Raw genomic sequence first — 230,686 nt, forward strand, 5'->3', positions numbered from 1 at the left:
CAATAATTTTACCTTAAAAAGAGTTATCCACTTATTTATTAACAGGATGCAGATTTTTAAGAGATAAATCCAAGATTTTAGCGGAGTGAGTAAGGGCACCACTTGAGACGTACTGAACGTCCAAGTCCAAGTAAGAAGCGACATTAGCCTTAGTCACATTACCAGAAATTTCAATTTCTGCTCTGCCTGCAATCAAAGCAACAGCTTCTTGCATTTGGTCATGGTCCATGTTATCAAGCATGATAATATCAGCACCCGCTTCAACTGCTTCTTTAACCATCTCAAGTGTTTCCACTTCAATTTCAATTTTGCGGACAGATGGTGCATAAGCTTTGGCAGCAAGAACAGCTTCTTTAACACCACCAGCAGCACCGATGTGATTATCTTTCAAAAGGACACCGTCAGACAAGTTGTAACGATGGTTTTTACCGCCACCGATTTTAACAGCGTATTTTTCAAAAATACGGTTATTAGGTGTGGTCTTACGTGAATCAAGCAACGTAATCGGGCTATCTTTTAAAAGCTCTGCCATTTCATGCGTGTAAGTCGCAATCCCACTCATGCGTTGAAGATAGTTGAGTGCAGTGCGTTCTCCTGAAAGAAGGACACGAATATCACCACAAACAGTTCCCAATTTTTGACCTGCTTTTACAGTTTCACCGTCTTTGACCAAAACATCGAACTTCGTTTGTGGGTCAAGCAAATAAAACACGCGCTCAAAAACTGGTAAACCACAGATAATCCCATCTTCTTTACAAATCAAGTCAACTTGACCAGCTACATTTTCAGGCATCACACTGTTTGTTGATACATCTTCATTATTAATATCTTCTGAGAGAGCACTTAAAATAAGTGGATCAACATTTAATTTTAGGGTAATTGGATCTAACATCATTATCCTTTCTCATCTCACAAAACTGCTAACCAATGACAGTTTCTAATTGATTTTGTTCTGTTAATTTTTCAACAACTATTTTTTTATAGTCGTCTGCCAAGATATCGTCATCTTGATAATCTAGCAAATCAATCTCAGCCAAACTATCTGGAAGTGTTGAAACACTATCATAATTTGCTACCAAATCTTTGGCTGCACGTTTAGCAAAAACAAGACTTTCAAGAAGAGAATTACTTGCTAAACGGTTTTGACCGTGAACCCCATTACAAGCTGTTTCACCAACGGCATAAAGGAAGTCCATACTTGTCTTACTATGGTGATTAACCTTGATACCACCCATGAAATAATGCTGCGCTGGCACAACTGGAATACATTCTGTGAATGGGTCGTAACCAGCCTCACGACAATGTGCCAAGATATTTGGAAAATGTTCTTCCAATTCTTTTTTCGGAATGGTACGCAAATCTTCCCAGACGTGGTCTGTCCCGTCTTTTTCCATTTGTTTTAAAATGGCTTGTGCTACCACATCACGCGGTTGCAATTCATCCACAAAACGATTCATATTTTTATCGTAAAGAAGAGCTCCTTCACCACGAACGGACTCAGAAATCAAGAATGAACGTTCTTTTGGATTTTCTTGGTAAAGGGTTGTTGGGTGAATTTGTACATAAGACATGTCCTTAAGCTCAATATCATGTTTTAGGGAAATAGCTAGCGCATCACCAGTCAAATGCTTAAAGTTAGTACTATTTTTGTACAAACCACCAACACCACCACTAGCAAGAACAGTCACATCAGCTGTGATTTTTTGCAAATCACCATTTCCAAGACGGACCACACCACCATAACAACGGTTATCTTCTTCCAAGATATCAAGAAGACAAGTGTGTTCCATCAAGGTAATATTTGGACGTTTTTTGACCGCAGCTAACAGTCTGCTTGTGATTTCTTTACCTGTAGTATCTTGGTAAAAAAGAATACGTTTATCAGAGTGAGCACCTTCACGAGTGAAAGCAAGGTTACCATTTTCATCACGTTGAAAATCAACACCGTAACCAATCAAATCTTTGATAACATCAGGTGATGACTTAATCATCAAATCAACAGAAACCTTGTCATTTTTGTAGTGACCAGCACGCAAAGTATCTTCAAAGAATGAGTCGTAGTCAGACTCGTCTTTCAACATGCAAATACCACCTTGTGCCAAGAAAGAATCACTGTGTTCTAATGTATCTTTAGAGATAATAGTAATTTGAAGTTCTTGTGGCAAATTAAGGGCCGTATAAAGTCCTGAACAACCACTACCGACAATAAGTACATTTGTTTTCATACAAACCTTCTTTTTTAACGATTGTTGAATAAACAATCCATTTGGCGAGTCAGATAAAAAAAGAATTCCTAGAATACCATCATCAACTGACCTAAGCATAAACTTCTCATTTTCTGTATGATATCAATGCGAGGCTTACTTAAATCAGTCTTTAGGAACTTTTTAAATCAACTCTTATCAATTAAAATCATACGACTTAGAACATATTTTACCACCAATCAAGACACCTGACAAGACACCTAACTAAAATTTATTTACAGGTGTCTTGACACCTTCTTGACTCGGTACTATAATATATAACTAAGACAATCCTAGGAGGATCCCATAAACATATAATGAATACAAGAGAGATGCAAGACGAAATTTTACGTCTCAAAAAAGAAAAAGGGGTTTGTATTTTAGCACACGCCTACCAAAGTCACGACATTTGGGAAGTTGCCGATTTTGTAGGCGATTCTTTTGCTTTAAGTAAATATGCTGCCAAAGCACCACAAGATACCATCATGATGTGTGGGGTGCGCTTTATGGCAGAAACCGTTAAAGTTTTATCACCTGAAAAAACAGCTCTTCTAGCCAACCCAATGGCTGGTTGCCCAATGGCCGCTCAAATTGATAAAAAAATCGTTACTTGGCTAAAAGATGCTCACCCAGACTACACTACCGTTGCTTATATCAACACCACTTCAGAAGTGAAAACAATGGTCGATGTCTGCGTCACATCTTCTTCAGCTGTTAAAATTATCAACAACATTGACAACGATAAGATTCTTTTTGTTCCAGACCGCAACCTTGGTCAATGGGTCGCTGAACAATGTCCTGATAAGCAATTTGAATTTTTCAAAGGTGGTTGTCCGACTCACATGCGTATGCGTAAACGCGATGTGCTAAAAGCACGTGAAGCGCATCCAAATGCTAAAGTACTAGTTCACCCAGAATGTCTAGCTGAAGTTACTGAGTTAGCTGATTTTGCTGGAAGTACTACAGAAATCATGGCTTATGCTAAAAATAGCAGTGATAAAGAATTTATCATTGGTACTGAAAGCAGCATTGTTGAGCATTTACAATTTGAATGCCCTGATAAACGCTTCTACCTTCTATCAACTGAATGTGTTTGTCACAACATGAAAATGACAACTCTAGCTGATATTTACAACTGTTTACTTGGACGATCAGGTGAAGAGATTGAGCTTGACGAAGACACTATCAAAGGTGCCCGTCATGCCATCGACCAAATGATCCTGCTTGGACAAAAATAAATTGATTTGCATTTTCTACATTTAAAAAGCCTGCAAAATTGCAGGTTTTTGTCTATTCACAGAAAAAAACTGTCCACTGGACAGTTTTTTTACCCTAGATTTGCGATGGTACAGCCACTGCCACCTGCGTTTTGTGGGGCGTAGCCGAATGATTTGACATGTTTGTTGCGGCGAAGGTATTTTGTCACCCCTTCACGGATAACACCTGTTCCGATACCGTGAATGATATCAACTTGAGCCATGTTGTTAAGCAAGGCTTGGTCGATAAATTCGTCCAATTCTTGCATGGCTTCTTCGTAGCGTTTGCCACGCAAATCAAGTCGGGCACGTGGTCCAGCAGATTTCTTGCTTTTCTTAACCACATGAACTTGTTTTTTCTTAGGTTTTTGCGCTTCTTCTTGAACTTTGACAAGGCTAAATTCGTCTTCTTTAAGCGTCATCTTAATGAGACCAACTTGCGCTTCCCATTTACCATTTTTGGTTTGGTTAATCAAGGTTCCGCGTTGACCGTAAGCTGTGACGATAATGTCATCACCCACGCGCGGTGCACGCAATTTCTTGGCTTTCTTAAGAACTTTATTTTTCGATAAATCAACTTCAGGTGCCAATTTTTTCAACTGACTTTTAGCTTCAATGACTTCGTGTGGTTTAAGGCTTGCTTTGTGGTGAAGATTTTTGAGGATTTCTTCACTTTCAGCCATAGCTTTATCCACAATTTCTTGTGCCTTAGCAGAAGCTTTTTCAAGTTCTTTATCTTTGGCGTGTGAGAATTCGTTATAAAGTTTCTTAACCGCACGGTTGAATTTGAGGTTATCTTGCTCCACTTCTTTGATGTGATCAAGACGTTTACGACTTTCATGCGTTTGCTCTTCCAAACGCTCGATGATGCGGTTAACATCCGTATCAGAATCCGTCAAACGCTCTGCTTCGTTGACAATCACTTCAGCAAGACCTAATCGACGGGCAATTTCAAAGGCATTTGAACGCCCTGGCACACCTTGCATGAAATGATAAGTTGGGCTCAGAGTCTCTGTGTCAAATTCCATGCTGGCATTTTCAACAAATTCTGTCTCGATACCGTAAGCTTTTAGCTCAGGATAGTGAGTTGTTGCCATGGTTTTCACTTGTGTCAAACGCAAATGCTCCAAGATTGAAATGGCAAGGCTAGCTCCTTCTTGCGGGTCAGTACCTGCCCCCAATTCATCCACAAGTACCAAACTATCTTTGTCAGCTGCTGCCAAGATATCCACAATATTTGTCATATGGCTTGAGAATGTTGACAAGCTTTGCTCGATAGATTGTTCATCACCTATATCAGCAAAAATCTCATTAAAGACAGCCACTTTACTACCTTTGTCAGCTAGGATTGGAAGTCCTGATTGTGCCATAAGCTGCGCTAATCCCAAAGTTTTCAACATAACCGTCTTACCACCAGTATTTGGACCAGTGATGACGATAACTGTCAATTCATCTAAGAAATGCAAGTCATTTGCGACTGGATTTGTCAACAACGGGTGACGAGCTTGTAAGAGCTGAACGGTCTTATCTGTGGATAATTGTGGAACAACTGCTTTGTTTTCCTGCATGAAAAGAAATTTTGCACGTACAAAATCCAAGTGTCCTAGAACCCAAGCATTGTTGCGAATAATATTAGTATGTGGACGAAGCATATTTGACAATTCGCGTAAAATACGAGCCATTTCATGGCGTTCATCTGCGCGTAATTGTGTGATTTCTTCATTTAGTTGCACCACTGCACGCGGCTCAATATAAACCGTGCTTCCTGATGCTGAAATATCATGCACAACCCCTGAGATGCGATTGCGGTAGCTATTTTTCACCGGCAAAACCGCACGGCCATTACGACTAGCAATCAAAGTCTCTGTCAAATGGTCAGCTTGTTTTTTCAAAATGTCCTGCAAGACTTGACGAACTCTGCTTTCATCATGATTGATTTGACGACGAATACGGTCTAATTCATGACTTGCAAAATTCTCAATAAATCCACCATCGTTAATGGCTTGTAAACTTCCTTGCAGACTTGGTAAAAGCTCAATTTTCTCAAAAAGAGTGTTTAAAGCCGTCAAGTTAACATTTTCCAAATCGTTATAGAAATGTTTAACTTCTGCTGATACTTGCAAGATTTTTTTAATATCAATAATCTCTGAAACATTGACATCCGCATCTAATTCCAAGCGACGCATGCTTTCAGAAATATCACGTAAACTGCCTAAACCAAAGCCATGTTGCTCAACAAAAATCTGTTCCATATCTGACATTTCAGCAAAAGAACGTGAGATACGGTCAGAATCTGTCATCGGAGCAAGCTTACGCAATTCATCTTGCCCTTGTTCAGTTTGTAAATAGCCAGCAAAAAGTTGCTTGACTTTATCAAATTCTAACTGTTCTAAAATTCTGTTATTCATATCACTATTATACCAAAACTTACCTTATTCTAGTGCTCTTTTAGCACACTCATGTTCATACAAAAATAAGGGCTAAACGCCCTTCTTCTTATCCTAAAATGGCTGTTACCCAAAGTGCCTTAATAACACCTGTCAATGGTTGGAAATAATTAATAATCAAACGTGCAATCCAGCTGCTTGAGAGAAGATTTTGAACCATTGACATCGGGACAGTTGCAAGTAATGTCAAGACTAAGCCAAAGAAGACTAAAGCTACCAAAACAGCCATGATGCCACTAAAACAATTAAGCTTGACACTATCAAAATGGTGAACTGGTGCCAGATGCACCAAAATCCCTATAAAACGAAAGATGGCATAAACCAACATGTAAATAGCTGTGAAAGCCACCCCAGCATAATAAACTCTATCTAAATCAAAAATATTAACGTCCGTGAAGAAATTCATGCTGGCACCTTGCCCTGCATTTGAGTAAGGAATCCATAAAGTAATCTCTTCAGACAATGCTTGATAAAAGCGACTAGCCACGACTAATGACACAATACTTGCTACAAAATAGTAAGCTTGTAAGATAATACCTCGTGAATAGCCAATGTAAAAATGCCAAGCTAAAATCAGCAAAATAAAAACTGATAACATATATTATTCCTCATCAGAATCAGATTTGCTGGCTTTCTCCTTAATATCGTCAATCGCCTCAGAACGGAGAGCCGTCAATTCTTTTTCCATTTTTTCAACTTCAATCTCACGACTAAGCTGAGTTGAAAGCGAATTGAGAGCCATCAAAATAGCAATCGTTTCATTATCAGCTTGTGGTAATTTTTCTTTGATTGTATTATATTTTTCTTTGGCTACACGCTCAACTTCCTCCATGAAGAGGTTATCCTTATCTGTTGTCAATGTGAGCGACTTTTCTCCAAAGACGAATTTATAACGATTTTTGCTTTCCATATAGTCACCTCTTTGACATTATACCTTAAAATAAACATTTCGTAAAATGAAAGCGTGAAAATAGCAGTTTTCAACGGCTATTTTGCCACTTTGTCTACCTTTTTATGTTACAATTAAAGCATGAATACAATTGTTATAAAACTAGGGAAAAATGACTTGCAAAACTTAGTCAAAACACTTACTAGTAAGCAAATCACAAACAACAACCCTTACGTCACTTTCGCCGCAAAAATCAATGGCGTCACAGTTCTTGCCTACACCTCTGGTAAGGTTGTCTTTCAAGGCAGTTCTGCTGAAGAGGTTGCTAGCCAATTTGGTTATAAAGCTTCTGAGTCATCTGAGAAAAGCAGCCAATCTGGGCAAAACATGCCACTTATCGGTTCAGACGAAGTTGGAAACGGGTCTTATTTTGGTGGCTTAGCTGTTGTTGCTAGTTTTGTAACACCTGATGACCACGCGCTGCTAAAGAAACTTGGTGTCGATGATTCTAAGAATTTAACGGATAGTAAGATTCGCCAAATCGCCCCAATCTTAGAAGAGAAAATCAAGCATAAAGCTCTGCTATTGTCCCCTCAAAAATACAACCAAGTCGTTGGAAAAGGTAAGATGCACAATGCAGTCTCTGTAAAAGTAGCTCTTCATAATCAAGCTATTTATCTGCTACTGCAAGATGGCGTAAAACCTGAAAAAATCGTGATTGATGCTTTTACTAGCCGTCAAAATTACGAAAAATACCTCAAAAATGAGGTAAATCACTTTGACAATCCTCTAACGCTAGAAGAAAAGGCTGAAGGAAAATACCTTGCTGTCGCAGTTAGCTCCATTATCGCCCGTAACCTTTTCTTGGAGAATTTAGATAAGCTAAGCCAAGAAGTACAGTACAAACTTCCAAGCGGTGCTGGTAGCAAATCCGATAAAGTAGCTAGTCAAATCCTAGCAGCTTACGGCATGCCTGGCTTAGAACACACTGCAAAACTCCACTTTGCAAACACCCAAAAAGCACAAAATTTATTAAAAAAATAACATCGAGGAACCAATTATGAAACAATTCATCAAAGAATGGGGACCCTTTATCCTCTTTTTAATCGCCCTTGGTCTTGTTCGTCTTTTCCTTATCCAGCCTGTGAGTGTTGACGGTCATTCTATGGACCCTACGCTGGCTGACGGAGAACGCCTAATCGTTCTAAGAACTGCCAAAATCGATCGCTTTGATATTGTTGTAGCTAAGGAAAAAGAAGGCAACAAAACCAAAGAAATCGTTAAACGTGTTATCGGACTCCCAGGTGATACCATTACCTATAAAGATGATGTTCTTTACGTCAACGGTAAAAAGACAAGTGAACCTTACCTGGACAAGTACCAAAAAGCTTTTGAAGATGATGATTTACAAGACATTTACTCTTACAACACCTTATTCCAACAACTAGCTGAAAACTCTGATGCCTTCACCACTGCTAAAGACGGCAGCACTGAATTTACCGTCAAAGTTCCAAAAAATCAGTATTTCTTATTAGGTGATGACCGCATCGTTTCAAAAGACAGCCGTGAAGTTGGTTCCTTCAAAAAATCAGCTATCGTCGGCGAAGTCAAATTCCGCTTCTGGCCACTCTCAAAAATTGGAGGCGTCAACTAAATTCAACGAAGACTTAACTCACACGAGTTAGGTCTTTTTAATGCGATGTTTGTCTATCACATTGGCGAATGATATAATAAAGCCACTATAACAATCAAGTAAGGATGACTTATGGAATACTTCTTTTCTGGCGCTATTGACCGTATTATTTTTGAAAATGCCAGTAACTTCTTTAAAATCATATTACTCGAAATCGAAGATACCGATTCTGACTTTGATGATTTTGAAATCATTGTCACAGGAACCATTGCTGATGTCATCGAAGGCGAAAATTACACCTTCTGGGGAGAATTAACCCAGCATCCAAAATATGGTGAACAGCTAAAAGTTACCCGATACGAGCGAACAAAACCAACGTCTTCTGGACTCATCAAGTACTTTTCAAGTGACCACTTTAAAGGCATCGGTAAAAAGACAGCTGAGAAAATTGTCCAACTCTACGGCGATAACACGATTGATAAAATCTTGGAAGACCCTAGTAAGCTTGAGAGTATTTCTGGACTCTCTAAAGAAAATCGTGATAATTTTGTTGCCAAATTAAAACTTAACTATGGAACTGAGCAAATCCTCTCAAAACTTGCCGAATACGGCTTAACCAATCGTGTGGCTATTGATATTTTCAATCATTATAAGGAAGAAAGTTTAGAGATTATCCAAGAAAATCCTTATCAACTGGTCGAAGATATTCAAGGTATCGGCTTTAAAATTGCGGACCAGCTCGCCGAACAATTGGGGATTGAGGCAGATGCACCGCAGCGTTTTCGTGCCGCACTCGTTCACAGCTTATTTGAAACCTCGGTTGAAAATGGGGATACTTACGTTGAGGCGCGTGATTTACTAGAAAATGCTATTACCATTTTGGAAGAAGCCCGCCAAATTGAGCTAGACCCTGCTGCTGTTGCTAAGGAATTATCTACGCTTATCGCTGAAGACAAGGTGCAAAACATCGGCACAAAAATCTTTGATAACACACTGTTTTATGCCGAAGCTGGTATCAAGAAAAATCTAACACGCATCCTTGATACTCCATTAACTAAACAATTTTCAGACCAAGACTTACAAGAAGAAATTGAAGACATCGAAGACGCCTTTGGCATTTCTTATGACGCTGTCCAAAAAAATGCCATTAAAGAAGCTCTTCAAAGCAAAGTTTTCATTCTAACTGGTGGACCAGGGACTGGTAAAACAACTGTTATTAACGGTTTGATTGCTGCTTATGCTGATTTACACGGCATTGATTTAGAGAAGAAGGATATCCCAATTGTTCTTGCTGCACCAACAGGTCGCGCGGCACGTCGCATGAACGAATTAACTGGGCTTCCAAGTGCAACCATCCACCGTCATCTTGGCTTAAACGGCGACAATGATTATCAAGCCATGGATGATTATTTGGACTGTGATTTGATTATCATCGATGAATTTTCAATGGTAGATACTTGGCTAGCCAATCAGCTCTTTAGCTCCATTTCATCAAATACTCAAGTCATTATCGTTGGTGATAGCGACCAACTTCCATCCGTTGGCCCTGGGCAAGTGCTAGCTGATTTACTTAAAATCAAAACACTGCCGCAAATAGCACTGACAAAAATCTTTAGGCAATCTGAAGACTCAACCATTGTCACACTGGCTAATCAGATGAGACAAGGCGTCTTGCCAGCTGATTTCACTCAGAAAAAAGCGGACCGTTCTTACTTTGAAGCTGGCGCTCAATATATTCCTGAGATGATTCCGAAAATTGTCAGCGCAGCTATTAAAAGCGGCATTAGCCCTCAAGAAATTCAAATTCTTGCACCTATGTACCGTGGTGCTGCCGGCATTAACCGCCTCAATACAATCATTCAAGATTTGCTTAATCCACTCGGTGACCAATTATCCTTTGCTTTTGGTGATATGAATTTCCGTAAAGGGGACAAAGTTCTTCATTTGATTAATGATGCCGAGCTCAATGTCTTTAACGGAGATATCGGCTATATCACAGACTTGATTCCTGCCAAATACACAGAATCAAAACAAGATGAACTATACATGTCTTTTGACGGGACTGAAGTGATTTACCCTCGTAACGAATGGCACAAAATCACGCTTGCCTACGCCATGTCCATTCACAAATCACAAGGGAGTGAATTCCAAGTAGTTATTCTGCCAATTACGCGCCAAAGTCGTCGTCTTTTGCAACGCAATCTGATTTACACAGCCATTACCCGCTCTAAGAGTAAATTAGTCATGTTGGGAGAGATTGCTGCCTTTGATTACGCCATAAAAAATGAAGGCTCTAAACGCAAGACTTATCTCGTCCAACGCTTCACAACAAATCCAGAAGACCTTGACAACTCAGAAACGATAGAAAATCCAGACGAAGCAAAAGAAAGCCAAAATGAGCCACTAGAAGATAAAGTTACTTCTTCTACTGCTCACGTTGAAGAAGAAAAATCCGAAAAAGTTGTTCAACTTAGCCTTGATTTTAACGAAGACAAACCAGATAACGTCAAAGAATACCGTCTAACAGAAGAAAATCTTTCATTTATTGATCCAATGATTGGTATCACTCAAGAAGATATCGAACATTTTTTCAAAAAATAAAAAGAAAAAACTAGGTTAATTTAGCACTAAATTCCTAGTTTTTCTCATGCATTTATTTTGTATAAATATAAATTTTCAGATGATAGAATAGCTTTACACTTAAAACATTTAGAGACTTAAAACGATTTAATCCTTGAAACTAAAGGGTTTCTTGATATAACATCTCTTGACAGAAAAGTGTTTACATATAAGGAAATTGTGTTATAATATCTGTACTATCATAATAGGATTACCATTGTTTTTAGGAGGTTTGAAATGGTTTCTTATGAAAAAATTCGTCAATCTTTGCGTTCTTGGACGCTTTTTATCGCTTGGGTAAATGTTCTTGCTGCGCTAAGCAAAGTTTGGAGTGTTATTAGCCATTATATCGTCGTTAATAACCTTGATAAGTTTAAAGAACAACTTGATGCTGAAAAATTCCGAATTCTTGAAGCTTCTACCAATGTTGGGATTGTTATCATTGCAGTTATTGCTCTTGTTGTTAACATCATTGTAGCTGTTTTAGCATTCAAAAACTTATCAAAAATCAAAGACAATGCTCCAAGTTTATCACCTTACCGCATTGCCTTGATTTATACTGTTGTTTACAATCTTGCAAGCTTTGCCTTGAGTGTATATCTTAATATTCCACTTTCACCATTCAATATCATTTTGCCACTTGTCTTTTTGGGGCTTTATGCTTATGTGTACAACAAAGCAGCACAGCTATTAGACAAAGAAGGCGATGAGACTGATTCTGAAAGTGTTAATCAATAACTTTTAAGAAATCAAATACCGTCTCAGAACTTGAGCTAAGACGGTATTTTAATTTTTAAAAGAGATTTAATGGACGAATATTATCTTCTAATCCCGTGATAGTAACCCCCAGAAGACGCACACCAGATTTTGATTCTTCTAAGCTGTCAAATATCGCATGAGCAGCTTGGTCAATCACCTCAAAATCATTGGTGACATCATCTAGTGTTTTACGCTTGGTTAAAGTCGAAAAATCCGCGTATCGAACCTTCAAAACGACAGTGCGACCAACTTTATTATTTCGCATTAAGCTGTCCACAACTCGACGTGTATTTTTTGAAATCTCCGACTTAATATCAGCATCCTCGTACAGTAATTTACTGTAGGTACGTTCACTCCCAATAGATTTTCGAATACGATTGGGTCTGACTGGTGAATTTGAAATACCTCGCGCTTTACGGTACAAATCATAACCAAAGCGCCCGAAATGATCAATCAAGGTCATCTCTGGTATTTCTAATAAATCCGCCCCCGTAAAAACACCCATTTGATGTAGTTTTTCAACTGATTTTTTACCAACACCATGAAACTTTTCAATTGGTAATTTTTTCAAGAAATCCTGCGCATCTTCTGGCAATACTAAGGTTAAACCTTTCGGTTTATCATAATCCGAAGCTAGTTTAGCTAGAAATTTGTTATAAGAGACACCGGCTGAACAAGTCAAGTGAACTTCTTGCCAAATATCATATTGAATCATTTTAGCGATTTTAATCGCTGACTTGATGCCACGCTTATTTTCAGTGACATCCAAGTAAGCTTCATCAATGGACATGGGTTCAACCAAGTCAGTGTAACGCTTGAAAATCTCACGAATTTGCATTCCAATCTCTCGGTATTTTTGGTAGTTACCAGAAATGAAAATAGCTTGTGGACATCGCTCATAAGCTTCCATCGATGACATGGCAGAATGCACGCCAAATTTTCTTGCCACATAGTTACAAGTTGACACGACACCGCGTCCACCAGTCTTACGTGGGTCAGAACCGATAATAACAGGCTTTCCTTTGAGTTCTGGATTATCCCTTTCTTCCACTGACGCAAAAAAGGCATCCATATCAATATGAATAATTTTTCGAGAAGTATCATTAATTAATGGAAAAATAAGCATCGTCCAGTCCTTTCTGATTCTATTATAACAATTTTCATTACTTTCAAGCAAAATTTACAAATTTCTAGTACAGTTAACCAACTTTCTGAAACTGTTCTAGAAAAGATTCTAGTTTTTTCCAATTTTTTTGTTTGGGAAAACGCTTCCTTTATGATAGACTTATAATTGTAAATGTAACAGATGACTTGTTACAGCTACTAGAATTTAAGGAGAAATCTCATTATGGCGACTGTTAAAACAAATGCAGATGTTTTTGAAAAAGCCTGGGAAGGCTTTAAAGGTACTGACTGGAAAGAAAAAGCCAGCGTTTCTCGTTTCGTACAAGCTAACTACACACCTTATGATGGTGATGAAAGCTTCTTAGCTCCAGCTACTGAACGCTCTCTTAAAATCAAAAAAATCATTGAAGATACAAAAGCTAAATACGAAGCAACTCGTTTCCCAATGGACACTCGTCCAACATCAATCGCAGATATTCCTGCCGGCTATATTTCAAAAGACGATGAATTAATCTACGGTATTCAAAATGATGAGTTGTTCAAATTGAATTTCATGCCAAAAGGTGGTATCCGTATGGCAGAAACAGCACTTAAAGAACATGGTTATGAACCAGATCCTGCTGTTCATGAAATTTTCACAAAATACACTACTACAGTAAATGACGGAATTTTCCGCGCTTATACATCTAATATCCGCCGTGCGCGTCACGCACACACTGTAACTGGTCTTCCAGATGCTTACTCTCGTGGACGTATCATCGGTGTTTACGCACGTCTAGCTCTTTATGGTGCTGACTACTTAATGCAAGAAAAAGTTAACGACTGGAACGCTATCACTGAAATCGACGAAGAATCTATCCGTCTTCGCGAAGAAGTAAACATGCAATACCAAGCTCTTGGTGAAGTTGTTAAACTTGGTGACCTTTACGGACTTGATGTTCGTAAACCAGCCATGAACGTTAAAGAAGCTATCCAATGGGTTAACATTGCTTTCATGGCAGTTTGTCGTGTTATCAATGGTGCCGCCACTTCTCTAGGACGTGTGCCAATCGTTCTTGATATCTTTGCTGAACGTGACCTTGCTCGTGGTACTTTCACAGAATCAGAAATCCAAGAATTTGTCGATGACTTTGTCTTGAAACTTCGTACTGTAAAATTTGCTCGTACTAAAGCTTACGACGAACTTTACTCTGGTGACCCAACATTCATCACTACATCTATGGCTGGTATGGGTGCTGACGGTCGTCACCGTGTTACTAAAATGGACTACCGTTTCTTGCACACACTTGATAACATCGGTAACGCTCCAGAACCAAACTTGACAGTTCTTTGGACTGATAAATTGCCATATTCATTCCGTCGCTACTGTATGAAAATGTCACACAAACACTCTTCAATCCAATACGAAGGTGTAACAACAATGGCTAAAGACGGTTATGGTGAAATGTCATGTATCTCATGTTGTGTATCACCACTTGACCCAGAAAACGAAGAACAACGTCACAACATCCAATACTTTGGTGCTCGTGTAAACGTCCTTAAAGCTCTTCTTACTGGTTTGAACGGTGGTTACGATGATGTTCACAAAGACTACAAAGTATTTGACATCGAACCAGTTCGTGACGAAATCCTTGATTTCGAAACTGTTAAAGCTAACTTTGAAAAATCTCTTGATTGGTTGACTTCAACTTACGTAGATGCTCTTAACATCATTCACTACATGACTGATAAATACAACTACGAAGCTGTTCAAATGGCATTCTTGCCAACTAAACAACGTGCCAACATGGGATTCGGTATCTGTGGTTTTGCCAATACTGTTGATACTTTGTCAGCAATCAAATATGCTACCGTTAAACCAATCCGCGACGAAGATGGCTACATTTACGATTACGAAACAACTGGTGACTTCCCTCGTTGGGGTGAAGATGACCCTCGTTCTAACGAACTTGCCGAATGGTTGGTAGAGGCTTACACTACTCGTCTTCGTAGCCATAAACTTTACAAGAACGCTGAAGCTACTGTATCACTTCTTACAATCACTTCAAACGTTGCTTACTCTAAACAAACTGGTAACTCTCCAGTTCACAAAGGTGTTTACCTTAACGAAGATGGTACCGTAAACCTTTCTAAACTTGAATTCTTCTCACCAGGTGCCAACCCATCTAACAAAGCTCGTGGTGGTTGGTTACAAAACTTGAACTCTCTTGCAAGCCTTGACTTCTCATATGCTGCAGATGGTATCTCACTTACAACTCAAGTTTCTCCACGCGCTCTCGGTAAGACATTTGATGAACAAGTTGATAACTTGGTAACTATCCTTGATGGTTACTTCGAAAACGGTGGACAACACGTTAACTTGAACGTCATGGACCTTAAAGATGTTTATGACAAGATTATGAATGGTGAAGATGTTATCGTTCGTATCTCAGGTTACTGTGTCAACACTAAATACCTTACTAAAGAACAAAAGACAGAATTGACACAACGCGTCTTCCACGAAGTTCTTTCAATGGATGATGTTGCTGAAACTGTTGCTGCTAAATAATAAATATCGAAAAAGACTTTGTCAGTTGACAGAGTCTTTTTTTGTCCTTAAAATAGAGCTATGAAAATCAAACAAACCAGAAACACACTTTCAGATACCTACTTGGATGCCATGAAAATCCGTCAAATCGTTTTTGTAAAAGGACAAGGTGTTCCTTTATCTCTTGAAATTGATAAAAACGAAGCTTATTGCCTGCATTTTGTTCTTTATAATGACTTAGGAAATGCTGTCGCTACTTGCCGTATTTTGCCAAATCAAGACCACAGCAAAGCCACCTTGCAGCGTATGGCTGTTCTTCCTGACCAACAAGGAAAGCATTTTGGAAAACACCTTCTAGAAGAGATCATCACTTTTTGTAAACAACAAGGCTTTAAAGAAATAATTCTCCATGCGCAATTAACCGCAAAAGGCTTTTACGATAAACTTGGCTTTACTCCTTTTGGTGAAGAATTTGAAGAAGCAGGCATCCAACATATCAGCATGATGAAAACTTTATAAAATAAAAAAGCACTCCTGACCAAAAGTCAAGAGTGTTTATTTTTCACTGTTTAGAGATGAATAGTATATCTGACTGCTTAGAACTATTCTTTTCCTCTTAAGCGACGGAACTTAGCCTTAATGGCTTCTGCAATATCATTTCCCTGTTCTTTTAAATGATTGACACGACGTTCATTCATGTCTTCTTGAACCTTATCATAAAGTTCATCTTGAACTTGACCTGCAAGTTCAACTTCGCGAGCAAGGGCAACAGCATCCCAACGCATAATATTAGTCTTATAAGGAGCAAAGACATGGTTCAATATACTTTCGTCCTCTTCATGCACCAAAGCAATAACAGCAACATCGCCATCAAGTAGCTTAGTTGTCACTTCTTCAATCAAGCTATTGTCAGTAGCATCTGTCATACTACCACTCGCAGCACCAGCAAGACTTCCGATACCGTAGCCGATAATAACACCAATCGGTCCGCTCAAGATACCAATCAAACCACCGACAATGCCACCAATCGTTGCATATTCATGGCTGGTATCATCAAAATCAACAGAATCTTTGATAGTGATTTTACCATTTTCATTCTTGACCAAGGCAATTTGTGCGATTTGGGTGTGGCTGTCTTGCTTGAAAGCTTTTAATTCTGAAAATGCTTGATAAGCTTCACTTTCAACATTGAAAACAACAGTAAGTACATCTGCCATAACCTTGTCCTCCTTTTCTCTGGTTACCTTCATTATAGCACTTTCACACTAAAAAAGCCGAGAAAAAGTAAAACGTTTTCACAATAATAGCAATCTTTTTAAAAATTTTCCTGAATCCAGTTAGAAATTTTCTGACGTTCTTTAATCCAAAGCGGACGATCATCGTAAGAATAGGTCCTATTAGTTAAGAAAATCGTCGCTTTTTGTTCTTTGCGATTAATAGCCACATAAGTCCCCGTATAACCTGTGTGGTCAAGCCAATCTCCCTCTTTATTCCAAGCCAGCGAGCGTTCTTTATTAGCATGACTAAAGTTTTGCCAAATATCACGCGCAAAATCATCCGTCAGATAATGCTGACACAGCTTTTCAAGGTCAGCTAGATTAGAAAATAGCCCAGCTGAGCCAGCGTGATTTTTAAGCACCCTAGCTTTAGGGTCATGGACAACTCCGTCAGAAATCCCTGCTACCGTTGGCACAGCACCTTTAACTGGTCCAAAACCTGTCTTAGTCATGTCAAAAGGTTCAAACACTTTTTCCTTGAAAATCTCATCTAAAGATTTTCCAAAAATACCTTCTAACATGAAACCAAGCAATAAAAAGTTAATATCTGTGTACAAGAAATCTTTTTTATCTTCTACCGTAATGTGATTAATAGCCTCTTTTAACTCCTTGGCGTTAAGTGCATCACGATTCGGAATAAAAGGATTAATTCCACTGCTATGTGTTAAGAGCTGGCGAAGCGTCAGTTTTTCCTCATGAAAATCAGGATAATACTGCTTAAGCGGTGCATCAATATCCAACATTCCTTCACGGACAAGTGAAATAACAACCGTTCCGACACCAACCACCTTAGATACAGAGGCCAGATCATAAACTAAACCAGAAACAACAGGAGTCTTACCATCAATCGTTCCAATATAATGCTCATTCCATTGATTGTCTTTAAAAAGAGCTAAACTAGCTCCATGATAAATATTGCGATCGATTTGATTATTGATAATGTCTAGCAAATCTGTCATTTGATAAACCAAATTTCAACTTGACTAGGATCCGAAAGAACCAAAACACTTTCTTTTTTATCTAAATAGATAGATTGTCCTTTAGCCTCTAAATAATCAGCCAAAGCTTTAAGATCGTAGTTCTTAGGAACCTTAAATTCTAGGATTTCCAAATCCCATGTTTTTTGAGGGTCAACAGTTAAATCTGCTCCATTTCCTTGTTCAAACTGAAGATCTAACGGCAATTTACCTCCGAATACGGTTTGATAAAAAGCTTGTGTGCCAGCTTTGTCAGCAACATTAAGTGTCAAACTTTCAAAATGGAACTCAGAAACTTCTTTTAAATCATCATTTTCAGGAAATGTTTTGTTCTCAATTTCTCTTAATTCATGGATGTTATCTTCTGAATGCAAGAGGAAAAGGTCACCTTCTGGAGATACTGTCTCAAAAGCATAACCACGTTTACCTTTGAAAAGTCGTTCCACATCGATGCCGTTACCTAAAATACCTTCAATTTCAGCTGCTTTAGGAATTTTAACGACAATTCTATTAATCTTTTTGTCACCTTCAACAGCACGAGTATCTGGTGCTGGTGATTCTTCAATGACGAAACGAGCATTTCGTTGTTTTGTTGAAAATACAGCAATAGCATTTTCTTCGTTCACTAACTTAAAGCCTAATTTTTGATAAAAATCAATGTTATGATCACGATTGTTGATACGTAAAACGGGATGCCTAAACGTGACTCCGTTAAATAAAGTCATAATTATCTCCTCACAGTGTTTTTTGTTAGATTATGTTGTACAAGTTCTTACAAAAATAAGGACCGGGTCTTTTCTATTTTAGAAAAAAATAGTCAGTTTGACAAGAAATTATGCTCTCCGAGCCTAATAAAAAAGAACCCGAAGGTTCTTTTCTGGTTTATTATCTGGTTATCTTATAGGTATAAGAATTTGAACAAGGCAACTGCAGCTACACCAGCAAGGATTGGAGCTACAACTGGTACCCATGAATACCACCATTTAGAATCGCCTTTGTGTTCACCAAGAATTGATTTTGGAAGCAAAGCATGGACGATACGTGGACCAAGGTCACGTGCAGGGTTAAGACCAGGACCTGTAGGACCACCAAGTGAAGTTACAAGTGTCATAACAAGGAATCCGATACCCATGTGAGCAACAGCAAGTGAACCTGTAGTGTAAGGAGCAACTTGAGTTGCAGCTGTAGAAGCATCATAACCTGCAGCAGTCAATTGAGAAATCAATTGTGCACCGAAGTAGTTTTTAGTAAGAGCCATTGCACCAAAGAAAAGTACAAATGATCCAAGGAACTCGTTCAAGAAACCATTAACCCATGCAGCTTTGTGGCTTTCTTTTGTACCATCGTCAACAGCTGAGATAGTTGAGAATGAACCAAGGATAGCATTTGGGTTTTCAGTTTGAAGGTAGTATGGTTTGTGAACCATAACAACAAGCAATTGACCAAACATTGCACCAAGTACTTGAGCGATGATGTATTGAGCAACGTGTGACCATTCAAACATACCTGAAACTGCAAGTGCAATTGTGAAAGCAGGGTTGATGTGGTTACCTGAAACGTTACCAAACATAAGAGCTGGCATCATAACACCAAAACCATAACCAAGAGCGATGATAACCCAACCTGAGTTGTGTCCTTTTGTACCTTTAAGATCAACGTTTGCAACAGCACCGTTACCAAGGATGATAAGAAGAGCTGTTCCAATAAATTCTGTGATGTATTTCACAGTCCATGAAAAGTCCATGTCTTTTTGTTTCCTCCAAAAAAAAATATAGTTTAGACAACTAACATTTTATCAAGTATAATAGATAATGTAAAGGTTATCTGTAAAATTAAAACGTTTACTTTTAGAAGGAGAAATTTTCATGAAATATAACCAATTCTCTTACATACCAAGGCCTGCCGATGCTTGTGAACAAGAATTACAAGCTCTTGGATTTGAGCTTAACAAACGTCAATCTGATAAAGAGGCACTGGAGCACTTCTGTCGTAAGATTTTCTTTAATTATAAAGACACGGATTACCCACTTCACAATCTTATCGCAGATTTCGAGACAGATTTACTGACATTTTTCCAATCTGATCGTCCGCTAACGGCAGATATTTTTTATACCGTTGCCCTTCAATTACTCGGATTCACACCACACGTTGATTTTACAGATACAACTAACTTTTTAGAGAAAATCGATTTTCCAATCAATTATCAAAAAGGACACGTTATTGAAGCCCTTTACCACCTGCTTGTTAGCCGCCAAAAAGGCGGAATGACTTTACTTGATGATTTAATCAGTAAAGGTCTGATTCCAGTTGATAATGATTACCATTTCTTCAACGGCAAATCTTTAGCAACCTTTGATACGAATGACTTGATTCGTGAAGTTGTCTACGTTCAATCTCCTCTTGATACCGATCAAGATGGACAATTGGATTTGATTAAAGTCAATATCATTCGACCAAATACCAAATATCAAGTGCCAACTATGATGACAGCAAGCCCTTATCATGAAGGAACAAATATTGTTGCTAACGACAAGAAACTTTACAAAATGGAAGGCGACTTAGCCATCAAATCTGCTGGTAAAATCAGTGTGGAGACACGTGACTTCGAGCCACTTGAAACTCCTGAGCTAGACCTTCCAGTCGGTGATGCTGAAGAAAGTTTTAGCTTTATCAATCCTTATACCTTGAATGACTATTTCTTAGCTCGTGGATTTGCTAATATCTACGTTTCTGGTGTTGGAACCGCTGGCTCAAATGGCTTTATGACAAGTGGTGACTACGCTCAAGTTGAAAGCTTTAAAGCTGTTATCGATTGGTTAAATGGCAGAGCCATTGCCTTTTCTAGCCATCGCCGTGACCAAAAAGTGCTAGCTGATTGGTCAAATGGTTTAGTTTGTACCACTGGTAAATCTTATCTCGGAACTATGTCAACTGCCCTTGCGACAACGGGTGTAGAAGGGCTAAAAGTCATCATTGCAGAATCAGCCATTTCATCTTGGTACGACTACTACCGTGAAAATGGTCTTGTCTGCAGCCCTGGTGGTTACCCTGGTGAAGACCTCGATGTCCTTACCGAATTGACTTACTCACGTAATTTGCTTTCTGGTGATTATCTCCGTAACAACGCACACTATCAAGAACTTTTAGATGAACAATCTTCAGAACTTGATCGTACTTCTGGTGATTACAACCAATTCTGGCATGACCGCAACTATCTTCCACATGCTGATAAAGTTAAAGCTACTTGTGTTTACACTCACGGTCTTCAAGACTGGAACGTTAAACCACGTCACATTTTTAACATTTTTAACGCATTGCCAAGCTCTGTTGAAAAGCATGCCTTCCTTCACAATGGAGAACATGTCTACATGCACAACTGGCAATCTATTGATTTTCGTGAAAGCATGAATGCTTTGCTCTCTCAAAAACTCTTAGGTCAAGATAATCACTTTGATTTACCAACATTGATTTGGCAAGATAATAGTCAAGAACAAACATGGACAAGTCGTTTAACACAATTTGGTAGTGTTAACCAAGAAACACTACCTCTTGGCAAAGATCGTCAAATTATTGATAACCATTATGGTAAAGATGACTTTGAACGATATAGTAAAAACTTCCATACTTTCAAGACAGATTTATTTGCTGGAAAAGCAAACAGTATCTGCGTTGATATTCCACTCCACAAAGACTATCACATCAACGGACAAATAACCCTACATTTAACACTGAAATCAAGTGAAAATAAAGGACTCTTGTCTGCACAAGTGCTTGATTACGGTCAGAAAAAACGTTTCAAAGATGTGCCAACTAATCGTGCTTTACATGCTATCGATAATGGTCGCAACTTCTCACGCGAAGCTCTTAAGGAACTCCCATTTGTCAAAACACAAGAACGTGTCATCACAAAAGGTGTCCTTAATCTGCAAAATCGAAACGATTTGCTAACTGTCGAAGATATCAAACCAAATGAGTGGATGACTCTTGATTTTACCCTTCAACCAAGTATCTACAAACTTCAAAAAGGTGATAATTTACGTGTCCTTCTCTACACTACAGACTTTGAACACACTATCCGCGACAATAGCAATTATATTTTAACCGTTGACTTAGACCAATCAAGCATTAGTCTTCCGGTAGAAAAATAATTATAAAAAGGTTGAACCCTAGGTTCAACCTTTTTTATTTATGAAATGTTAGTAACATCTGTGTTCCAATATTTTCCTGACTTCTGACTTGGATAGTAGCCTCATGAAGTTTTAAAGCATGTTTGACAATAGACAAACCAAGACCAGTTCCACCAACTTTTCTTGAGCGACTTTTATCAACACGATAGAAGCGTTCAAAAATCCGTTCTTGTTCTTCTTTTGGAATGCCAAGACCAGTATCCTTAATAGCTAAGAAAACGTATTTTTCATCCGATGTTATTGTAACTTCGACGCTTCCTTTATCACGGTTATAAGTAATAGCATTATCGCAGAGATTGTACAAAACTGAGTGAATCAAAGCAGGATTTCCTAGCATCATGGTTGGCTGACCTGTTAAGTGTAAATGGATCTGTCTCTGACTAGCTTTGGTAGACAAACTATCAAGAACATTTTTAGCAATTGCATAGATGTCCAATGTTTCCATAGGTACCTGATCAGTCTCATCCAAATGTGAAAGATTGATAATATCTTCAACTAGTTGAACCATGCGCTTAGATTCTTTGTAAATTTTGCCTGCAAAATAAGGAGCATCCTCACTTGAAACCATTCCATTAACTAGCATCTCTGAGTATCCCGAGATAACATGTAAAGGTGTCTTTAATTCATGTGAGACATTAGCCGTAAATTCATGACGCAGCTGCTCAATTTGTAATTGTTCCGTCACATCAAATAAAAGAATGACCAAACCTGTCACATGACCATCAAATAAAATCGGGCGAATCAGAACTTTATAACTCTCTTTGTCAAAATGAATAATTCCCTCTTGCTTATGACCAGCTAGACCTGATTTTAACCATTTATGAAACGACAAGTCTCTCGTAATTTGTAAGATGTCTTTTCCAAGACAAGTTTGATCTGTCTGAAAAAGTTGTTGCGCCGCGTCATTAATACTAATCACCTGACACTTAGCATCCAACAAAATAATACCTTCTTTGATTTTTGAAATGATGGTATCAAATTCTTCTTTTTTCTGGTTTAACAAGGCTTCTTGCTTACTCAACGCTTTTTGATGATGATCAATTCGTCTTAACAAAGGAGAAATTTCATCATAAGCTTCATTTTGCAGTGGCTGATCTAGATCTAAATCATTTAGAGGAGCCACAATACGTTTGGCAGTATATCGCGCAACCCAGATTGATAAAGCAATAGCTAATATGATAATCAAGGCAAATGGTTGAAACATGCGAATATACAGTAATAATAAGCTGTGCTGTGTCACTGATAATCGGATAACCGTTCCGTCATCAAGACGCTGTGCTAAATACAAGGACTTAGTTGTTAAAGTAGATGAATAGCGCGTGCTTTCTCCATAACCATCTGCCAAGGCTTCCTTGAATTCTTTCCGATTAGCATGATTATCCATCTTCTTTGCATTAGACTGACTATCATAAAGAACATCTCCTTTATGGTCAATCCAAGTCATTCGAACTCCTGATACCTTAAGGTGATTAAAATAGCTTTTTCCCTCAAGATTAACCCCTTGGGCAACTAAGGACGTCTCTGTCTGAAGTTGTTCTTTTTGTACTTGAGCAAAATAGCTATAGAGAACCCCCATAATCAGCATAATTGCTAAAAAGAGAATTCCCAAAGTTACCATAAGCGTCGAACGAAAAATCTTCTTAACCATTGTCATCCTCCAGGCGATAACCGACACCACGAATCGTTTGAATATAATGGCTAGCATCACCAAGTTTTGTTCGCAGCGTTCCAATATGGACATCCACAGTTCTCGTTTCACCTAAAAAATCATCTCCCCAGACTTGTTTAAGTAGATCTTGTCTGGTAAATACACGATTGGGATTTTTCAGCAAAAGAGCAAGAAGTTCAAACTCTTTCAGAGTTAAATGAATCACTTGATTATCTTTTTTAACAATATAATTTTCCACATCTAGTGATAAATTTCCAAGCTGTAGTTGCTTAGGAGCAGGTGCTTTTTGACTTCGACGCAAAACAGCCTTAATTCGTGAAATCATCTCCATCATGCCAAAAGGCTTAACAAGATAATCATCGGCTCCCATATCTAGCCCTTTTACCTTGTCGTATTCCGTTCCTTTGGCTGTTGCCATAATGACTGGAATATCTGTAGTCATAGGTGTTCCTTCTAGCTTTTCTAAAATGGCTAAACCATCACTTCCAGGCAACATAATATCTAATAAAACCAAATCAGGCTTTTGACTAGACACGGCTTGCCAAAAGTCATCAGCGTTTGGAAAGCCAAGAGCTTCAAAACCAGCTGTTTTTAAAGTATAGAGCATCAATTCACGGATATCATCATCGTCTTCAACACAGTAAATCATATGTCATCTCCATCTAATTGCCCAGTAATGGAAAAAATCACCCATTTGGCAATATTAACCGTATGGTCACCGATACGTTCAATGTATTTGGCTACCATCAAGACATCAATAGCATGCTCGCCATCAACATCTTTGCCTGAAAAATATGTCATCAAATTTACCTTTATTGTATCAAAATCTTGGTCAACTGTATTGTCGTAACGAACAACCTGATTTGCCATCTCTTCATTGTCGTATACAAAGGCATCAATACTGGTTGTTACCATACCTACAACATGGCCGACCATTTTTTGCAAATACTCTAACTCTGGTCCAGGTTGAATGTGACCTTGATTCACAATTTCACCAATTTCTGCAGCTTGCGCTCCAATACGTTTCATGTCATAAACCATCTTCAATGCTGCTGAAACTCGCCTTAAATCTTTAGCAACAGGCTGTTGACGTAAGAGTAATTTCAAACACTGCTCCTCAATATCACGCTCAAGCCGTTCAATTTTCTGGTAGGTTTTAACCACATTGTTAACCAAATACGAATCATCTTTCTTCAAAAATTGAACTGATTTTGAAATGACATCCTCACACAAGGCTCCCATCAGGATGACATTTTTCGTTAGCTCTTGCAGCTGATTTTCAAATGTTGAACGAATCATCCAAATCTCCCTGTAATATAATTTTCTGTTCTTTCATCTTGCGGCAGTGAAAAGAGCTGGCTTGTTTGATTACACTCAACCAACTCCCCCATGAGAAAGAAAGCTGTCTTATCTGAAATTCTCACTGCTTGTTGCATATTATGTGTTACCATAACAATGCTGTATTTATCTTTTAAAGTAACTGCCAAATCTTCAATCTTTGATGTTGATATAGGATCAAGTGCGCTAGTCGGCTCATCCATCAGCAAGACCTCTGGTTCAATAGCCAAAGCACGCGCAATACAAAGACGCTGTTGCTGTCCACCTGATAATCCCATAGCTGATTTGTTCAAACGATCTTTGACCTCATCCCAAATAGCTGCTTGTTTTAAAGAGCGTTCAACAATTTCATCCAATTGAGCTTTCGCATGAATGCCATGTGTCCTTGGACCAAAAGCGATATTGTCATAAATACTCATTGGAAATGGATTAGGTTTTTGAAACACCATTCCGACTTTCTTGCGCAGACTATTGATATCAACATCTTGGTAAATATCCTTACCGTCTAGAATGACTTTTCCAGTAATGCGGCAATCTTTAACCAAATCATTCATACGGTTCAAACTTTTTAGCAAGGTTGATTTTCCACATCCTGATGGTCCAATGAAGGCAGTAATACCATTTGCTGGAATTTCCAAATTAATCGATTTTAAGGCATGAAAATCACCATAATACAAATCTAAATTATCAACAATTAACTTACTCATCACCCATCTCACTTCCTAAACGTCTAGCCACAAAACCAGATAAAATATTAATACCAATAACCAATCCTAAAAGAACTACCGCTGTTGCATAAGTCTGATTAAGATATAACCCCTCACCAGATATTGCATACATGTGAACTGCTAAAGTTCGAGATGAACTAAAGATACTTCTTGCCACTTCTGCCACAGTCCCAGCTGTAAAAATCAAAGCTGCTGACTCTCCAATAATACGACCAATCGCTAAAATAATCCCTGAGAAAACACCTGGTATTGCACTTGGCAAAACTATCTTAAAAATTGTCCGTAATTTTCCAGCCCCTAAAGCAAATGCTCCTTCTCGATAACCATCTGGAACAGATAGCAAAGCTTCTTCTATTGTACGCATAATCAAAGGAAGAATCATAATACTTAAAGTAATCGCACCAGATAGCAAAGATAATCCAAAGTGCGCATACTTAACAAAGAAAAGCGCTCCGAATAAACCATAAATAATTGAGGGAATCCCTGACAAAGTTTCAGTAGCAACTCTAATAATTGCAACTAATGGATTGTTTCTTCTAGCGTATTCTGTCAGGTAAATAGAAGCACTGATTCCAACAGGAACAGCAATCAAAAGCGTCAATAAAGTTATCAGCAAGGTATTAATCAAAGCCGGTAACAAGGAAACATTTTTTGTCGTATAAGTTAAGGCAAATAGCCCTTTACTAAGATGAGGTGCTCCCTTGATTAGAATATAAATGACAATAAAAGCAATGACTGAAAAACTCAGAAATGCCGCTAAATACACCATGCAAAATAAAATCATTGAAAGAGGATCTTTTTTACGAGAGTTAATACTTTGTTTGATATTTCTCTGATTGATATTTTTCATTCTAATCCTCTTTCCGTAACAATGAGAAAATAATATTAACAATCAGAACAAATAGAAATAGAATGACTGCCGTTCCGATTAGAGCCTGCCTATGAAGTCCTGATGAATACCCCATTTCCATAACAATATTTGTTGTTAGTGTTCGAACCCCTGAGGTTAATGAGCTTGGTAAAATCGCCTGATTACCTGCTACCATAATAACAGCCATAGTCTCTCCAACAGCGCGACCAAGTCCGAGAATAACGGACGCCAATATGCCACGTTTGGCAGCAGGAAGTACCACAAAAAATATACTTCTTTCATGAGAAGCTCCTAAAGCTAACCCACCTTCATAGTAATGATTTGGCACTGCCCGAATAGCTGACTCCGACACACTGACAATTGTTGGCAAAATCATTATTCCCAAAAGAATCGATGCCGTTAGTACTCCCATACCATAGCCACCAATATAATTACGAACAAACGGAACAAGAACAACCAAACCAAAGAATCCATAGACAACAGACGGAATCCCAGCCATTAAATTAATAGCTGACTTCAAAGGTTTATAAAGTATAGGCGGGCAAAACTTAGCCATAAAAACTGCCGTAAAAATACCAATCGGAACCCCAATGACTAAAGCACCCAAAGTCACATAAAGTGACCCAACAATCATCGGTAGAATACCAAATTCATTACTTGACGGGCGCCAAATTTCTCCCAGAAGAAAATTTTTAATGCCAATTTCTTTAATAGCAGGCAGTCCATTTGCCAACAAGAAAATGCATATCAATAAAACTGAAACGATTGAAATACAGGCTGCTAAAAAGAAGACCCCCTGCATGATTTTTTCTTTTTTGTGATTCATGACATCCTCTTAATCAGTCAAGTCTTTCCAGGCTGTTATTTTGCCAGAAAAGATATCTTTTACCTGTTGGCTGGTCAAATTTTCTACCTCATTAGCCTTATTGACAACAAGTGCAATGCCATCCATTGCAATAACAGTTGATGAAACACCTTTTGATTTTTCACTTTTCTCTAATTCACGAGAAGCCATACCAATATCCGATGTTCCATCAATAGTGTCAGTGATACCGGTTGATGAGTCACTTTGTTGAATATCGACTTTAACACCTGGATTAACTTTGCCATAAGCTTCTTTCAATTTTTCCATAACTGGAGTTACCGAACTTGAACCAGAAACCACCACTTTTCCAGTTGACACACTTGTTTGATAGGACTCTTGCTGCTCAAGAGGAATGTAGCCACTATCCTTAACAATCTTTTGACCATCACTACTTAAGATATAAGCAATAAAATCTTTTGCTGGCTTACTGATTTCTGATTTTGTCACAATATTAAATGGACGAGAAATTTTATAAGAACCATCCTTAATCGTCTCAACACTAGCCTTTTGACCATCAATATTCAAAACTTTGACATTGTCATTAAGAGCTCCTAATGAAGCGTAGCCAATTGCTGACTTATCACCAGAGACAGTTGTTAGAGTTACTGAAGTTGAGTTTGTTACGATAGCATTTGATGTGGTCATATCAACCGCATCACCTTTACTGTTTTCACCCTTTAGACCAAAAAGTTCAACAAATGCGCCACGTGTACCTGAACCTTCTTCACGAGATACAACATTAATCTGTCCCATTCCTGAATCGGTTTTCGCTGATTTTTCACAAGCAGATAACACTGCACCTGCTCCCAAACCAAGAAGGGCTAAACCGGCTAACATTTTCCATTTTTTCATGACATTCTCCTTTAACATCTTTATAGTCGTCATTATATGCCGTTAATATCAAATCCGTTACCTGTTTTTTGTAAAGTTTTTGTAAAATCCTTTCTTACCCAAAAGCAATAAGGACATGCTCAACTCCAAACTTTAAGTTCTGTAGGAAAGATGCTATAATATTAATATCTTTTTCAAGATAAATTTCCAAATTAATAAAGGATTAAACCCTTGCTCTGAAAGGAATCTCGTTAATTATGATGAACATGCAAAACATGATGCGTCAAGCTCAAAAACTTCAAAAACAAATGGAGAAAAAACAAGCTGAGCTTGCTAGCACAACTTTCACTGGAAAATCAGCTCAAGAATTAGTTGTTGCTGAATTCACAGGTGACAAAAAATTGGTTAACATCTCATTCAAAGATGCTATCGTTGACCCAGATGATATCGAAACTCTTCAAGATATGACAACACAAGCTATCAACGATGCTCTTTCTCAAGTTGATGCTGCCACTCAAAAAACACTTGGTGCTTTCGCAGGTAAATTGCCATTCTAAAGTAAACATCAAAAAAGCTCGAACCATTTGGTTCGAGCTTTTTATTTACTTGCAACTTCTAAACAATAAGATTTTTCATGACAATGCGGGCAAGTGAGTTTTCGTGTTTTTGGCGTATGAGGTGCAAAGAAGAATGTCTTAAAATTTGGTTGAAATCGGTGATGACAATTTGGGCAAACGTAAGCAACATTTTGAGCATATACCTTTGAAAACCAGATTGCAAAAGGTAGTATGATGATTTCAGCAAGCAGATAAATCCAAAAATTCCTTGCCACAATTGCCCATACTATGCTTCCCACTTGAAGGATAATTAAAGGCAAAAAGATGAAAAACATCTTCCGATGGACCTTTTTCAAAGATAATTGATTTTTCATGGTAAGAGAAATGTCTGATAAAAAGTCTAGTGATTGTCCTGACTGGCTCTTAACTCTGTCAAGTAAGTTTACAGCAGTGTCAAGTTTCGCCTTCTTTTCTGCAAGTTGCTCTTTAGTTTCTTTGATATGTTCTACAAGAAGAAGTTCTAAAACCTGCTTGGCATTTTTTTCAGCAAAAAGACGCTTAATCTACTCAATCGAAAAATCCAATTCTCGTAAAAAACATATCAAATGTAGCCGTTCCAAATCACTCTCGGTATAGATACGACGACCACCTTCTGTCAATTGTGACGGTAGCAAAATACCACGCTTATCGTAGTACTGCACTGTGCGAACCGAAACACCAGCCAATTTAGCCAAATCACCAGTTGTGTAAGTCTGAGACATTTCCTTCACCTCCTTTCTGCCCTCATTATAGGACATGACCTAAGGTCACAAGCAAGAGGTTACCCTAGATGATTTTTCCTTCTTTGAAAAATAGCTAAGCTCTTAATCGAAAAAGCCACCCAAAGCAGCAAATGGATTGTCACCATGCTCTTCTTCTTGTTGAGTCAAGTAAGATTTATTCTCATCAAATTCCATGAATTTCTCATAAACTAGTGCTGTCATGCGAGCATCTTCCAAAGAATTATGCCCGTGACCAGATATTCCTAAAAAGTCAGCAACACTTGTTAATTTAAGATTAGCAATACCATTTAAATCTGAGCTACGACGTTCATAAGCTTCATCATAAAGATCAACCTTGTAAAGATCTGTCAAGTCTAAATCATTTTCAGCTAACAAAGGAAGGTCTGATTTCAAGGCATTGTAGCCAACGAGAGCTGTTTTCCCAACAAAATCTTTAAAATCAGCCAAGACTTTATCTAATTTTGGCGCCTTAGCAATTTTTTCAGATGTAATACCTGTTAAGCCATTAATAAAAGATTGTAAAGGAACATCTGTGTAAACGTAAGTGTCAAAGTTGTCAACTTCTACACCATCTCGAAATTTTACAGCAGAAACCTGAATGATGTGACTGATCTCAGCAACAGTATTAAATTCCAAGTCAAAGGAAATATACTCAGATAGCTTTTCCATAATTCCTCCCTAAAAACATCATCATTTCTTTATAAAACAAGCTGGAACTTTCGTCCCAGCTCCGCCTAATAAGCCTATTTTTTACCAAAGAGACGAGCAAATAATCCTTTCGGAGTGGCTGCTTGTTCTTCTTGCTCTTGAATAGCTTCTTCTGTTTTTGTTTGAATTTCTTCAAACTCAGCCTTAGCTTCATTAAGTTCAAGTTGAAGACGTTTGCTATCTTCCATAGCAGCTAGTGTCAATTGTTGTTGTTGATCTAGTTGCTTGTCTTTCTCACCGATTTGAACATCTTTCACTCGAAGTTGTTCATCTTTTGAAGCCAATTGTTTGTCCTTAGCTTTTAGCTGTTCATAGAGACGTGTAATCTCTGTATTTTTTTCATCAACTAAAATTTCCAAAAGTTCACGTTGTTTTGTTTCTTCGTCAATTGGATCATCTTCAAAAATAGTTTTTTTATAGATTTCCTCTAATTTGATCAAGCCGCTACGATTAACTACTGTAACACCTTTTTCATTTTTATCTACATCTTCTTCTGGGAGATTCTTAACACGATTATTAACCGCTTGGCGGCTAACTCCTAGAATCTCAGCAATTTCACTAACTGTTTTCTCGATTGCCATAATATCCTCTTTTACATTGAAATACTTATGAAAAGGATAACACATGAACACTTGATTGTCAATTTTTAGCCAGTTACTTGACTGCTTAAAGCTTGAATTGATAGGCTTTTTTTGCAATCGTGTCAACTTTCTGTCATTTTCTGTAAACTCGCTACTCTATTTCAAAAATATCTATTAGCATTTGACTACGGGATAGAAATATTTTATGCTACAATGATTATATGAAACAATACGATACAATTATCATCGGCGGGGGACCTGCTGGAATGATGGCTGCTATTTCCAGCAGCTATTATGGCTACAAAACATTACTGATTGAAAAAAATAAACGCCTCGGCAAAAAATTAGCTGGTACAGGTGGCGGTCGTTGTAACGTCACAAATAACGGTACTATCGATGACCTGATGGAAGGCATCCCTGGCAATGGACGTTTTCTTTACAGTGTCTTTTCTCAATTTGATAACCATGATATTATGCGCTTCTTTGAAGAAAATGGCGTTGCTTTAAAAGTTGAAGACCATGGGCGCGTCTTCCCAAAAACTGATAAATCCAAAACAATCATCGATGCTCTAGCACGTAAAATTAGCGAACTCGGTGGTACAGTCTTAACAAATACCGAAGTCGTTTCTGTGAAAAAAATCGATAACCTTTTCCACATCAAATCTGCTTCAGATGAGTTTGTCTGTGAAAAACTCATTGTCACAACTGGTGGGAAAGCTTATCCATCAACTGGTTCGACTGGATTTGGCTATGAAATTGCTCGTCACTTCAAGTTAAACTTAACCGAACTTGAAGCAGCAGAAAGTCCTTTATTAACAGATTTTCCACACAAGGAACTTCAGGGAATTTCTCTGAGCGATATCAGCCTATCTTATGGGAAACATCACATTACACACGATTTACTCTTTACCCACTTTGGACTATCTGGACCCGCTGCGCTTCGCATGTCTAGTTTTATTAAAGGTGGAGAAACTATCACACTCGATGTTATCCCCAATATATCCACAGAAGATCTTCTTGCATTTTTAGAAGAACATCGTGAAAAATCACTTAAGAATACTCTTAAAATGCTTGTCCCTGAGCGCTTAGCAAACTTTTTTGCTCAGCCATTTCCTGAAAAAGTCAAACAACTGACCCCAAATCAAGAAAAAGAGCTTGTGGATAAGATAAAAGCTTTACCAATCAAGGTCACTGGAAAAATGTCTCTCGCAAAATCCTTTGTAACCAAAGGCGGCGTTGACTTAAAAGAAATCAATCCTAAAACTCTTGAAAGCAAGCAAGTTCCAGGCTTGCACTTTGCTGGCGAAGTCCTTGATATCAATGCCCACACAGGTGGTTTTAATATCACGGTTGCCTTGTGCACAGGCTGGGTTGCTGGAAGTTTACATTATTAACAATTGTTGAGAAATCCAATTTTGGATTTCTTTTTTATATTTTTAAAAAAATATTTAACTAGTTAAGGTTTTTTGCTTGATTCTTGACCTAAAAGTGTTATAATTAATTTTGTTAACCAGTTAACTAAAAGGAGATATTATGGCTAAAAAATCAAAAATTGCTAGATACAATAAACAATTAAAACTCATTGAACAATACGCAGACTTGCGTCGCGAACTAAAAGCTAAAGGTGATTACGAAGCCCTTCGTAAATTACCACGCGACTCAAATCCAAATCGCTTGAAAAACCGTGACCGCATTGACGGTCGTCCTCATGCTTACATGCGAAAATTTGGCATGAGCCGTATCAACTTCCGTAATCTTGCTCACGAAGGAAAAATCCCAGGGGTCACAAAAGCCAGCTGGTAATATATCTAGAAAGAAAAAAGTTTTTATCACCAAAAAAGCAGACTACGTCTGCTTTTTTAGTTAATGTAATAAGTGTAATAACGGTTATCCACAGTTAAACGTGGAAAATCTTCAGGTAAATCTGCCGAAGTAATTTCTTTAAATCCAGATTTTTGATAAAAATATTGAGCAGCTTCAAAATCTGATGTTGTTCCAAGAAATATCGCCTTTTTACTATTTTCATAACAATAAGTAATAAATTCTTCTAATAACTTTTTCCCTAAACCTAATTTTCGATAAGGTTTTGCAACAAACATTTTCTTTAAAGCAACATTCCCATCTCTAAGTGCAACTAAACCAAGACATCCAATTAAATGACCACTGCTGCTATCCACAGCCACCCAAAACTGTCCACCTTTATTTTGGTATGAACGTTCAATATCCAATAAATCAGGTTGATCAGATAGCGTGATTGGAAGTAGAAATTCATTTTGTTGAATATCTAAAATCATCTCTTTTACTGACTGATTAAATTTTGGCTCAAAAATTCTGATTTCCATAAACTCTCCCCTTTTATTTAATTGTATTTGCAATAATATTTCTCATATTATAGCACATTTTATTGTAAATGCAATATTTTTTTGATAAAATTTATTCGAGGAGATAAGATGTTTAAAATCATTCGTACTATTGGTGCCATTACGCGTACTATTCAAATAGATTCTAACAATCACTTTAAAGAATTTGGCTTAAATAATAACCTTTATATCTATATCATTCGTATCTGTGAACAACCTGGTATGTTTTTAGGGGAATTAGCTGATAATGTCCAAATTGATCGCACAACAGCCTTTAGAACCATCAAAAAAATTGTTAAGCTTGGCTATTTTGAATTAAAGAAAGATGCTGTTAACCAGAAAATCAAACGTGTTTATCCAACAGAAAAAGCCATGGACATTTATCCACAGCTTCATGAATATGAACAGCAACAATCTGATTTGCTATTATCAAACTTATCCACAGATGAAGTTGCTCAGCTCGAAAAACTCATGGCAAAATTAAACTACTAAGATTGTTAATAAGTCAAAAGCCCCTGAAATTTTCAGGAGCTTATTTATATTTAATCCAATGTATCAAAGGCAAGACTTGGTTTAGCATTTAAATCAAGTCCAGCAAAATGTCCTTTATCGTATTCGATAGCTGCAGCTAGTGAAACCATTCCCGCATTATCACCACATAGACGTAGTGGGGGAATGACAACTTCTGCTTCTGTGATTTCATCTGCTAAACGTTCACGAAGGCCTTGGTTTGCCGCCACACCACCTGCTACTACAAGGGTTTTAACTGGATATTTCTCCAAAGCTTTTTTGGTTTTAGCCATTAAAACATCTAAGACAGCTGCTTGGAATGATGCTGACAAATCTTCATTTGAAAGAGTTTCACCTTTTTGAGCCGCATTATGATGGAGATTGATAAAGGCTGATTTCAGCCCTGAGAATGAAAACTCAAGATTGTCTTCTTTAATCATCGCACGTGGGAAATCATAGATATCTTTTCCTTTATGTGCCAATTGGTCTATTTCACGTCCCGCTGGGTAAGTCAAGCCCATCACACGACCAACTTTGTCATAAGCTTCACCTACAGCATCATCACGTGTTTCACCAACAATCTTATAATTACCTGGTTCAGACACATAAACAAGTTCTGTGTGACCACCAGAAACCAATAAAGCCATCAATGGGTATTGAAGTTCTTTTACTTCACGCGCCGCCATTAAGTGTCCTGCCATGTGGTTGACTGGAATCAATGGCAAATTGTTAGCCCAAGCAAAAGCTTTAGCAGCCGCCATTCCAACCAGAATCGCACCAACCAAACCAGGTCCGTAAGTGACCGCAACCGCATCTAAGTCGCTAACTTCAATGCCTGCAGCTTCCAAAGCATCCTTAAAGCAAGTTGTAATTACTTCAACATGGTGACGACTAGCAACTTCAGGCACAACACCACCAAAACGCTTATGACTTTCGATTTGGCTTGCGATGACGTTACTTAAAATCTCACTTTCATTCTTCAAAACCGCAATACTTGTTTCATCACAAGAACTCTCCACGGCTAAAATATATCTATCTTTCATCGATTAATTACCTCGTATTTACCTTCGCGCTTCATGATAATCGCATCTTCTACTGGTTCATGATAATATTGCTTACGCTTGCCAATAATGTCAAAACCAAATTTCTTGTATAAAGCTTGAGCTGGAGCGTTCGATGCTCTAACCTCTAAAAAGATCGGATAGTCCATCTGGTCTAGATTGGCTAGCAATTGACTTCCAAGACCGTGTCCTTGATAAGCTTTTTTAATAGCAATATTTGTGATTTCTAATTCCCCAGCCAATTGTGAAATGGCTAAAAATCCTACATCTTTTTCATCTTTTTTGACAAAAAAGTAATCAACATTATCCTGTTGCATGTCTGATAAAATCTGCTTTTCAGACCACGGAGATACTGGGTAAACATCTGACAATATCTCATAAACAGCAGTAACACTTGCTTGTAAATCTTTCATATTAGATGCGATTGACATAATTTGCACTTGGATTTTCTGTGTGTGTTTTAAGCCAATTTTCTTCTGCTTCGACACGTTTTAGATAACTTGGCACAAAGCTATCCACATCAACTGGTTGTAGCTCTTGACCACGTTTACCAATAGCATAAGCTGACGGCAAAACAGAAAGAACCTTAGCTTGCGGAAGACTCTCAGCAATTTGATTGCTGAAATTAGCCACTTCACCAACAAACATAACAGATTCTTCGTCCTTAACTGCTTCAAGAACATCGGCAAAGTTCATGTGTTGGTCGTCTTTAAGAGATTGACCATCTTTGTAAAAACCAGCATACACATTATTACGACGAGCATCAATCACTGGGACAACTAAGCCATCAAAATCAGCTGCAGCAGCAAGCGCGTAAAGACTAGAAACACCTACCAACTCAATATTTAAAGTGTATGCCAGTGTTTTTGCAGTCGCAACTGCCACACGTAGCCCAGTGTATGAGCCAGGACCTTGAGCTACTGAAATTCTATCCAAATCAGTTGGTTTTAAATCAACTGCTTTCATCAAAAAATCAATCGCAGGCATCAAATTAATGCTGTGATTTTTCTTAATATTGACCGTTACATCGGCTAGTAAATTTTCACCATCCAAGATGGCAACAGACAAAGCCTTACTTGAAGTATCAAAGGCTAAAACTTTCATCATTTAAATTCCCTCACTTGATTATACTTCTTATTTTATGATATAATTTTAATAATTGCAACGAATCAAGGTTAAATCAATTACTCAGAAAAAATTTAATAAGAACTGGTCAAGTAGCAAGTATGAACAAGCTAGTTGACGTGTTTTGTGTAGTTTGATTAACCACAGGTATATCAAGAAAGGAAAAAACTATGATTTATAAAGTTTTTTATCAAGAAACAAAAGAACGTAACCCACGCCGCGAACAAACTAAAGCTCTTTATTTAGAAATTGACGCAGCTAACGAACTTGAAGGACGTATCAAAACTCGTGAACTTGTAGAGGCAAAAACACCTTACAACGTTGAATACATTGAACTTCTTTCAGAAAAACACCTAGCCTACGAAAAAGAAACAGGTGCCTTTAAATTAACGGAGTTATAACATGTCACAAATCAATTTAAAACCCGAAGAAGTTGGGGTTTATGCGATTGGTGGTCTCGGAGAAATTGGTAAAAACACTTACGGTATTGAATATCAAGATGAAATCATTATCGTAGATGCTGGTATCAAATTCCCAGAAGACGATTTGCTCGGTATTGACTACGTCATTCCAGACTATTCATATATCGTTGACAATATCGATCGCATTAAAGGCCTTGTGATTACTCACGGGCACGAAGACCACATTGGTGGGATTCCATTTCTTTTGAAACAAGCCAATATTCCAATTTATGCTGGACCACTTGCGCTTTCACTTATCAAAGGAAAATTGGAAGAACACGGACTTTTACGTGACGCTAAACTTTATGAAATCAACGCCAATACAGAGTTGACTTTTAAAAACCTTAGCGTTACATTCTTCCGTACAACCCACTCAATTCCGGAACCTCTAGGAATCGTTATCCACACACCACAAGGTAAAATTGTCTGCACAGGGGATTTCAAATTTGACTGGACACCAGTTGGTGAACCAGCAGATATCCACCGCATGGCTGCACTTGGTGAGGATGGCGTCCTATGTTTGCTATCTGATTCTACTAACGCAGAAATTCCAACCTTTACAAACTCAGAAAAAGTTGTTGGACAATCTATTATGAAGATTATTGAAGGTATCCACGGACGTATTATCTTTGCGTCATTTGCCTCAAACATCTTCCGTCTCCAACAAGCTGCCGAAGCAGCTGTTAAAACTGGACGTAAAATCGTAGTCTTCGGACGTTCAATGGAAAAAGCCATTGTAAACGGTATTGAACTTGGTTACATCAAAGTTCCAAAAGGAACATTTATCGAACCAAGCGAAATCAAAGACTACCACGCTAGTGAAATCTTGATTATGTGTACAGGTAGCCAAGGTGAATCAATGGCTGCGCTAGCACGTATTGCTAATGGTACACACCGTCAAGTTACACTACAACCTGGCGATACTGTCATCTTCTCTTCTAGCCCAATTCCTGGTAATACAACAAGTGTTAACAAACTTATCAACACTATCCAAGAGGCTGGTGTAGAAGTTATCCACGGAAAAGTTAACAATATCCACACATCTGGTCACGGTGGACAACAAGAGCAAAAACTTATGCTCCGCTTGATGAAACCAAAATTCTTCATGCCAGTTCACGGTGAATACCGTATGCTTAAAATCCACGCTGGTTTAGCGATGGACACAGGTGTGCCAAAAGACAATATCTTCATCATGGAAAACGGTGATGTGCTAGCTCTTACAGCTAACTCAGCTCGTCGTGCTGGACACTTTAACGCCCAAGACATCTATGTTGATGGTAATGGTATCGGAGATATCGGTGCTGCCGTACTTCGTGACCGCCGTGATTTGTCTGAAGACGGTGTTGTTCTTGCCGTTGCTACTGTTGACTTTGATAGCCAAATGATTTTGGCAGGTCCAGACATTCTTAGTCGTGGATTTATCTACATGCGTGAATCTGGTGACCTTATTCGTGAAAGTCAACGTGTTCTCTTCAATGCTATCCGTATTGCTTTGAAGAACAAAGACGCAAGTATCCAATCTGTAAATGGTGCTATCGTTAACGCACTTCGTCCATTCCTATACGAAAAAACTGAACGTGAACCAATCATTATTCCAATGATTCTCACACCAGATGATAAATAACCAAAAAGTCTAGTTGACTGAGTCAACTAGACTTTTTTATTAACAACTTATCCACAGAAACTTAAAAAGCCTGGAATTTTTCCAGACTTATTCTATCTTGTTAATAACTTTCTGGATAGATATAGCTGACAGCTCCAGCAGTATTACTCTTTGTTGGATCAAACCAGCCACGATAATTATCAATCCATTGCTTATTGCCATAATTAGATTCTAAAACTTGAATTTGCCCACTAGCATTTACAGCTGTCACGTAAGCCACGTGCCCATAACTATCAGGATCAGTCCAGCAGACAATAGCTCCTACTTCAGCTTGTGTCCCAACCACATAACCTTGTGAAGCGGCATTGGCTGCCCAGTCGCCAGCATTTCCCCACCAATTACTTGCCCATGTAGCTACCTGCTTAACACCCCAAGTGCATTGCCCAACAGGGTAAGTATTAGTTGGATTTTCTGACTTTACCGCCGGTACATCAGCTTGAGCTAACTCAGAATTCCTACTTGATGTTAACAAATTAGTCACAAATGGATCAATTGGTGTCTTATCAGGTATCTGTAACACTTGCCCAGGAACAATAGTGTCATAAATCGACATCCCATTTAAGGCTGCTAAGTCATAAACACTCAGTCCATACATTTGCGCCACACTATAAAATGAGTCACCACTTTGCAAGGTATAAGTATCTGCCTTTACATTTACTTGTGAAAATAGCAAAGCACCGGACAATGTTGCGGTTGCTATAACTAATTTTGTTTTGTAATTCATAAAAATCTTCCTCCCTTTATGAACACTAGTATAGCAAGCCAATATTACAAATTATATAAGGGAATGTAAGCGTTACATTTCACGAAATCTCAATTTGCAAAATGAACGTTACAAAAAAACTGCCCAATGGACAGTTTTTTTTATGATTGAAAAACAAGAAAGTGTGTTAAACGCTTAGATTAATTTATTATTGAGCTACCATAACACGAAGGCCTTGGTCGATTTGTTCAGCAGCCTTACGTCCTTCACGGATTCCCCAAATAACAAGACTTGGACCACGACGAGCATCACCAGCAACAAAGACACGATCGTTGTTAGTTGAATAATCATCGTAAACACTTTGGACACCAAATTGTTCAAAGAGTGATTTTTCAGCGCCAGTGAATCCCATTGCTAACAAGACAAGGTCAGCTTTAATCGTTTCTTCAGTACCTTCGATTGGTTTGAAACCAGGACCAACTTTGATAGTTTTCGCAGCAATAACTTGACCACGATCAGCACCAATAAATTCTGTTGTTGATGTTGCATAAGTTGTCAATTCTGTATCTTGTACGAAATTAGCTTCTTCTTGTCCATATCCAACACGTTTAATCATTGGATATTGTGGCCATGGATTAGTTGGCAAGCGTTTTTCTGGTGGTTCTGGAGTGATTTCAAGCTGTTTAACGCTTGCTGCACCTAAACGAACAGCTGTACCGATACAGTCATTACCAGTATCACCACCACCGATAACAAGAACATGTTTTCCTTCAAGTGTTGGACCAAGTTTTTTGTTATCAGATGCAAGAACGTTTTTAGTTGTTTCAGTTAAAAAATCAACTGCAAATCGAATACCAGTCAAGTGACGACCAGGAACATCCAAATCACGTGGCACGCTAGCACCAGTGGCAAGAACAACACGGTCATATTGTTTCAACAATTCATCTGCAGTAATATCACGTCCAACTTCTGTATTGGCAACAAAATTGATACCAAGTTTTTCCATAAGATCGATACGACGTTGAACAACTTCTTTATCCAACTTCATATTTGGAATACCATACATCAAAAGTCCACCAAAGCGGTCACTACGTTCATAAACTGTGACACTGTGACCAAGTTTGTTAAGACGCCATGCCGTTGAAAGACCTGCAGGACCTGAACCAATAACGGCAATTTTAAATCCTGTACGGAAAGCTGGGCGACCTGATTCTTCTACCCAACCATTTTCAAAGGCTGTATCAATGATAAAGCGTTCGTTATCATGGATAGTAACACCAGAGCCATTGAGACCCTCTGTACAGCCTTTTTCACATGGAGCTGGGCAAACACGTCCAGTCATCTCTGGAAACGGATTAGTGCGTGATAAACGCTCAAATGCACGCTTATAGTCACCTTTGTATAGCAAATCATTCCACTCAGGAATCAAGTTGTCATTTGGACAACCTGAAACTGCACGTCCGCCACCGTAAAATTGTCCTGAGTGACAGAAAGGAATCCCACAAGACATACAACGCGCAGCTTGTTTTTGACGTTCTTCTGCTGTTAACGGAACTTGTAGTTCTTCAAAGTCCAAGATGCGTTCAGCAACAGGACGAAACGGATTGTCTTTTCGATCATATTTCAAAAATCCAAACGGATTAGCCATTTTATTTACCCCCTGTTACTTGTGCGAGAAGCTCTTCTTTTTCTGCTGCTGTTTCTGCACCACCAGTTGCAATTTCGAAAGTACGCAATTCAAGTTCGTCACCTTCTAGACCAGTGTTAGCAAGAGCATACTCAATGTTATTGATTTCGTGGAACTCAGTTGGGTAAACTTTGACAAATTTATCAACTTCTTGTGCCCAGTTATCAAGTAAACGTTTAGCTTTGGCACTACCAGTGTATTCGTAGTGTTTTTGAATCATATCTACCAAAACATCGTCACCACGTGTTTCACCAACTTTGTAAAGGTCAACCATTTGACGGTTAACTTTTTCAGCGAAATCGCCATCAGCATCGTAAACGTAAGCAACACCACCACTCATACCAGCAGCGAAGTTACGACCTGTTGTACCAAGGATAACCGCAACACCACCTGTCATGTATTCACAACCGTGAGCTCCAACACCTTCAACAACAACTTTCGCACCTGAGTTACGAACACAGAAACGTTCACCAGCACGACCAGCGAAGTAAGCTTCACCTTTGACCGCACCAAAGAGGGCAACATTACCAACAATTGGTGAATTTTCAATATCATAAGCAGCATCATGTGGTGGTTTCACAATTAAACGTCCACCTGACATAGATTTAGCAATGTAATCATTGGCTTCACCGACCAACGTCAATTCCATACCTTGAGTAATAAAGCTTGCAAATGATTGACCAGCAATACCAGTGTATTCGTACTTAATCAAACCAGGTTCAACTGAGTAGTTACCATAACGTTCAGCCATCCAACCTGCCATACGAGCTCCGACAGCACGTTGAACATTGTTGATTGTTTCTTTAACAGTTACGCTTGTACCACTATCGACAGCCGCTTTAGCAAATCCATCCAATTCTTTCCATTGACGTGCTTCAGCAAATGGGTCTTCTGTCTTACGTTCAATTGGATAAGCTGTTCCAAGCATACGAGAGAAATCAAGTGATTTAGCTTTACCTTTTGGAACAAATTTAGCTTTCAAGATTTCTGAGTGTCCAACCATTTCGTCAACAGAACGGAAACCAAGTTCAGCCATGTATTCACGCAATTCTTCTGCCATAAACATCATCATGTTGATAACATGTTCAGGTTTACCAGCAAAGTGTTTACGAAGTTCTGGATTTTGAGTAGCAACACCAACTGGACAAGTATTAAGTGAACATACACGCATCATGACACAACCAATTGAAATCAATGTCAAACTTGCAAATGAATATTCTTCTGCACCAAGAAGTGTAGCAATAGCAACATCACGACCTGTCATCAATTTACCATCTGTTTCAAGCGTCATACGTTGACGAAGACGGTTAAGTGACAATGTTTGGTGAGCTTCAGCCAATCCCATTTCCCATGGAAGACCAGCATCACGAACAGAGTTACGAGGAGAAGCTCCTGTACCACCATCATAACCAGAAATAACAACCTTATCAGCACCAGCTTTTACACAACCTGTAGCGATTGTACCAACACCAGTACTTGAAACCAATTTAACATTGATTTTAGCATAAGGATTGATAGCCTTAAGGTCATAAATCAATTGAGCCAAATCTTCGATTGAGTAGATATCATGGTGAGGTGGTGGTGAAATCAAACGAACACCAGGCGTTGCACCACGAATTTCAGCAACCCATGGGAAGACTTTTTGACCAGGCAACTGACCACCTTCACCAGGTTTTGCACCTTGTGCCAACTTGATTTGGATTTCTTCAGCAGACATAAGGTATTCAGCATTGACACCAAAACGTCCTGAAGCGACTTGTTTAATTTTAGAGTTCAAGTTACGACCATCTGGTTGCACTTTGAAACGATTATGGTTTTCGCCACCTTCACCAGAGTTTGACTTAGCTCCGATTGAGTTCATTGCTTCGGCGATTGTTTCGTGCGCTTCTTTAGAAAGTGAACCAAAACTCATGGCACCAACTTTGAAACGTTTAACGATTGCTTCAGCTGGTTCAACCTCAGAAAGGTCAACTTTTGGACGATCTGATTTAAATTCCCAGATTGAACGAAGTGTCGTCGGAGTTGACAAGGCTTCTTTATCCAATTCAGCAGTGTATTCTTTGAAGAGTTTGTAATCTCCTTTACGAACAGCTTGTTGGAAATTATAAATTGTATGTGGATTGAAGAGGTGATATTCACCATCAGCTTTAAATTGGTAAATACCGCCACTTTGCAAATAGTCTCCACGACGGGGACCAAAGGCATCTTCCATACGTTGAAGATATTCTTTTTCAATTTGGTCAAGAGACAATCCACCGATACGTGTTACTGTACCTGTAAAGTATTTGTTAACAACTGAGTCTGAAAGACCAACTGCTTCAAACAATTGAGCTCCTTTGTAACCTAGGATTGTAGAAATCCCCATACGACTCATAACTTTAACGATACCTTTTTCAGCTGCTTTACGGTATTTCTCAAATGCAGTTGCATCTTTACCATATTCTTTCAATGTTGCATAAGCACCATAAGGGTGAACGGCTGCAGCACCATAACCAACCAAAGTTGCAAAATGGTGAACTTCAATTGCTTCTGCCGTATCAACAACGATTGAGAATTGGCTAGCTTTACCTTTAACAACCATGTAGTTATTCAAACCAGAAACAGCCAAAAGCATTGGGATTGTTGTTTGGTTTTCTTTTACATTGCGGTCTGAAAGAATGATAATCTTGCTACCATTATCAACAGCTTTTTCAGCTGCTTTGAAAAGATTCTCCAAAGCACGTTGCAAACGATTATGTGATGGTTCAACAACATCGTAAACTGTTGAGAGAGTTGTTGCACGGTAACGTTCGTCTTGCAAGTTAGCGATTTTGGCAAAATCTTCGCTTGAAAGAACTGGACTATCAATTTTAACTTTGACACAGTTATCAGCACCATCAGCTTTGAAGTTACCATCACCACCTAGGTAAACACTTGTTGAAACGACAATTTGTTCACGAATCGCATCGATTGGTGGGTTTGTAACTTGGGCGAATTGTTGTTTAAAGAAAGTGAAAAGAGATTGACTCTTATTAGAAAGAACTGCTAGTGGGCTATCAAATCCCATAGAAATAACAGGTTCTTCACCTTTTTCAGACATTGGGAGGATAACTGTACGAATAACTTCTTCATTATAGCCGTAAGCTTTCCACATTGTTTCAATGTCATTTGTTTCTTGATTTAATTCTGAAGCTTCAAAATCATTAAGATGTGCAATGTTTTCTTCTACCCACTCTTTATATGGGTGTTGTGCAGCATAATAAGCTTTCACTTCTTCATTACGCATCAATTTACCAGAAGTTGTGTCAATCAACATCATGTTACCAGGTCCAAGCACACCTTTTTCGATAACGCGACTTGGTTCAAGGTCAACAACACCAGATTCACTTGAACAGATTAAGAAATTATCTTTTGTCAATGAGTAGCGGCTAGGACGCAAACCATTACGGTCCAAACGAGCACCAACCATGTCACCATCTGTAAAGACAAGAGCAGCCGGACCATCCCATGGAGCCACAAAACTTGATGCATATTCATAAAATGCTTTAAGGTCATCAGGAAGACCTGACTCGTCACCCCAAGCTTCTGGTACCATCATCAATAGACTTTGTGGAATATCACGACCATTACGATAAAGGTACTCTAAACAGTTTTCCAATTTGGCAGAATCTGAGTTTTCTTCATTATAAACTTCAATCTGGTGGCTGTGCATCCAGTTTTCTGCACCACGAAGGGTATTGATTTCACCATTGTGAGCCAAGAAACGGAATGGTTGTGCACGATCCCAAGATGGGAAAGTATTTGTAGAGAAACGAGAGTGTGTCAATGCAATGTGTGATTTAAAATGTTCATCTTGCAAGTCAGGATAAAAAAGACCAACTTGGAAGGCATGAAGCATCCCTTTGTACACAATTGTTTTGCTTGAAAGAGAACAGATGAAAAATTCATCAGATGAAAAGCTCTTTTCAAGTTGACGACGCAAGCGGAACAATTTGTCTTCAAAATCACGACCAGCTTTAGTATCATCAGGTTTTTTAACAAAAACTTGAACAAAGCTTGGCATAATTTCTTGTGCCGCTGGGCCACAATTATCATAATTAAATGGCACATCACGAGTCATCAAGACATGGAAACCAGCTGATTTAATTTCTGCTTTAACTGCTTCTAGAAGGCTATCTTTAGCCTCAGTATCTTGAGGTAAAAATAGTTGTGCAACAGCGTAGTCACCTTTTTTAGGTAAATCATAACCTGCTTCTTTTGCTTTTACTTGGAAAAATTCATCTGGCAAAGCAAGCAACATTCCGGCACCATCACCAGTATCAGGCTCTGCACCTGTACCACCACGGTGATTCATACGTGTCAACATTGTCAAGGCATAATCAATCAAAGTATGACTTGCTTCACCATCGAGTTGTGCAACAAACCCCATCCCACAGGCATCTGATTCAAAAGATGGATCCCAAAGCGTTGTCTGCTGCGCCCTCAAAGCACTTTCATTCATAGCTCTTACTCCTATCATTAATACAAATAGTCTAAAATAGACTAAAATAGTCTAATTATTCAGAATATTTACTTCAATTATACCACATTCTCTCTAATTAGAATAGCTCTTATTTAAACTTTCTATTTAGAATGTGGTATTTTTTGGAAAAAAAAAGACAGCTAGAAGCTGTCTTACTTACTACTACTTCTTAGTAAAGATCTAGATAGTTGTCAATTTCCCATTGTGAAACAAAGGCCGCATAGCTTGACCATTCAATTTTCTTAGCTTCCACAAAGTTTGTAAAGATGTGATTTCCAAGAGCAGCTTTAACCACTTCATCATCTTGCAATGCTTTAACGGCATTGTGCAATGTTGATGGAAGATCACGAATTCCAGCTTCTTTACGCTCTTCTTGAGTCATGATGTAGATATTTGATTCAACTGGAGCTGGTGCTTCAATTTTGTTTTCAATACCATCAAGACCTGCTTCAAGAAGGACAGCAAGAGCAAGATATGGGTTAGCAGTTGGGTCAACTGAACGAAGTTCCAAACGAGTACCCATTCCACGTGATGCAGGTACGCGGATAAGTGGTGAACGGTTACGTCCAGCCCATGCGATGTAAACTGGTGCTTCATAACCAGGAACCAAACGTTTGTATGAGTTTACAGTTGGGTTCATGATTGCAGTGTAGTTATAAGCGTGTTTCATCAAACCGCCAAGGAAGTAGTATGCTGTTTCAGACAATTGCATACCTTTTGGATCTTCAGTATCGAAGAATGCATTATTTCCATCGTAGTCAAACAATGACATGTTACAGTGCATACCTGAACCGTTGATACCGAATTTAGGTTTAGCCATGAATGTAGCGTAAAGACCATGTTTACGAGCAATTGTTTTAACAACAAGTTTGAAAATTTGAATGTTATCACATGCTTTCAAAACATCAGCATATTTAAAGTCGATTTCGTGTTGACCGATTGCAACTTCGTGGTGACTTGCTTCAACTTCAAATCCCATTTCAGTCAAAACATTAACGATTTCACGACGAGTGTTATCTGCAAGGTCAGTTGGTGCAAGGTCGAAGTAACCACCGCGGTCATTTACTTCAAGAGTTGGTTCACCTTTTTCATCCAATTTGAACAAGAAGAATTCTGGTTCGGGACCAAGGTTAAATGATTTGAAACCAACTTTTTCCATGTGACGAAGTGCACGTTTCAAGTTACCACGTGGGTCACCTGCAAATGGTTCACCTTCAGCAGTGTAGATATCACAGATCAAACCTGCAACAGCACCATTTTCACCACCCCAAGGGAACACTGTCCATGTATCAAGATCTGGGTGTAAGAACATATCAGATTCGTTGATACGTACAAAACCTTCGATTGAAGATCCATCAAACATTGCTTTGTTTGACAATACTTTGTCAAGTTGTTCGTCAGTTGCTGGGATTTCTACGTTTTTCAATGTTCCAGCGATATCTGAGAACATCAAGCGTAAAAATGTAACATTTTTTTCTTTGACTTCGCGACGGATGTCAGCTGCTGTAATAGTCATGAATTTAGGTCTCCTTTTAAAACCGAAATAACCGAGCGGCGCTTATTTAGATGCGCCAATTGCTAATGTACTGTGATGGGGCCGAAAAACGACCTTGGTTTCGGAGTTCATCTTGTAAGATTCGACGAACATCAGCATCAGTTAAAGACTTCTGCTTTTGAAGTGCTTTATCTTGTCTATCCGCGTATTCACGCTTGATAGCCGCAATATTAAGCCCCTCGTCAAGGAAATCTTTAATTTCAAGCAATCGATCCATATCGTTTAATGAAAACATACGACGGTTACCTGAAGTACGTTCTGGGGTTATTAACCCTTGATCCTCATAATAACGAATCTGACGTGCTGTTAAATCGGTCAATTTCATTACTGTCCCAATGGGAAAAACCGCCATGGAACGTCTGAGTTCTTTTTCTTTCATGATGACCTCCTTCCGATAATTATTATAGTCTGAAAATTCTAAACTGTCAACCCTATATGTCAGAAAATATGACATTAAGAATCAATTTTTTTCATTTTTATTTTTCAACCACTCGCGAACCATGTCTACATCAGAATTAACGAGTATAGCAACAAAGACTCCGCAGAATGTTTCAAACACCCTTGCAAAGACGTACAAAATCGTATCCCCAGCAGGGATTGATAGCGTAATAATTAAAAGTGCCGATGTTCCACCAATAATCCCTGCTTTATTATTAATCGAAACATTGATCATAATGCCAAGCATGGTAAATACTGGGACAAAAAACAGAGTCACCCAAAATTCGTTGTGAAAAAATTGATTAATTAAAAAGAAGAGCAAAGATAAAAAACCACCGACACTATTTCCAACAATACGTGAAAAACCAAAGTGAACACTTTTATCCAAACTTTCACGTAAACTGAAAACAGCCGTCAGCGTTCCAATCTGCAGCCCTTCCCAACCAAATAAATGAAATAATAAAAGAACCAAAAAGACAGACAAACCTGTCTTCAGCGTTCGCATCCCTAACTTAAACTTACTCGGATCAAATTTATAATTTGATAAAAGATCTTTCAAATACTTCATAACCCACAACCCAATATATTTTCTTTATTTTAACACATTTTAAATCGTTTTCGCTAGACTGGAATGCGTTTACTTTTTCAAGTGTAAATAAAAGAAGAGCCCCAAAGGGCTCTTCTATTCTCAAAGTTGAGAATTATTTGTCAGTCAATGCAGCAAGACCTGGAAGTACTTTACCTTCAAGAAGTTCCATAGAAGCTCCACCACCAGTAGAGATCCATGAGAATTTGTCTGCACGGCCAAGGTTGATAGCTGCGGCAGCTGAGTCACCACCACCGATGATTGATTTAACGCCTGGTTGTTTAACAATAGCGTCCATTACACCGATTGTACCAGCTTGGAAGTCAGGGTTTTCAAATACACCCATAGGTCCGTTCCAAACAACAGTTTTAGCACCAGTCAATTCTTCGTCGAATTTAGCGATTGATTTAGGACCGATATCAAGACCAAGGAATCCAGCATCTACAGCTGCACCTTCAGTATCTTTAACTTCAGTGTAGTCAGCAAAAGCGTTAGCTTCTTTTGAGTCAACTGGCAAGATCAATTTACCGTTAGCTTTAGCCAAAAGTTCTTTAGCAACGTCAAGTTTGTCTTCTTCAACAAGTGAGTTACCGATTTCGATACCTTGTGCTTTAAGGAATGTGTAAGTCATACCACCACCGATAAGAACTTTATCAGCTTTTTTCAACAAGTTTTCGATAACACCGATTTTATCTGAAACTTTTGAACCACCAAGGATTGCGATAAATGGACGAACTGGGTTTTCAACAGCTTCTTGGATGTAAGCAATTTCGTTTTCAAGAAGGAAACCTGCAACAGCTTTTTCAACGTTTGCAGAGATACCTACGTTAGATGCGTGTGAACGGTGTGCAGTACCGAATGCATCGTTAACGAAGATTCCGTCACCAAGTGAAGCCCAGTATTTACCAAGTTCTGGATCGTTTTTAGATTCTTTTTTACCGTCAACATCTTCAAAACGAGTGTTTTCAACAAGAAGAACTTCACCATCTTTAAGGTTGTTGATAGCTTCTTCAAGTTCAGCACCACGTGTAACACCAGGGAAGACAACTTCTTGACCAAGTTTAGCTGCCAAATCAGCTGCTACTGGAGCAAGAGATTTACCTTCTTTATCAGCTTCTTCTTTAACACGTCCAAGGTGAGAGAAAAGAATTGCACGACCACCTTGTTCGATGATGTACTTGATTGTTGGAAGAGCCGCAGAAATACGGTTGTCATTAGTGATAACGCCATCTTTCAAAGGTACATTAAAGTCAACACGGACAAGGACTTTTTTACCTTTCAAATCAACGTCTTTAACAGTCAATTTAGCCATTGATAGGACTCCTTATAATTTTTTATACATGCTAATTATATCACAAAACCTGTAAAAGAGGTAGTTAAATCAATAGAATTTGTCCTTCAGCTCCCCTACTACTATGTCTTAAGTAATTCAGCATATTTAAGAGAAATAAAAAAAGAGAGGAATAAATCCTCTCTTTAACTGATCAACTCAATGATTATTTAGCAATTTTTGCGAAGTATTCAAGAGTACGAACAAGTTGTGAAGTGTATGACATTTCGTTGTCGTACCATGAAACAGTTTTAACCAATTGAGTACCGTCAGCAGCTTCAGTTACTTCAGTTTGAGTTGCGTCAAACAATGAACCGAATGAGATACCTACGATATCGCTTGAAACTACTTGGTCAGTGTTGTAACCGAATGATTCAGTTGCAGCAGCTTGCATAGCAGCGTTAACTTCTTCAGCAGTTACTTTTTTGTCAAGAACTGAAACAAGTTCAGTAAGTGATCCAGTTGGAACTGGTACACGTTGTGCATGACCTTGAAGTTTACCGTTCAATTCAGGGATAACAAGACCGATAGCTTTAGCAGCACCAGTTGAGTTAGGAACGATGTTTTCAGCAGCAGCACGTGCGCGACGGAAGTCACCTTTACGGTGTGGTCCATCAAGAGTCATTTGGTCACCAGTGTAACCGTGAACTGTAGTCATTGTACCAACTTTAAGACCGAAGTTTTTGTTCAAAGCGTCAGCCATTGGTGCAAGACAGTTAGTTGTACATGAACCAGCTGAGATAACTGTTTCAGTACCATCTAGGATTTCGTGGTTAGTGTTAAATACGATTGTTTTAACATCTGATCCACCAGGAGCAGTGATAACAACTTTTTTAGCTCCACCTTCGTGCAAGTGTTTTTCAGCAGCAGCTTTAGTTGCAAAGAAACCAGTTGCTTCAAGAACGATTTCTACACCGTCGTTAGCCCAGTCGATTTGTTCTGGGTCACGTTCAGCAGAAACTTTAACGAATTGACCGTTAACTTCAAAACCACCATCTTTAACAACAACATCACCGTTGAAACGACCTTGAGTTGTATCGTATTTCAACAAGTGAGCAAGCATAGCTGGGTCAGTAAGGTCGTTAATACGAGCTACTTCAACACCTTCAACGTTTTGGATACGACGGAATGCAAGACGACCGATACGACCGAAACCGTTAATACCAACTTTAACTACCATTAGTGATTTCCTCCTTATGAAAATCAAAAAAAAATTTTTTATTTTAAAAGGTTTCCCTTTTAGACAATTGTGAAAAGATTAACTTACGTAGGCACAAATCAACCTTTCAACGCTATTATTATATAACTATTTCGCTAAAATTGCAAATATTATTACCGTTTTCATTACAAAAAAGGACGCTCATTTGAGCATCCTTTTTATCAGTAATTATTCACCAGAATTTTTCTTGATGATTTCTTCTTGAACTGATTTAGGAACATCTTCATAGTGGTCAAATACCATCATGAATGTACCACGTCCTTGAGTTGCAGAACGAAGAACTGTTGCGTAACCGAACATTTCAGCAAGTGGAACGAAGGCACGAACGATTTGGCTGTTACCGTGAGCTTCCATACCATCAACACGTCCACGACGAGCTGTAACGTGACCCATAACGTCACCAAGGTTTTCTTCTGGAGCTGTGATTGTAACAAGCATCATTGGTTCAAGAATAACTGGGTGTGCAGTTTTAGCAGCTTCTTTAAGTGCAAGTGATGCAGCGATCTTGAAGGCTGTTTCAGATGAATCGACATCGTGGTATGAACCATCGTAAAGTTTAGCTTTAACGTCAACCATTGGGTAACCAGCAAGAACACCGTTAGCCATAGATTCTTGAAGACCTTTTTCTACTGCAGGGATGAATTCACGAGGAACCACACCACCGACGATAGCATTTTCGAATTCGAATCCTTTACCTTCTTCATTTGGAGTAAATTCAATCCAAACATCACCGAATTGACCTTTACCACCAGATTGGCGTTTGAAGAATCCACGTGCTTGAGTAGCTTGACGGAATGTTTCACGGTATGATACTTGTGGAGCACCTACGTTAGCTTCAACTTTGAATTCACGTTTCATACGGTCAACAAGGACGTCAAGGTGAAGTTCACCCATACCAGAGATAACTGTTTCACCAGTTTCAACGTTAGTTTCAACACGGAATGTTGGATCTTCTTCAGCAAGTTTTTGAAGAGCGATACCCATTTTATCTTGGTCAGCTTTAGATTTAGGTTCAACCATCAATTGGATAACTGGTTCTGGAACATCGATTGATTCAAGAATAACTTTAGCTTTTTCATCAGTCAATGAGTCACCAGTTGTAGTATCTTTCAAACCAACAGCAGCGGCGATATCACCAGCGTAAACTGTTTCGATTTCGTTACGGTGGTTAGCGTGCATTTGAAGGATACGTCCGATACGTTCACGTTTACCTTTAGAAGTGTTAAGAACGTAAGAACCGCTGTTCAATACACCTGAGTAAACACGGAAGAATGTCAAACGACCTACGAATGGGTCAGTCATGATCTTGAACGCAAGGGCTGCAAATGGTTCGTCATCTGAAGCTGGGCGTTCTTCTTCTTCATCTGTATCTGGGTTAACACCTTTGATTGCAGGGATGTCAAGTGGGCTTGGAAGGTAGTCGATAACCGCATCAAGCATCATTTGAACACCTTTGTTTTTGAAGGCAGAACCACAAAGAACTGGGAAGAATTCAACGTTGATAGTTGCTTTACGGATAGCAGCTTTCAATTCAGCTTCAGTGATTTCTTCACCTTCAAGGTATTTCATCATCAATTCTTCATCAGTTTCAGCAACTGCTTCGATCAATTTTTCACGGTATTCGTTAGCTTGATCTACGTATTCTGCTGGGATGTCTTCTTCAAGAATATCTGTACCAAGGTCGTTAGTGTAGATTTCAGCTTTCATACGAACCAAGTCAATGATACCACGGAAGCTATCTTCAGAACCGATTGGCAATTGAATTGGGTGAGCGTTAGCTTGAAGACGATCGTGAAGTGTGCTTACTGAGTAAAGGAAGTCAGCACCGATTTTATCCATTTTGTTTGAGAATACGATACGAGGAACACCGTATTCAGTAGCTTGACGCCAAACTGTTTCTGTTTGAGGTTCTACACCTGATTGTGAGTCAAGAACTGTAACCGCACCATCAAGAACACGAAGTGAACGTTGTACTTCGATTGTGAAGTCCACGTGCCCTGGTGTGTCGATAATGTTTACGCGGTAGTCTTTCCATTGTGCAGTTGTAGCGGCAGAAGTGATTGTGATACCACGTTCTTGCTCTTGTTCCATCCAGTCCATTTGTGAAGCACCTTCGTGTGTTTCACCGATTTTATGGATTTTACCAGTATAGTAAAGAATACGCTCAGTTGTTGTTGTTTTACCAGCATCGACGTGAGCCATGATACCGATGTTACGAGTTTTTTCAAGTGAAAATTCGCGAGCCATTTTTTTCTCCTATTATAAATTTAGTTTACTACTTTATTATAACATACTTTTAGAACGGATAGGCAGGACCTACCCGTTCTAAAGATGTTTTATTAAATTTGATACAACTTAAGCAGAAATAAATTCTGATTAAGCAAATTTCGAATGCCAGTAGTAAAACAAATTAAATGCATTCGAAGTGACGTATCATTATCTTGCAGATTACCAGCGGAAGTGTGCGAATGCACGGTTTGCTTCTGCCATACGGTGTGTATCTTCGCGTTTTTTAACTGAAGCACCAGTGTTGTTAGCAGCATCAAGGATTTCTTTTGCAAGACGATCTTTCATAGTGTGTTCACCACGATCACGTGATGCGTTTACCAACCAACGAAGTCCAAGAGTTGTACGACGTTCTGGACGAACTTCAACTGGGACTTGGTAGTTAGAACCACCGACACGACGAGCACGTACTTCAAGAACAGGCATGATGTTTTCCATAGCTGTTTCGAATACTTCAAGTGCATCGTTTCCAGTAGCTTCTTTAATTTGTTCAAATGCATCATATACGATTGATGCAGCAGTACCACGTTTACCATCAAGCATAACACGGTTGATAAGACGTGTTACAAGTTGTGAATTGTATAATGGATCTGGCAATACTTCGCGTTTTGGCGCTCTATTTTTACGACTCATTCTTTCTTATCTCCCTTCTTATTATCCTTTAGGACGTTTAGCACCGTATTTAGAACGGCTTTGTTTACGGTCAGCAACACCTGCAGTATCAAGTGCACCACGAACGATGTGGTAACGTACCCCTGGAAGGTCTTTTACACGTCCACCACGGATAAGAACAACACTGTGTTCTTGAAGGTTGTGTCCGATACCTGGGATGTATGCAGTAACTTCGATAAGGTTGCTCAAACGTACACGAGCGAATTTACGAAGGGCTGAGTTAGGTTTTTTAGGTGTCATTGTTCCAACACGTGTTGCAACACCACGTTTTTGTGGTGAAGATACGTTAGTTTGAACTTTTTTGTGGCTGTTGTAACCAACGTTAAGAGCTGGTGATTTAGATTTTTCAACTTTAGATTTACGTGGTTTACGTACCAACTGGTTGATTGTAGGCATCTACTTTTCTCCTGTAAGATTTTTATTTTGGTTGATAGGGCGCTTGGTGACAGTCCCTATCTAAAATGTGTACTTTGCAACATTTGTCAGCACGTCTCTGTACACTCTGGAGAGACCAAAAGTAAAAAGTACCGTTCATAATAATACCATAAGACTGGCAACATGTCAACTGATTTTGCTTGTTTTTCCTGTTTTGAAACATTATTTTCAGTGATACAAAAAAAGAGGCAATCGCCTCTTTCTGATTATTTGTCAAAGATATTACCAAGTTCTACTTTAACGTGGTTATTTTTAACGTCAATTTCTGAAACTTTTAGCAATGATTTGTAGTTCATGCGGTCACGTTTTTCTTGTGCATTTTCAGCAAAGACAGCAACACCAACTAATGTACTATCAAATTCTGTCAAAAGGCTAACCATACCAGAAATTGTACCACCACCTTTAAGGAAATCATCGACAATCAATACTCGGCTATTTGGTTTCAAGCTACGTTTTGACAAGAACATCTTTTCAATACGATCACTTGATCCGCTTGCGTAATTGACTGAAACCGTAGAACCTTCAGTGATTTTAAGATCTCGGCGAACAATAACAAAAGGTACATTTAAAATATTAGCTACAGCATTAGCTAATGGCACACCTTTTGTGGCAACTGTCATAACAGCATCAATCTTGTGTCCTTTAAAGGCATTAGCAATAATACGCCCTACACTTTGTAGAATACGTGGGGTACTTAGCAAGTCTGATAAATAAATATAACCACCTGGGAGGATACGATTACTTTCTGACATACTATCACGTAAGTCTTCAATAACCGCTCTCGCTTCTTCTTCAGAGATTCCTGGTGTAAAAATGACACCTCCACTTGCCCCTGTGACTGTTTCAATTTCGCCAATTCCAGATTCTTCAAAAGCTTTTTTGATGATGGCGATATCTTCAGAAATCGAAGATTTTGCTGCTTCATATTTTTCAGCAAAAGTGTTTAAACTTGTCAACTTATAAGGGTTGTTAATCAAATAGTTGGAGATGACAACCATGCGTTCACTACGTCGTAATTTCATAATTTCTCCATTTTTAGTATCTGTTTTTGTTATTATAACATAAGAAGACGAAAAAAACGAACATTTTAATAAAAAATGTACGTTTTTTATGTTTTTTCCTAATGTAAAGGGATTCTTGAGAGCGTAATATTAAAATGTTGTGTTATTTAACGCACTTTATAACTTTAATAAACTCTCTTAAAATGTGGAAAAAAGCTATCATAGAAACATAGTAAGCGCTATCCTTTGACAGTAAAAAATCTTCAATAATATAACATCAGCGAGAAGAGACAGCTATAAATGATAAACCATAGATGATAAAGCAATTGATAATCTCGATTTGATACCGTAAAGTGAAATAATATTGTTTCTTGTTTAATTAATGGTCCTTAGTCTATTTGCACAACGATGCAATCAATGAAAAACGGAGGTCTAATTATGGAAAAAACTGTTCAAATCAGCTGGTTTGATGCTAGCAACGATTTTTAGGAGCTTGTCGAGCGCAAAATAACGCTACTGCTTCAAATCAAACCGAAACAACTAGCTCTAGTTATTCTAGCTCAGACATTTTTAATGTAGCACCTCAACTTTTTTTGGATGGAACTTATGTTTTAGAAAGATTTGATGAAGTTAAAACTTTAACCATCAAGGATGGAACTGACCAACTAGAAACTAAGAAATACGACGAAAAAATTGATATTGATTCAGTAAAAGTCAATGTTGACAAACAGATTATCCTAATCGGTGATGATATGAAAACCTATCAATTAGACGGTAATCAACTTACTTTGACTGAAGGTGATGGAAGCCAAGATATCTATACGAAGCAATAAATAATACAACTGTGCATCATTCAAAGGTATCCGTCTGGATACCTTTTTTATATTAAAAAACCGTGGGCGAACCACGATTAGAATTTCTTAAATCGATTAATTATAGCTTTGGTTTATAGAAAGAACGGTTGTCCATAGCAAAGATACGATTTGTCATTTCACCTTCATCGATACGGCTTAGGGCCGTTGTCATCATCATCATTTCAGCATCGATATTATCAATCATGTGAATAATTTCTGCTTCCATGACACGTGGACGGACTGGACTACCGTATTCCAGTAAACCATGGTGACTTAAAACAACGTGTCGAAGAATGATAACATCTTCTTTCGTATCATCGATATTTAACTCTGTCAGAACTTTTGTAATTTCTTCATCAATCAAAGCAATGTGACCGATTAGATTACCACGAACTGTATACTCTGTATTGTCTGGCCCTGTCAATTCAATAACTTTAGCCAAGTCATGAAGCATAATACCAGCGTAAAGCAAACTCTTATTAAGCTGCGGATAAACATTACCAATTGCATCTGCCAAACGAACCATAGTTGCTGTATGGTAGGCTAGACCTGATTCAAAAGCATGGTGGTTGGTTTTAGCAGCTGGATATGTAAAGAATTCTTTGTCGTATTTGCGATAAAGTGCACGGACCACACGTTGCCAAACCGCATTTTCAATTTTAAACATCATCTGTTCAAGATATTCTTTAACATCAAGCACATCAACAGGTGATTTTTCTTTGAAATCACGTGGGTCATTTGGCTCACCTTCTCGTGTATTACGTAGCGTAATTTGGTTCACTTGAGGTGTGCCGTTATAGACCTCACGACGTCCCTTCATATAAATAACTTTACCTGCAGTGTATTCTTCAACGTTATAAGGCTGAGCATCCCAAAGATTTCCTGAGATTTCACCACTATCATCTTGGAAGGTGAAGGCGATGTAATCTTTACCAGCTCTTGTCTTACGAAGTTCTGCAGATTTTATCAAGTAGAACCCTTCAAAGAGTTCATCTTTTTTCATTTGACTAATTTTCATGATTGTCCTCTTCTTCTAATGGTGGGAGGTTAAGCAAGCTTTTCGTTGCTTGATCTTGGTAAGATTCTACTGTATTCAACGCACGGATAATTGCATTTGTTCGTGTGGAAATCAGGCTATCCAAGGTATTATTTGCAGTGTTAATTTGTTTTTGAGCTTTAACAAGCATGTTGCCAAATTTCTCAAATTCCACCTTAACATTCCCTAGAATCTTGCTGATATCGTTCGCATTTTTCTGAATATTAAGAGTTTTGAATCCGACAGCAAGCGAATTTAATAGAGCTGATAGCGTTGATGGACCTGCCACAACAATATTCTCATCACGTCGCAAGCTATCAAAGAAGCTAGCATTACGAACCACTTCTGAATACAAGCCTTCTGTCGGTAAAAACATGATACCGAAATTAGTTGTCTCAGGTGGATTTAAGTATTTTTTATTGATATCTTTAGCAAAGCGTTTGATACTATTTAGAAGTGACTTACGATAAAGTTCAACTTGTTCCTTATCACCACTTTCATAAGCATCTTCTAAACGATAATAATCTTCCAACGGGAATTTTGAATCGATTGGCAAATAAACATAGCCATCATCTTCAACTCCTGGGAGTTTGATGGCATATTCCACGCGTTCGCTTGAGCCAGAAACGGTCGGAACTTCACGTTCGTACTGACTTGGCGTCATGATATCTTCGATAATTTGCCCTAATTGCAATTCACCGAGAATACCACGCGTTTTCGTATTAGAAAGCACTTTGTTCAAGGTACCAACATCCTGAGCGACTGTTTTCATCTCACCCAAACCTTGATTAACAGATTCTAATTGTTTTGAAACTGTCTCAAATGAGGCTTTCAAACGATTCTGCAAAGTCTGCTCTAGCTTTTCTTCAACGGTCTGACGCATTTCTTCTAAGCGTTTTTCATTAGATGCTTGCATTTCTTTGACAGAATTTGTCAAATTACGATTAATGATTTCTAGGCGTTGGTCAGAGCGGTCGCGGTTCTCACTTAGACTTTTATGAAGAACATCGCGGATATCATTTAATTGTGTGTATAAATCATTTTGCAGACGATTAAGCTGATTATTCAAAGCCAAGACCTGATCTTTTTGAGCTAAATCAAGTTGATAAGAGACTTGGTCAGATAAATTATCTGCATTATCGTCCATTTTTTGTGATAAATCATCAGTTAGCTTTGCGATTTTTGATAAAAGGTATACCAACAAAGCAACTCCGATGACTCCTAACAATAAAGTTATTACTAACATATTACCTATCCTTACTCTGAATAACGATAAGATAACCCGATGCTAAGGTAACTGTAATAGGCTGCTGGTCTAGAAATTCGTTGCTAGAATAAATTTTCTTTTTGAAAAAATTTTTAGCATTCAAATTATATTTAGCTCCTTCAATGGTTAAATCCGAATCCCCATCAGCCATGAAAGACACATAGGTCATTTCGGCTTCTGGCAAAACTTGGCAAGTCCCCGCTGGATAAAACTGAATGCTGTTTTGCTTGTCTCGCAAAGTTATCTGACGCATAAATGGTGCTAAATCAGGATCCCCAGGCAAGAAGAGATTGGACATCATATGATCAATTCGACCACCAAAAGCTCCGAAAATAGTCACTTGGGCTTTCGGATACTGCTCAAAAACAGTTTTTAGAGCTAGTTCTGTGTCAGTGTCATCCTTTTCAGGATTAGCTTTTATAAAAACACCTGCCTCATGCTGAATCCCTTGCAGTTCATCTTGACTAACTGAGTCAAAATCACCAACTGCAATATCCAGCGGGAGCTTATTTTCTAATAAAAACAAACTGCCTCGATCCACACCAACAAAGACATCAAAACCAGTGGAAAAATCTGATAATTGACCACCAGCAAATACAGCTACCTTAGTCATCTAAAGCCACGCGCAATGTTTCTACTTGTGCAGTCAAATCGCTTGCTTTAAAGAGATATGATCCTGCAACAAAGACGTTAGCTCCGGCTTGATAGCATGCTTTAATAGTCTTGTTATCTACACCACCGTCAACTTCAATATCAAAATCGTAACCTTTTTCGTCACGAATTTTAGCAACTTTTTGAACCTTTTCAAGCATTTCAGGAATGAAAGCTTGACCACCAAATCCTGGGTTAACTGTCATGATAAGCACTTGGTCAACCAAGCTCAAAACAGGTTCAATAGCTGAAACAGGTGTTCCTGGGTTGATAACAACACCAGCTTTCATGCCAGCTTTTTTAATTTTTTGAAGGGCACCATGAATGTGAAGGGTTGATTCTGCATGAATTGTCATGATATCAGCACCAGCTTGTGCAAAAGCATCAACAAAGCGTTCGGGATTGACAACCATCAAGTGGCAATCAAAAACAAGTTTACTGTGTTTACGCATGCTAGCCACAACATCTGCACCAAAAGTAATGTTAGGTACAAATTGGCCATCCATAATATCGATGTGCACATATTCAGCACTTGTTTCTTCAATACGTTTTAATTCTGAAGCAAAGTTAGCATAATCAGCAGCTAAAATTGATGGAGCGATTTTATTGTTTGACATAAGTACCTACTTTCTTTTTACAACTTTCTTATATGTTTCGCGACGATTCTCAATTTCACTGAGAAATTGAAGATAGTTATCATAACGTGACTGCCAAAGTTCTCCAGACTCAACGGCGTCTTTGACCGCACACGATGGTTCATGAGTATGCGTACATGAACGGAATTTACACAAACGACTTAAACGACGGAGCTCTGGAAAAGCTTTGTTCAGGTCTTCTGCATTAGTTATTTCGTAATCCAGTGATGAAAATCCTGGCGTGTCAGCGATTTTACCACCGTTGACATTATAAAAACTAACAGCTCGTGTCGTGTGTCGACCACGCCCAAGACTATCTGAAATTTCACCTGTTTCTAGTTTCAAATCAGGAGCAATCTTGTTTAGCAATGTTGATTTTCCAACACCTGTCTGTCCCATAAAGACGGTTACTTTGTCCGTCAAGAGCGGAAGCAATTCGTCTAAAGATGTGCAAAATTGATAACCAATTTCTTGGTATTGTTTTTGAATCGCTGCAATCTCATCAGGACTTGTCAATAAATCCATTTTTGAAATATAAACAATTGGTTCAATCGCCTTATGCTCTAATAAAACCAAGAAACGATCTAACAAATTAGCATTAAAATCAGGCTCCTTAGCTGACATGATGACCACCGCTTGGTCGATGTTGACAATTGGTGGGCGAACAAGACTGTTTTTTCTGTCATGAATTGCTAAAATATAACCTTCTGAATGGTCTTCTGCTGAAAAATCAACAAAATCACCGACGTAAGGTGTTTGACCTTTTTTTCTAAAATTTCCACGCGCACGTGTTTGATAAACAACTCCATCAGATTCTACATAATAGAAACCTGCTAGAGACTTGATAATTCTACCTTGCAAATGTATTTCCTTTTTTTGATTGATAGTCCCATTATAGCAAAAAATGGGCGTTTATTCAGTAATCAAGCCAAAAGATTTCACTTGATTGGCTTTTTTACTCCAAAGGAGTATAATGGCATTGTCTTTTAGAAATAGTGATTTAGCTAGTGTTTTTGATTAAGCACACTTCACATCACTATTAAAGTTTGGAAAGGTGGCCCAGCTTGGTACGGCACCAGACTCGAAATCTGGCAAGTGGAATCCTTTCACACGCGGGTTCAAATCCCGTCCTTTCCTTTTTAAAGCACAAAACGCCAACTAACAAGCTGGCGTTTTTTTCTATTTCAGATTTTCCATTTTTGACCTTAAGTCTTTGATATATTTTCTAGAAACATAACAGGCTTTATCATCGTCAAAATAAACCAAACCTTCTTTTTTATCTAACCTAACAATATTATTTAAGTTAATCAGATATGATTTATGACATCTAAATAATTTCTGATTAGCTTGCATCACTTCTTTGATTGAACCATAAAAGTGACGTTGCCCAGTTTTTGTAATCAACTTCAGGCGATGACTTTCTGCGGTTTCAAAATAAAGGATATCTTCCAAGGGAATGCGGATTTTCGTTTTGTTATTTTCAAAAACAAATATTTCCTTAGGAATGTTAAAACCTTGGTCCTCAAAGACCTTTTGCAAGCATTTTTTTAAGTTATCTTTTATCGCATCATCTTTATCTGTTTTATCAATAAAATCAAGTGCACTAACTTGCGCTCGATAAGTTAATAACATGAATTCAGAGTGAGTCGTCACAAAAACAATTGTCGCTGTGCGTGATTTTTCCCTTATCGCCTTAGCCACTTCAATTCCTTTGGTATTATCTCCATGAATATCAATATCCAGGAAAAAAATTTGAGGAAAAGACTCCTCAACTAGGTTAGTTAAACAATCAGGTTCACTAAATAAATCAAAATGACGAGTTTCCCACTGATTTGTCTCGAGTAAATCTCCAATCATTTTTTCAATACGGAACTGCTGATTTACATTATCTTCTAATACATAGATATCAATCATTGTTTTCTCCCTTAAACAATAACATCATTGATCATCTATTATTGTAACATATAAAAAATCCCTATCGACCGACAGGGACTAAAAAACTATTAGTTGCAAACAAAAACGTCTTATCTTCTAAAATCAACACTCATGACTCGATGTGTAGAAAGGGTTGGTGTGCGGTCGATGAAGGATACTAGTGCTCCGCTCGTCTTGCTCTCTACAATCTCATCAAACTATTCCCTTTTAATATCAAGTAGTTCTTTTTATGGATGGATTTTTCTCCCAGAAAAACACTAATACTAGCGCATAAATCACCTTTATCTTCCCCAGAAATGATTTTAAAAGTATTGTAAGTATTCTCTGAAAAAACAGATGTCAAAAGTTAAACTAATACTTGACAATAATGTTAGCTATTATTTCCCCCTAATCTCCAATAATAACTAACCTGAAATAGCAGGGTGATTGATCAATAAAACTCTTAAGATTTCTAAACTCATTTGCCACTAACCCAAAAAGCAAAAGCGATAAGAAATCTAATCTATCAATGCTCCAACTAAGAAGTTATCCTCTGATAACCATGTCTATCATACCTTTTTTTCGTGCCAATTTGACGCCCAATTCCTAAAAGGACAAAAAACATTCCTAAGAGGACAAAAATTAGCTTTTTAGGAATAATTATGCCTCAAAAATTCGGACAACTTGTGTAAATGTATAATCTGAACTGCGGGTTTCAACCGACAAATTTTCGTAGTCATCTTGAAAATCCATTAGTGTGGCTAGACCAAGTCCACGATTGTCTCCCTTGGTTGAGTAGCCACGCTCAAAAATCTTAGTTAAATCCACCGATTTTTCTTTGGTTGAATTCTCAATCATGAAAACAAAGTCACCATCTTGGTAAAAGTTAGCAACTGAGATTTTTGGCTCCGCAGATTCCAAAGCTCCTTCTATAGCATTATCAAACAGAATCGATAGGATTCGGATATAGGAAATCAATGGAATCTTTGGAGTTCCCATTTTTTCTGATACTTCTAAGCTAATCTCAATGCCCTGATTTTCAGCTTGCAAAAACTTGGCAGACATGAGACTTTTGACGCCGCTATCTGTGATGTTAGCCAGGCGAGTCAGATCAAATTTATTATTCTTGACTAGCTTCGTCGAATCAGCCGTGATTTCCTCATAAATTTTCTTGATATCATCCAGATTGCCTTGATCAATCCCCATTTTTAAACTCATCAGGACGTTAGCGTAATCATGCCTGAAGCTTCTAACTTCCTGATACAAACTTTCCACATGCTTGCTATAATTTTCAAGCGCTGTCAGCTCCATTTCCTGATTACGCAACAGTTCTTCTTTTTGCTCCTGACCATGGCGGAAGTTGAGGTAAAAGAGGAAAATGAAAAGAAGGATGAAGTAGATAAAAATAACAGCCCTATAAATATTTCTATTCATCGACATTTTCTCAAAAGGGGCTATGGCACCAAAACATTCCATTCCTGGATAGAAAAGTAGTAATAATACATTAACAAATCTAAGCGCTCTTGCACTAAGATAATTCTTGAGCGTTTTTCTGACATTTGAAATATCAATGTTAAGCCACTTTGATATTAGATAGTAAAAAATTGGTGGAATAATAACTGCAGTTATCATACCAATCATTTTTCCTACTGATGGTGAAGTCATTGTAAGTGAGGTCAATTGTATTGAAAAAATTGCAAATATAATATAACAATAAACTTCGTGTAGAATCATATAAAGATTAATTGGATACAAGGCATAAAAAATGTGATATCTTATTCCTATTTTGGGATTATGATGAAAAGAAACTGATAGTAAACAAAAAATCACTGAAATATCTTTCATTAGTACTAAAGCAACCATTGAATATTTCTGAGGATTCATAAAAAAAGAAACTGCTTGAAGAAATATGATTATCAATACCCATTCTAAAAACGTTAATTTAACCTTTGTTATTTGTTGAAATAGAATCCCTACTATAACGAATCCCACAAAATTCAAAAGCATTGTAATAATAAATACAACAATCTCAATCATCTACTATCTCCCTCATATATTCTCACCACTTGTGTGAATGTGTAATCTGAACTGTGAGTTTCAACCGACAGATTTTCGTAGTCATCTTGGAAATCCATTAGTGTTGCCAGACCAAGGCCACGATTTTCACCCTTGGTTGAGTAACCTCGCTCAAAAATCTTGCCTAAATCCACTGATTTTTCCTTACTTGAATTTTCAATCATGAAAACAAAATCACCATCTTGGTAGAAATTAGCCACGGAAATTTTGGGAGTTTCAGACTCCAAAGCTGCTTCAATAGCATTGTCGAAAAGGATTGACAAGATGCGGATATAAGAAATCAAAGGAATTTTGGGAGTTTCCATTCTTTCTGAAACTTCCAAACTAATCGCAATCCCTTGATTTTCAGCCTGCAAGAATTTAGCTGACATAAGACTTTTAACACCACTGTCTGTGATGTTAGCCAGACGAGTCAAATCAAATTTATTATTCTTGACTAGTTTCGTCGAATCGGCTGTGATTTCGTCGTAAATTTTCTTGATGTCATCCAGATTGCCTTGGTCAATCCCAACTTTCAAACTCATTAAGACATTAGCGTAGTCATGACGAAAACTGCGAACTTCTTGATATAAACTTTCCACGTGCTTGCTATAATTTTCCAAGGCCGCCAATTCCATCTCCTGATTGCGAAGCAATTCATTTTTTTGCTCTTGCCCATGACGGAAATTAAGGTAAAAGAGGAAGATAAAGAGAAAAATAAAGTAGACGAAGATAACTGCTCTATAAATATTTCTATTCGTTGACATATCCTCAAAAGGCGTTAGTGCTGCAAAACATTCCATTCCTGGATAAAAAATCAACAAAGCAACATTAACAAGCCTAAGTGCTCTTGCACTAAGGTAATTTTTAAGCGTTTTTCGAACATTTGAAATATCAATGTTCAACCATTTTGAAACTAAATAGTAAAAAATTGGTGGAATAATAACCTCAGTCATCATGACAATCAGAATTCCTAACGATGGTGAAGTCATTGCAAGTGGATTTAATTTTATTGAAAAGATTGCTAATATGCCATAACCATAAACTCCCTGTAAAATCATATAAAGATTAATCGGATACAAAGCATAAAAAATGTGATATCTTATTCCTATTTTAGGATTATGGTGAAAGGAAACTGATATTAAACCAAAAATCACTGAAATATCTTTTATTAGCACTAAAACAACTGGTGAACATTTCTGTGGGTCCATTAAAAATGAACCAGTTTGAACAAATATTATTATCAATACCCACTCTAAAAACGTTATTTTAACCTTTGTTATCTGTTGAAATAAAATTCCTAATATAATAAAACCTATAAAATTAACCAAAAGGCCAAAAATAATTATTAAATTATCCAATATTTTTACCTTCTCTATCGTATATTCTCACTACTTGTGTGAATGTGCAATCTGAACTGTGGGTTTCAACCGACAGATTTTCGTAGTCATCTTGGAAATCCATCAGCGTTGCCAGACCAATTCCGCGATTATCTCCTTTGGTTGAGTAGCCACGCTCAAAAATCTTAGTTAAATCCACCGATTTTTCCTTACTTGAATTTTCAATCATGAAAACAAAGTCACCATCTTGGTAAAAATTAGCGACTGAGATTTTTGGCTCCGCAGATTCCAAAGCTCCTTCTATGGCATTATCAAACAGAATCGACAAAATTCGGATATAGGAAATCAATGGAATCTTTGGAGTTCCCATTTCTTCAGCAACTTCCAAGCTAATCGCAATCCCTTGATTTTCAGCTTGCAAGAATTTGGCTGACACCAGGCTTTTGACGCCGCTGTCTGTGATGTTAGCCAAGCGAGTCAAGTCAAACTTATTATTCTTGACCAGTTTCGTTGAATCGGCTGTGATTTCGTCGTAAATTTTCTTGATGTCATCAAGATTGCCTTGATCAATCCCCATTTTTAAGGTCATCAAAACATTAGCGTAGTCATGCCTGAAACTGCGCACTTCTTGATAAAGGCTTTCCACGTGTTTGCTATAATTTTCCAAGGCCGCCAATTCCATCTCCTGATTGCGAAGCAATTCATTTTTCTGCTCCTGCCCATGACGAAAATTGAGGTAAAAGAGGAAGATAAAAAGAAGGATGAGATAAATGAAAGCAACAATTCCCCTTATTACATCGTTATCAGCATTATGAAAAGGTTTTACAATAGCAACAGCATCCATGAATAAAAAATAAGAGACCATCAAGATATTAATAATATTAAAAATTTTTGGCTCGATGTGTTTTTTTAAACTTTGACTTACATTTGAAATATCAATATTTAACCATCGTGAAACCAGATAATACACAATAAATGGTTCAGCTCCCGATAATATGACTACCAATGATGGATTTGTAGGGTTTATCTTTATTGAAAAAATAGATTGGCAAATAATGAAGAAAGAATTATGCAAAACAATATAGAATGCAATAGGATATAAGCCGTAAAAGAAATGGTATCTAAATTCTATTTTAGAATCACGCTTATAAGAAATAATAATAAGATATAATACAACTAAATAAATAGTAACTTCTTTAACCAGATAAGGATTTAAATTTAGTGTACTGAGAAAAATACCATTCACTATCGGTAATAAGACTTCGACCTCAAACAAAAAGAAAATCCATTCTTTTAAAGATAATTTATATTTAGTAATTTGTTGAAATAATAATCCTAGTAGAACAAAACTTATAAAATTAACAATAAAAGCAAAAAATAGCGTTAAATTACCCAACATTTTGACCTTCCTTCTTCATAAATGCTAACAACTTGTGTAAATGTGTAGACTGTTTTAAACGATAATTTACATAACCATATATCACACTCAATTTATTCTTGGTGATTTGTTGAAATAGTATTCCAAATATTATTAGACTTAACAAGTTTCCTAAGAAGGCGGCTAGTTCCGGTAAAATGCTCACTTAAATCTCCCTTTTCTCATTTATCGTTTACTATCTAACGATTTTAATCTTAAAAATTGTGACTTTTTTAATTGTATCACGTTGTAATAATATTGGGTATAGTTATTTTTACAACAAATAAAAAGGCCCTAAAGCCTTTTATTTGTTGTATTAATTGATTTTACCTAATAGATTCTAATTTCCATTAATTTTCTAAGTTCTTTAAATTTTTCAGATTGTTTTGGTGTAAAGGAAACTTTGCTATGTAAAACGACATCTGTTAATTCTAAACTCATGCGATTCATAAGAAAAGGAAATGATGTTCCGTTTGTTTTAAATTCATTAAGATAATGTGTCAATGTTTTTTTCACACTTGTAGCAGAATCATTTATTTGTAAATCAAGAAGCAACTCCTCAATAATTCTGATAGCTTCCTCTCTTCTTTCTTTTCCACCTGAAAACCATTTTAATTTTGCCATCTAAAATTCTCCTTTTCCCACTCAATTTCAATGAAAAATAACCCCAGTTGCAGCTAATCCAAGCGCAAGATTTCCTTCAAACAATCCATGACTAGAGATTTTTTTGTAAAAGTCGTTGACACTTGAAGACATTTTTTCTTTTTTAGCAATATTTGCAATGCCAATCTGGCGTAAATCAGAAGCAAGACTCACAACAGCTTTGTCAAAGTCTTTGCCATTTTCGACAGCATTTTTAAACTTCAGTAAAACTTGACGCTCTTCTTCTTTGATATCAACAGATAAAACAAGGTTATAAACGTCATTTAACAAATCTTCCTTGACTAATTTTCCCATAAAAATTTCCTCCTATGGCATTAAAGCATTTACTAGACTACGGCCAAAATCTCGCCCAGTTGAATAGACATGTTCAAAAATGACAGGATAAGCGATGATTAATAAAGCAAATCCAATGACTGTAATTGTAATTTTGTATTTTGAAAATAACGTCTTAAGCATATCTCATTCTTTCTAGTTTTAATGATGGGCCAAAAATCTACTTGTTACCAAGCTAGATGTCGCTCTGATTTTCTTTTTCATTTTTCAGATATATTATACCCTTTTTTTCATCACTAAAACGGAGCAAGTCGCAAACAGTCGTTTTTTCGTCGTAAACGGTAAAAATCGACATTTTAGGAATGTTTTTTAACCTCTTAGGACATCAAGAAGCTATTAAAGCATTTTTCTGATAAAATAATCTTCGACTGGAGGTAAAACAGTTATGACAGAATGGAAAATGTCAGAGTTAGAATCAGTCAAAGACTTGACTGATTCTGATTTGGAGAAGACAGTTGGAGGGGATAATATCCCTCTACTTACTGGTGTTGGTGATTTATTTAAAATTTTTAAAGGAAAAAATAAAAATCACATGTAATTCCAAAAAAGCATTCGATTTTTTAATCGAATGCTTTTTTAATACGTATGGTTTGGCAAAAATGGTAATTTTTACTATTTGTTTGAACAGTAAGATTAGGATATTTTCGCATCATCTGATGAATCGTTGTAAGACCAATACCTCGTCCATGTCCTTTACTTGAATAATCTTTCTGATAAATCAAATTAACTGGGACACTTTCTTCCTTAGTTGTATTATCTACAATTAGCACATAGTCATCATCTTGATAAAAACATGCAATGGTTATCGCAGGATGCTCTGCTTCCAATGCCGCTTCGATGGCATTATCACATAAAATAGCCAGCAAACGAATATAATCTAGTAGCGGAATATCGGGCACTCCAATCTTATCCTTAACCTCTAAATTTACTTCAATATGATTGGCTTCTGCTTCTAAAAATTTAGCTGATAAAAGACTTTTTATAGCATCGTCTTTGATATTGGCTAGACGACTAATATTAAATTTACTATTTTGAATAAAATCCGCCGAATCCTCTAGAACAGAATCGTAGATTTTTCGGACTAGCCCCATATCATCTTGATCAATCCCCTCTTTTAAGCTGACCAAGATATTAGCATAATCATGACGAAAAGCCCGCAACTCCTCGTATAACCCCTCAACTTTCTTACTATAAGCTGATAAATATCTTAGCTCTTGCTCACGAGCATTAGCAATCTCTTTCTCTAACCAACTTTGTCGAGAATGATTCATGTAAATAAGCATAAGGATAAAAAATATAAAATATAGAAGAATCAACCACTGTCGGTAGATTAATGTTGGAATTAACCCTCCAAATTCCACCTCTGCTGATGTCAAGCATTCAATCGCAATGTAATAAAAAATCATCGTCAAATCTGTAAAGACTAACTTTTTACGCAGGGATTTTATTTCACTAATCTCAATAAAGGTTTGAAAATCAATTTTTGATACTTTGATACTCAAAAGGTAAACCAATAATACAGAAAATTGTACAACAACATACAATAGATTATTTTTACTTACGTCAATATAATCTAACCCGAATATTGGTAGAACAAAAAATCCAATTGTCCTAATAATAATACTGTCAATAACCCATGGAAAACTACCATTAAATATGTGTAAAGATCGTGGCAAGTCTTTCCTACTAAAATAGGATACTAAAGATAGGATTAAAATTCTTACCATAGCGGTAGGGCACCAAATAATATCAATAACAAAAAATGACAATGATATCGTTATAATTTCTCGTAAGTTTAGCTTTTCTCCTCTTACATTCGCAAAAATTGTCATGATAACAGGATAATAAATAAACTGCGGAATATAATGAACAAAATAATCCAACATCCCATCACCTCATTTCTGCCATCAGTTTTTTGACTTTGTCTCTTGAGACTTGGCAGTAAGAGCCGTTTTCGAAATAAGCTGTTCGGGTGCTTTTATCAAATTCAGTGACATTATTAACATTAATCACGAATGAGCGGTGACATTTCAACAAACGTTTATCTGATTTAGCCACCTCAGCAATTGTGCCATAAAACTCTGTTTGACCTGTTTTAGTGTGTAAAATCACACGGTGCACAGTTGGTGATGTTTCAAAATATAAAATATCATCATAAGCCACGCGGATTCTTGCTTTTGCTGTTTCAAACAGGTAAGAATTCTCGCCAAAACTACCAGTTTGATATTTCAATGCCTCTTTCAAGCACAATTCAATGCGCCCTCCAAAGGCTTCATCATTCATATTTTTATCAATAAAATCAATCGCACCAACTAGTGATTGATAAGTTAGAAGCATAAACTCAGAATGGGTTGTCACAAAGACGATAATGGCTGTCGGATCTTTTTCACGAATAGATCTAGCAACATCTAAGCCTTGCTTTTCATCCCCTTTGATTTCTAAATCAAGAAAGAAAACCTGGTAATTTCCCTGCCCATCTGCCTTTTTTATAATATCCTTAGATGCCGCAAAAGCCTCTAAACGCTGATACTCCCAGTGGTTCCTTTCCATAATCGTCTCAATCTGACGTTCGATTCGAAATTGTTGCGTGATATTATCCTCAAGGATAAAAATATCTAACATAAACCTCTCCCTACCTAAACTATTCTTTTGATTATCTTAAAGACTAACATTTTCTATTATAAAGGAAATTTTAGGAAAAAAACACCTATGTCGTAAACAGTTATTTTTTCGTCGTAAACGGCATTTAGAACTAAAAAAGCTGACAGAATAAACTATCAGCTTCACCTATCATAATAGTAATACCTAATAAATTACTTCAATTAAATTGTTATCAGTTGATATCCCTATTTTCATAATAGATCAACATCAAAACAAGTAAACAAACTATTGACAATGGAGTCGTAGTACCTTCTTTTTGAGTTAAAGAATAAAAAATCAAAAAACAAACATAAGTAGACGTTTTTCTACTCTTCTTGATACTAAAGCCATCAACAGCAATTATTGCCAAAATAACACAATATAAAATAACAAAAATAGAATAACACATAAAAACTAATTTACTTTATTAATATCATACAATATAAACATTGTGAAAAAAACGAGAACTCCTTTTACTAACATACCATCCATCGATAATACTGCCTTCACTCCCAATGCTAAAAACAGTAGATTTTTTAGAACAGTTCTCCAATTTGTCATGTTTTCTTTCCAATTTTACTTTTTATTTTGTCGTTACAACTGACAATTCTTAGTTTAGCATAAATTTTAATTGATAAACGTTAATGTCATAAACGGTTAAAATTCAGTCGCAAATGGTAAAACCGATAGAAAATTACCTTTCGTTTTAAAATAGCTGAACGACTAATACCAACTTACTTTACAACCACTTAACCATGCCATAACACTAATACTAAAATAATTAAGTTATGCATCGAGTGTAAGATAATAGAAGGGTATAATTTATTCGTTTTTAAAAAAGTAAGTCCATAAATTAATCCACCAATTAATTGAAGATTGATCACTTCATGGTAATCATATACATGAATATAACTAAAAACAAAGCTACTAACTATAACAGCCAACACCTTAGAATAATGCCTCAACCCTCCTAAAAGAATTCCTCTATACAAAAATTCTTCTAAAAATGGTTGTGTAAATCCCATAGTTAAAATACTTAAAACTAAAATCAATGGATTATCTAATAAAATTTTACATAATGTTTTATCTTCAGGCATGCCGTTAATAGCAATATATCCAGCTGTGGTAATCAAATCAACCACCGCTATCTCAATAATTACTTGAATATCTTTTTTTCTAATTGTCACATCCTGAATAGAGGAAAAAATTTCAGTCCCCTTTGAAAAATAATTAAGATAGTTTCGAAGTAGTATTGCGATGGGGATAACCGCCAATATCAATATTATCCTAATAAAAATTATTATGGCAGTATTTTTACCAAGATCTGGTATAGCTGATGCTGCTGGTACTTGAATTAATACATGTAATAGAAAAAAGGTAATACAAACAAATACTATTTTTAACCTTTCAATTAATATTTGATATATTTGTTTAATCATAGTAATCTCCTTAACAAACTAAGGAGTACTACTTGAAGTACTCCTCAATTTATTATTCTATTTCCTAATTCCCTCTATACTTTCTCCCATTTAACCCATCAAGGAAAGAATATGCCACTCGAACACTTTCATAAGCAAAACTTGAAAAAGCCTTCCCACCCGATGTATATTCGAGTTCCTCACTAGTTAAAACTTGAAATTTTTCAATATTTTTCATCTTTATCTCCTACTTAAAATTTATTTAAAAAAGCTTTTTTCACTTCACGAATTTGTCTTCCTAACAAATATGCAGCCCTAGTAAATCCATCGCCTCCATTAATTTGTGATAAAGAATCTTCATCAAGAGAGATAAATTGTTCCATTTTTTTCATACTCATAAAATCTCCTAAACCTTTATATTTGATTAACTATAGAAAAGAATATACTACTCAAATTAAAAAATATATGAAATAAAATTGAGTCTATTAAATGTCCTTTTTTCCTATATAAATAAAATGAACTTAACGCAAAAACAAAATATAAAACTACAGTTATTAGATTAACACTACCATGTAAAATGGCAAATAATAAACAACTTACAATAATATTCATTATTTCACTTTTAAAGCAGTTAGCTATAATGCCTCTAAAAAATATCTCTTCTGTTATAGGACCAATAATAATAGCCATGAGCATAGAAGCCAAATTCAATTTGAAGTCACTAATTCTTGACAATTGAATATTTGGAATTTGACTAACTGTCACATAAAAAATAATTTCATTAATAACGACTAATAGTAAAATTCTTATCCAATCACTTCTGCTAGGCAAATTTAATCTTGTAAAGTACGGTTTTACTATTACAAAAAACCATAAAAATAAAATTATTATAGAAACAATACTAAAAAAGATATTAAAATCGAAGTGCGCCAAGAAACTAACAATTGTGTTAATAGCAATAAGATTAATAACTAAAGATATATTATGATATTTAATTTTATTTGTGCTTAGATTTCCAACCATCGTATAAACCAGATACAAGATTATACACTGGGTCTACCAATGAAATCCACCCTATTTTTCCACCAGAAATATCTGACAACTGTTCGTCAGTTAAAATTACATATTCACGATTCTCTTTCATCAATTTATCCTTTCTCACAATTAACTTCTTAACATACGTCCAAGATTATTAGCTAGATTAGAAAGGCTGGCATGACTACCATACCAATATCCAAAATCATAAAAGAAACTTTTCCCGCCTTCCACAGTAGAAAGTGCTTCATCTGTCATTACATCAAATTGTTCCAAATTTTTCATGTTTTCTTCTCCATTTTCCTTTTTATTTTGTCGTTGCAACTGACAATTCTTAGTTTAGCATAGAATTTTATTTGTGAATGTAAATGTCGTAAATGGTTAAAATTCAATCGCGAACGGTAAAATCGATGTAAGCAAATGACCTTTTACGACGAAAAAACGACCGTTTATGACTTGGGGTGTTACAAGCTAGTTTTTTGTGGCATAATATTTTTTGACTCTGTTTTAGAAGGAATGGTTTTATGAGGAGATACAAATACGTTAGTCAGATTGATATGCGAGATTGTGGGGTAGCTGCTTTGGCATCAGTTGCTAAACACTACGGCTCACATTTTTCGCTTGCTCACTTGAGGGAACTGGCTAAGACGAATAAAGAAGGAACAACTGCTCTTGGAATCGTCGAGGCAGCTAAAAAGATTGGCTTTGAGACACGCGCTGTAAAAGCTGATATGGCACTTTTTGAGATGGATGATATCCCGTATCCTTGCATTGTCCATGTGAATAAGCAAGGAAAACTGCAACACTATTATGTCATCTATAAGGCTAAAAAAGATTATCTAATCATCGGTGATCCTGATCCAAGTGTCGGGGTCACTAAACTGTCTAAGGAACATTTTGCAAAAGAATGGACAGGGGTAGCTATTTTCTTAGCACCAGCTCCAACTTATAAGCCGCATAAAGATAAGAAAAATGGCTTAACAAGCTTTTTACCAATTATCTTTAAACAAAAGGCCTTATTGACTTATATCATTCTTGCTAGTTTGCTAGTGACTTTGATTAATATTGTCGGCTCTTATTATCTTCAAGGAATCTTGGACGACTATATTCCCAATCAACTCCAATCCACCCTTGGAATTGTCTCAATCGGCTTGGTCGTGACTTACATCATGCAACAGATTATGAGTTTTTCGCAACAGTATTTACTCGTCGTTCTAAGCCAACGATTAACTATTGATGTGATTTTGTCTTACGTTCGTCATATTTTTGAATTGCCCATGTCCTTTTTTGCGACAAGACGAACTGGGGAAGTAATTTCACGCTTTACCGACGCCAACTCTATCATCGATGCCCTTGCTTCAACAATCTTATCGCTTTTTCTCGATGTGAGTATCCTTTTCATCGTTGGCAGTGTTTTGATTCTGCAGAATGCTAAATTATTCTTTCTCACTCTAGTTGCTCTTCCAATCTATGCCATTATCATCTTTGCTTTTATGAAGCCGTTTGAGCGTATGAACCATGACGTCATGCAAGCAAATTCCATGGTCAGCTCTGCTATTATTGAAGATATCAACGGAATTGAAACCATCAAGTCACTCACTAGTGAAGAAACTCGCTATCGCAATATCGATAGTGAATTTGTTGGTTATTTAGACAAAAGTTTCACTCTTAGTAAATATGAAGCAATCCAAACGTCATTAAAACAGGGAGCACAGCTGATTTTAAACGTCGCTATTCTTTGGTACGGTTCACATCTAGTTATGACAGGGAAAATTTCTGTTGGGCAGTTGATTACCTACAACACTCTCTTATCTTACTTCACAAATCCGATGGAAAATATTATTAATTTACAGACTAAGTTGCAGTCAGCTAAAGTTGCCAATAATCGACTTAACGAAGTCTATCTCGTCTCTTCTGAATTTGACAATAAAGAAGTCTTTAACAACAAAGACTTTCTCAAAGGTGACCTTGTCTTTGATGATGTTTCTTATAAATACAGCTTTGGACGTGATACGCTAAGCCATATTAATCTCTCTATTACAGAAGGTGAAAAAGTTAGCCTAGTCGGCGTTAGCGGCTCAGGTAAAACCACCCTTGCAAAAATGATGGTTAATTTTTACAGCCCAAACCAAGGAAACATCACCCTAGGTGGTTATGATTATAAAACCATTGATAAAAAAATCCTTCGACAACATATCAACTATTTGCCTCAGCAATCTTATGTCTTCTCAGGAAGCATTTTAGAAAATCTAACCTTGGGAGCTTCTGACAATATCACACAGGAAGATATTATCAAAGCTTGTGAAATTGCAGAAATTCGATCAGATATCGAAACGATGCCGATGGCTTATCACACTGAACTTTCAGACGGAGCTGGTTTATCAGGTGGTCAGAAACAGCGCCTTGCTATTGCCAGAGCACTTCTGACTAAGTCACCCGTCTTAATCCTAGATGAGGCAACAAGCGGTCTTGATGTGCTGACCGAAAAACGTGTTATCCACAATTTGTTAGCTCTAAAAGACAAAACCATTATCTTTGTTGCTCACCGCTTAAGCATTGCCAAGCAAACTGACCGTGTCATCGTCCTAGATAAAGGACAAATTATCGAACAAGGTCATCACGAGCAACTCATGCAAAATCCTGGCTTTTACGCTCAGCTATTTCAAGAATAAGGAGGAATCATGAACCCTAAGTTATTTCAATCGGCTGAATTCTACCACAGACGTTACCATAATTTTGCGACACTCTTGGTTCTTCCAATGACAGCTTTCGTGCTTTTTTTATTGCTATTTTCTCTCATTGGAAAGAAAGAAATCACTGTCACTTCTGTTGGTAGCCTTCGTCCTACAAAAATTATCGATGTCGTGCAATCTACTAGCAATAACACTGTTCTTGTTAATCACTTGAGCGAAAACAAAACGGTTAAAAAAGGAGATTTGCTTATCCAGTACTCGGATAAATTAGAAGAAAGTCAAATTAAAGCTATTCAGACCCAAATCGAGCGAGATGAGCGTCAGCAAAATGCCCTAAACACACTAAAAGATAGCCTCAATCAGAATAAAAATCTTTTTTCAGGTGATGATGAATTTGGCTGTGCTGCAACTATCGATCGTTTTCTTAGCCAAAGTAAAACCATTACGGCTCAAGTTTCTCAGGCTAATGATTCGGTTGCCAAACAAGAAGCAGGGGTCAATCGAGCTAACGCTGCGGTTAACAAACAAATCAGTGAACTTCAAACACAAGCTAGCCAATACATAGAAGTCAAAGATGCCATTCAAAACAATCAAACAAGTGTTTCTGGTGGTAATCCGTACACAGCTACTCTTAACAGCTATTTAAGCCAGCTCCAAGCTCTTCCTACCGATGCCGCTACCAGCAGCAAAGAAAGCCTTAAAAATCAGTTTATAGCTGACCTCCAAGGCCAAATTGATAGCATTAATTCTTCTATTTCAAGCTTGCAAACCCAAGCTGCTTCAAATTACTCAACTGGCAGTTACGATACCAGTGCAGCTAGCCAAATTGAAAGTCTGCGCCAGCAAGAACTGACCCAAGCTGAAACACAGCTAGCTCAAGTAACTCAGGAAAAAGAAAGCTTACAAGCGCAGCTTGATCAAACAAGCCTGTCAAAATCTGATACTATCCTAAAAGCTAAAGAAAATGGGATTTTACATGTTTCTGATGAGTTTGAAGGGAAAACTCTTCTCCCTCAAGGAAGCCAAATTGCAGAAATTTATCCTGATATTGTTAAAACCAAAAAAGTTGCCATTTCATACTACGTTGATTCAACTCATGTTAGCCAACTGAAAAAAGGACAGTGTGTGCGTCTAACTCTTGAAAAGATTAGCAATCACGCCATCGTTGTTAGCGGAAAAATTAGTAAAATTGCCAGCTCTGCTACCCAAACCAAAGGTGGAAATTTCTTTAAAGTCACAGCAACTGCAGAGGTTACTGAAAAAGACAGCTCTAAGCTAAAATACGGCTTACAGGGAAAAACCATTAGTATTATCGGAAAAAAATCCTTCTTTAACTACTACAAAGACAAACTCTTAAAAGATTTTCAATAAGAATAACCAGCCAAATTGGCTGGTTTTATTTTTTTCTTGGTTTGAACACTTTAACCAAAACTAAGACTAAATAAAGAAGATAAATTCCTATATAGACAAGTTTTTCCGATAAATCGTTAGATTCTAGTATAAAATTTTTTATCCAAATCACTGAAACAGCACTTACTGCTACTAGCCAGCCAAATTTTGGCTGCGAGTTTTTCATAAAATCCTCCCATTGTCCTTAATTTTCTTTTTTAAGTGTAAAAAGAAAAGGGAAGTAAGCATCCTAACTTACTTTCCTCTAATATCATCTTGAAAACGATGAATTTTCAAAGATAGGTTTCTCCCATAATATCTCGCAAGTGCCTAAGATTCCCTTTTTACATTGCAACAACACTTCTTAGTAACACTGCGACTAAAGTCCTTATGTCATTTAAATCTCCTGGAAATGACGTGTCATGTGACTGACATATTTAATTGTAGCAGAAATTTTGCGAAATGACCGTCTATGTCGTAAACGGTCGTTTTTTCGTCGTAAACGGTAATTTTTTCATGATTTTTACTACCTTTCAAAGAAAATAAATGTAATCAGATGCCAGCTAAGATAAATATTCCACGCCATGTGAACAAGAATTGATGGATAGATTGACCGTGTTTTTCTAAAAAGAATTGCTAAAATGAAACCAAGAAAAGCATAATTTTTAAATACCTCTAAACTCAAACCATAAGAACATAGGTGAGCTACTGAGAACATCACAGCAGATAGTAAGCAATCTAAGTAAAATTTTGATTTCTCAAAAAAGCTAGTCATCAAAACACCACGATAAACTAACTCTTCTAGGATTGGTCCGATAATAAAGGGTTGTAATGCGACCAAAAACGCCAATGGGGAATCACGGAAAAATAATAAATCATTTTTTATATCTCCACCAACAAATAAAAGATTACTGAAGTAAGCGTATATCACCCCAAAAGCAAGCAAAGTTACTAAATAATCTAAAGGTTTTAGTGGTCTTATTTGAAATATTTCTGGTCTTCTTCGTCTTAGGTATATCACCAGTACAATAATAAATAGGATGGTAAAAATATTAAGAAGAGGGTAATGATATTCCGTTAATGGTAAATCAAATCGCTCTAAAATAGTAAACATTACAAACTTTAATCCAAATAGATGATAATAGATAAAAAATATTGCCAATAGTTTTGGAGCAAGTAAGTTCTTTACTTTTTCTATCATAAATACTCCTTTTTAGAAATCAAATTTTATATTTAATTTAGTAAAGCCAAAATAATTCTTGGAAGATAATTTACCAAAGCATGCAGTAATATTGGATAATAAATTGATTTTGTCCACCTAAAAGTCACACCTAAAGAAAGTCCCGCAGGAATATATTGAACAAAATCTAACCACGACCACGCTGACCAGATAACATGGATAGACGCAAAACAAACAGTAGATACTAAAATATCTAGGTAGTAACGTGAATTATTAAAATAAGTTGTCATCAAAATACCGCGATAAAATAGTTCTTCATTTATAAGAGTAATCACGCCTCCCCACAAAAGCTTCACAAGTAGACTACTCTCTGATGCACCTAACCTGCTATTATTCAGTAATTGCTGGTTCATTGGCAACGGCAAATAATAAGCAAGAACAACAGAAAGAACAATGTTTCCCAAAGACAATAAAATAATTATCCCAATATAATGATACTTGAAACTCACTTTAAAAAACTTTTTCCCCTCTTGCTTAAGCAAATAGGACACCATCAACAAAAATACAAAAGTAAAATAACTGCACAAAAAAATCAGTTTGTGAAAATCATCGGTAGCATATTTTATAAATACTTGTCTTAATAATCCTGGCAAAAGGTAAAAAAAGATAACATAAAAAATAAGAGGAAAAGCCAATAATAAAACTCGCTTTTCTCTATAATCATCTAAAAGATGATTTAACACACAATCATTCCCCCATTAACGCCACTTGCGATTGAGCACCAATCAGCTTTTGTCCACCAAGGTTGATCAGGGGTGAATTTTCCCCCGCCTCCAGCAAAGACTTGATTTCCGCCCTCAACACACGCAAGCTCTTCAGCTGTCATTAGGGCAAATTGTTCAATCGTTTTTTTGTTCATTTTAATGTCTCCTAAATTGTTTTTGTCATCGCGATTGATAAGTTTTGTTTTATCAGAATTTTCGCACAACAACCGTCTATGTCGTAAACAGTTGTTTTTTCATCGTAAACGGTAAAGTTTTCAATAATCCTTACCGTTTGCGACTGAATATTAACCGTTTATGACCTGAGCGTTCACAGCTATACATTTTATGGCATAATAAAAGCGGTATTGGTAACTGAAATTTTTAGGAGATTAACAATGAGTTTGATTATATTTTATAAATTAGTGATGTCACAGCCTTGGCATGACTTTTCAACAGTAGTGACAAGTTTAACTCATCATCTATTTTAAGCATAAAAAAAGCAACTCTTTCGAGTTGTTTTTTTATTATAAACCGACTTCTTTCAATGCGTCAGCTAATTTTGCAAAGTCTGCAATTGATAAAGCTTCACCACGAATTGATGGTTTGATTTCTGCCATTTCAAGAGCTTTTTCAAGTTTAGCTTTAGTTTCTTCTGCTTTCCCGAAGTGACTTGTCAAGTTGTTCCAAAGGGTTTTACGACGGTGAACAAAACTGATTTTAGCAATGCGGAAGAAAAAATCTTCGTCTTTAACTTGAACAAGTGGTTGTTCACGGCGCGTCATTTTCAAAATTGCTGAATCAACATTAGGCGCTGGCACAAAGACTGTACGTGGCACGATGAAAGCAACTTTTGCTGTCATGTAGTATTGCACCGCAATTGAAAGTGAACCGTAAGCTTTGGTATTTGGTTCTGCTGAGATACGGTCCGCCACTTCTTTTTGCATCATCACGACAAATTCTGCAAATGGAATTTTTGATTCAATCAAGTGCATCAAGATTGGTGTTGTGATGTAGTAAGGAAGGTTTGCTACGACCTTGATTGGAAGGTCTGGGTTAGCAAATTCTTTGATACGGCTTTGAAGGTCTGATTTCAAGATATCTTCATTGATGACTTTGACATTGTCAAAATCGCGAAGCGTATCAGCCAAAATCGGAATCAAACGGTCGTCAATTTCAAACGCCATAACTTCAGCAGCATTTTCAGCTAAAAATTCTGTCAAAGCACCAATACCAGGACCGATTTCGATAACGTTGACGTTTTTGTCAATTTCAGCAGTATCCACAATTTTTTGTAGAATGTTAGTATCTGTCAAAAAGTTCTGTCCAAATGATTTTTTAAAGGTAAATCCATGACGCTCAAGGACAGCACGCGTCACACTGTAATCAGCAATTCTCATAATTTATTTAACTACCTTATCCACAAGTTATCCCCAGAATAAGGTTTTGTCATTCCTTTCGTTTCTGTCAATGCAAGTTACTATTGTATCACATCTGGCTTAAACGTGAAACACTTCTGAGCTTTCGCATGGTAGCTGTGATGTGTAATTGTTTTTCTAAATAATTGGTATTCAGTCGTTTTTTCTTGGCTTCTCTTGGTAAATAGAGATAGAGGCATTCACTTCCTGCTCGCAAGAGCTCATCACCAAAGTCAGTTTCTAACAGGTCAGCTAACTTATCCTGCGAAAACTGGTCATTTGTAAAAACAAGGTGAACACGTGAAACGTCATAGCTTTCATCAAAGGGACTTTCAGCAAGAGCCGTCGTAAACTGGACTTGCGTTTTGAGGATAACCGATAAATCCGCACCGATTTTTGCCTGAATCGTGTCATGAATCAATGCACAAATGTCATCGTCAGACAAGGTTGTCTCAAAAACGATATTGCCACTTTGAATATATGTCTTAACATTTTCAAGACCTGCTTCTGTTAAAATCTCAACAAGATAAGTCATTTTAGGAATCCGATTTTGACCAACTGGTGTGACACCTCGCAAGAGTGCGACTTTTTTCATTCTTCGTATTTCTCCATTGCTTCTTCTACTTCGGCTAGAGTAATGCCGAAAAGTTCTAAGCGTTTAAGAAGTTGTTTGCCATTGCTATAGCCGATGCGGAGTTCTTCGCCAAGGTATTCACGACGTTTACGGCTGTCGCCACCCATCAAAAGTCCTAAGCGCATCAAATCAGCTCTTGTGATGTCGAATTGATTGTCATCATCAAAGTTTCCTAAAACACCTTTGAGCGCTTTTTGCAAGTCTTCGAAGTTTGCGTGTTCTACTCCAAGCGAGCGACCTTTGCTTTTTGATTTTGGAACGGCTTCGCCACGATTTAAAAAGGCATGTTTGACGTTTGGAATAGCATTCATGATGATTTTACGAATGCGTTCGCCATTGTAATCAGGGTCAGTAAAGACGATAACACCACGAAGATTATTTAATTTTTCGATGCGTTCAAGGTCGTCATCGTTGATAGCTGAGCCGCGTGTTTCATAGGTATCAACATCATAAAAACGACGTAGATTTGCAGTGTCATCTTTTCCTTCGACAACAAGCACTTCTTGAATTTTAATTTTTTCAGTCACAGTCAAATAACCTCTTTGCATTGTCTGATGTTGCTTTTGCCACTTCTTCGCTTGTTAATCCACGAAGTTCAGCAATTTTATCTACAACATAGCGAGTATAAGCGGTGCGGTTTTCACGACCACGTTTTGGAACTGGGGCAAGATAAGGCGCATCCGTTTCAACTAGAATCTTATCAAGCGGTAATTTTTGCGCAGCTTCTTGAACATCAAGAGCTTTTTTAAAGGTCACAACACCTGAAAATGAAATCATCATGCCTAGCTCGATAAAACGCTCTGCCATTTCCAAAGAACCTGAAAATGAGTGAATAATACCACCGCGTGGCCCTACACCGACTTCTTTAATCACTTTGTAAGTATCTTCCATAGCGTCGCGTGTGTGGACAATAAATGGCAAATTGTGGTCTTTTGAAAGTTGAATCTGGCGTTTAAAAACTTCGATTTGAACCTCTTTAGGGTCTTCCATCCAGTAGTAATCAAGGCCAATCTCACCTAGACCAATCACTTTTGGGTGTGAGAGATTTGAGACAATCATGTCCTCGATTTCTTGATTATAAGAACCTGCTTCTGTCGGGTGCCAACCAATTGTGGCATAAATTTCTGGGTATTCTTCAGCTAACTCAATAGCGCGTTTAATAGTTGGTGCATCAAATCCAACAACATTATGTCGAGTGACGCCCATTTCTTTTGCAAGTGCCAATTCTTCTGCTTCACGCCCAGCAAAATCATCAGCATTCAAATGCGTGTGTGTATCAAATATTTCCATGGTTTTATTATAACACAGACCGCAAGAGACACCAAAGCAAGTGCCAGGAAAATCAGGGAAAGTTAGATATATTATTCAACAAAAATATTCTTATGCAATCGTTTGCTTTGTGACGATAATTCTTTATAATAAAGGTATATTCAACAAAAGAGGAAATTTGGGTTATGCTATCTTACTTGTGGAAATTAAAAAAAGAAAATCTCATTTTACTTATTGTTATTGTGTTTTGGGTTGCAACTAATGTTATGAGTTCACTGTCTTTAACATGGATGCTTGATGCCTTAATAAAAAGCAATTGGAACCAATTTATTTTTTGGTCTTGCATTGATGTTCTTTGTTGGGCTGGCTACAGTCTCCTACAAATTTGGAAAGATAGTCTGAAAGAAAAACTCTGCCAAAAAGAAGTGAATTTCATACGAGATGATTTACTAAATTCCTTAATTGTTAACACTTATTCTGGCAATAACCATCACACCAAATCTGAATACAACTCATGGTTGATTAATGATATGAATCTTTTAAAAGATAATGGATTCAAACAATTTTATGATGCTATTGAAAGTATTGTAACAGTCGCTTTAAATGCTTTTGCCATTATCTATTTCCACTGGTTATTACTCATCGTCAGTATTATAATGACAACCTTCGTTTATTTTATTCCTAAAGTTTTTGAGGGAAAAATCGCTCTAAGAACCGAAGAAGTATCCAATACCTCTAATCAAGCATTAAATAGAACAAGTGACTACCTAGAGGGCTTTGAAATCTTCTATCACAATAATCAAACCGACTTTTTTAAAAATCGTATTTTAACTGATTTTAGTAAACTTATCAAATCTAAAGTCACGCTAACTAGAGAATCAAGTAGCGCTAATTCCCTTTCCATGATGTCAAGTATTATCGCACAAGTTATAATCTTCATTGCAACAGGTTATTTAGTTATCAAGGGTGAAATCACTACGGGGGTTATCTTTTCAATTGCTAATCTAACTAGCTGCCTATTTAATTACACTAGAGGAGCTGCATACAATATCGTCACATATAAAGCAACTACTAAACTAATTGATAAATACCCTAAAACAATTTCAACCAAAAGAACTATTAGTCTAACAGATTTTAACCAAAACATCACTTGTCATCGGTTAAGTCTCCGTTTCGATAATGGAAAACAAATTACCTTTCCCGACTTTACAATTTCAAAAGGCGAAAAAGTTGCCCTTATTGGCAGCTCAGGTGCAGGGAAGTCAACACTCATTCGTATTTTAACTGGAGAATTAACAGATTATGACGGTGACATTTATTTAGATAGCCATAACTATCAAGAAATATCACTAGAAAGTTTACAAAATATTTTTGCTTTAATTCCGCAGAAAGCTCATCTTTTTAAAGATACATTACGTACTAACCTCACGCTTGGTCGTTCTGTGGATAAGAATTTTTTTAAAGAGGTTTTAACTTTTGCACATGTGGATAAGTTTATCGGCAAAGACTTAGATACTACTTTCCAAGATGATTTATCTGGAGGTCAAGCTGCCAGAATTGCTATTGCTAGAGAATTACTCGGTAATAAGCCAATTGTCATTATGGACGAAGCGGTATCTAATCTTGATAAGCTAACTGCTATTGATATTGAAAGAAAGCTACTACAAACAAACGAACTCACTGTCATCATGATTACTCACCACTTATACGATGAAAATAGAGCTTTATTTGACCAAATTATAAAACTCTGAACGTTCTTAATTACCTCCTTTTTATCATTCGTTTTTTGTGCAATAAAAATACTATTTTACTTATATTCAAAAATAAGATACAATAATATCCTAACGTTATTTAAAACATTGTGTCTTAACATTCGTAAAAAGGAGAAGTAATGTCTACCAACAATCGTTATGTCATCGCAAGTTGTGGAGTTATCTTGCATTTAATGCTAGGCTCTACCTACGCTTGGAGTGTTTATCGTAATCCTATTATTGCTGAGACTGGCTGGAATCAATCAGCGATTGCCTTTGCTTTTTCGCTTGCCATTTTCTGTCTTGGCATGTCTGCTGCATTTATGGGGCAAGTTGTGGAAAAATTTGGACCTCGTGTTACTGGTACCATTTCTGCAATCTTATACGCTTCTGGAAACGTCCTGACAGGCTTTGCTATTGCCCAGCATAGTATCTTTCTGCTTTATCTTGGTTATGGTGTCCTTGGCGGTATCGGGCTGGGTACGGGCTATGTCACACCCGTATCAATGATTATCAAGTGGTTTCCTGATAAACGAGGGCTGGCAACTGGGCTAGCTATCATGGGATTTGGCTTTGCCTCTCTTTTAACCAGTCCAATTGCACATTTTTTAATCACCAAATATGATGTTATCAACACCTTTTACCTGTTAGGGGGAGCTTATTTTCTGGTCATGCTTATCGTCTCACAGTTTCTCAAATTTCCATCCTACAGTGAACAGGATACTGACGACAGTCATAAGCAATTAAGTCAAGGTATTGGAGCTAAAAAAGCCTTAAAAACAGTAGAATTTTACCTGCTCTGGCTAATTCTCTTCATCAACATTTCTTGTGGGCTTGCCTTAATCTCTGTTGTCTCACCTATGGCACAAGATGTAGCTGGCATGACTGCCAACCAAGCTGCCATTATCGTTGGGCTTATGGGAATTTTCAATGGCTTTGGAAGATTGCTCTGGGCTAGCTTGTCAGACTATATCGGTCGTCCGCTGACCTTCCTTATTTTATTTGTTGTTAATATACTCATGACTGTATCGCTCATGTTCCTTCACGCGCCAGCATTGTTCACCATTGCCATGGCTGTGCTCATGACTTGCTACGGAGCTGGCTTCTCACTCATTCCACCATATCTTAGCGATATTTTCGGTGCTAAGGAGTTGGCAACCATGCACGGCTATATTTTAACAGCTTGGGGAATGGCTGCGCTAGCAGGTCCAATGCTGCTTGCTGTCACATACTCAGCAACCAAATCATACACAAGTACTCTTATTGTCTTTATCCTACTCTACCTACTTGCACTAGCTATTACACTTTGGCTAAAATCACAAAAAGAAAATAAATATTTATCATAAAAATAACCCCCTAGCCTGTGGTGAGCAAGCTAGGGGGTTCTGTGTAATAATATTGTCTATTTTTTCAGAGTAAACACAAATTTTAAAGGGTATTCAATACATTTTAAGGAGTAAAGTGTTGAATTAATGTAAAAATTGGATTAGGATTCCTCCAAGGATGAGGACGATTGCACCGCCAAGTCGGTTTGCCATTTGGGCAAAGGCAATCATTTCCATGCGATCTGCCGCAGAAAGCACAGCGATGTTACCAGTACCACCCATTGAATTGTTAATCATACCAGCTCCGATAGCTGTCTCAACTGGATACATGCCAAGCACTTGACCTAAAATCCAGCTAGCAAGTCCCATTGATACCACTGATGTTAAGCTGATAAGGACAAATTGCCATGTCATGGCTTGTGCAAGTGATGACAAGTCAATCATAGCAAGTCCGATACCTGCAAGAACGGCATGTGTCAAATTCACCATAACAACACGGTTAAACATGACAACTGCTTCTTCTAACTCTTTAGGCACGATATCAAGAGCTTTTAGAATAAAGACAATGATAATCATAAAGGCATAGCTATGCACTTTTGGTACAAGGACATTTAAAATGACACCAACAAGGAAAAGGGCAAAAGCAAGCATCATTCCGACACCAACCTTAGTTGGGTCAAGTGGTGCAGTTGATTTTTTCAAATCATCTTTATCCACAGGGATAAGCACACCGTGTCCGTTGAATTTTGTTTTAGCAAAGCCACGCGCAATCACGATAGCTCCAATAATGGCAAAAATGTTACCAAGTGTTGTAGCTGGAGCTAATTGTGACAAGACGTTTGAGGCATCTGTGTGAAGTCCTGCTGCGTAGATTTTTGATAAAGGAACAATCCCTGCTCCCATACCACCTGCCATTTGCGCAAAGGAGATATACATGACAGAATGTCCAAAGCCCTGACCAAGAAGAGCTCCGACAGCACCTGTTGCAAAGAATCCGACAACCATTGATAAAAGAGCAACAGGAATGAACTTAGCAGAGGCTTTCACCAAAAGTTTACGATTCATTCCCAAAATTGAACCGCAGATAAGGGCAGCGATGTAAAAATCTAGAAAGCCCCAATCACTCATAAAAGTCGATGTTGCTTCAACAACAGATTTTGGCACGAGACCTGTTGCGGCAAGCACCGCTGCTAAAAGAAGAGTAAATACTGAGCCACCACCAAGGTAAGTATTCCAAAACGGCAATCTCTCACCAAGGAAATAAAAGAGGTGACCTAAAACAACTAACATAAAGGTAATTCCCACCATGTTCAGTGGTAATTTTCCCATAGCAATAACAACAGCTAAAATGATAACCAGAGCCGTATAAAGCGGTAGAGAAAGACCTGCAATTTTAATATCTTTTAATTTTTTCATACGAATGGTTATCCTCCTAAATTAATATTTTGGATACCATTTAAGGTCGCGAACAGCTTTAGCCATATCTTTTTCTTCAGCTTGAGCCAAACCTTGTTCTTGAGCTTTTTTAGCAACTGCTTCTGCAACTTTGATAGAAACTTCAGCAACGTATTGGAATGGTGGAAGAACAGGTGCACCTGGTTGACCTGGATCTACAAGACCGCTAAGTGAGTGAGCAGCCGCACCAATCATTTCGTCTGTAAGAAGTGAAGCTTCAGATGCCAACATACCAAGACCAAGACCTGGGTAGATTAAAGCGTTGTTAGCTTGTCCGATTTGGTAATCAACACCTTTGTAGCTTACTGTACCTGAAGGCACACCAGTAGCAACGAAGGCTTTACCGTCTGACCATTCGATAACTTGCTCAGCAGTTGCTTCTAATTTCTTAGTTGGGTTTGAAATTGGGAAGATAACTGGGCGTTCAGTGTTTTCACACATTGCTTCAACAACTTCTTTAGTGAAGGCACCAGCATCAGTTGATGTACCAACCAAGATTGTTGGTTTAACTGTTTTAATAACGTTAAGAAGGCTAGTCATATCACCGCAATCAGCGAAGTCTTCACGTTTTTTAGCAAATGGTTTTTGAGCAGGTGTCAAATCTTCCATGTCATCAAAAAGAAGACCTTGTTTGTCAATCATGAAGAAGTGTTTGTAAGCTTCTTCTGGAGTCAAACCTTCTGAAACCATTTCAGCGTGAACGCGGTCAGCAATACCAGCACCAGCAGAACCACCACCGTAGCATAGGTAAACTTGGTCAGTTAGTTTTTCACCAGTGATGTCCATAGCACCGAAGATACCACCAAGAACTACGATACCAGTACCTTGGATGTCATCGTTAAATGTTGGAATTTCTTTTTTGTATTTGTTAAGAATGTTCGCAGCATTTGAACGACCGAAATCTTCCCAGTGAAGGTACAATTTAGGGAACATGTTTTCAGCTGTTTGAACAAATTTGTCGATAAATTCGTAGTATTGATCACCAGTTACACGTTCGTGGCGGTTACCAAGATACATTGGGTTTTCCAAAAGTTCTTTACGGTTTGTACCAGCGTCGATAACAAGTGGCATAACTGAAGCAGGGTCGATACCAGCAGCTGCAGTGTAGATCATCAATTTACCAACAGAGATGTCAACACCTTGAACACCCCAGTCACCGATACCAAGGATACCTTCAGCATCTGTTACAACGATCAAACGGATGTCGCGGTCACCAGCAGCATTGCGCAAAGTTTCTTCAATGTTTTCTGGGTGGTTAATATCAAGGTATGCAGCGTATTGTGGGTCAACGTACAATTCACTGTATTCTTCGATTGTTTCAGCGATAACTGGATCGTACACAATTGGGTTAAATTCAACGATGTGTTGGTTGAATAGGTAGTAGAAAAGTGTACGGTTAGTGTTGAAGATTTCCATCAAGAAATGACGTTTTTCAAGATTTGATGGTTTACGCAAGAAGTGTTGGTAAGCTTGTTCAGCTTGTTCTTCAATTGTTTGAACGTAAGGTGGCAAAATTCCTAGCAAGCCAAGTTCTTTACGTTCTTCCATAGTAAAGGCAGTCCCTTTATTTAAAAACGGGTTATTTAAAATTTCATGTCCACGCATGACTTTTCCTCCTAATAGGCTATTTAAATATGTAGAAAGATCTTATGCGGGTCATTATAAACTGCTAAGCTTCTTATAGTCAAACCCAGCAGTTTTAATAAAAATTATTTATAAGTAGAATCAAAAAGTTTATGGTAAAATAAGTCAAGGAGGTAGGCATGAATTTACGTGATTTAGAATATTTTTACCAGTTAGCCAAATCAAAATCCTACACTGGGACAGCGCAGCATTTCAAAGTCAGCCAGCCAACAATTTCTTACGCTATCAAGCGTTTGGAAAAGGAATTGGACTGTGACTTAGTCATCAAAGATCCTTCGCACCGTACTGCTGAATTAACCTTACAAGGTGATATTTTCCAAAGTCACGTGGAGGATGTCTTGCTACAAATCAAAACGGCAGTTAACGAGGTCCATCAATCACTAAATCCTATGATGACCGTAGGTTTTCCGCCGATTATCTGCAACTATATTTTGACTGAATTGCTGGAGCAAAATGAAAATCTCGAGCCCTTCTCTCAAGTTAAAGCTATCCGTGGTGGCTCACGAAGCCTCATGATGAAACTTCTCGACGGGCAAATTGACTTTAGTCTGCTAGGTTCGCTAATGCCTTTAAAAAATGATCAGCTAGTCATTCGTCAGCTCTTTACCAAAGATTTTTATGTTGTTCTTTCTAAAAATCACCCACTGGCAAATAAAAAAAAGTTGTCATTCCAAGAAATTCTCTTTGAAAAATTTATTCTGCTGGATGAACACAATATTCATCTAACAGCCTTTAATCAGTTAAATCATCGCTATCACGACAAAGCATCTGTCCTCTTCAAAATCGATGATGTATCAGTCATTAAACAAATGGTCGCTGAAAATATGGGCATCTCACTTCTGTCTGACATTGCTCTAACTAGCGATTCTGATCAACTGGTCAAAATCCCTTTAGTCAAAGAAGATAGCATTACATTTTACGTCAGCTACGCCCACTCAAAACACGCTGTCTTGTCAGAAGAAACTAAAAAATTGATTGACTTGATTGAAAAAGTATCGTAAAAAAAAGCAAAAAATCAACCCGAATTTGGGTTGATTTTTTTCATGTTGAATTTTTAATAGAATGAATCGGGCTCTTTAGTGTATTTAGCCCATTTTTTGCTTAGAAATTGGTCGTTGATTTGGTAGTTTGGCTTGCTTTGTTTTTTGTTCAAGAATGGGTTAACAGCTTTGTCCATTGCGACCCAGCCATTCCAGCCCATGTGGATGGTATCTTGCATAAAGTAAGCTTTATCACCGTCTCTTGAGAAATCTGCAATATTTTTAAAACCTTGGCTTTGCAATTGATATTTAATCTTGGCAACAGCTTTTTGGTACATGTCTTCGTTAAGTCCAGTATAATCAGACCACTTGCTATTAACTGGTGGAATAATAAAAAGAACATTAGTATTATTTTCGGCAAATTGATTCAATACCAACTGCAAATCGTTGTATTCTGGAGATTTTAAGTAGTTAAATTTACGTTGAGAATTTTTTAAATCTTTCAATCTCGGTTTGATACGAATATCATAAAAACCGTTGTCGATTCCAAAGGTATTACCACTACTTGCTTTTTTACCATCAGCTGTTGCCAATTTCCCTAGATGTTGATATGAAAAGGCATCTGGTAACTTTTTAGCTTGAGAGACAACCTTGCCATCATAATGGTCGATAAGAGAAACACGACTGAAAAAGGCATCTTCTTTCTGGTAAACGACACTTTGAGTTTTGAGTTTTCGTTTATCAGCTGTCGATAATTTTTTGCCATCAGCTACTTTTTCCATCATTTCCTTGTGAGAAGAATCTGGATAGAGTTTCAAGAAACGTCTAGCAGCGTAGCGGTCATAAGCTGTCCCCTTTTGATTTTGCAAGAAATCAATGGCTTGTCCACTGCTAAAATAAGTTTGAAACGCGGCAGCATTGGCACCCTTAGCCGTAAACCACTGAGGAGAAATGAAATAAACGGCTTGTTTATTTTTCAACTCATTATCGATTTGTTGGATGCCATAAAAATGCGTCAATGAGGCAGAACCTCTTTGCCCAAGCAAATACGGCGTGTAAGAACGATTGTAAGCCTCAGCAATGACCGAAGGGTGCATTTTATCAAAGCGCAGCCACTCACTTGAACCAAAGAAAGGAACAAAACGATGATTTGGATCCGTTAAAGCACGAACCTTTTTATATTTGCTCTTAAAACCTGTTTTGCTTAAGGAAACAGCATCTTTCTTTTCAACTTCTAGGGAGTGAGATTTATTGGAAACAGAGACACTGCCAAGGATAATGAATACAAGTAACAGAGCACAAATAACTGGTCCTAGAATTTGCCAAAGGCGTTTAAGCATTGCGAAGTTCCTCTATTCCAGCAATGATTTTATTAGCAGTATTCCAATCATCACGTCCAAATTCTGAAATTGGAATATCAATATCAAAATGACTTTCCAATTCAACGATTAATTCGACAGTTCCCATGCTATCAAGCACACCCGCATCGAACAAATCTTCATCCATCATATCTGAAACATCTTCCATAAAAAGATCATCAATAATTGCTAATACATCTGATTTAATATCCATTTGCTAAACTCCTTTACAATAATGAATTGTTATTATTTTACAGGTGGTTGTGGGAACCATAATTGATCCAAGAAACCTGAAAATAGTAAGAATGATAACATCACAACATTAAATGTGATGAAAATACCAAGACCTTGTGTCCATTTGTTGTCAGGCAAAGGTGAGAGTCCTTGTTTTTTGCGCTCACGATTGATTTTTTTCTTCTTACGAACCCAAGCATCATTAATCACAAGACCCACACCATGAAATAGTCCATAAGCGATATAGTACCACGTTAAGCCATGCCAAAATCCCATGATTAACATGTTAATAATATAAGCGACGCTTGATGTGACATTGCGATTTTTAAAGACTTTGTGCTTAACCAAGACCTTAACCAAACGCATGAAAACAAAATCACGGAACCAGAAAGACAAACTCATGTGCCAACGATTCCAAAATTCTTTCAAATCGCGTGATTTAAAAGGCTGATTAAAGTTAACTGGGCTTTTAATCCCCATAAGATTTGAAATAGCTAGCGCAAACATGCTATAACCCGCAAAGTCAAAGAATAAATCAAAACCATAGGTGTACATAACACCTAGCGTAGCAATGTTAAAGACTCCGCCCATTTCCAGGGCTTCTTCTTTTAGTGGCGCCATAAGCAGTGTTCCAAAAATGTAAGCTAGAATAAACTTGTAAAGAAATCCAAGCATCAAGTAGCGAACACTTTCTTCAAGCATATCAAGCAGTTCATCTTTGTCAGGAATATTTTTATAATCCTCATCAAAGCGATTGAAGCGATCAATTGGTCCACTTGAAAAAGTTGGCATAAAGAGAAGGAAACGCAAAAATTGCCATAAACTAAACTCTTTTAAGACACCATCTCGCATTTCCATAATTGTGCCAACCGCACGGAAAGTCAGGTAAGAAATCCCTAAAAAGCCAAAGAGTGATTGATGGTTATCAATGGTCATCAAAGGGGTAATCTTAGTCCACGCTAGTGGAAAAACAGCTAAGAAAACCCATAGGTAAAATACCCACTTATTATTATAATTTTTCCGATAAGTCTTGTAAGAAAAGACCAGAAAAATTTGCCAAACCACGTAAGCTAAAAGAGAAACAATCTGATAAAGATTTTTCCCTGTCAGCATCAAAATAATGAAAGCTAAGCTAACCAAAGCTTCATAAACAGGAAATCGTTTTTTGAAAAATAATCCAATAAAAATAGGTAAAACTGCCACAATCAGGTAAAGAAAATATTGCGGATTTCCGTAAGCTTCTAAGTGCGGCAATTGATGGAGAAACTCAATCATCGACTATTTACCTCGTTCATCAAGCCTTTGATATCGATTTTACCATTTGGTGTAAGCGGCAAGCTGTCACGGTAAAGGAATTTTGAAGGCATCATATAATCCATCATGATATCTTTCAAGTCTTCCTTAATCGCTTTGGTGATGTCCAATTGACGCTCAAATTGTTCTGCGACACCTTCTTTTAGCACCACATAAGCTAGGAGATTTTGTACCTTGTGGTCTTTGTTGTAACGCGGAACAGCGACAGCTGACTTGATGTATTCTGATTTGTTAAGATTTTGTGAAACTTCCTCAAGCTCGATACGGTAACCGTTGAATTTGATTTGGAAGTCCATGCGTCCGCCGTAAAGAAGCATGCCTTGGTCAGTCATCACACCCAAATCTCCAGTGTGATAAGCTGGCAAGCCTTCAAATTCAAAGAAAGCAGCTTGTGTGCGTTCAGGATTATTGAGATACCCTTTTGAAACAGCAGGACCAGAGACAATGATTTCACCTTGCTCGCCATTTGGCAAAGCTTTGCCATTTTCATCAATAACAAAAGTTGGTGAATCTTCTTTAGTATATCCAATCGGCAGACGTTTACATGTTTCCAACATCTCATCTGTGATAGCTACCGCAGAAAGGGCAACGGTAGCTTCTGTCGGACCATAAGCATTAACAATGCGTGCTTTCGGGAAACGGCTACGCAATTTTTGTGCTGTTTTTACTGTTAACTCTTCCCCATCGAAATAAAAATGCGTCAAATGTGGCAATGTTTCTTGATTAAAGTCATTTGACAACATAGCCATATCAGCAAATGATGGTGTTGATGTCCAAACCCCAATCGGCAATTCATTAATGGTTGTGAAGAGTCGCTTGAAGTCAGTTGTTAATTCTTTTGGAAGTGCAAAAAGTGTCCCTCCAAGGGCTAGCGTTGGTGCCCAATACATAACTGACAAATCAAACGAATAAGGCGGCTGCGCCAACATTTGTGGTCGTTCTGGCACTGAAAATTCTTTGTCAGAAATCATCCAATTAGTGAAACTTAGGAGATTGTCGTGTGAGATTTGCACCCCTTTTGGTTTTCCTGTTGTCCCAGACGTAAAGATAATATAATAATTGTCATCGCCTTTAACAGAGTGAGTCAATTGATAGTCCGTTTTTTGAGCGAAAATCGTCTGTAATTGGTCAAGCTTAATCATTGGAATATTCGTTATTTCCAAAGGAAAATCACCTACAGCAATAATCAAACTTGGCTCTGCCACTTCTAAAATCGCTTCAATGCGTTCAAGAGCTGAATGTTGGTCAACAGGAATATAAGCATGTCCAGATTTTGTTAATGCCACAAAAGTAGCCAACATGTCATACTCTTGTCCTCCAAAAACAAGAACGGGAGATTTTTCTTCCAGCTTCAAAAAATCAATATAAGCAGCAAGGGAATCCGAATTTTCCTTTAAATCGCGATAAGTGTGAACATCTCCTAAGACATTATAGACAGGGAAATCTCCTTGTGTCTGAGCAAAATGCTCAATTCTCTCAATCATATCGTGTAACATGAACCGTTTACCTTTCTAAAACTCATTGTAGATGAAATTACCTTGACCACGACCAAGATAACTGAAAAAATAAATTAAAACCATAAAAATCACAAAATAAAACAAGGTTTTTAATACAAATCGAGTGGTATCTTTCATTTAAGCTCCTTATTTAAGTGGTAGTTGTACTTCAAATGTTAACTGGCTATCGGCTTGACTGACAGTGATACTGCCTTTATGTTTTTCTACAATAGCTTTGGCAATCGACAAACCTAAACCAAAACTTGAGCTGCTATTGCGGGAATCTTCTGCTTGATAGAAACGTTCAAAAAGATTTTTCAAAACCTCATCTGGATAGACCAGACTAGGATTTGACACTCGTAAAAGTGCTGTTTTCTTTTCTTGCAACAACTCTACGGTAATCTTTCCCTTGTCCAAAGAATGCTTAATAGCATTATCCAAAAGGATGGTAACCAACTGCTTCAACTGAGATTCTTGACCAAGAATTTCAATATTTTCAGCGATTTGATCTTCGATTAATTTGCCCTCTTCATAGGCTAGACTTTCATAACTTAGAATCATTTCTTGGCAGATACTTGATAAATCGACTTTTTCAAAATGTGCTCTACCATCTTTGTCATCAAGCTTAGACAAGCCAAGCAACTCTTGAATCAAATGTTCCATGCGCTTTGTTTCTGAAAGAATATGATTCAAATAACGATTAGGAGCAATTTGATTTTGCAATACTTGAGCATTGGCACGGATAGAGGCTATCGGTGTCTTCAACTCATGACTAGCATCTGAAACAAATTGTTTTTCGCGATCAATTGCAGCTTGTGCTGGTTGAACGATAAAACGTGATAGGTAGATACTAACTCCCGTAAGCAAAAGAAGACCAAAAATAACATAAACAGTAACCAGAAAAACTTGAGCATAAGAAGCTGAATAGCTTGAAAAATCAATAAAGACAAGTTGCCAAGTTCCATCTTTCTTTTCCTTCAAAGAATAGATGTAATCATGCCATTTCCAACTCTTTTTCCCTCTGTTTAACAAATCTTTGCTGACTTCTTTAACCTCTTTATTGGTTAAAAAAGTGTTGTTAACTTGAATATCTGGTTTGTCATTTTCATCAATGGTGACAAAAGCAATGGCTTCGTCAGTATTTTCTTTGACATAACCATTAGCAGCCACCAATTTAACAATCCGATAAGTATCATACTCATCCCAATATTTGTCATAACGTTCACTAATGACCAATAACACCAAAACCATGGCGGTTAACATGGACATCGTAATCAAGACAAATTTTAGCCGAAGATTCTTCATGATGAGCCTTCTTTCTCTCCATCTTCTAGTGAGTAACCAACGCCTTTGGTCGTTTTAATAACAGCACTGGCTGCCAAGAAACGAAGTTTCTTACGCAAAAAGGAGATAAAGACTTCCAGTTGATTATAATCGGATTCATCTAAAGGTCCCCAGACCTTCAAAATTAATTGGTTTTTAGGGATAATCTTCTTGGAATTTCGCAAGAAAGTTTCCATCAGCAGAAATTCTTTATTAGACAACTTAACTTCGCGCTCTGCCACGCTTAACTCTCTCGTGTCCAGATTCAAAATCAAGTTGCCAAACTTGAGATGATTCACTTGCATAATAGACGATTGACGTGTCCGCAAACGAATCCGTGCCAATAATTCTTCTGCCTCAAATGGCTTAGTCATGTAGTCATCAGCACCCAAATCAAGTCCCAAAACACGGTCTTCTAATTGAGATTTGGCTGTCAAAAAAATGATAGGAACTTCCATTCCCATTTGACGAACGCGCTTCAAAACACTGACACCATCAAGTTTTGGCAACATAATATCCAAAAGAACCAAATCATAAAGTCCCGTTAATATATAATCCAGTGCAGACTCACCATCAAAAACCAAATCCACTTCATAACGGTGATTTTCAAGAATGGCTTGAATCGCTTCTGCAATTCCTTTCTCATCCTCGACCACTAAAATTCTCAACTGGCTCTCCTCCCTTTTTACTCAAAATCTAGTATAAAACGCCAAAATTGAATTAACCTTGAAATTTTCTTAATTTTTAAGATTGCCTGTTTAAAAAATATCCTAACACTGACTTATACCAAACCATTATAAGTAAGTCTCTCCCAGAAAGTCCGTGTAAACTGATGAAAATCTATGGCAAAAATGTGGCAATTTCTTTAATTCTAGTTTATACCCAATTTTAAAAAATGTCCTTACAGAGCTGTAAGTTTGGCAAAAAATAAGAGCCTGGGGCAAATGCCTCAAACTCTACATTTTCAATCACATACTATGTTTGTGTGTATTACATGGCTTCAGAAGAACTATTAGTCTTGTCACCTTCTGACCAAATCTTTTCATTCCACTTAACGTTATGATGCGTGTCACGATATTTTTTAGGCGTAATGCCGACAACTTCTTTAAACTGTTGAATAAAGTGACTTTGTGATGAAAATGATAAATGATTCGCAATTTCAATCATTGAATAATCACTGAATTTCAATAAGTCTTTTGCAACTTCTATTTTTTTATTTTTAACATAAGTGCTTACGGACACGCCAAATTCTTTCTTGAATAAGCGTGATAAATAGCTTGCTGAAATGCCAAATTCACTCGCTAACTGTTCAACCGTAATGCGTTCTTTCACGTGGCAATAAATATAATCCTTACAATCTGAAACGTGTTTTGAAATCACATCTTTTTGAATTTCACGTCGCATGCGTTCCGTGTAATCAACAACCATCTCGTCGTGCAAATTTTGAACTTCTTGTGCCGTGTGAAGGTCATCTAATTTTTGAATATAAAAGTCACTCAGTCTAAAAGCTTGTTCTAATTCCATACCATTTTGACCACACATGCGTGTAATCATAGCTGTCGTAATGACAAAGTGATATTTCAAATTGGTAATGGGGTTACGTGACAAAGTTCCCACACCATCTTCTGATACAAAACGTTCTTGTTCACAATTTTTGCGGACCGCTTCAACATCTCCCGTAGCTACCGCTTGATAGAACAAAAATTCCTCAGTTAAGGGACGATGTTCCACATCATCCAAATTATCACTAATCGCTAAAAGTCTCCATTCATCCTTATAATTCATTTCCAATCCCCTTTTTTTGTAAACGATTACCATTTTCTTTTCATTTTACCATATTCTTGCAGATTTGATAAAAATAAAGTGGAAAAATGGAAGTGAGACAAAATAAAGTCTCCATCGGAGACTTTATTGCTGAACGTAACTCTTAAATATAAAGAAGATTATTCATCATAGCTAATCCAGTCATAATATCCATACAAAGGTGTTTTGCCATCATATGGATCAAGCCAATCATCAACACCAATTCCTGGCCAAACATTCATCATGATTTTACCTGGTGTGCTTGGTAGATTTTCAGTCACTGTATGAACAGCTTTACCATCCACATACCAAGTAATATGGTCTTCACGCCATTCAAAACCATAAGTGTGCCACTCTTCTGATGCATCAAACCCTAGGTCATAAAGGAATTCATGATTGCCAACGCCATCTGTAAAATAGTTGAATTGAACTTTTGTCGTATCTTTTCCAAGAAACTCAATATCAATTTCATCCCATTTTGTTCCGTCTGTTGGTCCAGTGTAGGTGAAAAATGATGTTACAACGCCAGTATTTTTAATGGCTTTCATGCGAACTTGATAAAGACCATAATGGAAATACTCTCTTGTGCGCCACTCGCCGCCAGTGTAGCCGTCAGCATCACGATCGATTTTTAAGCTTAAACCATCACCATCAAAATTCACATTGTCAGGCTGCCAGATGCAATCAAACATATCGCCATTTGCTCCTGTCCGTAATTCCATGTATGAGGCATCGTAACTGTCAAATCTTGTCTTAAAATGTGCTTGTTCGTTTATCTTCATGTTCTTACCATTCACGCTTTCTTGATATTATAGTTTTCCCTTTTTAAAAGGCATCGCTAAGAAACCAAGAAGAGCTACAAAGACTCCTGAAATCGTCAATAATTTGCTTGGACGTTGATTAGTCTTTGGTAGAGCTGTAAATGCACTGCCTTCAAGATTTGCTTTTGCTACTGATTGAGTTACAGTTTTTGCAGCCGCTGTTTGAGCTGACGCTACTGATGAATAAGCGACAGTCTTAATCACTGGGCTAGCTGCTTGTTTTTCTTTGGTAGAGCCTTTTGAGTGATTGTCCAAAACCAAAGTTTGTTTTTCACTCTTAGAGGCAGTTGAGTTTTTAGTTGGTGTTACACTTTCAGTTCCTTTGGTAGTAGTTGAAGTATTCCCTGTAACATCACCTGTTGCTCTAGACTTAGATGCCGTATTTGATTTAGATCTAGATCTCGTATTATCTTGATTTTGTGCAACTTGGTCACTATATGAAATCCAATCATAATAAGCGACAAGCGGTGTTTGACCGTCATATGGTGCCAACCAATCGTCAACACCAATTCCTGGCCAAGCATTCATCATAATTTTACCCGGTGTCACTGGGAGATTTTCAGTTGCTGTGTAGACTGCAACACCGTCAACATACCAAGTAATATGATCTGCTTGCCAATCAAAACCATACACATGATAAGATTCAGACGCATCAAATCCTAAATCATAAAGGAATTCGTGCCCACCAACACCATTAGTGTAATAGTTGAATTGGACTTTTGTTGTATCTTTTCCGAGAAATTCAATATCGATTTCATCCCAAGGATTGTTATCGCTTGGTCCAGTATAAGTGAAGAATGATGACACAACACCTGGATTGCTAATTGGCTGCATACGAACAGAATACATACCATAACCAAAGAACTCGCGTGTACGCCACTCAGCTCCATTATAACGGTACTCATCCGTTGTATTTTGGTCAATGGTCAAGGTCAATGTGCCATCGTTAACAACGGTATTTTTTGGTACCCAACGACAATCAAATGGATTCCCATTGAACCAGTCAGAACGCTCCATTGTCGTATCATCGTAAGCATTAAAATCTTCATGATAATCGCCTGTGTGTGCAGCTTGAGTTCCTGTTTGACTAGTATCTTCGGTAGTTGTTGTAAGATTAACTTGGTCATTTGTAGACGTCAAGCTTAAGTTTTCCTGATTTTGCACACTAGTCTCAGGAGTCACTACCTGATTTGTATTCACTTGATTTGTTGAGTCAATTACTGACTGAGTAGTATTGTCATCAGTTGTAGAGGTATTTACTGTTTCACTAGTAATGTCATTAGTATCTGTAGTTTGTGTATTCGTAAGAGCAGGAACATTATCAAGTGTTGAAACATTGCCCACTTCATCTGCTGCTACTAAACCAGCTCCAACTTGTAAACTGCATAGGGCAGTTGCGTAGCAAATGTACTTTACTACATCTTTCTTAGTCATGAAATCTCCTTTTTCTCTTAAAGTTTATTCCTTAACACCACCGAGTGTCACACCGGCAATAATGTATTTTGAAAGGAAAAGATAAACGATAATAATTGGCACAATAGCCACTAAAATCATTGTGTAAATTTTACCCATATCAAAGTTCATGTAATCTGCGCCACGCAATGTTGCAATCAAAATTGGCACAGTCATCTTGCTCTTCGTTTGAATAACCAAGGCTGGAATGAAGTAGTTATTCCAAGAACCAACAAAGGTAAAGATTGCTTGAACTGCAATAGCTGGTTTCATAATTGGAAGAACAATCGTGTTAAATGTTCTAAATTCATTTGACCCATCAATACGAGCAGCTTCTACCAATGAAATTGGTAATGATGATTCCAAGTAACTATACATGAAATAAAATACCGCTGGTGAAGCAACTGATGGAATAATCAATGGAAGCCAACTATCGTACATTCCCATGTTAGTGATTAAACGCAAGAAACCCATTGAAGTAACTTGTGTTGGCATAACCAAAATCGCCAAAATGAAAGTAAAGGCAACTTTTTTCAACTTAAAGTCATAAACATATAAACCATAAGCAGTCAAAGCTGAGAAATAAGTACAGATAGCAGCTGTCAAACCTGAAATAATCAAGCTGTTCAAAATTCCATGAAACATCGGGAAGCTACCATCGTTAGCTACCTTGCTCAGGTTATCAAATAAGGAACCACCAGGTAGTGCTGAGAAACCTTTTTGCAACTCAGCATGTGAGTGGGTCGCATTAATAATCAAGATATAAAAGAAGAATAGGCACATGAATGATAAGGTAATTAACACAAAATGTGCCACAATAACACGTAATCTATTTTTTGCTTTTGTTGACATTATTTCGCCTTTCTACCTTTGTGTTTCAATTGGTGTTTGGTTGTTTTAAGTTCGTTGTTAGTCATACGATAAACGAACCAACAAAGAATCGCACTAACCACAAAGAGGTAAACTGATAGTGCACCGGCCATACCGTAGTTCTTGCTCTTCAAGTGATTGTTCAAGAACATAATCAAGGTTGTTGATGTACGGTCTGGAGAACCTTGTCCGTTAGTCAAGATTTGCGGAACATCGAACATTTGCAAACCACCGATAATTGACGTAATCAAGGTATAAGCCAAAATAGGTCGAATCATTGGCAAAGTGATATAGAAGAAACGTTGACGACTGTTACAACCATCGATTTCAGCTGCTTCAAAAATATCTGGGCTAATTCCCATGATAGCTGCCATCAACATGATTGTGGTATTACCAAACCACATCAAGAAGTTCATCACACCAACCAATGAACGTGTTCCAAGAGCAGAACCCATGAAATCAATCGGTTCTTTAATCCAACCAAGTGATTCCAAGATAGAATTGATAGGACCATTTGTTGAAAAGAGTGTGAAGAATAACATGGCAAAAGCTGATGCCATGATCAAGTTTGGCAAGTAAATGACAACTTTAAAGAATTGTCGACCACGAATTTTAAGTCTTGCATCAACAAACCAGTTGGCAAGTAGCAAGGCAATAACAATCTGTGGAATAAAACCAATCAACCACATAATCATGGTATTTGCCGCATATTTCAACATATCTGAATGCAGTAAGCTTACGTAGTTTTTTAGCCCAACGAAATTAGGCCCAATCTCTGTCATCCCTGAACGATAATATTCAAAGAAACTATACCGAATGGTGTCCACCAAAGGTATAAAAGAGAAAATGAAGAAAATTAGGAAGAAGGGAAGGATGAAAATATATCCCCATTTCCCATAATCTATACGCTTACGTCTTTTTTTCATCTTTATCACTCCTCCAAAATACGAGGAGCAAGTCAGAATACCTTCCATCTGGAATCGATTTTCTAACTCGCCCCCGCAAGGTCTACCAAAATTCTAAAATCCCAATTAAATGCCTCAATTTTTTAAATAGTACTTAAGTCTAGGACGATTAAGCTACTTTTAGTCTGGCCATTTAACATCTGTAATTTCTGGATAACGTTCTTTAATGGCTGTTTCAAAGTTTGATTTAGCTTTGTTGTAGCTTACTTTACCTTGTAGGTAATCATTAAAGGCATTTTGAATCAATTCAACACAACCTTGGTCATATGATGACAATGGTGCAATCTTAATGTTTTCTGCAACTGGTGCGTAGTATGAATAAGCATTTTCACCACCAAGGAAGTCTGATTTGAAGCTATCATCTTTAGCTGCTGCTTCCATACCAGATTTAGTATTTGTGAAGTCTTGGTAATCTTTAGAAATCTTCAAAAGGTTATCTTTATCAGCTGTCAAAGCTTTGATGATTTCTTTAACATGTTTAGGGTTATCAGTACCTTCGGCACCATGGATGTATGAACCACCCCAGTTGTATTCTTGTGGTGGATTAGTAACTGCCCATTCTCCATCAGCACCATCCCAGTTAGATTTCAAAGTAAAGTCAATACCCCAAGCTGGGAACAAGAATGCAAAGACTTTAGATTGTGAACCCATAGCTTTGTTCCAGTCATCTGTCCATTGACCTTTAACTGTTTTATTGAAGTAACCAGCGTCAAGCCATTCTTTAGAATCTTTAACCCAGTTCATGATTTGAGGGTCTACACGTACAGTTGTTGAACCTTTTTCAACCCAAGGTTTAGAAATACTGTTACCGTACAAACGGAATGTATCAGCATATGATGCAAATGTGTAGTAACCTTTATTAAGAAGTTCTTGTGATGTTGCTTTCATAGTATCCCAGTCTTTAACTTTTTCACCAACTGCTGTTGGGTCATCAGTACCAAAGACATCTTTTGCAATATCACGACGATAGATTAGAACACCTGGACATGTTTGCCAAGTTGAACCGCGTTGAACACCATCTTCATCAGAAGCTGTTTCTTTAGTGAAATCATATTGGTCAGCCAAATCTTTCTTAGGATTGATTCCCAAATCTTTCAAAGGCATCGCAACGTTTGCTTTTTTAGAAGTGTATTTTGAAACGTAGTCAGTTTCTGATAGGAAAATATCGACTTTATCATCAGCAGAAGCTGAGTCTTGTTTTTCAAGCGCTTCATCCAATTTTTGTTGGTAAACACCATCTTGGTTTGGATTGATAATCCAGTGGATTTCACTACCGTCTTTTAGTTTAGTAACTGTTCCATCTTTAGAAGTTGATTTAACTTCTGGATAAACAGCTTCCACACGTTGACGGAATTCATCATTCCAAGAGTAGATGTTGATAACTTTGCCTTCTGCACCTGAAGCTGATGTGCTTGATTTAGAAGAGCAACCAACCATTGTCCCTGCTGCAAGAGCAATCGCTATAAAAGCGCTTACTTTTTTGTTCATAATCCTTCTCCTTTTTGAGGTTTCCCCTCATGTTTTTTGTAACTGCATTATAACGCGATTCCGAGAAGTGTTATATTATAATATTTTAAAAAATATCAGTTTTATGACCTTGTTTGAAAAAATTTTTATAAAAAATCATGCTTTTCTAATCTTTTTAATAGGTAAACCCTTTCATATAAAACGTTGATTTTCCTATAAAATTAGGCTTTATAGCCATTTTTCTAACTTTATACACCATAGTTTCCTAATAAAGTGCTATATGTAAAAAATTTGACACTTCTTGAGTTAATATCATAATTATGATATTTTTCTCTTCTTTTTTATTTTCTCTAAGGCTAATTTCGACTAAAATATGGGGCAGAAGATAAAGGAGATAACTATGAAGCCATTAACTTTTACTAATAACAAGGGGGATTTCAAACTTTCCCAAGCAGAAAATATCAGTTCTTTGTACTTTCCACTTGCATCAGAAGTTGGACTAAAAAGTGCAGTCACTCCTAACTTGGGTGGCGATTCAAAAATCAATCAAGAAACTTTCCTATTAGAACCTGTCAGTGTGGATAACCTCCACAACAATCGTTCAACTCGAAATTTCTGGGTTCGCGATGACAAAGGAAATATTTATTCTGCAACAGGTGCTTCTGCTAGTCAAGAAGCGCTACGTTTCTCAGATCAAGAAGAAGAAAATACTGTAGAAGCTGGTTTTATGTGGCATACCATTAAACGTCAATCAGCTGACTTACCTTTAAAATCTACAATTACGTCATTTGTCCCACGAGATGAAAATGTCGAAATCATGCTCGTTACATTAGAAAACTTGTCAGACACTGACCAAAACTTAACTGCTTACGGTGCCGTTCCAATTTTCGGACGTAGTGCTGACAATATCCGTGACCACCGAAACGTCACATCTATGTTGCACCGAATCAAAACTACAGACGAAGGTGTCTTAGTTTGCCCGACAATGTCATTTGATGAACGCGGTCACCAACTCAATCACCAAATTTATTATGTTCTTGGATTTGATGATAAAGAAAAAACACCAAAAACATTCTACCCAACTGTAGAAACATTTATCGGAGAAGGCGGAACATTTACTCACCCAGCTGCTGTTTATAAAGACATAGAAGGCGTGACTGCAGATACGCACATCGATGGTCGCGAAGCCATGGGAGCTTTCAAATTTGAAACCTTCACCCTAGCTGCTAGTCAAAGCAAGACATTTGTCCTATTAATGGGAATCAATGACAAAGAAAAAGCGATTCAAACTGTTGCTGAAAAATACAAAAGCCTTGCTACCGTTGAAAAAGCACTGCAAGAAACAAAAGATTACTGGCAAGAAAAAGTTGGTGTTGATTTTAAAACTGGAGACAGCGACTTTGATGGCTACATGAAATGGGTTTGCTTCCAACCATTCTTACGTCGATTATTTGGTTGCTCATTCTTGCCACATCACGATTATGGACGTGGCGGACGTGGTTGGCGCGACCTTTGGCAGGACTGCCTTTCACTCCTACTTATGGAGCCAAAAAATGTTGGCGATATGATTATCAACAACTACAAGGGAGTTCGTCTTGATGGTACAAATGCGACAATCATCGGTGATGGTGACGGCAATTTCATTGCTGACCGTAATGGCATTACTCGTGTTTGGATGGACCACGCGCTTTGGCCATTAATGACCACAAAACTCTACATCGACCAAACAGGTGACGTCGATATTTTGACCAAAGAAGTCTCATACTTCAAAGACCCTCACGTCAAACGTGGCACTGAAATCGACCAAGATTGGAATGATAACTATGGCAATGAACAACGCACTTCTGACAACAGCGTCTACACTGGTAGCATCCTCGAACACTTGCTTATCCAACATTTGACTGGATTTTACGAAGTTGGTGACCATAATATCTACCGCCTACGTGGAGCTGATTGGAACGATGCACTCGATATGGCTAATGACAACGGAGAAAGTGTTGCCTTTACTGCTGCTTATTCTGGAAATCTGATGGACCTTGCAAGCCTCATTCGTCTACTAGAAAGTCAAACCGGCACAGATTCTGTTGAAATCCTCGAAGAAATCGGTCTTTTGCTCAAAAATGACTCAGACATTTTCGATAATATTAAACGTAAACACCAAATCCTCGAAGCCTACACTAACCAATGCCGCCACAACGTTACTGGACGTAAAATCAGAATTCCACTTTCTGAGTTGGCACTAAATCTCATTCAAAAAGCTGCTTGGCTTCGCCAACATCTGCAAAAACAAGAATGGCTTGATTTTGATGAACACGAAGGCTGCTACAACAGCTACTACGACAATAGTGGTAAACCAACTGATGGCTACTACAACGACCGTATGCACATGATGTTGACTGGACAAGTCTTTCCTATCATGAATTTTGTTGCTACAGATGAACAAATCCGTAAAATCACTGCCAGCGCTGACCACTACCTCTACCGTCCAGAAATTGGTGGCTACCGCCTCAATACAGATTTCAAAGAAATCAAAACAGATCTTGGACGTATGTTTGGTTTTGCTTACGGTGAAAAAGAAAACGGTGCTGTCTTCTCTCACATGACTGTTATGTATGCTAATGCGCTTTACCGTCGTGGCTTTGCCAAAGAAGGTTGGAAAGCTCTTAAGACACTATCTGACACAGCTCTAAACTTTGAAACTAGCCGTATCTATCCAGGAATTCCTGAATACTTCCGTGCAGATGGTCGAGGAGTTTATCACTATCTAACTGGTGCAGCAAGCTGGTACATGTTGACAATGGTTACTGAAGCCTTTGGTGTTCACGGTAAAGCAGGTGACCTTGTCCTTTATCCAAAACTTCTTGCAGAACAATTTGACGAAAATGGACGTGCAAGTATCACAACTCAATTTGCTGATAAAACCTTCCAAATCCACTACGATAATCCAAATCAAAAAGATTTCGGAAAATACATTATCAAAAAAGCCACTTGTGATAACCAAGAAATCGATATCACGGATGATGCTTTTGCCTTTATCACAAAAGCTGACCTTGCTAACCTAAACGACGAGGTTCATGAAATTGTCATTACACTAGATTAAGAAAAAGAAAGGATTTTCTCATGAAATACGGTTATTTTGATGACGCTAATCGCGAATATGTCATCGACCACCCAAACACACCCAAACCTTGGGTTAACTACCTTGGGTCACCAGAATATGGTGCTATTATCTCAAATAACGCTGGCGGTTACAGCTTTGCTAAATCAGGTGCCAATGGACGCATTTTACGCTACGTCTTCAATAACTTTGACCAACCAGGTCGCTACATCTACCTCCGAGACGATGATACCAAAGACTTCTGGTCTGCCTCATGGCAACCTGTTGGTAAAGACCTAAAAGACTACCACAGCGAATGCCACCACGGCATGGGCTACACTAAAATGATTGCTGATTACTCAGGCATTCATTCAAAAGCCAGTTACTATGTGCCAAAAGATAAAAGCTATGAAGTTTGGGCAATTACCGTTACTAACCGTTCTGAACAAACTCGACATTTAACATTAACTGGTTACGCTGAATTTACCAACCACAGTAACTACGAACAAGACCAAGTTAACCTACAATATTCTCTTTTCATCACACGCACACTCTTCCAAGATAACCGCATCGTCCAACAAATTCATGGGAATCTTGATACTCTTGATGACAGCGAACAAGTTGACGAAAAGAACGTTACTGAACGTTTCTTCGGTCTTGGCGGTGCTAGCGTCAGCTCATATTGTGGAGACAAAAAAGACTTCTTAGGTGGCTACAATGGCTACGACAAACCTGCTGGTGTCACATCAGGAGACCTCGGCAACCAAACAAGCTACAATGAAAATGCTTGTGGTGCCCTTTCAAGTAAAGTCACTCTTGAACCTCAAGAAAGCAAAACCCTTGTCTTTCTCCTTGGTGAAAAATCATCACAAGAAGCTGCAGAAATCCTAGCTCATTACGACCACCCTGGAGAAACAGTCGAAGAAGAAATCCAAGAACTTCGCAAAGAATGGGAAGACCGCTTGACTAACCTACAAGTCAACACACCTAGCCCAGAATTCAACACTATGCTTAACACTTGGAATGCTTATAACTGTTACATGACCTTTATCTGGTCACGCGCAGCATCATTTGTTTACTGTGGTCTTCGTAACGGTTATGGTTACCGCGATACTGTCCAAGACATCCAAGGTATCATTCACTTGAAACCTGAAATGGCTGCCGAAAAAATTCGTTTCATGTTGTCAGCCCAAGTTGACAATGGTGGCGGACTTCCACTTGTAAAATTCACTCATAACCCAGGACATGAAGACACACCTGATGATGCTTCTTACGTTCAAGAAACTGGACACCCAGCTTACCGTGCTGACGATGCTCTCTGGCTCTTCCCAACAGTTTACAAATACATCTCTGAAACAGGAAACCTTGCTTTCCTTGATGAAGTGATTCCATTTGCCAATAAAGGCGAGGCTAGTGTTTACGAACACTTAAAAGGTGCTGTTCAATTCTCACTTGACCACCTCGGACCACACGGCATGCCTGCTGGACTTTATGCCGACTGGAATGACTGCCTTCGTCTCGGTGCCAATGGTGAATCATCATTTGTCGCTTTGCAATTCTACTATGCCCTAAGTGTCTTGCGCGAATTTGCCAAAGCCAAAGAAGATACTGACTACCTTACTTTTCTCGACTCTGAACAAGAGAAAATGGGACAAAAAATTCAAGACCTCTGCTGGGACAATGACCGCTTCATTCGCGGCTTTACCGAAGCTGGCGAACGTATCGGGGCAGCTGATGACCCAGAAGCTAACATGTGGCTTAACCCTCAAAGCTGGGCTGTTATCAGTGGCTTTGCTGACAAAGAACAAGCTGAACTTGCCATGAACAATGTCTACGAGCAACTTAATACTGATTATGGTGCCATCCTCATGAACCCACCATATCACGCTCATGCATTCGATGGAGCCCTTGCCGTTATCTACAACCAAGGGACAAAAGAAAATGCAGGTATCTTCTCACAATCACAAGGCTGGTTAATCCTAGCTGAAGCCCTACGCGGACAAGGACAGCGTGCCTTTACTTACTTTATGGAAAATGCCCCAGCTGGTCAAAATGACTGTGCAGAAATTCGCCAACTAGAACCTTACTGCTATGGTCAATTCACAGAAGGTCCTGCTAGTCCACACTTCGGACGTTCACACGTTCACTGGCTCACAGGTACAGCATCAACTGTCATGGTTGGTTGTGTGGAAGGTATCTTGGGACTTCGACCTGACTTAGGCGGATTAAAACTCTCACCAGCCATTCCAAAAGAATGGGATAACTTCAGCATGACTAAGATTTTCCGTGGCAAAGAACTTCACATCACTGTGGAAAATCCAAACCACAAGGAAACAGGCTTTACAAAACTTGTCCTAAACGGTCAAGAACTTGACCAAGCCTATCTTCCTGAAGACCTCTTACAAGACACTAACCAAATCACTCTTACTCTATAAAGAAAGCTGGGACTTGCTCCCAGTTTTTTTATGGCTTCATTTTAAAAAAACGTCCCTTTTCTAAGACAAAATCAGTTTCTATAAGAGCTGTTAAGAATGATTGCATTATTTTATTCAGCCAAGGCAATTACTGCTTCAAATCGCCTTTTATAGCTGTTATACACAAGCTTATCAAACTTATCAAGACACCAATCAATTGATTCCACTCATCACAAAAAAGGAACTGAGACAAGCTCAGCTCCTTTTATCGTTAACGTTTAAAAAGAAAGAATTTTAAAGAGTTATTTTGTTGAGAGAGATTTTAACCGATTTATTTTGGGAGTGTAGTTATAATCAGTTAAGTAAAAACAAATTGTTATTTGGTTACTGTCTAGCTTAATTAAAATTTATCGTAGCTAATCCAGTCATAATATGCATACAAAGGAGTTCGACCATTGTAAGCACCCAACCAAGAATCCACTTCATGAGTTCCAGGCCAAGCATTCATCATAATCTTACCAGGTGTGCTAGGAATATTGTTGTAAGCAGTGTAAACAGCTCTTCCATCAACATACCAAGTAATGTGATCAGCTTGCCAATCAAAACCATAAGTATGGAAGCCTTGAGATGCATCAAATCCTAAATTGTAAAGGTATTCGTGATTACCTTGACCGCTTGTGTAGTAGTTGAATTGAACTTTTGTTGTATCTTTCCCTAAAAATTCAATGTCAATTTCATCCCATTTTGTACCATCACTTGGTCCAGTATAAGTAAAGAATGAAGAAACGACACCTGGATTTTTAATAGGTTTCATGTTTACTTGGAAAAGACCATAGCCAAAGCGTTCTTTACTACGCCATTCGCCCCCAGTGTAGCCGCCACGACCATCACTGCCAATTTTAAGACTCATCAAGCCGTTATTAAAGCCGACATTTCCAGGGACAAAATTACAGTTAAACATACCACCATTAGAACCATTACGAAGTTCCATGGCATTACCATTATAGTAATTTAGTTCTTGACTATAGTGGTATTTGCTTTGCGCATCAACACCTTGTTGAAAACCAAAGAAAGCCAATAAGAGAACAATTAAACAACTAACTTTTTTCCACATAATAATACCTCAATTTTAATCATTTTTAAAAAGTAGTTCTGTCAGAAAAAGGAACTAATCTCCTCTACTACAGATTGAAAACGCCTAATCAATCGTAGTTAAATTCACTTTTTCTTTTCAGTAACTGTTACTTCAAAAATGGGGCAATTTTTTCTTTTTCATATTCCGAAAAGAATGCTAGTCACACGATAAATGTTTCTCTTTAAAATCCTCCTTACACCGTTATGTCATAAGTATAGCGCTTTCATTTTAGATAATATATTATATTCCCACAAAAAATATCAAATTTATGACCTGAAGGCAGAAAATTAAAAAAGTCTTCTCAGAACCATTTTGCTAAAAAATAGCTCTAAGAAGACTTCCTAAAAATAAAGAAAGACAACTCATCATTTAAACGTGGTGACTCAATTTCACTCGTTTATAAGACATAATGACTTGCATTAATGCTGATAAAAAGAAAATAACTGCAGCTAAAATCAAGACACTTTTCACACCACTATCTAAAAATGCTAGAACCAGCAAAATCAAATCAATAATTCTGACATAAATGCTAATTTCCTTCATCGACAAAAACCTCCCTTTATTTTATCCCATGTATTTTTATAAAACCGCTTTCATATATATTATACTACATTTTTTGCCGTTTTTTCATAAAATATTAAAAAAATTTTATAAAAAACCACAATTTCAACGTGAAACTGTGGTTTAATTACTATTTTTTCTTATCTAATGCTTTCTTGATGCTATCAACAGCCCCTTCAGAGCCTTCTTTGATATCATCAACAATTTCCCTACCTTTAGCCAGTGTTTTATCAACCAAGCCTTCAATTTCTACCTTTTTATCACCAGTTACCTTACCTAGCCCTTCCTTAAGACTTCCCTTAACTTGGTCCAGTTTAGCTTTGTATTTTTCGTCAGACATATTAGTGTCCTCCTATCTTTAAATTACCTAAAGTCTATCATTTTCAGTTAGATAAGTAAAAGAATTCGCTTTCATTTTCTGATAAATAAAAAAAGACCGCCAGACTCGAGCACTGGCGGATAGTCTATCATTAAGCAGATAAAACTTTACGTCCTTTACGACGACGAGCAGCAAGCACGCGACGTCCGTTTTTAGTTGACATACGGTGACGGAATCCGTGTTTACGTTGACGACGGATTTTACTTGGTTGATAAGTACGTTTCACGATGAATACCTCCTAATAGATTTTCGTATTCGTTTAGCCGGCTATATTTGATCAGTTACTAAACATACCATACTATTTTATAATAAGTACGTCTAACTGTCAAGCTCTACTTTTTGTTTAATTTCAAAGACTTTCTTTTGAGCGTCTGATAGAAGAAAAAGTCCTGAATCCTGGCAATAATAAGTTAAAATTTATTTTTTAGTTTTTTCTTGTAGTTTCTGGTTAATATTTTTGACGCGATTATTAAAGCTAATATAAATCACGAGCCAAATAATCAAATAAGTTAGAATAAACTCACCTAAAAATGGTAGTGACCAGATAAAAGATGTTGTGGTACCAATTAACATATTTAACCAGCTGTTCAAACCATAAACTAAACAAAAGTGAATCAGAATTTCCCAAGTAATTGGAATAGCATCCACCTCAAAAATCATACTGACAATTCCTATCAAACCACTCACCAAAACAACGCTAGTAATCTGCTGAGTCGTCTGAGTAGCCACATTATTTTGCCATAAAAAGAATAAGTAAAGAAGGCCTCCAAAGCCAACACCAACTAGAAAATAGACAATCCCTCGTTTCAAAAAAGTCATCAATCACACCTCACAATCCCAAAGCTTTTTCCAAAGCTGACAAATAACGTCTGCTAACATTTGTCGTCACGTCATTTGTAAGCATGGCCAACATATTTCCTGAGAAGCTATTTTCTAAGGATTTTAAATGATTAATATTAATCAGAGCATGCTTTGAGACCTGTACAAAGTCTGGATTAGCTAGACGCTCACGAAACTTGTACAAGCGATCCGTAGTGATAAGTCTTCCATTGGTCGTCTCCAAAATCAAAGAAGTCCCATCAACATCCACAAGAATCAAATCTGACACGCGTAATAACTCTGTACGAACAGCCGTTTTTACTGGCAAAATTTCCATTCTACTCTGCTCAAATTTTGCTAAATAATCTAAAACCTCCTGAACAGCTTGGTTACATTCTCCGCTTCGGACCAAAACCTCAATAGCCTCTTTTGGCAAACTGCTATCCTCTTCAAACTGGTAGTGCACCCTTTAACTCCTCTTATTTATTTTTAGTCAATGAGAATCGCTCAAGATATAAACTTAGCGCCAAAAGAACGATTATCCCACAAATGACAAGGCTCACTAGGAGCATTTCTTGATTCAAGGTCGTTAAGTTTTTTAATTTCAAACCAATTCCTAAGAATTCCTTGGCATCTGCGTTTACAGCGTCTTTTGCAATCAAAAGCTGACGGTAAGCAGCTGATACGTAGGCTGCTGGTGTTAATTTAACCACTTTTTGTGCAAAATCAGGCAAAGCCCCAATCGGCATATAAACCCCAACAAGAAAACCTGAAACAGTTCCAACAATTGTCGCCAAAGCTTCACTTGTTGATAAGGTTTTAATGAATTGCAAGACAAACAAAGCAATTCCTGACCCCATAATAGAACTTAGGAGCATGACTAAAAGGATTTGTGGTAAATAATCTAAATCAAAGCTGACCTCATCTTGCCAGTAGAAGTACAATTTCATAATGGCTAACATAATTAATTGCATGATAAAACCAATCACACTAGAAGAAATCAAATAGCCAAGATAAAGTTTTAAACGAGAAATATCTGTTAACAAAAAGTCTTCCAATTTATGGCTTACCTTATCTTGAACCAATCGCGTAACCCCAGTCCAAGTTGTTGTAATACTCGTAACAGCTAACGTTCCACCTAGAACCCAATTATCAAGAAGTTCTTCCAAATTCGGTGTTCCTGCAAATGAATCCTGCATATTTTTCTGCAAGAAAATCACATAAAGAATAAAAGCAATCAAAGCTCCCAAAAGTGAGAAAAAGACACTTGCTTTATTTGAAAAATAGAGCTGTAAATTGCGTTTTGTCATCGCCCACATATTAAGCCATCTCCCTTCCCGTAATGTTCAAAAAGACATCATTGATATTTGCTTTAACATAATCAAAATCATTAATAACTGTACGTTTATCTGATAAAATGGCCAAAGCTTTTGCAGAATCTTCAACAATAATTTTCAAACGACCATCTCCCAAACGCTTACAGTCAAGGTCTGAGAAAGCAGCTACGTCACTTGTTTCAACCAATAAATATGGTTTTGAATAAGCTTCTTTTAATTCCTTAGCAGAACCTTTAGCTAAAACCTTCCCATGGTCAATAATATAAGCCATATCCGCATTCTCAGCCTCTTCAAGGTAATGAGTGGTCAAAAAGATAGTCAAGTTTTCTTCACGCTGTAAGCGACGTAAAATCTCCCAAATCGCGCGACGTGTCTGAATATCAAGTCCTGTCGTTGGCTCATCTAAGAAAAGTAAGTTAGGCTTATTCAAAAGGGCACGAACGATATCAACACGACGACGTTGACCACCTGATAACGTGCCATACGTTTGGTTCAAAAAAGCATCCAAACCTGTCAGCTGAATAAGTTTTTCTAACCAAGCTTTATCCTGTTTACGGTAAAGCGCTTGGCGACTTTTCAAATTATCTAAAACCGTCAACTCCTCATCAAGCACACTTTCTTGAAAAACCATTCCAATCTTCAAATCTGCTGCCAATTCAATCTCACCTGACGTTGGTTTTAAGAGCCCCGTTAACATCTTCATAGTTGTTGATTTCCCAGCACCATTTGTCCCAATATAAGCTAGCAATTTCCCTTCTTCCACTTCCAAATTCAAGTGGTCAATCACCGTTTTATCTCCGAAGGTTTTGATTAAATCTTTTGTTCTAATTAGCATAATTAACCCTCCCTTTTGACATTATTTTATCAAAAAAAGGCTTGAAATAAAGCATTTTTCGGTAAGCGGTTAAAAATAATTGCTAAGCGGTACAAAAAAAGCCCGAATGGGCTTTTAAGTCTTATTGAACAGGTGTTACGACCACGTAACGATTTGGATCGTTCCCTTCAGAATAACTATCAACACCTTCAATGCTTGTGATAGTTTTATGAACAATTTTGCGTTCACTATTACTCATTGGGTCCATGACATAATCTTTACCAGTTTCAAGCACACGGCTTGCAGCTTTGCGGGTAAATTCAATCAATGTCTCTGTACGGTGTTCCACGTAATCATGAACATTCAAAATCACAGAGAAATTCTTTGAATAACGGTCATGTAGGAAATTTTGTGAAAGTAGTTGAAGTGATTTCAACACTTTTCCGTGATAGCCAATCACACGACCAGCTTCTGGTGTTTCAATTTGCAAATTGATTTGACGGCGATTGTGGCTTGTTTCCACAGTTGCCTCAATATCCATTTCGTAGATGATTTTTTTAACATAATCAGCCACTTCTTCTGTCGCTTTTTCGATATCTTTACTCAATTCACGTTGAGCTGGAAATTCGCTGGCCACAAATTCTTCAAAACTTTGGTCTGTGTTAACAGGTTTTGGTGTGTCTGAAACTTCTTTTGGCTCTGCAACTACTTCGTTAGCATCGTCTGTTTTTCCAAGTGCTTCTAAAACTTCTGTATGTCCAGCTTCTTCAAGAATGGTTTGTGTTTTTTTCTTGTGCATGACGATATCTTCTTTGACAGAATCATCGATGACTTCGCCACGTTCTTCCATTTTTTTAATGATGCTGGCTACTTTACGAAGCTCCATAGTATCTTCAAATTTTGATGATACGGGCTCATTTTTTTGATTAACTTCTTCTGGTACACCTTTAACTGCTTTTTGGTTCGCACGGTGAGCAGTGACTTCATTAATTCCTTCAATATCTACTTGAGCTGGTTTCTTACCAAAGCCAAAGAAACCTTTTTTCTCACGAGAAACAACCTTAATATGGGCTTTGAGACGTGACAAGTTTAACTCTTTCAAGCCCTTTTCAATAGCATCTTCAACAGTTCGACCTGTGAATATTACCATAGCTTTATCCTCTTACTTTCTTCTCTTTTGCGCTTTCTTTTTAGCACGACGAATCTTAGCCGCATGTTCTTTTTCAGCACGTTCCTTAGCTTCACGTTCTGCAATAATCTTAAATGGATTATTTAACAAAAGGATTTGGAACACTTGGAAGGCATTCGATACTGTCCAGTAAAGCACAACCCCTGACGCCAAACGGAAACCAAAGAAGAAGATAATGATTGGCATCACGTAGGTCATAAGCGTCATCGCGAAGTTTTTCTCACGCGCAGCTTTATTAGTCAACCAAGTTGAAAGGAATGTAAATAGAGCTGCTAAAACAGGCAAGATATAATATGGATCTGGTTGTGACAATTCAATCCACAAGAAAGTACCTGTTTTCAAGAAAGCAACACGAGTCAATGCTTGGTACAAAGCCATCAAAATTGGCAATTGCACAACCAATGGAAGCATTGTCGCATATGGGTTAACACCATATTCTTTATAAAGTGCTTGGCTTTCTTCAGTCAATTTCATGCGGCTGTCTGTATCACGGCCAGGATATTTTTCTTGTAATTTTTTAAGCTCTGGCTGCAAATCTTGCATCTTTTGACCTGATTTGATTTGCATGTTGTAAAGTGGCATCATAATGGCACGAATGATGATAGTAAAGAGAACAATCCCCACACCAATACGACCATTAATTGAAAGCCATTGAATAGCTTTGGCAAAGAAGTAAACAATTTGTTCCCAACCGTTAGTTGATGAAGCGGTTACTTCGCTGCGCCCACAAGCAGCCAAAAGCATTAAAGTAAGACTACTTAATCCTAATAATTTAATCTTTCTTTTCACTATTGAGACCTTCCTGATATAAATTAGCAAGTTTTAACACATGCAATAAATTTTTCTTCACTTCATGGTAATCAAGTTCCTCGACACCTTTACGCGCAATGATGACAAAGTCCTGATTAAGCAAATTTGGTGATAATTCCATGATAACGTGACGAATTTTTCGCTTAATGCTATTGCGAGTGACCGCGTTACCAAGTTTTTTGCTCACAGAAAGCCCTACTCGATAGTGGCTCTGATTTTTTTCTAAATGATAAAGGACAAATTTTCGGTTAGCAACACTTGTACCTTTGCTAAAAATCGCCTGAAAATCTTTGTCACTTTTGACACGATAGGTTTTCTTCAACGTACGACTCCATTCTAAATTATTTTTATTATACCATAAAATTCAAAAAAGCCCTAACCTCTAAGGAGTTTGGGCTCATTATCTTTAAAATATTTTTATTGGAAAATACGCTTAAAAATCTTGAAAAGCCTAAGTGTCTATTAATCTAAGTTTTGCAAGGTTTCATTGGCTAAAGCGATTTGCCATTTCACTTGGTCAAAACCAGTTCCACCAAGAGAATGACGACGTTCAACTGCCGTGTGAGATTTGAGAGTTTCATAGATGTCTTCTTCAATCAAATCAGAAATTTCTTGGTAACGTTCAAATGGCACATCTTGCAAATAATAACCAGCTTTCGTGCATTCGAGGACTAATTTACCTACAATTTCGTGAGCTTGACGAAAAGGAAGCCCCTTGCTAGCAAGATAGTCAGCCAACTCAGTCGCATTTGAGAAGTCTTTTTCAGTTGATTCAGCCATGTGTTCCTTATTGACCGTCATTGTTTTGAGCATTCCTGCCAAAATATCAATGGCTACCGTGATGGTTTCAACAGTGTCAAACATTCCTTCTTTATCTTCTTGCAAATCTTTATTGTAAGCCAAAGGCAAAGATTTCATGACTGTCAAAAGACCAAAGAGATTGCCATAGACACGACCTGATTTTCCACGAATTAATTCTGCCATATCAGGATTTTTCTTTTGTGGCATGATAGATGACCCTGTTGAGAACGTATCAGAAAGTGTCACAAACTTAAATTCATTTGAGCACCAGCTGATGATTTCTTCACAGATACGGCTCATGTGCATCATCAAAATAGAACTGTTTGACAAAAATTCTAGAATAAAATCACGGTCAGACACCGCATCAAGAGAGTTGCTGTATGGTTTAGCAAAGCCCATGAGTTCTGCTGTCATCTCACGATCGATTGGGAAAGTTGTTCCAGCAAGAGCAGCTGCGCCAAGTGGTGACATATCAGCATGCTTGATGTTAAATTCAAAACGTTCACTATCACGCGTAAACATGTTATAGTAAGCCATCAAGTGATGTCCAAATGAAATAGGTTGAGCATGTTGTAAATGCGTATAACCTGGCATGATAGTGTAGACATGTTCATCAGCCAAATGCACCAAAGTTTTACGCAAGTTCGTAAGCTTTTCAATCACTTCATCAAGTTTGGCTTTCAAATACAAGTGCATATCTGTTGCCACTTGGTCATTACGTGAACGAGCTGTGTGTAATTTACCAGCTACAGGACCAATTTTTGCTGTCAAAAGACTTTCCATATTCATGTGAATGTCTTCGTTTGACACATCAAATTCAATTTTTCCTGCCTTGTATTCTTCAAGCAATTCTTCAAGACCAGCTTTGATTTGATTGGCTTCATCTTTTGTGATAATACCTGTTTCACCAAGCATGGTCACATGTGCAATTGAGCCTTTCAAGTCAAACTCTGCCATTTTTTGGTCAAAAGAAATGGATGCTCCAAATTCTTCAACCCATTTTTCAAGACTAGCTTCAAAACGCCCGCCCCATAATTTATGATTTTCTGTTGTCATAACACTGATACAATGAACCACCAAAGCTGGCGTTCAAAGCCTTTCTCTTTTCTTATTTCAATTAACAAATAAGTCCTAGGAGCTACCAAGGACTTATGATGTGATGCCTCACGGGGCGAATGTCTTAAATGATTCTCACAGGATATCATTATTTAAGCTCGATGCCACTCTCTGTTGACATTAACGAGGGTTTGGTAAGTTATAAGAAAAGAGTCTCAGATGGGGCTCCCTGTCCCCTTTTATCTGAAATTTCCTTTTCTTTTTATACTTTTATTGTTTATTTGGCTGTGACTTGTTCACGCCCATGTTTTTCTTTTCTTTTTCATAATCGACTGCTTAAGCAGATGATTTATTTATTGTTAACTTGTGAGTTAACTTGAGTTGGTAGTCCCCAAAGTTTGATGAAGCCTACGGCTGCATCTTGGTCGAAGCTATCAGCTGATGTGTATGTTGCCAAGTTTTCATCGTAAAGTGAATTTGGTGATTTACGAGCAACAACTTTTGCTGAACCTTTGTACAATTTGACTTTTGCAGTACCATTAACCACTTTTTGTGTTTCTTTGATGTAGGCAATGATAGCTTTTGTTGCTGGGCTGAACCACAAAGCATTGTAGATAAGGTTTGACAATTCATTTTCAAGAATTGGTTTGAAATGAGATACTTCACGAACAAGTGTGATATCTTCGATTTCTTTGTGAGCTGTCAAAAGAGTAATCGCACCTGGGCATTCGTAAATTTCACGTGATTTGATACCAACCAAACGATTTTCAACGTGGTCGATACGACCAATACCGTGTTTGCCAGCGATAGCATTCACTTCTTGGATAAGGTCAGCTAGTTTCATTTCTTTGCCATTAAGGGCAACTGGTTTACCAGCTTTGAATTCGATATCGATGAATTCTGGTGTATCAGGAGCTTCTTCTGGAGAATTTGTGATACCAAAAGCATCTTCTGGAGCTTGGTTCCATGGATTTTCAAGAACACCACATTCGTTAGCACGACCCCAAAGGTTTTGGTCAACTGAATATGGATTGTCAAGGTCAGCAGGAACTGGAACACCATTTGCTTTAGCGTATTCGATTTCTTCTTCACGAGACCATTTCCATTCACGAACTGGAGCGATAACTTTCAATTCTGGGTCAAGCGCAGCGATTGCCACTTCAAAACGAACTTGGTCATTCCCTTTACCAGTACAACCGTGAGCGATTGTTGTCGCACCTGTTTTATGAGCAATTTCAACTAATTTTTTAGAAATGACTGGACGGCTAAGCGCTGATACCAATGGGTATTTTTGTTCGTAGTAAGCGTGAGCTTGAAGAGCTGGAAGCACATATTCTTCAGCGAATTCATCTTTAACGTCAAGGACGTAAGATTCAACTGCACCAACTTTAAGAGCTTTATCATGAATAAAATCAAGGTCTTTACCTTCGCCGACGTCCATACAAACGGCAACGACATCATAATCTTTCATGAGCCAAGTAATGGCAACTGAAGTATCAAGACCACCAGAGTACGCAAGGATAACTTTTTCTTTTGACATAGGAATACTCTCTTTTCTTATTTTGTGTTTTTATCAACTCTATATGCATAATTATACACACACCAAATATCCTTGTCAAGAATTTTTTGAATATTTTTTCAAAAAACTTGCGGTTTTTATGGTTTTATAACAAATATACAGTATATATACAAATATTCAATGGTTTTATGCAAAAAAATAAACCTATAAATAGGTTTATTATTTATTTAGTCGTTTTTGGTAGTCAGATAATTCAACTTTATTTGCCCAGACAAAATGATTTGGGCGAATTTCCACCATCTCAGGTTTATCTGTTGAGTAATCGTGTTGACTTGGATCATACACAATTAATTCTTTTTGGCGTTCAAGAATAGGATCTGGAATTGGAACCGCTGAAAGTAATGAACGTGTATAAGGATGGATTGGGTTATTAAATAGCTCTTCTGTCTCCGCTACTTCAACAATAACACCTTTATGGATAACCGCAATACGATCTGAAATAAAACGAACTACAGACAGATCATGTGCGATAAAGAGATAAGTTAAGCCTTTTTCCCTCTGGATGCGTTTCAAAAGATTTAATACTTGAGCACGCACTGAGACATCTAAAGCTGAGATTGGTTCATCTGCAATGATAAATTCAGGATCCATGACCAAAGCACGCGCAATTCCAATACGCTGACGTTGTCCCCCTGAAAATTCATGTGGATAACGTGTCAAATGCTCTGGCAATAATCCTACCTCAGTCATCATCTCTGCTACTTTACGTTTTCGATCAGCATCATCTTCAAAATGATAAAAATTATATAAGCCCTCCGAAATAATATAATCAACGGTTGCTCGCTCATTTAAACTAGCTGCTGGATCTTGGAAAATCATTTGAATTTTGGAAATCAAATCATTATGTTCAGCAGATGTTTTTTTACCGTTAATACGTTTACCAGCATATAAAATGTCGCCATTACTTGTCTCATTCAATCCGATGATAGCACGACCGATGGTTGTTTTCCCCGAACCTGATTCACCAACTAATGAGAAAGTCTCACCTTTATTGATGAAAAAATTTGCATTTTTAACCGCAACAAATTTCTTTTTTCCTTCACCAAAGGAAATTTCCAAATTTTTTACTTCAACTAATTTTTCAGTCATTTCCTTCCTCCAAGTTAATCATTTTTCGAGAAATCTTTTGATGTAGATTTTGAATGACCTCTGGTTTTTCAACCTTCGGTGCATCTGGATGAAGTAACCATGTTTTTGCCCAGTGAGTTTCGGTTACAGGAAATTTAGGAACATCCTCTTCAAAATCAATTTTCATTGCATAGCGAGAACGAGGAGCAAAAGCGTCACCTTTAATAGGTGTATACAATGAAGGCGGTGTCCCTGGAATCGAAAAGAGAACACCATTGTCATCAGCCAATTGAGGAAGGCTTGATAATAAACTCCAAGTATAGGGATGTTTAGGATCATAAAAAATCTCTTCAACTGTTCCATACTCAACAATATCACCCGCATACATGACAGCTACCTTATCAGCAATACTTGCAACCACACCTAAATCGTGTGTGATAAAAATAGTTGTGAAATTATATTCTCTTTGCAACTCCTTTAAAAGATTAATAATTTGAGCCTGAATTGTTACATCAAGGGCGGTCGTAGGCTCGTCACAAATCAAGATATCTGGCTTACAAGCCAAAGCAATCGCAATGACAATACGTTGACGCATCCCACCTGAATACTGAAATGGATATTCATTAAAACGTTTCTTTGCTTCAGGAATGCCTACTTTTTTCATATAATCAATTGCTAGTTCCTTAGCTTCACTCTTACTTGCTCCTTGATGTTTGATAATAGCTTCTGTAATTTGGCTACCAATCGTTTGAATTGGATCAAGACTCGTCATTGGATCTTGGAAAATTGTCGCAATCTTACCACCACGAATTTTTCCCCATTCTGAATTTGACTTAATTTTTGTTAAATCTTGACCGCGATAATTAATAGAGCCCTTAGCGATACGTCCATTTGATTCCAACATTCCTGTGAATGTTTTCGTTAGGACTGATTTTCCACTACCAGACTCACCTACAACAGCAAGAACTTCACCTTCATAAAGATCAATTGAAATATTACGAATAGCTGTTAAAATACGATCTCGAACTTCAAATTCAACAACCATATCTCGAACACTTAAAACTTTATTTTTATCAGTCATACTTACTCCTATCTATGTGTACGTGGATCGCTAGCATCAGCAAGATTTTGCCCAACAATATAGAGAGGAAGCGATACTAAAATGAGCGTTGCTAATGGAATCCAGAAAAGATAAGCATTTGTTGTCAAATTAGAAGAATAATTTGAAATCAAACGGCCTAGACTTGGTTCAGTGACTGGAAGTCCAATACCAAAAGCAGATAGGAAGGCTTCATATGAAATGTATGATGGCAACATCTGAGAAACCATAGTAACAATAACAGAGACTAATTGGGGTAAAAGGTTTTTGGTCGCAATTTTTATAGTTGGTGTTCCTAAAGTACGACTAGCAAGATTGTATTCCAAATCACGATAACGCATCACTTGAACACGAATAGAGTAAGCAATACCAACCCAACCTGTAATACAAAATGCCAAAATCAAATTCCAAAATCCTGAACCTAGAGAATACGTTAAAATCATAACGATTAAGATAAATGGAAGATTTGAAATAACGTTATAAATTTCAATCATGATTTTATCGACTGCTTTAGAAATCCCCCAAAGTAGTCCTACTACAAGCCCAATAACCATATTAATAATAGTAGCAATAACCGAAATCAATATAGAATTTCTAGCGCCGTACCAAACACCATCAAACAGCGACTGACCATTCTTATCCGTACCAAACCAGTACTGACTATTTGGCCAAACATAGCGTTTTGAAAAATCGTTAATATCACTGACATCATTGAAATCAAAATTTGAAAACATTGGATAGATAAAACTCATCAGAAGAATAGCAATTAGCAAAATAAGCATTGCTATTGTCGACTTTTTAGAAAAGAATTGTCTAAAAACTGATTTCCAATATGAATAAGTCGGTGTATCAATAACTTCAGAGGCACTACTATCTAACTCAACAAATTCAAATTTACTTTTGTCTATATTAGTCATCACTTACCTCCTTTTGATGATAGTTTTATACGTGGGTCAAGAACAGTCATCAAAATATCTCCTACAAGAAGTGCAAAAATTGCTAAGACCGCAAAAATAAATACTAAGCCGATAACCATTGTATTATTAGCAGAAGCAATAGCATCAATCAACATTTTCCCCATACCTGGAAAAGCAAAAATTTTCTCAGTCAGAGTTGCCCCAGCAATAGTTCCCACGATTGCTCCAGGAATGCCATTCACAATTGGAACCATAGCATGTTTAAACAAATGATCTTGACAGATTTCTGTTTCAGACAAACCTTTTGCACGCGCAAATCGAACAAAATCACTACCTTGCAAATCCACTAAATAGCGACGGAACCAAACTACAATACCTGGTGTACTCAAAATTCCCAAAATGATAGCAGGCATTACGTAAGAACGTATATCTCCAGCACCTAATAATGGAAATGTATCTGGTAGACCAAACACATTAGCACCAATAAAACGAATCACGTAAATAGTAGCAATACTTGGCATAGCCAGCATGAAAGTGACAGTTGCTGTTGAAAAGCGGTCAAAAATACCATCTTTATAACGTGCCATTAAAAGACCTATTGGCAAACCAAGAGCATAGGCAATTAAAATTCCGACAATACCTGCTTTCAATGAATTTGAAATCATTGAAGGTTCGGTGTAATTATTTTGAGTGGCAGTGTAGGCATCACCCTTACCATAATTTGCAATATCACGAGCATCAGCCTTACTTGGTGATTTATATGAACGCGTATAAATATCAACTGATGATACTTTAGTTACTCCTGTTGGGAATGTCACTTCTTGTGCTAAAGTTTTCCCTTGGCCCTGAGTGATAACCTGTAATACAGGAATATTAGCAAAGCTTGGATATGAAATACCTAAATTGAAAGTAATAATATTTTGATGAATAAATGGGAACTTGCTATTAAAATAAATGAGATATTTATGCTGTGTCCCTGATCCAACAAGCGCTGGTCCAACGGCGGGATCATTTTCAAAACGTACATAGCGCTCTAATTTTGGATTTTCTGGATCATTAATTTTCCACGGATGATCAATCACAATCAAATTAGAATAAAATTTCCAAAGGCGTTCATAAATTGGAATTTCACGTGTTGCAAAATATTTTCCAGAATCAAATTTTTCTAACTTCCATTTGCCAGAAATAGAATCAAGATAGTTTTGATACAATTGCTTATCAGCTACTGTTCCCTTGTCAGTCACCGATTTATCGATTTTTTTGCTACCATTTACAAGTTCTTTAGTATTAAGGTAGTCGATATAACCCATGCGCTCATAAACAGTGTTCTCATAGTCAACTTTTTTATCATGTGTGACAGCGATTTTGGTGTAATTAGGGTCTTGCTTGAAAATTAGTTTTCGTGGAACAAGCGAAAACACAATCGCATATGATAATGTTGTCACCAAGAATATAGAAACTAAGGATCTTAATATTCGATTAAAAACATATTTTTTCATACTTTTCCTCAAAAGTTCAAAAGAACTCTCTCCAAAGAGAAAGTCCTTTTGGAACATTCATTATTTTTCTACGTGTTTAGCTAATTCTTTTGCAGCCTTTTCATTGGCTTTTTCTTTATTATTAAGCCATTTATTACGAGCTTTTTCATATTCTTTAGCTGTTACAGGTTTATCTTGGAGTTTTAGATATTTATAAGTTCCACCTTTAATACCAACATATGACCAAGCTCCTGAAAATGGTTTTACTCTTGTCACTTGTGGACGAGCACCATTAGTAACTGTTGGAATAGCTAATGCACTGTCTATCAACCATGCTTGAGCTTTTGCGTATGTTTCATAACGTTGATCAACCTGATCTGAATCTTTAAGAGCATTTGCTTCATCAAGCAAGCTTTGATATTGATCAAGACCAGTAGATTTAATCAAGGCGTCATTATCTGAAGAAATACCAAGACGATATGTCATTGCCGCTGTCTTACCTGTACCAAAGATATCAAGATATGAAGATGGATCAGAATAGTCTGGTGACCAGCCTGAGAAGCCTAGGTCATAGTCATTTTGCTCAGGACTTTCTGCTTGATAAGTTGCTGATAAGTACTCATCTTCTGTAACTTGTTTAAGGTTAATCACTACATTTTCTTTACCGAGATTAGATTCAACTGACTGTTTTAATGATTGTGCACGTTGTACAGAATCGTTGTCAGTTTGAGCAACTGGGAAATCAAGTTGGATTGGGAAGCTGACGCCTTCTGATTCAAGAGCTGATTTGGCTTTAGCAAATTCTGCTTTTGCTTTATCTGGGTTATACAAACCATCTTGAGCATCTGTAAGGTCGACATCTTTCCACTCATCACCATATGATGCTAGGTCACTTTTAACAACATCACCAAATTCTTTACCATCAACTTGAACAAATGCTGGTGGTACCAAGCTATTGCGCAATGCTTTATTTTTGGCTTCTTCACCTGCAGTTTGAGCATTCCATGAACCACGGTCAAATGCAAATGTCACTGCTTGACGGAAGTCTTTATTGTTCATAGCTTTATTAGAATCAGATAATTGCGCATCTGTTTTATCTGATAAATTATGCAAAGTACGATTTAAATTGAAGTAAATCATAAATGTTGAAGCATCTTGTTGAGCATAAATAATATTATCACTATATTTCTTTTCTGCTGTTTTATAGCTTGGAGATGATGGATACAAGGCTGCACTTGTATATGAACCTTCATCAAAATTATTAAAGAGTGAATCTTGGTCTGAACCGTCAAAATAAGTCAACTTAACATCATCGATATGGACGTTGTCAGCATCCCAATAATTCGGGTTCTTTTCAAATTCCATTGAAGATTTGGCTGTAATTGATTTTAGTAAGTATGGACCGTTATAAAGCAATGATTCTGGGTCAGTTTGTTTACCAAAATCATTACCTTTTGATTTTAAGAAGTCCGCATTTACTGGACACATAATACCGTAAGTTAATTTAGAATTCCAATATGATTCAGGGGCGTTCAGCGTATATTGGATAGTGTGGTCATCAAGCGCTTTAACACCGACTGTTGAGAAGTCTTTTGTCTTGCCATCAATATAATCTTGCAGACCCTTAATTGAATCTTGCACAATATAAAGAGCTTCCGATTTAATATCCGCAGCATGCTTAAGACCTGTAATAAAGTCTTCCGCTTTTACATCTGCATATTCTTCACCGTCAGCAGTATACCATTTGGCATCATCACGAATTGTATAAGTGTAAGTCAAACCATCAGCTGACACTTTCCAATCTTTTGCAAGTGACGGAATCAAGTCGCCATACTGGTCATTTTCCATCAAACCATCAATAAGATTTGCTGTAATGTTACTTGTACCAGTTTGATTCATCTTAATGTAATCAAGTGAAACTGGTTCAGAATTGTAGACATAGTTGTAAGTTGATGTTGCAGAACTTGAAGTTTTACTATTACCACAAGCTGTAAGTACTGATGCAGATAGTAGCACAACACCAGCACTTAAAATCCATTTTCCTCTTTTATTCATAACGTACCCCTTTTTGGAATATTTAAATTTTTCACACATTTTAATGTGGAACTATAACTGCTATTATAACACTAGATTCGTCTGAAATAAACAAAAAATATCAGAAAATTCTATTTTTTGTTTTAAATTTCTTGAACCATTGATATATCAACGTTTATAGCTATCATATTTTGTTATAAAAAAAACATTATAACTCGTTATATTCAAAAATTAGAACAATTTTATACAAAAAAACTCCCTAGCAAATGCTAGGGAGAATATATTAGCTAAATTATTGAATTTTTTCAAAACGTTCTGTATAGAACAAGGCTACCGTCATAATAATTGTACAGATGAACAAGCAAAGTGCCGCTACTGTCCATGAACCAAAGAGGTTAAAACTAAAACCAAAAAGTGTTGGTCCAAAGGCTGCTAGGAAGTAACCACCTGATTGCACCATACCAGACAATTGTGCTGTTTGACTTGGTGTGTGTGATTTCATTGAGAATGTCACAAGCAAGTATGGGAACAAAGCACTAACAGCAATACCGATTAAAATATTAACTGTCAACCAATAAGCAAAGCTGCTTGTTTGGAAGAGAAGCATTCCTGTACCTACAATAGCACAGGCTGACACAATCGCAAGCATGATTTTACGGTTTTTGCTTGATAGATTTGTTGTCAAAGTTGGAATAGTTAATGAAAATGGCAAGCTAATCAATGAATAAATTGAAGCTAAGATACCTGCTGCTTCGCTTGAAAGACCAGCTTGGCTAGCCATTGTTGGCAACCATGTCATTCCTGTGTAGAAAAGAAGAGATTGCAAACCACCAAAGACAAGAAGCGCGATAGCGGCTTTATTTTTCCAAAGTGATGATGAACGTTTTTCTTCATCTTGCTCTGTCATGTGATTGTGGAAAGTATTTGGGAACCAAACTGCCAAAGCTACCAAAATCAAGAAACTAAGAATCAAAATCAGACCTTTCCAAGATGTTGCTTTAACGATTGGAACAGCAACTGATGCGGCAACTGATGAAGAAAGCCCCATAGCTGTTGTATAAATCGTTGTCAACAATCCGATACGGAATGGTTGGTTTGCCAAAATGATACTTGGGAACAAAACGTTCATCATGGCAATGCTGATACCGATAATCATTGTTCCGATGTAAAGACTTGGAAGATTAAGCACGCGCATGCTTGAACCGATAAACATGGCAATCAGAACCATGGTGAATAATTTTTCAAGTCCAAATTTATCCGCTAAACGTGGTGCCAAAGATGAACAAAAGGCAAACATAATCAACGGAATACTTGTCAAAACACCCAAAGAATTGACTGAAACTCCTAAACCATCCGCAACATAGCTAAGGACAGTCGGAATTGTCGTAAATGGGATACGCATAACAGCGCCCACAAGAATAATTCCTGGGACGAAAAAGATAGAATAGTCTTTTTTCATGTAACTCCTCTTAACTTATAAATAACAAAATTTTAAAGCCTATTATAACAAGAAGTAAATGACTTTAGAATAGGTAACTGCAAAGAAAACGTTTTTCACAAGCAATTAAAATCTTTCTAAAAATTCATAATATATAGATAAAAATACATTTTTTTAAATAACAAAAACCTGAGAATGTACTGACCCCAAAAAGTTGGACAATTAATTATTGAAAGGATTTAGTCCTGTATTGTACAGGGCTAAGTCCTTTTAGTTTGACTTTAATCCGTTTATTATTGTAATAATCGATGTAATGAATAATGGCTCGTTTGAGTTCATCTAGTGACTTAAAGGTCTTCTCAAAGCCATAAAACATTTCTGATTTTAAGATACCAAAGAAAGATTCCATCATACCGTTGTCTGGGCTGTTGCCTTTGCGGGACATGGATGGACGAATTCCTTTTTGATTGAGAAATTCATGATAAAACTGGTGTTGGTATTGCCACCCTTGGTCACTGTGAAGAATCGTATTGTCATAATGTTCATCTGGAAAAGCTTTCGCTAACATAGTCTTGATTTGTTCCAAATTAGGCGAAGTTGATAGTTGATAAGCAATAATTTCACTATTATAACCATCTAAAACTGGTGATAAGTATAATTTTTGAGAGCTAGCTGGAATAGCAAATTCAGTGATATCTGTATAACATTTTTCGTAAGGCTTTGAAGCTTCAAAGTGACGTTGGATGAGATTATCAGCTTTCTTGCCAACTTCACCCTTGTAAGAGGAGTATTTACGTTTACGGCGAATACGTGCAGTCAAATTCATACGTTTCATTAAGCGTTGTACTTTTTTGTGGTTGACCAAAAAGCCTTGGTTTCTTAGTTCCAAAGTGATGCGGCGATAGCCATAGTTGCCTTTGTGCTCGTCATAAATCATCTTGATTTTAGCTTTAAGAACCTTGTTTTTGTCAAGCTTATTTAGCTGTTTCAAGTGGTAATAGTAAGTTGAACGAGCCAAACCCGAAAATTCTAAAAGGATATCTAGTCTGAATCCTCCTCTAACCATTTCTCTAATTGTCGCTGTTGTTCGCGCATTTTGGCTTCGTCCCTCAAGCGAGCTGCTCTCAACTTTTTTAGGAAAACATTCTCCGTTCGTAACCGCTCATTTTCCTCTCTAAGTCGTTCTAGCTCAGTCATTTCTTCCCAGGTTTTCTTTGGTTTACGCCCCATTTTGCTTGGTCTCCCTCTTGTTTTCTCAACAATAGTATACCCATTTTTCTTGTATTGTGCTAGCCAATTGGAAAGTGTTCCTATGTTAGGAAGAGCATATTCAAGAGAGACAGACAATTGAGTACGACCTTCAAGAAGGACTTGATTGATAATTTCTTGCTTTAGTTCAGGAGAATAATACCTATTTTTACTTTTTTTAACAATCTCTACGCCATATCGGTCCATAAGCTTAACCATGTAACGTAGATTTCTAGGATTAACATCATAGGTTTGACCCAGCTGAGGCCAAGACAAACCTTGTTTTCTGAGTTTATAGATTTCTAGTTTATCTTCATAAGTTAATTTCATACAAAAAGCACCCCAATCGTTAGATTTTTTGTCTAACTTTTGGGGTGCAGTTCAGAAAAACTCAGACTTTTTTAGCTATTATTTCAAGTTTTTAAGCATGTTTTCAATGTGTTCAATTGATTTTTCACGACCAAGAAGATAGATAGTATCTGGAAGTTCTGGACCGTGCATTTCACCTGAAACGGCAATACGAATTGGCATGAAGAGGTTTTTACCTTTGATACCAGTTTCTTTTTGAACAGCTTTGATTTGTGGGAAGATGTTTTCTGATTTGAAATCTTCGTCACTCATAGCTTCAAGTTTTGCTTTGAAGGCTTCAAGAACTGTTGGAACTGTTTCACCAGCCATGAATTCTTTTTCAGCATCTGTCAATTCTGGGAAATCTTCAAAGAACAAGTCAGTCAATGGAAGGATTTCATCAACAGATTTCATTTGTGGTTTGTAAAGTTCAACCAATTTTTCAGCTTTGTCAGTTAAACGACCAGCTTCTTCCAAGAATGGTTTAGCCATTGCAAAGACTGTATCGAAATCTGCGTTCTTGATGTATTCGTTGCTCATCCAGTCCATTTTCTTTTGGTCAAAGGCAGCTGGAGATTTACTCAAACGGTGTTCATCAAAGAGTTTGATCAATTCTTCACGTGAGAAGATTTCATCTTCACCACCAGGGTTCCAACCAAGAAGAGCGATAAAGTTGAATACTGCTTCTGGCATGTAACCTTTTTTACGGTAGTCTTCGATGAATTGAAGAGTGTTTGTGTCACGTTTTGACAATTTTTTACCAGTTTCAGAGTTGATAATCAATGTCATGTGACCAAATTCTGGTGCTTCCCAACCAAGTGCTTCGTAAACCATCAATTGTTTTGGTGTGTTTGCGATGTGGTCATCACCACGGATAACGTGAGAGATTTCCATCAAGTGGTCATCGATAACAACGGCAAAGTTGTATGTTGGGTAACCATCTTTTTTCTGGATAACCCAGTCACCACCGACGTTTCCACCTTCAAATTCGATGTCGCCTTTAACGATATCATGCCATTTGTAGATACCTGATTCGTTAACAGCCAAACGAACTGTAGGAATGATTCCTTTTGCTTCACGTTCTGCGATGTAAGCTGCTTTTTCTTCTTCAGACATACCAAGGAATTCGTTGATGTAACGAGGTGTTTCACCAGCAGCTTCTTGGCGTTCACGTTCTGCAGCTAGTTCTTCTTCAGTAACGTATGATTTATAAGCTTTACCTTCAGCCAACAATTGGTCGATGTATTTTTGGTAGATGTCCAAACGTTCTGATTGGCGGTATTTTTCGTGAGTTTGTGGGCTTTCGTCCCAATCCATTCCCAACCATTTAAGGTTTTCCAATTGTGAACGTTCACCGTCTTCGACATGACGTTTACGGTCAGTATCTTCGATACGGATTACAAAATCACCACCGTGGTGACGAGCGTAAAGATAATTAAAGAGCGCTGTACGCGCATTTCCGATGTGTAGAAGTCCTGTTGGACTTGGTGCATAACGCACGCGAATTTTCTTAGGCATTTTCGTCTCCTGTTAAAATTTCAATCGTTTCTATTATAGCACAATCTTGAGTCTTGGAACAAAAAATTCAGCTGAAATCAGCTGAATTCCTTCCTATATCCAAGATTTAGAACAATTGAACTTTAACTTGATGCTGAACTAGCTGCACTTGACTCTTTTTCCTTGATATAATCAATAGCAATAACCAAAGAAATGACAAGGTCAGACAAAGAATCATCAGCAATTTCCACTCGATAAGTTGAAGGAAATTTAAACCATTCTTGATGAATCTTAGCCACCTCACGTCCTTGGTTAAGAAGGCTAAATGTCATATTCCAAATATCCCCAGCTACTTCTAAACCAAAATCAGAAATATCATACTTAGCTTTCAACAGTGAAAAACGTTTTTGAATCGTGATTTCCTTACCATCCGCAAAAGTCACCATAAATTTCTGGAAAGGAAAACTAAACTGCTGCTTAATATGACTGACAGTCTTTCCTTGTCCATCAAAAATAGTAAATTCCTTAAATAATTTCAGAAAAGAACCTTGAACCTGATAAGCCAAACGACCATCCTCATCAAAGATGTCAAACTTGCCAGCTAGCGACCAGAATTTTTGGCTGATTTCAAATTTTCGCATAAACTTCTCCCAATTTACTCAAAACACTAAAAGCATTTTTATGGCAAATCATTGCCTGCAGCTAAATAGATTTCGTACCATTCTTTTCGCGTTAGAACAATATCTGCTGCTTTAGCTGCTTGGGCAACTCGCTCAGATTTTGTTGTCCCGATGACAGCTTGCATCTGCGCTGGGTAGCGAAGTACCCAAGCAATAGCAATCGCTGACGGCGACACTTGATATTTTTCTGCTAAGCGTTCCAAAACGCGATTCAATTCAGGGTATTTTTCTGAACCCAAGAACACACCGCCAAAATAGTCAAACTGGAGCACTGACCAGGCTTGAATAACTACATCGTTTAAGCGACAATATTCAAAAATACTGCTATCGCGGACAATCCCAGCCTCTTGTTTCATATTGACATGAAAACCAGCGTCAAAACTAGGAGTAAAGGCTGCGCTTAATTGCAATTGATTAGCTACCAAGGGTTGGTTAACATCTTTTTTAATCAACGCCATCATCATCGGATTTTGATTTGAGACACCAAAATCAATCACTTTACCTTGAGCTTTCAAAATATCAAAAGCTTCAGCGATTTCTTCCGGTTCCATGAGGGCATCAGGTCGATGCAATAAAAGCGAGTCAATGTAATCCACGCCAAGACGTTCTAAAATCCCATCAACAGCTTCTAGGATATGCTCTTTTGAAAAATCAAAATAAGTAAAGTCTTCCATTCGGATACCACATTTTGATTGAATCCACATCTTTTCACGCAAATCGGGATGACGCTTCAATACCTCACCCAAAATACGTTCACATTCTCCGTGCCCATAGCAATCCGCAATATCAAAAGCATTGATACCAACAGCTAAAGCTGACTCAATCAATTCTTCAACCTGATCGACAGTCATCTCTGAAATACGCATTAAGCCCAAAACAACTTCTGAAACTTCCTTTTGGCGCTCGCCAAATTTGATATATCTCATTTTTTCTCCTTTTTCAAAATCAAACACCTAGAGTGTTACTTCACTGATGCGACCTGTATCAACATCATAAACAGCCCCTGAAATGACGATATCATCAGGAATCAACGGTGACTCGCGCAGCTTTCTAACATCCTCACGGACACTTTCTTCAACATCAGAAAATGGCAGAAAATCTTTTCCATGAACATCAACACCTAAATCACGCTCAAGCTGTTTGGCAAAATCTTCATTGCTGAGTCCTTGCATGCCACAATCTGTATGGTGTAAGACAACAATCTCACGTGTCCCAAGTTGCTGCTCTGAAATAACCAACGAACGAATGGTATCATCTGTCACGCGACCACCTGCATTTCGCAAAATATGAGCATCTCCAAGCGCCAAACCAAGCGCATGCGCCACGTGCAGACGCGAGTCCATACAAGTCACAATCGCAACATGTGTCTTAGGTTTCTGTGGCAAATGCGCCGTGCCATGTAAATCTGCATAAGCTTGATTGGTCTTTAAAAATTTTTCAAAATAAGACATAAAAGTCCTCCTAATATGTATCTATGAGAGCGTTTTTATCATCTTATCATTTTTAGAACAACTTATCACTTAAAACGACTTGGCACAAAAAAAAGAGGAGTAACCTCCTCTGCATTTCTATTTAAAAACTTTCTTAAGAACTTCACCAACAGTTGTCACACCAACAACTTCAATAGATGATGGCATATCGATACCAACTAAAGAATTTTTCGGTGCGTAAACTTTTGTAAAGCCAAGCTTAGCTGCTTCATTGATACGTTGTTCAATACGAGTGACGCGACGAATTTCACCTGTCAAACCAATTTCACCGATGAAAGCTTCTTGTGGATTTGTCGGCTTTTCTTTGTAGCTTGACGCAATAGCTACCGCTACTGCCAAGTCAATCGCTGGTTCATCAAGTTTCACCCCACCAGCTGACTTGAGATAAGCATCTTGATTTTGCAACAAAAGCCCACAACGTTTTTCAAGCACCGCCATAATCAAGCTGACTCGGTTAAAATCAAGACCTGTCGTTGTGCGTTTGGCATTTCCAAAGACCGTTGGGGTCACCAAAGCTTGAACCTCCGCCAAAATCGGACGACTACCTTCCATGGTTACCACGATAGCTGAACCAGTCGCTCCATCCAAGCGTTCTTCCAAGAAAACTTGGCTCGGATTAAGCACTTCAACCAGCCCACCAGATTGCATTTCAAAAATGCCGATTTCGTTAGTTGAACCAAAACGGTTTTTCACTGCACGCAAGATACGGAAAGTATGATGGCGTTCACCCTCAAAATAAAGCACCGTATCCACCATATGCTCAAGCATACGTGGACCAGCAAGCTGCCCTTCCTTAGTCACGTGACCAACGATGAAGGTTGCGATGTTATTAGTCTTAGCCAACTGCATGAGCTCTGCCGTCACTTCACGCACTTGAGATACCGAACCTTGGACTCCTGAAATATCAGGACTCATAATCGTTTGAATCGAGTCAATAATCAAGAAATCAGGCTGGATTTGCTCAATCTGCGCACGGATAGCTTGCATATTTGTCTCAGCATAAAGGTAAAATTCATTATCAATGTCGCCAAGGCGTTCACTGCGAAGTTTAATCTGCTCAGCTGATTCTTCACCAGAAACGTAAAGAACCGTTCCTTTCTCTGCCAGTTGAATCGAAACCTGCAAAAGAAGCGTTGATTTCCCGATACCTGGGTCACCACCGATAAGCACCAGACTACCTGGCACCACACCGCCACCGAGCACGCGGTTAAATTCATCCATGCCAGTCTTTGTGCGTGAATAATTAATCGAGCTAACGTCCTTCAACTTAGTTGGTTTGCTCTTTTCACCTGTCAAACTGACACGCGCATTTTTAACCTCTTGTACTTCGACTTCTTCAACAAAAGACGTCCAAGATGAACAGTTTGGACAACGTCCTAGATATTTAGGAGAATGATAGCCACACTCCTGACAAATAAACGTTGTTTTCTTCTTAGCGATAGCTCATTACCTCCTTAATATTCTTACCTTAAAACTTATTTTCCTGTTGAACCAAAGCCACCAGTACGAACGCCATCTGCTTCGTCACCGTCAGCAACCAAGAAAGGCATGAAAACACCTTGAACAATGCGTTCGCCAGCTTCAATCACAACAGTTTCATCTGTGATATTTTTCATTTGCGCAAAGATGTGACCTTCATTGGCTGGATTGCCATAGTAGTCACCATCGATAACACCAACTGAATTAATCAAAACCAACCCTTTTTTACGCGGATTTGATGAGCGGTCAAAAAGATAAAGCACTTCGCCAGCTTGCATGTAAGCTTTAACCCCAGTTGGCACCAATTTGATTTCGCCAGGTGCGATTTCTGTCGTTTCCGCAGCTTTCAAATCATAACCAGCCGCATGCGCTGTTTCACGTTTTGGTAGCAATATTTCGTCTGTGAATTGAGAAACCAATTCAAATCCTCTAATTTTGCTCATTTTGTCTCCTTAATTATCTATTCGTATTAAATTTCTTTTCCTTCAAAGGTAAAGCGAATGTGTGGGAATTCTTTTTCGCCGTCTTTTCCTACCATGAATTCCTTAGCTTCTTTTTTGATTTGATTCAAATCAACGCCTTGAATTTTTGCTGCAAAGACACAACCACAGTAGCATTGACGATAGATGTCATACTCCTCGCACATTTCAACTGAACGGCGGTAGCCATTATTTTTCTTGAAATCACTTGGCAAATACTTAGTCGCATAAACTTTTTGGACTTCGATTCCCACGCTGTTGATGACTTGGGAATTTTTGTGTGGGCTGATTGTCAAAGCACTGGCAAAGTAATCATATCCAAGCTCAACCGCCATTTTAGCAGCTTTATCCAAGCGATAATCAAAGCAAACCGTACAACGTTCTCCACCTTCAGGTTCGTCTTCTAAGCCATGAACCTTTTGGAAATACTCTGATGGATCATATGGTGCTTCGATGAAATCAACCTTATTTCCTGTTTTTTCATTAAATTCTGAGATAAATTTTTGCACCACATAAGCACGGCGAAGATACTCATCCTTTGGATGAATATTAGAATTCGCAAAATAAACCGTCACATCAGCGTATTGCGTCAAATATTCTAATGTATAAGTTGAACACGGTGCACAACAAACGTGAACAAGAATTTTGGGTCTTACTTCTTCTTGCGCCCAACGCTTTGCCATTTGTTGCATGACACGATCATAGTTGATTTTTTGATTGGGATTCATTCGTGATAAAATCTCTTCTAAATCAATCACAAAAATAGTCTTCCTTTCCAGTACTGATGAGGTCACCCCATTATACCATAAGTTATTTTTCAAAAAAATGACAAAGATTTCTAATTAAAATAGAGCAAAAAAATGACAATTATCACCTGTTTTTTATAAACAAAGACAAACATAGCCGTCTTATGATATAATGGAGATTGTAATCTTGCTCGTTTAAGAGAGGAGTAAAAATGACAAGACAAAAAGTTGCTGTCTTAGGGCCTGGTTCTTGGGGAACCGCTCTTGCACAAGTATTAAACGACAATGGACATGAAGTTTGTCTATGGGGAAATATCCCAGAACAAATCGAAGAATTAAATACGAAACATACTAACACTCGCTACTTCAAAGACATCACAATCTCTGAAGATATCAAAGCGACACTTGACTTGAAAGAAGCACTTACAGACGTTGATGCTATCTTATTTGTTGTCCCAACAAAAGTAACACGTTTGGTTGCCAAACAAGTCGCTGAAACACTTGATCACAAAGCTGTTATCATGCACGCTTCTAAAGGTCTTGAACCTGGAACACACGAACGTCTTTCAACAATTCTTGAGGAAGAAATTCCTGCCGAATTGCGCTCTGAAATCGTCGTTGTCTCTGGACCAAGCCATGCTGAAGAAACAATTGTTCGAGACATTACCTTGATCACTGCCGCTTCTAAAGATCACGAAGCTGCTAAATACGTTCAAAAACTCTTTAGCAACAATTACTTCCGCCTTTACACTAATACTGATGTTATTGGTGTGGAAACAGCTGGTGCACTTAAAAACATCATAGCTGTTGGTGCCGGTGCACTTCACGGTCTTGGTTTCGGTGACAATGCTAAAGCAGCCGTTATCACACGTGGACTTGCTGAAATCACACGTCTCGGGGTTAAATTGGGAGCTAACCCACTCACTTACAGTGGTCTTTCTGGTGTTGGTGATCTTATCGTAACAGGAACATCTGTTCACTCTCGTAACTGGCGAGCTGGTGATGCTCTTGGTCGCGGTGAAAAACTCGAAGACATCGAGAAAAATATGGGAATGGTTATCGAAGGGATTTCAACAACTAAAGTTGCCTATGAGTTAGCTAAAGAATTGGATGTCTACATGCCAATCACAACTGCTATCTACAAAGTCATCTACGAAGGTGCTGATGTTCGTGATAGCATTCTTGGCATGATGTCAAATGACTTCCGTTCAGAAAACGAATGGCACTAAAATTAGAATTATAGTATAATTTAATTCAGCATAGTTTATTTATGAAAAGGAGTTCTCGTATGAATATGAGAAAAGTTAGAAAAGCCGTTATTCCCGCAGCTGGTCTTGGAACTCGTTTCTTGCCAGCTACAAAAGCACTCGCTAAAGAGATGCTTCCAATTGTTGATAAACCAACCATCCAATTTATCGTCGAAGAAGCCTTGAAATCAGGTATTGAAGATATCTTGGTTGTTACTGGTAAATCAAAACGTTCTATCGAAGACCACTTTGACTCAAACTTCGAATTAGAATACAATTTAGAACACAAAGGGAAAACTGATCTTCTTAAACTCGTTAATGACACTACAGCCATTAATCTTCACTTCATCCGTCAAAGTCACCCTCGTGGACTTGGTGATGCTGTCCTTCAAGCTAAAGCTTTTGTAGGCAACGAACCATTCGTCGTTATGCTGGGTGATGACCTTATGGATATCAACAACGATAAAGCTGTACCACTTACAAAACAATTGATTAACGACTACGAAAACACACATGCATCAACAATTGCTGTTATGCCTGTGCCACACGAAGAAGTTTCATCTTACGGCGTTATCGCACCTCAAGGCGAAGGAAAAGACGATCTTTACAGTGTTGAAACATTTGTTGAAAAACCAGCACCTGAAGATGCACCTAGTGATCTTGCTATCATCGGTCGCTACCTTCTTACTCCAGAAATCTTCAATATTCTTGAAACACAAAAACCTGGAGCTGGTAATGAAATCCAATTGACAGATGCTATCGACACTTTGAACAAAACACAACGTGTTTTTGCACGTCAATTTAACGGTGATCGCTATGATGTCGGTGATAAATTCGGCTTCATGAAAACTTCTATTGACTATGCGCTTCAACACCCACAAATCAAAGATAACATGAAACAATATCTTATCGATTTGGGTAAAAAATTGGAAGCTGAATCAACTAAAAAAGAATCTAAATAATATGCTATAACATAAAAAGTTCCTCTAGACTTTGTCTAGAGGAACTTTTTATTATAACTTTAATGTAAAGCCAAGACAATCAAGAAAAGACTTAAGCCAACGTAAGCCGCTGCCGCCAACCAACGTTGCCATGGTTTAAACATACCTTTCTCCACAAGCGTTGGTAAAAAGATGGCACATAAGACACCCCCGACAAGACCACCAATATGACCAGCAATCCCAATACTTGGAGTAAATAAATTAAAAATCAAATTCACAATAATCAAAGCTTGATAATTTCTACCAAGTTCTTTCAAATAAGGATTTCTTCCAAAATACCCAGCAACCATAATCGCCGCAAAAACACCGAAAAGCGATGTTGAAGCCCCCGCAGCAATCACGTTTGGCGTAAAGAAAAGCGTAAAGATATTCCCAACAATTCCTGATAGAACATACAATGCTAAAAACTTGTGATGGCCCCAAATTTGCTCTGCTATTTGACCAACAAAATATAGCGTTAAAGCATTGAAAAAGAAATGCTCCCAACCGATGTGGACAAATATCGGAGTCACTAAGCGCCACAATTGACTTGGAAATAAACGTACGTAAGCACCATACATCCCGCCAGTATTAAAAATGGCTTGGTTAGATGTGGCATTTCCAAAATAAATCACCTGCATGGCTATAAAAACCAAAGTCGTTAGAGCCAGCAAAAAAATCGTCACTGGACTTTCTTTAATAACGTTTTTCATCGACTAAATACCTCCATAACAGCGACATCATGACTGTCTGGCTGAAACTCTACTTTCTGACACTCATAAATCGTACTGATTGTTTTGCCTTTATAATCCACTAAATACCTGTCATAATAGCCAGCTCCATATCCAATTCGAAAACCATCTTGGTTAAAACCAACGCCTGGCACATGAATCAAATCGATTTCTGACTTATCCACAGCTTTGTCACAAGCAGGTTCCCACAAGCCAAATGATGTTTTCACCAAGTTATCCACATCATAGAGACAAAAAATCATTTTGCCGTGTGGGTAAGTCTTTGGAACTAAAATGGTTTTGCCATCTTTTTGAGCTTGTTTAATCAACAATTCGGTATTGTACTCAAAATCAAAAGCTAAATAAGTGGCAATAGTATCCGCTTTTTGATAAGCAGAAGAGGCTAGCAAATCATCTAATAAAGCCTTATCTTTCAAGGCTTTTTCTGTTCTATCTTGATGTTTTAAATGAGCAATGATGCTCTTTCGTAAAGCAACTTTTTCCATGCTTTTATGATAACACAAAACCGGTATTTTACTCAGCAAAAACCTTAAAATTTACTTTAAGGTTTCTTTAAGGTTTCTCCGCTATACTATATCTATCCTAAATAGCGGTTCTCCCAAACCGCTGGGAATTGGCTCTTTTGGAGTTATTCCCTTTTCATAAATCTCCTGGACATGATTGAGAAATCATGTCCTTCCCTTTTTAAGCCGCTAGCTCCCAATAGCGGCTTTTTTTATTGCTAAACACAAAAGGTAGCAAGACCAAAACTTGCTACCTTATTTTAGATTTAATGACTTGCTTTTTCTTTTAAGAAAGCTGATATTTCACTAACCGCAAATGAAAGAGCTGCTTCATTTGGACTCATCTTAGGATGATGAAGAGCGTACGGTGTTTCAACACCCAACCAGAACATCACCCCTGGAATTTTATTTAACAAATAGCCAAAATCTTCTCCAGTCATAGCTGGCAAGCAGTCAATCAGATGAACAGCTTCGCGATTTCTGAAGAAGTCCATGGCCTCACGCGCCAATTCGGGATTATTTTCCACAGGGAGATAACCACCTTGTTTCAAATTAACCTCTACTTCCATTCCAAAGCTTGCTGCCACCCCTCTTGCAATCTCAGTTACACGTTTTTGAATTAAAAGGCTCATGTCTTGCGTCAAAGTACGAATGGTACCATGCAGCTGCGCTGTTTCGGCAATGACATTATTAGTTGTCCCCGAATGAAATGACCCAAAAGTGACGACACCGCCTTGAATCGGGTCTACATTTCGGCTGACGATTGTCTGCACCTGAGTGACAAAATAGGACGCCGCAACCAAGGCATCGTTAGCTTCATGTGGAAAAGCAGCGTGACCACCTTTTCCTTTAAAAGTGATTAAGACCTCACAAGTCCCAGCAAATAGAGTTGAGGTATTTGTCGCGATAGTCCCAACCTTAAAATCAGGTCGCACATGCAGACCATAAAATTCATCTGGCTTCCAATCCCCAAAGGCATTGTCCTGATACATGAGCATGCCACCCGCTTCATTTTCTTCAGCGGGTTGAAAAAGAAAGAGTAGGTTATTCTTTGGTTGTGTTTGCACTAGCTCATTTAACAAACCAAGAGCTACTGTCATGTGCATATCGTGTCCACACGCATGCATGCGACCCTCATGTTGGCTGGCAAAAGGAAGGCCTGTTTCCTCAACAACAGGAAGGGCATCTATATCTGTACGCCAACCAATTGTTTTTTGAGGAGCAGAACCTTTTAAAAAGACTAAAATCCCAGTTCGCCAAGTTCGTTGTTCCACAAAGTCTTTTCCCACTGTGATTTCTGCGATACGCTCCAAAAGATAAGCTTGCGTCTTAAACTCTTCCAAACCAATCTCTGGAATCTGATGCAAATCACGACGAATTTTAATTAAATCTAAAGTCATATATTTTCCTTAATTTGTGAAAAGGGAGTGGGACAGAAATCGGTAATTCCGAAGAAATTCGATTTCGTCGTCCCACCCCCGCAAGGTTGAGTAGGGTTGTAAAAGCTGATTTATCAGCGCATTAGAGCCCACTCAACTACTGCGTCTTGCTCACTACAACTACATGAGTAATGAAGCTGAATATCTTTTAGCTCAAGAATCTCTTATTACAAATTGCGCAAAGCGTCTTCAAGCGCTGTTTTTTGTTGTGTTTTAGCATCAATTTCTTTGATGATACGTGCAGGCACACCAGCCACAACAACATTTTCTGGAACATCTTTGGTAACAATAGCTCCCGCTGCTACGACAGAACCATTACCAACTTGGACACCTTCGATGACAACGGCATTAGCACCAACAAGGACATTATCCCCAATGCGCACTGGCTCTGCTGAAGCTGGTTCAATCACACCAGCAAGGACAGCTCCTGCACCAATATGGCTATTTTTACCAACAATAGCACGACCACCAAGAACAGCACCCATGTCAATCATTGTTCCTGCACCGATTTCAGCACCGATATTGATAACTGCTCCCATCATAACAACGGCATTGTCATCAATAGTTACTTGGTCGCGGATAATCGCACCTGGTTCGATACGAGCATTAATGTGGCGTTTATCAAGAAGTGGCACTGCTGAATTACGACCATCTTGCTCAACAACATAGTCTTTGTTTTCAGTTAAATTAGCCAAAAGTGGTTCAATATCTTTCCAATCACCAAAAAGCACATTACCAAGTTTTAGGACGTTTTCTGGAACTGCTGCAGCCAGTTCACCTTCAAATATCACCTTAACATTTGTCTTTTTCTCCGCATTCCCAATAAACGCAATAATCTCTTGAGCCGTCATTTTTTGTGCAGTCATATTTAAGATACCAAAAGTGTTCGAACGACAAGAACAGATACCTCTCGCCAAACACCCTATCCCTTCTAATTCAAATTTAGTTAATTGTATACTATTATACCAAATATTCAGAAAATTTGAAAAGAAATTTCACTAAAAAATCACTCAGCAAAAACTGAGCGATTATTTATTATTGAATATCTTCATTGTTAAAATACAAAACAACTTTTATTCACCAGCTAATTCTGTAAATTCTCCATCAATATCTTCTACGTTTTTAGCCATCTTTTGTCTAAAGTCTCCTCTGTACTCATTAATTCCCGAAAAATCTTCTGAAATTTTTCCGTCCAATAAATCTACAAATGTATCGGCTAATTTATTTCCCATTGGTTTAAATGTCATATAAGTTAGACCACCAGAAATCACTCCACCAAGTACTGGAACTACTTTAGTAATTGATTTTCCAACACTTTGTTTCGTAATTTTAACTCCTATGGTACTGCCTATTTTCTTAACAAGCGGATACCAAGCGGTTTTGGTTAAAGCTTGTTGTGTTACCTTCTTCCCAAGAGTTTTCCCAGCTGTTTTAGATATATTAGCAATTAGAGCAGATGAACCACTTGCCCCAAGCATAATACCTAGATAAGCGACAATACGAATTTGAGCTTCTTCTGGTAATTGATTATAATCTCCGCCAAATAAATCATCTTCACCAAATAAATAAGCTATTTGTTGTGATAAATTTAAAGCAAAACCAAAATATTGAATAATATCTGCTCCTCCGGATGCCAAAGCAGTAACTGGATTAGATGGAAGACCAGTTACAAAAGAAGCCACTGAAGTTTTATTAGTGGCGTTATTTATGACTTTTTTAGCTCTTTTTCGTAAAGCTTGACTAGTAAAAACACTTTGAGGACCATCCTTTATAATATTCTCTAAGTACTTATCACCAGCAAATTCCTTTCTTAGGAACTCTTCTCGATTCACTTTTACAAAAGGTAGCTGACTAGCAGCAGTGATTGTTTGAATCATTACCTCATACATTTGATTTTGGTCATTATTTGACATGCCTAATCTCCATTTTCCTTAAAATTTTCCACAGCCATTATATATATATATATAATTTGTCAATCGGTTTCAGGAAATTTTTTGAAAAAAATTTATAGGAATTTCTACACAAAAAAAGCCTCCTTTCGGAAGCTTTTTTATCTGTGTAGCGATGAATTAAAGACGTGCGTTCAATTCAGCTGACAAGTCTTCAAATCCTGGTTTACCAAGAAGAGCAAACATGTTTTTCTTGTATGCTTCTACACCTGGTTGGTTGAATGGGTTAACGGCGTTAAGGTAACCTGAAAGACCGATAGCCAATTCGAAGAAGTAGATTGTGTAACCAAGAGTGAATTCATCTTGTTGAGGAAGTGTCAAGAACATGTTAGGTACTCCACCGTCAGTGTGAGCAAGAAGTACACCATCAGTTGCTTTTTTGTTTACGAAGTCAACGTCTTTACCTTGAAGGTATCCAAGACCATCAAGGTCTTCTGACAATTCAGGGATAACAACGTTTTTACGTGGTTTATCAACACGAACAACTGTTTCGAAGATGTTACGGTAACCTTCTTGGATGAATTGTCCAAGTGAGTGAAGGTCTGTTGAGAAGTTAGCAGATGTTGGGTAAATACCTTTTTGGTGTTTACCTTCTGATTCACCAGCTAATTGTTTCCACCATTCACCGAAGTATTGAAGTGATGGTTCGTAGTTAGCCAAGATTTCAGTGATGTAACCTTTACGGTAAAGTACGTTACGAACTGCAGCGTATTGGTAAGCGATGTTTTCTGAGATTTCAGCAGAAGTCAATTCTTTACGAGCAGCGTTAGCACCGTTCATAAGAGCTTCGATATCAATACCAGCAGCAGCGATTGGAAGAAGACCTACAGCAGTCAATACTGAGAAACGTCCACCAACGTTATCTGGAACAACAAATGTTTCCCAATCGTTAGCAACAGCTTCAACTTTAACAGCACCTTTAGCTTTATCTGTTGTAGCGTAGATACGTTTGTTAGCTTCTTCTTGACCGTATTTTTCAACTAGAAGTTCTTTGAAGACACGGAAAGCGATAGCTGGTTCAGTTGTAGTACCTGATTTAGAAATGATGTTAACAGAGAAATCTTTATCTTTAACATATTCAACAAGGTCTGCAAGATAAGTTGAAGAAATTGAGTTACCAGCGTAAAGGATTTGAGGACCTTTACGATCTGCAGATGCTTGAAGGTTGTAGAAGTGGTTGCTCAAGAAATCGATAGCAGCACGTGCTCCAAGGTATGAACCACCGATACCGATAACAACAAGAACTTCACTGTCTGATTGGATTTTAGCAGCAGCTTTTTGGATACGAGCAAATTCTTCTTTGTCGTAGTTTTCTGGAAGGTCTAACCAACCAAGGAAATCAGAACCAGGACCAGTACCTTTACGCAAATATTCGTCAGCAACGTTGACTTGTGTTTGCATGAAGTCGATTTCTTCTTGTTCGACGAATTGACCCAACAATTTTGAATAATCAAATTTAATATGTGTCATTACAAATACTCCTCAAAAAAAATTAAATTTCTCTTCTATATTACTCTTTTATGCACTTTTTTTCAATCATTTTTACTAAATAATCCTATAAAATAAAGCGTTTCACGGACTTTTTCTAACTTACTGAAAATTTTCATGAAACAATCATTCAAGCATGAAAAACTCCGCTTTTTTTGCATGATTTCAAGCATTTTAAAGAATAAAAAAGAGCACACACCTACAATCGCTTAGGGCTGCTGGATTCCTCCCCTGACCCGCTTCACGCGCAGATGTTGCTCCGATAGCTATTATATCATATTTTTTTGATTATGCAAATCAGCACTGCTCTTTGGCTTGCTTCTTGGCTGCTTTTTTCTTCTCACGATTTTTTCGGAAAAAGTCCTGCATGATGCCAGCACATTCAGCCTCAAGAAGGCCCGTTTCAACCTCAACACGATGGTTGAGACGAACATCTGTCAGAATATCGTAAAGACTACCTGCTCCGCCAAATTTTTGATTAGCAGCTCCATAAATCACTTGTGGAATGCGGGCAAGCCCAATAGCTCCGCTGCACATCACACATGGCTCGATAGTCACAAAAAGCGTGCTGTCTAGCAAACGCCAGTTACCTTCGTTTTCATTAGCTTCGTTGATTGCCATAATTTCAGCGTGCAAAATAGCCTTCTGCTGCTCTTCACGCGCATTGTGCCCACGTCCAATAATCTCACCATCTTTGACAATAACACAGCCAATTGGAATTTCTTCTTTTTCTAGCGATTTTTGCGCTTCCTTAAGCGCTTCTCGCATGAAAAACTCTTTTTCTTCCTGTGTAAATTCAGCCATTAGAGCTCCCCAATTTGCCATGATTTGTGAGGCTCTGCCAAATCAACAGGAACATCTGCAGCAAAATCTTGTGCTTCTTCTTTGAGCACTTGAAGGTGGTTTTCAGCAGAAATGCCTTGTGGTGGAATTGGTGGTGTGTGTGTCAAAACAAGTGATTTCACACCTGCAGCTTTGGCAATTTGCCCTGCTTCTTTGGTTGTCAAATGCGCTGGGTGATTTTCATTTCCTGCATAAAGGTAAACATCTGCCAAGAAAAGATCAGCACCTGCGGCGAATTTTTCCAAGCCATCAAAATAACCTGTATCACCAGTAAAGACAAGGGTTTGACCAGTAGCACGTTCTACGATACGAAAAGCGTAGCAAGGCACTGGGTGAACAGTCTTGATAAATGTAATATCAAATGGACCAATGTGTTCAACACCATTGACATCATAAGCTCTACCTTCAGACACACCAGGCAAAGTCAACTTAGCAAATTCAGATTCATCTTCTTTATGCCCATAAATCGGCAAAATTTTCGGTGTCCAAAGGTGTTTTGGATAAAGTTGGAAATAATGGCGGAGCACGCCAAGATCCGCAATATGATCAGGATGATAGTGTGAAATAATCACTGCATCCAAATCAAGTGGACTGATTTCTTTTTCTAGTTCTGTGACAGCGCGGCTTCCGCAATCCATAAGCAATTGAAAGCCATCTTCACTTGTAACAAGATAAGAGGTTGTTCCGCCATCTTTATAAGGGTATGCTCCCCAGCAACCAAGTGTTGTGAGTTTCATAATAGGCTCCTTCTTTGTTTACTTTACCCATATTATAACAAAAAATAAGTCCTTTTACGCGAGAGCCAATTGTTCTTTGTATTTATAAGCGATAAGACTGGCAAGAATTGCTTTGATAGTATCCCCAGGAATAAAAGCAAGATTTGATAATAATGAGGTCATCAAAGGCATGTGCATATAAACTGACAAATAAATGGCCCCTAACAAATCAACAAACAAAACTCCGCCTACTAAAATCGCGATCACATTTCCAATAAACGATGACGTTTTAAAAGCTTTCAAAATCAAACTGACTAGCATTGGTACAAAAAACCAAGCCACCACATAACCAGCCGTCGGACCAGCTAAAACCGCAAAAAATGTACTCCCTGAAAAAGCTGGAATAAATAGTCCCAAGAGATAAAACAGTAAAATCGACAGGCTTCCTTTTTTTCCTCCCAACAATACCCCAGCTAACATGACTCCCAAATTCTGCAAAACAATTGGAACAGGAATAAATCCCAGTGGAATGGCTGGAATGAATCCTAAAATAACCAAAATAGTTGCCATCATAGCAATGTAAAGTAAATCCCTGACGTTTTTCATAACCTACTCCTTTGAAAAATAAATAGTCTCATGTAACTGACACTTTGGATTAAAGGCATGGTGACAATAAGGACAAAATCCCTTTTTATACTCCGTAAAAGTTAACGTATGACGACAACTGCCGCAAAGCACTGGTGCATCATCATCTACCGAAACAGGCTCAAAAGGATGATCTCGCAATTGATCATGACACTGATAGCAAGCAAAATATTCCCTACATTTATTGCATTTTAAGGCAACGACATCACACTTTGTATGATAATGCAGGCATCTTCCCTCACTATCAAGATCAACTCCATAAATCACCATAATCACCAACCTTTTAACAAAGTTTACTACTTCTCATTATTTTAGTCAACTATATTTTGTAGTTGGGTTAACTCTTTTTAAAACACATCTTAAAAGTCAAGCAAAAAGCCCGGAACACAATCGTTCCAGACTTTTTAGTCTATTAGAAATTACGGTCGCTACGGTTGTAACCATAACGTTCGAAGAAATCTTCACGGAATTCCAAAAGATTGTCATCCATAATTGCTTGACGAACTTTTTTCATCAAGTTCACAAGGAAGTAAAGGTTGTGGTAACTTGTCAAACGAAGACCAAATGTTTCATCAGCTTTAAGCAAGTGACGAATGTAAGCACGTGTGTAGTTACGACAAGTGTAGCAATCACAATCGTGATCAAGTGGTGTAAAGTCTTCAGCGTAAGCAGCATTTTTAACAACCAAACGACCTTCACTAGTCATACATGTTCCGTTACGAGCGATACGTGTTGGAAGGACGCAGTCAAACATATCGACACCACGGATAACACCATCAATCAAGCTATCTGGTGCACCAACCCCCATAAGGTAACGAGGTTTATTTTCTGGCAACATTGGCACTGTGAAATCAAGTACCGCATTCATTTCTTTGTGTGATTCACCAACAGCAAGACCACCGATTGAGTATCCTGGGAAGTCCATACTTACCAAATCATTTGCTGATTGACGACGAAGATCTTTGAAACCAGCACCTTGAACGATACCAAATAGACCTTGGTCATGTGGACGACGGTGTGCTTTCAAACCACGTTCAGCCCAGCGACTAGTACGTTCAATTGATTTTTTAACGTAATCATATGGTTGATAGAATTGTGGACATTCATCAAAGCTCATCATGATATCTGAACCCAAATTATTTTGGATTGAGATGGCTTTTTCTGGAGACAAGAACATTTTTTGACCGTTAAGGTGGTTTTTAAATGTTACCCCTTCTTCAGTGATATTACGAGACTCAGCCAATGAGTAAACTTGGAAACCACCGCTATCTGTTAAAATAGCTTGGTCCCAGTTCATGAATTTGTGAAGTCCGCCAGCGCGAGCGATTAATTCATCACCAGGACGCAACCATAAGTGGTAAGTGTTTGACAAAATGATACCCGAACCCATTTCTTTGAGTTCTTCTGGTGATTGTGTCTTAACTGTGGCTTGTGTTCCAACAGGCATGAACATTGGTGTTGGAAATGTGCCGTGTGGTGTGATAATTTCACCCAGACGAGCACCTGTGTGTTTTTCTTTCTTAATTAAACGATATTTAATCGGATAATCTGTCATCTTTTTTCTCCTTGCTATCACAAAAAACAGTTGTGGGCATTTTTTATTATCGTCATGATTAAACAGTAATCAGACTGAGAAAATCTGAAAAACTTCCAGATTTTTACAATGCATTGCTTAAATAGCGCAACCTTTACGATTTTACCAAAAATCACATTTTTTGTCATGTTTACCTCTTATCGTGTGACTTCTCTAATACAAGGTGATATAATGAAAGTGTGGAAGTAATACATTTTACGGAATTTTTTAAGGAGGTTCATATTATGAAAGCTTCAGAAACTCGTCAAAAAGCTAGAGAATTTTTGAAAACTCTCTCTGGTAAGTACCAATTGTTTCTTGTTTCTATCATTTTAGCTATTTTAACAATTTCAATTAGCTATACAGAAACATATCATATTAATGGTACTACAGTTAATGCTACTGCATCTGTTCCAGGTATTGTTTCAATTCTATCAGCATTATTCCTTGCTTCAGCAAGTTACGCCGTGCTTGATGTTATTCGCCACAAACGCGACCATGTTGAAGTAGGAGATAACATGCGTGTTTTCTCAAATGAAATATTTGGAAAATATGTAGTAACTGCTATTGTCAAATGGGTATTCCTATTCCTATGGTCTTTAATCGGTATTGTAGGTTCTATCATCTTTGTTGCAGGAGTTACAGCAACTACTTCAAATAATTCTAACGGTGGCATCTTTGTCACTATCATTGGATTTGTTCTTATGGTTGCAGGTTTTGCTCTTTCAATCATCAAACAATACTCATATAGCATGACAACATACGTCCTTTATGACGCTGTTCAAAATGGCACTTATGAAGGTCCACGTAGTGTTATCAACAAGAGTACAGAATTAATGGCTGGTAACAAATGGCGCCTATTCTGTCTACAATTTAGTTTCATCGGTTGGTACATTTTAACTGCACTAACTTGTGGATTGCTTTACTTCTACACATTACCATATACAACTACAGCAGAACTCTTCTTCTACGAAGATTTAATTGCTAAAGCTGAATAAATGAAATAAACCCCAGCTTAGCTGGGGCTTTTTGTGTACAAAAAAGAAGATGTTAAGACACCTTCTTTTTATTTCTCTTCACGATAAGCCATGAATGGTTCGCCAGCTGCTCTAAGCTTTTCTTGGCAATTTGGGCAAATACCGTAAGCAGTCAACTGAACCTTGGTAATCATGTAGCCAGTTTGTTCATAGGCTTCTTTACCGATGTCAATAGCGTCCACATCCATAAAGTCTGCAATATCACCACAACATTTACAAACGATGTTGATATGCTGATGTCCCATAAAGTCATAGTAAGTTGTTGTGTCGTTAGTCACTTTCAACTCAGCAACAAAGCCTTCTTCGACAAGGACTTTCATGTTGTTGTAAACCGTCGCTAAACTCATATTTGGATGTTCTGGCAACAAGTCTTTATATATCTTTTCAGCACTTGGGTGCTCATGGCTATTTATGATATAAGCGATAATGGCTTTACGAGTCTCCGTGATACGAATGTGTTTTCTCTTGAGATGCTCAATGACATTTTCATAGGCATCCAAAGGACGGTGATGGGTATGAATGTCCATTATGGCTCTCCTGTTCTATTTATTTAAAATCATTATAACATAGTTTAATTTTTGCATGTCTTGACACGCTCATTCATTTTATTATAAAAATCAGACGATTTCAAGTTTTCATAGCAAATCTTCACTTTTTTAATAGGGAAAACCACAATTTCAGTATTTTCATGACAACAAAAATGAGAAAATCCATTTTGAAAGAATCCTCTCATTTTCAATATTATTTACAAATTTTGATATTCAATCTTGATGCACTTGTTCATGACAATTTTGTCACGTCCTGCGGCTTGTAAGATGTCAGCCGCTTCTTGGCTTTCTAGACCTAGCTGAGCCCAAAAAATATCAGCATCCGTTTCGATAAAATCTTTGGCAACTTCTGGGAGAAACTCACTTCGTCTGAAAACATCAACAATATCAACGTGAACGGGAATGTCTTGGAGTCTAGCATAGGCTGTCTCACCAAGTACCTTCTCACCCGCTAAACGTGGGTTAACTGGGATAATCGTATAACCTGCTTCTTGCATCACCTTAGAAACACCGTAAGCTGGACTATTTTCACGCTTGGAAAGTCCCACAACAGCAATGTTTTTGGCACTTTTTAAATAATCAGCAATCACATCTTGGCTAGGATTTTGAAATGTTGTCATCTGGCTGCCTCCTAAGAACGATTTTTTATTAAGTATATCACAGTTGATAAAAAATAAGATGACAAAAACTTGCCACCTTATTTTAATATTATTTTGCTTCGTACCATGTTTGGCCTGCACTTTCGTCTGCCACAAGTGGGACAGAAAGTTCGATGGCTGATTCCATGGTTTCTTTGACTAATTTTTCAATAGCTTCTAGCTCGTCTTTTGGCACTTCAAGGATGATTTCATCGTGCACTTGTAGAAGCATTTTTGTCTTGAATTTACCTTCAACTAAAGCTTTATCAAGGTTAATCATAGCAATTTTGAGAATGTCGGCTGCGCTACCTTGAATTGGCGAGTTAATGGCTGTACGCTCAGCAAATTGACGCACGTTGAAGTTACGAGCATTGATATCTGGCAATTCGCGACGACGGTGGAAGAGCGTTTCAACATAGCCTTTATCTTTGGCATCACGCACCACGCGCTCCATGTAGTCTTTAATACCTGGGTAGCGTTCGAAGTAAGTCTCAATGTATTGTTTTGCCACTTTACGCGGAATACCAAGGTTATTAGCAAGACCGTAATCAGAAATACCGTAAACAATACCGAAGTTAACAGCTTTGGCGTTACGACGGTCATTTGGTGTGACGTCTTCAGCTTTTTCGATACCAAAGACACGCATGGCTGTTGACGTGTGGATATCTGCTCCCTCACGGAAAGCCGCAATCAAATGTTCATCATTTGAAATGTGAGCAAGTACACGTAACTCGATTTGTGAATAGTCAGAGCTTAATAGTACTTCGTCTGCTGTTTCTGGGACAAATGCCTTACGAATCAAGCGCCCTTGTTCCAAACGCACTGGAATATTTTGCAAGTTAGGATCAACACTAGACAAACGTCCTGTCTGCGTCAAATCTTGAAGGTAGCGAGTATGAATTTTTCCGTCTTTTAAGATGAAATCTTGCAAACCAACGATGTAAGTTGATTGGAGTTTTGCGATTTGGCGGTATTCCAAAATCTTAGATACGATTGGTGAGATTGGTGCCAAGCGTTCCAAAACATCAACTGCTGTTGAATAACCAGTCTTGGTTTTCTTAGTGTAGCTTGTTGGCAATTGCATCTTTTCAAAGAGCAGTTCACCCAATTGTTTTGGCGAGTTAATGTTAAATTCCATACCAGCAAGGTCATAGATTTCTTGTGTCAAGTTGTCAATGACTGCTTGGTTGGCTTTTTCCATTTCTTGGAGCGTTTCTTTTTTAACTGAAATACCCGCAATTTCCATCTTAGCAAGAACATTTGCTAGAGGTTGTTCCATGTCAAAAAGAAGGCTTGCTTGTTGATGCTCTGTCAACTTATCTAGCATGACTTTTTCAGAATGGTTCAAAACCACAATCTTACGCGCTAAATGGCTGAGCAGCACTGCTTTATCTGGGACAGCACGTTTAACACCCTTACCGTAAACAGCTTCATCGCTATCAAGGACATACTCTGTGTATAAACGAGCAATGGTTGACAGTTCATTATCATCAACGGTTGATAAAAGGTATTTTGCTAAGCGACTATCAAATGCTGGCGCTGGCAAATCAATACCTAAATGACTAAGAAGAACTTTGCTACGTTTGAAATCGTAAGTTTTGATTGGTTTAGCTAACGCTGCTTTAAACAAATCATCTTTTAGAAGTTCAAGATTTGTTGAAGCATAGATAGCCTTGTCATTTCCCCAAGCAAAGCCAATGATGCTTTCAACGTGATAATTATCACCCAAGATTTCAAAATAGAAAAATTGGTCATCTGTGAACATGTCTGCACTCAAACTGTCCACTTCAGTGTAGGTCACATCAAATTTTTCTTGTTTCTTAGCAGCACCAAGATTATCTTTAAACTGTTTGAATCCCATTTCATCATAAAATGGCACAAGTTTTTCCAAATCAGGTCCAGTGTAGTCGATATCATCTAAACCAATCGCAATCGGAGCAGTGATATTGATTGTCGCCAAAGTCTTAGACAAGAAAGCTTGTTCTTTATCGTTAATCAAGTTTTCTTTCATCTTAGATTTCTTCATGCCGTCGATGTTTTCATAAACACCTTCAAGACTGCCGTACTCTAAGAGAAGTTTAAGACCTGTCTTTTCACCGACCTTAGTAACACCTGGAATGTTATCAGATTTATCACCCATGAGGGCTTTTAGGTCGATAAATTGTTTTGGCGTGATGCCCATTTTTTCCATGAGATAAGCTGGAGTGAATTCTTCAAACTCAGCGACACCTTTTTTAGAAATCTCAACGGTTGTGTTGTTATCCGCAAGTTGGATAAGGTCTTTATCTCCGCTGACGATGGTTACATCATATTCATCTTCGTTCTCTGCTAATTTATCCAAAGTTCCGATGATGTCATCAGCTTCATAATTTTCCAATTCATACCACTTGATACCAAGCGCTGTTAACATTTCACGGATGTATGGCAACTGCTCACGGAATTCATCTGGTGTTTTGGCACGACCAGCTTTGTAATCTTTGTACATTTCTGTACGAAAAGTTGTCTTACCAGCATCAAAAGCAACCAAAACATGCGTTGGCTGAATTCTTTCTAATAAGTGATTGAGCATAAGGTGAAAACCGTAAATGGCATTTGTATGAAGACCTGCTCGGTTTTTAAAACGATCAATCTGATTATACAGTGCGAAAAAGGCACGATAAGCTACAGATGACCCATCGATTAATAATAATTTTTTCTTGTTTTCCATGGCTTTATTATAACATATATTGACCACATCTGATTTTTAAGAGATTAATTCTTTTACTTAAGATTCATTTAAGCAAGTCTCCTTATACTATACTCATTCCTAAAAACTTTCACAGCTAGCATTGCTAGCCTGCATTCACCCGAAACCTCCCAAAACAACTGGGTGGATGCATCCTTTTTCATAATCTCCTTAAAGTCTAGCCGCCTCGGTTAGGCTTTTTGAAATTTAAAAACAGCAATCTTTAAAAGATTGCTGTTTTATTATAATCCATTCAACAAAAGCATTAAAATCGGAATAACAAGCATAGTTAAAATGGTTGATTCGGTTACCGTGATTGCTGCGTAATCACTGTCTGCACCGTAAAGTTTTGCAACAACTGGGGCATTTGTCATGACTGGCATAGCTGACTGAATAATGAAGACTTCTTTCATCAGTTGTGGCATTTGAGTGTGGCTAACAATCACCATCATTAACAGCGGAGCTACAACAAAACGTCCTAAAAGGACCAAAACATTGTCTTTACTAAAACGCAGACGTGACAGCCCTGCATTTGCCACCGAAATCCCGATAAAAATCATAGACAAAGGAATCGTCAGATTTCCCAGATATTGGAAATCACTGAGCAAGAAAGCTGGTAGTTTGATGTTTAGAAGAACTAAAATCACGCCAATAATGAATCCCATAAGTGGCGGAGAAAAGATTTTCTTTAGCGTGCCTCGAAAATCAAGAGTAACTTCTTTACGTCCATCCTTTTGAATCAAATACGTTCCAATCGTCCAAAAGAATGTGGTGTTACACATGTAGTAAACCAAGACATACGGAATGCTTTTATCCCCAAAAAGTGCTTGATTAATTGGCAGACCAACAAAAATCGTGTTGGAATTAAAAAACATAGAAACAAATAAGCCTCGGTGCTTTTCATCAATCAAAAACAGCTGAGCAACTGCCATAGCAATAGCAAGTAAAATCACCATTGAAATTGCTGGAAAACGCAGCTGGGGCAACATTTCAAGCATTTCTTTTGCCGTGAAACGTCCGACAATCGTTGATATCATGTAACAAGGAAGAGCTACTTGCGTCACTAACTTAGCTATCAAATTTGGTGCTTTGTCGTCAAACCATCCTTTTTTGGTCAAAACATAGCCAACCATAACCATGACTAGAATAATTAAAACACCCGAAAAACTGCTCACAAACCGTGTCATTGCTCACTTTCCTTTTCATCTTTTTGTTTCAGTATAGCATATTTTTAACGCTTTCTTAAACACTTTTAGTAATATTATTTATTCTAGCAAAAAAGCCCGAGAACTTCGTCCCAGACTCTTTATCTATTCAATCTTATTCTTCATTTTCTGAATCGAAAATTTGCTCGACATGGTCATGAATATCTTCTTTGATTTCTTTTGTTTCAACGACTGACTCTTCACCTAATTGTTGATATTCTACTTTATCTTTCTTGGTAAATTTCTTATCATCGTCATATTTTTTTGAAATCAAGGAAATCATGCGGCGACGCAAATGTTTTTCATCTTGGACATTACTCTTTTCGCGAATCCAAGCTTGAAGTAACACAACCAGCATAACCATACCGATGTAACCAAGAACTGGGTACATAATAGAAACAAGTTGTTTGAAACCAAGGAATGACAAGGCATAACCACTAATAACAAAAACAATCAAGTAACGTTTGAATTGACTTCCACCTTGAGTTTCAGAAAAACGTTTAGCTAGTGCATAGTACAAACTAAAAGCCGTATTGAAGATAAGCCCGAACACCACAATTGCGTAAGCTAAGGCAAACCACGGATGAATCTCATTAGCAAGTACTAGCATTGGAATATCTGCTGAAGCAAGCTTTCCAACATTGACAAATAAGACAAGTGATGTCACAGCGATAATAAGACCAACAATCGCACCACCAAGGGTACCACCTTTTTCAGCCACGCCTATACGAATGATTGAACCACCAAGGACAAAAGCCATTGATACCCCAGTCATCACACAGATGGCAAAGTAATTAAGAACTGATACCCAAATATTTGGCATATTTGTCGGCAAGGTCTTAGCAACTGCATTCAACTGAGTAAAGTCAAATGATTGTCCAATAAGCGTATGACCAGCAATAATCAGCACCATGATAATAACAATCGGTGTAAAAATCCCGATAATCTGAGTAATTTTTTCAAAATCAAGAAAGCTGACAAAAATAACAAGGAGAGCACAGATTAAAGCTCCTAACCAAGTCGGTAATCCAAATTGTTGATTAAGGTTAGACCCCGCTCCTGCTAGCATGACAAAGCCGATAACATAACAAGAAACAATCAAAGCAATATCAAGCACGCGATTTGTAAATGGGTGAGCGATTTTAGAAAGCACTTCTGAGTGGTCATTCGAACGATAGTAACTTCCTAATGTCACGATAATACGCCCAAAGATAGCATTCAAAATCCCTAAAACAACAACGCCAATCATTCCCCAGACCCCGAATCCGACAAAATATTGCATCAAATCCTGTCCTGAAGAAAGCCCAGCACCAACAATAATACCAACATAAGCCAGTGCAATTGATAAAATTCGTTTAACCATTTTTCCTCCTTTTTAAATCAGGCAACATTAATAGGTTATCAAAAGCAGATTAAACAAACGTTACTTTTGTAACACGGGAATAACAGTTATTATTTTTTAATTAATTATTTCTCAGCTTTATTTTAACACAAAACCCCGCCAGAAAGCTGAATCGCACCCCAAAAGTTAGACAAAAAATCTAACGATTGGGGTGCTTTTTGTATGAAATTAAGTTATGAAGACAGGGTTCAACTCTATGAATTACGCCAAAATGGAGAGTCGATTAACTCCTTATCAAAAAAGTTTAGTATTGATAAGGATTATATTAAATATATGTTTCGACTGATTGATAGGTATGGAATAGGTATCGTCAAAAAAAGGAAAATCTGCTTCTGTGAGCGTTGTTGGGTTCTCTCCTCTAATAATAGCTTCAACTTCTTTAGCTTCATTTGGATAGGCTGTTTTGTAGTCTGCGAGCATTTCTAACCATTTTTGATATGCTGCAACCCCACGCATCTCTACATTTTCTTTAAAATCATCATAAACCTCTTCGGGAACGTCAAACGGTGGATACTCCCAGCCAAGATGACGTCGTGTGGCAGCTGTTTCTTCAGCACCGAGTGGAGCTCCGTGAACTGCATTGGTTCCACCTTTTGTTGGTGCACCGTAGCCAATCGTTGTTTTAATTTCAATCAAGCTTGGCTTGTTAGAAGCTTTTGCTTCTTCGATAGCAAGACTAATGGCATTGATATCTGTGCCATCTTCAACAATAGCAGTATGCCAACCATAAGCATTGTAGCGTGCACGAACATTTTCAGTAAAAGGCAGCATTTGTCTCACCATCTAGGCAAATATCATTTGAATCATAAAGAACAATCAACTTATTCAATTGCTGTTTAGCTGCGTAAGATGATGCTTCGCCAGACACTCCTTCCATAAAGTCACCGTCACCAGCGATAACATAGGTATAGTGATTGAAAATTGGAAAATCTGGTTTATTGTATTTTGCAGCTAAGAAACGTTCCGCCTGTGCTAGTCCGACAGCCATAGAAATCCCTTGACCTAGTGGTCCAGAGGTTGCATCCACACCACCAGTATGACCGTATTCAGGATGACCTGGCGTTTTTGACGCCCATTGACGAAAATATTTCAAATCATCAATTGTAACGTCAAATCCTGACAAATGAAGAAGAGCATAAAGCAACATTGAACCATGCCCTGCTGATAAAATGAAGCGGTCGCGATTAATCCAGTTTGGAACAGCTGGATTGACATGTAAATGTTTAGTGTAAAGACTGTACGCCATTGGAGCAGCTCCCATAACGACTCCTGGATGACCTGATTTGACTTTTTCAATGGCATCAATTCCAAAAAACGAATAGCATTAACAGATAAAGGAAGTGTGCAAAAATGTACTGAACTTTTTGAAACACTCCCTTGAATTCTATTACTACTAAAAATGACAAAAAGAAAAAAGCTGAGACTAACGCCCAGCTTCGTTTACTTAATGGATAGCTATCATTACAAAAATTTATTTCTTCAAATTATCACGCCATGTGGCTGGTTTGAATTCGTCAATGATTGGAAGCAAACGTTTATCCACATCAATTTGCAAGACAGAGTTAAAGTTGTTAGTCGCAATCATTTGACCAGCAAAGCCGACAATAACGACGATTTCTTTGTCGTCAAAGAATGTTCTTAATTTTTCAAAGAGTTCATCAGACACAGCAGTTGGGTCTTTTACGATTGAACGTCCTAATTCTGTCAAAACTTCTTCACGCTCATCATAATTCAAATTCGCTGGGTCAAGACCAAGTCCTTTCACATCACTAATGAAAAAGAGTGAGCAGAGTTGACATGAATTCGTTGTTGAGATAGCATGCGCATAAAGGATAGCGTCTTTTTCACCAACAACTTCTACCAAACGTTGCCATGATGTGTACCAACCCATGTAAGCGTCATACGTTGCCGCATCGTTTAAAAGTCCTTTTTTCATATTAGTCACAGCATTACGACCTGCCAATTCTTCGTAACGTTCTTTTTCTGCTCCTGTTGTTTCACCAAGTTCTACCAATTTAATTCTTGCCATTTTTCAGTCTCCTTTTCTATTTCTTAAAGTGCTAATCTCAAAATGTCTTGTATTTTTGCGGCATCTAGCAATTCATAATGCCCGACATTTCCATTTCTAGTAGCACGTTTTGCCATAATCTCAAAATCTTTATCATCAATGTCTAGTTCTGTTAAAGTTGTCTTCAAACGCAATGATTTAAAAAATGCTTCTAATTTTTCTGCGAGGATAAGAGCTCTCTCTTTCTCATTATAATCATGGGCGTCTACACCAAATACTCTGCTAGCAAGCAAAGCAGGGCGCCAAGGTTTTCTGTCTGCCACATATCGAATCCACGCCAGCAATACAACAGCCATGCCCTCACCATGGACAATATGATACTGTGCTGACAATTCATGCTCAATTCGATGAGAACCCCAGTCCGCACTACGTCCAGCATCTAAGAAATTATTGTGAGCCACGCTAGCCAACCATTGGATTTCAGCACGCGCATTAATATCACTCAAATCCTTCAACAACCGCTCAGCATTTAAAAACAATGCCCGAACCGCTCCTTCAATAAGGTAATCTGTCACATCTGAATGCTTCGTATCTGAGAAATACCTTTCCAAAAGGTGTGCTAACACATCCGCAATTCCAACTGATGTTTGATAAAGCGGCAAGCCCACCGTATATTTGGGATTCATGATAGCGAATTTTGGAATAATACGGTCATCTTCAAAGCCCAGCTTCCACTCACCATTTGAAATAATGGAAGCATTTGATGTTTCTGAGCCACTTGATGCTGTTGTGGCAATGACACCAATATTTAATACCTCTTCTGGCAAAATTCCCTTATCAAAGAAATCCCACACATCTCCATCATATGGCACTCCAAGAGCAACAGCTTTAGCCGTATCAATAGAACTTCCACCACCAACAGCCAAAACAAAATCAACCTTGTCTTTTTTGCCTTGCTCGACCAATTCTCGAACCAAATTAACCTCTGGATTGGGGACCACATTGCCATTCTCACTAAATGCAATGCTTAGCTCTTCAACAGCTTCCTTAATAACGGTATAAATTCCCAAATCTTTGATAAACTCTCCGCTATATACAAGTAAGAGTGAGGTTACCTTATTTTCTTTTAACAAGGCTGTTAATTTCTGCTCGCTATCCTCTCCAAATACGATTTTGGCTGGATTATAATACTCAAATCCAATCATTTTTACTCCTTTATTCTCTTAATCCAAAGGCACGACAGCACCATCATATTTTTCTTCAATAAACGACTTAATTTCAGAACTTTGGAGCACTTCAACCAATGTTTTCAAAGCCTTGTCATTTTTCTTGTCAGGTGAAGTTGCAATGATATTGGCATACGTTTTAGCTGCAAGACCATCATTAGCTTCGACTGCCAAAGCTTCGCCAACTTTCAAACCACCTTCAATGGCATAATTCCCATTAATGACAGCAATATCAACATCTGGAAGTGCTGAAACTAACTGTTCAGGAGCCAATTCTTTAAATTGAATATTTTTCGGATTGTCTGTAATATCTTCGACAGTTGCATTAATGCCAGCATCGTCATTTAAGGTAATAATCCCCTCTTGAGCCAGCAAGAGAAGTGCACGTGCTTCATTGGTCACGTTATTTGGAACAGCAACCACAGCACCATCAGGCAACGCTGATAATTTTGTCACACGTCCAGCGTAAATTCCAAAAGGTTCATAGTGAATAGCACCAATTGAAACCAAATCTGAATCATTTTCTTTGTTAAATTGGTCTAGGTAAGGAACGTGTTGGAAATAGTTGGCATCCAAACTTCCTTCAATAACTCCCGTATTTGGTGTAATCGAATCCTCGAGTTTTACAATTTCTAGCGTAATCCCCTTTTTCGCCAAAATTGGTTTAGCTTCTTCGAGAATTTCAGCGTGCGGTGTGATATTTGCCCCAACTTTTATCACCGTATTACTATCTGAATTACTAGTTGACGTAGCTGCTTGACTAGCGCCGCATCCTGTCAAAATAGCTGCCAAAAAACTTGTCACGACTAACGATAAAACTTTCTTTTTCATAATCTGCATCCTTTTCTTTTCATTAATCCATTTTCATAACCTAAATATTTTGGTACTTTTCCTAATTTCTTTGAATTTTCTTTTTCAAAATCTCTTTTTATGATTTTCTTTTCTTTTTAGCAAGCAAGCCACCGACTTCTTGGATAATCATCACCATAATCACCAGTAAAGCCACCGTTGACCAAAGAACATCCTTTTGATAACGATAATAACCATACTGTAAAGCAATGGCACCTAAACCGCCACCACCGATAACACCAGCCATAGCTGAATAACCTAAAACAGTAGCAACATTGATAGCAGCACCTTGTAAAAGGGATGGCGTTGCTTCTGGCAAAATAAAGTGCAAAATAATGTACAACGGTGATGCTCCCATAGCCGTTGCAGCTTCAATAATCCCTGGCTGAACTTCGCATAATGACGCCTCTACCATTCGCGCCACAATTGGAACTGTTCCAATCGTTAAAGGCACAATGGAAGCAATCGTTCCTATCGAAGACCCTGTTACCAGCCGTGTAAAAGGGATTAAAAGCACCAGTAAAATCAAGAATGGCAATGACCTTAAAACATTGACAATAACTCCTAAAATAAGATTAACAATCCGATTTTCTAGAAGCTTTCCCTGAGCTGTTGCATACAAAATAATTCCCAGAGGTAAGCCGATAAGATAAGCAAGCAAGGCAGAAAAGAACGTCATCTCTAGTGTCTCTAACACGCCAAGTTGAATAGCTTCTATGATGTATTGACTCATTCTTTAATCACCTCCGATAAACTAAGCCCATTTCTTTTCAAAAAATCAATAATGATTTCTTGGTCTGTGGTATCTGGCGGAAGTTCCAAAACCATTTGACCATAGCCTATGCCACCAACGCTTTTCGTATTTGCACTGAGAATATTGACCTTTTTTCCTGTCGTTTCAACTAGATTGGCAATAAATGGCTCACTTGCAGCTAAACCATCAAAAACAATACGAATGAGACGACCATCTGGAGTAGACGGTGCAAAAGGATTCGTTGGGAAAACTAATTTTCGAGCTGCTTTTGATTTTGGATGGCGAAAAACTTCCTTAACCTCGCCAATTTCTGCAACTTTTCCATTATCAATGATTGCCACACGGTCACAAATCTTTTCAACCACAGACATCTCATGAGTGATGATAACAATGGTGATTTTCCTTTTTTCATTAATCTCTTTTAATAACGCTAATATCTCACTTGTTATCTTAGGGTCCAAAGCACTGGTTGCTTCATCACATAATAGTACCTTTGGGTCAGCCGCAAGAGCTCTGGCAATCGCTACTCTCTGCTTCTGCCCACCAGACAATCTTGCTGGGTAAGTATTTTTCTTATCGGATAAACCAACAATAGCAAGCATTTCCTCAGCGATTTGCCGCCTTTTTGCTTTATCAACGCCAATAATTCGTAACGGCTGCTCAACGTTTTGAATCACTGTCTTTTGTTGCAAAAGATTAAAACCTTGAAAAATCATGGAGATAGAATGTCTCACATCCCTAAGTTCCTCTGTTTTTAAACTAGCTAAATCTTGATCGTAAAATCTAACCGTCCCAGACGAAACATCCTCCAAACGATTTAAAGTTCTTACCAACGTTGACTTTCCAGCGCCACTCATCCCAATAATGCCAAATATCTCTCCCTCATGGATGGATAAACTGACATCTTTTAAAGCCATAAAATCTTTTCCATCATTTTTGTATGTCTTTGAAATATTTTCCAACTCAAATACATTTTTGACCAATGAATCACCCCGTCATTCCTAACTCACTTCACACATAACTCATAACTTTTAATGCCAACGCCACTCAAGAACGCTAAACTTTATCCCAAAATCTCCTAAAAACTTTTAACTCCTTTTGACCACTATATTAATAATGGTCTAAAGCACCACCTCCATCTCAAAAACAACCAACATAAGCCTTGAGCCTTGCTATTTCAAGTATCAGGCTTATTAATAATACCAACAAATTGATATTTTTTTCTTCTCATAGGTATATCCTTTTTCTTTTTTAGGGTACGAAAAAAGGAGCTCCATTAACGAAGCTCCCAGGCAACTGGCTACAAATAATCTCTAAAGCGAAGACTATACTGTATCGGGACGTACAGACACGCAATCGAACGCCCCAGCCAGATAAAATGCCTGGGAATTTTGCATTCGACAACACATGACAGTATTTTTAATGTTAACGTTACGATTTAGCATGTCTGTTCCTCCTTTTTCAACGGTTTTCTAAAATAATTGAAATTATGATAACACCATTCACCTACTATGTCAATAGTTTTTTAGGAAAATTTTAAATTTTCTGTTTATTATCATAACTAAAGTACCTAATAGACTACCATTAATAAGATTTTCTTTCTATCGTTGCTAGTAACACTCATGAATTGTCTAAAAATACTCATCATGCACCAAAAAAATTTGCTTTCACAATATCTCCTACGGTATAATAAGCCCTGTTAGAAAGGTGGTTACCCATGATATCAACAAGAGGACGTTACGCTATTCGAGTAATGATTGACCTCGTCGAAAATAACAATGACAACTATATTCCACTCAAAGACATCGCTGAAAGACAAGAAATTTCCAAAAAATACCTAGAAATTATCGTTAAAGAAATGGTATCAGGTGGCTTGCTCATCGGTGCCAGTGGAAGAGGGGGAGGTTATAAACTTCGTCGAAAACCTGAAGAATACACTGTTGGAGAAATTCTTGAACTCATGGAAGGTACACTGTCATCCATTGCTTGCCTCGCTGACAAATCCTTTGACTGCCCACGAAAAAACAAATGTAAAACTCTTCCCATGTGGACAGAATATGACAATCTCGTCCACGACTTTTTCTACAACAAAACCATCCTCGACCTTGTCAATAATTAAATCTATTCAAGACTCTTAAGATATCTTAGGAGGCTTTTTGACATCAAAAAACCACTGAAACCAAGATTTCAGTGGCATAGAAAATATGAAAAGAAAAGTTTAGGAGTGATTTTAGTATATTGAGAAGAACTTAAACTATCCTAAATTTTCTTGATAAGAACAAGTTGATTTAGATATTTGCCCAAACTGATTCGAGAATGTTAGTTTGATCGCGATCTGGTCCAACTGAGAATGTTGAAATGCGAACACCAACGAGTTCACCAACACGGCGAACGTAGTTACGAGCATTTTCTGGAAGTTCATCAAGGCTACGGCAACCTGTGATGTCTTCTGACCAACCTGGCAATTCTTCGTAGATTGGTTTACAACGTTTCAATTGTTCAAGGCTTGCTGGGTAGTGGTCGATACGTTGACCGTCAAGGTCGTATGCCACACAGATTTTAACAGTATCAAGTCCTGAAAGAACGTCGATTGAGTTAAGTGACAAGTTTGTGATACCAGATACACGACGGCTGTGACGCATAACAACTGAGTCAAACCAACCAACACGACGTGGACGTCCAGTTGTTGTACCATATTCGTGACCAACTTCACGGATACGATCTCCAACTTCATCTAGAAGTTCAGTTGGGAATGGTCCATCACCAACACGACTTGTGTAAGCTTTACATACACCGACAACTTTATTGATCTTGCTTGGACCAACACCTGAACCGATTGTTACCCCACCAGCAACTGGGTTTGAAGAAGTAACAAATGGGTATGTTCCTTGGTCGATATCAAGCATGACACCTTGTGCACCTTCGAAAAGAACACGTTTACCAGCGTCAAGAGCGTCGTTCAAGATAACTGATGTATCTGTAACGTAATCTTTGATTTGTTGACCATATTCATAATATTCTTCAAAGATATCTTCAAATTTGATTGGTTCGCATTCGTACATTTTTTCGAAAAGACGATTCTTTTCTTCCAAGTTCACGCGCAAACGTTCTGCAAAGATGTCTTTATCCAAAAGGTCAGCAATTCGGATACCAACACGCGCTGCTTTATCCATGTAAGCAGGGCCGATTCCTTTGTTTGTTGTCCCAATTTTGTTATCACCTTTAGAAGATTCTTGTAAACGGTCAAGTTTGATGTGATATGGCAAAATAACGTGAGCACGGTCTGAAATACGAAGACTGTCTGTCTTAATACCTTCATCGTGCAAGTATTTCAATTCAGTTACCAATGATTTTGGATTAACAACTACACCATTTCCGATAACTGAGATTTTCTCTGGGAAGAAAATACCTGATGGAATCAAATGCAATTTGAATTTTTTACCGTCGATAACGATAGTGTGTCCTGCATTATCTCCACCTTGATAACGTGCAATCACTTCAGCATCTTGTGACAAGAAGTCAGTGATTTTACCTTTACCTTCATCACCCCATTGGGTACCAACAACTACTACTGATGTCATATTCTGTTCGATATTGATACGAAATCACCTAGCGAGCAAATAAAAACGATACTAACTTATCCAGCCTGTCGTCTCCATCTCCAAGCTAAAATTCGTATCTTCGTCCTTTCTCTACAACTTGGCAGGAATCTCACCTGCGAGTTTGTCTTACAATTCATTATATGACTTTTCTGCTTTTTTTTCAATATTCCACGGTAAAATATTATTTTTTCCGAACTTTTTTTGAAAAAGGGGATAAATATGACATTTTTTCTAACATAGTCTCAATTTTCTAAAAATTCTTAATATTTTTGTGCAAAAGTATAGCAATTCTTTGCATTTTCATAAACTTTTCCATAGAATAGGTATACATTACATACAATGGTAGAATTTGCCATAATAATAATTGAAAATCAACGGAGATACATAGATATGAACATCAATAGTTTATTACAAGATTCGTCTAAACATTTACCAATCTTGCAAGCAACTTTTGGTTTGGAAAGAGAAAGCTTGCGGATTAATCAACAAGGCAAAATTGCTCAAACAAGCCACCCAACCTGTCTTGGAAGTCGTTCTTTTCACCCTTATATTCAGACAGATTATAGTGAAGCTCAGATGGAACTTATCACTCCTATCGGGCAATCAACCAAAGATGCCCTACGTTTTTTAGGAGCCATTACAGACGTTGCAGGGCGCTCGATTGATAAGGATGAATACCTCTGGCCTCTATCAATGCCACCTCAAGTCAGTGAAGATGAGATTCACATTGCTCAATTAGAAGATGATTGGGAGCGTCATTATCGTAAACATCTAGCTCAGGTTTATGGCAAAAAATTACAATCTATGTCTGGCATTCATTACAATATGGAGCTGGGAAAAGATTTGGTTGCTGCGCTTTTCCAACAAAGCGGCTATGATTCGCTCATCACCTTCAAAAACGACCTTTATCTAAAATTAGCTCAAAATTTCTTACGCTATCGTTGGCTTCTAACCTATCTTTACGGAGCTTCGCCAATCGCTGAGCAAGGATTTTTAAGTCACAAATTAGCTCAACCCGTTCGTTCTATTCGAAATAGTCAGTTTGGCTACGTGAACCGCAATAACATCCAAGTTTCTTATCAGAGTCTTGAAAACTACATTAATGATATCGAGCATTATGTAACTTCTGGTCAGCTTATTGCTGAAAAGGAATTTTATTCTGCTATTCGCCTTCGTGGCAGCAAACACATCCGTGATTATTTAACACAAGGCATCACTTACCTTGAAGTACGCTGCTTTGACCTTAATCCTTTTGATCATCGTGGAATCACCCAAGAAACACTTGATACTGTTCATCTTTTCGTTCTTGCTCTTCTCTGGCTTGATAGTAGCTCTGCTATTGACCAAGATATCGCTAAGGCTACTGAGCTTAATAATGTCATTGCTCTTAGCCACCCGCTTAAAAAATTACCACAAGAAGCACCTATTTCAGAAATCTTATCAGCTATGCAAGGCGTGATTGAACATTTTGACTTGCCATCTTATTACCAAGAATTGTTAAATCATGTCAAAGAACAAATCAAGAATCCTGAATTAACTATTGGAGGACGTTTACTAGAAAAAATTGATAATCTTTCATTAGAAACATTTGGTCAAAAACAAGGACAAGCTTTCCACGAGTATGCCCTTAAAGCTCCCTATGCTCTTAAAGGGTATGAATCAATGGAACTCTCTACTCAAATGTTAATGTTTGACGCTATCCAAAAAGGCCTTCACCTGGAAATCCTTGATGAGAATGATCAATTTATTAAATTATGGCATGGCGATCATATTGAATACGTTAAAAATGCCAATATGACTGCTAAGGACAGCTACATTACACCACTTATTATGGAAAATAAAGTGGTTACTAAAAAACTCCTCGCTCAAGCAGGATTTCCTGTTCCAGCTGGCCAAGAATTCAGCGATAAAGACAGTGCGCTCCGCTATTTCTCACAAATCAAAAATAAAGCTATCGTCGTTAAACCTAAATCAACTAACTTCGGTCTGGGAATTTCTATTTTTAAAGAACCAGCTGAACTGACAGCGTATCAAAAAGCCTTAGATATTGCATTTTCTGAAGATGATACCGTCTTAGTTGAAAACTTTATCGCAGGTACCGAATACCGTTTCTTCGTTCTTGATGGTAAATGCGAAGCTATTGTCTTGCGCGTGGCAGCAAATGTCGTTGGCGATGGCAAACACACCATTGCCCAATTGGTAGAACTCAAAAACCAGAGTCCTCTTCGGGGCCGCGGTCACCGCTCACCACTTGAAATCATTGACTTGGGAGCTGTCGAGCGTCTCATGTTAGAACAACAAGGTTACACTCCTGATGATATCCCAGCAAATGGTGTCAAAGTTGATTTACGCCGTAACTCTAACATTTCAACTGGTGGCGATTCAATTGATGTTACTGATATCATGCCATCAGATTATAAAGAATTGGCTGCCCAAATGGCTAGCGCTGTTGGAGCTTGGGTCTGCGGAGTTGATTTGATTATCCCAGATAAGACCTTACCAGCTAGCAAAGAAACACCAAATTGTGCTTGTATCGAATTGAACTTTAATCCTGCCATTTACCTTCACACTTACTGTCATGAAGGACCTGGACAACCCCTTGCTCCAAAAATCATCGCTAAACTATTTCCTGAGATTTAAAGATACCTAAAAAGCGAGGTCAGCTCGCTTTTTTGATTGTCCAAATTAAGCACGAGATGATTACGCTTTAACAGCCACAATACTAGCCCATCAAATTTGCTTTGTGTTATAATATTCTTATGGATAAACTTATAAAATCAATTTCAAAATCTGGTTCTTTCCGTGCTTATGTGCTTGATAGCACTGAGACTGTCAGAACTGCTCAAGAAAAACATCAAACACTTTCTAGCTCTACAGTTGCTCTAGGTAGAACGCTTATTGCCAATCAAATCCTAGCTGCCAATCAGAAAGGAGACAGCAAAGTAACCGTCAAAGTCATTGGTGATAGCTCACTTGGTCACATTATTTCTGTGGCTGATACTAAAGGACACGTTAAAGGCTACATCCAAAACACTGGCGTTGATGTTAAGAAAACTGCTACTGGTGAAGTCATGGTCGGCCCATTCATGGGTAACGGTCAATTCGTTGTTATTACCGATTACGGTACTGGTAACCCATACACATCATCAACACCACTTGTCTCAGGTGAAATCGGTGAAGATTTGGCTTTTTATTTGACTGAATCTGAACAAACACCTTCTGCTGTTGGACTTAATGTCCTTCTTGATGACGATGATAAAGTTGAAGTTGCCGGTGGCTTTATGTTGCAAGTTCTTCCAGGTGCTTCTGAAGAAGAAATCAACCGTTACGAAAAACGTATCCAAGAAATGCCTGCCATTTCAAAACTCTTGGAATCTGATGACCACATCGAAGCTCTTCTAAAAGCTATCTATGGCGAAGACGAATACAAAGTCCTTGCTGAAGATGAAATCGGCTTTAACTGTGACTGCTCACGTGAACGTTTCGAAGCTGCTCTTGTCACTCTTGGCAAAGATGAATTAAAAGCCATGAAAGACGAAGACCACGGTGCTGAAATCACTTGCCAATTCTGCGGTAAAACTTACAACTTCACTGAAGATGATTTGGAGGGCTTGATTAATGACTAATCTCAGCTCATCTTTCATGATTGGTGACGTTGAAATTCCTCACCGCACGGTTCTAGCACCCATGGCAGGGGTGACAAACTCTGCTTTTCGTACTATTGCCAAAGAATTCGGAGCTGGCTTAGTCGTAATGGAGATGATTTCCGAAAAAGGTCTCCTTTACAATAACGAAAAAACCCTTCACATGCTTCACATTGATGAAACTGAACATCCAATGTCTATCCAATTATTTGGTGGAGACGCGGATGGTTTGAAACGTGCAGCGGAGTATATTCAAGAAAATACAAAAGCTGACATCGTTGACATCAATATGGGCTGTCCTGTCAATAAAGTTGTCAAAAACGAAGCAGGAGCAAAATGGCTCAAAGACCCTGATAAAATTTATCACATCATCGATGAAGTCACTTCTGTTCTTGATATTCCACTTACCGTAAAAATGCGTACAGGCTGGTCAGATAACTCTCTAGCCGTTGAAAATGCCCTTGCTGCTGAATCAGCTGGTGTCTCTGCCCTTGCTATGCATGGACGCACACGTGAACAAATGTACACAGGTAAATGTGACCTTGAAACACTTGCTCGCGTTTCAAAAGCCATCACTAAAATTCCATTTATCGGAAATGGTGACGTGCGCAGCGTTCACGATGCGAAATACATGATTGAAGAAATCGGTGTTGATGCTGTTATGGTTGGACGCGCAGCCATGAACAACCCATACATCTTCACTCAAATCAATCATTATTTTGAAACTGGTGAAGAGTTACCAGATCTTCCATTTGCCAAAAAATTGGACATCGCAGAAGATCACCTCAAACGTCTCATTGACCTTAAAGGTGAAAAAATCGCTGTCCGTGAATTCCGTGGTCTAGCTCCACATTACCTACGTGGTACTGCTGGTGCAGCTAAAATTCGCGGAGCCGTCTCACGCGCAGAAACAATCGACGAAGTCAAAGAAATCTTTAACAGTTTGCGATAAGAAAAAAGTCCCAGATAACATTGTTATCTGGGACTTTTTATGTTAAAATTCCACATTTTTAAATTTCCTAAACCCAAAATAAGATAGCACTACAACATAAATGAAAGTCACAACCACAATGCCGAAAACAGCCTCCACAAGCTTACCTTCGTAAATCATTTGATTATAACAAGTTGGGTAAGCTAGGGCAACTGGACCACCGATAAGTGCAATAATTTCAGTTGCTGTTCCGATAATAACACCTGCTAGCAGCGCCACGCCACCGCTAAAATATAATGAAAAGAAAGCGGCTAGAAAAACAGATAGATAAAAATCTATAAATGATACACCAATGCTTAATAGAGTTTCTAACATTTCCTTAGCTGTTGCAGGAAATACTGCATGACTACCTAAAGGAAGTTTTACAACAGCACCATAGTGCGCTACAAGTGTAAAACCTAAAAATAGCACTCCAAAAATCGTGACAATTAAGCACAAACTAAGAATCTTAGCTATAAAGATTTTCTTTCTATCAATATCTTTATACAAAAACAGTAAAGAATTATCAATTTCTCGTTTAAAAACAGTGTGAGTCAAATAATAAAGTGCGAGAACTGGCAAAGTAATTGAATTAACTGTACCAAATAGCAAATTAAAGAACTCAATAAAACTAAATGTAGTTCCTGGATCTGCACTAAGTTTCATAAACTCTGAATCCGGGAAAAATGAAGATAGGTAAAATACTAACGGATACAAACTAAAGGCAAGAAAAATCTTTGTTTCTTTGCGTTTCCAGACAGAATCAAATACTGCTAAAAAAACATGTTTCATCGTATCTCACCCTTTCATAAAGACATCTTTAAGATGGTTTTCCTTAACATCAATACCTGCAATTAATTCATGACTAGCCAGAACTTCAAAGAGGTGGTTAAGGTCTTTCGCTGCTGTCACTGTTGAAATATCAAGTGAGTGCCCTTCTAGAACAACCGTTTCACTCAAGAATGGTTTTAAAACACTCAAATCTTTAGTTGTATCCAAGTCAACCACAAGACTTGGATTTTCTTTACCCTCAAAAGCATCCGCTAATTTTCCTGCTTCAATGTAGACATAACGACTACATAAAGCTTCCAATTCTCCAAGTTGGTGACTTGAAATCAACATTGAAATTTGACGTTCACTTGACCATGTTTTCAAAATGGTAATTAATTTTTGCACACCAATTGGGTCAAGCCCTACAAAAGGTTCATCCAAAATCAAGAAATCAGGCTCTGCAACCAAGGCAATCGCTAAAGCTGTACGTTGTTTCATCCCAAAAGAGAACCCTTTTGGCTTACGATGACGAGCATCCCAAAGCTCAACTAACTTCAAGGTACTTTCAATATTTGAATAAAGTTCCTCTTTGCCATGTAGTTTCAAATAAAATTTCAAATTATCGATAACAGACATCTCAGGATAAAAGACTGGGTCAATCATAATTCCAAAATCATCCAAAACATTGTCACGACTGTTGATATCAGTGCCATTGTAAGTGATTGTCCCACTAGTTGGTTTTTGAGATTTGGCAATCATTTTCATCAAAGTTGATTTACCAGCACCATTTTTCCCAATCAAACCAACAATCTCGCCCTTTTCAATCTCCATTGAAACATCAGAAAGCGAGTAGAAATCATTTCCCGCAAATTTTTTTGATAAATGTTCAATTTTAAGCATATTTTTCTCCTGATTCTTCCTGTAATCCTAGAATTCAATTTTTTTAAATTTATTTTTAGCTAACAAATACAAAATGCTAAAATACACGATTGATAAAATAGTTGCTATCAAAAATGATTTTCCAAAAGACAATTCTTTAATTAATTCAGCATAGCTATTAGGGTAAACATAGCGGAATGTCTTTAGCATAGGAGCTATCATAGAAAGAAGCGTAAATAGCACCCCATACAAAACAGCCACTAAAGTTTTTTTGCTGATGGCAATCCAAGCAATTAGAGATATTGTTATTAAATTCAAAGCAATCGTTGTTAATAAAACTAGTAAATTATTCTCAAAATCAAGAGAATGACTTGGTAATATTTTCATTTGTAGATTATATTTTGGGATAAGAATAGCATAATAAGTAACTACTCCAACAAATAAAGACAGAGCAAAATAAATGAAGTAAAGTAAAAATAAACCTTTCATTTTTGCTTTAAAAATATGATTTCTATTGATATCTTTATATAAAAACATAATGCCGTTATCAATTTCATCACGAAAAACTGAACTAACAATAAAAGCAATTATCAAAGTTGGAATAATTAACTTATATTGAGTATCTAAAGCACCAACAAGAAACGAAAAAAGATTTGAGGTAAAGCCACTCGTTGCCATAGTATCAATATTTTGATTCCCCATAAAAAAAGGAGTAACCAAAGGCAAAAGTGAGAACGCCAGCAAAATACTGACATCGCGTCGTTTAAAAATCGATTTAAATATAGCTGAAAACATACGTTTTTCTCCTAACTGTTATTTACAGGTTATTATAGATTAAATGCACCTCAACAGCTTAAAAATGTAATGAATGGTAGATATTTTGTCATGAATGGTTTTTTTGACAAATAAAAAAACGATTCCTCGAACCGTTTACCCCACTTTCATCTCTTGCCTAAACTGATAATCAGCGCTTGTCGTATTCAAGATAACATTATCATACTTATCTAAAATCTCTTTAACATTGGCTAGACCGATGCCTCGATTATCGCCTTTTGATGAAAAGCCTCGTTGGAAAATGGTCTTAGTATTGACCCTTTTCTTTTCTGTCGAATTTTCAACAATCAAAATATCGCTGCCCTTATCTTTAAAAAAGGCAAATACTAGGCTTGGTTTTTGGCAACTCTCAGCAGCCTCAATGGCATTATCTAAAAGAATCGAAAGAATTCTAATAAAATCCAATAACTCCATCTTAGGACTATCCATATAGTCCTCAACTTCCACTTTTAAAGCTATGCCTTTTTGATGAGCTTCCATTAATTTAGCTGAAATAATACTTTTGACTGATGGATTACTTATTTTAGCTAGATTTCCAATCTGATAACTATCTGTATTTAGCGATTTTCCAGAATCCACTAAAACAGTATCATAAATACTTTTAACAGCTGGCATGTCATTGTGATGAATTGCTTCATTTAAGCTAACCAGCAAATTCGTGTAATCATGCCTAAAGCCACGAATCTGCGTGTAAAGTGACTCAATATGCTCACTATACGAGGACATCGAATTGAGTTGCTGGTCCTTTAAACGAATCAACTCATTTTCTTGTTCTTTCTTCACTTCTTCACTGATATAAAAAAGAAAACTAATCATTATAAAGAAGTAGACTATTGGAAGAATTCTTCTAATATGAATAATATCAATCGACGTCTTAAACCAATCTTTAGTCTCAATATAATATAAAACCTCTAAACCAAATGTAGTAACTGAGTAAATTACAATTGAAGAAACAAAAGAATTAACAACTTTTTTTAATTTTAAATTATTCAATCCTGAGTGAATAATCTTATTATCTAGACGAACAAAATTGTAAAAAAGGTAACAAAAAATAGTTCCTAAAAATAAAGTAACAAAATCTGACCACCGATATTCCCACCAGTCATTTAAAGATAATTTAAAACAAAATAATATAAATGACGTTGCTAAGTTGATAAACATTGTTACCACAGAAAAAGGGAAAAAACTATAAAATAAAAATTGCGTTTTTGTCCAATTTAATTTATTTCTATAATTGACAACCATCAATACTATAGGCAATAAGAGAATTTCAAATAGACCTACAATATCATAATAAAATACCTCAAGAAACGTTAAAAACAATGGAATACCTAAGCAATATTTCCAGTTTAACTTATATAAGCTAATTTGGCGAAAAATTAATAGTATAATAACCCACTTTAAAAAGAAATGCCCTTCATATTCTAACGTTATTGGAAATTCAAAAAAGCTCATCCTCTATTTCTCCACTCTTTCGATTAATCCTTTTAGTTTCAGGCGTGACACAAAGCACGATTCATCGCCTTCGAAGTAGACGATATGGTTGGTGCGATCGATTTTGGTAACATTTTCTGGATTAACGACATAGGCACGGTGACTTTGGTAAAGACGTTCGTCTGCTTTTGCGATATCTGAAACCTTGCCATAAAATTCCATATGCCCTGTTTTTGTGGTTAAAATAACTTTGTGAATTGTTGATGATGTCTCGAAGTACAAAATATCCGAAAAAGGAACTTGAACGTGTGAATGCTCGTTTTTAAAGACAAAGGCATCACTTGCTACTGTGGTATCGACATTTTCAAAAGCATATACTAAAACAGATGATACTGCCTCTTGAAACTCCTCTTCATTTAGCCCTTTATCAATAAAATCAAGTGCCGCTACACGGTACTTATAAGTTACTGGCATAAATTCAGAGTGCGTCGTCACAAAAACAATCACTGCATTAGGGTCTTTAGCACGAATTTCACGCGCAATCTCCATTCCTTTTTTCTCTTCTCCTTTAATTTCAATATCTAAGAAAAAAAATTGATGATTCCCTTGTTCCTTGATAGCTTCCAAAAGCTGTTGAGGCTTCCCAAAAATCTCCAACTGACGGTATTTCAGTTGATTTTCTTTCATACAACGATTAATAGCTTGTTCCAAACGTGATTGTTGGAAAAAATCATCCTCTAACACAAAGATATTTAGCATTTTAAACTCCTATAAATTTTCCCAAGTTTGTATAACTTCTTTCAAGCAACGCCTTGAGCATTTGATGCTTTTGACCTTACTATTTATAAAAACAATCTGTTGATTTCCCTTATTAATCCCTTTGACATAAGCAAGATTGACCAGATATTTTTTGTGACAACGTGTAAAAATGTGAGGGGCTTGCTCTTTAATTTCCTTTAATTTCCCGTATATCTCATAACAAGCATCTTCTGTCACAATTTTCAAGACATGTGGTTTTCCTTCTATAGTCCCAATATAGTAAATATCCACAAGTTTAATTTTTATTGATACCCTTCCCTTTGTTACAATAATATAATCCATATAAAAAACCTCCTGGTAAGGTTATCATAACAAAGATTACTTTCCCAACTTACAATGTATAATGAATGGTAGTTATGATGTCATAAACGGTAAAAAAATGCTATTCATGACAAATAAACAACTATTCATTAGATTAATAAATTGTTAAACTAATATTTGCTACAATAACTTTGAAAGGAGGTTCTATGATTTATGTCATGCAACCAGTTTGGTACAATAAAAATTTCTATCGCATTATTAAAGATATTTTAACTGAACATTATCCTAATAAAGCAGTTAAATCTAGGTCTTTTTATAAACTTATTCCAAATCATAAAGCTCCTAATACTTATTTTATCATAAATGACGTACATTTAAAGGCCTGGAATGGTATTGAGGTCGCAAAAAAAATAAGATCAAAAGAGCCCCACTCAAATCTTATTTTAATCTCTAATGACCTTGACTACCAAAAAATTTATAGGACTCACCTTTGCTTTTTAGGTGTTCTAAATCTTTCTAAAATAAACCGAAACGATATCACAAACTACATCCATGATATCATCTAATCAAAATATTGATACCGAACAAAACCCCTACTGGTTTACCAGCAGGGGTTATTTTATTAAGCAATGTCAAATTTAAGTTGTCCTTTTGAAACACCAATTTTAAGGGTATTTCCACTTGCTAATTCGCCTGATAGAATAAGTTCTGATAATTTATCTTCGACTTTATCTTGTAGGGTACGGCGAAGAGGACGAGCACCCATTTCTGGGTCGTATCCAGCTTCAGCAAGGTATTTAAGCGCTGATGGTTGGAATTTAAGCGTAATATCTTTTTCAGCTAAGGTTGCAATCAATGGTTTAACCATGATTTTAACCACGTCACGCATATTTTCTTGTGTTAAGTGGTGGAAGACAACCTTTTCATCAATACGGTTGATGAATTCTGGACGATAAGTTTTCTTAAGCTCTTCCATGATACGTTTTTGCATAGCATCATAATCATGAGCCATATCACGCGCACCAAATCCAACAGTTTTATCATCACGAAGAGCTGTCGCACCAAGGTTTGACGTCATGATAATAATCGTATTTGAGAAATCAACTTTACGACCACGACTATCTGTCAACACACCATCATCCAAAACTTGAAGAAGGACGTTGAAAATATCTGGATGAGCTTTTTCAACTTCATCGAAAAGAAGGACTGAATAAGGTTTGTTACGAACTTTTTCAGTCAATTCGCCACCTTCTTCATAACCAACGTATCCTGGAGGAGCTCCGTTAAGACGACTAGCCGCAAATTTTTCCATGTATTCAGACATGTCAAAGCGGATAAGTGTTGATTCATCATCAAAGAGAAGTTCAGCCAAAGCTTTAGCTAATTCAGTCTTACCAACACCAGTAGGTCCCAAGAACATGAATGACCCAATTGGACGTTTTCCTGTACGGATACCTGCTTGATTACGACGGATTGCTCGGCTAATCGCTGAAATAGCAGCATCTTGACCAATCACACGTTTGTGCAATTCTTTTTCAAGCGTCAAATATTTCTTGCTGTCGGCTTGCGTCATTTTTTCAACTGGAATACCTGACAAGCGACTAAGAGTTGCCATAATGTCATCTTCTGTCACAGCTGTTGGCTTACGTGTCACAGCTTTACGTGATGCTTTTAGCAATTTTGTAGCTTTTTTGAAATCACCTTCTAAGATAGCTTGGTCAGCTGGAGTTAAGTCAGAAGGTGTTTCTTTTTTCACCAAACCTTGAACGGTTGCACTAGCTTCATCAAGCAAATCAATAGCTGAGTCTGGTAGATTTTTACTTGTCAAATAACGGTGTGCAGCTTTAACAGCCGTCAACACAGCTTGATCAGAAATCGTCACATTATGGAAAGTTTCGTAAGATTTCTTAAGCCCAAGTAAAATTTGATAAGCATCTTCAACACTTGGTTCTTCAATCGTAATTTTCGCAAAACGACGTGAAAGAGCTGCATCTTTTTCGATATGTTTTTGATATTCTTCTTGAGTTGTCGCACCAACCATGTGAAGCGTACCACGTGCAAGAGCAGGTTTTAAGATATTAGCAGCATCTAAAGTACTATCAATTCCAGAACCAGATCCCATAATAGTGTGCACTTCATCGATGAATAAAATAATATGACCATCAGCTTCAATGTCTGAGATGATTTGGTTCATGCGTTCTTCGAAATCACCACGGAAACGAGTTCCCGCAACAACACTCATCATATCAAGCTCTAAGACACGCATGTCTTGAAGCTCATAAGGAATTTCACCATTAACAATACGTTGTGCCAAACCATAAGCAAGAGCTGTTTTACCAACACCAGCTTCACCGACCAAGACAGGATTATTTTTAGTCTTACGGCTAAGTACTTGAACCATGCGAGAGACTTCTTTTTCACGTCCGATAACTGGCTCAAGTTTTCCTTGACGAGCTAATTCAGTTAAATCACGAGTGAAGTCTGATAATTCTCCCGCAGTTGACTGAGGTTTCATCATTTCTGAGAAAGCTCCGCCCATTGTAGCTTTTTTGGGTTTGCGAAGATCGTGAATAGCTTTGATTTTTTCTTTAGTAAATCCAGCATTACGTGACAATGATTTACGCAAATCAAGCAAGCGTGCTGAATCACCATCTTCTTTATTTTTAAATCCAGCAACTTCCAAAAGACGTGTCGCAAACAAATCGAGATTCAACAACATAGCATAAAGGACATGCTCTGTTCCGACTTCAGTGCTTCCAGTCACTTTGCAAATTGACTCAGCAAAAGTTAAGACGTCTTTTAGGGCTTTAGATTGTTCTAAGAACTGCACATTTTTAACATCTGCCAAAGGTGATTTCCCGAGCGCCAAAACAGCTGCCGCTTCGTACTCTTCGTAAGCAATCTTATTTTGGTATTCAGCAAATGTTAACCCTGCCACTGAATCATGAACAGCTACCATGGCTAAAAGCACATGCCAACTTTCTAAATATGGGCTTTCAAATCGCGCCGCTTGGTACTGGGCGATACTGAAAACCTCCTGCATTTTCATTGAATATTCACTCATAAATGGAATCCTTTTCTATCTAATCTTTGTAAGATTTTTCGCAACATACGCGCACGAATTTCAGGAGCATCTTTTCCCAAAACCTCATCAGTAGCTGTTGCTAAAATCAGATTTCCTTCACGTTCACTAATAATTTTTTCGTCAAAAAGTAATTGAATCAAATCTGTAAAGACTTGCTCGCTGATACGTTCACCGATATTTGCCATAAGGTTGTCAAACAATTGGTGTTGGTCTGAAAATCGCACTCTAGCAATGCGAATATAGCCACCGCCACCACGCTTACTTTCGACTGTATAGCCACGACTTTCTGTAAAACGTGTTTTGATCACGTAGTTAATTTGGCTAGGAACAACTTGAAAGGCATCTGCCAAGTTTGACCGCTTAATCTCAGCAATACCTGATTGGGCAAGTAATTGCTTGATGTATTCTTCAATACTATCAGATGTATTTTTTGCCATTAGCTTCCTCCTTTTCAAGATTAAAGACCATTTCAAGATGGACTCTCTTTGACTATAACTGACTAATATTATAACAAAAATATCACTTTTTATAAACGAAAATACACCAAATGACCTGCTCTCGTAAGCTTTTCTCACCATTTAAAATAAATAGTGCTTATTAAGCAATAGTATTTTACTATTAGAACAGATTTTAGTTGAGTTTGTTTCCTAGATAAGATACAATTAACCTTGTAACAAATGAAAGGTTTCAAGTAATGAACTATATTATTACATTTTTAATCGGCATGGTGCCACTTATTGAGCTTCGTGGTGCTGTTCCTTATGCTATCGCAACTGGTATTCCAATGTGGCAAGCACTGATTATCGGGGTTATTGCCAACATGCTTCCAGTTCCAATTATCTTCTTCTTTGCTCGCCGCGTTTTAGAGTGGGGAGCTGATAAACCTGTTATCGGCGGTTTCTTTACTTGGTGTTTGAAAAAAGGTCACAAAGGTGGTAAAAAACTTGCAGATACTGCTGGTGATAAAGGAATTTTCATTGCTCTTCTTCTCTTTGTAGGAATTCCAATTCCTGGAACAGGAGCTTGGACAGGAACACTTGCTGCTTCAATTCTTGACTGGGACTTCAAACGCAGTATTACAGCGGTTATGCTCGGGGTTATCCTTGCAGGCTTAATCATGGGAACACTAACTGTTCTTGGTTTGGGCGCTTTATCTTAATTTGAAAAAACAAGAGCTTGGAAATTCCAAGCTCTTTAATGTTACACACAAAAAAAGAAGACCACTAAGTGATCTTCTTTTTATATTAGCAAGCTAGTCTTATTTGTTAAGAGCTGCTGCCATTGTAGCTGCAACTTCTGATTCAAAGTCGTTAGCTGCTTTTTCGATACCTTCACCAACTTCGAAACGAGCGAAAGTAACAACTTTTGCGTTTACTGAATCAAGGTATTGTTCAACAGTTTTGCTGTCGTCCATGATGTAAACTTGTGCAAGAAGTGTGTATTGTTGGTCAACTTTAGTGTTGTCAAGCATGAAGCGAGCCATTTTACCAGGGATGATTTTATCCCAGATTTTTTCTGGTTTACCTTCAGCTTTAAGTTCTGCTTTGATATCTTCTTCAGCTTGAGCGATGATTTCATCAGTCAATTGTGATTTAGAACCATATTTCAAGTGTGGAAGAGCTGGTTTGTTAACCATTGCACGTGATTCGTTATCAAGGTCGATTTTGTGGTTCATTTGAGCCAATTCATCGTGGATGAATTGTGGGTCAAGTTCTTCGTATGAAAGAACTGTTGGTTTCATAGCTGCAACGTGCATTGAAACTTGTTTAGCAATAGCTTCGTCGCCACCTTCAAGAACTGTGATAACACCGATACGTCCACCGTTGTGTTGGTAAGCACCGAAGTGTTGTTCATCAGTTTTTTCGATAAGTGCGAAACGACGGAATGAAATTTTTTCACCGATTGTTGCAGTTGCATTAACAAAAGCTGCTTCCAAAGTGTCGCCTGAAGCCAATGTTACTTTAAGAGCTTCTTCGTTGTTAGCTGGTTTTTGTTCAGCGATAGCTTTAGCTGTTTCTTTAACCAATTCAACGAATTGTGCGTTTTGAGCAACGAAGTCAGTTTCAGCGTTAACTTCAACAACTGCTGCAACGTTACCGTCAACGTAAGTACCAGTCAAACCTTCAGCAGCAACGCGGTCAGCTTTTTTAGCTGCTTTAGCCATACCTTTTTCACGAAGCAATTCAATTGCTTTTTCCATGTCACCGTCAGTTTCAACAAGTGCTTTTTTGGCATCCATAACACCAGCACCTGATTTTTCACGCAATTCTTTTACTTGAGCTGCAGTAATTGCCATTTTTATGTCCTCCAGGTTTTTTGTTTACTAAATAATAAAAACGAGACAGAGCGGTTTGCTTTCTGCCCCGTTTAAAGCATATCTAAGACTGTTAAGCCTCGAAATATTATTCGTTGTCGCCTTCTACAACTTCAACGATTTCTTCGATTGAATCAGCTTTTGCTTCTGCTGCGAAGTCAGCATCTGCATCTTCACCTTGGCGTCCTTCGATAACAGCGTCAGCCAATTTAGAAGTGATCAATTTAACGGCGCGGATAGCGTCATCGTTAGCTGGGATGATAACATCGATATCATCTGGATCAGCGTTAGTATCAACCATAGCTACTACAGGGATACCAAGTTTTTTAGCTTCTTTAACAGCGATTTGTTCTTTGTGTGGGTCAACAATGTACATAACGTCTGGAATACGAGGCATATCTTCGATACCACCCAAGAATTTTTCAAGACGAGCACGTTGTTTGTTAAGAAGAGCAACTTCTTTCTTAGGAAGAACCTCAAAAGTTCCATCTTCTTCCATACGTTTGATTTCTTTCAAACGAGCGATACGTTTTTGGATAGTATCCCAGTTTGTAAGAGTTCCACCCAACCAACGGTGGTTGATGTAGTATTGACCTGCGCGTTCTGCTTCTTCTTTAACAGCGTCAGCAGCTTGTTTTTTAGTACCAACAAACAAGATTACAGCGTCGTTTGCAGCTGCATCACGAACGAATTCGTAAGCTGCATCAGCCATTTTTACAGTTTGTTGAAGGTCGATAACGTGGATACCGTTACGTTCTGTGAAGATGTATTTAGCCATCTTAGGGTTCCAGCGACGAGTTTGGTGACCAAAGTGAACACCAGCTTCAAGAAGTTGTTTCATTGAAATTACTGCCATGAGTAGTTTCTCCTTTATAAAATGTTTTTTTCCTCTTCCAGACTTCATCTTGCAAGCCCACCCATAAAGAGCAACAGGTTCACAATACATCCAGAATGAGTATTTTGTTGCATAATACAACTATCATAGTTTATCACAAAATCAAGGCTTTGACAAGCCATATGCTGCTTGAAACAGTTTTTATTTTCGCCGTTTGACAGCTCTTTTTATCAATCATTTGAAAACGAAAAAGCCCGACAGTGTCGAGCTTTTGTTATGTCATGAAGGCGGTAGACGGATTTGAACCGACGATCAAGCTTTTGCAGAGCCGTGCCTTACCACTTGGCTATACCGCCATAACAGATAATATTTTACCTTAAATTCAAAAGCACGTCAAGCCTTATTCGTGAAATTCTGCCAGACAATTCTGAAATCCTGCAAATAATCCCTTTTTACACAAAAAAAGTCACCCAACTAGAGTGACTCTGTCTTATCATCAAAATTGGCAGCAATCATCAAAACATTTAACTCACTAATTGCAACGACAAAAGGGAACGTAAAATTTGTCTTATATGGAGATAAAAGTTTTGGCGCCTTTGCTAATAGCTTCAAAACAGCATCATATCGGCTTTACTGTGGATTGCTCCACGGACAGGTTGGAAAACCATAAAAATGCAAGACTTATTTTTTGCTAATGCCAATTAACTGGCTCTTTTAGCCGCAACGCTTCATTATTCAACACATCTTAAGCACCACTATCGCACGCCATCTGTTACAAATGGTAAGAGGTTAAACAGATTTTTCTAAACAAGTTACCTTCAAAAAGGATGTAGTAGTTAAGATGGATTCGATGCCAAGAAATGTCTGACTTCCTGGAAAATACTATTGGCACCGCTATTTAATATAAAGTGACAGATGGATGGTGGAAAGAAAAAAGAAATTTCAACAGTACACAAGTAACACTATGAAAGCATTCTTCGTACTCTAATCCGCAGGAGATTATACTGACGTTAAAACACTCTTGTCCTTTCACCTTGTGAAAGTAATAATACCTTATATCAATAACGTTGGTAAGGCTGCCAGAACTAGTATTAATCATGATAACCAACACTTCTGTAGCTATCACCAGAAAACATAAAGCACCACCTTCAAAATCAGACAGCTCAAATTAGTCTAATTTTCCCTAGAATCAACTCATGAATGGAAATGGAGAAGAAGCTAATGTAATCCTAGGACACACCAAAATGAGCAAAACAAATTTTGAATCCGCTAAAAAATCCAGCCCTAAAGATAAAATCTCTAAAGTGATGATAATAAAACACGTTTCGGTATTCTTTTTCGAAAAATAATAACCAATAAGTAAACTATTCAAATAGGTTACACCAATATCTTACCACTCATGCGTAGAATTTTCTGAAAATTGTATATTTGCTCAATAAAAAAAGTTTATTTGCGGATTTGCAAATAAACCGATTTCGCACTTTTCGCTGTTAAAATGAAGACATACTTACTAAGGAGGATACTACTAATGCTTAAACTAACCCTTAAACAATTACTAAAAACTGTCGTTCTAATACTTCCATTTTTTGTATATTACCCATAAACCTAACACTTGTTAAAACCAATCAAATCAACCAGAGTAACAACATTTATCCCTTCCCTGCCCTAATGATGTTGTTACAAAACCTATGAATATACGTAATATATAATATATAAAATTTGGAGGATACTTATTATGTTCACATTGAAAAAAACTGCTAAAGAATTGACTAAACTTGCCCTAATTGGACCTGCAGTTCTTCTACCAATTATTTTTATGCTTTAAAATTCAATCACTATCATTCCTCACTATTATCAATAATTCTTGATAAGTTCATCTTAAGATACGAGGCTACTATAGGGCTTCCAATCTCTTCAATACAGGCGATAAAGTGCTCCAAGTCTGATAAATCCTCTGTCCCATCTTCAAGATTAGCAATTAATTTTTTTAAAAAATTAAGATAAGTCATGGCAAGCATATCTTGATAAGTAATTATCTTTTCTAGAGCTTCAATAAAGTAATTAGCTTGATAAAGCTTTCGATAGGTAACTAATAGCACTATTAGGTTTAAAAAAACGACTTCTGCATTCTTTTTATGACTTGTAAGTGACTGATAAAGTTTATCTCTATCGACAAATGCCTTCCCCAAAAAAATCAAATCAGATTCAGATAAAATGGACATAGTGTTTCCAAAGATAAATAGCTCAAACTCTGTCCACTCTTCAATTTCATAGAGATATGAAGTTAAAAAGTTTTTCTCTTCTTCTGAAATCACATAAGTCGGGTCAAGATTATAGATATAGGTTTTTATAATCAATTCATTCAAACGGTTATAAACATCAAAAACCTCAGAATCTTTTTCACTTTCAAGTAAAGCCTTAAGTCCTTCAATATCTTGTTTATTATATAGCTCTGCTATTTTTGTTGATAATTGAAACGTCTTCGGTTCTTGATAGTTATTAATCGCGTGGCCGAATTCTGAGAAGGTCATGTGGATACCTGAGATGGCGATTAAGAGTTTATCTGCGGCAAGCATGGATTGGCCATTTTCAAAACGTGAAAGTTGTGACACAGAGAGGTTTTCTCGTGCGACATCTTTTAGTTTCAACCCACGCGCAATTCGTAGTTCGCGATAAAGTTCACCCAGTTGCATTGATTTTTTAAGTTTCATACAGTCTCCTTTTTTGACAAAAATTCCAATAATCTTGGATTTATAGAAACTACGTTTTCTAAATTCTCCCAACAAGAAAGGTCATGTCTGTTATCCTAAACAGCTTAGAAAATCATAGCTCTATATTTCTATTTTAAAAAACTAGTTATATTATCTAGGTATACTAACTAATGTTTATTGTATCATATTTTTAAAAAAGAAATAGAAAAAAACAAGAACTTGCCTAATACAAGTTCTTGTTTGGCTCATTATCTTAAGTGATTACCAAATAATGACGCGGTCTTCTGGTGCACGCCACATTGGGTCACCAGCTTTGATATCAAATTCTTCATGAAATTCATCAAAGTTTGTCAGTGTCACATTAGTACGAAGTTTACCTGGTGCGTGAACATCGATACTTGCTAGCATTTGCATGTACTCATCGCGAGCTTTCATACGCCAAATAGTTGCGAAATTGATGAAGAAGTCTCGAGCTGAAAAATCATCATCTTGCTTAGCAGCTTCAAGCGCACAAGCAACACCGCCAAGGTCTGCGACATTTTCTGAAACAGTTAATTTACCATTTACTTTTGCCCCATACGAATCAAGGCCGTCAAATTGGTCAACGATTTTATCAGTGCATTTCGTAAATGCTTCGTAATCCGCATCAGTCCACCAGTTATTCAAGCTACCATTTTCATCAAATGATGCTCCATTAGTATCAAAGGCATGTGAAATTTCGTGAGCAATAACTGCTCCGATACCACCATAATTAGCTGATGAACTTTGTTCCAAGCTGTAAAATGGTGCTTGTAAAATAGCTGCTGGGAAAACAATTTGGTTTTGTTGTGGGTCGTAATAAGCATTGACCATGTGAGCTGGCATGTGCCATTCGCTACGGTCAACCGGCTGATTCCACTTGCTCCAGCTGTGTGCGATAGAAATTTTAGCAAGGTTTCGTGCATTTTCAACAAGTGATAAAGACTCATCGATAATCTTCTTCGCATAAGTTTCTGGCAATTTTTCCGGATAACCAATATGAGGAGTGATGACATTTAATTTCACAATAGCCTTATCACGAGTTTCTTTTGCCAACCAGTCAGCTGTTGTCAAACGTTTCTTGTAAACGTCAATCATTGTTGCCACTTTGTGCTCAACATCAGCTTTTGCTTCTGGTGAGAATTTTTGACCAGCGTACCAAAGCCCAAGAGCTTGGCTGTAAGCACCAGATGCTAGATAGTAAGCAGCTTTCTTCTTGTCCATGGCTTGTGGTGTTCCAGAAAGAGCACGACTGTAAGTCCCAGCAAGAACACGAATCTCGTCTGTCAAATAGCTATTGTAACTTGTTGCTGCAGAAAGGATAAGGTCTGCTTTAAGCAATTTCCAATTCTTTTCAGAATAATATTCAGCAGCAAATTCTGTCCAAAAACGTTCTTCAGGAACGATAACTTTATCAGGAATTTCTCCCAAGATTTCTGTGAAAATTTCATCCAAAGGAAGTTCTGGTGCTAATTTTGTAAAATCAGCCCAGTCATATGGGTGATAAAGTTTGACATACTCTGAAGATTCTTCGCGTGAAAGGACGTACTTAGCAAGTTTGGCATCGAGTTCGATTGTTTTGTCCAACACATCTTTGATTTCTTCTGCTGAAAAATCAAACTTCGCTAGCAATTCTTCTTGCATTTTGCGCCAAGTTGCTAATAATTCTTTACCTTTTTCGTGGTCATCAGCGTAGTAAGTTGTATCTGGCAAGATTGTGACAGGGGCTTCTGCCCACAACACATTAAGCTGTGCATTCATGAAATCTGGCGCTACACCAAATGGAAAAGCATTTGGTTTTCCAGCCATTTCAAATTCTGCAATACGTTTAGCAAAATCTGAAAATGACGTTAAAGCTTTATATTCTTTAATCAGCGGTAAAACAGGTGCTACACCGACTGCTTCACGTTTTTCATAATCAGATGTCATGCGGTGAAATTTAACAAAGTTTTGTAGGATGCTATCTTCTGGAACATTTTTTCCAGCTAACCAATCATCGGTTGTATCCAACATCAAATCTTCGATTTCATCAGCCAAATCTGAAAAACCACCTGTACGAGGTTTATCATCTGGAATAACAGCTGTTTTTTCCCACTCGCCATTGACGGCATCATAAAAATCATCTTGATATCGAGTCATAAAAAATCTCCTTTAATCTGCTATGAACATTCTATCAAAAAATTCAGATAATAACAGTTTTAAAAACTCAAAAAGCTAGCCGATTAGGCTAACTTTTTGAATGACTATTTCCGTAGTCTGCGATAAACAGCACTCACCAACAACAAGATGATGAAGAGGAAGACCGCGATTATCGGCGCAACAATCATCGCGTCAACGCGGCTCGCTTCAGCTACCACACGCGCATCTTTGACTTTATTTGGAATGCGGTGACCGCGTACCAAAAGTCTATGACTGTTAACACCGTAAGGCGTGCACGTTACCAAAGTTACGTAATCTTTATTTGGGTCAATGGCTAGCGCTGAGACATCATCTGGCAAGACCGTCAGAATCTGGTCAACTTCATAAGTCAGTGTTTCATCCAAAACCTGAATCATGAACGTATCACCTTCACGCAAACGGTCGATGTCTGTAAACAATTTAGCCGATGGCAACCCACGGTGACCTGAAATCACAGCGTGCGTCCCCTTACCACCAACTGGCAGAGACGTTCCAGGAATATGACCAACAGCCACCTGCAAAATACTATCTTCAGTACCGTGATAGATTGGCAAAGTCGTATTAACCTTTGGAATATCGACATATGCCATGATACCAGTACCTGTGACATCAAGAGTCTTGTCATAAACAGACTTCTCAGCCTTTGACAGATTCAAATCAGGCATCACACCTTTTGCCAAAGATTGATTATAAGCCTTAGCTGCTGCCAACATATCATCTTTCTTTTGCTGACCCATGTCTTGAACATTTTGGACATAGCCAGCTACCGCTTCTGATTGGTGAAATGAGTTCCAATAATCGCTAACTGTCGGATACAACAAAAGGGACAGCCCGATTATTAATATAAAGACGAGTGCATTCGTCAAAAAATTATCTTTTGATTTTTTTCGCATATTAAAGAGCTCTCCCGACAGTTGCAAGAGTAAAGGGAGTAGAAAGTGAGCTCGTGCTCCTTGCCACTCCCTTTATCGGATGATTAATTAAACAAAGTTAATAGTATTATAACAAATTCTTATTTAGCTGCATCCATACGTTTTTTAGTGATAAGAAGAACAGCCGCTACAAGAACAAGGATTGAACCGATAACGTAAAGGATTGTTGTACCCATACCACCAGTTGATGGAAGAAGTGAACCTTTTTTGTTTTCAACATTTGCTTCCAAAGAACCAGATGTAGCAGCTTCTTTAGGTGTTATATTCTTGTTAAACTCAATCATACCTGAATCAGTATTTGCAGTTACACCACCTGAAAGCTCTGTCAATTGAGGGTCAGCAGCTTCTGTGTCGTATTTAGCGTTGATTGTGAATTTGATTGGTTTGATTGTGTTGTAACCATCTGGTGTAGTTGATTCTACAAGTTCGTAGTTACCTGCGTCAAGACCTTTGAAAGTGAATGATGTTCCTTCAGCATTTTTAACTACATCTACTTTTTTAGTTGAACCATTATTTAATTTCTTGTAAAGTGTGAATTCTGCACCTGGCAATGGAGCTGTTTCAATTGTACCATCTTTTTTAATTTCTTTAACTTTGTTAATGATTGTTTGGTAAGTGAAGACTTTTACAGTATCTTTTGGAGTTTTACCAGTATCTGCTGGTTTAGATGTACCATCACCAGTAGCGTTAGGGTTGTTTGAGTAAGTCAATTCAACACTGTTTGGGTTACCTGCTGAACCAAGAACAGCTTTGTCATTAAGAGTTGCGTTATATTCTACAGTAACTAGATCGTCTTTCTTAATGTTTTCATTAACTTTTTTAACATCTGTGATAATAACAGAAAGTGTTGTTGTACCATCTGTATTTGGTGTTTTAGTTACTTGGTATTCACCTTCTGACAAAGTTTTACCGTCAGCTTTAACCAAAGTGATATTGTTAAATGTCAAACCTGCAGACAAAGTATCTGTAAATTCAACATAGTAGTGGTCGTAGTCAGCGATGTGTTTTGGAAGTGTTGCCTTCAATTGGAATGGAACAGTATCATTAATATCGTAGTCAGCTGCATCTTGCCAATCAGTTGTTTTACCAGTTGAATCGTTAGTTTCTTTTACTTTCTTTTGAACAGTTGGTTTGTCGTTTTTGACTTGAGCAGTCACATCACCAACAACTTCCATCATAAAACGAGTGTAAGCTGCATCGTTACCATTTTGAGAACCATCAACATCTTTTACCAAGTAGTAACCAGGTGCACTAACTGTAAGAACAGCTTGTCCGTCTTTACTTTCTGCACTAGCTGCTGGAGTTTTAAGGTTAGCACCAGCTAGTTTTGAGAATTCTTTAGCTTTTTCTGTGTCAGATTTATCTTTCTCTGGAGCATCTTCTTTATATGCAAGCATTTCAGCAATCTCAGCAGCTTCTGATTTACCTTCAAATGTAAATGGTGTTACACCAGTTTCACTCCATTGGATATTTGAAAGTGTCTTACCATCTGAAGCAAGTGTACCAGAAAATACTTGGTAAGCTTCGTAAGTGTGATTATCTGCGACTTTGTCAACTGTAATAGTATAAGCGAATGCATTTCCACCAACGAATGCGAAGAGTGTAGCAACAAAAGCTGCTAAGAGCAATTTAAACTTCTTCATTATAAAATCCTTTTCCTTCTTTCTTTTTTTAAAAACTAAATTGTGTAAACTCCTAAAATGAAGTTATAACCTAAATCTTTACAGTAGTGAATCAGGCACCACCACCTTTACCATAATCTCTTATCATCAGGAGTCACCTCCTGTTTGATATGTTTTGTAAGCTTTCAGGATTATCAATCCTGTAGTAAGTAGGACGAGAACCGCACCAAGTAAATAGTGCATCTTCACGCCACTACCACCAGTCTCAGGCAAATTATATTGCTTCTGAGCTTTATTTTTAATGGTAATATGACCATCTTCAGAATCCGTCGCCATAACAATCGGATTTGTCGAGGTTTCAAAACCATTTGAATAACTAGTATCATAGCCAGAAACGGGCGTTTCACGAACATAGTATTTATAATCTACTTCATTACCCGAAGTATTTTTACCAGAAACAGGCAATCCCTTGTACGTTCGAGTCCAATCATCATCGTGAGTCAATGTCTCACCTGATTTATAGACTGTCTCAGTAGAATTGTCTTGACTATCAGTCGCAACTTGAATCAAGTCGTAAGTGATTGAGCCATCAGAACGCTCAGTTTTCCTACCGTCAGCTCTTAGCCATTCTTTCTTAACGGTTAAGTTCGTTTGCTTGATTTTTTTATTCGGAACCAAATCAAGTCCAGGGGCATTTGACAAATCTTTGACCTTCCCTTTAAGTTCAATTGGGACAAAATCTAAATTTGTATCAACTTTACTATAAGTAAAGTAGTACTTAGTAGGATTTTTAGGATCTTCATATCCCGCAGGAGCTTTGGTCTCTACAACATAGTAAACAACTTCATACTGATATTTTTGTTTGCTACCAGAATTAGTAATGTGAATTTCACCATTCTTATCAGTTGTATAAGTGGCTATAGCTTTTTTATCATTACCGTATTGATAAACTTTGAACTTAGCTCCTGGTAGTGTGATACCAAAGTTTTTTTCATCAACTTTAGTCAAGGTATAAGTCCCTTTAGAATAAACATTACCACCACCAGATTGTTCGAGATATTGATAATGCGTTGTGGTTTCTGATGTTCCCTTATTGACCCCTTCTAATTTTGCGGTGTTTTTTGCATCAAACCACTTACCATCATTAGCATCACTAATTTGGTAGTTGTACTTCAAAGTATAATGACCAGAGTCTGGCAAGGTTACTGTTATAATACCATATCGAGTATGAGTAGGATAGTCTTTTAATCGAGCAACATCTTTATAGGTCCAAGACCATGCAGAATTTGGAACAACATTACCATTAGCATCATAGAGAACCACTGAACTTTGAAGTAGTGTATAAGTAACATGCTTTTTGTAATACTCAATCGTATCTGTCAAAGTTAATGTATCTGATCCACTCGCTAAATCTTCAGCTTGGGAATTAATATCTACAGAATAATTCAGTACATGGGTATAACCAACCGAATCCGTATTAACCGATTCTTTGTTTTGGTTATTAGTTTCACCAGTTTGAACCTTACTAATCTTTGTAGAATCACTACCTTCAGATGGCGATCCTGGATTATCTTTCCCAATTGTGACAATTTGTGTTTGGTCATCAGAATCATAATCTTTTCCATTTACAGAAACTGTAACGGTATTAGTCAAATTAGCCGTTACTTTTTTCCCAACTTCTGGAATATTATTGTAAGTTGTTGTAACAGTTATCCAGAAGTCTTTGTCACCCGCAATATTATTAACAAGTGTATCACTATTAGTAGACTTAAAGTTCAAAGTAATTTTATTACCTGATATTTCACCAGACAAACTAATATTTTTAGTTCCCCAGTTATCATCACCACCAGTGATTTTACCACCTTTTAGCGATGCTGTAACTAGACCATTATACTTACCATATGTTAAACCTGTTAACGATACACCATCTGGTAACGTATCAGTGATAGTCATACTTTTCGCTTTTTGTGCACTTGCAAGGTTAACTTTGATTTTCCAAGTAACAACGCCATCTTCACTGTTTTTAGTCGTTGTTCCTGGATTACCATCGCCATCCATTTTAAGAACCTTTGGAGAAAAGTCTGCTGAAGCTGAAGAACCTTCTGAAGTAATTTTATTACTTACAATCTGCCTATTATCAAATTTAGCTGTAGAATCGTATTGGAAAAAAACCACCTCTTTTTGCTTTGGATTAAAATCCTTAGTCAATTCAATTTGGAATTCTGAATAATGAGCATCGTCATCTAATTTATCATAGTCAGTATAGGCATCCCAACCATTCTGACGTGCCTTTAAAGTGAACCCTTTTTTAAATACTTTTTCAAGATTTTGATACAAACCTTTTAATTGTGCTTTTGTATACCAGTGATGTTTAAAGTCTTGACTATACGGATCCATTAGAAAATCTCTGAACTTTGTTCCTTGCTTAATCACACCACTAGATGGCATCGTTATTGTTACCTTCCAAGTAATGATTTTAGTATCAGAATCTGATCCATCTTTTTCACCAACAACCGACTTGCTCAAACCACCTGTTCCCGACTCAGATCCTGAACCCGAACTTGAACCAGGAACTGTCACTGTTTCTTCATCTGAGGTCTGGTCACCATCATCATCTAGTATTGCCTTATTGGTTATCTTATTTTGTCCCCACTCTAAGTTAGTCGCCTTTGTGGTATAAGTGATAACATACGATTTTGTATTTGATTCCTTACCTTTTTGCCCACTGAAACGAATGTAGGCAACCTTGCTGAAATCCTTTATATTATCATCCAACTGTTTATTATTGGAATCATAATAGTGGAAAGAACTTGATGCACTGCTACCGTCTTTCAAGGCAACCGTTATTGATGTTGCATCCTTAAAGAAATCATCCTTCAAAGTGGCACCGCCAATGTCGTTTCCGTCAGGGTTAACTGTAATCTTCCAAGTAATTAATCCAGTTTTGTCATCATATTTACCAGTTTTCTTAATGTCATTCAATTTCAAAGTAACTTCACTAGAACTACTCTTAGATACTTTATCATTGTCATTAGTCTTAGAAGTAGCTGTCACTTCATTTTTTACTGAAACCATAGAACCAACTTTAAGTCCTGATAATTTATAGCGATAAGTAATTGTGTAGAAATGACCAATTGCCTGACCATTTGAGGCAATACCACCAGATGTTAACTGCGGTAAATTCAATGACCACTTTCCTTTTGATTTATCAAATTTAGGAGTGGCAGAAACATCCTCAGTTTTTGTTACATTACCAGAACTTCCAGTATAAGTTGATTTTTTAACTGAGATGTTATCGACACTAGCTATTCCTAATTTCTGTAGTGAAGAAAAATCAGAAATAGCATCATTAACATCAATCGTTGATGGCGTTCCATTTAAAGAATCAACTGTAACCGTATAAGTAATGTAAGGTGTATCTCCTTCATATTTTAATTTACTTTTCTTCTTGGTATTGATATCATAATTCTTTGTGATATTTTGTTCAGTAATAGTTACATGCACCCTATCAGAAAAGTCTGCAACATAATCACCGTTATCATTCTTCGCAATACTTTTCAACGTCATGTCATAATATAAATCACCATCTACTGACGTACTAGATGCTAATCTACTAACATAGTCATCATTGAAATGTATTAACATATAGTACCTTCCTTTTTCATCTTGATGGAAGTGGAAAGTACCTGCTTTATTTCCTGATCGGTCCAAAACATTATATTCTTCAGATGTGTTCACAATAACACTTTCAGGAAGACTTAAATAATAATCATTTCCCTTAACTAAATCTGCCTGACTTAAATTTGTAAAATCCAAAGTTAATTTCGTTGTCACTTGATTTGTTGCCAAATCCAACTTAGTAGAATTAGTATCAAAACTATAGTTTGTCAAATACCCTGAAAAGTCAGCGTATGTTACTCCTGCTAAGGTATAGATTGAAAATGTATTTGATTTGAAATCAATACTTTCAACAGCCCCATCGCTGGTTTCCTTAATGTCTGTATCTGTCGATTCAGTCAAATCTTGAACTTGATTGATATCGTTGTCCACGAAGTGGTACAACTTCCAACCAGCTTGTTTGTCATCGCTGGTAGATAAGTCATTCTTGAAATTCATTGAAACCTTAACATCTTTGCTTGGTTCAACTTCTCTGCCATCATCTGTGACAAATGAAATATCATAAGAATGAGCTTGTGACAACTCTTGCTTGCTTTCGCTAAGAAGTGTTGTCAATTTATTATCAATGGCACTTGTGTCTTCAACAGGCTTTACTTTTAATTGAACTGGTTCTGAAAACGTATTGTCTTCGTAAGAGACATTTACGGTGATATCAGATGTCTCAGCATTCAAAGTACCTGCCTGTGACATGTCCTTTTTTTCTTGACTTGACTCAGTCGATGTCGTTTGTGAGGAATTTTCAGTTTGATTAGTTTCTTGGGAACTTGCCGCCGTTGATTCAACTTGCGAAGAACTACCATCTTGCGATTGAAAAACAGCTGAGCTATTTCCCGTACTAATCGTTAGGGCTGGTAATATCAGCAAATAAGTTGTACAAAAAACAATAACAACAGATAGCGCCAGAGCAATCTTTGCAATGATGCTATCTTGGACTCGCTTTTTTATTAAAATCGCTAGCTTTGCCCAAAGCTTTACCATAAAATCCCTTTCTAAACATAATTTATTAACTGTCTAAACAATTGCCACATACAAATTATGACTAAATCTAAATTTTAGTTTCCCAACTAACCATCCAGAGTTTAATCAATTGCACCCATGCGAGATAGTGGCCAAATTCTTAGCGTTAGTTTCCCAACTAACTGTTCACTGTCTACTGGACCAACGGTTTTATTACGTGAGTCGATTGAAACTTTTCGGTGATCTCCCATCACGAAATATTTCCCATCCGGCACCTGATACGGAAGTTTGATATTTGTCTCTCCGTAATCTTTCTCGCCTTTTTGTAAGTAAGGCTCATTTAACTTTTTACCGTCAACAGTGACATTCCCTTTTTTATCAACGTTAACCCATTGACCTGATGTCGCAATCACACGTTTTACAAGAACTTTATTATTGTAATAAAATGCAACGACATCACCCTGCTTTAAATTTTTCTTACTAACAGAAACTACCATGTCTCCAGCTTTCAAAGTCGGAGTCATTGAATTTCCATAAATCTGTAAAACAGGAAGCCAAATTGTCGCAATCAGTACAGCTAACGCTGCCACTGTCAGTAGCGTAAAAACCGTGCTGCGAAGAGTGCGAACATAACGTTCACGATATTTAATCTTTCCTAATTCTTTTGAAAGGTCATCAGCTTTCGGTAAATCAGTTAAATTGATTTTCTGTGATTTTTTTTCAAATAATGGTTTCATTTTAAAAATCCCAGCATTCTACGCTTTATTATCTATATTATTTTTGGCATCTGCCATACGTTTTACATTATAAAGATACGTATCCGCTGCTGCCTGTGCTTCCTCAAAAACTTTACTAATTGCCAAGGCTGCTTCAGCGATGGAACCCGCATCAGTGACTTCAAGCTCACGACGCTCAAGTTTACCTTCAAGTTCTTTTACTTGATCTTGAAGCTCTTCAATTTCTTTAGCCTGCTCTACAAGCAGCTCAAACAAATCTGAACGACGAAGTTTTCTTAATTGTTTAGCATCAAGCACGTTAGGACCTCCTTTTTAGTATTCGTTTTTACATAAAACTTGCATAATTTTAAATGTATATTTATTCTAATTTTAAAAAAATAAAGACTAGATAAACATTTTTTCATTTTGTCGTTTTATATATCTAGACGTTTTGAAGAACATTATAATTTTTTTTCGCGATTTTGAAAAGGGATTTTGTACAAGTGATACTTTTTTTAATATTTTGTTTCCTAGTTCTAATTTTCTTAATGTTTCGTCCTCTATCATTGTTAGGAAAGCTAACAATGATAAATATCTAAAGTCAAATATTGTTAATTTCGTAGGATTGATGTAGCTTATTTTTTAGCTTTATGTTACAATGCTAAATTGATTAGGTATAATTTTTGGTCTTTTCAGAAATATTACATCGTTCAAGTTGAGGATTGTTTATGGCAAATTTATCAAAAAAACAACACCAAGTCTCAGAAACAAAACACCGTTTATCAAAAGCACTTTATCTACTAATTACTGAACGACATTATGACGAAATCACTATCTATCACATTCTTGATAAAGCTGATATTTCACGACGAACATTTTATCGTTACTTTTACAGCAAAGATGATTTAATGGATTTCTGTCTAGAAAATTTTGTCGATGGATACTATCATCAGCGTGATAATTTTATCTTAGCAGAAAGTGCCGAAGATGTATTCTTAGTCACTTTGAATTTTATGTATTCAAATCGATTATTCATCGCATCACTTGTCAGAAGTGGACATTTTTCACTGCTATCAGAAAAATTAAATAAAAATTCCGCAAAAATCTACAAGAAAATCAACCTACCATGGTGCATCGATGATTCTGTAGAAAGTAACATCGACTATATCTCAAAAGGCTTATACGGCGCTTATCTTAACATTTTACAATTTTGGTTAACTAAAGATAAACCCGAAAAGCCTGAATTTATTGCTAAAAACTTATCCCTTCTTTTTAATTCTATTCCTGGTTACTTCAATGCCCCTTCAAAAGAACATACCCCGTTAAGAAATGAAAAGTAAGAGATATTTTTTTTATAATGTTTTCCTCGTTTTTACATCTTGACAGAAGTTTTGCGAGATATTGACAGAAAAAGCGTTAACATTGACAGAATTATCGCTTACATTATGTCAGAAGTTGACACAAGAATGATTTAGTTGACAGTTCTTGACACTTTTTTAAGCAAAAAGTTATCCACAGACTATCAACCAAACAATCAAAGATTAACCGTTCAGTTAAGTATAATTGCTTTTGATAACCTCGATTTCATACCTGTGCTCCCGAATAAACAGATCTCAGTCGATCTTGAAATAGATGAAAGCCAGTAACATTTTAATGTTATTGGCTTTTTGCATGAAATTTTCAAATCATTCCTGAATTTTTTATAAAAAAAACTAAAATAGCTTGAAAATTCTTCTTTTTTTACACAATTTGTTAACAGTTATTCACAACTTGTGGATAAATATGGTTATATATTGGGGATAACTTGTGTATAAACCACCAATAAATCCTTTAATATCAAGGGTTTTAAGCTATTCACAATTTTGATAAACAACCTGTGTATAACTTCTTCTTTTTGACATTTTCACAACAAAAAGAAGCCGATTATTCCCATCAGCTTCCCATTTTCACAACTAATAAGTCATTTTAGATTAAATCATCCCGACTAACTTGTTCAAAGTTTTGATTGCCATCGTTTAGTTTATCCCAAATGACAACTTTTCCAGCTTTCAGTGATTTTTGAACATCAATAATACGTTGATTTTCTGAACCACGGAACTGTAACATCAAGTTTTTCTTGGTAATGTCAAAACGTCCATCAACCAGAATATCAATCAAACTCAACATTTCAAGTTTATCTGGTGTTTCCTGCATCATTTCTTCCCAAGTATAGCCAGTCCATGACCAGATATCCTTTTCAGGAAGTTCACGGCGGACACGTTTTACCAGCGGTAAAAGAATTCCAGTATTCAAAAATGGTTCTCCACCGAGAAGTGTAAGACCTTGAACATAAGGTTGAGCCAAATCTTCCATGATTTGCTCTTCAAGCTCTTTTGTGTAAGGCATCCCTGCTTTAAATGACCAAGTCGCAGCATTATAGCAGCCTTTACAGTGGAACATACAGCCTGACACGTAGAGAGAATTACGAACACCTTCTCCATCAACAAAGTTGAAGGCTTTGTAATCCATGATTCTACCCTGACTCAAATTTTCTGAAGTCCATTCACCAGGTTTAGGAGTATTCCAATTTTTTTCTTCCATACTAGTCTTCTTTCTATTAATTTTCTAAAGATATCCAGTAACGTTCTACAGAATCTTGAACATCTTCCAATACACCACCGTTAGCTAATATAACTTTGCGGCTACCTGGATTATCATCATGACAAGTCACCAAAGCTTTTTTAATATTTTTCTTCTTAGCTTCTAGCAACCCCAAGCGTAACTGTTCTTTAGCATATCCTTTGCGGCGTTCTGATGGACGAATAGAGTATCCGATGTGTCCACCTTGCTTTAAAAGATTGTCATTAAGACGTAAACGCAAATGCAAAAATCCCAAAGCCCTGCCATCATCAGAAAACGAGACAAATTGGACCGCTGGAACAAACGTATCTGGAATATTAATTCCCATTTCACTCAAACGATTATCCTCAAGCCATTTTTCATAATCAAAGTTATCCACAGACCAGAAACCACCATCGTGGGCAGACCGGCTCGCTTCAAATTCTTTCATCATTTCAATAACTGCTTCTTTATCCGATAATTCAGGTCTTCGTAACTGCATAAGCTCACCTCTTATTTACTTTTCTTTTTAGCTTTTTCTAAAAATTGTGCTTTCAACTGGTTAACACGCGCTTTTTTGTCAGCTTTCACATTTGAATTTTTCTCGTGAAAACGTTCGACTTGCTGCATACCTTTATAGTCTAATTGGTATTTTCCCACGTTATTACTCCTTTCATCTTAATTATTATCAATATAACAAAGAAGCTGGGACAACTGTCTCCAGCTTCAATTATTTTATGAAACTGTCTAACAAGAATCTATGCTTTGTGCATGTGAGGATCACCAGGATTTTTAATAGTTGATCCGTTCATGTTTTTAACACGCGCAGAAATTTCTTTGTGACGGCCATTAACCATTGGACGAGCTTGAGGGTTTCCAAGATATCCACAAGTACGTTTAACAACGTCTACAGATTTTGGATCGCTGTTTCCACAGTTTGGACAAACGAATCCACGTTCTGTTGGAGTGAAGTCCCCTTCAAAACCACATTTGTAGCAACGGTCAATTGGAGTGTTAGTTCCAAGGTAACCAACACGAGTATAGGCATAATCCCAAACAGCTTCTAGGGCTTTTGGATTTTGTTGAAGAACTGGGTATTCACAGTAGTGAATGAATCCACCTGTCGCACCAGCTTCTGGATAAACTTTTTCAAAGTCTAATTTTTCAAATGGTGTTGGGTTTTTACGCACATCATAGTGGAATGAGTTTGTGTAGTATTCTTTATCTGTAATATCTTTGACAATACCAAATTTCTTAGTATCAAGACGGCAGAAGCGGTCTGTCAAACTTTCAGATGGTGTTGAATAGATTGAGAAGTGGTAATCATATTCATCTGACCATTCTACACAATATTCTTTCATCTTGCGGATGATATCCACTGTAAATTCTTTAGCTTCAGCATTTGTTTCCCAGTTTGGTCCGAAGAAAACTGTTCCGACTTCGTAAAGTCCGATGTAACCAAGAGAAACTGTTGCACGACGGTGACGGAAAAGTTCATCAACGTTGTCGTATTTGCCAAGACGTTTTCCAAACGCACCGTATTGGTAAAGAATTGGTGCATTTGCTGGAGTTGCTTCTTTGACACGTTCAACACGGTAAACAAGAGCATCTTTAGCAATTCCCATGCGTTCGTTGAAGATTTCCCAGAATTTGTCCATATCACCATTTGATTCCATAGCAATACGAGGAAGGTTAACAGTGACAACCCCAAGGTTCATACGACCTGAGTTAACTTCAACGCCATTTTCATCTTTCCAACCTTGAAGGAATGAACGGCATCCCATAGGTGCTTTGAATGAACCAGTCAATTCAACGATTTTATCGTATGAAAGCACATCTGGATACATACGTTTTGTAGCACATTCTAAAGCTAATTGTTTGATATCGTAGTTTGGGGTACCTTCTTCAAGGTTAAGACCACTCTTCAATGTGAAGATTAATTTAGGGAAGATAGCTGTACGGTGTTCGCTACCAAGACCTTTGATACGAATAGTAAGAATGGCTTTTTGAATTTCACGTTCAAACCAGTTTGTACCAAGACCAAAACCTAGAGAAGTAAATGGTGTTTGACCATTTGATGTAAACAAAGTATTGATTTCATATTCAAGACTTTGCATAGCATCGTAGATATCTTTTTTCGTTTTTGTACGTGCGTAATCTTCGCGACGATCTTCAGCAACCCATTCTTGGGCATCTTTCATATGTTTTTTATAGTTAAGTTCAGCATATGGTGCCAAAAATTCATCGATACGGTCTGCTGTACATCCACCATATTGGCTTGAAGCAACGTTAGCAATGATTTGAGAAATTTGAGCTGTCGCTGTTTGAATAGATTTTGGACTTTCAACTTCAGCATTACCAATCTTAAAGCCATTTCCCAACATTCCTTTAAAGTCAATCAAACAGCAGTTTGTCATTGGAGTGTATGGGCTGTAATCAAGATCGTGGAAGTGAATATCACCTTTTTGGTGAGCATTAGCAACGTGAGCTGGCAACATTTTAAGTCCGATTGACTTACCAACGATACCTGCAGTCAAGTCACGTTGTGTGTTGAAGACTTCACTGTCTTTGTTTGCGTTTTCATTTACGACCGTTTGATCTTTGTTCAAAAGTTTATCAATAGAAAAGTTGATATCTGTCGCCTGAGAGCGCGCAAAATCACGTTTTGTACGATAATTAATATATTCTTGAGCAATTGCGTATTCATTAGCTTCTAAAAGTTCATGCTCAACGATATTTTGAATCTCATAAATTTTAACGTTATCTTTGAAGCGGTCAAAAATTTCAGCAACGATATTGTCTGAAATACTTTCCAATTTTGCTTCGATAACTGGAGACATTTTTGTCACATTATTACTAGCTTTTAGCAAAGCATTATAAATCTTATCTGCATCAAAGTTTACAGAACGTCCATCACGTTTGATAACTTTTACAGTAGGCTGAGTAGCAATTTTTTCTTTTTCTAATGTAATCATATGAACACTCCTTCTTACTCGTCTATTATAACACGGGACAAAAAAAAATCAATATCTTGTGGTCACTTTTTTTGAAGACCACAAGATATTGCGTTTTTTCTTTATTTTTTATGATAGACGGTAAAGCCTGTAATACCGCCGATTTGGACCTTTTCGTAGTTAGAAGAAAAATTATTTTTAAGTGAATCAGAAATTTTTTGGTCCTTGTTGACCACAATATATGCCCCTAGATTTTGTAGTAGCTCATCTTCTAAAACTTTTTTATTAGCAGATTTAGCAGTATTAACTACTGGTGAAGTAAATTGTGAACTACTTGGGAGTTGACTATCGATACCAATCTTAGACGAATCATCCCAGACGTAAACAGTATCATCTTTAGACACTTCTTTTTCGAGATATTTTGCAATAGTTGTGCGTTCGCTATTAGCATTAACTGACAAGCAAGCATGTAAAATAGGCTGCCCAACACCAACTACTAATACCAAAATTGGCAAATAAAAGTGACGTTTAAGATAAAATCCAAAACTTCCAACATTGTCTGATGCTTTTCTGCGACGGTGTGATGTTTTAGTCAAACTACGTTGATATTGTTCACCCAAAACGATAGCAGTCAACACCAAACCAAAAGGCAGTGCTGCCAATAAGTTATAGAATTGATAACTTTGTGTAAATAAATCAATCGCAAAGAAGACGATAAAGACTAGTAAAATAAGCCATTTAGCTACTTTATCTTCACCTTTGACAACTTTTCCAAATGACACCGCACCAAGCAAAAGCCCTGATGCCAAAGCCAGTACAAGTTGGAACAACAATGTCAAAATCAAATTACCGTCACTTACTGCAAAATTAGTAAATTGGTAAACAATAGCTTGTGTAATATAAGGTGACAATACTTGCGCATTCAAGATAAAGTATCCAGCTGTGTAAAAGACTAAAATAGTCCCGAAAATGATACACAACAATTGGTAAAAACCACGCGCAAAATGTCTTTGTTTCAAATTAAAGACGATAATTGTTAGGAAAGAAAGCACCCAGAACACCAAAGTACGTGGTTCTAGAAGCATAGCTGCAGCGCCCGCAAATCCATATAAAATAAAAGCTTCATCCTTGATAATATCAGCAAAATATTTTGTTAAGAACCACAATGAGACCATAACAAAAGGCATTGCAAATTGGATAGGATACAAACCACCAAAACCAAGGGCAACATTAAGTAGATAAAAAGCCCCACTAAATGCCACTGCCACACGTTGGCTGTTGGTGAAATAATTAACCAATTTATAGAAATAAATTCCTGATAAATAGAAAGTAACGATTTGAATTGGAACTAACCACAACGTTGAACCAAGGTAATAAGCCAAGGCGATCACTGCATAATACAAGAAACCACCTGTCGCAAACATGTCTGTAAATGGAAGATGTCCTTGCGTAAACATTAATCCAATATAAAGATTTTGTGATTGTAGGCTATTTGCCATGTCTGTAAACATTGGCACAGCTACTGATAAGCAGCTCACTACAACACTCAATAACAAAATATAAAGTTTATGAGGTTGAGGCACCTTTGTTCGTCTAGAAGGTTCTAGATGGCTGCTAACTTCACCGATTTTACGAGATGAACGACTGTATGATGGCACAGCGGTCTGATCTACATTTGCTTGTTCTGATGTATTCACTTATTCTCTCCTTGAATTGTCATACTCTAAGTATAACAAAAACTAATCATTAGTCAATTTACTGAGGATAGCACAGTAAGCTAAAAGTTCCCTAAAACGGTGACGGCGCTTGGATTGGTAGCGTTTTAGGAAATCCTTTTCTTCTTTGCTTAAACGACTGTTTTTGTCCATAAAATACCCTCCTTTATTTTACTTATTCGTAAAATAAAAAAAGCCACTTTTGACTTCCTTAGTATAACTAACAAAAAAGAGGCTAGGATCACCCCTAACCTCTCATCGTACAAACTTAGTCTTCATCCAAGAAGCTGTTGAAAACTTCTTCAATCATATCCCATTCAGCATCTGAATCTTCAGGGATTGGTTGAAGATCGCCTTCAGTACCATCTTCATTTTCAGTGAATGAGTAAGCTTGAATTTCAATTTGACCTTGTTCGTCTTCTTCAGCACCTGCTGGTACCAAAAGAACATAGTTTTTACCAAATTCTTCGCGACCGTCGATTGTCAAAAGAATTTCAAAAAGAGTTTCATTTCCTTGTTCGTCTACAAGTGTAATAACTTCATGCTCGTGATCATGGTTATGATCGTGGTTATGGTTATGTGCCATAATAGTCTCCTTTAAATGAATTAATGATTAGATTAAAACATTCTATCTAAATAATTTTGCAAAATAAGCTGTGCAGCTAATTTGTCGATAACTTTTTTACGCTTACCACGACTAACGTCAGCCTGTTCTACTAACATACGTTCTGCTTGAACAGTTGTTAAACGTTCATCTTGATAATCTACAGGAATATTGAAAAGTTCTTTAATTTGGTCACCGTAAGCTTTACTTGCTTCTACACGAGGTCCTTCAGTATTGTTCATGTTCTTAGGTAAACCAACCACAAACTTATCAACTTTATACTGTTTAACTAACTCTCCAAGTCTTTCAAACCCAAACTCGCCAGCTTCTTCATCAATTTTGATAATTTCTACGCCTTGTGCTGTAAAACCAAGTGGGTCGCTAATCGCTACACCAACAGTCTTTGAGCCGACATCTAGTCCCATGATTCTCATTTCAAATCAATTCCATTTCCTTTGAGATAATAGCGGACAAGCTCTTCAACAATTTCGTCACGTTCGTATTTACGAATCTGATTTCTAGCATCATTGTAACGAGGCACATAAGCAGGGTCACCACTTAGAACATAACCTACAATCTGATTAATTGGGTTATAACCTTTTTCATCAAGAGAGCGATAAACCGTTGTTAAAGTTTCACTAATTTCTTTCTTGTTGCTATCGTCTAAATTAAAGCGTACAGTTTCATCTGTAAATCCCATACTTACACCTTCTTTCTAAATAGCTGTCACCAATTATTATAGCTTATTCACTAAGATTTAACAAGAATCTGACTTTATTTAACCAAAGTTTATTCAGATTCTTGATCATTTTCAGCAAAAGTGGTCAGAAAAGCTGACATAGAGAGGATGTAAACTTTTTCATTTTTACACTTTTTTAAGATTTATTTCATACTAATTAAGAGTTAAAAAAAGACACCAAAAGGCATCTTTTCTACTATATAATATATTACAAAGCTGCGCGAAGACGAGCTTCGGCATTTTCCACATTACGAATTGAGCGTGGCAAGAAAGCACGGATATCATCCTCTTTATAACCAACTTGAAGACGTTTATCGTCAATCAAAATTGGGCTTTTTAGGATACGTGGATTAGCTTGGATAAGGTCAATAACCTCACTTAAACTTAATTCCTCAATATCGCAGTCAAGTGCTTTTGCATAACGGTTTTTAGATGAAACAATACTTTCAATACCGTTTTCTGTTTTTGTTAATATCGCTAAGATTTCTTCTCGTGATAGTGGTTCTTTTCCTAAATTCTGTTCTTTATAAGGGAGCTGATGAGCGTTGAGCCATGTTTTGGCTTTCTTACAGCTTGTACAACTTGAAATTGTGTAAATTTTAATCATGTGCACTCTCACTTTCTATCCCATGATAGTTGTATTATAGCACACATACATAATGGAGCACATGGGACCTAAGACCTATTTTTTCGAAAAGTCAATTAAAAAGATTTATTTTTTTTGCAAAAATTAACGACTTTTGAGCCACAAATAACAAAAAAAGCCTGAAACGCATCGTTTCAAGCTTTAAAGTGCTTTCAAAATTATTCTTCAATTTCAATCGCATCATCCAAATCAAGAACAACTTCATCTACATTTTCAGTAGTTGCTGCTGATTCTTCAGAAAGTTTTGCTGCTTTTTCATCTTCAGTTTCTTCAACAAGTCCATAATGAACACGAACTTTGTGGTCGATTTCGTCAAAGATTTCTGGATGATCTGCCAAATATTTCTTAGCATTTTCAGAACCTTGACCAATCTTCTCACCGTTGTAAGAGAACCAAGCACCAGCTTTTTTAATGATATCCAAATCACTAGCGATTTTAATCAATTCACCAGTGCGTGAAATTCCTTCACCATACATGATTTCCACTTCAGCAGTTTTAAATGGTGGAGCAACTTTGTTTTTAACAACTTTGATTTTAGTTTCTTTACCAATGTTGCTATCTTTTTGATCACCAGTACCTTTGATTTGTGTGTTTCCTCGCACATCTAGACGAACTGAAGAGTAGAATTTAAGGGCACGTCCACCAGGTGTAGTTTCTGGGTTACCAAACATAACACCAACTTTTTCACGCAATTGGTTGATAAAGATGGCAATTGTTTTTGTTTTATTGATAGAAGCTGATAGTTTACGCATAGCTTGACTCATCATACGAGCTTGCAAACCAACGTGGTTATCACCAATATCACCATCGATTTCGGCACGTGGAACAAGAGCTGCAACAGAGTCGACAACAACAAGATCAACCGCACCTGAATCGATCAATTTTCCAGCGATTTCAAGACCTTGTTCTCCTGAATCAGGTTGTGACAAAAGAAGTTCATCAATATTAACACCAAGGGCTGCTGCATAAGCTGGGTCAAGGGCATGTTCAGCATCGATAAAGGCTGCGATACCGCCTTCTTTTTGAGCTTGTGCTACAGCATGAAGGGCAACAGTTGTTTTACCTGAACTTTCAGGACCATAGATTTCAATGATACGTCCTTTAGGGTAACCACCTGCACCAAGAGCGATATCAAGAGCCAAACTACCTGAACTCATCACTTGAACTTTTTGTTCAGCGCGTTCGCCAAGGCGCATAACAGCTCCCTTACCAAAATCTTTTTCAATTAATTTCAAAGCATCATCAAGTGCTTTTTTACGCTCATCACCGAATTTCTTCGTGATAGCTTCTGTTTTCTTTGTCTTTTTAGCCAAATTTTTCCCTTTCTGTTTGTTCAAACTAGCTCTATTATAGCAGAATTTAATCTTGTAATAAAGCTTGACGTACTAAGTTAAATGCATACAAACATGCAATATGACGCACATCTGAACGGCTTCGTCCACCTATGAGAACACGAATAGAATGAACTTTTTCTCTAGTAGCAATACCAATGAAAACTGTTCCCGCTGGGTGACCTTCTAAGCTATCTGGTCCTGCAACTCCTGTCAATCCAATCCCAAAATCAGCATCTGTTAACTTGCGAGATTGCTCAGCCATTTTTTCAGCTGTAAAATGACTCACAACCCCATGTTCTTGTAAATCTTTTAAAGGGATTTGAAGCATTTTTGCCTTTTCTTCAATGCTATAAGTCACAAAACCACCATTAAAAACTGCTGAAGAGCCTGAGAAGTCTGCAATACTTGATTGAAATAGCCCTGCTGTTAAACTTTCTGCAGCTGTGATAGTCTTGTGTTTTTTCTTAAGCAAATCAAAAACAACACGCGCCATACTATTGTCATCACCGTAACCATAAAGCAAATTCTCAAGTGGAATGCTATTTAAAGTCTTCTTAGAAAGAATTTTTTGCTCTAGCTGGTCTAGTTTTTCATTAGCTGATTCAATGTCGTCTGCTTTCGTTGACAAACGCAGCGTTACTTCACCTGTCTTAGCATATGGCGCAATGGTTGGATCGGTTTGGTTGTCAATCAAATCTGATAAAACAGTTACCAGTTGGCTTTCTCCAATGCCAAAGAAACGCAAAACACGTGAATAAAGTTGCTTATGGTCGCTAGATAACAAAGGCACTAAATAATCCCAGACCATGGGCTTAAGCTCACTTGGTGGGCCAGGAAGAACAACATAAGTGACGCCGTCAACTTCAATCACTCCACCTACAGCCAAACCAGTGCTATTTTGCAAAGGAGTTGAACCTTCAATTAGTTGAGCTTGGCGTTCATTGTTAGCTGTTCTTGTAAATTGAGGACGTGTCGCAAAGAACTCATCTAGACGTTTACTTGCCTGTTCGTCAAAGACCAGGTTACGCCCTAAATATTTTGCTAAGGTTTGCTTTGTCAAATCATCCTCAGTTGGTCCTAAACCACCACAGAGAACAACTAAATCGCTACGCTTACTTGCCAAATCAATGATAGACAAAAGACGTTCTTCATTGTCCCCAACTGCCGTTTGGAAAAAGACATCAATCCCTAACTTGGCAAATTCTTCAGATAAAAATTGCGCATTGGTATTTGTGATTTGTCCTGTTAAAATCTCTGTTCCTACAGCGATAATCTCAGCTTTCATAATTGCCACCTACTTATCTATTCGTAATTTAGTTTTATTCTATCAAAAAATGCTGAAAATTAATGACTTTTTGCAAAAAATGACAGCCTAACTACAGAAAAAGGCTGTCAACAATCTTTACAAACTTGTCAATTTCTTTTTATCTTAAAAAACACACCCAAAAGAGCAAGAAATCCGACAGAAGCCATGAAATTAATAGCCATAACCGTCTCAACGGCAACGATTTTCACCATAAAACTCAACAGACAAAGTAAAAGGATGCTTCCCAAACGCCCTACTGTCGATTTAAAAGAGACCAAAGACGAAATATTCTCAATCGACACCATTTTGTTAAAGTGATAATTTAAGATAAATTCAATGACATAAAAAACAAAAATGAAGATAAAATAAGCTGGCAAGAAAATGCCTAAGTGCCCTGAAAAGAAAGTTAAAGGCAGAAAAATGATCAATGGACTAAATTTAATAAGTCCAGCATGCTTCTTAATGCCTTCGATATTGATAGAATAGGAAAATAAGGTAATCACCTGAAAGGCGATGTAAAAAGCTGGGAAATAGCGGCTACTGATTCCCTTGCTTAAGAAAAAGGACTGCCACAACTGAAAATGCGTCTGAAAGAAAATCTGCGTTAAAAAATCAAAAATGAGAATGACACTTAGACGCGGTTGTCTGCGCAGCTCTTTAAAACTCTCTTGAATCTGCTTTTTAAGAACTGTGACATGACTTTCTTGCAAACCAAAAGACTTCGTTGTCTCCTTAAAAAAGAAAAAGCTAACCAAGGTTGAAGCCACTAAAAAAGTCGTTCCAAGGACATAAATATTGATACCGATGAATTGATAAAGGATACCACCTAAACTACTCCCAATTAGAAGCCCAATGATTTCCAAACGATTGCTAAGCGCCAAAAATCGTTGAAGGTCACTTTCACGGTGAGCCAGTTTTAATTGGTTAATAATATAAGCATCAAGAGTTCCACTATCAAGAGCGGCAGCTATCCCATAACAAAACCAAGCACCAAAAATCATGTAAAAGTTATGGCTGAAAAGCACAATCAAAAACATGACAATCAAAAATACCTTAGATAAGCTATAAAGATTTTTCCGTGAGTAGTTATCCGCCAACAAACCACTTGGAAATTCAAATAAGACAATCGCAATACTATAAGCAGATTGAATGAGTAAAATTTGCGATAAACTTAATCCCTTTGCCAATAAAATAACCGTTAAAATCGAATGTGGCATGGAGTAAGCTACTGTCACTAAAAAATTTGCTAGCAAATAAACAAAAGTATTTCTCCTAATGCTTGTCATCATCTCCACCTACCCTTGATTTGGTTTTCCTATTAAGATACAACCTTTTACAGGGAATGTCAACAAGAAATCCTTATTTTATCAAGCAATAGCACCAGTTTTTAAAGACAAGGTGTAAAGAAGCATTGACGCTACTTGACACTGATGTAAACTTTTTTAAAAACCATAAAAAGCACCTGAATGACGTTTTCAGATGCTTTATCATTATTTAAAATCACAGTCGACTTCATGGTCATTAACCAAACCTGCCGCCTGAAGAAAGGAATAAACACAGACAGGTCCGACAAATTTGAAGCCTCGTTTTTTTAAATCCTTAGAAAGCTCCTCAGATAAAGACGTGCTGGCAGGAAAGGTCGCATAATTCTCAACATCATTTACAATAGGCATGTTATCAACCCAAGACCAAAGATAAGCGTCAAAAGAACCGAATGCCTCTTGAACCTTCATAAACGCCTGTGCGTTACTTCTGGTCGCATAAATCTTACGACGATTTCGAACGATTGCTGGATTTTGAAGAAGAGCCCCAAGTTCATCATCAGACATCTGCGCTACCTTTGCCACATCATAATCATAGAAGGCTTGGTTAAATGAGGCGCGTTTATTAAGAATAGTTTCCCACGAAAGACCTGCCTGATACGTTTCAAGACATAAAAGTTCAAACAATGCTTGGTCGTCATGCAGTGGCTTTCCCCACTCCGTATCGTGGTAAGCAACATATAAAGGATTACTTTCTCTTACCCAACTACAACGTTTCATGTGAAACATCTCCTGTAATTCCTTGATAACTAGCCCTTCATCAACATCTTAAGGCTTGATTTGATGTATTGTTCTGCTGTTTCATTTGTGCCTTCAAAGAACTTACGAATTTTCTTAAGTTCTGCTGCTTTGTAGCCAAGTGCCAAAAGAGCTTCCATGGCTTCTTCAAGCTGCTCGTTTGCTGCCGCTTTGGTCTGAGAAACTTTGCCATTTTCCACAGAAACATCAACGAATTTTCCTGCCAAATCCAATACCATTTGTTGGGCAGTCTTTTTCCCGATTTTCGGAAATTTCATCAAGTATTTGATGTCGCTTGTGTCGATGGCATTGACCAAACCTTCATTATCATCCACTGCGATAATCGCTAGCGCAGTTGTAGGACCAATCCCAGAAACTGAAATCAGATTAAGAAAAACAGCCTTTTCGTCTTCAGTATGAAAGCCAAACAAAAGTTGAGCATCTTCACGAATTACTTGATGAAGGTAGACTTGGATATCTTGATTCATCAAATCTGAAAAGCTGTAAGGATTAGCAACATTGACAATATAGCCTAATCCCCCTGCTTCAATGACAATGTATTTCGCAGTAATTTTAGTTAATTTTCCTTTGATATAATCGTACATTTAGTATTTTCCTAACTCTCTTAAACTTGTATGATTTTCTTGAATACGACGGAACATTTTTTCCATGTCTGACTTGGTAAAATTAACAAGTACTGGACGTCCGTGTGGGCAGTTATAAGGGTTCTTACATTGAGATAATTGAACAATGAGTTGTCGGGCTGAATAGTCATCAAGAGTGTGATTAGCTTTAATTGAACGTTTACATGACATCATAATCGCTAACTCTGCACGATATTTTTTGACAGATACTTCATTCGTCAAAAGCAACATATCACACATTTCATAAACAGCCGATTCAATCTCCTCTTCTTTCATCCAAATAGGATGTTCACGAAGAATAAATGTATTATTCCCATATGGTTCTAGATTGATGCCAACTTGATTTAAAAGCTCCATTTTTTCTTGAAGCTTGATAAAATCTGCTCCAGAAAACTCAAACAAATATGGCATTAGCAACTGTTGTAATGAATCATCAACTTCGCCAATTTTGTCACGATAATACTCATACTTGACACGTTCCTGAGCCGCATGCTGGTCAATGATATAAAGCCCACCATTGCCTTGCGCAAAAAGATAAGTACCGTGCATTTGCCCAAAGTACTCTAACTCAGGGAAAGTAGAAACTTCCTCCTTATCAAGACTTTCAATCATGCGATTGATTTTCGTTTTATTTTTAAAATCAAGATCATCATGCTCATCATACGCTTGACCTGCCGCTGAACGCTGTGCATACCTAACTGAAGATTGCTTGTCAACTTGCTTGACAGTTTTGTCAACCTCATTAAATAACTGCGCTGGCTCTTCTTCAACCGTATCTGATTTCACAAAGAAATCGTGACGTTCCTTATCATAGTAAAGGTTGGATTGTTTTAAAGGCAGACTCGTTTGCTGAGGTTTTGAAAAACCTCGAGTACTTGACTTAGCTAGATTTTCAAGAGCATCTGGAATCAAATCTTGCTCACGCAAACTCTCTGCAATAGCTGAGCTAATTAAGCTCATGAGTTCTTTTTCTTTTGAGATACGAACTTCTTGTTTAGTTGGGTGAACATTGACATCGGCAAGATAAGGGTCGATTTGAATGTCAATGACCGCAATTGGGAAACGACCAACCATCAATTTTGATCCATAACCATCCAAAATCGCACGGTTGAGCAAGAAGTTTTTGATGTAGCGACCATTGATTAAAATTGTGATGTAATTGCGATTTGCACGCGTCAATTCTGGTAAGCTAATATAACCTGAGACTTCAAAATCAAGGTCAGCATTTGAGATTTCAATCATTTTCTTAGCTGTATTTAAACCATAAATACCAGCGATGGCTTGACGCAAATCACCTGTCCCAGAAGTCGTTGTCATTTGACGACCATCATTAATCAAAGTAAAGGCAATTTCAGGATGTGCCAAACTCAAACGATTGACCACATCAACAATATGTGCCAACTCTGATTGCAAGCTCTTCATATATTTGAGACGAGCAGGAGTGTTGTAAAAAAGATTTTCAACGGTAATTTTTGTCCCGACAGGTGTTGAAATTGGTTCTTGTCGCTCAATCTCGCCCCCCTTTGCCACTAAAAGCGTTCCATAGTGTTCATCAGCAGTCGCTGTTTTCACTGTAAAGTAGCTAATTGAGGCAATGGAAGGAATGGCCTCACCGCGGAATCCCAAAGTTCTGATACGAAAAAGGTCAGCTTGGCTTTTAATCTTACTTGTAGCATGGCGATGCAAACTTAAAGCCACATCCTCTTGAGAAATTCCCTCACCATTATCAGTGACTTGAATCTTCTTAAGACCTGATTCTTCAATCTCAATGGTAATCTGACTACTTCCAGCATCAATCGAATTTTCAACCAATTCTTTAACCACACTGGCCGGTCGTTCAATCACTTCACCTGCAGCAATCTGGTTGGCCAAAACCTCTGGCAACTCAATAATTTTACTCATAATTTATCTGATAGAATGCAGTTTTGAAGCGGCATTCCTTTTCCTTTCATTCAGGATTGTTTACCTTTAATTATAACACAAAGTAAAAAGGCAATCTGCTTTTAGATTGCCTCCTTATTTATAACATATTTTTCAATTCATAGATGACATTCATAGCCTGCATAGGTGTCAAGTTCATCAAATCAACTTTCTTAAGTGCTTCAATCACTTCTTGATTAGAAGAATCTTCTGCAAAAAGACTTAATTGCTCCACTACAGGTTCTGAAACTTCTGACTCAGTTGCTACTGGTTCACTGTCAACTTCTGCTGTCAAATGAAGCTGCGCAGCACCTGATTCAAGATTAGTTAAAATGCTGTCTGCACGCTTCAATAAGTCTTCTGGTAGGCCTGCAATTTTTGCAACGTGAATACCATAGGATTTATCAGCTGGTCCTTCTGCAATTTTATGAAGGAAAGTCACATCACCGTTACGTTCAAGGGTTGCGACATGGACATTGACAAGGTGTGTCAAGGTAGTTGACAGAGATGTCAACTCATGATAGTGGGTCGCAAACATAGTCTTAGCACCGATGTGATCGTGAATATACTCAATGATAGATTGCGCCAAAGCCATTCCATCGTAAGTTGCTGTTCCGCGTCCCAATTCATCAAAGAGAATCAAAGATTTGTCACTAGCACGTTTAATGGCTTGGTTGGCTTCCATCATTTCCACCATGAAGGTTGACTGACCTGAAATCAAATCATCCGCCGCACCGATACGTGTGAAAATCGCATCAAAAACTGGAAGACTAACACTCTCAGCAGCAACGTATGACCCCATCTGCGCCATGATAACCGTCAAAGCTAACTGACGCATATAAGTTGACTTACCACTCATATTTGGACCAGTAATCAGCTGAATATTGGTATTTCTGCCAAATGTGATGGTATTTGGGATATATTCTTGCGTACCCATGACTTTTTCAACAACCGCATGGCGACCTTTATCAATCTTAATTTCATGATTATTGTTGAAAGTTGGACGCACGTAATGATTATTTTCCGCAACCACTGCCAAACTTTGCAGAACATCGACTGTAGAAATAGCTTTTGCCAAATCTTGCAGACGTGAAATATAACGTTCAACCTGCGCACGAACACGCATGAAAATATCGTATTCTAGGCTTGCTGATTGCTCACGCGCCTCTAGCATTTCACCTTCAATTTTAGCCAATTCAGCCGTACCAAAACGCTCTGAATTCTTCAAAGTTGCTTTACGGAAGAAGTAATCTGGCACCAAAGAAAGGTTAGAATTTGTTACATGGAAATAGTAACCATCTTTTTTATTGTAATCAATTTTTAGGTTTGTAATACCACTTGCTGCACGTTCTTTGGCTTCAATCTCAGCAATCCAGCTTGTCCCTTCGCGCATGACTTTACGATATTTGTCCAAAGTCTCATCAAAACCAGTTCTGATAATACTTCCTTCTGTGATGACTGCCTGAGCATCTGGGTCAATAGCAGAGCTAATCAACGACTCTAGTTCTGGTAAAGTGTCAATGCTGTTGACAAGCTTGTCAAGATAAGGACTATCAAAAGACTCCAAGATAGCTTTAATCGTTGGCACTTGTCCCAAAGTGTGACCAAGTTGAAGCAAATCTTTTGGATTGGCTTTTCCAAATGACACACGACTAGCCAAACGCTCAATATCATAAACGCCTTTTAGACTATCCGTCAAATCACTACGTTCAAAGAAGTTGTCTAAGAAAACTTGGACAATATTTTGGCGTTCTTCAATTTGTTCTTGATTAACCAATGGACGATCAATCCAGTTACGCAACAAACGCATCCCCATAGCCGTCTTAGTTTCATCAAGCAACCAGTAAAGACTACCGTGCTTCTTGCTTGTGCGGGCATTTTCTAGCAAATCAAGACTTGATTTTGTCGTATAAGACATTTGAAGATAGTCTTTGATTTCATAGTGAACCAGCTTTTGCAGGTGACTGAGTTCACGTTTTTGTGTCGTATGAACGTATTGAAGTAATTTTTCAGCAGCAGAAATCTCTAACGCTGTTAAATTCGGGTCAATCAAATGCACATCTTCAAAACGCTCTTGTTCAAACGATAAAAGCAAGTTGAGTTGTTTAACCAGGCTGTGTTGCTCATCTTCAGAAAGGTCATAACCAACCACGATTTCACGAGCCTTGAGGTTTAAAATCTCACTTTTTAGACTTGTAAAATCAGACAAACTTGTCGCGTAAAACTCACCCGTTGACACATCCATGTAGGCTAAACCAAAAGTCTTGCCATCAGAATCAATAGCTACTAAGAAATTGTTGGCATTGTCAGGTTTAGAGGAATCAACAGCAGTTCCTGGTGTAATCACCTGAACGACTTCACGCTTAACCACACCCACTGCCTGCTTCGGATCTTCCATCTGCTCAGCAATGGCAACCTTATACCCCATTTCAACTAAGACATCAATGTATTGTTGGGCTGAATGATAAGGAACACCAGCCATCGGAATAGGATTGTCAGCATTTTTATTACGACTAGTTAAACTAATCTCTAAAATCTGTGCCGCCTTGACAGCATCCTCATAAAATAGTTCGTAAAAGTCTCCCATGCGGAAAAGTAAAAAAGCATCTGGATAGTCTTTTTTGACATCCAAATACTGTTGCATGCCTGGAGAAATTTTATCTTTTGCCATTACTTAACTCCTCGTTAATTTTCGTTTCCAAGCTATTTGTAATATATTGAACTAGGTCACTGGCATCCTGCATTTTTGCACGATAATCTTTGACAATTGGAAGGTCTGATAGTTCTTCTTGCAACTGGTCAGCTTGCTCACCAGCTTTTTTCTCAGCGTGCGCTTTATCAATCTTGTGAAAAAGCACAGCCTCCTGCTGATAAGCCTTCATATCTTTGACCAATTCTTCTAGTTCTGGAAAGTCCTTTATTTTTTCTTCAGCCTTTTGAAATTCGATGACGCTATCATGCTTTTTTATGACTTCTAGCAATCGTTCTACGGCTTCTTCATAGTTGCTCATAAGCCTGTTGACAAGTCACTTTCAAAGGCTTTTGCTGTTTCTTCATCTTTACAAATGACCAACAAAGTATCAGCGCCAGCCACAGTTCCTAAAATTTCAGCGATATCGCTGCTGTCAATCAAGTTGGCTAAAACATCTGCTTCACCAAGATTAGTATGTAACACCAACATGAAACCTGCACGAGCTACCTTTAGAATATATGAACGGATATTCGCTCCAAAAGTTGTCTCTGAAGTTTCTGATAGGCTGTAGTAGAGTTTTCCTGAAGCATCGCGCAATTTCAACAGTCCAATTTCACGAAGGTCACGTGACAAGGTCGCTTGAGTGACGTTAATGCCTTCTTCCTGCAAATGTCGCTTGATTTCCTCTTGTGTGCCGATATGGCCTGATTGAATCAAACGTTTGATTCGATTTTGACGTTCTATTTTATTCATTTAACTTTCCCTTTGTGTATATTTATCCTTAAAATTATACCAAAAAAATGGAATTTTTTCACCTTTCCTTGGGCTATCTTCCTTATAAAGTCTTAATTTTTACTCCTTCAAACGTTTTCTTGTCACTTACCTCGTTTATTTCTTATTTTTATGTTAAAATAATATGACTAACTAATTTAGGAGAAAATCATGGATACTAAACGTACAATTGCAGAACGCATTCACACTATTGTTCCAGAATTAGACCAAGAACAAATTGTTAATCTGCTTGAAGTGCCAAAAAATTCTGACATGGGGGACCTTGCCTTTCCAGCATTCTCATTGGCTCGAATCCTTCGTAAAGCACCACAAATGATTGCAGCAGATATTGCTGAAAAAATGGACACAGCTGGTTTTGAAAAAATCGAAGCCGTTGGACCATACATCAACTTCTTCCTTGACAAAAAAAGCATCTCTGCTGATGTTCTAGGACAAGTTATCGCAAACGGAAGCGACTACGCTAGCCAAGATGAAGGACACGGTCGCAATGTTGCTATCGATATGTCTAGTCCAAACATCGCTAAACCATTCTCAATTGGACACCTTCGTTCAACTGTTATCGGTGATAGCTTGGCTAATATTTTTGAAAAACTTGGTTATAAAGCTGTTAAAATCAACCACCTCGGTGACTGGGGTAAACAATTCGGTATGTTGATTGTTGCCTACAAAAAATGGGGTGACGAAGAAGCTGTAAAAGCTCACCCAATCGACGAACTCTTGAAACTTTACGTTCGTATCAATGCTGAAGCTGAAACACAACCAGAACTTGATGAAGAAGCTCGCGAATGGTTCCGTAAATTAGAAGCAGGCGACGAAGAAGCTATCTCACTATGGCAATGGTTCCGTGACGAAAGTCTTGTTGAATTTAACCGCCTTTACAACGAACTTGGTGTTTCATTTGACAGCTTTAACGGTGAAGCTTTCTACAACGATAAAATGGATGAAGTTGTCGATATCTTGACTGAAAAAGGTCTTCTTGAAGAATCTCAAGGTGCTCAAGTTGTTAACCTTGAAAAATACGGTATCGAACACCCAGCATTGATTAAAAAATCTGACGGTGCAACACTTTACATCACACGTGACTTGGCTGCCGCTCTTTACCGCAAACGTACTTATGACTTTGCCAAAGCCATCTACGTCGTTGGTAACGAACAATCAGCTCACTTCAAACAATTGAAAGCCGTTCTTAACGAAATGGACTTCGAATGGAATGAAGATATCACTCACGTACCATTCGGACTTGTTACTAAAGAAGGTAAAAAACTTTCAACTCGTAAAGGTAACGTTATCCTTCTTGAACCAACAATCGCTGAAGCTGTTAAACGTGCTGAAGATCAAATCAACGCTAAAAACCCTAACCTTGCTGATAAAGAAGCTGTTGCTCATGCTGTCGGTGTCGGCGCTATCAAGTTCTACGATTTGAAAACAGATCGCTTGAACGGTTATGACTTCGACCTTGACGCTATGGTGTCATTTGAAGGTGAAACTGGACCTTACGTTCAATACGCTCACGCTCGTATCCAATCAATCCTTCGTAAAGCTGAGTTTACACCATCTGTAAACGACGTTTACAGCCTTGATGATGCTGAAAGCTGGGAAATTGTGAAACTTATCCAAGACTTCCCACGCATTATCAAACGTGCAGCTGACAACTTTGAACCATCAATCATTGCAAAATTCGCTATCAGCCTTGCACAAAGCTTCAACAAATACTACGCACACACACGTATCCTTGACGAAAGCCCAGAACGTGATAGCCGTCTAGCACTAAGCTACGCAACTGCTACAGTTCTTAAAGAAGCCCTTCGTCTCCTTGGCGTTGAAGCTCCTAACGAAATGTAATCATTTCTGACAATATATAAAACCAAAGAGAGTTGGAATCTGTCCACTCTCTTTTTTCTTGACCTTTTTGAGCTAAAATAATAAACTATTGCCATAATCATAAAGGAGATTTTTATTATGACAAGGGAAAATCATCTCATGGAATTGCTCAGTAAAGCTTATGCTAGCTTACCTGATAGCGAACCTTTAAAAGCAGACATCTTTGCACTTGCTAAAGATTTGGAAAAAAACGAATACGATCAACTAGCACGTACCAAACTGGCTCATGCCATTTCTATGTATTTGCTAACGCATAAACTCAAGACATCATCTGAAATTACAGCACTCTACAAAGAAATTGCCGACAGCCCTGAAAAATATAAAGGTCATGCCGCTACTGCTATCATGCTAGGCAGCCTCTTTCATCCATAGTCAAAAAGACCGTTTTAACGGTCTTTTTTTTTATACTTTCTTCTGGTCATTTAACCAATCAAAGATATTGTGATAGGTTTTCTTTGAGACCTTAGCTGTGCTTGTGCCGCCTTTTCCTTTATTGCTTGGAGAAAAGCCTGATAACTCTTTCGCACTTTTGATAGCAGAGATATCCTGCACCCCTGACACTTGGTCTTTAAAGAAATAGATCCAAGATAAATGCCCAAGGTAAGAGACACCTTGCATGTCTGTTCCCTCAACACTTTCAAAGTAAGAAAACCACTTGTTCTCAGCTCCGCTATCAAGCAAATTCTTATAAATAGGCAATGAATAATCCTTTGGATTAACAATCGTGTCATTGGCTGCGTGAATAAACCACATTGGTATCTCTTTTAGCGCTAGCATTTTTTCCTCATCAAAATAAAGGGCATCTTTACGAATGAAGCTAGTAGAAGACGGTGAAGTGGCGTATGAACCGTCAGCATTTCGCTCATATTCATAATAAGAATAAGCTGCCGCTTGAGGAACTAGAGCCGCAAAATAACCAGGATTTGAAATAGCAAGATTAATCGTCATGTAGCCACCATTTGAACAACCTGCTAGGTAAATGCGATTGGTATCCACAGCAGGCGTACTCGCAACATAATTTTTGATGATATCCATCAGAATCTCTGTGTAACGCGAATCGCCAGCGCCAGCACCGTTGGTCCCATCGCCCTCATCCATCCAATAAGTTGGAGTCTGAATAGCTAAAACATAAGCACCTGTTTGCTTACCAGCTGTAAAATGGAATTGAATAGCGGGCTTAGCTAGAGCTACCACCTCATTTCCAAGAAGGGTAATGTCCGTGTCTACCCCACCTTCACCTTGACCATGCAGCCAGATTAACAAAGGAAAACTTTCTCCCGATTTTAAGTATTTAGGGTCGTAAGCCACATAATGAAGGGTGAGTTTTTCTGTTTGCTTCGTTAATGGATTGAGGTAAGTCCCAGAATAAAAGCCACGCTTATTAAAGACATCAGTATCAGGTGATAGACGGTTATGAATAATATCATAGCTTCCAGATAGTTCAGCCACTTCACCGTCACAAATTACCTCTAATCCATTTATAGTAACTGGATAATCTTCCACCCAAGTGTTGTGCAAGGTTTCCAGATTGTAATAAAATGGACAAGCTATAGCTGCATTTTTCTGACTATCAAAAGTCACTGGCATTTTGATAACTAGATACTCACTGGCACTGCTGACTTCTTGTCCCTTATCATCTGACAAGTACACTCTACTAATCTGACGTTCTTTACCTGCAGTCCTGACTAGGAGCTTATCAGCGACAACTCCTGACACTTTATGCGTTAACTGTACCAAAAGTTTTGGGACACCTGGTCCACATTCATAACCTTTAATAATCATAGAAACTTTGACAAGTGTGACATTAATTCTTTTAGCCATCTCAAATCACTCCTATACATTGTAATCGTTTTCTCTAGTTTATGAATTTTCCGCACTTATGTCAATCAAAAAAAGACGGGTGAAATCACCTCGTCTTTTTGACTATTTATCGTAGTTCTTTCTTCTGATTTTAAAGTCAGAAGAAACAACTTCGTCAACATCTATAATGGAAATAAAAGCATCTGGGTCCAGATCAGCCATGATAGCTTTGACATCACGAACTTCACCTGGATTCAAAACAACGTACAAGATATTTTTTTCATTTCCTGAGTAAGCCCCTTGTCCATTTAGGTAAGTGACACCACGGTTAATACCATTCAAAATAGCATCCGCAGCTTCTTGCGATTTTTGGGTAATGATAATCATACCACGTACTGTATAACCACCATTTTGCACAATTGTTAGCACTTGGCTGTACACAAAACTTGCTACCAAAGTGTAAAGCATGTGTTGCAAATCAATGTAAACAAGTGACGCTGTCAATACAAGAGCATCCACAAATAGAAGCGTTTGACCTAATTTAAAGCCAAATTTTTCCTCAATCACGCGTCCAATGATATCTGTACCACCTGTCGTTGCACCATATCGAAAAACCAGTCCACTACCTGCACCTGCAAATAAACCAGCAACAACAGCAACCAACATCATGTCATTTTGCAGCACAATTTTCACTGGTACTTGTTGCCAAAACCAGATAAAGAAGGAAAGTAAAACTGTCCCATAAATGGTCAAGGCTAATGATTTTCGCCCCAAAACTCGAGCTCCCATGATAAACAAAGGAATATTTAAAATGAGAGAAGTATAAGCTGGGTCAATTTTATAAAGCGCATGGATAATCAAGGTTACCCCTGCAACGCCACCTTCAGCAAGAGCGTTTGCCATATTAAATTTAACAAAACCAAAGGTATACATTGCTACACCAAGAGCAATCAACAATAAACTTCGTACTTGTCTAAGCTTTTGAGCCATATTACACTCCTCCTAAAACTAATTATAGGAAATTAATCAAAAGGTTAGTCATCAACAAAACGTCCAATAATATGAACATTTTCAGCAACCGAAACAAAGGCCTTAGGATCTGTTTTCCTCATTAAATATCTGAAATCATTGTACTCTTCACGAGTAATAATAGCTAGCAGAACTGCTTTCTTTTCATGATTGTAAGTTCCCTCAGCATTATTTATCTGTGTCACTCCACGATGAAGTTTAGTGTGAATCATAGCGATAACTTTTTCTGGGCAGCTGGTTACAATCATTGCCTGCATTTTCTTTTGTTTTGTGAAAATCGCATTCGTCACACGACTTGAAACAAAAATAGTCACCATTGAGTAAAGCGCATATTGCCAACCAAATAGGATGCCCGCAAAAATCATGATGACGCCATTTACCATAAGGGAAATACTTCCGACATCACGTCCCGTTTTTTTACGAATGGTCAAGCTGACAATGTCAGTACCACCACTAGAAATACGTGATTTCAAACTAAATCCAACCCCAGTACCCATAACCAAACCACCAAAAATAGCATTGACAAGTGGATCAGTTGTTAGCGTAATCTCTGGAACAATTTGGATGAAGAATGAACTCATAGAAACTGTAATCAGAGTAAAAACGGTAAATTTATGACCAATTTTATACCAAGCCAAGATTAATAGCGGCAAATTAATGGCATAAAAAACGATAGAAATCGGTAATCTAAAACCAATCAAACGCTCACTAATCGCTGACAAAACCTGTGCCAAACCAGTTGCGCCACTTGAATAGACATGTCCTGGTTGGAAGAAGAAGTTTACCGCGATAGCTGAAAGCAAACCATAAAAAAGAGAAGCGGAAATTTTTTCCGCGTACTTCTCTCTTGAAATGCTTTGCATCGTTTTTAAAAGGCCATATTTCTTAGCCCAACGGCTAACGATATACTTTGTTTTCTTTTTTAAAGATGCTTTTTTAATCATTAGTTATTAGTTTTAGTTGCTAAAGCCAATTCTTCTAATTGTTTGTCTGAAACAAGGCTAGGTGCTTGTGTCATTGGGTCAGTTGCTTTGTTATTTTTAGGGAAGGCAATAACTTCACGAATGTTGTCTTCACCAGCAAGAAGCATAACGAAACGGTCAAGACCGATAGCAAGTCCACCGTGTGGTGGGAATCCGTAATTCATAGCTTCTAGCAAGAAACCAAATTGGTCAGCTGCTTCTTCAGCTGTAAAGCCAAGAGCTTTGAACATACGTTCTTGCAATTCACGTTGGTTGATACGTAGGCTACCACCACCGAGTTCATAACCGTTAAGAACGATATCGTATGCAACGGCACGAACTTTAGCAAGGTCACCTTCTAATTCGTGAGCTGATTCTTCAGTCGGCAATGTGAATGGGTGGTGAGCTGACATGTAACGTCCTTCTTCTTCAGACCATTCAAACATTGGCCAATCAACAACCCAAAGGAAGTTGAATTTAGAGTTGTCAACCATATCAAGTTCTTTAGCGATACGTGTACGAAGTGCACCAAGTGTGTTGTTAGCTACTTCAAGTGTATCAGCAACGAAAAGTACCAAATCATTGTCTTCAAGTTGTAAACTTGCTGTCAACTTATCTTCAATATTTGTCAAGAATTTGGCAACAGGTCCGTTAAGAGAACCATCAGTAAATTTAACCCAAGCAAGACCTTTGGCACCAAATTGTTTTGCGAATTCTGTTAATTTATCAATGCTTTTACGTGAGTATTTATCTGCATTACCTTTAACAACGATTGCTTTTACGACTGGAGCTTGTGAGAAGACTTTGAAGTCAACATCCTTGACAAGGTCTGTCAAGTCTTGTAAAAGCATTTCAAAACGTGTATCAGGTTTATCTGAACCGTAGTTGTTCATTGCATCGTCATAAGACATACGTGGGAATGGCAATGTAACGTCGATTCCTTTAGTGTCTTTCATGACTTTAGCAATCATTCCTTCAGTGATATCTTGGATATCTTTGTCTGACAAGAATGAAGTTTCCATATCGACCTGTGTAAATTCAGGTTGACGGTCACCACGCAAGTCTTCGTCACGGAAACATTTAACGATTTGATAGTAGCGGTCAAAACCAGCGTTCATCAACAATTGTTTTGTAATTTGTGGACTTTGTGGCAAAGCGTAGAAATGACCTTGGTTCACACGACTTGGTACCAAGTAGTCACGCGCACCTTCTGGAGTTGATTTTGTCAACATTGGTGTTTCAACATCGATAAACTCTAAACCATCCAAGTAGTTACGGATTGAGTGAGTTACTTTGGCACGCAATTTGAAGTTGTTAAGCATTTTTGGACGACGAAGATCCAAGTAACGGTAACGAAGACGGTTATCATCGCTAACTTCCACATCATCTTTGATTTCAAATGGTGTTGTTTTAGCGGTGTTCAAAACTGTCAATGCTGATACTTTCAATTCAACAGCACCAGTTGGCAAGTTAGTGTTTTCTTGTTCACGTTGTGCAACGACACCAGTTACTTCGATAACGAATTCGTTACGAAGGCTTTCTGCAGTTGCCATAACATCACTTGAAACTTTCTCTGGGTTGATGACTAATTGCATGATACCTTCGCGGTCACGAAGATCGATGAAAATAAGTCCACCGAGGTCACGACGACGTCCGACCCAACCTTTTAGAGTAATTTCTTGGCCAATGTGTTCGCTGCGAACACGACCAGCATACATTGTACGTTTCATTTGATATGATTCTCCGTTTTAAATTTATTCATTCCCATCTATTATAGCAAAAAGCAAAGAAAAACCCCACCCATGTGGGGGAGTTTTTCAAATTCTTTTCTCATTAAGCCTTTTCATTAACAAAGAGCTCATAACTTTTTGCAAAGATTGCTTTCTTAGCTCAATTTAGCAAGAATTTCTGCAAAGTTTGTTTCGATATCTGCAAAGCTGACTGAAACTTCTTCACGTGTTTTATTGTTTTTAACAGTGACTTGACCTGCTTCAATTTCGCTTTCACCTAATGTGATGACTGTTTTAGCATTGAAAGCGTCAGCTGATTTGAATTGTGCTTTAATCTTGCGTCCAAGGTAATCACGTTCAGCTGAGAAGCCTTGGTTACGGATAGCTTGTACCAATTCCAAAGCTTTAATATTAGCACCTTGTCCCAAGACAGCGATGTAGGCGTCCATTTCTTTTTCAACTGGCAATTCAATACCTTGTTTGTCCAAGATAAGAAGCAAACGTTCAAGACCAAGTCCAAAACCAAATCCAGGTGTTTCTGGTCCGTCAAAGTATTCAACAAGGCTATCGTAGCGACCACCTGCACAGATTGTCAACTCAGATTTATCAACAGTTGTGATGAATTCAAAGATAGTGTGGTTGTAGTAGTCAAGTCCACGAACCATATTAGTATCAATTACATATGGGATGTTAAGTGTTTCAAGCATTTCACGCACAGCATCAAAGTGAGCTTGACTTTCTTCATCAAGGTAATCAAGGATTGATGGTGCATTTTCAACAGCTACTTTATCTTCTTTTTCTTTTGAGTCAAGAACACGAAGTGGGTTTTCATCCAAACGACGTTGGCTATCTGCTGACAATTTGTCACGCATTGGTGTCAAATAATCAATCAAAGCTTGACGGTAAGCAGCACGGCTAGCAGCACTTCCTAGAGTGTTCAAGTGAAGTGTTACATCTTTAATCCCCAATGTTTGGAACAATTGGTAAGCCATAGCGATTGTTTCAACGTCTGTAGCTGGATTTGCTGAACCAAAGCACTCAACACCGACTTGGTGGAATTCACGTAAACGACCAGCTTGTGGACGTTCGTAACGGAACATTGAGCCAATGTAGTACATTTTAACTGGTTTTTGAACTTCTGGTGCAAATAATTTATTTTCCACAAAAGAACGAACCACTGGCGCTGTTCCTTCTGGACGCAAAGTGATATGGCGGTCACCTTTATCATGGAAATCATACATTTCTTTTGTTACGATATCAGTTGTATCTCCGACTGAACGACTGATAACTTCGTAATGTTCGAACATTGGTGTACGAATTTCACTGTAGTTGTATTTTTTGAAGGTTTCACGTGCAACAGCTTCGACATATTGCCATTTAGCGCTTTCGCTAGGTAAAATATCTTGTGTTCCTTTAGGTTTTTGTAATTTCATAAATAAGATATACCGGCACCAAATTTTTGCAAATTCAGCCCATTAATTCCTTTCTACTATAGTAGCTATTCAATCACTCTTTATTTTATCATAAAAAGGGCAGCTAAAGAAGAAGGGACTATTTATTTTTCGTATTTTATTAAAGCACAACTTGCCTGAAAACGTTAAATTGCCAACTTTTTCAATTTTTTTGTCAAGTAACTTTACTTTACAAAAAAGATATGTTATTATGTTAAAGTTGATTCAAAATCAAGAACAAATTAAAAATATTATCGGAGGAAATAAAACATGGCAGTACCTGCACGTCACACTTCAAAAGCGAAGAAAAACAAACGTCGTACACACTACAAATTGACTGCTCCATCAGTTAAATTTGACGAAACTACTGGAGATTACTCACGTTCTCACCGTGTATCACTTAAAGGATACTACAAAGGACGTAAAATCGCTAAAGCAGCTAAATAATTAGAAGGGAGATACCATGCGCGTAAATATTACACTTGAACACAAAGAATCTGGTGAACGCTTGTACCTTACTTCAAAAAACAAACGTAACACTCCAGACCGTCTTCAATTGAAAAAATACTCACCAAAATTGCGTAAACACGTAATCTTTACTGAAGTAAAATAATTGAATACAAAAACCACTTTAGCAATATTGCTAAAGTGGTTTTTTATTGTCTTTCAAAAGATGATATAATATTACCTAAAATACTTAAAGGGATGTGGAGATATGTTTGCACTTATTATGACATTGGATGATAACCTACAAGCGACTATTAAAGAATTTTGGAAAGAGCTAAGTGATGCCCAATTATCTCAATATGCTTACGAAGTAACAGATAGAGAGCCACATATTACCTTAGCATCATTTGACGAAGGCACCACCAAAGACGATATCATAAAAGGACTAGAAACTTTAACATTTCCTGATAAGCCAATTGATATTTCGTTTACATCTATTGGTTCTTTTATTAATGCCAATATCATTTTTCTTAGCCCTATAAAAACTCCGCAGATGAGTAAACTTCATTTTGATATCCATCAGCAATTAAGTGATTATCTCAGCAAGGACTCACTTTACTCACCCAATAACTGGGTTCCACATCTTACAATTGCTAACCGAATTGCTGAAGATAAGATGGCTAAGACTTATTATTATTGTCTGAAGCATTTATCACTTTCTGAAGGAAAGGTAATTGGAATAAAACTGATTTCTATTACACCTGACAATCAAGTTCAAGATATTTTCCAAAAAACATTCTCATAAAAACAATCTCCCCCAAGTAAGAGCTTGAGGGAGGTAATTTTTATTGTCTAAACTAATTAATGCTATAATGAGGAAAAAGTTTATTTGGGGAGGTTTTATGAAAACTAGTCAGGATAAAAGGGGACCTGTTCTCATTTTTTTAGTGTTGTCTATTTTTTTCTTTATAGTTGCTGCGGTATTTGGTAAATCGTTATCGCCTTTTGGTCTAAAAATCATCTTATGCGGCTTCTGTCTTACCCTTCTTGGACTTCTTGCCTCTGCCTATCGGTATGAATGTCAGCAATTTGAAAAAAGAGATGACCTAACACGCTTGAGAAGCTTTGGGGCATCTATCAATCCACACAGCCTTGCTGGTAAAATCATTTTTCTGCTAGCTCTTATTGTTGTCATCTCTATTTTTGCAGTTCTTCTATTTGCTAGTTGATTTTTCTTGATAAATGGCCAGAGTTTGATAAGGTTTTAGAGTGATTTTGTCTGAGAGTTTTGTGTCTTGGTAATTGCTTAGTAGCACTTTGCCAATCTGATAACTTTCAGGCAAATCAATAGTAACATCCTTAGCAAAAAAGTTATTTAAAACTAATAGATTTTCATCGCCTAAATGACGTTCAAAAGCATAAATATTTGGATGATTTTGGTAAGCTGACTGATAATCACCTTCAGCAATAATTGGCATGGCTTTTCTAAGCTTAATCAATTCTTGATAGAAAGTGAAAATCGGTCCGCTTTTTTCATTTTCGACGTTAATGTCAGGATAAGTTTTTCCTGCTTTTAGCCATGGCGTGCCAGTTGAAAAGCCAGCATTTTCAGAAGCATCCCATTGCATGGGAACTCGGCTATTGTCACGGGATTTTGCACGAATAATTGCAAATGATTCTGCTTCAGACTTGCCAGATTCCAGCAAGCTTTGATAAGCATTCAAGCTCTCCACGTCGACGTAATCTGCCATGCTATCATAATCAGGGTCAAGCATACCAATTTCCTCACCCATGTAGATGTATGGTGTGCCACGCGATAAATGAATGGCTGCTGCAAGCATGGTTGCTCCTTCCTTACGGAAGTGCTCGATATCCACAAAACGGTTAAGAGCACGCGGTTGGTCGTGATTGTTCCAAAAGAGGGCTGACCAGCCATTTGCCTCACTCATCTCTTGACCCCAAGTATGAAAGAGGTGTTTTAATTCCTCAAAATCAAAGGGTTTTAGGGTCCATTTTTGGCCGTTTTCATAATCAACTTTAAGATGATGAAAATTGAAAACCATATCCAATTCATGACTGTCTGGATGGCTGTACTGAATGCAATTTGGAATGTCTGTGAAACTCATCTCACCAACTGTCATGCCATCTTCATCTTGACCATATGTTGCTTGATTTAACTCTTTAAGATAGTCATGAGCAATCGGACGATCTGTGTATTCGGGTTTGCCATCAAAGGCATCATTATCCTTGAGTTCTTCGTCTTTTCCGATTAAATTAATCACATCAAAACGAAATCCCTTAACTCCCTTAGAACGCCAGAAGTTAACTACTTTGAATAACTCTTTACGAACATGTGGATTACGCCAATTCAAATCAGCTTGACTGATATCAAAAAGGTGTAAATAATATTTTCCCGTATCTCCAAATGGCGCCCAAGCATTTCCGCCAAATTTTGACACCCAGTTCGTTGGCTGATCACGTAAAATAAAGAAATCTTGGTAATACTTATCGCCCGCTAAGGCTTTTTGGAACCACTCATGCTCGGTTGAACAATGATTTAAAACCATATCAAGCATCAACTCGATACTATGCGCCTTAGCTGCTTGAACCAATTCTTCAAAATCAGCCATACTTCCAAATAAAGGGTTGATAGCTGTGTAATCCGAAATATCATATCCGTTATCACGTTGAGGACTTGGGTAGAAGGGGTTGAGCCAGATGACATCAACACCTAATTCTTCCAAATAGGGTAATTTTTCAATAATACCTCGTAAATCACCAATACCGTTTCCAGTTGTGTCTTTATAAGATTTTGGATAAATCTGATAAACGACTTTTCTTTTATCAAATGTCACTTTTTACTCCTTTAGGACAATTTGCTAGCTGTAAAAATAGTTTCGCCACGTTTAATGTCACATGGTAATTGTCTTGTCATATCTGTTTGGAAATCATTTTGATTGGTTACAATGACAGGAGTGTCAACCGAATATCCGGCAGCCTTAATCATCTCAATATCAAAGCTAATCAAAGCATCACCAACACTCACTTTATCACCTTGCTTGACATGAGCTGTAAAGCCTTTACCATCAAGATTTACTGTATCCATTCCAATATGCATCAATAATTCTACGCCTTCTTGTGAGATTAAACCGATGGCATGTTTTGTTGGAAAAATTGCTGATACAACACCATCAACCGGTGCCACTAACTCACCTTCGACTGGTTCAATCACAAGTCCTTGTCCCATAACTCCTTGTGCAAAAACAGGGTCAGGGGCTTGGCTCAAATTTTTAGCATGCCCAAGAAGGGGACTTTGAATAGCGACAACCGTACCAGCAGGTGATTCAGCATCCTTCTTAGCTTCAACTACTGCTTGTACTTGTGACTGATCTCTTTTTTAGCATCATCTTCTGCTTTTGTTAAGAAACCAATTTTGCGGAACATAAAAGTCAAGGCAAATGGTACAGCGATGGCAATCAACATATTGATGGCAAAGAAGCCCATATATTTTGCTTGAATAGAAAGGATTCCTGGAAGCCCTCCAATACCAATTGCATTAGCTGTAATATTAAAGCTTGTACAGAAAAGACCTGCAAGACCTGAACCAATCATTCCAGCTACAAATGGATAAACGTACTTCAAGTTAATCCCAAAAAGAGCTGGTTCTGTAACGCCTAGGTAAGCTGAGATAGCTGCTGGCAACGAAATTTGTGCCTCACGCTCATCATGACGATTCATAATGTAGAAAGCTAAAACGGCTGAACCTTGAGCGATATTTGACAAAGCAATCATCGGCCATAATCCAGTACCACCAGCATCAGCGATCAATTGTGTATCAATCGCATTGGTCATGTGATGCAATCCTGTGATAACCAGTGGGGCATAAAGTGCACCAAAGATTGCTCCGAAAAGCCATTTTACTGGACCTGTCAAACCAGCAAGAACAACTGCTGAGATTCCTTTACCAAATGTCCACCCAATTGGACCAAGAACTGTGTGTGCTAGAATCAAAGCCGGAATCAACGACAGAAATGGTACAAAAATCATTGAAATCACTTCTGGAATGTGTTTACGCCAGAAACGTTCTAAGTAAGCCAGAGATAAACCGGCTAAGAGCGCTGGAATAACTTGAGCTTGGTAACCAATCTTTTGAACAGCAAAATAACCAAAATCCCAAGTCCAGTCAGCTGCAATGTCAGCTGCTGAAGTACTTGCTACGCTATAAGCATTTAGTAATTGATTTGGTGAAACCAAACAAATTCCCAGAACAATCCCCAGAATTTGACTAGTTCCCATTTTACGTGTCACTGACCAAACAATTCCAACTGGCAAGTAATGGAAGATTGCTTCACCCGGCAACCATAAGAAGGAATTCACTCCAGCCCAGAATTGAGAAACTTCAACAATGGTTTTCCCATTCAAAGCTGACCATTCCACACCCTCTAAGATATTACGAAATCCAAGAATCAAACCACCAACGATAATGGCTGGAATAATTGGAGTAAAAATTTCAGCCAGCATTGACAAGGCACGTTGAAGCCAATTCTGATTCTTCTGCGCAGCTGATTTAGCAGCTTCTTTTGATACACCTTCAATGCCAGAAATCGCTGTGAAATCATTGTAAAAGATAGGAACATCGTTTCCGATGATAGCTTGGAACTGTCCTGCATTTGTAAATGTTCCTTTAACAGCAGGAATAGCTTCCAGACGCTTAACATCTGCTTTACTGTCATCATTTAGTACAAAACGCATCCGCGTTGCACAGTGAGTTACTGCTGCAATATTTTCTTTCCCGCCAATAGCTTCAAGCATTTCACGGGCATCTTTTTCGAATTTTCCCATATGTCTTCGGTTAAACCGACTCCTTCGTTAATCTATAAATAGTCGCTAGCTTTATTTACACCAAACATTGTAATCGGTTTCTATTTTGTAGGCAAGTTGTTTGTATAAAATCCCCCTAAATTTTCTTGAATTTTCTCAAGTTGTATGGTATTTTAAAAACAACTTTAAAAATTACAGAGATTTTCAAAAAATACCATGAAAAAATACGAACAAGTTTTTAAAAAAATTGAACAAGATATTACATCAGGTGTTTATCAGGCTGGAGATTTCCTCCCTACTGAAAACGAACTCACTCAAACTTATCAAATGAGCCGCGATACTATTCGAAAAGCCTTGAAATTGTTAGCCGAAGCAGGCCTCATTCAAAAAATACATGGCTCTGGTTCACAGGTTATCAAACATGAAACCATTGATTTTCCAGTTTCACAACTCACAAGCTATAAAGAGCTGGTTGATAGTTATGGCATTGACTCTAAAACCAATGTCATTTCTATTGATAAGCTCATTGTCGATGAAAAATTAGCTGCGCTGACTGGTTTTAAAAAGAATAGTTTAGTTTGGCGCGTGATTCGTCAACGAGTAGTTGATGGCACAGCTTCTGTCCTTGATATTGATTACCTAGATAAAAAAATCGTGCCAGATATGACACGAGAAATAGCTGAGCAATCTATTTATTACTATCTTGAAAAACAACTTCACTTGATTATTGCTTATGCCCAAAAAGAAATCACCATTGACCAACTCAATGACCGTGATAACCTTCTTCTTGATATTGGTGCTGAGCACCACGTCGTTTCCGTTAAATCAAAAGTCTATCTTGCCAACAAGCAGCAATTTCAATTCACCGAAAGCCGACACAAACTCGAAAAATTTCGCTTTGTTGATTTTGCTACACGAACTAACCAAAAAACTAGTTAGCCCGAAAGCTAACTAGTTTTACTATTGTCGCCACTTGCAATAAACAACTATCACCAATAAAATCACGACAAAAATCAAAATGGCAATAAATGGTGCAATCAGTAAGACCTCTACTTGGCTCGCTTCTGAAACCACGCGAACATCTCCTTTAAGATTTGCCACACGATGACCTCGAACCAACAAACGATGAGTATTAATCCCGTAAGGCGTACATGTCGTTAAAGTGACATAATCTTGATCGGGATCAACACGTAAAGCTGACACTTCCTGCGGAAGCACCGTCAATATTTGATCTACTTGATAAGTCAACGTTTCATCTAAAACCTGAATTAAGAATATATCTCCTTCTACCAAATGATCAATATCTGTAAACAATCTTGCTGATGGCAAGCCTCTATGACCAGAAACCACCGCATGACTACCTTTTCCTCCTATAGGAAAAGATGTTCCCGGAATATGACCAATAGCTACTTGCAAAACAGTCTCGTCTGTCCCGTGATAAATAGGAAGTGTGGTATTTAACTTTGGTATCTCAATGTAAGCCATAATCCCTGATTTTGATACCTTGAAAGTTTCATTGTAAAGAGTCTTGTCGTACCCACTTACCTGTAAACTTGGTGTCACGTTTTGAGGAAGTTTTTCATTATAGACACGCGCCTCTTCTCGCAAACTATCCTTTTTACTCTCTTCCATATCCTCAACATCTTGCAAATAAGAAGCTACTGCTTTTGACTGATGAAATGAATTCCAATAATCACTAACTGTCGGATACAAAACCAAGGACAAACCAACTAGTAGCAAACTAATCAATATAGCTGTAGCAAAATTCTCTTTGAATTTTCTAAATCGCATTACATTTTTCTTTCTAAAACATAGGAAAGGGAGTGATAGTAAGTAATCACTCCCAACATCAAGTTGACAAGGTTGTAAACAAGAACTTTACAAAAAAGTCCTTGGTGTAAAGTGTTAACGCTGATAAATAACCTTGCCGATTGATTCCCTATAGCAATTCGTTACTTAGTATGCATACGTTTTTTGGTTACTAATAAGATACCAGCTCCAAAGATGAGGATAAAACCTAATACATAAAGAAGTCTTGTCCCAGTTCCACCAGTTGACGGAAGAGTTGCCCCTTTCTTGTTGACAACATCCGTTGACACCGAACCTTCAGTCACAGCTGAAGTAAAGGTAATTTCACCACTGGCTGCATTTCCTGAGAGAGATGTCAAAGCAGGATTGTCTGATAAGACATCATGTTCTGCAGTGATGGTAAATTCAATATCGTCGATAGTGTTATAACCGTTTGGTGTTGTTGTTTCTGACAAAATATAGTCACCGGCATCAAGTCCTTTAAACTCAAAAGTTGTCCCTGCATCATTTTTAATGGCCGTAACAGCTTTTTGAGAACCATCTGCTAACTTTTTGTACAATGTAAACTCTGCTCCTGCCAAAGAAGTTTGTTTATTGTCAACTTTATTGACAACTGTTTTATAAGTAAAGACAATGACCGTGTCTTCTGGTGTTTCTGTCGTGCTACCAGCAGTTCCTCGGCTATTTGGATTGTTTGAATAAATTAATTTAGCCGTATTTGGATTTCCTATCTTTCCAATAACAGCACTCTTATTAAGTGTTGCAGTGTATTCAACAACAATTTTAGATGACGCTGTAACACCTGAAACAGCTTTTAAATTATCAATCTTAAAACTTAATTCATTAGCAGTTTCAATAGTAAAGTTCTTTGTAACATCGTCTTTTTGATTACCATTTACAAGATAAATTTTAGCATCTTTATTGTAAGTTAAGCCATCTGAGAGAGAGTCTGTAATTTCAAAATAATAAGTTTCATAACTATCGAAATTACTTGGCAAAGTAGCGGTCAATTGGAAAGGCACGCTATCGTCAAAATCGTAATCAGCCGAATCTTGCCAATCTGTTACTTCACCCGTAGTATCATCTGTATCTTTGACCTTTTTCTCTAGTGTAGGAATATCAGTCTTTGGTGTTACAGTAACATTTCCAACAACTTCTAAGATATAGTCAGTGTAGGCTTCATTACTACCAACTGTTTTATTTTGCACAAGATAATAACCAGCAGTAAGTCCTGTTAAACCGCCGGGATTTTGTAAATATTGACCGGCCTCTTTCGCAAATTCTTCTGCCTGCGTTGCTGTGAAGCCTTCTGCTCCAATCACCTCAGCAAGAGCTGCGGCAGAACTCACTTTGTATTTTTCTTGTAAAGCAGTTCGACCTGCTTCTGTAATGCCATCTCCCCATTTAATATTTGAAAGAGTTTTTCCATCTTCTGATAACGTTCCTGTAAAGATACGGTATGATTCATAAGTACCGCTACCTGCGTTATCAACAGTAATGTCATAAGCTTTTACTTTGCCTGCTGAAAAGGCAAAAACAAGAGCTAGCAAGGTTGCCAAAAATAATTTAAGCTTTTTCATCATAAGTCCTTTCCTTTAAATCAATATAAATATTTATTTACTTCAAGGCAGTTACTCGTCTTCGTTAAGCAACACCACCTTTGCCGTATATAAATGCTATCAACACCCCTACTACAATCAGTATGCATATTGCTCCAAGAGCGTAGTACCAAATACCACCTTTACCACCCGTTTTGGGTAAAGCGTATCGTTTCTGCGCAGTATTTTTCATAACAATAAGAGCCGAATCTGAAGCCAAGGCAAGAGTCGATGGTTCTTCTGATGCTTGAGCTCCATTATCATAACTAATGTCAAATCCACTAGTTGCATGCTCTCGAACATAATAAGTATAAGTAACAGTCTTTTGAGCATCTGTTAATGGTAAATTAGAGTAAGTTTTTGTCCAATCATCTGAATGACTCATAGTCTCACCAGACTTATAAAATGTCTCAGTTCTTTCTCCATTTTCCTTTGTTGCGACTTGTATCACATCATATACAATCGAACCGTCTGCACTGCCTATTTCCTGACCATCTGCATCGAACCATTGCTTTTTAACCGTAAGATTAATAGTCTTGGCTTTTTTATTTTCAACAAAATCTGAACCATTATTTTCTGAGAGATTGGTTAATTTGGAAATAGTTATCGGCAAAGCCGAAAAACTACCATCCTCATCCCAATAGAAATAGTGTTTAGAAGGATTATCTGGCAACTCGTATCCTGCCGGAGCTTGTGTCTCCTTAGCATAGTAAATCTGATCTTCTTGATAGTTACCCGAAGAGTAGACAATAGAGATGAGACCTTTGGCATTTGTCTGATAAGTCGTCACGATTTCATCGTTACTATCATCTGAGTCACCGTCATATTTATAAACAGTAAAGACTGCTCCTTCTAAATCTAAACCAAAATTATCCGCATCAACTTTGCTAATAATATAAGCTTTCTCAGTATCAAATCCAGAACTTGTTCCCGTTCTTTGCCAATGAACTGTCGTTGTGGTGTGATCTGAGCCATTTGCTATGCCTTCAAGCGTCGCCGTATTGTGAGGATAATAATAAGCGGCAGCATCTTCATTTGGTTTTGTTAATTGATAAGAGTAATCAAGAATATAAGCCTTAGAATCTTTCATTGTCACCACTAAGGTGTGATAATGATTGCCCCACCCATCATCTGTTGAACTTATCTTCCAAGCCCATTCGCTGGCTGGAACTTCAGTACCATCAGTGTAGTAAAGTTTCACTGAATCTTGAATAAGATATTCAGAAATCACATTTGACCAATTATGCATAACATCCGTCAAAGTTATCGTGTCTGAGCCTTCAACTAAATCATCTGCTTGAGGATTGATTGACAAGCTGTAAGTCAACTGACGTTTGGCATTATCCCATTCACCTGATTTAGCAATTGGTTTAACATCAGGCGTTGTAGAGTTCCCCTCATCTGAACTAAACGTTACTTCTTGCGTCTGATTATCTGAGCCATAATCCTCACCATTGACTGTAACAGAAACATTATTTGTGAGAGATTTGACTAACTTAGAACTGCCTTCTGTAAAATCATCGTAGTGAGTTGTAAAAGTCATCCAAAAGTCACTGTTTCCACCAATGTTGTTCTTTAAACTCTTACCATCAGTTGTCGTGAAATCTAGCGTTACCACACCATCACTTGAAACTGTTCCGTCTAAAGCAATGTTATAGGTTCCCCAGCCGTTACTTCCTTGTGTCAAGCTACCGCTATCAAGATTAGCCTTAATTTGTCCCCAGCGTTGACCATATGATAGACCTGTTAAGCTAATACCTTCTGGCAAAGTATCCGTCACTACCATACTTGTAGCACTATCATCTAACTCAACTTTGACCATCCAAGTAACCGTTCCGTCAGCACTTGTCGTTTTAGTTGTTCCAGAATTACCATGGCCATCAGTTTTGACGACGTTAGAGTCCTTACTATAATTGTACTCCGTACTAACACTGTGAGTTCCTGATATGATGTGATTACTATAACGTTGATTAGAACTCTTCTCCAGGCTAATCATTGATCTATAATGAATCATGACATTCTTTGAAGATGTTTTATCAGCTGTTAGAGTCACTTTAAACTCTGTATAGTGAACATTATCTCTTAAATGGCTGTAATCCGTATAATCAGAATAAGATTGACGTGCCTCTAATGTAAAATTGTTCTTTCCTAAAACTTCTTCTAATCGGTGGTAAAGATCTTCCAACTGCGCTTTAGTGTACCAATGAACATCAGCGTTTGGACTCCACGGATCTTTCAATGTATCTGTAAACACTGTCCCCTTTTTAAGCACTCCTGAATTTGGCATTTTTATCTCAACATCCCAAACCACTTCTCTGACACCTGGTTCAGATAACTCCATGACCTCTGACACTTCTTTGGTAATATCTCCTGTTCCTGGAAGAGTTACCTCTGCTTCCTTAATCGTTTGATCGGTCGTTGTTAACGTTTTTCCATCATCATCTAAAACAACTTTATTTTTGATGGTACTATCGTCCCAGCCTGCATCCGTAAAATCAACTGGCGTTGTGTAAGTAATGGTATAGCTATTTGTATTTTTACCATTTGTAAGGGCGCTAAATCGAATGCCTGAAATTTTTCCATTTTTGTACTCAATAGTTGCTCCAGCTTCTGGTGAAATGGTTAGGTCACTGGTTGCCGCAAACATCTCATCGGTTAATCGGGCACCAGCAATATCACTTTGTCCCTCATTGACTCTAATCGTCCAAGTAATCGTGCCATCAGAATCGTTGTACTGTCCTTTTTTATCAAGTTGATTTAGAGCTAAAGTTACTTGAGAACTACTTGTATGTGACTGTTTATCACTTGTATCTGTCTGCGAACTTGCACTCACCGTGTTATTTGCCGTAACTGATGAACCAGCTGTTAAACCAGAAATCTTATAACGGTAAGTAATGGTATAAAAGTGCCCAATAACATTACCAGCTGAATCTGTTCCCCCAGATATTAACTGTGGAAGCATCATGTTCAAAGTCTTATTTGAGACATCAAAATCATAAGAATAAGCTTTAGATGGAAGAGTTTCTGTTGAAGTAACATTACCACTATTTCCA

212 protein-coding genes, 2 tRNA genes, 1 other RNA gene and 4 pseudogenes (1 of these 219 only partly in view) are annotated in these 230,686 nt (G+C 37.6%); 42 read left to right on the top strand and 177 right to left on the bottom strand.

Features of this window, described 5'->3' with window-relative positions:
- Positions 1–31 precede the first annotated feature (31 nt).
- A complete protein-coding gene (gene nadC / locus GPZ88_RS03000) occupies positions 32–892 on the bottom strand; it encodes a carboxylating nicotinate-nucleotide diphosphorylase (protein ID WP_166044342.1) in 861 nt (286 codons plus the stop codon).
- A 28-nt stretch (positions 893–920) separates the two neighbouring features.
- A complete protein-coding gene (locus GPZ88_RS03005) occupies positions 921–2,225 on the bottom strand; it encodes an L-aspartate oxidase (protein WP_166043355.1) in 1,305 nt (434 codons plus the stop codon).
- Positions 2,226–2,560: 335 nt separating this feature from the next.
- Between GPZ88_RS03005 and nadA the strand changes: the two genes are divergently transcribed.
- Complete coding sequence (gene nadA, locus GPZ88_RS03010; RefSeq protein ID WP_158914503.1) at positions 2,561–3,481, top strand: quinolinate synthase NadA; 921 nt, start codon at positions 2,561–2,563, stop codon at positions 3,479–3,481.
- 89 nt (positions 3,482–3,570) lie between these two features.
- On the opposite strand, the gene GPZ88_RS03015 is transcribed toward nadA, so the two are convergent.
- From GPZ88_RS03015 to zapA, 3 genes are all read right to left on the bottom strand, one after another.
- Positions 3,571–5,907 (bottom strand): endonuclease MutS2, encoded by a 2,337-nt coding sequence (locus tag GPZ88_RS03015; RefSeq protein ID WP_093815095.1) that lies wholly within the window; start codon positions 5,905–5,907, stop codon positions 3,571–3,573.
- Positions 5,908–5,995: 88 nt separating this feature from the next.
- Entirely contained in the window at positions 5,996–6,544 is a 549-nt protein-coding gene (locus tag GPZ88_RS03020; RefSeq protein WP_074626827.1) for a CvpA family protein, read from the bottom strand.
- Positions 6,545–6,547: 3 nt separating this feature from the next.
- Entirely contained in the window at positions 6,548–6,856 is a 309-nt protein-coding gene (zapA, locus tag GPZ88_RS03025) for a cell division protein ZapA (RefSeq protein WP_006531956.1), read from the bottom strand.
- Between the two features lie 120 nt (positions 6,857–6,976).
- On the opposite strand from zapA, the gene rnhC reads away from it, so the two are divergent.
- The 4 genes and pseudogenes from rnhC to GPZ88_RS03045 all read left to right on the top strand — a co-directional run bounded on the left by rnhC (position 6,977) and on the right by GPZ88_RS03045 (position 11,825).
- Entirely contained in the window at positions 6,977–7,879 is a 903-nt protein-coding gene (rnhC, locus tag GPZ88_RS03030) for a ribonuclease HIII (RefSeq protein ID WP_166043357.1), read from the top strand.
- A 16-nt stretch (positions 7,880–7,895) separates the two neighbouring features.
- Complete coding sequence (gene lepB, locus GPZ88_RS03035) at positions 7,896–8,489, top strand: signal peptidase I (protein ID WP_039696300.1); 594 nt, start codon at positions 7,896–7,898, stop codon at positions 8,487–8,489.
- A gap of 111 nt (positions 8,490–8,600) precedes the next feature.
- Positions 8,601–10,838: pseudogene (gene recD2 / locus GPZ88_RS03040) on the top strand (SF1B family DNA helicase RecD2); the annotation flags it as partial.
- A gap of 486 nt (positions 10,839–11,324) precedes the next feature.
- Positions 11,325–11,825: a hypothetical protein gene (locus GPZ88_RS03045; RefSeq protein ID WP_074626824.1), complete on the top strand. Its 501-nt coding sequence runs from the start codon at positions 11,325–11,327 to the stop codon at positions 11,823–11,825.
- 55 nt (positions 11,826–11,880) lie between these two features.
- Here the strand turns inward: GPZ88_RS03045 and dinB are convergent, their stop codons facing one another.
- Positions 11,881–12,972 (bottom strand): DNA polymerase IV, encoded by a 1,092-nt coding sequence (gene dinB, locus GPZ88_RS03050; protein ID WP_166043359.1) that lies wholly within the window; start codon positions 12,970–12,972, stop codon positions 11,881–11,883.
- A gap of 222 nt (positions 12,973–13,194) precedes the next feature.
- Between dinB and pflB the strand changes: the two genes are divergently transcribed.
- On the top strand, positions 13,195–15,519 hold the full coding sequence (gene pflB, locus GPZ88_RS03055; protein ID WP_039696295.1) for a formate C-acetyltransferase: 2,325 nt from the start codon (positions 13,195–13,197) through the stop codon (positions 15,517–15,519).
- 60 nt (positions 15,520–15,579) lie between these two features.
- Positions 15,580–16,017, top strand: coding sequence for a GNAT family N-acetyltransferase (locus GPZ88_RS03060; RefSeq protein WP_166043361.1), 438 nt, complete (start codon positions 15,580–15,582; stop codon positions 16,015–16,017).
- An 83-nt stretch (positions 16,018–16,100) separates the two neighbouring features.
- On the opposite strand, the gene GPZ88_RS03065 is transcribed toward GPZ88_RS03060, so the two are convergent.
- The 4 genes from GPZ88_RS03065 to gla all read right to left on the bottom strand — a co-directional run bounded on the left by GPZ88_RS03065 (position 16,101) and on the right by gla (position 19,496).
- Complete coding sequence (locus tag GPZ88_RS03065) at positions 16,101–16,715, bottom strand: DUF1269 domain-containing protein (protein WP_074626822.1); 615 nt, start codon at positions 16,713–16,715, stop codon at positions 16,101–16,103.
- A 98-nt stretch (positions 16,716–16,813) separates the two neighbouring features.
- The gene (locus GPZ88_RS03070) at positions 16,814–17,734 is read right to left on the bottom strand and encodes a serine hydrolase domain-containing protein (RefSeq protein WP_166043362.1); all 921 of its coding nucleotides are present in this window, start codon (positions 17,732–17,734) and stop codon (positions 16,814–16,816) included.
- Complete coding sequence (locus GPZ88_RS03075; protein ID WP_074564424.1) at positions 17,731–18,477, bottom strand: CppA family protein; 747 nt, start codon at positions 18,475–18,477, stop codon at positions 17,731–17,733. Before GPZ88_RS03075 ends, GPZ88_RS03070 begins: the two co-directional genes overlap by 4 nt.
- A gap of 173 nt (positions 18,478–18,650) precedes the next feature.
- Positions 18,651–19,496 (bottom strand): aquaglyceroporin Gla, encoded by an 846-nt coding sequence (gla, locus tag GPZ88_RS03080; protein ID WP_166043364.1) that lies wholly within the window; start codon positions 19,494–19,496, stop codon positions 18,651–18,653.
- 121 nt (positions 19,497–19,617) lie between these two features.
- On the opposite strand from gla, the gene GPZ88_RS03085 reads away from it, so the two are divergent.
- The gene (locus tag GPZ88_RS03085; protein WP_166043366.1) at positions 19,618–21,900 is read left to right on the top strand and encodes a Xaa-Pro dipeptidyl-peptidase; all 2,283 of its coding nucleotides are present in this window, start codon (positions 19,618–19,620) and stop codon (positions 21,898–21,900) included.
- Between the two features lie 34 nt (positions 21,901–21,934).
- Here GPZ88_RS03085 and GPZ88_RS03090 read toward each other — a convergent pair whose 3' ends face one another.
- Genes GPZ88_RS03090 through GPZ88_RS03120 form a run of 7 tightly spaced genes read right to left on the bottom strand, consistent with a single transcriptional unit; the run spans position 21,935 to position 28,262 of the window.
- Entirely contained in the window at positions 21,935–23,587 is a 1,653-nt protein-coding gene (locus GPZ88_RS03090) for an ATP-binding protein (RefSeq protein ID WP_039696285.1), read from the bottom strand.
- A complete protein-coding gene (locus GPZ88_RS03095) occupies positions 23,580–24,257 on the bottom strand; it encodes a winged helix-turn-helix domain-containing protein (protein ID WP_039696283.1) in 678 nt (225 codons plus the stop codon). Before GPZ88_RS03095 ends, GPZ88_RS03090 begins: the two co-directional genes overlap by 8 nt.
- Entirely contained in the window at positions 24,254–24,907 is a 654-nt protein-coding gene (gene phoU / locus GPZ88_RS03100; RefSeq protein WP_039696281.1) for a phosphate signaling complex protein PhoU, read from the bottom strand. The genes GPZ88_RS03095 and phoU overlap by 4 nt, the downstream gene beginning before the upstream one ends.
- Entirely contained in the window at positions 24,904–25,653 is a 750-nt protein-coding gene (pstB, locus tag GPZ88_RS03105) for a phosphate ABC transporter ATP-binding protein PstB (protein WP_166043368.1), read from the bottom strand. Before pstB ends, phoU begins: the two co-directional genes overlap by 4 nt.
- Positions 25,646–26,524: a phosphate ABC transporter permease PstA gene (gene pstA / locus GPZ88_RS03110; protein WP_074602904.1), complete on the bottom strand. Its 879-nt coding sequence runs from the start codon at positions 26,522–26,524 to the stop codon at positions 25,646–25,648. Before pstA ends, pstB begins: the two co-directional genes overlap by 8 nt.
- Before the next feature lies 1 nt (position 26,525).
- Positions 26,526–27,371, bottom strand: coding sequence for a phosphate ABC transporter permease subunit PstC (gene pstC / locus GPZ88_RS03115; RefSeq protein ID WP_074602906.1), 846 nt, complete (start codon positions 27,369–27,371; stop codon positions 26,526–26,528).
- Between the two features lie 9 nt (positions 27,372–27,380).
- Positions 27,381–28,262 carry a substrate-binding domain-containing protein gene (locus GPZ88_RS03120; protein WP_074602908.1) on the bottom strand — a complete coding sequence of 294 codons (882 nt, stop codon included), beginning with the start codon at positions 28,260–28,262 and terminating at the stop codon, positions 27,381–27,383.
- A gap of 236 nt (positions 28,263–28,498) precedes the next feature.
- Between GPZ88_RS03120 and GPZ88_RS03125 the strand changes: the two genes are divergently transcribed.
- Positions 28,499–28,798, top strand: coding sequence for a YbaB/EbfC family nucleoid-associated protein (locus GPZ88_RS03125; protein ID WP_039696271.1), 300 nt, complete (start codon positions 28,499–28,501; stop codon positions 28,796–28,798).
- A 41-nt stretch (positions 28,799–28,839) separates the two neighbouring features.
- Here the strand turns inward: GPZ88_RS03125 and GPZ88_RS03130 are convergent.
- From GPZ88_RS03130 to GPZ88_RS03140, 3 genes and pseudogenes are all read right to left on the bottom strand, one after another.
- Positions 28,840–29,559 (bottom strand): annotated as a pseudogene (locus GPZ88_RS03130) (MerR family transcriptional regulator).
- 102 nt (positions 29,560–29,661) lie between these two features.
- A complete protein-coding gene (locus GPZ88_RS03135) occupies positions 29,662–30,249 on the bottom strand; it encodes a 3'-5' exonuclease (RefSeq protein WP_166043370.1) in 588 nt (195 codons plus the stop codon).
- Positions 30,250–30,323: 74 nt separating this feature from the next.
- The gene (locus GPZ88_RS03140; protein ID WP_015695665.1) at positions 30,324–30,869 is read right to left on the bottom strand and encodes a DUF536 domain-containing protein; all 546 of its coding nucleotides are present in this window, start codon (positions 30,867–30,869) and stop codon (positions 30,324–30,326) included.
- 221 nt (positions 30,870–31,090) lie between these two features.
- Here GPZ88_RS03140 and aao point away from each other — a divergent pair, with 221 nt between their 5' ends.
- Positions 31,091–32,263 carry an aminoacetone oxidase gene (aao, locus tag GPZ88_RS03145; RefSeq protein ID WP_074602916.1) on the top strand — a complete coding sequence of 391 codons (1,173 nt, stop codon included), beginning with the start codon at positions 31,091–31,093 and terminating at the stop codon, positions 32,261–32,263.
- Positions 32,264–32,402: 139 nt separating this feature from the next.
- On the top strand, positions 32,403–32,672 hold the full coding sequence (rpsN, locus tag GPZ88_RS03150; protein ID WP_024343539.1) for a 30S ribosomal protein S14: 270 nt from the start codon (positions 32,403–32,405) through the stop codon (positions 32,670–32,672).
- 56 nt (positions 32,673–32,728) lie between these two features.
- On the opposite strand, the gene GPZ88_RS03155 is transcribed toward rpsN, so the two are convergent.
- Positions 32,729–33,211 (bottom strand): GNAT family N-acetyltransferase, encoded by a 483-nt coding sequence (locus GPZ88_RS03155; protein ID WP_166043372.1) that lies wholly within the window; start codon positions 33,209–33,211, stop codon positions 32,729–32,731.
- Positions 33,212–33,319: 108 nt separating this feature from the next.
- Between GPZ88_RS03155 and GPZ88_RS03160 the strand changes: the two genes are divergently transcribed.
- Positions 33,320–33,721, top strand: coding sequence for a MarR family winged helix-turn-helix transcriptional regulator (locus GPZ88_RS03160; protein ID WP_166043374.1), 402 nt, complete (start codon positions 33,320–33,322; stop codon positions 33,719–33,721).
- A 50-nt stretch (positions 33,722–33,771) separates the two neighbouring features.
- Here the strand turns inward: GPZ88_RS03160 and tsaD are convergent, their stop codons facing one another.
- The 3 genes from tsaD to tsaB are packed head-to-tail and all read right to left on the bottom strand — an operon-like array spanning position 33,772 to position 35,907.
- On the bottom strand, positions 33,772–34,782 hold the full coding sequence (tsaD, locus tag GPZ88_RS03165) for a tRNA (adenosine(37)-N6)-threonylcarbamoyltransferase complex transferase subunit TsaD (RefSeq protein WP_039696260.1): 1,011 nt from the start codon (positions 34,780–34,782) through the stop codon (positions 33,772–33,774).
- Positions 34,779–35,213, bottom strand: a complete 435-nt coding sequence (gene rimI, locus GPZ88_RS03170) for a ribosomal protein S18-alanine N-acetyltransferase (RefSeq protein ID WP_234794911.1) — start codon at positions 35,211–35,213, stop codon at positions 34,779–34,781. Before rimI ends, tsaD begins: the two co-directional genes overlap by 4 nt.
- A gap of 1 nt (position 35,214) precedes the next feature.
- Entirely contained in the window at positions 35,215–35,907 is a 693-nt protein-coding gene (tsaB, locus tag GPZ88_RS03175; protein ID WP_080728286.1) for a tRNA (adenosine(37)-N6)-threonylcarbamoyltransferase complex dimerization subunit type 1 TsaB, read from the bottom strand.
- A 188-nt stretch (positions 35,908–36,095) separates the two neighbouring features.
- Here tsaB and GPZ88_RS03180 point away from each other — a divergent pair, with 188 nt between their 5' ends.
- Both GPZ88_RS03180 and rnjA read left to right on the top strand, forming a co-directional pair.
- Complete coding sequence (locus tag GPZ88_RS03180; RefSeq protein WP_074564447.1) at positions 36,096–36,326, top strand: DNA-dependent RNA polymerase subunit epsilon; 231 nt, start codon at positions 36,096–36,098, stop codon at positions 36,324–36,326.
- Position 36,327: 1 nt separating this feature from the next.
- Complete coding sequence (gene rnjA, locus GPZ88_RS03185) at positions 36,328–38,010, top strand: ribonuclease J1 (RefSeq protein ID WP_039696257.1); 1,683 nt, start codon at positions 36,328–36,330, stop codon at positions 38,008–38,010.
- A gap of 100 nt (positions 38,011–38,110) precedes the next feature.
- On the opposite strand, the gene GPZ88_RS03190 is transcribed toward rnjA, so the two are convergent.
- The 12 genes from GPZ88_RS03190 to purR form a co-directional block, all read right to left on the bottom strand.
- Positions 38,111–38,779: a CHAP domain-containing protein gene (locus tag GPZ88_RS03190; protein ID WP_420825316.1), complete on the bottom strand. Its 669-nt coding sequence runs from the start codon at positions 38,777–38,779 to the stop codon at positions 38,111–38,113.
- A gap of 181 nt (positions 38,780–38,960) precedes the next feature.
- The gene (locus tag GPZ88_RS03195) at positions 38,961–40,400 is read right to left on the bottom strand and encodes a glutamate synthase subunit beta (RefSeq protein WP_039696251.1); all 1,440 of its coding nucleotides are present in this window, start codon (positions 40,398–40,400) and stop codon (positions 38,961–38,963) included.
- A gap of 1 nt (position 40,401) precedes the next feature.
- Complete coding sequence (gene gltB / locus GPZ88_RS03200) at positions 40,402–44,919, bottom strand: glutamate synthase large subunit (RefSeq protein WP_166043378.1); 4,518 nt, start codon at positions 44,917–44,919, stop codon at positions 40,402–40,404.
- A gap of 190 nt (positions 44,920–45,109) precedes the next feature.
- Entirely contained in the window at positions 45,110–46,456 is a 1,347-nt protein-coding gene (gene glnA / locus GPZ88_RS03205) for a type I glutamate--ammonia ligase (protein ID WP_074560916.1), read from the bottom strand.
- Positions 46,457–46,502: 46 nt separating this feature from the next.
- Positions 46,503–46,874: a MerR family transcriptional regulator gene (locus GPZ88_RS03210; protein ID WP_015695674.1), complete on the bottom strand. Its 372-nt coding sequence runs from the start codon at positions 46,872–46,874 to the stop codon at positions 46,503–46,505.
- Between the two features lie 81 nt (positions 46,875–46,955).
- Positions 46,956–47,501, bottom strand: a complete 546-nt coding sequence (locus GPZ88_RS03215) for an FUSC family protein (RefSeq protein ID WP_039696246.1) — start codon at positions 47,499–47,501, stop codon at positions 46,956–46,958.
- Between the two features lie 133 nt (positions 47,502–47,634).
- Positions 47,635–48,831 (bottom strand): phosphoglycerate kinase, encoded by a 1,197-nt coding sequence (locus GPZ88_RS03220; RefSeq protein WP_074602933.1) that lies wholly within the window; start codon positions 48,829–48,831, stop codon positions 47,635–47,637.
- 184 nt (positions 48,832–49,015) lie between these two features.
- A complete protein-coding gene (gene gap, locus GPZ88_RS03225; RefSeq protein ID WP_039696243.1) occupies positions 49,016–50,029 on the bottom strand; it encodes a type I glyceraldehyde-3-phosphate dehydrogenase in 1,014 nt (337 codons plus the stop codon).
- Positions 50,030–50,236: 207 nt separating this feature from the next.
- A complete protein-coding gene (gene fusA / locus GPZ88_RS03230; protein ID WP_020917479.1) occupies positions 50,237–52,315 on the bottom strand; it encodes an elongation factor G in 2,079 nt (692 codons plus the stop codon).
- 201 nt (positions 52,316–52,516) lie between these two features.
- The gene (gene rpsG, locus GPZ88_RS03235; RefSeq protein WP_004233289.1) at positions 52,517–52,987 is read right to left on the bottom strand and encodes a 30S ribosomal protein S7; all 471 of its coding nucleotides are present in this window, start codon (positions 52,985–52,987) and stop codon (positions 52,517–52,519) included.
- 21 nt (positions 52,988–53,008) lie between these two features.
- Entirely contained in the window at positions 53,009–53,422 is a 414-nt protein-coding gene (gene rpsL / locus GPZ88_RS03240) for a 30S ribosomal protein S12 (RefSeq protein WP_003066537.1), read from the bottom strand.
- 245 nt (positions 53,423–53,667) lie between these two features.
- On the bottom strand, positions 53,668–54,483 hold the full coding sequence (gene purR / locus GPZ88_RS03245) for a pur operon repressor (RefSeq protein ID WP_039696241.1): 816 nt from the start codon (positions 54,481–54,483) through the stop codon (positions 53,668–53,670).
- A 572-nt stretch (positions 54,484–55,055) separates the two neighbouring features.
- On the opposite strand from purR, the gene GPZ88_RS03250 reads away from it, so the two are divergent.
- Positions 55,056–55,295, top strand: coding sequence for a hypothetical protein (locus GPZ88_RS03250; protein WP_052071092.1), 240 nt, complete (start codon positions 55,056–55,058; stop codon positions 55,293–55,295).
- Between the two features lie 100 nt (positions 55,296–55,395).
- On the opposite strand, the gene GPZ88_RS03255 is transcribed toward GPZ88_RS03250, so the two are convergent.
- The 5 genes from GPZ88_RS03255 to rsgA are packed head-to-tail and all read right to left on the bottom strand — an operon-like array spanning position 55,396 to position 59,766.
- On the bottom strand, positions 55,396–56,334 hold the full coding sequence (locus GPZ88_RS03255; protein WP_166043380.1) for a 3'-5' exoribonuclease YhaM family protein: 939 nt from the start codon (positions 56,332–56,334) through the stop codon (positions 55,396–55,398).
- Complete coding sequence (locus GPZ88_RS03260; protein WP_006531897.1) at positions 56,324–57,598, bottom strand: DNA recombination protein RmuC; 1,275 nt, start codon at positions 57,596–57,598, stop codon at positions 56,324–56,326. The genes GPZ88_RS03255 and GPZ88_RS03260 overlap by 11 nt, the downstream gene beginning before the upstream one ends.
- 1 nt (position 57,599) lies before the next feature.
- On the bottom strand, positions 57,600–58,232 hold the full coding sequence (locus tag GPZ88_RS03265) for a thiamine diphosphokinase (protein ID WP_166043382.1): 633 nt from the start codon (positions 58,230–58,232) through the stop codon (positions 57,600–57,602).
- Complete coding sequence (gene rpe, locus GPZ88_RS03270; RefSeq protein WP_006531895.1) at positions 58,225–58,887, bottom strand: ribulose-phosphate 3-epimerase; 663 nt, start codon at positions 58,885–58,887, stop codon at positions 58,225–58,227. Before rpe ends, GPZ88_RS03265 begins: the two co-directional genes overlap by 8 nt.
- 6 nt (positions 58,888–58,893) lie before the next feature.
- A complete protein-coding gene (gene rsgA / locus GPZ88_RS03275) occupies positions 58,894–59,766 on the bottom strand; it encodes a ribosome small subunit-dependent GTPase A (RefSeq protein ID WP_006531894.1) in 873 nt (290 codons plus the stop codon).
- A 187-nt stretch (positions 59,767–59,953) separates the two neighbouring features.
- On the opposite strand from rsgA, the gene GPZ88_RS03280 reads away from it, so the two are divergent.
- Positions 59,954–60,042: transfer RNA gene (locus GPZ88_RS03280), tRNA-Ser, on the top strand.
- A gap of 42 nt (positions 60,043–60,084) precedes the next feature.
- Here GPZ88_RS03280 and GPZ88_RS03285 read toward each other — a convergent pair.
- The 7 genes from GPZ88_RS03285 to GPZ88_RS03315 form a co-directional block, all read right to left on the bottom strand.
- The gene (locus tag GPZ88_RS03285; protein ID WP_052071091.1) at positions 60,085–60,819 is read right to left on the bottom strand and encodes a LytR/AlgR family response regulator transcription factor; all 735 of its coding nucleotides are present in this window, start codon (positions 60,817–60,819) and stop codon (positions 60,085–60,087) included.
- A gap of 660 nt (positions 60,820–61,479) precedes the next feature.
- Positions 61,480–62,856 carry a sensor histidine kinase gene (locus tag GPZ88_RS03290; RefSeq protein WP_240915106.1) on the bottom strand — a complete coding sequence of 459 codons (1,377 nt, stop codon included), beginning with the start codon at positions 62,854–62,856 and terminating at the stop codon, positions 61,480–61,482.
- Entirely contained in the window at positions 62,853–63,935 is a 1,083-nt protein-coding gene (locus GPZ88_RS03295; RefSeq protein ID WP_240915107.1) for a sensor histidine kinase, read from the bottom strand. Before GPZ88_RS03295 ends, GPZ88_RS03290 begins: the two co-directional genes overlap by 4 nt.
- 292 nt (positions 63,936–64,227) lie before the next feature.
- The gene (locus tag GPZ88_RS10350; RefSeq protein ID WP_240915108.1) at positions 64,228–65,058 is read right to left on the bottom strand and encodes a sensor histidine kinase; all 831 of its coding nucleotides are present in this window, start codon (positions 65,056–65,058) and stop codon (positions 64,228–64,230) included.
- Positions 65,059–65,961: 903 nt separating this feature from the next.
- Positions 65,962–66,255, bottom strand: coding sequence for a bacteriocin immunity protein (locus GPZ88_RS03305; protein WP_074626913.1), 294 nt, complete (start codon positions 66,253–66,255; stop codon positions 65,962–65,964).
- Between the two features lie 27 nt (positions 66,256–66,282).
- On the bottom strand, positions 66,283–66,588 hold the full coding sequence (locus GPZ88_RS03310; protein ID WP_158914537.1) for a bacteriocin immunity family protein: 306 nt from the start codon (positions 66,586–66,588) through the stop codon (positions 66,283–66,285).
- A 12-nt stretch (positions 66,589–66,600) separates the two neighbouring features.
- Complete coding sequence (locus GPZ88_RS03315; protein ID WP_039696228.1) at positions 66,601–66,750, bottom strand: hypothetical protein; 150 nt, start codon at positions 66,748–66,750, stop codon at positions 66,601–66,603.
- 262 nt (positions 66,751–67,012) lie between these two features.
- On the opposite strand from GPZ88_RS03315, the gene GPZ88_RS03320 reads away from it, so the two are divergent.
- Entirely contained in the window at positions 67,013–67,165 is a 153-nt protein-coding gene (locus GPZ88_RS03320) for a hypothetical protein (RefSeq protein ID WP_158914538.1), read from the top strand.
- Positions 67,166–67,187: 22 nt separating this feature from the next.
- Here the strand turns inward: GPZ88_RS03320 and GPZ88_RS03325 are convergent, their stop codons facing one another.
- From GPZ88_RS03325 to GPZ88_RS03360, 8 genes are all read right to left on the bottom strand, one after another.
- Entirely contained in the window at positions 67,188–68,513 is a 1,326-nt protein-coding gene (locus tag GPZ88_RS03325) for a sensor histidine kinase (protein ID WP_166043386.1), read from the bottom strand.
- Between the two features lie 4 nt (positions 68,514–68,517).
- A complete protein-coding gene (locus GPZ88_RS03330) occupies positions 68,518–69,249 on the bottom strand; it encodes a response regulator transcription factor (protein WP_166043387.1) in 732 nt (243 codons plus the stop codon).
- 767 nt (positions 69,250–70,016) lie between these two features.
- On the bottom strand, positions 70,017–70,706 hold the full coding sequence (locus GPZ88_RS03335; RefSeq protein ID WP_074626894.1) for a CPBP family intramembrane glutamic endopeptidase: 690 nt from the start codon (positions 70,704–70,706) through the stop codon (positions 70,017–70,019).
- Between the two features lie 64 nt (positions 70,707–70,770).
- Positions 70,771–70,923, bottom strand: coding sequence for a hypothetical protein (locus tag GPZ88_RS03340; RefSeq protein WP_159428313.1), 153 nt, complete (start codon positions 70,921–70,923; stop codon positions 70,771–70,773).
- Between the two features lie 13 nt (positions 70,924–70,936).
- A complete protein-coding gene (locus GPZ88_RS03345) occupies positions 70,937–71,077 on the bottom strand; it encodes a bacteriocin class II family protein (RefSeq protein WP_159428314.1) in 141 nt (46 codons plus the stop codon).
- 22 nt (positions 71,078–71,099) lie between these two features.
- Positions 71,100–71,708 carry a CPBP family intramembrane glutamic endopeptidase gene (locus GPZ88_RS03350; RefSeq protein ID WP_074626895.1) on the bottom strand — a complete coding sequence of 203 codons (609 nt, stop codon included), beginning with the start codon at positions 71,706–71,708 and terminating at the stop codon, positions 71,100–71,102.
- Positions 71,683–71,847, bottom strand: coding sequence for a lactococcin G-beta/enterocin 1071B family bacteriocin (locus GPZ88_RS03355; RefSeq protein WP_159428316.1), 165 nt, complete (start codon positions 71,845–71,847; stop codon positions 71,683–71,685). The genes GPZ88_RS03350 and GPZ88_RS03355 overlap by 26 nt, the downstream gene beginning before the upstream one ends.
- A gap of 2 nt (positions 71,848–71,849) precedes the next feature.
- Complete coding sequence (locus GPZ88_RS03360) at positions 71,850–72,005, bottom strand: bacteriocin class II family protein (protein WP_107374736.1); 156 nt, start codon at positions 72,003–72,005, stop codon at positions 71,850–71,852.
- Positions 72,006–72,244: 239 nt separating this feature from the next.
- On the opposite strand from GPZ88_RS03360, the gene GPZ88_RS03365 reads away from it, so the two are divergent.
- A complete protein-coding gene (locus GPZ88_RS03365) occupies positions 72,245–74,392 on the top strand; it encodes a peptide cleavage/export ABC transporter (RefSeq protein ID WP_074626896.1) in 2,148 nt (715 codons plus the stop codon).
- Between the two features lie 9 nt (positions 74,393–74,401).
- Positions 74,402–75,784 (top strand): bacteriocin secretion accessory protein, encoded by a 1,383-nt coding sequence (locus tag GPZ88_RS03370; protein ID WP_166043389.1) that lies wholly within the window; start codon positions 74,402–74,404, stop codon positions 75,782–75,784.
- Positions 75,785–75,809: 25 nt separating this feature from the next.
- Here GPZ88_RS03370 and GPZ88_RS03375 read toward each other — a convergent pair whose 3' ends face one another.
- The 8 genes from GPZ88_RS03375 to GPZ88_RS03410 all read right to left on the bottom strand — a co-directional run bounded on the left by GPZ88_RS03375 (position 75,810) and on the right by GPZ88_RS03410 (position 81,085).
- A complete protein-coding gene (locus tag GPZ88_RS03375) occupies positions 75,810–75,989 on the bottom strand; it encodes a hypothetical protein (RefSeq protein WP_166043391.1) in 180 nt (59 codons plus the stop codon).
- Between the two features lie 339 nt (positions 75,990–76,328).
- Positions 76,329–77,003 (bottom strand): CPBP family intramembrane glutamic endopeptidase, encoded by a 675-nt coding sequence (locus tag GPZ88_RS03380; RefSeq protein WP_166043393.1) that lies wholly within the window; start codon positions 77,001–77,003, stop codon positions 76,329–76,331.
- Between the two features lie 32 nt (positions 77,004–77,035).
- A complete protein-coding gene (locus tag GPZ88_RS03385; protein ID WP_166043395.1) occupies positions 77,036–77,725 on the bottom strand; it encodes a CPBP family intramembrane glutamic endopeptidase in 690 nt (229 codons plus the stop codon).
- On the bottom strand, positions 77,719–77,901 hold the full coding sequence (locus tag GPZ88_RS03390) for a ComC/BlpC family leader-containing pheromone/bacteriocin (RefSeq protein ID WP_166043397.1): 183 nt from the start codon (positions 77,899–77,901) through the stop codon (positions 77,719–77,721). The genes GPZ88_RS03385 and GPZ88_RS03390 overlap by 7 nt, the downstream gene beginning before the upstream one ends.
- Positions 77,902–78,270: 369 nt before the next feature.
- The gene (gene rsmA, locus GPZ88_RS03395; RefSeq protein ID WP_074564489.1) at positions 78,271–79,143 is read right to left on the bottom strand and encodes a 16S rRNA (adenine(1518)-N(6)/adenine(1519)-N(6))-dimethyltransferase RsmA; all 873 of its coding nucleotides are present in this window, start codon (positions 79,141–79,143) and stop codon (positions 78,271–78,273) included.
- A gap of 88 nt (positions 79,144–79,231) precedes the next feature.
- Complete coding sequence (locus GPZ88_RS03400; RefSeq protein WP_166043399.1) at positions 79,232–79,756, bottom strand: DUF1697 domain-containing protein; 525 nt, start codon at positions 79,754–79,756, stop codon at positions 79,232–79,234.
- The gene (gene rnmV, locus GPZ88_RS03405) at positions 79,753–80,322 is read right to left on the bottom strand and encodes a ribonuclease M5 (RefSeq protein ID WP_074603284.1); all 570 of its coding nucleotides are present in this window, start codon (positions 80,320–80,322) and stop codon (positions 79,753–79,755) included. The genes GPZ88_RS03400 and rnmV overlap by 4 nt, the downstream gene beginning before the upstream one ends.
- A complete protein-coding gene (locus GPZ88_RS03410) occupies positions 80,315–81,085 on the bottom strand; it encodes a TatD family hydrolase (protein WP_074602974.1) in 771 nt (256 codons plus the stop codon). The genes rnmV and GPZ88_RS03410 overlap by 8 nt, the downstream gene beginning before the upstream one ends.
- Positions 81,086–81,261: 176 nt before the next feature.
- Between GPZ88_RS03410 and GPZ88_RS03415 the strand changes: the two genes are divergently transcribed.
- A complete protein-coding gene (locus GPZ88_RS03415; RefSeq protein ID WP_240915109.1) occupies positions 81,262–82,815 on the top strand; it encodes an ATP-binding cassette domain-containing protein in 1,554 nt (517 codons plus the stop codon).
- Positions 82,816–82,955: 140 nt separating this feature from the next.
- Complete coding sequence (locus GPZ88_RS03420; RefSeq protein WP_158914547.1) at positions 82,956–84,161, top strand: L-lactate MFS transporter; 1,206 nt, start codon at positions 82,956–82,958, stop codon at positions 84,159–84,161.
- Between the two features lie 123 nt (positions 84,162–84,284).
- Here the strand turns inward: GPZ88_RS03420 and GPZ88_RS03425 are convergent, their stop codons facing one another.
- Positions 84,285–85,556 carry a 2-hydroxycarboxylate transporter family protein gene (locus tag GPZ88_RS03425; protein WP_166043403.1) on the bottom strand — a complete coding sequence of 424 codons (1,272 nt, stop codon included), beginning with the start codon at positions 85,554–85,556 and terminating at the stop codon, positions 84,285–84,287.
- Between the two features lie 21 nt (positions 85,557–85,577).
- Complete coding sequence (locus GPZ88_RS03430; RefSeq protein ID WP_004233312.1) at positions 85,578–87,200, bottom strand: malolactic enzyme; 1,623 nt, start codon at positions 87,198–87,200, stop codon at positions 85,578–85,580.
- Between the two features lie 158 nt (positions 87,201–87,358).
- Here GPZ88_RS03430 and GPZ88_RS03435 point away from each other — a divergent pair, with 158 nt between their 5' ends.
- A complete protein-coding gene (locus GPZ88_RS03435; protein WP_166043405.1) occupies positions 87,359–88,240 on the top strand; it encodes a LysR family transcriptional regulator in 882 nt (293 codons plus the stop codon).
- 53 nt (positions 88,241–88,293) lie between these two features.
- Here GPZ88_RS03435 and dltD read toward each other — a convergent pair whose 3' ends face one another.
- The 13 genes from dltD to GPZ88_RS03500 form a co-directional block, all read right to left on the bottom strand.
- A complete protein-coding gene (gene dltD / locus GPZ88_RS03440) occupies positions 88,294–89,559 on the bottom strand; it encodes a D-alanyl-lipoteichoic acid biosynthesis protein DltD (protein WP_166043407.1) in 1,266 nt (421 codons plus the stop codon).
- Positions 89,552–89,791: a D-alanine--poly(phosphoribitol) ligase subunit DltC gene (dltC, locus tag GPZ88_RS03445; RefSeq protein ID WP_015695707.1), complete on the bottom strand. Its 240-nt coding sequence runs from the start codon at positions 89,789–89,791 to the stop codon at positions 89,552–89,554. The genes dltD and dltC overlap by 8 nt, the downstream gene beginning before the upstream one ends.
- Before the next feature lie 32 nt (positions 89,792–89,823).
- Positions 89,824–91,086: a D-alanyl-lipoteichoic acid biosynthesis protein DltB gene (dltB, locus tag GPZ88_RS03450; protein WP_166043409.1), complete on the bottom strand. Its 1,263-nt coding sequence runs from the start codon at positions 91,084–91,086 to the stop codon at positions 89,824–89,826.
- Complete coding sequence (gene dltA, locus GPZ88_RS03455) at positions 91,083–92,621, bottom strand: D-alanine--poly(phosphoribitol) ligase subunit DltA (protein ID WP_158914551.1); 1,539 nt, start codon at positions 92,619–92,621, stop codon at positions 91,083–91,085. Before dltA ends, dltB begins: the two co-directional genes overlap by 4 nt.
- 15 nt (positions 92,622–92,636) lie before the next feature.
- Entirely contained in the window at positions 92,637–92,759 is a 123-nt protein-coding gene (locus tag GPZ88_RS03460; RefSeq protein WP_020917506.1) for a teichoic acid D-Ala incorporation-associated protein DltX, read from the bottom strand.
- A gap of 9 nt (positions 92,760–92,768) precedes the next feature.
- Positions 92,769–93,929, bottom strand: a complete 1,161-nt coding sequence (locus GPZ88_RS03465) for an ATP-binding protein (protein ID WP_166044348.1) — start codon at positions 93,927–93,929, stop codon at positions 92,769–92,771.
- Positions 93,923–94,612, bottom strand: coding sequence for a response regulator transcription factor (locus GPZ88_RS03470; protein ID WP_157629414.1), 690 nt, complete (start codon positions 94,610–94,612; stop codon positions 93,923–93,925). Before GPZ88_RS03470 ends, GPZ88_RS03465 begins: the two co-directional genes overlap by 7 nt.
- Before the next feature lie 322 nt (positions 94,613–94,934).
- Positions 94,935–95,729, bottom strand: a complete 795-nt coding sequence (locus GPZ88_RS03475; RefSeq protein WP_166043411.1) for a helix-turn-helix domain-containing protein — start codon at positions 95,727–95,729, stop codon at positions 94,935–94,937.
- A 158-nt stretch (positions 95,730–95,887) separates the two neighbouring features.
- Positions 95,888–96,529 carry a beta-glucanase gene (gene bglS, locus GPZ88_RS03480; RefSeq protein ID WP_074564517.1) on the bottom strand — a complete coding sequence of 214 codons (642 nt, stop codon included), beginning with the start codon at positions 96,527–96,529 and terminating at the stop codon, positions 95,888–95,890.
- Positions 96,530–96,556: 27 nt separating this feature from the next.
- Entirely contained in the window at positions 96,557–98,002 is a 1,446-nt protein-coding gene (bglS, locus tag GPZ88_RS03485) for a beta-glucanase (RefSeq protein WP_166043413.1), read from the bottom strand.
- A gap of 24 nt (positions 98,003–98,026) precedes the next feature.
- Complete coding sequence (locus tag GPZ88_RS03490; RefSeq protein ID WP_074560955.1) at positions 98,027–98,872, bottom strand: carbohydrate ABC transporter permease; 846 nt, start codon at positions 98,870–98,872, stop codon at positions 98,027–98,029.
- On the bottom strand, positions 98,872–99,816 hold the full coding sequence (locus GPZ88_RS03495) for a carbohydrate ABC transporter permease (protein ID WP_074564520.1): 945 nt from the start codon (positions 99,814–99,816) through the stop codon (positions 98,872–98,874). Before GPZ88_RS03495 ends, GPZ88_RS03490 begins: the two co-directional genes overlap by 1 nt.
- 159 nt (positions 99,817–99,975) lie before the next feature.
- Complete coding sequence (locus GPZ88_RS03500; RefSeq protein ID WP_074482397.1) at positions 99,976–101,343, bottom strand: ABC transporter substrate-binding protein; 1,368 nt, start codon at positions 101,341–101,343, stop codon at positions 99,976–99,978.
- A gap of 379 nt (positions 101,344–101,722) precedes the next feature.
- On the opposite strand from GPZ88_RS03500, the gene GPZ88_RS03505 reads away from it, so the two are divergent.
- On the top strand, positions 101,723–104,422 hold the full coding sequence (locus tag GPZ88_RS03505) for a GH36-type glycosyl hydrolase domain-containing protein (protein WP_166043415.1): 2,700 nt from the start codon (positions 101,723–101,725) through the stop codon (positions 104,420–104,422).
- A 20-nt stretch (positions 104,423–104,442) separates the two neighbouring features.
- Complete coding sequence (locus tag GPZ88_RS03510; RefSeq protein ID WP_166043418.1) at positions 104,443–106,854, top strand: glycoside hydrolase family 94 protein; 2,412 nt, start codon at positions 104,443–104,445, stop codon at positions 106,852–106,854.
- 379 nt (positions 106,855–107,233) lie between these two features.
- Here the strand turns inward: GPZ88_RS03510 and bglS (GPZ88_RS03515) are convergent, their stop codons facing one another.
- The 27 genes from bglS (GPZ88_RS03515) to GPZ88_RS03645 form a co-directional block, all read right to left on the bottom strand.
- Positions 107,234–107,947, bottom strand: coding sequence for a beta-glucanase (gene bglS, locus GPZ88_RS03515; RefSeq protein ID WP_074560960.1), 714 nt, complete (start codon positions 107,945–107,947; stop codon positions 107,234–107,236).
- A gap of 390 nt (positions 107,948–108,337) precedes the next feature.
- Positions 108,338–108,511 carry a hypothetical protein gene (locus tag GPZ88_RS03520; RefSeq protein WP_015695712.1) on the bottom strand — a complete coding sequence of 58 codons (174 nt, stop codon included), beginning with the start codon at positions 108,509–108,511 and terminating at the stop codon, positions 108,338–108,340.
- A 148-nt stretch (positions 108,512–108,659) separates the two neighbouring features.
- On the bottom strand, positions 108,660–108,869 hold the full coding sequence (locus tag GPZ88_RS03525) for a CsbD family protein (protein ID WP_074482394.1): 210 nt from the start codon (positions 108,867–108,869) through the stop codon (positions 108,660–108,662).
- Between the two features lie 130 nt (positions 108,870–108,999).
- Complete coding sequence (rpmH, locus tag GPZ88_RS03530) at positions 109,000–109,134, bottom strand: 50S ribosomal protein L34 (RefSeq protein ID WP_002885866.1); 135 nt, start codon at positions 109,132–109,134, stop codon at positions 109,000–109,002.
- 191 nt (positions 109,135–109,325) lie between these two features.
- The gene (locus GPZ88_RS03535) at positions 109,326–109,727 is read right to left on the bottom strand and encodes a DUF3021 domain-containing protein (RefSeq protein ID WP_158914565.1); all 402 of its coding nucleotides are present in this window, start codon (positions 109,725–109,727) and stop codon (positions 109,326–109,328) included.
- Positions 109,728–109,737: 10 nt separating this feature from the next.
- The gene (locus GPZ88_RS03540; RefSeq protein ID WP_158914567.1) at positions 109,738–110,193 is read right to left on the bottom strand and encodes a LytTR family DNA-binding domain-containing protein; all 456 of its coding nucleotides are present in this window, start codon (positions 110,191–110,193) and stop codon (positions 109,738–109,740) included.
- Positions 110,194–110,206: 13 nt separating this feature from the next.
- A complete protein-coding gene (locus GPZ88_RS03545) occupies positions 110,207–111,046 on the bottom strand; it encodes an ABC transporter permease (protein ID WP_166043420.1) in 840 nt (279 codons plus the stop codon).
- Between the two features lies 1 nt (position 111,047).
- Positions 111,048–111,899 carry an ABC transporter ATP-binding protein gene (locus GPZ88_RS03550; RefSeq protein ID WP_166043422.1) on the bottom strand — a complete coding sequence of 284 codons (852 nt, stop codon included), beginning with the start codon at positions 111,897–111,899 and terminating at the stop codon, positions 111,048–111,050.
- A gap of 121 nt (positions 111,900–112,020) precedes the next feature.
- On the bottom strand, positions 112,021–113,028 hold the full coding sequence (gene jag, locus GPZ88_RS03555) for an RNA-binding cell elongation regulator Jag/EloR (protein WP_074560965.1): 1,008 nt from the start codon (positions 113,026–113,028) through the stop codon (positions 112,021–112,023).
- 12 nt (positions 113,029–113,040) lie between these two features.
- A complete protein-coding gene (locus GPZ88_RS03560; RefSeq protein WP_039696185.1) occupies positions 113,041–113,856 on the bottom strand; it encodes a YidC/Oxa1 family membrane protein insertase in 816 nt (271 codons plus the stop codon).
- Positions 113,840–114,199 (bottom strand): ribonuclease P protein component, encoded by a 360-nt coding sequence (rnpA, locus tag GPZ88_RS03565; RefSeq protein ID WP_006531772.1) that lies wholly within the window; start codon positions 114,197–114,199, stop codon positions 113,840–113,842. The genes GPZ88_RS03560 and rnpA overlap by 17 nt, the downstream gene beginning before the upstream one ends.
- Positions 114,200–114,339: 140 nt before the next feature.
- Positions 114,340–115,734 (bottom strand): argininosuccinate lyase, encoded by a 1,395-nt coding sequence (argH, locus tag GPZ88_RS03570; RefSeq protein WP_166043424.1) that lies wholly within the window; start codon positions 115,732–115,734, stop codon positions 114,340–114,342.
- Between the two features lie 349 nt (positions 115,735–116,083).
- Positions 116,084–117,274, bottom strand: a complete 1,191-nt coding sequence (locus tag GPZ88_RS03575) for an argininosuccinate synthase (protein ID WP_166043426.1) — start codon at positions 117,272–117,274, stop codon at positions 116,084–116,086.
- A gap of 198 nt (positions 117,275–117,472) precedes the next feature.
- Positions 117,473–118,402 (bottom strand): ATP-binding cassette domain-containing protein, encoded by a 930-nt coding sequence (locus tag GPZ88_RS03580; RefSeq protein ID WP_166043428.1) that lies wholly within the window; start codon positions 118,400–118,402, stop codon positions 117,473–117,475.
- Positions 118,395–119,462, bottom strand: a complete 1,068-nt coding sequence (locus GPZ88_RS03585) for an ABC transporter ATP-binding protein (RefSeq protein WP_015695757.1) — start codon at positions 119,460–119,462, stop codon at positions 118,395–118,397. The genes GPZ88_RS03580 and GPZ88_RS03585 overlap by 8 nt, the downstream gene beginning before the upstream one ends.
- Positions 119,463–119,470: 8 nt before the next feature.
- The gene (gene oppC, locus GPZ88_RS03590; protein WP_015695758.1) at positions 119,471–120,397 is read right to left on the bottom strand and encodes an oligopeptide ABC transporter permease OppC; all 927 of its coding nucleotides are present in this window, start codon (positions 120,395–120,397) and stop codon (positions 119,471–119,473) included.
- Complete coding sequence (locus tag GPZ88_RS03595) at positions 120,397–121,896, bottom strand: ABC transporter permease (protein WP_134775673.1); 1,500 nt, start codon at positions 121,894–121,896, stop codon at positions 120,397–120,399. Before GPZ88_RS03595 ends, oppC begins: the two co-directional genes overlap by 1 nt.
- 60 nt (positions 121,897–121,956) lie before the next feature.
- On the bottom strand, positions 121,957–123,930 hold the full coding sequence (locus tag GPZ88_RS03600; RefSeq protein WP_166043430.1) for a peptide ABC transporter substrate-binding protein: 1,974 nt from the start codon (positions 123,928–123,930) through the stop codon (positions 121,957–121,959).
- Positions 123,931–124,201: 271 nt separating this feature from the next.
- On the bottom strand, positions 124,202–125,368 hold the full coding sequence (locus tag GPZ88_RS03605) for a CynX/NimT family MFS transporter (protein WP_166043432.1): 1,167 nt from the start codon (positions 125,366–125,368) through the stop codon (positions 124,202–124,204).
- A gap of 205 nt (positions 125,369–125,573) precedes the next feature.
- A protein-coding gene (locus tag GPZ88_RS03610; RefSeq protein ID WP_166043261.1) for an IS3 family transposase occupies positions 125,574–126,925 on the bottom strand; the annotation gives its coding sequence in 2 pieces (ribosomal slippage) (positions 125,574–126,463 and positions 126,463–126,925; 1,353 coding nt in all).
- A 78-nt stretch (positions 126,926–127,003) separates the two neighbouring features.
- On the bottom strand, positions 127,004–128,461 hold the full coding sequence (gltX, locus tag GPZ88_RS03615) for a glutamate--tRNA ligase (protein ID WP_074626856.1): 1,458 nt from the start codon (positions 128,459–128,461) through the stop codon (positions 127,004–127,006).
- Positions 128,462–128,583: 122 nt separating this feature from the next.
- Positions 128,584–129,081, bottom strand: coding sequence for an LURP-one-related/scramblase family protein (locus GPZ88_RS03620; RefSeq protein WP_015695763.1), 498 nt, complete (start codon positions 129,079–129,081; stop codon positions 128,584–128,586).
- A 38-nt stretch (positions 129,082–129,119) separates the two neighbouring features.
- Positions 129,120–130,046 (bottom strand): aldo/keto reductase, encoded by a 927-nt coding sequence (locus GPZ88_RS03625; RefSeq protein WP_166043434.1) that lies wholly within the window; start codon positions 130,044–130,046, stop codon positions 129,120–129,122.
- Positions 130,047–130,073: 27 nt separating this feature from the next.
- Positions 130,074–130,571, bottom strand: a complete 498-nt coding sequence (locus tag GPZ88_RS03630; protein WP_166043436.1) for a beta-class carbonic anhydrase — start codon at positions 130,569–130,571, stop codon at positions 130,074–130,076.
- 117 nt (positions 130,572–130,688) lie between these two features.
- The gene (radA, locus tag GPZ88_RS03635) at positions 130,689–132,050 is read right to left on the bottom strand and encodes a DNA repair protein RadA (protein ID WP_033153501.1); all 1,362 of its coding nucleotides are present in this window, start codon (positions 132,048–132,050) and stop codon (positions 130,689–130,691) included.
- Positions 132,051–132,085: 35 nt separating this feature from the next.
- Entirely contained in the window at positions 132,086–132,532 is a 447-nt protein-coding gene (locus GPZ88_RS03640; protein WP_166043437.1) for a dUTP diphosphatase, read from the bottom strand.
- 26 nt (positions 132,533–132,558) lie between these two features.
- Positions 132,559–133,326: an epoxyqueuosine reductase QueH gene (locus GPZ88_RS03645; protein WP_166043439.1), complete on the bottom strand. Its 768-nt coding sequence runs from the start codon at positions 133,324–133,326 to the stop codon at positions 132,559–132,561.
- A gap of 200 nt (positions 133,327–133,526) precedes the next feature.
- Here GPZ88_RS03645 and GPZ88_RS03650 point away from each other — a divergent pair, with 200 nt between their 5' ends.
- Both GPZ88_RS03650 and galU read left to right on the top strand, forming a co-directional pair.
- Complete coding sequence (locus tag GPZ88_RS03650; RefSeq protein WP_015695767.1) at positions 133,527–134,543, top strand: NAD(P)H-dependent glycerol-3-phosphate dehydrogenase; 1,017 nt, start codon at positions 133,527–133,529, stop codon at positions 134,541–134,543.
- A gap of 65 nt (positions 134,544–134,608) precedes the next feature.
- The gene (galU, locus tag GPZ88_RS03655) at positions 134,609–135,523 is read left to right on the top strand and encodes a UTP--glucose-1-phosphate uridylyltransferase GalU (protein ID WP_166044350.1); all 915 of its coding nucleotides are present in this window, start codon (positions 134,609–134,611) and stop codon (positions 135,521–135,523) included.
- A 59-nt stretch (positions 135,524–135,582) separates the two neighbouring features.
- On the opposite strand, the gene GPZ88_RS03660 is transcribed toward galU, so the two are convergent.
- The 12 genes from GPZ88_RS03660 to tgt all read right to left on the bottom strand — a co-directional run bounded on the left by GPZ88_RS03660 (position 135,583) and on the right by tgt (position 145,431).
- Complete coding sequence (locus tag GPZ88_RS03660) at positions 135,583–136,254, bottom strand: rhomboid family intramembrane serine protease (RefSeq protein WP_166043441.1); 672 nt, start codon at positions 136,252–136,254, stop codon at positions 135,583–135,585.
- Positions 136,251–136,778: a 5-formyltetrahydrofolate cyclo-ligase gene (locus GPZ88_RS03665; RefSeq protein WP_166043443.1), complete on the bottom strand. Its 528-nt coding sequence runs from the start codon at positions 136,776–136,778 to the stop codon at positions 136,251–136,253. Before GPZ88_RS03665 ends, GPZ88_RS03660 begins: the two co-directional genes overlap by 4 nt.
- A 284-nt stretch (positions 136,779–137,062) precedes the next feature.
- The gene (locus GPZ88_RS03670; protein WP_166043445.1) at positions 137,063–138,196 is read right to left on the bottom strand and encodes an N-acetyldiaminopimelate deacetylase; all 1,134 of its coding nucleotides are present in this window, start codon (positions 138,194–138,196) and stop codon (positions 137,063–137,065) included.
- 206 nt (positions 138,197–138,402) lie between these two features.
- The gene (dapD, locus tag GPZ88_RS03675; RefSeq protein ID WP_166043447.1) at positions 138,403–139,101 is read right to left on the bottom strand and encodes a 2,3,4,5-tetrahydropyridine-2,6-dicarboxylate N-acetyltransferase; all 699 of its coding nucleotides are present in this window, start codon (positions 139,099–139,101) and stop codon (positions 138,403–138,405) included.
- Between the two features lie 207 nt (positions 139,102–139,308).
- Positions 139,309–140,148, bottom strand: a complete 840-nt coding sequence (locus GPZ88_RS03680) for a hypothetical protein (RefSeq protein WP_166043449.1) — start codon at positions 140,146–140,148, stop codon at positions 139,309–139,311.
- A gap of 156 nt (positions 140,149–140,304) precedes the next feature.
- Positions 140,305–141,654 carry a glucose-6-phosphate isomerase gene (locus GPZ88_RS03685; RefSeq protein WP_021143244.1) on the bottom strand — a complete coding sequence of 450 codons (1,350 nt, stop codon included), beginning with the start codon at positions 141,652–141,654 and terminating at the stop codon, positions 140,305–140,307.
- 191 nt (positions 141,655–141,845) lie between these two features.
- Positions 141,846–141,943: signal recognition particle sRNA small type (gene ffs, locus GPZ88_RS03690), an RNA gene on the bottom strand.
- A gap of 26 nt (positions 141,944–141,969) precedes the next feature.
- Positions 141,970–142,476 carry a tRNA adenosine(34) deaminase TadA gene (gene tadA, locus GPZ88_RS03695; protein ID WP_166044352.1) on the bottom strand — a complete coding sequence of 169 codons (507 nt, stop codon included), beginning with the start codon at positions 142,474–142,476 and terminating at the stop codon, positions 141,970–141,972.
- On the bottom strand, positions 142,476–143,252 hold the full coding sequence (locus tag GPZ88_RS03700; RefSeq protein WP_166043451.1) for an MBL fold metallo-hydrolase: 777 nt from the start codon (positions 143,250–143,252) through the stop codon (positions 142,476–142,478). Before GPZ88_RS03700 ends, tadA begins: the two co-directional genes overlap by 1 nt.
- A gap of 54 nt (positions 143,253–143,306) precedes the next feature.
- Positions 143,307–143,837 (bottom strand): biotin transporter BioY, encoded by a 531-nt coding sequence (locus GPZ88_RS03705; protein ID WP_166043453.1) that lies wholly within the window; start codon positions 143,835–143,837, stop codon positions 143,307–143,309.
- A gap of 3 nt (positions 143,838–143,840) precedes the next feature.
- Positions 143,841–144,146, bottom strand: coding sequence for a CHY zinc finger protein (locus GPZ88_RS03710; RefSeq protein ID WP_166043456.1), 306 nt, complete (start codon positions 144,144–144,146; stop codon positions 143,841–143,843).
- A gap of 142 nt (positions 144,147–144,288) precedes the next feature.
- Entirely contained in the window at positions 144,289–145,431 is a 1,143-nt protein-coding gene (gene tgt / locus GPZ88_RS03715; protein ID WP_021143249.1) for a tRNA guanosine(34) transglycosylase Tgt, read from the bottom strand.
- A gap of 263 nt (positions 145,432–145,694) precedes the next feature.
- Between tgt and GPZ88_RS03720 the strand changes: the two genes are divergently transcribed.
- Positions 145,695–146,447 (top strand): DUF975 family protein, encoded by a 753-nt coding sequence (locus tag GPZ88_RS03720; RefSeq protein WP_039691302.1) that lies wholly within the window; start codon positions 145,695–145,697, stop codon positions 146,445–146,447.
- A gap of 68 nt (positions 146,448–146,515) precedes the next feature.
- Here GPZ88_RS03720 and perR read toward each other — a convergent pair whose 3' ends face one another.
- The 11 genes and pseudogenes from perR to GPZ88_RS03775 all read right to left on the bottom strand — a co-directional run bounded on the left by perR (position 146,516) and on the right by GPZ88_RS03775 (position 158,824).
- The gene (perR, locus tag GPZ88_RS03725) at positions 146,516–147,013 is read right to left on the bottom strand and encodes a peroxide-responsive transcriptional repressor PerR (protein WP_094139954.1); all 498 of its coding nucleotides are present in this window, start codon (positions 147,011–147,013) and stop codon (positions 146,516–146,518) included.
- 218 nt (positions 147,014–147,231) lie between these two features.
- Positions 147,232–147,654, bottom strand: a complete 423-nt coding sequence (locus GPZ88_RS03730) for a CoA-binding protein (protein ID WP_033153516.1) — start codon at positions 147,652–147,654, stop codon at positions 147,232–147,234.
- A gap of 88 nt (positions 147,655–147,742) precedes the next feature.
- Positions 147,743–150,379: a DNA polymerase I gene (polA, locus tag GPZ88_RS03735; RefSeq protein ID WP_166043458.1), complete on the bottom strand. Its 2,637-nt coding sequence runs from the start codon at positions 150,377–150,379 to the stop codon at positions 147,743–147,745.
- Between the two features lie 260 nt (positions 150,380–150,639).
- Positions 150,640–151,584 (bottom strand): AEC family transporter, encoded by a 945-nt coding sequence (locus tag GPZ88_RS03740; RefSeq protein ID WP_166043459.1) that lies wholly within the window; start codon positions 151,582–151,584, stop codon positions 150,640–150,642.
- A gap of 133 nt (positions 151,585–151,717) precedes the next feature.
- On the bottom strand, positions 151,718–152,965 hold the full coding sequence (locus GPZ88_RS03745) for a YkvI family membrane protein (RefSeq protein WP_157327395.1): 1,248 nt from the start codon (positions 152,963–152,965) through the stop codon (positions 151,718–151,720).
- A 336-nt stretch (positions 152,966–153,301) separates the two neighbouring features.
- Positions 153,302–154,387 (bottom strand): annotated as a pseudogene (locus tag GPZ88_RS03750) (transketolase family protein); the annotation flags it as partial.
- Between the two features lie 88 nt (positions 154,388–154,475).
- On the bottom strand, positions 154,476–155,033 hold the full coding sequence (locus GPZ88_RS03755) for a carboxymuconolactone decarboxylase family protein (RefSeq protein ID WP_166043461.1): 558 nt from the start codon (positions 155,031–155,033) through the stop codon (positions 154,476–154,478).
- Between the two features lie 23 nt (positions 155,034–155,056).
- Entirely contained in the window at positions 155,057–156,217 is a 1,161-nt protein-coding gene (locus tag GPZ88_RS03760; RefSeq protein ID WP_166043463.1) for an iron-containing alcohol dehydrogenase, read from the bottom strand.
- An 18-nt stretch (positions 156,218–156,235) separates the two neighbouring features.
- Positions 156,236–157,069 carry a MetQ/NlpA family ABC transporter substrate-binding protein gene (locus GPZ88_RS03765; protein ID WP_166043465.1) on the bottom strand — a complete coding sequence of 278 codons (834 nt, stop codon included), beginning with the start codon at positions 157,067–157,069 and terminating at the stop codon, positions 156,236–156,238.
- A gap of 97 nt (positions 157,070–157,166) precedes the next feature.
- On the bottom strand, positions 157,167–157,820 hold the full coding sequence (locus GPZ88_RS03770) for a methionine ABC transporter permease (RefSeq protein ID WP_166043467.1): 654 nt from the start codon (positions 157,818–157,820) through the stop codon (positions 157,167–157,169).
- Entirely contained in the window at positions 157,817–158,824 is a 1,008-nt protein-coding gene (locus GPZ88_RS03775; protein ID WP_166043469.1) for a methionine ABC transporter ATP-binding protein, read from the bottom strand. The genes GPZ88_RS03770 and GPZ88_RS03775 overlap by 4 nt, the downstream gene beginning before the upstream one ends.
- A 734-nt stretch (positions 158,825–159,558) precedes the next feature.
- On the opposite strand from GPZ88_RS03775, the gene GPZ88_RS03780 reads away from it, so the two are divergent.
- Positions 159,559–159,960 carry an RrF2 family transcriptional regulator gene (locus GPZ88_RS03780; RefSeq protein ID WP_166043472.1) on the top strand — a complete coding sequence of 134 codons (402 nt, stop codon included), beginning with the start codon at positions 159,559–159,561 and terminating at the stop codon, positions 159,958–159,960.
- Between the two features lie 169 nt (positions 159,961–160,129).
- Here the strand turns inward: GPZ88_RS03780 and GPZ88_RS03785 are convergent, their stop codons facing one another.
- Positions 160,130–161,422 carry an adenylosuccinate synthase gene (locus GPZ88_RS03785; protein ID WP_074482359.1) on the bottom strand — a complete coding sequence of 431 codons (1,293 nt, stop codon included), beginning with the start codon at positions 161,420–161,422 and terminating at the stop codon, positions 160,130–160,132.
- 411 nt (positions 161,423–161,833) lie between these two features.
- On the opposite strand from GPZ88_RS03785, the gene gshAB reads away from it, so the two are divergent.
- The 3 genes from gshAB to dusB all read left to right on the top strand — a co-directional run bounded on the left by gshAB (position 161,834) and on the right by dusB (position 166,039).
- Positions 161,834–164,083 (top strand): bifunctional glutamate--cysteine ligase GshA/glutathione synthetase GshB, encoded by a 2,250-nt coding sequence (gene gshAB / locus GPZ88_RS03790; RefSeq protein ID WP_166043474.1) that lies wholly within the window; start codon positions 161,834–161,836, stop codon positions 164,081–164,083.
- A gap of 119 nt (positions 164,084–164,202) precedes the next feature.
- Positions 164,203–165,069 carry an Hsp33 family molecular chaperone HslO gene (hslO, locus tag GPZ88_RS03795; RefSeq protein ID WP_166043476.1) on the top strand — a complete coding sequence of 289 codons (867 nt, stop codon included), beginning with the start codon at positions 164,203–164,205 and terminating at the stop codon, positions 165,067–165,069.
- Positions 165,062–166,039, top strand: coding sequence for a tRNA dihydrouridine synthase DusB (dusB, locus tag GPZ88_RS03800; protein ID WP_166043478.1), 978 nt, complete (start codon positions 165,062–165,064; stop codon positions 166,037–166,039). Before hslO ends, dusB begins: the two co-directional genes overlap by 8 nt.
- Before the next feature lie 42 nt (positions 166,040–166,081).
- Here the strand turns inward: dusB and GPZ88_RS03805 are convergent, their stop codons facing one another.
- The 6 genes from GPZ88_RS03805 to GPZ88_RS03830 form a co-directional block, all read right to left on the bottom strand.
- On the bottom strand, positions 166,082–166,849 hold the full coding sequence (locus GPZ88_RS03805; protein ID WP_166043480.1) for a hypothetical protein: 768 nt from the start codon (positions 166,847–166,849) through the stop codon (positions 166,082–166,084).
- A 6-nt stretch (positions 166,850–166,855) separates the two neighbouring features.
- The gene (locus GPZ88_RS03810; protein ID WP_166043482.1) at positions 166,856–167,728 is read right to left on the bottom strand and encodes an ABC transporter ATP-binding protein; all 873 of its coding nucleotides are present in this window, start codon (positions 167,726–167,728) and stop codon (positions 166,856–166,858) included.
- 27 nt (positions 167,729–167,755) lie between these two features.
- Entirely contained in the window at positions 167,756–168,502 is a 747-nt protein-coding gene (locus GPZ88_RS03815; RefSeq protein WP_039697807.1) for a hypothetical protein, read from the bottom strand.
- Between the two features lie 135 nt (positions 168,503–168,637).
- Positions 168,638–169,996 carry a sensor histidine kinase gene (locus GPZ88_RS03820; RefSeq protein ID WP_166043484.1) on the bottom strand — a complete coding sequence of 453 codons (1,359 nt, stop codon included), beginning with the start codon at positions 169,994–169,996 and terminating at the stop codon, positions 168,638–168,640.
- A 3-nt stretch (positions 169,997–169,999) separates the two neighbouring features.
- The gene (locus tag GPZ88_RS03825; protein WP_133017806.1) at positions 170,000–170,734 is read right to left on the bottom strand and encodes a response regulator transcription factor; all 735 of its coding nucleotides are present in this window, start codon (positions 170,732–170,734) and stop codon (positions 170,000–170,002) included.
- Between the two features lie 9 nt (positions 170,735–170,743).
- Positions 170,744–171,076, bottom strand: a complete 333-nt coding sequence (locus tag GPZ88_RS03830) for a LytR/AlgR family response regulator transcription factor (RefSeq protein ID WP_166043486.1) — start codon at positions 171,074–171,076, stop codon at positions 170,744–170,746.
- A 185-nt stretch (positions 171,077–171,261) separates the two neighbouring features.
- Here GPZ88_RS03830 and GPZ88_RS03835 point away from each other — a divergent pair, with 185 nt between their 5' ends.
- Complete coding sequence (locus GPZ88_RS03835; protein WP_166043488.1) at positions 171,262–171,621, top strand: response regulator; 360 nt, start codon at positions 171,262–171,264, stop codon at positions 171,619–171,621.
- 56 nt (positions 171,622–171,677) lie between these two features.
- Here the strand turns inward: GPZ88_RS03835 and GPZ88_RS03840 are convergent, their stop codons facing one another.
- On the bottom strand, positions 171,678–174,119 hold the full coding sequence (locus GPZ88_RS03840) for an ATP-dependent Clp protease ATP-binding subunit (RefSeq protein WP_166043490.1): 2,442 nt from the start codon (positions 174,117–174,119) through the stop codon (positions 171,678–171,680).
- Positions 174,116–174,577: a CtsR family transcriptional regulator gene (locus GPZ88_RS03845; protein WP_166043492.1), complete on the bottom strand. Its 462-nt coding sequence runs from the start codon at positions 174,575–174,577 to the stop codon at positions 174,116–174,118. Before GPZ88_RS03845 ends, GPZ88_RS03840 begins: the two co-directional genes overlap by 4 nt.
- A gap of 257 nt (positions 174,578–174,834) precedes the next feature.
- Between GPZ88_RS03845 and GPZ88_RS03850 the strand changes: the two genes are divergently transcribed.
- Positions 174,835–175,299 carry a COG2426 family protein gene (locus GPZ88_RS03850; protein ID WP_074603058.1) on the top strand — a complete coding sequence of 155 codons (465 nt, stop codon included), beginning with the start codon at positions 174,835–174,837 and terminating at the stop codon, positions 175,297–175,299.
- A gap of 99 nt (positions 175,300–175,398) precedes the next feature.
- Here the strand turns inward: GPZ88_RS03850 and tsf are convergent, their stop codons facing one another.
- The 3 genes from tsf to GPZ88_RS03865 all read right to left on the bottom strand — a co-directional run bounded on the left by tsf (position 175,399) and on the right by GPZ88_RS03865 (position 177,645).
- Complete coding sequence (gene tsf, locus GPZ88_RS03855; protein WP_166043494.1) at positions 175,399–176,436, bottom strand: translation elongation factor Ts; 1,038 nt, start codon at positions 176,434–176,436, stop codon at positions 175,399–175,401.
- 106 nt (positions 176,437–176,542) lie between these two features.
- Positions 176,543–177,310: a 30S ribosomal protein S2 gene (rpsB, locus tag GPZ88_RS03860; RefSeq protein ID WP_021143273.1), complete on the bottom strand. Its 768-nt coding sequence runs from the start codon at positions 177,308–177,310 to the stop codon at positions 176,543–176,545.
- A 264-nt stretch (positions 177,311–177,574) separates the two neighbouring features.
- Positions 177,575–177,645, bottom strand: a tRNA-Cys gene (locus GPZ88_RS03865).
- An 840-nt stretch (positions 177,646–178,485) separates the two neighbouring features.
- Between GPZ88_RS03865 and GPZ88_RS03870 the strand changes: the two genes are divergently transcribed.
- On the top strand, positions 178,486–178,638 hold the full coding sequence (locus tag GPZ88_RS03870; protein ID WP_166043496.1) for a hypothetical protein: 153 nt from the start codon (positions 178,486–178,488) through the stop codon (positions 178,636–178,638).
- Positions 178,639–179,127: 489 nt separating this feature from the next.
- Here the strand turns inward: GPZ88_RS03870 and GPZ88_RS03875 are convergent, their stop codons facing one another.
- The 7 genes from GPZ88_RS03875 to GPZ88_RS03905 form a co-directional block, all read right to left on the bottom strand.
- Positions 179,128–180,000, bottom strand: coding sequence for a helix-turn-helix domain-containing protein (locus GPZ88_RS03875; RefSeq protein WP_166043498.1), 873 nt, complete (start codon positions 179,998–180,000; stop codon positions 179,128–179,130).
- A 261-nt stretch (positions 180,001–180,261) separates the two neighbouring features.
- Positions 180,262–182,157 (bottom strand): M13 family metallopeptidase, encoded by a 1,896-nt coding sequence (locus tag GPZ88_RS03880; protein WP_166043500.1) that lies wholly within the window; start codon positions 182,155–182,157, stop codon positions 180,262–180,264.
- A 104-nt stretch (positions 182,158–182,261) separates the two neighbouring features.
- A complete protein-coding gene (locus tag GPZ88_RS03885; protein ID WP_045798385.1) occupies positions 182,262–183,089 on the bottom strand; it encodes a class C sortase in 828 nt (275 codons plus the stop codon).
- Between the two features lie 119 nt (positions 183,090–183,208).
- Positions 183,209–184,771 (bottom strand): isopeptide-forming domain-containing fimbrial protein, encoded by a 1,563-nt coding sequence (locus GPZ88_RS03890; RefSeq protein ID WP_166043502.1) that lies wholly within the window; start codon positions 184,769–184,771, stop codon positions 183,209–183,211.
- A 126-nt stretch (positions 184,772–184,897) separates the two neighbouring features.
- Positions 184,898–189,406 (bottom strand): SpaA isopeptide-forming pilin-related protein, encoded by a 4,509-nt coding sequence (locus GPZ88_RS03895; protein WP_166043505.1) that lies wholly within the window; start codon positions 189,404–189,406, stop codon positions 184,898–184,900.
- 101 nt (positions 189,407–189,507) lie between these two features.
- Entirely contained in the window at positions 189,508–190,122 is a 615-nt protein-coding gene (lepB, locus tag GPZ88_RS03900; protein ID WP_074639596.1) for a signal peptidase I, read from the bottom strand.
- Between the two features lie 18 nt (positions 190,123–190,140).
- Positions 190,141–190,419, bottom strand: coding sequence for a DNA repair protein (locus GPZ88_RS03905; RefSeq protein ID WP_157629462.1), 279 nt, complete (start codon positions 190,417–190,419; stop codon positions 190,141–190,143).
- Between the two features lie 410 nt (positions 190,420–190,829).
- On the opposite strand from GPZ88_RS03905, the gene GPZ88_RS03910 reads away from it, so the two are divergent.
- Positions 190,830–191,441 (top strand): TetR/AcrR family transcriptional regulator, encoded by a 612-nt coding sequence (locus GPZ88_RS03910; protein ID WP_166043507.1) that lies wholly within the window; start codon positions 190,830–190,832, stop codon positions 191,439–191,441.
- Between the two features lie 625 nt (positions 191,442–192,066).
- On the opposite strand, the gene nrdG is transcribed toward GPZ88_RS03910, so the two are convergent.
- The 19 genes from nrdG to argR all read right to left on the bottom strand — a co-directional run bounded on the left by nrdG (position 192,067) and on the right by argR (position 210,066).
- Entirely contained in the window at positions 192,067–192,681 is a 615-nt protein-coding gene (nrdG, locus tag GPZ88_RS03915) for an anaerobic ribonucleoside-triphosphate reductase activating protein (protein WP_024344423.1), read from the bottom strand.
- Positions 192,682–192,697: 16 nt separating this feature from the next.
- Positions 192,698–193,201: a GNAT family N-acetyltransferase gene (locus GPZ88_RS03920; RefSeq protein WP_166043509.1), complete on the bottom strand. Its 504-nt coding sequence runs from the start codon at positions 193,199–193,201 to the stop codon at positions 192,698–192,700.
- Positions 193,202–193,212: 11 nt separating this feature from the next.
- A complete protein-coding gene (locus tag GPZ88_RS03925) occupies positions 193,213–193,359 on the bottom strand; it encodes a hypothetical protein (protein ID WP_024344425.1) in 147 nt (48 codons plus the stop codon).
- 98 nt (positions 193,360–193,457) lie between these two features.
- On the bottom strand, positions 193,458–195,674 hold the full coding sequence (nrdD, locus tag GPZ88_RS03930; protein ID WP_021143292.1) for an anaerobic ribonucleoside-triphosphate reductase: 2,217 nt from the start codon (positions 195,672–195,674) through the stop codon (positions 193,458–193,460).
- 101 nt (positions 195,675–195,775) lie between these two features.
- On the bottom strand, positions 195,776–197,350 hold the full coding sequence (locus GPZ88_RS03935; RefSeq protein ID WP_166043511.1) for a glycosyltransferase family protein: 1,575 nt from the start codon (positions 197,348–197,350) through the stop codon (positions 195,776–195,778).
- Between the two features lie 42 nt (positions 197,351–197,392).
- Positions 197,393–197,521 carry a hypothetical protein gene (locus GPZ88_RS10400; protein WP_267887989.1) on the bottom strand — a complete coding sequence of 43 codons (129 nt, stop codon included), beginning with the start codon at positions 197,519–197,521 and terminating at the stop codon, positions 197,393–197,395.
- A gap of 115 nt (positions 197,522–197,636) precedes the next feature.
- A complete protein-coding gene (locus tag GPZ88_RS03940; RefSeq protein ID WP_006531413.1) occupies positions 197,637–197,954 on the bottom strand; it encodes a DUF1292 domain-containing protein in 318 nt (105 codons plus the stop codon).
- A gap of 32 nt (positions 197,955–197,986) precedes the next feature.
- On the bottom strand, positions 197,987–198,406 hold the full coding sequence (ruvX, locus tag GPZ88_RS03945; protein ID WP_020917593.1) for a Holliday junction resolvase RuvX: 420 nt from the start codon (positions 198,404–198,406) through the stop codon (positions 197,987–197,989).
- Entirely contained in the window at positions 198,403–198,672 is a 270-nt protein-coding gene (locus GPZ88_RS03950) for an IreB family regulatory phosphoprotein (protein ID WP_003066890.1), read from the bottom strand. The genes ruvX and GPZ88_RS03950 overlap by 4 nt, the downstream gene beginning before the upstream one ends.
- Before the next feature lie 247 nt (positions 198,673–198,919).
- Complete coding sequence (spx, locus tag GPZ88_RS03955) at positions 198,920–199,318, bottom strand: transcriptional regulator Spx (RefSeq protein WP_004233512.1); 399 nt, start codon at positions 199,316–199,318, stop codon at positions 198,920–198,922.
- 197 nt (positions 199,319–199,515) lie between these two features.
- On the bottom strand, positions 199,516–200,670 hold the full coding sequence (gene recA / locus GPZ88_RS03960; protein WP_039696214.1) for a recombinase RecA: 1,155 nt from the start codon (positions 200,668–200,670) through the stop codon (positions 199,516–199,518).
- Positions 200,671–200,716: 46 nt separating this feature from the next.
- Entirely contained in the window at positions 200,717–201,976 is a 1,260-nt protein-coding gene (locus GPZ88_RS03965) for a competence/damage-inducible protein A (protein ID WP_166043513.1), read from the bottom strand.
- Between the two features lie 128 nt (positions 201,977–202,104).
- Positions 202,105–203,283, bottom strand: a complete 1,179-nt coding sequence (locus tag GPZ88_RS03970; protein WP_166043515.1) for an MFS transporter — start codon at positions 203,281–203,283, stop codon at positions 202,105–202,107.
- Positions 203,284–203,487: 204 nt separating this feature from the next.
- On the bottom strand, positions 203,488–204,039 hold the full coding sequence (locus GPZ88_RS03975) for a DNA-3-methyladenine glycosylase I (RefSeq protein ID WP_166043517.1): 552 nt from the start codon (positions 204,037–204,039) through the stop codon (positions 203,488–203,490).
- Between the two features lie 29 nt (positions 204,040–204,068).
- On the bottom strand, positions 204,069–204,662 hold the full coding sequence (ruvA, locus tag GPZ88_RS03980) for a Holliday junction branch migration protein RuvA (protein WP_074869549.1): 594 nt from the start codon (positions 204,660–204,662) through the stop codon (positions 204,069–204,071).
- Positions 204,663–206,603 carry a DNA mismatch repair endonuclease MutL gene (gene mutL, locus GPZ88_RS03985; RefSeq protein ID WP_039696139.1) on the bottom strand — a complete coding sequence of 647 codons (1,941 nt, stop codon included), beginning with the start codon at positions 206,601–206,603 and terminating at the stop codon, positions 204,663–204,665.
- A gap of 118 nt (positions 206,604–206,721) precedes the next feature.
- Positions 206,722–209,292, bottom strand: a complete 2,571-nt coding sequence (gene mutS, locus GPZ88_RS03990; protein ID WP_166043519.1) for a DNA mismatch repair protein MutS — start codon at positions 209,290–209,292, stop codon at positions 206,722–206,724.
- Positions 209,279–209,632 (bottom strand): YlbF family regulator, encoded by a 354-nt coding sequence (locus GPZ88_RS03995; protein WP_039696136.1) that lies wholly within the window; start codon positions 209,630–209,632, stop codon positions 209,279–209,281. The genes mutS and GPZ88_RS03995 overlap by 14 nt, the downstream gene beginning before the upstream one ends.
- Complete coding sequence (gene argR / locus GPZ88_RS04000; protein ID WP_006531423.1) at positions 209,629–210,066, bottom strand: arginine repressor; 438 nt, start codon at positions 210,064–210,066, stop codon at positions 209,629–209,631. Before argR ends, GPZ88_RS03995 begins: the two co-directional genes overlap by 4 nt.
- Positions 210,067–210,255: 189 nt before the next feature.
- Here argR and argS point away from each other — a divergent pair, with 189 nt between their 5' ends.
- Both argS and GPZ88_RS04010 read left to right on the top strand, forming a co-directional pair.
- Positions 210,256–211,947 (top strand): arginine--tRNA ligase, encoded by a 1,692-nt coding sequence (gene argS, locus GPZ88_RS04005; protein ID WP_158914614.1) that lies wholly within the window; start codon positions 210,256–210,258, stop codon positions 211,945–211,947.
- A 117-nt stretch (positions 211,948–212,064) separates the two neighbouring features.
- Positions 212,065–212,358, top strand: a complete 294-nt coding sequence (locus tag GPZ88_RS04010) for a bacteriocin immunity protein (RefSeq protein WP_158914616.1) — start codon at positions 212,065–212,067, stop codon at positions 212,356–212,358.
- A gap of 30 nt (positions 212,359–212,388) precedes the next feature.
- Here the strand turns inward: GPZ88_RS04010 and GPZ88_RS04015 are convergent, their stop codons facing one another.
- The 5 genes from GPZ88_RS04015 to hisS form a co-directional block, all read right to left on the bottom strand.
- Positions 212,389–213,807, bottom strand: a complete 1,419-nt coding sequence (locus tag GPZ88_RS04015; protein ID WP_166043521.1) for a prolyl oligopeptidase family serine peptidase — start codon at positions 213,805–213,807, stop codon at positions 212,389–212,391.
- Positions 213,808–213,909: 102 nt separating this feature from the next.
- Complete coding sequence (locus GPZ88_RS04020; protein WP_039696132.1) at positions 213,910–214,776, bottom strand: YitT family protein; 867 nt, start codon at positions 214,774–214,776, stop codon at positions 213,910–213,912.
- 44 nt (positions 214,777–214,820) lie between these two features.
- Positions 214,821–215,759 carry a YitT family protein gene (locus tag GPZ88_RS04025; protein ID WP_039696131.1) on the bottom strand — a complete coding sequence of 313 codons (939 nt, stop codon included), beginning with the start codon at positions 215,757–215,759 and terminating at the stop codon, positions 214,821–214,823.
- On the bottom strand, positions 215,759–217,507 hold the full coding sequence (aspS, locus tag GPZ88_RS04030; protein ID WP_166043523.1) for an aspartate--tRNA ligase: 1,749 nt from the start codon (positions 217,505–217,507) through the stop codon (positions 215,759–215,761). The genes GPZ88_RS04025 and aspS overlap by 1 nt, the downstream gene beginning before the upstream one ends.
- 155 nt (positions 217,508–217,662) lie before the next feature.
- The gene (gene hisS / locus GPZ88_RS04035) at positions 217,663–218,940 is read right to left on the bottom strand and encodes a histidine--tRNA ligase (RefSeq protein WP_039696129.1); all 1,278 of its coding nucleotides are present in this window, start codon (positions 218,938–218,940) and stop codon (positions 217,663–217,665) included.
- Between the two features lie 288 nt (positions 218,941–219,228).
- On the opposite strand from hisS, the gene rpmF reads away from it, so the two are divergent.
- The 4 genes from rpmF to GPZ88_RS04055 all read left to right on the top strand — a co-directional run bounded on the left by rpmF (position 219,229) and on the right by GPZ88_RS04055 (position 220,634).
- Positions 219,229–219,405 carry a 50S ribosomal protein L32 gene (gene rpmF, locus GPZ88_RS04040; protein WP_003066947.1) on the top strand — a complete coding sequence of 59 codons (177 nt, stop codon included), beginning with the start codon at positions 219,229–219,231 and terminating at the stop codon, positions 219,403–219,405.
- 16 nt (positions 219,406–219,421) lie between these two features.
- Complete coding sequence (gene rpmG, locus GPZ88_RS04045) at positions 219,422–219,571, top strand: 50S ribosomal protein L33 (RefSeq protein ID WP_002262412.1); 150 nt, start codon at positions 219,422–219,424, stop codon at positions 219,569–219,571.
- A 102-nt stretch (positions 219,572–219,673) separates the two neighbouring features.
- Positions 219,674–220,210: a 2'-5' RNA ligase family protein gene (locus tag GPZ88_RS04050; protein WP_166043525.1), complete on the top strand. Its 537-nt coding sequence runs from the start codon at positions 219,674–219,676 to the stop codon at positions 220,208–220,210.
- A gap of 97 nt (positions 220,211–220,307) precedes the next feature.
- Positions 220,308–220,634 carry a hypothetical protein gene (locus tag GPZ88_RS04055; protein ID WP_166043527.1) on the top strand — a complete coding sequence of 109 codons (327 nt, stop codon included), beginning with the start codon at positions 220,308–220,310 and terminating at the stop codon, positions 220,632–220,634.
- Here GPZ88_RS04055 and treC read toward each other — a convergent pair.
- A complete protein-coding gene (gene treC / locus GPZ88_RS04060) occupies positions 220,620–222,260 on the bottom strand; it encodes an alpha,alpha-phosphotrehalase (protein ID WP_166043529.1) in 1,641 nt (546 codons plus the stop codon). The genes GPZ88_RS04055 and treC overlap by 15 nt on opposite strands.
- An 11-nt stretch (positions 222,261–222,271) precedes the next feature.
- Positions 222,272–224,247, bottom strand: a pseudogene (treP, locus tag GPZ88_RS04065) (PTS system trehalose-specific EIIBC component).
- Between the two features lie 195 nt (positions 224,248–224,442).
- Here treP and treR point away from each other — a divergent pair.
- The gene (gene treR / locus GPZ88_RS04070) at positions 224,443–225,165 is read left to right on the top strand and encodes a trehalose operon repressor (RefSeq protein WP_166043532.1); all 723 of its coding nucleotides are present in this window, start codon (positions 224,443–224,445) and stop codon (positions 225,163–225,165) included.
- A 21-nt stretch (positions 225,166–225,186) separates the two neighbouring features.
- Here treR and GPZ88_RS04075 read toward each other — a convergent pair whose 3' ends face one another.
- The 3 genes from GPZ88_RS04075 to GPZ88_RS04085 form a co-directional block, all read right to left on the bottom strand.
- Entirely contained in the window at positions 225,187–226,017 is an 831-nt protein-coding gene (locus tag GPZ88_RS04075) for a class C sortase (RefSeq protein WP_166043533.1), read from the bottom strand.
- Positions 226,018–226,178: 161 nt separating this feature from the next.
- Positions 226,179–227,615 (bottom strand): isopeptide-forming domain-containing fimbrial protein, encoded by a 1,437-nt coding sequence (locus GPZ88_RS04080; protein ID WP_166044354.1) that lies wholly within the window; start codon positions 227,613–227,615, stop codon positions 226,179–226,181.
- Positions 227,616–227,679: 64 nt separating this feature from the next.
- Positions 227,680–230,686, bottom strand: partial view of a SpaA isopeptide-forming pilin-related protein gene (locus tag GPZ88_RS04085; RefSeq protein ID WP_166043535.1) — the 3' portion only. The gene runs 1,316 nt beyond the window's last position; the window shows 3,007 of its 4,323 coding nt (coding positions 1,317–4,323); the start codon falls outside the window, past its right edge; it ends in the stop codon at positions 227,680–227,682.

This window comes from Streptococcus ruminicola (assembly GCF_011387195.1).
Taxonomy (GTDB): Bacteria; Bacillota; Bacilli; order Lactobacillales; family Streptococcaceae; genus Streptococcus; species Streptococcus ruminicola.

Coding starts and splice junctions, on each gene's coding strand:
- nadC (WP_166044342.1), bottom strand. CDS start 892: ATGTTAGATCCAATTACCCTAAAATTAAATGTTGATCCACTTATTTTA.
- GPZ88_RS03005 (WP_166043355.1), bottom strand. CDS start 2,225: ATGAAAACAAATGTACTTATTGTCGGTAGTGGTTGTTCAGGACTTTAT.
- nadA (WP_158914503.1), top strand. CDS start 2,561: ATGAATACAAGAGAGATGCAAGACGAAATTTTACGTCTCAAAAAAGAA.
- GPZ88_RS03015 (WP_093815095.1), bottom strand. CDS start 5,907: ATGAATAACAGAATTTTAGAACAGTTAGAATTTGATAAAGTCAAGCAA.
- GPZ88_RS03020 (WP_074626827.1), bottom strand. CDS start 6,544: ATGTTATCAGTTTTTATTTTGCTGATTTTAGCTTGGCATTTTTACATT.
- zapA (WP_006531956.1), bottom strand. CDS start 6,856: ATGGAAAGCAAAAATCGTTATAAATTCGTCTTTGGAGAAAAGTCGCTC.
- rnhC (WP_166043357.1), top strand. CDS start 6,977: ATGAATACAATTGTTATAAAACTAGGGAAAAATGACTTGCAAAACTTA.
- lepB (WP_039696300.1), top strand. CDS start 7,896: ATGAAACAATTCATCAAAGAATGGGGACCCTTTATCCTCTTTTTAATC.
- GPZ88_RS03045 (WP_074626824.1), top strand. CDS start 11,325: ATGGTTTCTTATGAAAAAATTCGTCAATCTTTGCGTTCTTGGACGCTT.
- dinB (WP_166043359.1), bottom strand. CDS start 12,972: ATGCTTATTTTTCCATTAATTAATGATACTTCTCGAAAAATTATTCAT.
- pflB (WP_039696295.1), top strand. CDS start 13,195: ATGGCGACTGTTAAAACAAATGCAGATGTTTTTGAAAAAGCCTGGGAA.
- GPZ88_RS03060 (WP_166043361.1), top strand. CDS start 15,580: ATGAAAATCAAACAAACCAGAAACACACTTTCAGATACCTACTTGGAT.
- GPZ88_RS03065 (WP_074626822.1), bottom strand. CDS start 16,715: ATGGCAGATGTACTTACTGTTGTTTTCAATGTTGAAAGTGAAGCTTAT.
- GPZ88_RS03070 (WP_166043362.1), bottom strand. CDS start 17,734: ATGACAGATTTGCTAGACATTATCAATAATCAAATCGATCGCAATATT.
- GPZ88_RS03075 (WP_074564424.1), bottom strand. CDS start 18,477: ATGACTTTATTTAACGGAGTCACGTTTAGGCATCCCGTTTTACGTATC.
- gla (WP_166043364.1), bottom strand. CDS start 19,496: ATGGACTTTTCATGGACTGTGAAATACATCACAGAATTTATTGGAACA.
- GPZ88_RS03085 (WP_166043366.1), top strand. CDS start 19,618: ATGAAATATAACCAATTCTCTTACATACCAAGGCCTGCCGATGCTTGT.
- GPZ88_RS03090 (WP_039696285.1), bottom strand. CDS start 23,587: ATGGTTAAGAAGATTTTTCGTTCGACGCTTATGGTAACTTTGGGAATT.
- GPZ88_RS03095 (WP_039696283.1), bottom strand. CDS start 24,257: ATGATTTACTGTGTTGAAGACGATGATGATATCCGTGAATTGATGCTC.
- phoU (WP_039696281.1), bottom strand. CDS start 24,907: ATGATTCGTTCAACATTTGAAAATCAGCTGCAAGAGCTAACGAAAAAT.
- pstB (WP_166043368.1), bottom strand. CDS start 25,653: ATGAGTAAGTTAATTGTTGATAATTTAGATTTGTATTATGGTGATTTT.
- pstA (WP_074602904.1), bottom strand. CDS start 26,524: ATGAAAAATATCAATCAGAGAAATATCAAACAAAGTATTAACTCTCGT.
- pstC (WP_074602906.1), bottom strand. CDS start 27,371: ATGAATCACAAAAAAGAAAAAATCATGCAGGGGGTCTTCTTTTTAGCA.
- GPZ88_RS03120 (WP_074602908.1), bottom strand. CDS start 28,262: ATGAAAAAATGGAAAATGTTAGCCGGTTTAGCCCTTCTTGGTTTGGGA.
- GPZ88_RS03125 (WP_039696271.1), top strand. CDS start 28,499: ATGATGAACATGCAAAACATGATGCGTCAAGCTCAAAAACTTCAAAAA.
- GPZ88_RS03135 (WP_166043370.1), bottom strand. CDS start 30,249: ATGGAAAAGCTATCTGAGTATATTTCCTTTGACTTGGAATTTAATACT.
- GPZ88_RS03140 (WP_015695665.1), bottom strand. CDS start 30,869: ATGGCAATCGAGAAAACAGTTAGTGAAATTGCTGAGATTCTAGGAGTT.
- aao (WP_074602916.1), top strand. CDS start 31,091: ATGAAACAATACGATACAATTATCATCGGCGGGGGACCTGCTGGAATG.
- rpsN (WP_024343539.1), top strand. CDS start 32,403: ATGGCTAAAAAATCAAAAATTGCTAGATACAATAAACAATTAAAACTC.
- GPZ88_RS03155 (WP_166043372.1), bottom strand. CDS start 33,211: ATGGAAATCAGAATTTTTGAGCCAAAATTTAATCAGTCAGTAAAAGAG.
- GPZ88_RS03160 (WP_166043374.1), top strand. CDS start 33,320: ATGTTTAAAATCATTCGTACTATTGGTGCCATTACGCGTACTATTCAA.
- tsaD (WP_039696260.1), bottom strand. CDS start 34,782: ATGAAAGATAGATATATTTTAGCCGTGGAGAGTTCTTGTGATGAAACA.
- rimI (WP_234794911.1), bottom strand. CDS start 35,213: ATGAAAGATTTACAAGCAAGTGTTACTGCTGTTTATGAGATATTGTCA.
- tsaB (WP_080728286.1), bottom strand. CDS start 35,907: ATGATGAAAGTTTTAGCCTTTGATACTTCAAGTAAGGCTTTGTCTGTT.
- GPZ88_RS03180 (WP_074564447.1), top strand. CDS start 36,096: ATGATTTATAAAGTTTTTTATCAAGAAACAAAAGAACGTAACCCACGC.
- rnjA (WP_039696257.1), top strand. CDS start 36,328: ATGTCACAAATCAATTTAAAACCCGAAGAAGTTGGGGTTTATGCGATT.
- GPZ88_RS03195 (WP_039696251.1), bottom strand. CDS start 40,400: ATGGCTAATCCGTTTGGATTTTTGAAATATGATCGAAAAGACAATCCG.
- gltB (WP_166043378.1), bottom strand. CDS start 44,919: ATGAATGAAAGTGCTTTGAGGGCGCAGCAGACAACGCTTTGGGATCCA.
- glnA (WP_074560916.1), bottom strand. CDS start 46,456: ATGACTATTACAGCAGCTGACATCCGTCGCGAAGTCAAAGAAAAAAAT.
- GPZ88_RS03210 (WP_015695674.1), bottom strand. CDS start 46,874: ATGAAAGAAAAAGAACTCAGACGTTCCATGGCGGTTTTTCCCATTGGG.
- GPZ88_RS03215 (WP_039696246.1), bottom strand. CDS start 47,501: ATGAAGTATTTGAAAGATCTTTTATCAAATTATAAATTTGATCCGAGT.
- GPZ88_RS03220 (WP_074602933.1), bottom strand. CDS start 48,831: ATGGCTAAATTGACTGTTAAAGACGTTGATTTGAAAGGTAAAAAAGTC.
- gap (WP_039696243.1), bottom strand. CDS start 50,029: ATGGTAGTTAAAGTTGGTATTAACGGTTTCGGTCGTATCGGTCGTCTT.
- fusA (WP_020917479.1), bottom strand. CDS start 52,315: ATGGCTCGCGAATTTTCACTTGAAAAAACTCGTAACATCGGTATCATG.
- rpsG (WP_004233289.1), bottom strand. CDS start 52,987: ATGAGTCGTAAAAATAGAGCGCCAAAACGCGAAGTATTGCCAGATCCA.
- rpsL (WP_003066537.1), bottom strand. CDS start 53,422: ATGCCTACAATCAACCAGTTGGTACGTAAACCACGTAAATCTAAAGTT.
- purR (WP_039696241.1), bottom strand. CDS start 54,483: ATGAAATTACGACGTAGTGAACGCATGGTTGTCATCTCCAACTATTTG.
- GPZ88_RS03255 (WP_166043380.1), bottom strand. CDS start 56,334: ATGAAAATTAGTCAAATGAAAAAAGATGAACTCTTTGAAGGGTTCTAC.
- GPZ88_RS03260 (WP_006531897.1), bottom strand. CDS start 57,598: ATGTTAGTAATAACTTTATTGTTAGGAGTCATCGGAGTTGCTTTGTTG.
- GPZ88_RS03265 (WP_166043382.1), bottom strand. CDS start 58,232: ATGACTAAGGTAGCTGTATTTGCTGGTGGTCAATTATCAGATTTTTCC.
- rpe (WP_006531895.1), bottom strand. CDS start 58,887: ATGTCAAACAATAAAATCGCTCCATCAATTTTAGCTGCTGATTATGCT.
- GPZ88_RS03285 (WP_052071091.1), bottom strand. CDS start 60,819: ATGATTGATATCTATGTATTAGAAGATAATGTAAATCAGCAGTTCCGT.
- GPZ88_RS03290 (WP_240915106.1), bottom strand. CDS start 62,856: ATGATTGAGATTGTTGTATTTATTATTACAATGCTTTTGAATTTTGTG.
- GPZ88_RS03295 (WP_240915107.1), bottom strand. CDS start 63,935: ATGATTTTACAGGGAGTTTATGGTTATGGCATATTAGCAATCTTTTCA.
- GPZ88_RS10350 (WP_240915108.1), bottom strand. CDS start 65,058: ATGGATGCTGTTGCTATTGTAAAACCTTTTCATAATGCTGATAACGAT.
- GPZ88_RS03305 (WP_074626913.1), bottom strand. CDS start 66,255: ATGGCAAAATTAAAATGGTTTTCAGGTGGAAAAGAAAGAAGAGAGGAA.
- GPZ88_RS03310 (WP_158914537.1), bottom strand. CDS start 66,588: ATGGGAAAATTAGTCAAGGAAGATTTGTTAAATGACGTTTATAACCTT.
- GPZ88_RS03315 (WP_039696228.1), bottom strand. CDS start 66,750: ATGCTTAAGACGTTATTTTCAAAATACAAAATTACAATTACAGTCATT.
- GPZ88_RS03320 (WP_158914538.1), top strand. CDS start 67,013: ATGACAGAATGGAAAATGTCAGAGTTAGAATCAGTCAAAGACTTGACT.
- GPZ88_RS03325 (WP_166043386.1), bottom strand. CDS start 68,513: ATGTTGGATTATTTTGTTCATTATATTCCGCAGTTTATTTATTATCCT.
- GPZ88_RS03330 (WP_166043387.1), bottom strand. CDS start 69,249: ATGTTAGATATTTTTATCCTTGAGGATAATATCACGCAACAATTTCGA.
- GPZ88_RS03335 (WP_074626894.1), bottom strand. CDS start 70,706: ATGATTAAACAAATATATCAAATATTAATTGAAAGGTTAAAAATAGTA.
- GPZ88_RS03340 (WP_159428313.1), bottom strand. CDS start 70,923: ATGAAAAATATTGAAAAATTTCAAGTTTTAACTAGTGAGGAACTCGAA.
- GPZ88_RS03345 (WP_159428314.1), bottom strand. CDS start 71,077: ATGAAAAAAATGGAACAATTTATCTCTCTTGATGAAGATTCTTTATCA.
- GPZ88_RS03350 (WP_074626895.1), bottom strand. CDS start 71,708: ATGGTTGGAAATCTAAGCACAAATAAAATTAAATATCATAATATATCT.
- GPZ88_RS03360 (WP_107374736.1), bottom strand. CDS start 72,005: ATGAAAAATTTGGAACAATTTGATGTAATGACAGATGAAGCACTTTCT.
- GPZ88_RS03365 (WP_074626896.1), top strand. CDS start 72,245: ATGAGGAGATACAAATACGTTAGTCAGATTGATATGCGAGATTGTGGG.
- GPZ88_RS03370 (WP_166043389.1), top strand. CDS start 74,402: ATGAACCCTAAGTTATTTCAATCGGCTGAATTCTACCACAGACGTTAC.
- GPZ88_RS03375 (WP_166043391.1), bottom strand. CDS start 75,989: ATGAAAAACTCGCAGCCAAAATTTGGCTGGCTAGTAGCAGTAAGTGCT.
- GPZ88_RS03380 (WP_166043393.1), bottom strand. CDS start 77,003: ATGATAGAAAAAGTAAAGAACTTACTTGCTCCAAAACTATTGGCAATA.
- GPZ88_RS03390 (WP_166043397.1), bottom strand. CDS start 77,901: ATGAACAAAAAAACGATTGAACAATTTGCCCTAATGACAGCTGAAGAG.
- rsmA (WP_074564489.1), bottom strand. CDS start 79,143: ATGAGAATTGCTGATTACAGTGTGACGCGTGCTGTCCTTGAGCGTCAT.
- GPZ88_RS03400 (WP_166043399.1), bottom strand. CDS start 79,756: ATGAAAAAAGTCGCACTCTTGCGAGGTGTCACACCAGTTGGTCAAAAT.
- GPZ88_RS03410 (WP_074602974.1), bottom strand. CDS start 81,085: ATGGAAATATTTGATACACACACGCATTTGAATGCTGATGATTTTGCT.
- GPZ88_RS03420 (WP_158914547.1), top strand. CDS start 82,956: ATGTCTACCAACAATCGTTATGTCATCGCAAGTTGTGGAGTTATCTTG.
- GPZ88_RS03425 (WP_166043403.1), bottom strand. CDS start 85,556: ATGAAAAAATTAAAAGATATTAAAATTGCAGGTCTTTCTCTACCGCTT.
- GPZ88_RS03430 (WP_004233312.1), bottom strand. CDS start 87,200: ATGCGTGGACATGAAATTTTAAATAACCCGTTTTTAAATAAAGGGACT.
- GPZ88_RS03435 (WP_166043405.1), top strand. CDS start 87,359: ATGAATTTACGTGATTTAGAATATTTTTACCAGTTAGCCAAATCAAAA.
- dltD (WP_166043407.1), bottom strand. CDS start 89,559: ATGCTTAAACGCCTTTGGCAAATTCTAGGACCAGTTATTTGTGCTCTG.
- dltC (WP_015695707.1), bottom strand. CDS start 89,791: ATGGATATTAAATCAGATGTATTAGCAATTATTGATGATCTTTTTATG.
- dltB (WP_166043409.1), bottom strand. CDS start 91,086: ATGATTGAGTTTCTCCATCAATTGCCGCACTTAGAAGCTTACGGAAAT.
- dltA (WP_158914551.1), bottom strand. CDS start 92,621: ATGTTACACGATATGATTGAGAGAATTGAGCATTTTGCTCAGACACAA.
- GPZ88_RS03460 (WP_020917506.1), bottom strand. CDS start 92,759: ATGAAAGATACCACTCGATTTGTATTAAAAACCTTGTTTTATTTTGTG.
- GPZ88_RS03475 (WP_166043411.1), bottom strand. CDS start 95,729: ATGAATTATAAGGATGAATGGAGACTTTTAGCGATTAGTGATAATTTG.
- bglS (WP_074564517.1), bottom strand. CDS start 96,529: ATGAAGATAAACGAACAAGCACATTTTAAGACAAGATTTGACAGTTAC.
- bglS (WP_166043413.1), bottom strand. CDS start 98,002: ATGACTAAGAAAGATGTAGTAAAGTACATTTGCTACGCAACTGCCCTA.
- GPZ88_RS03490 (WP_074560955.1), bottom strand. CDS start 98,872: ATGTCAACAAAAGCAAAAAATAGATTACGTGTTATTGTGGCACATTTT.
- GPZ88_RS03495 (WP_074564520.1), bottom strand. CDS start 99,816: ATGAAAAAAAGACGTAAGCGTATAGATTATGGGAAATGGGGATATATT.
- GPZ88_RS03500 (WP_074482397.1), bottom strand. CDS start 101,343: ATGAACAAAAAAGTAAGCGCTTTTATAGCGATTGCTCTTGCAGCAGGG.
- GPZ88_RS03505 (WP_166043415.1), top strand. CDS start 101,723: ATGAAGCCATTAACTTTTACTAATAACAAGGGGGATTTCAAACTTTCC.
- GPZ88_RS03510 (WP_166043418.1), top strand. CDS start 104,443: ATGAAATACGGTTATTTTGATGACGCTAATCGCGAATATGTCATCGAC.
- bglS (WP_074560960.1), bottom strand. CDS start 107,947: ATGTGGAAAAAAGTTAGTTGTTTAATTGTTCTCTTATTGGCTTTCTTT.
- GPZ88_RS03520 (WP_015695712.1), bottom strand. CDS start 108,511: ATGAAGGAAATTAGCATTTATGTCAGAATTATTGATTTGATTTTGCTG.
- GPZ88_RS03525 (WP_074482394.1), bottom strand. CDS start 108,869: ATGTCTGACGAAAAATACAAAGCTAAACTGGACCAAGTTAAGGGAAGT.
- GPZ88_RS03535 (WP_158914565.1), bottom strand. CDS start 109,727: ATGACTTTTTTGAAACGAGGGATTGTCTATTTTCTAGTTGGTGTTGGC.
- GPZ88_RS03545 (WP_166043420.1), bottom strand. CDS start 111,046: ATGTGGGCGATGACAAAACGCAATTTACAGCTCTATTTTTCAAATAAA.
- GPZ88_RS03550 (WP_166043422.1), bottom strand. CDS start 111,899: ATGCTAATTAGAACAAAAGATTTAATCAAAACCTTCGGAGATAAAACG.
- jag (WP_074560965.1), bottom strand. CDS start 113,028: ATGGTAATATTCACAGGTCGAACTGTTGAAGATGCTATTGAAAAGGGC.
- argH (WP_166043424.1), bottom strand. CDS start 115,734: ATGACAACAGAAAATCATAAATTATGGGGCGGGCGTTTTGAAGCTAGT.
- GPZ88_RS03575 (WP_166043426.1), bottom strand. CDS start 117,274: ATGTCAAAAGAAAAAGTTATCCTTGCGTACTCTGGTGGTCTTGATACT.
- GPZ88_RS03580 (WP_166043428.1), bottom strand. CDS start 118,402: ATGACTGAAAAATTAGTTGAAGTAAAAAATTTGGAAATTTCCTTTGGT.
- GPZ88_RS03585 (WP_015695757.1), bottom strand. CDS start 119,462: ATGACTGATAAAAATAAAGTTTTAAGTGTTCGAGATATGGTTGTTGAA.
- oppC (WP_015695758.1), bottom strand. CDS start 120,397: ATGACTAATATAGACAAAAGTAAATTTGAATTTGTTGAGTTAGATAGT.
- GPZ88_RS03595 (WP_134775673.1), bottom strand. CDS start 121,896: ATGAAAAAATATGTTTTTAATCGAATATTAAGATCCTTAGTTTCTATA.
- GPZ88_RS03600 (WP_166043430.1), bottom strand. CDS start 123,930: ATGAATAAAAGAGGAAAATGGATTTTAAGTGCTGGTGTTGTGCTACTA.
- GPZ88_RS03605 (WP_166043432.1), bottom strand. CDS start 125,368: ATGAAAAAAGACTATTCTATCTTTTTCGTCCCAGGAATTATTCTTGTG.
- gltX (WP_074626856.1), bottom strand. CDS start 128,461: ATGCCTAAGAAAATTCGCGTGCGTTATGCACCAAGTCCAACAGGACTT.
- GPZ88_RS03620 (WP_015695763.1), bottom strand. CDS start 129,081: ATGCGAAAATTTGAAATCAGCCAAAAATTCTGGTCGCTAGCTGGCAAG.
- GPZ88_RS03625 (WP_166043434.1), bottom strand. CDS start 130,046: ATGAGATATATCAAATTTGGCGAGCGCCAAAAGGAAGTTTCAGAAGTT.
- GPZ88_RS03630 (WP_166043436.1), bottom strand. CDS start 130,571: ATGTCTTATTTTGAAAAATTTTTAAAGACCAATCAAGCTTATGCAGAT.
- GPZ88_RS03640 (WP_166043437.1), bottom strand. CDS start 132,532: ATGAGCAAAATTAGAGGATTTGAATTGGTTTCTCAATTCACAGACGAA.
- GPZ88_RS03650 (WP_015695767.1), top strand. CDS start 133,527: ATGACAAGACAAAAAGTTGCTGTCTTAGGGCCTGGTTCTTGGGGAACC.
- galU (WP_166044350.1), top strand. CDS start 134,609: ATGAGAAAAGTTAGAAAAGCCGTTATTCCCGCAGCTGGTCTTGGAACT.
- GPZ88_RS03660 (WP_166043441.1), bottom strand. CDS start 136,254: ATGAAAAACGTTATTAAAGAAAGTCCAGTGACGATTTTTTTGCTGGCT.
- GPZ88_RS03665 (WP_166043443.1), bottom strand. CDS start 136,778: ATGGAAAAAGTTGCTTTACGAAAGAGCATCATTGCTCATTTAAAACAT.
- GPZ88_RS03670 (WP_166043445.1), bottom strand. CDS start 138,196: ATGACTTTAGATTTAATTAAAATTCGTCGTGATTTGCATCAGATTCCA.
- dapD (WP_166043447.1), bottom strand. CDS start 139,101: ATGACTGCACAAAAAATGACGGCTCAAGAGATTATTGCGTTTATTGGG.
- GPZ88_RS03680 (WP_166043449.1), bottom strand. CDS start 140,148: ATGTCAAATAATGACCAAAATCAAATGTATGAGGTAATGATTCAAACA.
- GPZ88_RS03685 (WP_021143244.1), bottom strand. CDS start 141,654: ATGACACATATTAAATTTGATTATTCAAAATTGTTGGGTCAATTCGTC.
- tadA (WP_166044352.1), bottom strand. CDS start 142,476: ATGGCTGAATTTACACAGGAAGAAAAAGAGTTTTTCATGCGAGAAGCG.
- GPZ88_RS03700 (WP_166043451.1), bottom strand. CDS start 143,252: ATGAAACTCACAACACTTGGTTGCTGGGGAGCATACCCTTATAAAGAT.
- GPZ88_RS03705 (WP_166043453.1), bottom strand. CDS start 143,837: ATGAAAAACGTCAGGGATTTACTTTACATTGCTATGATGGCAACTATT.
- GPZ88_RS03710 (WP_166043456.1), bottom strand. CDS start 144,146: ATGGTGATTTATGGAGTTGATCTTGATAGTGAGGGAAGATGCCTGCAT.
- tgt (WP_021143249.1), bottom strand. CDS start 145,431: ATGACAGATTATCCGATTAAATATCGTTTAATTAAGAAAGAAAAACAC.
- GPZ88_RS03720 (WP_039691302.1), top strand. CDS start 145,695: ATGAAAGCTTCAGAAACTCGTCAAAAAGCTAGAGAATTTTTGAAAACT.
- perR (WP_094139954.1), bottom strand. CDS start 147,013: ATGGACATTCATACCCATCACCGTCCTTTGGATGCCTATGAAAATGTC.
- GPZ88_RS03730 (WP_033153516.1), bottom strand. CDS start 147,654: ATGACAACATTTCAAAATCCTAGCCAAGATGTGATTGCTGATTATTTA.
- polA (WP_166043458.1), bottom strand. CDS start 150,379: ATGGAAAACAAGAAAAAATTATTATTAATCGATGGGTCATCTGTAGCT.
- GPZ88_RS03740 (WP_166043459.1), bottom strand. CDS start 151,584: ATGACACGGTTTGTGAGCAGTTTTTCGGGTGTTTTAATTATTCTAGTC.
- GPZ88_RS03745 (WP_157327395.1), bottom strand. CDS start 152,965: ATGGTTAAACGAATTTTATCAATTGCACTGGCTTATGTTGGTATTATT.
- GPZ88_RS03755 (WP_166043461.1), bottom strand. CDS start 155,033: ATGGCAAGAATTAAATTGGTAGAACTTGGTGAAACAACAGGAGCAGAA.
- GPZ88_RS03760 (WP_166043463.1), bottom strand. CDS start 156,217: ATGATTGGATTTGAGTATTATAATCCAGCCAAAATCGTATTTGGAGAG.
- GPZ88_RS03765 (WP_166043465.1), bottom strand. CDS start 157,069: ATGAAAAAGAAAGTTTTATCGTTAGTCGTGACAAGTTTTTTGGCAGCT.
- GPZ88_RS03770 (WP_166043467.1), bottom strand. CDS start 157,820: ATGAGTCAATACATCATAGAAGCTATTCAACTTGGCGTGTTAGAGACA.
- GPZ88_RS03780 (WP_166043472.1), top strand. CDS start 159,559: ATGATATCAACAAGAGGACGTTACGCTATTCGAGTAATGATTGACCTC.
- GPZ88_RS03785 (WP_074482359.1), bottom strand. CDS start 161,422: ATGACATCAGTAGTAGTTGTTGGTACCCAATGGGGTGATGAAGGTAAA.
- gshAB (WP_166043474.1), top strand. CDS start 161,834: ATGAACATCAATAGTTTATTACAAGATTCGTCTAAACATTTACCAATC.
- hslO (WP_166043476.1), top strand. CDS start 164,203: ATGGATAAACTTATAAAATCAATTTCAAAATCTGGTTCTTTCCGTGCT.
- dusB (WP_166043478.1), top strand. CDS start 165,062: ATGACTAATCTCAGCTCATCTTTCATGATTGGTGACGTTGAAATTCCT.
- GPZ88_RS03805 (WP_166043480.1), bottom strand. CDS start 166,849: ATGAAACATGTTTTTTTAGCAGTATTTGATTCTGTCTGGAAACGCAAA.
- GPZ88_RS03810 (WP_166043482.1), bottom strand. CDS start 167,728: ATGCTTAAAATTGAACATTTATCAAAAAAATTTGCGGGAAATGATTTC.
- GPZ88_RS03815 (WP_039697807.1), bottom strand. CDS start 168,502: ATGTTTTCAGCTATATTTAAATCGATTTTTAAACGACGCGATGTCAGT.
- GPZ88_RS03820 (WP_166043484.1), bottom strand. CDS start 169,996: ATGAGCTTTTTTGAATTTCCAATAACGTTAGAATATGAAGGGCATTTC.
- GPZ88_RS03825 (WP_133017806.1), bottom strand. CDS start 170,734: ATGCTAAATATCTTTGTGTTAGAGGATGATTTTTTCCAACAATCACGT.
- GPZ88_RS03830 (WP_166043486.1), bottom strand. CDS start 171,076: ATGGATTATATTATTGTAACAAAGGGAAGGGTATCAATAAAAATTAAA.
- GPZ88_RS03835 (WP_166043488.1), top strand. CDS start 171,262: ATGATTTATGTCATGCAACCAGTTTGGTACAATAAAAATTTCTATCGC.
- GPZ88_RS03840 (WP_166043490.1), bottom strand. CDS start 174,119: ATGAGTGAATATTCAATGAAAATGCAGGAGGTTTTCAGTATCGCCCAG.
- GPZ88_RS03845 (WP_166043492.1), bottom strand. CDS start 174,577: ATGGCAAAAAATACATCTGATAGTATTGAAGAATACATCAAGCAATTA.
- GPZ88_RS03850 (WP_074603058.1), top strand. CDS start 174,835: ATGAACTATATTATTACATTTTTAATCGGCATGGTGCCACTTATTGAG.
- tsf (WP_166043494.1), bottom strand. CDS start 176,436: ATGGCAATTACTGCAGCTCAAGTAAAAGAATTGCGTGAAAAATCAGGT.
- rpsB (WP_021143273.1), bottom strand. CDS start 177,310: ATGGCAGTAATTTCAATGAAACAACTTCTTGAAGCTGGTGTTCACTTT.
- GPZ88_RS03870 (WP_166043496.1), top strand. CDS start 178,486: ATGAATGGAAATGGAGAAGAAGCTAATGTAATCCTAGGACACACCAAA.
- GPZ88_RS03875 (WP_166043498.1), bottom strand. CDS start 180,000: ATGAAACTTAAAAAATCAATGCAACTGGGTGAACTTTATCGCGAACTA.
- GPZ88_RS03880 (WP_166043500.1), bottom strand. CDS start 182,157: ATGACTCGATATCAAGATGATTTTTATGATGCCGTCAATGGCGAGTGG.
- GPZ88_RS03885 (WP_045798385.1), bottom strand. CDS start 183,089: ATGCGAAAAAAATCAAAAGATAATTTTTTGACGAATGCACTCGTCTTT.
- GPZ88_RS03890 (WP_166043502.1), bottom strand. CDS start 184,771: ATGAAGAAGTTTAAATTGCTCTTAGCAGCTTTTGTTGCTACACTCTTC.
- GPZ88_RS03895 (WP_166043505.1), bottom strand. CDS start 189,406: ATGGTAAAGCTTTGGGCAAAGCTAGCGATTTTAATAAAAAAGCGAGTC.
- lepB (WP_074639596.1), bottom strand. CDS start 190,122: ATGAAACCATTATTTGAAAAAAAATCACAGAAAATCAATTTAACTGAT.
- GPZ88_RS03910 (WP_166043507.1), top strand. CDS start 190,830: ATGGCAAATTTATCAAAAAAACAACACCAAGTCTCAGAAACAAAACAC.
- nrdG (WP_024344423.1), bottom strand. CDS start 192,681: ATGGAAGAAAAAAATTGGAATACTCCTAAACCTGGTGAATGGACTTCA.
- GPZ88_RS03920 (WP_166043509.1), bottom strand. CDS start 193,201: ATGCAGTTACGAAGACCTGAATTATCGGATAAAGAAGCAGTTATTGAA.
- nrdD (WP_021143292.1), bottom strand. CDS start 195,674: ATGATTACATTAGAAAAAGAAAAAATTGCTACTCAGCCTACTGTAAAA.
- GPZ88_RS10400 (WP_267887989.1), bottom strand. CDS start 197,521: ATGGACAAAAACAGTCGTTTAAGCAAAGAAGAAAAGGATTTCCTAAAA.
- GPZ88_RS03940 (WP_006531413.1), bottom strand. CDS start 197,954: ATGGCACATAACCATAACCACGATCATAACCATGATCACGAGCATGAA.
- ruvX (WP_020917593.1), bottom strand. CDS start 198,406: ATGAGAATCATGGGACTAGATGTCGGCTCAAAGACTGTTGGTGTAGCG.
- GPZ88_RS03950 (WP_003066890.1), bottom strand. CDS start 198,672: ATGGGATTTACAGATGAAACTGTACGCTTTAATTTAGACGATAGCAAC.
- spx (WP_004233512.1), bottom strand. CDS start 199,318: ATGATTAAAATTTACACAATTTCAAGTTGTACAAGCTGTAAGAAAGCC.
- GPZ88_RS03965 (WP_166043513.1), bottom strand. CDS start 201,976: ATGAAAGCTGAGATTATCGCTGTAGGAACAGAGATTTTAACAGGACAA.
- GPZ88_RS03970 (WP_166043515.1), bottom strand. CDS start 203,283: ATGACAAGCATTAGGAGAAATACTTTTGTTTATTTGCTAGCAAATTTT.
- GPZ88_RS03975 (WP_166043517.1), bottom strand. CDS start 204,039: ATGAAACGTTGTAGTTGGGTAAGAGAAAGTAATCCTTTATATGTTGCT.
- ruvA (WP_074869549.1), bottom strand. CDS start 204,662: ATGTACGATTATATCAAAGGAAAATTAACTAAAATTACTGCGAAATAC.
- mutL (WP_039696139.1), bottom strand. CDS start 206,603: ATGAGTAAAATTATTGAGTTGCCAGAGGTTTTGGCCAACCAGATTGCT.
- mutS (WP_166043519.1), bottom strand. CDS start 209,292: ATGGCAAAAGATAAAATTTCTCCAGGCATGCAACAGTATTTGGATGTC.
- GPZ88_RS03995 (WP_039696136.1), bottom strand. CDS start 209,632: ATGAGCAACTATGAAGAAGCCGTAGAACGATTGCTAGAAGTCATAAAA.
- argR (WP_006531423.1), bottom strand. CDS start 210,066: ATGAATAAAATAGAACGTCAAAATCGAATCAAACGTTTGATTCAATCA.
- argS (WP_158914614.1), top strand. CDS start 210,256: ATGGATACTAAACGTACAATTGCAGAACGCATTCACACTATTGTTCCA.
- GPZ88_RS04010 (WP_158914616.1), top strand. CDS start 212,065: ATGACAAGGGAAAATCATCTCATGGAATTGCTCAGTAAAGCTTATGCT.
- GPZ88_RS04015 (WP_166043521.1), bottom strand. CDS start 213,807: ATGGCTAAAAGAATTAATGTCACACTTGTCAAAGTTTCTATGATTATT.
- GPZ88_RS04020 (WP_039696132.1), bottom strand. CDS start 214,776: ATGGCTCAAAAGCTTAGACAAGTACGAAGTTTATTGTTGATTGCTCTT.
- GPZ88_RS04025 (WP_039696131.1), bottom strand. CDS start 215,759: ATGATTAAAAAAGCATCTTTAAAAAAGAAAACAAAGTATATCGTTAGC.
- aspS (WP_166043523.1), bottom strand. CDS start 217,507: ATGAAACGTACAATGTATGCTGGTCGTGTTCGCAGCGAACACATTGGC.
- hisS (WP_039696129.1), bottom strand. CDS start 218,940: ATGAAATTACAAAAACCTAAAGGAACACAAGATATTTTACCTAGCGAA.
- rpmF (WP_003066947.1), top strand. CDS start 219,229: ATGGCAGTACCTGCACGTCACACTTCAAAAGCGAAGAAAAACAAACGT.
- rpmG (WP_002262412.1), top strand. CDS start 219,422: ATGCGCGTAAATATTACACTTGAACACAAAGAATCTGGTGAACGCTTG.
- GPZ88_RS04050 (WP_166043525.1), top strand. CDS start 219,674: ATGTTTGCACTTATTATGACATTGGATGATAACCTACAAGCGACTATT.
- GPZ88_RS04055 (WP_166043527.1), top strand. CDS start 220,308: ATGAAAACTAGTCAGGATAAAAGGGGACCTGTTCTCATTTTTTTAGTG.
- treR (WP_166043532.1), top strand. CDS start 224,443: ATGAAAAAATACGAACAAGTTTTTAAAAAAATTGAACAAGATATTACA.
- GPZ88_RS04075 (WP_166043533.1), bottom strand. CDS start 226,017: ATGCGATTTAGAAAATTCAAAGAGAATTTTGCTACAGCTATATTGATT.
- GPZ88_RS04080 (WP_166044354.1), bottom strand. CDS start 227,615: ATGAAAAAGCTTAAATTATTTTTGGCAACCTTGCTAGCTCTTGTTTTT.